Source organism: Psychrobacter cryohalolentis K5, assembly GCF_000013905.1.
In the GTDB taxonomy this organism is placed as follows: domain Bacteria; phylum Pseudomonadota; class Gammaproteobacteria; order Pseudomonadales; family Moraxellaceae; genus Psychrobacter; species Psychrobacter cryohalolentis.
Genome location: NC_007969.1, coordinates 749,731 through 980,416, shown reverse-complemented (window position 1 = coordinate 980,416; position 230,686 = coordinate 749,731). Strand labels below are relative to the sequence as shown.

Below are 230,686 nucleotides of genomic sequence, written 5' to 3'. Positions count from 1 at the left end.
TTAAGCATAACCGTTAGGCTTGCCTAGGAGCTTATTTGAGCATAGTGTAGCGTTTAATACTGTAGACCATGCTTGAAATGAAATTTAAATGATAGACCTAAAAAGCATAGTGGCTAAACTGCGACTATGCTTTTTATTACGTAAGCTTAAACACCCAGATTATTGAATTGATATCAATGAATGATAGCGACCTGACTGGTTACGCTGTCTGCATCATTATTCTTTTTTTATTTTATACCCATTGCAACAACTCTGACACCATCTCACTATTCACTAAGAGTAGGAGATGGTGCCCGTGTTATTGGTTTAAGGAAAAAACATGCAACGTTATCCCATGACTCCGCAAGGACATGCGGCTTTAGAAGCCGAATTAAAACAGTTAAAAAGTATTGACCGTCCTCGCATCACCGCCTCTATTGCTGAAGCACGCGAACATGGTGATTTGAAAGAAAATGCTGAATATCATGCAGCGCGTGAACAGCAGGGATTTTGTGAAGCTCGTATCCGTGATATCGAAGCCAAACTTGGCGGTGCGCAAGTGATTGATCCTACGACGTTACCAAAAGATGGCCGTGTGATATTCGGCGTCAGCGTCGTTATTGAAAACATGGACACTGAAGAGGAAAAGCAGTACAAAATCGTTGGTGACGACGAAGCGGATTTCAAAGCCGGTAAAATCTCTGTTAACTCACCGATTGCGCGTGGTTTGATTGGTAAATCTGAGGGCGATGAAGCGCGTATTGAAACCCCAAAAGGTGTGGTTGAATACGAAATTATGAAAGTCATCTACGATTAATATAGTCGTCTTTTGTAGTAAATCAAATAGTAACTTTCTTAAAAAATTAGATAAAGTAAACCACACAAAAAGTCATCATTTATAGGATAGCAGTTACACAACGCTGCTTTTCTACCTAACTCGTTTTAGCGCATAATTCTTGAGTTGAGATTGCTAAGTGTATGCTTAGCAACTAATTAAAATAATCACGGATAAATCAATAGTTTGATAGGACGGTTTGACAGATAGCTTTTATCGTCTGGCTATTTACTACTATCATCAGTAATGCTGCCCCCGTTATTTGACCTCCCCTGCAGCGTCAATTAACGGGGGTTTTCTTATCTGGGCTTTCTTATTTAAGTGTTCTCTATTTTTGTGTTACTTATTATCATTTTAAAGGACTTTATTATGACCACCACTATTAATCGCTCATTCGTTGTGATGCAAAAAACAGCTACATTCACGGCAGTATCCGCACTGTTGGCAGGCACTGTTATGGCTATGTCTGCTGCCAATGCCGCCACTGAAGTGACCGTTCTACCTTCTACGGGCGTTAGTACCACCGTGGTCGAGCAGTATTCTGATGGTAAAACAGCTGTCATTACCGCTACGCCTAATAGCATTGGTATGCAAGATGGCATGCCGTTTGCTGTGACACAGGTTACCAATGTACCGCGCTACGTGGTTCGCCAAGTAGCCAGTAATGGTATTAGTAGTACTGTCGTCACTCAAGGTAGTGCGACTGTCACTAGCGTACCGGTGACCAACCAAATAACCAATCAAAGCAGCCGTGTTGATGTCATCGCAGTACCGACCAGTACTGTCACTCAAGTATTACCGACGACTCAAGTACTGCCTGTTACCACGGCAACTCAGCTGCCAGTCATAAATACGTCAGTAATCAATGCACCGGTGATCACTACCCCTGTGACAACAATTACCTCTATAGAAGCCTTACAGCTCAAACCAACCTTTAGTACGCCTGATGTGGTCAACGCGCAAACCAAAGTTATGAAAATCCTTAAAAATAGCGATGGACGTGAAGTTGCAGTACCGGCTAACCATATCGCGCCTGGTGATGTGATTGAGTATCATACCGTTTATACCAATACCACAGCACAACCAGTGACTGATATCAATGCCATGGTTTCTTTGCCAAATGGCGTCAGAATGGTGTCATTAAACAGTCCATTACCAACGCTTGCGACCACTGGTGGCGATAGCTATCAAACTATCCAACAAGTTGGCAATACAGTAGTGGTAAAAGAAAACTACTCAGGTCTTAAATGGAACTTGGTAAATCTTAGTCCTAAAGCTGCACAGACTGTCGTGATACGCGCTAAAGTTCAATAAATACGGCAGTGAAGTTATAGTATTAAAACTTAAGAAATACTAAAACTAATAAAAGGTCTTGTTTGCTAGGTATCTAGCCGGCAAGGCCTTTTTTGTGGCTATTCATAAACCATAGTAAAATACCTTAAAAACGCTACGGTACTGCTAGTATAAATTTTTTGCAGTCTCTGTCTGCCTAGGCACAGCAAGCAAGAAAGAAAGAAAGCAAAATTAATACTAACAGTACTCAATGTATCGATATTACTTTTCACTGACTATATTACTTCAAATTTAATCGCTTTTATAATCGTATAGTGCAGCTCCAGAATAGACGACAACAGTTGTCGTCTATCATTGATATTTTACTCATAAATACAATGACTTACCGATAATTTTGCTAAAATAGTCTTTCATTACTGACATGGTAAATACCGCTTATGGCAACCATCAATTATGAACGACTACAAGGTAAGCTCAATATTTTAGCGGACGCTGCTAAGTATGATGTCTCTTGCTCATCCTCCGCTGGTACGCGGAAAAACCAAGGCGGTGGCCTTGGCGATGCCTCAGCAACCGGTATTTGTCACAGCTATACCGAAGATGGTCGCTGCGTTAGCCTGCTGAAAATCCTGCTGACCAATCATTGCATATATGATTGCGCTTATTGCACCTCGCGTAAAAGCAATGACACCCCGCGCGCTGCTTTTAGTGTTGAAGAAGTGGTTGATTTAACTATGCAGTTTTACCGCCGTAACTATATCGAAGGGCTGTTTCTCAGCTCAGGTATTTTTAAAAGTGGCGATTATACGATGGAGCGATTGGTCGAGGTTGCAAAGATATTGCGTACCCGTGAGCGTTTTAATGGTTATATTCATCTAAAGACCATTCCCGGAGCTTCAAAAGAATTATTATTAGAAGCTGGATTATATGCTGACCGTTTAAGCGTCAATATCGAAATTCCGACTAAATCAGGATTGGCGTTACTGGCACCAGAAAAATCTCACGAACAATTAAAAGCACCGATGGAGACGGTCAAAGAAGAAATCATCACCATTCGTGAGAGCCGTAAAACGCATAAAAAAGCGCCGAAATTTGTGCCTGCAGGTCAGACTAGCCAGATGATTGTTGGCGCAAGTAACGAGACCGACTTGCAAGTGATTCAGCTATCGAGTCATTTTTATAAACACTATGATTTAAAACGAGTTTACTATTCTGGCTATGTGCCAATGCTATCTGACAGTCGCCTGCCAGCTATCGGTACGCCTGTGCCAATGATACGCGAAAACCGTCTCTATCAAGCGGATTGGCTGATGCGTTTTTATGGTTTTGGCGCGCACGAAATCGTTGAACCGGACTCGCCATTTTTAGATTTGGACTGCGACCCAAAGTTAGCATGGGCAATCCGCCACCGTGATCATTTTCCGGTCAATATCCAAACAGCAAGTTATGAGATGATTGTCCGTATTCCCGGTATCGGTACAAAAACGGCTAAAAAAATAGTCAAAGCCCGCAAGTTTAATCAGCTCACACTTTATCACTTGAAGAAAATGGGCGCGGCGGTCAATCGCGCCAAATACTTCATTGCAACTACTGGTAAAAACGAGCATCTCGCACACTTAACCTGTGACAACTTTCGTCAATATGTGCTGGCGCAAACGCAGACGAAATTTAAAGATCAACGCAGTGGACAGTTGGCTTTGTTTTAAATATCAAAATTATTGATAATTTAGCTACTATCATGAAGTTATCTTAGGACAAATAATGTCGCAATCACTGTCAGAACTTGTCAAAAACCAAAATTACCAGCTGGGTCAATTGACGCCCAGTATTGTACTTTATGAGCCAAGTTTTGAGGGGTGGCTCAGTGCAGTATTTTACGTCTATTCCAATCACTTACAGGACGATACATCGCTACAGCTTATTGCGCAGGACTGTTATGTGCCGTCATTATTCGCTCACGCCATTAGTGTAGAGACCAATGCCAACCATGCCGAACGAGTACTTACGAAGTTGAATCAACTCCTAGGTCGCTCGGGTATGCGCAATTTACTTTGGGGTTTTTTGTCAGAAAAAGACAATATAGGCACTACTCTATTTCAAGTAGTGAAATATGCTATTAACTACCCAAGTCGCCATATCATGGATGATTTGGGTAATCTCAATGTTTTAGAACTCGTGCAAACGGTCAAGTCTGTCGGTCGTGAAAAACACCGCATGGAAGCCTTTGTACGCTTTGAGCATACAGTTGAAGACATTTACTTTGCCCGTGTTGAGCCGGATTTTAATGTTTTGCCTTTAATCGGAGAGCATTTTCGTCAGCGTTATCAAGATCAGCATTGGGCAATTTATGATTTGGCGCGTGGCTATGGTATTTATTATAACAAAAGTCAAAGCACGCCCAAGCGCCCCGCAGCCCTGCAAACCATTACTGAGTTTGATGAGGCAGTACTGCGCAATCCTGCCAGCATTCATAGCGAAGATGAGCAACGTTATCAGCGTTTTTGGCAAGGCTATTTTACCAACGTCAATATCAAAGAGCGTAAAAATCCACGTTTGCACAAGCAATACTTACCGCAGCGCTATTGGAAATACTTGAGTGAAAAGCAAGTCCTGCCAAATGCGCAGCACCTCAAAAAACAGCGCTAATGTCTTGAATGCTTTCATTTATATTACCTGTATTTATTGAAGACAAATAATAGTCATCGTCCCATGCTATCTTTTTATCTTGGAGGTTGAGTTTTCAGCACTTTTCACTGACAATAGCAGCTTGATATCTTCTAATAGTGACCCACGCCATTATGAAAGTTATGCGTTTACTGTCGTCTTTGAAGCATGATGAATCCGAGCGCGGTATTTTTCATCTTGGGCGTGCTTTGGTTAAAAACGAGCATACCTCAATTATTATCTCTAGTGCTAATGAAGACAACGACTTGGTCAGACGCCTAAAGCGTGATGGCAACCATTATCACCAGTTATATATGAATAAAAAATCTTGGCTGTCCTTGTTACAGGTCGCGCCACTGCGCCGTCTGATTGAAAAATATGACCCTGATATCATCCATGTGCATTCGCGGACACCAGCATGGGTACTGCATTTAGCGCTGCGCCGTGCACGGGTAAAACGTCGACCAAAACTGGTATCGACCATGTATGGCTTCTATCCTATCAATAAATACTCACAAGCCTTGCTTGATGTTCACACCATTATTACTGTGTCTGATAGTGTGACTGATTACTTAAAAAAAGGGCTGCGTCGTGAGGAGCTGGATCCCAGAGTCATTAAACGTATCTACCGCGGTGTTGATACGCGTCGTTATCCTTATCGTCATAATCCATCAGTATATTGGCTACGTCATACTTTTGCTGAATACCCTGAGCTTGAGAATAAAAAATGGCTGGTATTTCCAACCATCATCGGTAAGGAATATGGCCAAGAATGGCTGATTGATATCTTGGGCAATCTTCAAGAGCAGTTCCCCAATATCCATGCCATTATTATGGATGATGATTATCGCGCGGGCGATGTCGCCCATGAAGATTTTCGTCAACGCAGCAATACTTTGGGACTAGCCGATCGTATCACTTATGTCGGCAGCAAACGTAATGATATGCGTGAGTGGTTGTCAGCGGCCAATGTCGTCATGGCACTTGCCAATCAGCCTGAATCTATCGGTATCAATGCCTTACAAGCCATTCATTTGGGTACGCCTGTCATTGGCTGGGATCAAGCGGCATTTAGTGAAATTCTGCGCCCACTCTATCCGCAAGGTTTGGTTAGAAAATACAATGCCAACGCACTGTGCAAAGCGGTGCGCAATCAGTTAGAAAGTGTGACTCGCCCTGAGATGACCAACAAATTTACCATGCGTGAGATGATTGATGAGACAATAGGCGTCTATAAAAATCTGCATGAGCAGGCATTAGCAGAAGAAAAAGCCGCAGCGGATGCTTTAGCCGTAAGAAGACACAAAAAAGTCTTTGGCGTGACTTCTGAGCCCATCGTTAATAAAAAAACAGCCAATAAAGTCAGGTTGGTCAAAGACAAACCCAACACATCTTATAGTACTAAAGTAACAGAAGAGCCAAACGATGCTTAATTGGCATCATTTCTAATTTGACTGCTTGCCTATCTATTATTAACTTTCCTCTTATCAGCTTGCTTCAAAGACACATACAAAAAACGCTACTTTTTAATAGAAAATAGCGTGAGTAAAAGGCAATCCTGTATGTTCAATAACCATACGCTTTTGAAAATACATTAATATATGAACCTATCACTGTATAAAAGCTTATGCTGATTTTTGTTCAGTAAGTCGTTGGCGTATGCGCACTAATGATACGAGTCACGCCGTCAGTAGGATTGATAAAAGTATGCGGCTTAATCGTATCGATCACATAACTGTCATCTTCATTTAATAAGTAGGTTGTCTCTTCAATACGAATCAACACTTTACCTTCGATGACGGTACCGATTTCTTCACCTTCATGAGCAATTTTTTCTTCCGTTGAGCTGTTGGGCTGATAAGTCTCGATCAAAAAACCCAGATTCTTGGTGGTGCTACAGTTATATACCTGCTTTAGAGACACTCTACTGCTCGGCTCACTCAGCTCTATCAAATCTTTTGGCGTAACCACTACTCGAGCTTTAGGCTCTTTCCACTCATCGCTAAAAAAAGTCGTCAAATAAAGTGCTCTATATGTCATTATTACCGAACCGATTAATCACTGGCTCAACACCACAACAAGACGGCTTTTACATGCCAGCAGAATTTGAGCCTATAGAAAAAATATGGATGGTATGGCCTTACCGTGCTGATAACTGGCGACAGCAAGCCATTCCTGCTCAGAAATCTTATGCTGATGTCGCATTGGCAATCAGTGGCTTTTGTGAGGTTGGCGTACTGGTCAATCCTGATGATTACCAATCATGCCGCGATAGTCTACCTGCTAATATCGACGTTATCGCCATGCCTAGCAATGATGCTTGGGCGCGTGATACTGTCCCGACATTTTTAATCAATGATAAAGGTGAGCTACGCGCTTGTGATTGGACATTCAACGCATGGGGCGGCGACTATGATGGACTATACTCGCCGTGGGATGACGATGATAAGCTGGCTGAACGCTTATGTGACCATCTAGATATCAAACGCTATCGAACGGATGACTTTGTGATGGAAGGCGGTGCATTTCATGTCGATGGTGAAGGCACCGTTCTGACTACGCGCATGTGTCTGCTAAGCCCAGGGCGTAACCCGCACCTAACCGAAGCTCAAATTGAAGACAAGCTAAAAGCTTATCTTAATGTACAAAAAGTGCTGTGGATTGATGACGGTATCGATCCTGACGAAACCACTGGTCATATTGATGATATCGCTTGCTTTGCGCGCCCTGGTGAAGTGGTTTGCTTGTTTACTGACGACCCTAAGCATCCGTTTTATGAACCAACACAAAAAGCCTATGAGCAGCTCTCAAATATGACCGATGCAAAAGGCAGACGTTTAAAAGTCCATAAGCTATGCTGTACCAAGAACTCTGTCACCTTGCCTGAACATTATGATATTGAACAATCTGATGATGCCAAAACACGCCTAACGGGTGATGTCTGTATTGCCTCATATGCCAACTTTTTGATTTGTAATGACGCTATCATCGTACCGCAATATGATGATATAAATGATGCACTCGCCATCGAGCAGCTTGAAAAAGCCTTTCCTCAGCATCAGGTAGTGGGAGTACAAACGAAAGAGATTGTGTTTGGTGGCGGCAATATTCATTGCATTACGCAGCAGCAACCAAAACCATTAATTAAAAGCAGCAACTGAAAGCATTAACTAAAAGCACCCGCATAAAAATATAGACCCAAATGGATTTTGAACCCAATAATATTTTACAATAAAGGACATAACTATGAGCGATTATCAAGTTAATAACCCAGCTACTGGTGAAGTAGAAGCCACTTACCCTACAGCAACTGAACAAGATATCCAAAGAGTGATTGAGCAAGCTGACACAGCCTATCAAGACTGGCGCACAGTATCGCTAAGTGAGCGTAGTAAGCTACTGCATAAAATTGCTGATCTCTATCTTGAGCGTAAAGAAGAGCTTGCACGTATCGTAGCAACAGAGATGGGTAAGCCTGTCGCGCAAGCAAAAGGCGAGATTGGATTGGTTGCTGATATCTTTCGTTACTATGCCGATAATGCAGAGCAGCTATTAGCGCCCAATAAAATTGATGTCGATACAGGGTCTGCCTCTGTAGAGAAGCTACCTGTTGGTGTCCTGTTGGGTATCATGCCATGGAACTATCCGCATTATCAGGTTGCACGTTTTGCCGCACCAAACTTTATGGCAGGCAATACCCTTATCTTAAAACACGCGCCGCAATGCCCTAAGACGGCAGAAGTTATCGTCGATATCTTTAAAGACGCAGGCTTGCCAGAGGGTGTCTATAACAATGTGTTTGCAACCAATGAACAAGCAGCGACTATTATTGAAGACAGCAGGGTACAAGGTATCTCCTTAACTGGCTCTGAACGAGCTGGACAAGCGGTTGCTAAAGTAGCAGGCGGCGCCCTCAAAAAAGTCGTGCTAGAGCTTGGCGGTTCAGATGCCTTCATCGTTGCAGCTGACGCTGATATCGGAAAAGCGGTACAAGGCGCTATCTCTGGTCGTTTTGGTAATACTGGCCAAGCCTGTAATGCCGCCAAACGCCTAATCGTCATTGAGTCAGTTTATGATGATTTCGTCAAAGGCTTTACTGATGCCGTACGTGATATGAGCTTGGCTGATCCACTTGATGATGGCACCTTTATCGGACCGATGTCCTCTAAAGCAGCAGCAACAAACTTACAAGAGCAGCTCGACAGCGCCATTCAAGCAGGGGCAACTGTATTGGTAGAAGGCGGTATGGTGAAAGACAAGCCGGGCGCTTGGTTTAAGCCTGCGGTACTGACAGACGTTGATGAATCCATGGACGTCTATCGTCAGGAGCTATTTGGTCCAGTTGCTGTCATTTATAAAGCGCGTGATGTCGATCATGCGATTCAAATTGCCAATGATGTACCATTTGGACTTGGCGCTTCTATTCAAACGCAAGATGCAGAGTTGGCGACTCAGATAGCTGATAAGCTTGAAGTCGGTATGGTAACGATCAACGCCCCGTCTGGTAGTGAAGCCAATACCCCATTTGGCGGTGTGAAGCGCTCAGGTTTTGGTCGAGAGCTTGGTACCCTTGGCATTACTGAATTTTTAAACTATAAGTTGATTCGCGATAAGTCGTAATCGACAGAGCGATTTTTAGAATAATAAAAAGCCTAACAGTCAATGTTAGGCTTTTTTTATAGGACAATTTTATTAAAAAATAACCCATCGAAAAAACTATTGCTTAGGTGGATTATCTTTTAACCATAATTGATTGACGATTTTTAATTCACGTAGCTCTTCTGCCATAATCGATTCACTAATACCTGGATATTTAATCCTTGCATAGCTATATAACACAATACCTAAGACGGTCCAGCCAAAGAAAATCCACCACTCAACAGCAGTCAGTGCTGATGGCATACCTGGCATATATAGCATCAATAAACCAAAGCTAAGCGCAATCGTTATCATACCGACAAGCTTACCTGCTGGTATCTTAAAGGGACGTACCATATCAGGCTCGCGGTAGCGTAGTACCAAGAATGAAATAGCAACACAGGTATAGGCAATGACGATACCAAAACCACCAGCATCAACGATCCAAACCAACATCTTGCGACCAAATAAAGGTGCTAGCGTTGCTAAACCACCAATGAGGAGAATCGCATTCGAAGGTGTATTGTATTTTGGATGTAACTTACCTAAAAAAGCTGGCAACATGCGCGCTTTTGACATCGCATAAAGTAGACGACTACCACCAATTAAGAACGCATTCCAGCTTGATAAAATACCCAGTACACCGCCGATAACCAGTAAAATACCTGCCCATTTGCCTTGCCAAGCATTGGTCATGGCATCAGCTGTGGCTAAGGTTGAGCTTTCTGCTTGTACAAGCGGCAACGTCGTGCCCACGCTCCAAGCGATACCCACATACCACATCACCGCAACGACGATAGAGATAATCAAAAACTTACCGATATTAGGACGAGTTAAATCAATCTCTTCTGCCGCTTGTGGAATAACGTCAAAACCCACGAACATAAAGGGCACCATGACAATGACGGCCATCATGCCACCGACACCACCAATGAAGGCTGGCGATTGTATTGCTGTAGAGGTTTCAGGGTTATAAAGCACTGCACCAATAAATAGCAAGGTTCCGACGAATAAAATACCTAGTACTGCAGTTTTTTGGAACCATGCACTGACTTCCATACCGCGTATATTTAGCCACGTTACAATGACGGAGCCTAGCATCCCAACCCCTACCCATGTGGCATAAACATCCCATCCAGCAATGGTCCAGAGATAACCTTGATTATAATTAGGAATAAAATATTCTACAACTGTAGGCAAAGCGACCGCCTCAAACGCGACCACAGAGAAGTAACCAAATAGGATACTCCATGAACAGATAAAGGAGACATTTACTCCCAGCGCTCGATGCGTATAAGTATGCTCACCACCAGTGATGGGCATCGATGCCGCAAGCTCAGCATAAGTCACACCAATCAGTATCACTGCCAGCCCACCTATAAAGAATGCCAACATCGCACCCCAAGTACCAGCAGATAAAATCCAACCGCCCGCCAAGACGACCCAACCCCAACCGACCATTGCACCAAATGCTAAGGCGATAACATCTAGCGTCCCTAACGATTTTTTTAATTCAGACATAACTTGCTCCTTGTCCGTGCTTCATCCGTGTGAATCTTTTTTCATTACACTTAGAGTGACACTGTATTTTATATAACAGGGTTTTATTTAACAGGGCATTGCCCCTCATGTTTATCTTTCCATACTTCTCAGCCGAGAAGCTCGATAGTATTTTTAATATCTCGATAGCGGAGACAACAACGGCGTCTTGACTTGCAAGGCGCCGTTGTACCAACACTGCTTAGGATTTGACTATAAACACAGCCTAACCTTTAGCACTTGTTATCCTTTAAGCTATCAAATACTTAGGCAGTCAAAATACCTTTGATGATATCAAGACCTTCTTGTAGCACTTCATCTTCAACCGTCAATGGCACCATCACACGAATGGCATTGCCATGCATACCGCAAGATGCTAGTAACAAACCTTGCTCAAATGATTTCGCTTTTAGGTTAGTCGTCGCTTCAACGTCAGGCTTACCATCACTATCGATTAATTCAAACGCGAGCATGGCGCCTTTATGGCGAATATGTCCGATACTACTTAAGTTTAAGCCCTTTAAAAATGACTCAATTTTGTCGCCAATTTCAATACTACGCTCAAGTAGGTTTTCCTCTTCGATGACTTCGATGACTGCTAAAGCGGCTACACAAGCAAGTGGGTTGCCAGCATAAGTACCACCCAAGCCACCTACTTGCGGGGCATCCATAATATCGGCACGACCAATAACGGCAGAAATAGGATAACCACCTGCCAAGCTCTTAGCACTGGTCATAAGATCTGGCTCAACGCCCAATTGTTCACAGGCAAACAACGTACCCGTACGCGCAAAACCACACTGTACTTCATCAAAGATTAGGACAATGCCGTGCTCATCACAGATATCGCGTAAAGACTTAGCAAATGATGGCGTGACTTGATGGAAGCCACCCTCACCTTGTACTGGCTCGATAATCATCGCCGCCACTTCACTAGGATCGATATCCGCTTGGAAAATCATCTCAAGGCTATGCAATGCTTGTTCTTCAGTAACATTCAGCTCATCGCATGGGAATAGTGCATGGAATACAGGCCCTGGCATCGGACCAAAGTTCTTTTTGTATGGCAATACTTTACCAGTCAAGCTCATGCACATAAGCGTGCGGCCATGCCAACCGCCAACGAAAGAAATCACGCCTGGACGACGGGTTTTTGCACGAGCAATTTTGATACAGTTTTCAACCGCTTCTGCACCAGTGGTCAAGAAGAATGCCTTTGTGTCGCCACTGATAGGCGCTTTTTCACACAGTTTTTCGGCAAGATCGACATAGCATTCATAGTTAATCATTTGCGCAGCAGTATGGGTGAATTTGTCTAGCTGCTCATGCACACGCTGCGTGATTTTTGGATGACTGTGACCGGTATTTAGTACTGAGATGCCGCCAACGAAATCGATATAACGATTGCCTTCAATATCCCAAACTTCTGAGTTTTTTGCTTTTTCGGCAAAGATAGGAAAAGCCACACCCAGTCCGGTTGGTAATACCGCTTTACGGCGTGCAAGTAATGATTGATTGGTAGTCATAAGAATGTCCTTTTCTTTCTTTTTACGTAGATGCCAGTGAAGTGATGGCGGTTTATAGAGTGAATTACAGTTGGGATTCATAGTACTGAATCCCGTTTCGTGCTATGTGACAATTGAATGTGTGACCATTAAAATAGAAAATAAAACTTAAAAGCTTAGCTGACGTCAGAACACCAGTATTTGGTCACAACATATTCTTCGATGCCGTATTTTGAACCTTCACGACCAAAACCAGATTGTTTGACACCGCCAAATGGTGCTACTTCTGTTGAGAGCATGCCCGTATTATGTCCAACCATGCCATATTCAAGACCTTCGGTCACACGCCAAGCACGCGCATAATCGCTACTATAAAAATAAGCTGCTAGACCGTAGATAGTGTCGTTGGCTGCGCGAATAACTTCTTCTTCAGATGAGAAAGTAAAGACTGGCGCGATAGGACCAAATATCTCTTCGCTGGCAATATCCATATCAGCGCTGATATCGGTGATGACAGTTGGGTTGTAAGCAAGGGCTGACGCATTATTCGTACTGCCACCAGCAATCAGGGTTGCGCCTTTGTCTAGCGCATCTTTTAGTAGCGCTTGTACTTTTTGTAAGGCTTTTTCATTAATCAAAGGACCAACGTTGACCCCTTCTTCCATGCCATTACCGACTTTTAGCTCAGCGACTTTTTTGATAAAGATATCTAAGAATTCATCTTTAATGCTGTCTTGAACATAAACGCGGTTGGCACAGACACAGGTTTGACCGGCGTTACGGTATTTAGAGGCGATTAGACCTTCAGCAGCTTTTTCAAGATCGGCATCATCAAAAACGATAAACGGTGCATTGCCGCCAAGCTCTAATGACAGCTTTTTAATCGTTGGAGCACACTGCGCCATTAAGGTGCGACCGACTTCGGTAGAACCCGTGAATGATAGTTTGTGAATGCGAGCATCGCCGGTAAGAATATCGCCGATAACAGATGATTTACCGGTCACAACTTGGATAACGCCGGCAGGAATACCTGCTTGCTCAGCCAATGCACCGAGTGCTAAGGCAGAAAATGGCGTTTCAGTCGCAGGTTTGATAATGATAGTACAGCCTGCTGCTAGTGCAGGAGCTGCTTTACGCGTGATCATCGCCGCTGGAAAGTTCCAAGGCGTGATGGCAGCACAAACGCCAACCGGCTGTTTTAATACCACATAGCGTAATTGCGAGTTGGTTGCAGGAATGACATCACCATAAACACGCTTGCCTTCTTCTGCAAACCAGCGGATAAAGCTATTGGCATAACCAATCTCGCCGCGTGATTCAGCCAAAGGCTTGCCCTGCTCGGCGGTCATGATAATGGCCAAATCTTCTTTGTTGGCATCGATAAGATCTGCCCATTTTTGCAGCAGCTGCGCGCGTTCTTGTGGGGTTTTGGCGGCCCAAGTGATTTGAGCTTCGTGAGAGTAAGTAACAGCATCATTGACATCAGCGGTCGTCAAGCTTGGCACCGTACCGATAACATCGCCGTTGAATGGATTGCTCACTTCAATAGTGGCATCATCATTGGCAGCGTGCCATCCGTCTTTGATAAGACACTGCTGTTTAATCAAATCTGGGTTTGAGAGATTTAGGGTCGTCTTTAGCATCGTAACACTCCATGTTTGTCGCTATTACTTATTTATAAAGCTATCTAACGTTGGCATAAGCTTGTCTTTTTAAACAGCTATTGAACCAATGAAAAATTGGCATGAGCAGTCAGTAATAATGATTGATAATATATGTAGTGTTCAATATACTGAACAACTATTCCATATATGAGACATCATTATAAGAACGATGCGATAGTCTTTGCAACCGTTATTTTGATAGTTCTCGAACATATTTTTTATTTTTATTGTTTAACTGACATTTTAATAGGCAACTTATGAGTACCAGCGCCGTTCCTGCTCTAGACAAAACGTTTCAAATTCTGGATTTAATCACGGCAAGCCAGCAGCCCTTAACGGCAGCTTATATTGCAAAAGAGTTAAAGCTACCACGTAGCTCAACGCATAATATTTTGCAAAGCTTACTTACCAAGCATGTCATCTATAAGGATAGCGAAGGACGCTTTCACTTAGGTTCTTACTTGCTATATTGGGCGGGTAAATACGAGCAACAGCAAGGGGTGGTGCAGTTATTTAAAGACCTTATCATGCAATATCCTATCCTGTTACAGCATACCGTCACCTTGTCCAAAATGGATTTGGGCGAAGTGGTTTTTTTAGCATGTCATGAAGCACCAGCTCCGCTTGGTTTTACTTTCCGTGCTGGTGTGCGCGTACCAGCAGTATTTTCTGCTACGGGCAAAGCTATGCTTTCAACCTTGCCCATGCATAATATCAAATCACTTTATGAAGGTATCTTTCCAGAGCCAATGACACCTAACGGAGTTAGCAACTTCGAAACTTTAGCGGATGAAATTGCTGCCATACAGCAGAGCCGTATTTCACTGGATGATGGGCAATTGCGTGATGGTATGTATTGCTTAGGGACTTACATACGCAATGCGTCGGGCAATGCGGTTGCGGGTATGGCAGTCAGCTTTTTACAAGCAGAATATGAGTCCAAGCGTGCTGAGGTCAGTGCTGTACTGATTGAATTGGCGAAGCAAATTGAACAGCGTTTAGGTTTCATTGACTAGCAATAAAACCTAAACGCTACTATTTCCTTGTTTAAAGAAAGAAAAATTTATACCAGTAGCACTTTATGATATTTGTACTTATTTTATTTAGGACTGACTATAAGCCCTGATGAAAATGCCTGCAAATTGTCATTGAGCTTTTGCAGGTAATAACCGACTTCGACCAAGACAATCAGGGGTTTAATCAAACAATCCCATCAGCTTTCAATTTGGCGATCATATCGCTGTCATAGCCCAAATTACTAAGCGTGCTGTCAGTATGTTCACTGAGTCGCGGTGGTGGTGTACGATAGGTGACAGGCGAGCCTGAGAGTTTAATGGGGCTACCAAGCGCTCTTACCGGACTGCCTTGCGCGGCAAAACTAACAATCATCCCTCGTGCCAGCGCTTGCGGCATAGCCAAAGCTTCTGCAACATTATGAATAGGACCGCAAGGAATACCCGCCTCATGCAAGCGCGTAAGCCAATATGCACGTGGATGCTCGGCAAATGCGTTTATAAGCCACTCACAAATCAGCTCACGATGGGTAACGCGTTGGGGGTTGGTCGCAAAACGACTGTCAGTATGCCACTCTACGGATAGCATCTGGCATAGTCTGGCAAATTGACTGTCATTACCGCAGGCTAAAATGAAATGCTCCTCCCCTGCACCGGCAAACACTTGATAAGGAACGATGTTAGGGTGACCATTGCCCAATCTTGGCGGTACCTCACCAGATGCCAAATGATTCATACCAACATTGGCGAGCATTGCCAACGCACTGTCTAGTAACGCGACATCGACATGTTGACCTATTCCAGTATGCTGGCGCGCTATTAACGCCGCTTGAATACCAATCGTCAGCTGCAAGCCTGCAAATAAATCTACCACTGCCACGCCAACTTTATGTGGTTCGCCATCAGTAGGTCCAGTGATGCTCATTAGCCCTGACAAACCTTGAATAATATAGTCATAGCCCGGAAGCTCAGCATCGGGACCTGTTTGCCCAAAGCCCGTTAATGAGGCATAAATCAGACGTGGATTGCTTTGCTTTAGACTCTCATAGTCCAAACCGTATTTTTTCAGACCGCCAACTTTAAAGTTTTCTACCACGATATCGCTTGTTTCAGCGAGCTGCTTAATGATGGTTTGTCCAGCAGACGTCGTAATATCTACCGTGAGGGATTTTTTATTGCGATTAATGGTAGCGTAATAAGCGGATGTATCATCGCTGAATTTTGGCGGCGCCCAATGACGGGTTTCATCACCAATATGTGGACGCTCAACCTTGATCACATCGGCACCAAGGTCGGCGAGCACTTGGGTGCAAGAAGGACCTGCCAATACCCGCGACAAATCAAGCACTTTGATTCCATGCAATGCGCCTTTTGATACAGCATCAGTCGCAATATCAGCGGTAGCATTATTAGTAAAGTTGGCTTGTTCAGGCTGTTGTGTGGTTGTAGTGACAGTCATAATAATCCCTTATTGATAACGTATTTTTTATAATGATAAAAATGATAAGACAGTGCCTAGTCCTCATTTATCTAATTCTTTAGAACTACTGCTAAACCAGATATAAATGAGGACTAATAACTAAAAAACGCACGCTACTGCTTATCAGGTGCTTCGTAAGAAGCACAACAGTAACGTACGTTAATGGTCGGGAAATTAGCTAATACTTATTAGCTAATAACGCTTAATAAAATGCCTGAATCCCAGTCTGCGCGCGACCTAAGATGAGCGCATGAATATCATGGGTACCTTCATAAGTATTGACCGCTTCTAAATTCATCACATGACGAATAATATGAAACTCATCAGAGATACCATTGCCGCCATGCATATCACGGGCAATACGGGCAATCTCTAGCGCTTTGCCGCAGTTATTACGCTTAATCAGTGAAATCATTTCAGGCGCCGCATTGTCCTCATCCATCAAACGGCCAACACGCAATGCTGCTTGTAGACCTAGTGTGATTTCCGTTTGCATATTGGCAAGTTTTAGCTGTACCAACTGTGTCGCGGCTAGCGGACGACCAAACTGCTTACGGTCAAGGGTGTACTGACGAGCCGCTTTCCAGCAGAATTCAGCCGCACCCATTGAACCCCAAGCGATACCATAACGGGCTTTATTTAGGCAACCAAACGGACCTTTTAGACCACGAATATCTGGGAAAGCATTGGCTTCAGGGACAAACACTTTGTCCATGACAATCTCACCCGTGACAGACGCACGCAATGAGAACTTGCCTTCGATTTTCGGTGCGGACAGCCCTTTCATACCTTTATCTAAGATAAAACCACAAATGTCACCGGCATCATCTTTTGCCCAAACGACAAATACATCAGAAATCGGGCTATTGGTAATCCACATTTTATTACCAGTCAGCTCATAACCGCCTGCCACTGCGCGCGCGCGCGTTGACATTGATGAAGGATCTGAACCCGAATCCGGCTCTGTAAGACCAAAGCAGCCGACATATTCCCCAGTTGCCAGTTTTGGCAGATATTTTTCTTTCTGCTCTTCTGTACCATAGGCATGTATCGGATGCATGACCAAGCTTGACTGCACGCTCATCGCTGAACGATAGCCCGAATCCACCGCTTCCACTTCTTTCGCAATCAAACCATAAGCCACGCTTGACATGCCAGCACAACCATAACCGTCGATCGTCACACCAAGAAGACCCATCTCGCCCATCTGACGCATGATATCGCGGTCAAAATGTTCATTACGATTGGCCTGAATGATACCCGGCATCAGCTCTTTTTGAAAAAACTGACGCGCACTGTCCGTTACCATGCGCTCTTCATCTGTAAGCTGGTCACGTAATAAAAATGGATCTTCCCAATCAAAACGTGGGCTGCTAGAAGTTGCCATGTGGTGCTCCTTGTTGTCAGTCATCCTGACCGACGATTAATGGTGAATATGATGCTTTGGCTAAATTTACTATTGACTTCAAAATTCCGCTATGCGAAACTTAGTTTCATAATATAAACTATTTAAGCAAAATTTTAGCGTCCTGTAAACCCTTATTCATTCAGATGGTTATAAAATGAGAAAAAATATGCTGGTATCTGCACCATTATTGGATCGATTAAATAGCTCCCTTACCCAAGGTAAAGAAGACAACGATAGGCAATTTGTCACTGCCCTTGGACGTGGCTTAATGATATTGGCAGCTTTTGAGCATGAAGAGGCGCTTAGCCATCAGCAATTATGCCAGATGACAAAATTGCCAAAAGCGACGATTACTCGTCTGATTCATACCTTGATGACGCTTGGATTTTTGCGCGTGACGCTACATGGACAGTATCAATTGGGTAGTAGTGCGGTGCGATTAAGTGCAACAGCGTGGAGTCGTCATGATTTAGTGGCAGCAGCTGAACCGTTATTGCGGCAGTTTGCCAGTCAAAACGAGGTGTCGGTGAATTTAGCAACCGAAGTCGAAGGGGAGATGCGCTATCACGCTTGTTGTCGTAGCCCTGCCCGCCTATCGGTCAATTTGCAAGTTGGCTCAGCCGTTCCCGTCGCCCGAACCGCTATTGGACGTGCTTTTTATGCGGCTAGTTCGCAAATACGACAGGCTGTTATTCGTAGTAATTTACAAGAGCAGCTATCAGCAGAAGATTATAACCATGCGCAGGCTGCTTTATCTGACGCCGCAGAACATTATAGAATGCATGGTTATACCGTATCGGATGGTGAGTTCTCTACGGACATATTAGCAGTGGCCGTTGGTGTCTTTGATGTTGCGACTGGGCAATATGCGTATTCACTCAATGCCAGTGTCCCAAGTGCCAATTGGGAAAGCGAAGACTATGCGGCGATGATAGTACCTAAGTTGCAAGCGTTGGCTGAAAGGATTGGCAGCGGGGTTTAAACTAATTGAGTTGCTAGGTAAGTTTTAACTTAGTTTACCAATGATACTAAAGCCTTTCGATGCAATCACAAAGTGATTTGGTCTAAGTGCTATACACTTTTTAGCACTTAGTTTGTGCTAAAGCGTAAGAGACGTTAAAATTTTATTTAAATACCAATAATAAAAGTAATGTGCCATAAGCTATTGATTGAGGCGATTGAAGCAACTGATACGGAGGCGGATCGCTATAGCCACCGTGAGATTAAATGGAATCTCATGGTCTCGGTCGCAAGCTTATAAAAACAAGCGAATGACATCGCTATGAAACTGCGCAAAATCAATATTGTCATTCAAACCAATAACTGGCAAATTGCCCTTGTTGAATAATTGTTTTTTTACCCTTCATGCCGCGTCCTCGTCACACCTTACAAGGTACTTTTCATACCTTGCTACAAGATACTGACAGTCGGTTTCAATTTTATTTTTAATATTTTCTGCCATTGATTATAGGTAACTTACTCGTAGCTACGCGACAAACAGTCATTAAAACATAAGCTTAGGGTTTTTTTTGGAATTATTAAAGCCTGAGAGTAGCAATTGCAAGGTCTTTATCGGTCTGCCGTTACTTAATTGATATGGAGCCGTGATATTATAGGCGTATGATACACACCACAAATTTGAGCCCCTAAGGGCGTTTGGCCTGCTTTTAACATGTTGGCTTTTAGCGCTTTCGCTCATTTTAAACCTCTTATTTAATCTTTCTATATTGAATCATGAATAGCGGCAAAGTTACCAAATAACTTACTGCCGCATTTTTTAATTCCTATTTTTTATAGTTGAGCCTTGTTATGCCCGATTCCAGAACCAATTTGAACCCTGAGCCTGAACACAACTCCCCTTACCTAACCGGTGTTTTGCTACGCTACAGCACCTTTGGCGCCGCAATCTTGCTGTTTTTAGCAGGATTACTCCTCGTCAACTGGGTACTCATTATCATCGGTGGTCTCGCCGTTGGGCTAGGTATTTATGACTTATTGCAATCTAAGCACTCTATCCTAAGCAACTATCCTATCGCCGGTCACATCCGCTATGTGTTAGAGGATTTCCGTCCTGAGATTCGCCAGTATTTGCTCGAAGACGATAAAGAGCAAGTGCCGTTCTCACGTCAGCAGCGGGCCTTGGTCTATCAGCGCGCCAAAAACGTCAGCGATACCAATGCTTTTGGCACTTTGGACAATTTATATGCTCATGGTAAAGAATGGTTTTTGCAATCTGCTGTCAGTGAGCCTATTAAGAATAAAGACTTCCGCATCATTGTGGGCGGTGAGCGGTGTAAGCAGCCGCATGATATGTCAGTGTTTAATATCTCAGCGATGAGCTTTGGCAGCTTATCCGCTAATGCCATTATGGCGCTCAATCAAGGCGCAAAAATGGGCGGCTTCACTCATGATAGTGGTGAAGGTGCTATCAGTCCTTATCATCGTAAATTCGGCGGTGATTTGATTTGGGAGCTGGGTACAGGTTACTTCGGTTGCCGCGATGACAATGGCAACTTTGACCCACTGTCATTTGCCGAAAAAGCTGTTGACCCGCAAGTCAAAATGATTGAAATCAAACTGTCACAAGGTGCTAAGCCCGGTCAGGGTGGCGTGTTGCCAGCAGAAAAAATCACCCCAGAAATCGCTGAAACCCGTCAAGTGCCAATGGGTCAAGACTGCGTATCACCTGCGTCGCACTCTGCTTTTAGTACGCCTCGCGAATTGGTTGTGTTTTTACAGCAGCTACGGGATTTATCAGGAGGCAAGCCAGTTGGCTTTAAGCTTTGTATTGGTCAACCTTGGCAGTTTATGGCGATTGTCAAAGCCATGATAGAAGCCGATAACTATCCTGATTTTATCGTCATTGATGGTGCTGAAGGCGGCACGGGTGCTGCACCTGTTGAGTTTATGGATAGCGTCGGCATGCCATTGATCGATGGTTTTTTATTCGTTCACAACACCTTGGTTGGGGCAGGTATCCGCAACCAAATCAAACTTGGCGTGAGTGGCAAAATCGTCTCAGGTTTTGATATCGCCCGCCTATTGGCATTGGGCGCTGATTGGTGTAACTCTGCACGTGGCTTTATGTTTGCTGTCGGCTGTATCCAATCACGCTCTTGCCATACCAATACCTGCCCGACAGGTGTGGCAACCCAAGACCCTTATCGTCAAAAAGCACTTGATGTACCAAGTAAGGCTGAACGCGTTGCCAGTTATCATAAAAATACCCTAAAATCGCTTGCCAGCATCGTTGGCGCAGTCGGCTTACAGCACCCAAGTCAATTGCAGCCTTATCACATTGCACGCCGTTTGGATGATGGACAAATTAAGCTATTGTCGAAGTTCTTTTATTTCACCGATAAAGGTGCCTTACTTGATCATAATGCGCGGTCAGAGGTCTTTAATCAGATGTGGGTAATGGCAGATTCGTCGAGCTTTTTAGCCAATAATGATGCGCTGATTGCTTATAATAAAGACTCGCGCGATATCGGTAAAGAAACCGGTGCACCAACAGAAAAAACGGTTGGAGAGGTAGACGTCAATATTGATGGTGGTAAAATGATTGGCAATGTCAATAATACCGTCCGCGATTTTATACCGCCAACTGTTTAACCATTTAACAGTGTTTGGCTGTGACAATCACGCAATTTATTTCCTTATAAAAGATAGATGATTGATGCCAAACACTGTTTTCAAAAAACTTCTTCATGTACTGCCAATGATGCTTATGGCGCTTATGACTGTTAGTATAAGTGCTTGCCAACCAACTGATAGCAATCAGACGGACACTGCTTCTACTGATTGGTCATGTCAATCACACAACACACCGTTTGCTTATAGTACTTGTCATATTCAGTCTGATTTGTTGACAAATAAGCGCTATTCATTAGCATTATTTTGGCAACAATCTGACAGTCGACAACCGCTACTGACTTTCGATAACCTCTTGAGCACATTGCCCCCATCGCAATCTTTGAAGTTTGCCATGAATGCGGGCATGTACAATGAAAATTACGCACCCATTGGCTATACTGTCATCAAATCTGAAGAGATACGTGCATTAAACCTGAAAGAAGGCGGCGGCAATTTTCACCTCTTACCCAATGGCGTACTGTGGTGGGATAAGTCTGGCAAGGTACAAATTACTGAAAGTAATGCCTTAGCTGAGCAACTAAAAAACGGCATTGCACAGCCATTGTATGCTACCCAATCTGGTCCTATGCTGGTCATTAATGATGCTATCCATCCGCAGTTTGACCCTGATGGCACCTCAGCTAAAATTCGCAACGGTATAGGCGTGTGTAGCGATGGCAGTCTACAATTTGTCAATAGCGAAGCACCCGTGGCCTTTTATCAGTTTGCCTCACTATTTAAAAACGAATTGAAGTGTCCAAATGCTTTATTTTTAGATGGCGGTATTGCATCCGCTTTATACGCACCCACGATAGATAAGCATGACAAAAAAGAGATGGGCGTGATGATTGGACTGGTTGAGTCAGCACAATAGACCCTAGTATGGTTATTTACACTCCACCAATTCATCATCAGTAATACCATATCTACTAAAACTGCATCTTTTTAGACTCACTGAGCCACATTAAGTATTTATTAATAAAAATGAAGGCACTATTATTCTTAATAATAGTGCCTTTTTTGTGCTTACTTAAACCTTATCATAATATCAGTAATTGGGAAATAACGATTCTAATAAGCTCGACTTACATCCTATTTACTTTTGTGCGCTTTGATAATCATTGGTTAACAATAATGCTCAGTATAGAAGTATCGTTTACATAGATGCTATACAGGTAGCAGCTATGTGCTACAGACTAGCCCAGCACCCTTAGGCTATATTACTTAGCAAGCAAAGCTTACTAGATTTCTTAAGGGTAATGCCAATGCGAAGGATTAAAATAAGTATTAGAAATTTGAACAGCTACACAGTGATTGCTAGCAAGCTTCAATAGCTAGCTAACAATCACTGATTTAGAGGACAAGCTAAGATTGGATGTCAAAAATGACCTTTATTTTAATGTCATTTAGATTGCAGGCTACTTATATCATTCTTCATAACTTAACAATAATAGTAAAAAGGATAATAGCTCATGGATAATATCAATCGTACAGTAGTAGTCAATGACAACGCTGACCCCATTACAGGTGAGCCAGGCTCACATCCAATAGGTACAGCTCTTGGTGGTACAGGCGGTGCAGCAGCAGGCGCAGCTATTGGTGCTATTGGTGGTCCATTAGGCATGCTGATTGGTGGTGCTATTGGTGCTATCGTTGGTGGTGTCGCAGGTAGTTCAGTCGGTGAAATGCTAGACCCAACAGTAGAATATGAATACTGGCAAGAAACTCATACCACGCGCCCTTATTATCATGAAGATTATGATTATGATACCGATTATCATCCAGCCTATGCAGTAGGTTATGCCACCCGTGCGCATTATCCAAATACTACACGCTTTGAAGAAGTTGAAGCTGAGCTTGAACAGCGCTGGTATGAGGTAAAAGGCGACTCACGCATGACCTGGCTACAAGCAAAAGACATGGTACGTGATGGTTGGGATAAGACCCATGCCCGTATGAATGGTGAAAACTATGAGCCAAAAGAGTACGTCCATTATGCAGGTCATAGAGAGCCTATTGAGCCGATCCATCATGGTGAAGATAAGCCGCACCCAGTAGCGACTGGTACTGGCGCGCTTAGTGGCGCAGCAGCAGGTGCAGCCGTAGGCACAGCAGTCGGAGGTCCAGTTGGCACCTTAGTAGGTGGCGCTGTTGGAGCAATCGCAGGTAGCAAAGTTGGACATGAAGCAGGCGAGATGGTCAATCCTACCGATAGCTTAGAAGCTCATGAGAAGCCACATCCTATTGCTAGTGGTACTGGTGCACTGGGCGGTGCAGCAGCAGGCGCTGCTGTAGGTACGGCAGTTGGTGGTCCAGTCGGTACAGTAATCGGCGGCTTAGCAGGCGCAGTTGCTGGTGGTGCTGGTGGCCAAGAAGTTGGTGAAGCCGTTAATCCTACTGATCAAAATGAAGTACAACGAGAAGCAAATCCTGTTAGTAGTGGTACAGGTATGGTCGGCGGTGCAGCAGCAGGCGCAGCTATCGGTGCAGTAGGTGGTCCAGTAGGTTCAGTCGTAGGCGGTGCCGTTGGTGCAGTCGTCGGTGCAACAGCTGGTAACGCCGTTGCCAATGCGTTTGAAGGCAATATGGAAGAAGACACTTACTGGCGTACTCAGCATGCGACGACTGACTACTATAATCCGCAATATGATTACGATACCGACTATCGTAATGCCTATGGTTATGGTTATGCGCAGCGCAAGCAGTATGGTAACGACCAAACGTTTGAGCTGGTAGAGCAAGACTTGCAGAGAGATTGGTTAAATTCACGTGGCAACTCACGCTTAGAATGGTCAGATGCTAGATTTGCCGTACGTGATGCGTGGAATCGTCCTATTATTTAATTATTAATGATGAGGCAATGATTGCTTATCGTAGACAATTAAAATGTTATGAAAAAACAGCTTCTATTAAATAATAGAAGCTGTTTTTTTAGTCTGATTTATGTCATATAAAAACTGACTGCAAAGCTAACATTCAATTACTCTAAAGCTAATATAATATTAGCGCGCCATATAATTGGTCATATCTTCCACGCCATGTAACGTCATTGGATACATCTTATTATCAAACAGTTTTTTAATCTCAACGATAGTTTGGGTATATTGCCAATAGGTTGGATTCTCAGGATTGAGCCAAGCGACTTTATCAAAGTGCGCGAGCACCCTCTTTAACCAGACAATGCCTGCTTCATTATTCATATATTCAACGCTACCGCCTACCGTCATCAGCTCATACGGTGACATCGACGCATCACCCACGAAGATAACACGATACTCTCGGCCATACTTATTAAGCAATTCAAAGGTTGGCATAGGCGCGCTATGGCGACGGTTATTATCCTTCCAGACATAATCATATAGACAGTTATGAAAGTAAAAAAACTCTAAGGTTTTAAATTCATTTTTCGCCGCAGAAAACAGTTTTTCAAGCGCTTCGACATGAACATCCATACTGCCGCCCACATCAAATAACATCAGTACTTTGACACGGTTACGGCGCTCTGCTTGCATATGTATATCGAGCACACCCTTTTTTGCCGTGCGCTTAATTGTCTCATGAATATCGAGCTCATCAGCACTACCGGTCCGTGCAAACTGGCGCAGATTGCGTAGCGCCATTTGAATTTGACGAGTACCGAGCTGATTATCGTCATCGAGATTACGATATTTACGCTGCTCCCAGACTTTGGCAGCGCTACGTTTGCGTGACTCACCGCCGACACGCACGCCCTCAGGATGGTCACCATAAGCACCAAATGGCGAAGTGCCGCCCGTCCCTACCCATTTACTACCACCTTCATGACGCTCTTTTTGCTCTTTTAACCGCTCTTCCAACGCCTTCATCAACTCCTCAAGCGAGCCGTACTTTTCTAGCAGACGTCTCTGCTCATCGGTCAGGTTCTTTGGATCGAGCTTTAAATCGAGCCATTCTTTGGGCACATCTGTTAGCTTGGCCAACAGCTCATCCATGTCTAGACTATCGACGCCTTCGAAATAATCCGCCATGGCACGATCAAACTTATCAAAATGGCGCTCGTCTTTGACCATGCACAATCGAATCAGACGATACATATCTTCACGACTGGCAAAAGTAGTCAATGCTGGATCTTCAGGATGCGGCTGCATCATCAGCCCTTGCTCTAACGCAGCATTTAAATCGAGCAGCTCGCGCGTACTGACTGGCACGCCATAAGTACGCAAGGTGTAAAATAGTTTGATAAACATAAGAGTCGTATCACTTATTGGCTGACATTATTATCTGGTGATATTGCTGATATCATTAATTGATACAGTCATAGGCTAAGCGCTTGCATTGACTTTGATATCTGATGTTAAAATCAATGTAAGCTACAAATATTAACGACGCATCATATTAGCAAAACGCTGCAACAAACTCACATCGGCTTCGTTTTTCAGTAATGCACCATATAATGGCGGAATAGACTTTTCACCACGCAAGTTTTCTTCTAGCTCAGCTTGAGCCATATCATCCGCCAATAATAGCGTCAACCAATCAACCAACTCAGAAGTTGATGGTGGCTTTTTAAGCCCCTGAACGTTACGCAATTTATAAAAAATATCCAGCGCGTCATTGACCAGCTTTTCTTGAATATTGGGAAAATGCACCTCAACAATTTGGCGCATGGTTTCCTCTTCAGGGAAATCAATATAGTGGAAGAAGCAACGACGCAAAAACGCATCCGGTAGCTCTTTTTCATTGTTTGAGGTGATAATAACCACGGGACGCTGCGCCGCTGTGATGGTTTCGCCCGTCTCATAAACATAAAAAGACATCTTATCAAGCTCGTGCAACAAGTCATTTGGGAACTCAATATCTGCTTTATCAATTTCATCAATCAATAATACACTACGCTCTTTGCTGGTAAAGGCATCCCACAATTTACCCGGCTTGATATAATTGCCAATCTCATAGACTTTATCGTCACCCATTTGCGAATCACGCAGACGCGATACCGCATCATACTCGTACAAACCCTGCTCTGCCTTAGTCGTCGACTTGATATGCCATGTAATCAGTGGCATACCTAAACTTTCAGCAACCTCTTCTGCTAGTAAAGTCTTGCCTGTACCCGGCTCACCTTTGATAAGTAGCGGTTTTTGTAGCGTCATTGCCGCATTGACTGCCAATTGCAAATCATCAGTAGCGATATAGCTTTTCGTACCCGTAAATTTGGTTTTTTTATCGGTCATAATCCAATCTCATTTATTGTTATCGTTAAAAGGTTTTAAGAGCGTTAATAAATTGTCATTTAGATTAGCACAGCCTTATTGATTGCCAAAATACTCATGCGTTCGCAGATATTTATCATATAAAAAAAGACACGCATGGTGTCTTTTATAATCATTAGAAAAAATGCATGAATCAGGAATCAGGAATCAACACTGTCAACTAGAAAGGAAATACTTTAAAAGGTTATAGCGTTAAAGCAATCGCATTCAGACTAATCATTATTTTTAGATACAGGCGTATCCTTTTTTAGATTAATTGCTGGATCAATATCTTTAACTGCCCCTACTTCATCAGATTCTGTCGCCAAATAGTTGCCAGAAGCTAGCTGCATATTTGCTTGCGTGTCCTGTGCGGTACGACTGCGAGCTTTATCTAAGCTTGATTCAAAGGCGCCGCGAATCAGCTGCCAAACAAAACCAACAAATAAACCAACAAATAATACCACCATGATAGGCAGCATATTGGCAATCGCCCCAGTCGTGTCCTTCATCATAATCGCATAGACCACACTGATGCTGGCAGGTGCAATCACACTTGGGTCACCCAGTGCTGTACCTGGTGCTAATAATACAGCAAACAGTATCATCCAACTCATGCCGCCTAATGGACGTGGTAATATACGCGCGACCAGTAGCCAAAGTACTAACACGATAATGACACCACCAAGATAAGCATACATTGGTAAATCTGCTACCGGTACGTCTTTTACCAGCTGCCCCCACCAAATAGCAATCTCACCGAGAATATCGCTGATCGCTTCTAGTGGTAAGCTGTGTAAGATATTTTTTAACCAGTCCATGCGTGTTTTATTACCTGCGTTCGTAAATAGTGCGGGATAGTGATTATATTAATAAACTGCTAGTTTATCATGACTATTCACCAAAATGCATGACACTATAGATTTTGATATTTCATCTGTATCTATACACTCTGTTCAAAAAAGCCAGCTAAGAAATTAGACTTGATAAAAGGAGCTGCAAAATATCGACGTAAACCTTGTTAAAATATAATTTTATAACTATTACGTATTATAAATACTGTCTTGAGATTCACGGGCACGCAATTCTGCTTGGCGGCGCATGACATCTTGCGGTGGTAATTGTACAAAATACCCTTGCGACGCTAGCTTTGCTAGCACCTCTTCTTTGTCCACTCTAGCAAGTGTAGGCGTTGTAGCCAAATCCAGATGCATGACAAACTTGCTACGACCTAAGCCTGCACGAAAGTCTTTGGGTAACACACCCAGCCAATCTTTGATTTCATCCGTATCATTCGGATAATCAGGACGGGCAATATAGATATACATATCATCATGTTTAAGGAATTTATAAATATCGCAATGCATAAAAACAACCTATCAGAAACTATCGTCATAGATTAGCATATTTCAGGCCATTATCAGTAGTGACTTTACGTTCAGATAAGGTAAAGCATCCCAAATACTATCGCAACTTAGCTTAAGAGAAAGTAAGGAGCATCTTCATATGAGCACTCTGTATCCCTTGTACTGTAATGCATGATGCTCATAGATAAATTATATACTTTTAAATTCTTATAACAAATGCTTCAGCTTTATTTTTTATTGACGCTATGTAATTTTACAGAAACACATCTACTCTATTTTGCTGTCGTTCGGTGTATTGTCCGTATAAAAAAGCATGTTTGCTAAAATTATTCACTATAATTTATATGATGGGTTGTAAAAAAGCTGTGAACCTTTCATAATAAAAGCGTTTTTCAGGAGAGAGTCTTTAGCCTAATGTTAGTAATGCTCATATTAACGAGTTTGTACTGACAGCCGCTACATGACCACCGAAGGCGCATCCACCCTGCTAATCGCTCAGGTAAAAGGACTGAAAAACACATGTCATAACGGTTTATTTGCATCACGCTGATTGGCGTATTATTCTTCAAACCTTAGGCATAACAAATCTGGAGAGCGGTAAGGACGGACGACGTCTTACCCACCGAAGGGGAGAAAACGCGACATCATTGCTCTGTTGAAGAATTACGATGATGGATCGTGTTGAAAATCTCAGGTCACAGGACAGATAGGGCTTCCCTCTAAACTGACGTTAAGCGTTTGTTTGGCGGATAGTTTTATCTTATTTCTGTACTACCCTTGGTTGCAATGCTTGTACCCTGCAATATTGCTTCTCGCTACTATGATCATGTACATCAGCCCTAATACTTTTACTAAGTATAGCTAATGTCCACATAAGGATTTGTTATGACCGATACTCAAAATACTAACAGCCAAGCTCCTCAACGCACACCCCTTTATCAGTCTCATGTCGAGAGTGATGGCAAACTGGTGGATTTTTCTGGTTGGGAATTGCCAATCCATTATGGCTCACAAATCGAAGAGCACGAAGCGGTGCGTACTGATGCCGGTATGTTTGACGTCTCTCATATGGTTATTGTCGATATCAAAGGCACGGATGCCAAAGCATGGCTACAGAAGCTATTAGCTAACGATGTCGATAAACTAAAAACAGCTGGTAAAGCCCTTTATTCTCCTATGCTAAATGAAGAAGGCGGCATCATCGATGATTTAATCGTTTATCTATCAAATTCTGATGAAACTGAATACCGTATCGTCTCAAACGCTGCTACTCGCGATAAAGACATGGCGCAATTTGACAAAGTCGCTGAAGGTTTTGACATCAGCATCACTGAGCGGCCAGAGCTTGCCATGATTGCCGTGCAAGGACCAAACGCCGTTGAAAAACTGGCGCACACCAAACCTAGCTGGGCAGATACCTTAGCTGGTCTTAAGCCTTTCGTTGGTGCTGATTTAACAGACATCGAAGGTACAGATTGGTTCGTCGCTCGTACGGGCTACACCGGTGAAGATGGCGTCGAAGTCATTATGCATGGCGATGATGCGCCGGCGTTCTTTGAGCAATTAAAAGCCAATGGTATAAAGCCTGCCGGTCTTGGCGCTCGTGATACTTTGCGTATGGAAGCTGGCATGAACCTCTATGGTCATGATATGAATGAAGATGTTAGCCCTTATGAGTGCAACATGGGCTGGACACTGGCGCTAAAAGACGATCGTGACTTTATTGGTCGCGATGCTATGGTCAGCAAACGCAAACAGTCAAAAGATGACAATACTGCTATGAAGCAAGTGGGCTTATTAATGACTAGCCGTGGCGTATTACGTGAAGGTATGGAAGTGACCATTAATCAAGGCACTGATAAAGAGCAAAAAGGTATCATTACTAGTGGTACTTTCTCTCCTAGCCTCAAAAATTCTATCGCTATCGCCCGTGTTCCTGCTACCCTAGCAGAAGATGACAATGTGCAAATTGATCTGCGCGGTAAAGGTAAGTTCGTCGATGTACGCGTGCTTAAACTACCGTTTGTCCGTAATGGCAAGCAGCAGTTTGACTCGTAGGCAACAGAAAATTTATTATTAGCTTTCTTTTTCATTAATTAACCTCTATCACCTAGGAGAGAAACCATGAGTAATATCCCAGCAGAACTAAAATACATCGCCAGCCACGAGTGGTTACGCTTAGAAGACGACGGTACTATCACGGTTGGTATCACTGATCATGCTCAAGACCTATTGGGTGACGTAGTATTTGTTGAATTGCCAGATGTTGGTGACATCATCGCTGTTGATGACGAAATCTCTGTTGTTGAATCAGTAAAAGCAGCTTCTGACGTTTACGCGCCTATTTCAGGTGAAGTGGTTGCTATCAATGAAGCCTTAGAAGATGATCCAGAAATCATCAACTCTGATCCATATGGTGAAGGTTGGTTCTTCAGAATGAAGCCTGACAATATCGCTGACTATGAAGCACTGCTAACCGCTGATGAGTACGAAAACGAGCTGTAATATCAGTCTTACGCTCTCTTAAAGGCAGCATTTAACTTTAGTATTGCTGCTTTTAATATTTTTATTGATAAGACAGTCTTTGATAAGATTGTCATTTATAAAATGTTTACTGATTAAAAGAAGCAACTCGACAGATACTGGCAAGCGCTGGTATCTGTGCGCTTTATTTTTAAGACAATAATGGCAAGACCGTGTTTTCAATGCAGTATTTTCAAGACACTCAGCACTCAATTTATGACGCCCAACTGCTATCTGATTTATTCATATTAATCACTCGTCAGACATTATTGAAGATATGCAATCGATAATGCCTGAAGCTGATTACTCATTCCTCAGCATGGATCCTACTATGAATTCTAATACTGGCAATAAAGACATTCTTGCGACGCCTAGTCACACCCCGCAGCTGCAAGCATTTTGTGAGGTGGTAGAGTCGCGCCGTTCGGTACGCCGATTTACAGATGCGCCGATACCTGACGATGTATTAGCAGACTGCCTGCGTTTGGCGATGCTTGCCCCAAACTCAAGCAATCTTCAGCCATGGGAATTTTATGTTATTGATGATGCTGGTAAGCGTAAGCGCGCGGTCAAAAACTGTATGAATCAAAACGCAGCAAAAACCTCAGCACGTTTAATCGCTGTCGTTGCTCGTACTGACGTTTGGCATGACCATGCAAAGCAAATATTGCGTGAATACCCTGATATGCCGGTGCCAAAAAAAGTCAAAGACTACTACAACAAAGTCGTTGCGTTAGATTTTTTGCGTGGACCTGCTAACGTGGTATCAGTAGCCAAATGGAGCGCCATTCAAGTAGTCAGACGTATAAAGGGTCCTATAAAATCGCCTTATTATACCTTTGAAGATACCAAAAATTGGGCAACCAATAACACCGCATTAGCGGCTGGAAACCTGATGCTTGCCTTACGCGCGCATGGATTTGATAGCTGCCCGATGGGCGGTTTCGATGAGCCTGCTATGAAGCGCTTATTAAAACTGAGTGATAATCACCATATTGTTATGATGATTGGTGCTGGGGAGCGTGCTGATAATGGCGTTTACAATACCCAGTTCCGCTTTGAGCAAGATCAATTTGTACATTACGTATAACCTGCTACCACCCTATTTTTATTATAGCCATCTCCTTTATTCCTATATTTACCAAGGATCACCATGACTATCTCTCAAAATCCAGCACTTGATACGTTTGAAGGCTTGTTCAATGAAGCCGAATTTGTTTATCGTCATCTTGGCTCAAATGATGCCAAACAAGCTGACCTGCTCAGCGCTATTGGTTATAGCGACATGGCAACTTTTATCAATGAGACCGTGCCTGAACCAGTACGCCTGCATAAAGAATTAGATTTGCCAGTAGCGATGAGTGAGCATGCAGCACTTGCCAAATTGCGTACCATGGCTGATGACATCACGGTTAATAAGAGCTATATCGGACAAGGGTATTCGCCTGTGCGTATGCCTGCAGTCATCCAACGTAACGTCCTTGAAAATCCAGGTTGGTATACCGCTTACACGCCTTACCAAGCAGAAATCGCTCAAGGTCGCCTAGAAGCCTTGCTGAACTTCCAACAAGTTTGTATCGACCTGACTGGTCTTGAGCTTGCTGGTGCGTCATTGCTTGATGAAGCAACGGCTGCTGCTGAAGCCATGGCAATGTCAAAGCGCGTCAGCAAAAGCAAATCTATGCAGTTTTTCGTTGATGACCGCGTCTATCCACAAACATTAGATGTCATTAATACCCGTGCCAAATATTTTGGTTGGGAAGTGGTGGTTGGTGATTTTGAACTGGCTAAATCAGGCGACTATTTTGGTGCATTATTCCAATATGTCGGTGTTGAAGGCGATGTTAAAGACCTAACCGACGTTATCGCTGCCGTTAAGAAAAATAAAACTTATGTGAGCGTCGTGAGTGACATCATGAGCTTAGTATTATTAAAATCACCAGCGGATATGGGTGCAGACGTGGCTTTGGGTAGCACGCAGCGTTTTGGTATTCCAATGGGCTTTGGTGGTCCACATGCCGCCTACTTTGCGTTCTCTGATAAAGCTAAGCGCTCAGCACCTGGTCGTATCATCGGGGTATCAAAAGACTCACAAGGCAATACTGCCCTACGTATGGCGCTACAGACTCGTGAGCAGCATATCCGCCGCGAAAAAGCCAACTCAAACATCTGTACCTCACAAGTACTACTTGCAAACCTAGCTGGTATGTATGCGGTTTATCATGGTCCAGGTGGTGTAAAGCGTATCGCTACTCGTATCCATGCATTTGCGACTGCCTTCGCTGACGTCATCAAAAACGCTAACGATAGTAATTTAAATGTGCTCCATGATCAATTCTTTGATAGTGTTGTGGTTGATTGTGGCTCAGAAAAACTTGCTAGCCAAATCTTTCAAAATGCTGACAATGTTGGTTATAACTTATGGCGTCTTGGTGAGACCAAATTAAGCGTTGCGTTCAGTGAAACCAGCGATCAGAAAGACTTTAATGTCCTAACTCAGCTGTTCGTTACTAAAGCACATGATCTACCAGAAGACGCTCGTGTCTCTCTTGATAGTGCTCATTTGCGTACTGATGCTATCTTATCGCATCCAGTATTCAACTCGCATCATACCGAGCATGAAATGCTGCGCTACTTAAAATCGCTTGAAGATAAAGATTTGGCGATGAACCGCAGTATGATTTCACTTGGTAGCTGTACCATGAAATTGAATGCCACCAGTGAGATGCTACCGATCACTTGGCCTGAATTTGCCAATGTGCATCCTTTTGCACCGCGTGACCAAGTCACAGGCTACGTTGCCATGATTGATAGCTTGCAAGAGCAATTAAAAGCCATTACCGGTTTTGATGATGTCTCTATGCAGCCAAACTCTGGCGCTTCAGGTGAATATGCAGGCTTGCTAGCAATTCGTCGTTATCATGAATCACTTGGTGAGACTGATCGTGATGTTTGCTTGATCCCTATGTCAGCGCATGGTACTAACCCTGCGACTGCTATGATGATGGGCATGAAAGTGGTTGTGGTCAAAACTGACGACAATGGCAACGTTGATATCGATGACCTAACTGCCAAATCTGAAGAACATAGCACGCGTCTAGGTGCATTGATGATCACCTACCCATCGACGCATGGTGTGTTTGAAGAAGGTATCCGTAAAATCTGTGACCTCATCCATAAACATGGCGGTCAAGTTTATATGGATGGCGCCAATATGAATGCGCAGGTTGGCATGATGCAGCCAGCTGACGTTGGTGCTGATGTACTACACATGAACTTGCACAAAACCTTCTGTATCCCACATGGCGGCGGTGGTCCTGGTATGGGTCCTATCGGTATGAAAGCGCATCTGGCGCCATTTATGGCCAACCATACTCTAAGTCCTGTACACAATGCCCAAAAAGACTGCTCAGCAGTATCAGCAGCTCCTTATGGTTCAGCAAGCATCTTACCTATTTCATGGATGTACATTGCCATGATGGGTCGTGATGGTTTATTAAAAGCGACCGAGCTTGCGCTACTGAATGCCAACTATGTTGCCGCTGAATTAAAAGACCATTATCCTGTGCTATATACGGGCAAAAACGGCCGCGTTGCTCACGAATGTATCATCGATATTCGTCCTTTAAAAGAAGAGACGGGCATCAGTGAAAGCGATATCGCGAAACGCTTGATGGATTATGGTTTCCACTCACCAACCATGAGTTTCCCAGTAGCGGGCACCTTGATGATTGAGCCAACAGAATCAGAGTCAAAAGAAGAGCTTGATCGCTTTATTAGTGCTCTAAAATCTATTAAAGCGGAAGCGCTGAAAGCCAAAGCGGGCGAAGACAACTGGACGTTAGAGAACAATCCATTGGTCAATGCCCCGCATACAGCTGCGATGGTAATTGATGGCGAATGGACCTATCCATACAGCCGTGAGACAGCAGCATTCCCACTGCCTTATATCCGCACTAATAAGTTCTGGCCAAGTGTGGCACGTGTCGATGACGCCTATGGTGACAAAAACCTCATGTGTTCTTGCCCAAGTATCGAAAACTATATGTAATCCCAGTTTTATATAGTCTTAGTTTTGATACTTTATAAAAGATAAAAATAAACCTCCAAGTCAGCATCTGATTTGGAGGTTTTTATTTTACTAATAACATTTAGCGCTATAATAAAATGGCTATCAATCTATTCATATCATCCACTTGGTTAGAATCACATATGCAGAAAAACAATCTTGTCATTCTTATCCATGGTCTGCACCAAACGGCTTGGATTATGCGACCACTTGCCAAACGCTTACAAGCAGCAGGATTTAAAACTCATCAATTTGGCTATCGTAGTATGCGCGATGGTATTCAAACCAATAGTCAGCGGCTTAATAAGTGGCTTGAAGAAAATCATCATCCTGATGAGCTGATACATTTGGTCGGTCATAGCTTGGGCGGTTTGATTATTCGTGATTTTGTTACTCAGTATCCTAAGTGGCAAATTGGTCGCTGCGTGACCCTTGGGACACCGCATTTAGGTAGTGTTTGTGCAGATTATATTTGGCGCTTGACGCCAGCTGTGGTGGGACGCTCGTACGTCGATGCGCTAGATGGCACGGTCGCGCCCTTACCGGAGCATATTACCTTAGGCGTAATTGCAGGTAATCGTCCTTATGGCTTAGGGCAGATATTTCTGCAACATCATAATCGCAAATTACGCCAAGCTCATAACCCATTGCTTGATGAACATCTGGTGCATGATGGCACCGTCTATTTAAAAGAGACCAAACTTGAAGCAGCGGCTGACCATTTAATCTTGCCTGTATCGCATACCGGCATGTTGATTGATACTAACGTTGCCAAGCAGACAGGATATTTTTTACAGTATGGTCAATTTGAACGCAGATAAGTGTCAGGCGTTAAACCCTATACATTGATACCCATGCCTTGCTGTAGCTCGGTTTTATGCGCTTCGATAACGGGAATAAAGGTGTGCATTACCCAATCATGACGCCAGCCTTTCAACCCTTGCGGCAACTCGCTAATATCTTTATCAAAAGCAATCACTTCATATAATTGCCCAAGCCATTTTTTACGCATCAAGACATTAGCGGGTACGCCGGTAGCTTTTGCTTGATCATCTATCGTTTTTTGTACCGCTTTTGAGAGTACTTTATTCTTTGAGCGATACGGCGGCAATAGAGAATCTGGATATTCTGCAGGATGCAGATTTTTTGCTTCCTTTATCACTTTGAGTAATTCTTCACCATACAGTCGCAACATACTGCGATGTATCGTTGTCTTATGCGCAAGCTCACGCATCGTGTTTGGTTTTTCAGTGATAATCTCACGCACGGCTTGTTTTTTTATGACAAAAGTACGGGGCTGATTGGTTGAGCGCGCTAGCTCTTCACGCCATGTGGCTACCGCCTGCAATATTGCCATTTGCTCAGAGGTATAGCGATAATCTGCCATGGTTAGATACATCTGCTCGTCTGCAACATTTTGAGCATCATATAAGTCGTTGGCGTAAAGCTGACAGTCTTCCCAGACATACTCATAGAGACCTTGAGATTTTAGGGCGTATTCAAGACTCAAATATAACGCAGGTAAAAAGCGCACATCATCAATCGCATATTGCTCTTGCTCATCTGATAATGGTCGCTGTAACCAATCTGACTGGCTTTGTTCCTTATCAATATGCATATCGAGCTGTTCATCAAGCGCCTGCTGATAACCCATCTGTAATTGACCTGTTAAGTAGGACAAGGCAATTTGCGTATCAAAAATATTGGTCAGTGGCGGGCAGCCGGACAATAGATAAAATATACCTAAATCTTCACCACAAGCATGCCAGATAGCCACATCAACTTTCATAAGTGCTTGCCATAGCTCACTCAGTTGTAACTGCGGCGCATCTAATAAATATACATGATTGCCAGTATTTAGCTGTATCAGTGCTAAGCGTGGATAATAGGTATCGCGCTTGATAAACTCGGTATCTAATGCCACACGCCCGCAAGTGGTCAATGCCTCAATCACTTCATCCAACTGGCTTTGCTTACGCACCCAAGTGACGGCAACCTCATCAGCAATATCTAATAATGCGTCAATATCCGGCTCTACTGGCAGGTCTACTAATTTGGCTGGATTGACTGAATGGTGTACTTCGTCAGCCGAAAATGTATTTTGAAGGTTTGATTCGGTTGGAGCAGTGTTAGACACGGGCAGATACCTGCATTGATAAGAGAGAATAAAACGCTAAAGCACGTCTTAATAAAATTAAAAGAGAAAGCGATAAAATAATATAAGCAATTATAACCACATCATTGAATAAAATGCGCAAGATTTTAATCTGATAAAGATAAGAAGACTATAAAAAGGAGCGGTTTTGCATCGCTTGTCCAAGGGTCATGCTGTCAAGATATTCAAGCTCACCGCCCATCGGTACGCCTTGCGCCAGACGCGTGACTTTATTGACATGACGACTGACTGCCTCACTGATAAAGTGCGCGGTCGTTTGCCCTTCGACCGTCGTACCGGTCGCCAATATCAGCTCTTCAACAGGCTCTTGCTTGACGCGCCAGACCAGTTGCTCAATATTTAAATCATCAGCACTAATGCCATCAATCGGTGATAAGTGACCACCTAAGACAAAGTAGCGCCCACGATAGCCTGCCGTCTGCTCTATCGCCATCACGTCAGCTGCAGTCTCAACCACGCATAGCAATGTATCATCACGCCTAGGATCTTGGCATAATGGGCAAACAGCCTCATCGCTAAAGCTATGGCAACGCTGACATTCGACGATATCACGCATCGCTTCATCAAGCGCTTGAGCAAGTGCCATGCCTTGTGGGCGTTTTTTGGTGAGCAGATGCAGCGCCATACGTTGGGCGCTTTTTTGACCAACGCCCGGCAAAATACGCAGCTGTTTGACCAGCTGATCAAATTTGGCTGTCAGCAAAGTGATGTCCTTTGTTTATAAATCATAGCTATGAAAATGGGGTCGTATCATGTCGATAACAATCCCATTTTTCTTTAATATGTCGCCTTTAGCGTTTAAGAACCAGCTACTTAGAACATACCTTGCATACCTGGTGGCAATCCCATACCTGAGGTCGCGCCCGCCATGGTTTCTTCATATAACGCATCTGCTTGGCGCACCGCATCATTGATAGCAGCAGCGATAAGATCTTCGATCATATCCGGCTCATCTTCTAATAAGCTTGGATCAATGGTCAAGCGCTTGACCACATGACGACCTGTCATGGTTACTTTTACCAGACCACTGCCCGCTTCTGCATGCACTTCTTTATTGCCAAGCTCTTTTTTAGCATTTTCGACGTTTGCTTCGACTTTCTTTTGCATGGTTTGTGCTTGTTGCATCAATGCTTGGATATTCATAGTTGCCTCTTGGTTTTTTAATAATAAATAATGGGGGTTTTGATAATAAAAAATAAAATACTAATAGCAATTATACCGTTATCTTTACAAACTGTCTAAACCACGCGCCAAATCTTTGATGATATCTTCTACATCTTCTAGACCGACCGACAGACGAATAAGACCGTCTTTTACGCCTGCTTCTGCGCGCTCTTGGGCGCTCAAACGAAAATGGGTCGTTGTTGCAGGATGGGTAATCGTGGTTTTCGCATCACCCAAATTATTGGTGATAGAGACCATTTGAGTTGAATCAATGACATGCCATGCGGCAGATTTTGAATCACGCGTCTCTGATGGCTGCACTTCAAAACCCATAATGGCTCCAAAGCCGTCTTTCATATGATGCTGACGCTTGGTCAACTCATGCGATGGATGGTCGCTCAAGCCTGAAAAGTGTACGGTGCTGACATTGGGATGATTAACCAAAAACTCTGCCACTTGATTGGCATTACTACAATGCGCTTGCATACGTAATTTAAGCGTTTCAAGTCCCTTGGTAAACACCCAAGCATTAAACGGACTCATGCTGATGCCACCTGAACGTATGACGGTAAACGCTTCTTGCATCAACTTATCACTACCGACTAACGCGCCACCAAGTACTCGACCCTGACCGTCTAAATATTTGGTTGCAGAATGAATCACCACATCGGCACCCAAATCAAGCGGACGTTGCAAAGCTGGGGTGGCAAAGCAGTTGTCAACGACCAAGAGTATATCATTGGCTTTACATAGCTGGCTTAAAAAGCCAATATCACAAATCTGTGCCAATGGATTACTAGGGCTTTCGCAATAAATCACCTTGGTATTTGGTTGAACAGCATTTGCCCATGCGTCATTATCGAAACAATCAACGTAACTGACTTCCACACCAAACTTTGCCATATAGTTATTAAACAAACCAATAGAGGAGCCAAATAGCTGATTAGCAGCAAGTAAATGGTTACCGGCTTTTAAGTACGCCAAGCACATGGTCAAAATCGCACCCATGCCAGAGGCTGTTGCGACTGCACGCTCACCATTTTCAAGTGCTGCTAAACGGCGCTCAAAGGTACGTACGCTTGGATTGGTATGACGTGAGTAGACATTGCCCGTTTTAGTGCCATCAAAATGACCGGCAGCATCAGCTGCTGAGCTATATACATAAGAGCTGGTCGTAAAAATAGCTTCTGAATGTTCGCCCTCATCGGTACGATGCTGACCTGCACGTACTGCAATGGTTTGCATACCATAATCGAGTTCTAAATCCAGTGCATCATTGCACCAGTTTGCATCCAAGCCGTTTATATTGTCTTTATTTTGCGGTTGACTCATAAAGTTTCCATTGCCTTGATTGTTATTTACAATAGCGTTTATTTTTGATTATAAACATCACGTATTCGCGTTATCATATCATGATAAATTATTCCAAGCAGCAGCTTCAAAGCAGCAGTTTTCAGCGCTGACTGTCTATTATTTTGCCTAACGTATCACTTATTAGAAATAAGAAGCAAAAATTGTGCTACCTAGATCCAATAAGAACAATATCTAATACAGGCAATATTTTATAAAAGTAACGTATTTATAATAGGCACAGATGCCGACACCTGATAAGCTTAGCGGCGATTTAAACTTTGCCTTAGGCGATATTATCATATGCCTTATAATCAGTGTTATTATCTGCAAAACCACCAAGAAATCCATACATATTTTTTGGCAACTTCTCCATTATATAAAGGCTCACTAAGGTAATTTATTTATGTCGATGTTCAGTATAGAACCCAGCAACTTATCGTTGAGCCTGACACTCGGTCTCACCTTAGGTCTTAGTGGATGCCAAAGCTTACCCAAGCAGCCGCACTTGCCTGAAAGCCAAGCACTATCCGCACGGGTCAATGCTTTATACCAATCGGACATCAGCAAACAAGCTGAAATCGAAAAAGATGCCCAAAAAGAGGGCGATCCTATAAATACTACGACTGTCAGCACAGACCTTGCTACCCCAAACACGGATAGTCTTGATTTGGTTGCTGCCATCAGTCAACAGAGTGAGATTCACCCTGATTTATCAGGCTATCATCCAATTGTGACGGGCGCCAATGCTTTTGCCTCACGCAGTATATTGACAGGTATGGCAACGCGCAATATCGATGCCCAGTACTATATCTGGCACGATGATCAAGCCGGTCAGCTGATGCTCAAAGACTTATGGGATGCGGCGGAGCGCGGCGTGATCGTACGCTTACTGCTCGATGATTTTAATAATAATGCTAAATTTGATCAGCATTTACTGCGTTTTGCCAGTCACCCTAATATTGCTGTGCGTATTATCAATCCACTGATGCATCGTAAATTTCAGACTTTAAATTTTGTCACCGGTTTGCCACGTATCAATAGACGCATGCACAATAAAAGCATGATTTTTGATAAACAAATCACCATCATTGGTGGTCGTAATATCGGTGATGAATACCTAAGCAATGACAAAAGCAGTCAGTTCGCAGATTTGGATGTACTATTGATTGGTAAAGTGGTGGCAGATATTGACAATAGCTTTGCCAGCTACTGGTCAGCACCAATATCATTCGATATTCAAACCTTAGCGACCCTTGATAAAGGAGAGACGACTGACTTCGTACAAGGGCTCGATAAGTTAAAAGCCGATGAGAAAAGTAGTAGCAGTGGCAGCTTATCAGTGTATAAAGCAGCCATTGAAGACTCCTCTATCGATACGGATTTGATTAATAAACGCGTGCCGTTTCGCTGGACGGACATGCAATTCTTAAGTGATGACGTCGGCAAATTGACTAAAACCGTGCCAGCAGACACCAATCTGGTGCATCAGCTGCGCACTTTGCTTGGTAGTCCATCAAAGAAACTGACTATTATCTCCTCCTACTTTGTACCGACCAAAGACGGTGTTAATACGTTGGTCTCATTAGCAGAATCTGGTATCGAAATCAAAATTCTCACCAATTCATTTGATGCAACCGACGTAACGGCGGTACATTCTGGCTATAGCCAATGGCGTCCTAGTTTACTGCGCGCGGGAGTCAAGATTTATGAGCTAAAATCAACCGCTTCTGAAGAAAAGCGTGAAAACAAACTTTGGAAAGCGCGTAGCCAATCTTCAACCAGTTTACATGCAAAAGCTTTCGCCGTTGATGACTATCAAGTATTCATTGGCTCATATAATGTTGACCCGCGCTCGGCTAATATCAATACTGAGATGGGCGTGATTATCAATGATGATGAGCTTGCGACTCAGTTGCATGGTGCATTGAGCGATGACTTACTAAACCAAGCGTATGAAGTGAAGTTACTAGAAAACGGTGATTTACAATGGCATACCATGGAAAAAGATAAGAAAGTCATTTATGATTCAGAGCCGCGCGTCGATGTCAGTGACCATGTTTGGCTAACCATCATGTCATGGTTACCTATTGATTGGCTATTATAGTTGGCTCAATATAAAAGAAACAGAAGTTGAATGCTCTTGGCTTAATTCTGTTTCATATAATCATATTTGACATAAACGTCTTTATTTTGACGATAAATCATTAGCAATGATGATTTATCGTTTTTTATTATAGGCAGTTATTTAGATAATGACTGCCTTAACGAATACCTTAATGTCTGGATGCGTGACCTAATATGCCTTCTCGTTCTCAATATGCACTTATGTCTTCTAAAGATAAAAATACGGTACTGTTTACTTGCTATAGCAGTGCAATAGCGTTTTTCGACTTTTTAATATACCTATATCTTGCAGATATGTTGGCAGCGACTTTATTTCCTGTTAGCTCAGATCCCAATCTTATGAAGATACAGGGGCTGTCATTATTTGCAATTGGTTATGTGGCACGCCCACTTGGTGGTGTTATCTTTGGACGTTATGGCGATATAAAAGGTCGTAAACCGTTATTACTAATCAGTATCTTGATTACGGCAGCAAGCTTATTGGCGATGGGATGTTTGCCTACTTATGCACAATGGGGTTTGGCAGCGCCTGCATTGTTTATCGTCTTACGAATCATACATGGCATGGCCTATGGTCTTTATGTTCCACTCTCTTGGGTGTTCGTTGCAGAGCACGTGCCGCGCCAATATCTGTCAGTAGGCTGTAGCTATGTGACTGCCAGTTTTTTTGTGGGTGTTTTATTCTCTAATGGTTTTTTTCTTTGGTTAAGCAGTACGTTGACCACTGAGCAATTGGCAGATTATGGCTGGCGTTTGCCTTTCTTTATAGCGGCTATCCTGACGGTTTTACCGCTCCTTGCCTGGCGATGGATAGAAGAAACCCCGTTTTTCACTCAGATGAAAAAATCAAGACCTAGTGATTATGTTGCTAAGCCTTTTACGACCCTATTTAAGCATTGCAAGCATGCTATCTTTATAGGTCTGGTTCTCACTTTAATTGTCTCAAGCATCACCACAGTAGTGGTTATTTTATTGCCTGATTTGATTGAATTACGCTTTACGCTCGATACTGACTTGTTTGGATTCTCGCACAGTCTTGGCATCGTTTTTATGATTTTTGGCTGTATTTTTTATGGCATCATCTCTAACCATCAAAACTTTGGCAAAATTTTGGCGATAGGCTCTATTATTTTAATCGCTCAAATGCTTGCTTTCTTCTATCATTTAGAGGCAAGTGGCGACTATATCCTTATTATGTATGCACTTTTGGGCTTTTGTGCCGGTGTTATCGGCATGATACCTGCCATCTTGATTCAACTATTTCCTACCAATGTGCGACTCACCGGAATGGCTTTTTGCTACAATGTCACTTATGGTATCGTTGGGGTGCTAGTACCATTTGGACTTGGCTATGCTACTTTATATGTGAGCTTTTCACCCGCACTCTATATCACTTTCATCGGTTTTATTGCCATCATCATGGGCATTTATTTTTATAATCTGCCTGAATTCAAAAAAATCGATCAGGTCATATAATGTTATTTTATCCAAATAGGCTGATCTCTTATTAGCCTATTCATTGTAGTTTTACAAGCCATTGCAAGTGATACGTAAACTGACACATATACCATCAGCATTTAGCATATACATCTTCAAAAATTTCTAAAAAATTAAGGCTTAACCACTATGGTTGATATGACCAATAAACGTCTTTCCGTTGCACCCATGATCGATTGGACAACGACGGATTATCGTTATTTTGCCCGTCTTTTTAATCCGCATGTTTATTTGTACACCGAGATGATCAGTACGGGCGCGCTGATACATGGCAATCGTGCACGGCATTTACGCTTTGATACTCTTGAACATCCGCTAGTACTGCAACTTGGCGGCGCAGATATCACTGAGATGACGCAGTGTGCAGAATTTGCTCAGCAGCATGGTTATGATGAGGTTAATATTAATGTGGGCTGCCCCTCTGATCGTGTACAGCACAATAAAATCGGTGCTTGCTTGATGGCAGAACCCAATACCGTTGCAGACTTGGTCAAGCATATGCAAGCGGCAGTCGATATTCCAGTCACGGTCAAGCATCGTATTGGCATTGATGACTTTGACAGTTATGAATTTATGGCGGATTTTGTACAAAAGGTAGCAGCAGGTGGTTGTACACGTTTTATCGTTCATGCGCGTACGGCATGGCTACAAGGCTTGAGCCCAAAGCAAAATCGTGAGATACCGCCACTGCGTTATGAAGATGTGTATCGTTTAAAACAGGACTTTCCTACCCTTGATATTGAGATTAATGGTGGGATTGAGACCGTCGCTGATATTGAGGCACACCTTGAGCATATCGATGGCGTTATGATTGGGCGCGCCTTTTATCATAACCCGTATTTGTTAGCCGAAGCCAATAGCTTGTGGGACACCCCTGTCCCGAAGCGTTCAGTTATACTAGCTCAGCTGTATCCTTATTTAGAAGAGCAAATAGCTAAAGGTGAAGCACTTCCAACGATGACTCGGCACTATTTAGGGTTATTCCAAGGATTAGTGGGTGCTCGAAAATGGCGTCAAGCATTGAGCGGTAAGCCTCAATTGACCATCGATGATATCAAGCACGCGGCGACTGAAGTATTAGCCCTTAACCCTTAACCCTTAACCCTGATGCCTGATGCCTGATGCCTGATGAAACCTACTATTAAATAACAATGCATACGGCGTAAGTATTAATTATCAGATATTCACTGTTATTCTTTATGCTACTTGCGCCAAATACTGCCACATAGCCGCGCCGTTATTTATAATATGTAATAACATGGGCAATATCAGCGAGCCTGATTTGATACGCGCATAGCAAAATAGTAATGCTAACACCACGATGGTACTGATCTCGTAAATTCCATATTGCAAATGAATGACCGCAAATATCAAACTGGTCACTAGACTTGCTACGATTGCCCCGCGATATTCTGTATCAGGTGGCGAGGTGAATTGCTCTGCAATCGCCGACCACAATATGCCACGAAATATGAGTTCTTCATAAATGGGCGCGACGATAACCATCGCAAAAATAAGTAGCCATACTGAGCTGACAGACTGATATAAAGGATCTACAAACGCCAACGGTGATTTATCAAGCATATACGTCAATGCCTGACTGCCAATCATAAATATTAACAGCAGCCCTATCATGCCCATACCGACCGCCAATGAGAACGGTCTTAATACCAAATACTGCTTTAAATTGCCGCCTCTCACGCGTATAACTAACGCACTGATTGCCACTAATAACACGCAGCCTATCATGATAGAAATACTGACAACCGTTCCATCATTGCTGCCAAAAAAGAAAATATCGCCGACCGTTGCGCTTTTGGCAGTTGGTAACACCAGTTTGCCAGCGATGTAAATCCCGATTAATTGACTGATAAAGAAAAAAACCACCATGCCTATGATAAGCAGTAAAGTGCCTAAGCGTGTGAATAAAGGCTGAGGATGTATGACAACTTTGTTGTTTTCAGCGGCGCTCTTATTTGGCATTCGCATTGACATAATAGGTTTACTCGAAAAGATACTGAAGCATTGCTTAAAAACTGCTCACAAAGACAATCGGTTTAGCGTAAGGACATTGATTAAAAACAAAGCCTGTTGTTATTTGGCAGATAACTGTTTTTCAATCAATGCTAATACCTGCTCTGACACAGACTCTGGATGCTCAAGTGGAAACATATGACCGCCCGCATGAGTAATATAAGGAATACGTAAGCGCGACTTTATTTGTTGCGGGAATCGACGCTTTAAAAAGATACTGTTCTCACCAATAATCAAGGTCACTGGCACTTTAGGGGCACGATTTGGGGTCAACCAATACCAAGAAGGGTTAGTCCGAAAGACGGCGACTTCACTGGCTTTTGGAATCGCCAAGGTAACTTTACCATCGGCACGCTTATGCAGACCATGCTCAATATAACCTTGAAAACTGCGCTCAGTAAAATCTTTAAAAAATCCTTTATGGCGCAGTTTGTCATACGCATCTTCTCGGCTATCCCATACGTCACGTCGATGCTTAGACACGCCAGCTGGCGATAGCTTATCCATCAAACGATTATTCATCAATGGCAATCGATCTGCTGTCTTGGCAAGATGCCATAGCAAGCTAACTTTGCCATAAATCCATGGCGGATCCATCAGAACGGCTTGCGAAAAGTACTCAGGTGCACGGTACAACGCTTGCAAGGTACACATGGCACCAAGCGAATGCCCGACGGCTACGACTTGCTTAACGCCATGTTTTTTACAGGTATCTTTAACACTATCGACAATCTGCTGCGTGAGACTTCGCCATTGGTTATCGACCGGATAATCAGGCGTATCGCCTAACATTGAGATATATTCAATAGTAAAAAATTCAGCCAATTTCTCAAAAAATGGCTCATAGACAGGACTTGGCATTCCGTTGGCGTGAGCAAAATGTATGACTGGTTTTTGGGTTATTTTCGATATCGGTAAGGACGCAAAAGACTGCAAATTGACTTCACTCATGACACATTCTCATTAGTTGTTATAATGGTTTGTATTGTATTTATGGTTTTAAATGCTAGATAGCGACACATAAATAAGGCTGAGCGTAATCATACGCTCAGCCTTAACAATCATACACGGTAACGCTAAAAATTAAAGTCTATTAACGCATCTGCGCGTTGCCTTCTTCTTGTGGCAAGAGATCAAGATTGATGCTTGAACCCACACCTGCGCCCAATTTAACGGCGAAGCGATCCATAAATAATTGGAACGGATCACTTGGCGTATAATTAACCACGTTATTTAATTTAAGCTGCTTCTCTAAACTTGAAATACTGCCTTTTTTATCCGCCAAGCCAAACTCGATAGATTGCTCACCTGTCCAAAACAATCCCGAAAACAGCTTATTTTGTTCAGGATTTTTTAGACGATCGCCACGACCTTCTTTTACGGCATTGATAAAATGCTTATGAGTATTGTCTAGCACTTTTTCAACATGCTTTTCTTCATAATCCGTTAGGGGACGTGACAGGCTCAAGATATCTTTATATTCACCTGCTGTAATGGTGAGATCTTCTACGCCGACCTTGTCCATCAAGCCTTTTACATTATAGCTTGGCATAATGACGCCGATCGAACCGACTAGGCTTGATGGGTTGACATAAATCTCATCAGCCGCTGATGCGATATAATACGCGCCAGAAGCACCCATATCGCCAATCACTGCATAAAGCTTTTTATCTGGATATTCTTTACGCAAATCCATCATAGTCTGCCAGATTTCATCTGACTGTACAGGCGAACCACCCGGTGAGTTGATATCGAGCGCCACTGCCTTTGAGTTACTGTTTTTAAAGGCGCGTGTGAGCGCATCATTGACATCATAAGCATTAGCGACATCACCACTGCTAATAGTTCCTTGAAGCTCAACCACTGCCAAATGCGGCTTACTGGTATCTATACCATCAAGACCAGTGGGTGCTTCAGTACTACAGCTACGACCAATCGTCAAAAATATCAATAAAATATAGCCAAAGGTCAGTAGCTTAAAGAAAATACTCCAACGACGGGCACGGCGTTGCTCGACCACGCTTGCTAATAAAGTATTTTCAATCAGTCGCCATTCTTGCCCGCTCGGCTGGTTTGACTGCTGCATCGGTGCTGGCTGATTTGCCGAATTATCAGGACGTTTGTTAGGGTCTGGCGGCCAGTTGGGCATATAACTTCCTAAGTAGAAACAATGTAAAACGATAAAAGACAGATTATATAAACTTACGACAGAAAATTCGAGATTCTTACTGTTTAAGTTTTCTGTATGAATAGGTGGTTAAGTATGGTGCCATTTTACTCATGGTTCAATAGCATCTCTGTGAAATACGTGTATTTTATAAATGTGATATCAAAAATAAAACACTATCACTAGATATTAGGAGTTCCCAATAACATCTGCAACATTATTGATATTGGAACAATTCTTAATCACCCTCTTTGAATAGCGCATCAGAAGATAAAGCAACTTCTAACGGTTTATTATCATAGGTGATTATCTCATCTATTTGTTGCTGGCTGATTACCTCATTCGAGATAGGTGAGGTACTGTGACCCAGCCATGTCGTATGATTCATGGCTATATTGCTATTGGTTAAATCAGCCGAGCATAGCAACGACCACATTTGCCAAGTTCGCTCATGCGTATCTGCATTCAAAATTAGCCGCGATTGCAACATATTTGCTTGGTTAGATAGTGGTTGGCTTTTTGACATGAGTGTTTGCGAGTTAGCAGGTAATGACTTGAGAGGCTCATTTGCTTGATACTTGAGCACTCGTATGGGCGTGCTGCTATCAATAGCCACGGTACAATCCCAAACACTGGCATCCTCTATCTTGCTCCAGCCTGTGATTGCTTGCAACGTTAAGTTGCCATTTGGCAGCTGCCATATTTTACCGGATTCGCAACGTTGGGCGCTGATAGTTGCCGTCTTTTGAGAGTCCGTAGTAACTTTATAATCTTGATACAGCGCAGACCAACGCTCACTATGTCCTGCTTGCCAGTATTGGCTCACAGGCAATCTCTGACTGAGCTGAGCGACTATCATGGGTAAGAGCTCTGAATCATTAGGACTCACTGCGCTGCTCTTTTTATCATAAACGCGTGAATCAGTCACGCCACTACTACTGCTTTGTACGACGATGCCCTCTAGCTTATTGACAGATAAGCTGCCCAATTGCTGCGCTAACGTGGCAGATAATTTATCTGCCGTCAGATTGCTAGGCATGATCTTAATTTTAGTGTTACTGGGTCTATGATCTGCCAAAAACAGCCAGCTGGTATTTTTGGCATCTTTATCATTGACGACCGGATATTGTAATAAAGCGGCACTTATATAATGATCACCCGTTGGCAATATATATAGAGTGGGTGTCGTAGTCAGTGACTGCTGATTGGCATATACCGTCATTACCAAAAGACTGAGCGGTGGCAATACTAACCAACGACTGATCAGACCGCGAGGTAGCAACCAAGGTAATATGGTTAATAATGCCATAAGCAAAATAGCGGCATTGACGGGCGTATAAAGCCACGCATCTGATAGCACAGGCATTGCCGTTAGCCATCCTATCAGTTCGTGTAGGTTACTGACAATCGCAGTGACTAACATCCAAATAATATCAGCTACAGACGGCAATATGAGATAGCAAAGCCCAGCCAATAAATTCAGCGGTACGATAATCCAACCAAATAAGCCAATAGCAAAGAGATTTACGATTAACCCCCATAATGAGGCTTTGCCAAAGAGTAACAAAGTTACAGGTAAAAGAGCGAGAAATAGCCAACACTGTAACTTAAATAAGCGCTTAAAACTTAGCCATAGACATCTGAGTAATTTGTCATAGGAAGTAGAGGGTTGGTTTGATGTTAATGGCTGATTTTGTGAGGTATCTTCATATTTAAGCAATAATGCCACGGCAATAAAGGACAGCCAATAACCTGCTTGCCATAATACATAAGGGTCATGCCACGCCATCAGTACTGCCAAGGCAAATAATACGCGCATGGTACTGACAGGCAATAAAGTTAGTCTTGTCAGACCAATTGCCAGTAGCATCCATGCGGTACGTGCAGCGGGCACATCAAACCCTGTAAACAATGCATAAATAAATGCGGCGCTAATCATCACCCACCAACGTACGTGCCAGCGCGGAATATAGCGATATAGAGCGGGATACAGACGATTAATCAATAGGATAACTATACCAGCCAGCACAATCGCTAAAAACAAAACATGTGTACCCGATATTGCTAATAAATGTGAAATGCCAGCCAACTGATATAGATCTTTGGTCTCACGATTAATTAAACTGCGATCACCGGTCAGCAAGCTTAATGTGACCGCTTTTGCTTGTTGCTCTGCAGCAGTATTTGTAGCCCAATCTTTATAAAAGTGCTGACGTAATTGCCAACGCCCTTGGTCAATAGCAGTACGCAACCGTGTTAAATAAGAATCAGAAGAGAGTAAATGCGAATTTGAATGTGTCTGTGGGTGACTAGATGGCAAAATCGAGCTACTACTAGTAGCCAGTATATTGGCAACGCCGTCAATATGCCGACTACGTAGCCAGCGATAACTATCAAACCCTGATGGGTTATTTGATACTTGCTCAGAAGTAGCAAGCGGTGCAAGCGTCAAGGTCATAAACAATCTATCACCCGGCTGCAGATGATTTAAGTCAACAATCTGACTTTGTTTTTCTGTTTTCTTAGATTTTTTCTGAGAGTTAGTCTTAGATGACTGTTTGGCTGGCTTTTTTGGGTAAGCATTGAGTAGGACGCGGTATACCTTATCTTGAACAGCATTTTCAGCAAGTGTGTTTTGATGTGAAGATATGGCATTTGAAGATTCATACTTGATATCATCGCCGCTTAGGCTATTATTTAGCCCTGCTCCGTATTCTGCTGTCACTTTATCCAAGTCTTGCGCTGTCAGCTCAGAAACCAATGGCAATATTTGACTGATGATCGCCACTTGCCGATAGCCGGTATCGGTACCAGCATCATACACACTATCGCTTATTCCCTCTATATGAACCAAAGCCTGCACACGCATTGGCTCAGTAATTTTTTGATCGTCTGCTTGTTGATGACTTATTAGTGCCTTCAAACCACTACCAATAACCAAAGTGCTTGCTAGTATAGCGATTGATATAAAATAGAGAATACGAGAAGCAAACCTAGAATAATGTGGCGTACTTTTTACGGAATTGATAGGGTTAACTGACGGGATAGTAAACTGGCTGATCAAAATTAAAATAAAGGTAAGAAGTACGAATGAAATAGTCAGAACAGGAGTGCTAGCGCTATCCATAAATAGCGGCATTATTGGTATAGGCGTGCTATCAGCAACCGCCAAAACACACATCATAGCAAGGATGATAAAGCTACCTATTAACCAATACACCAGTGCTCCTTGCGTGATATTTGAAATAATATATAGCATCCACTAAAAAACTGTCATGCGCTTGCTATATTACCTTGGCGCTAAATACCACTACATCAAGCCATGGTATTTATCCGGATATTATCCTATACTAATTGCACACACTAGGATGGTGATTGTCTAACGTTCTCTTTACGTTTTTCTGATAGAATTCTTATCTATACTTTTATCAATAACATGACTGCCTATCTGCCTATTATTATTATGATTGAGCGGGCTGCAGACAATGAGTAAAGGCAAATCTGTGCCAAAAAAACGTTTAAAAGACTTATTACCTACCCCTGAAAAAGTGTTAGAAAGTCGCACATTAAAACTGTTTGCGCCACAACTTTCTGACCCACGATTGTGGCATTTTAATCGCCATAGCTTAAATAAAGCCGTCTATATCGGTGTGCTGAGTGCCTTTTTTCCATTGCCAGGACAGATGTTATTGGCATTGATTGGTGCGCTTATTTTCCGTGCCAATGTCCCTATGGCACTGGGCTTAACATGGATTACCAATCCACTCACCACCTTACCGGTATTTTACGCTGGATACTATATCGGTGCCGAAATACTCGATTTGCCAATGATTAGCTTGCGCACGATCGGCAGGATGATCTCTGACTTAAGTTTATGGATTATATCGGACGGCGCCAATCCCTTTATTACTTATAAAGGCACTGTGTCCTTGACTGCATTTTGCCTAGGTCTGACTATCTTAGCCATTATTACAAGCATCGTCTGCGGCTTAGCGTTTAAAGCCATTTGGCGCTATAAGACTGTCACGAGTTGGCAAAAAAGGCAGCTTAGCTCTTTAGATAAGCCGCCCGAACTTTAATAAATGCTATCAATCCTCATCTCTATTTTCTTCAATAGCATTAAGGATGTTGTCAGTGAGCTTATTATCCATCACAAAAACTTCAACCACTTCTTCGTTTTTGAGCAATACATAACGTTTACCTGTCGCACTGTCTTGAACCTTTAAATCAAAATCAACACCTGCCAAAGTAATACGATCGAAAACGGGCGTCAGTAAATCTATTTGACCTTGTTTATCGAGCGTATCAAATAACGCGGTATCCATATAAAGGTTTAGTGGCTCATCGCCTTCTTCAATACTGCCAAAAGCAGCAATCGGGTCGTCATCTTTATCCATTATATTTATCCTTACTCAATCAATAGACTGCTATCTTGCAGTCCTTTCCTATTATATTTTAATAATTTTCCCAATGACCATTACGTAAAAGCAGCTGACGATCAGCAAGCGCCGCTAGATTTCGATCATGAGTGACCATTAATAGTGCCGTTTGCATCGTACTTTGCAGCTCTGATAATAATCCAAAAACACTTTGTGCGTTATCATAATCTAGGTTACCTGTTGGCTCATCTGCCAAGATAAGCGACGGTTTGGTGACTAAAGCACGCGCAATCGCCACGCGCTGACGCTCACCGCCTGACAATTCACCCGGTCTATGAGCCAAACGATGCTCAAGACCAACACTGTTTAAAATATCGATGGCTTGCTGACGCGCTTCAGCCGTCGATACTTCTGGGCGCATTAGTAGTGGCATGGCAACGTTTTCAATGGCAGTAAATTCAGCCAATAGATGATGAAACTGATAAATAAATCCCAAATGCTTATTACGCATCGCACCGCGTTCGGTCTCATTCATACTGTTTAACAACTGACCATGCAACCAAACCTCACCGCTGGTTGGCGTATCAAGCCCACCAAGCAGATGGAGCAAAGTACTCTTTCCTGAGCCACTGGTACCAACGATAGCGATACGCTCACCAGCGGTGACAGTCAAATCCAAACCAGTCAAGACTTGGGTGCTCACGGCACCTTCATCGTATATCTTATTAATATTGGTCGCTTTTAAGATAGCAGACATAATGCTTCCTTTATTTTATTTATAACGGCATTAACGCCTATAAATTACTCGTAACGCAGCGTTTGTGCAGGCTGAATTTTAGCCGCTCGGCGTGCTGGATAAATGGTCGCCAAAAAGCTCAATATAAATGACGCACTGGTAATCAATACCACATCCGCCAAACGCAGCTGCGATGGTAGATAGTTCACAAAATAGGCATCAAATAAATTTAGACCAAAGCTATTATTAATAAAGCCCAAAATATCACTGACCGTTAATGCAAATATCACGCCCAATATCGTACCTGCAATGGTACCAATAAAACCAATCACCACACCTTGTACCATAAAGACTTGGGTAATCAGACGCGGTGAGGCGCCAAAAGTTTTTAAGATAGCAATGTCAGCCTTTTTATCTGTGACTAGCATCACTAAACTTGAAACAATATTAAAAGCTGCCACGAGGATGATTAAGAACAGTAGCAAGCCAACCATGGCTTTTTCCATTTGGATAGCACCAAATAGATTGCCATGCGTCTGGGTCCAATCACTAGGATATAATTGCTCTGGCGCAATCGCAGCCGCTTTTTGTGCTGCCATTGGCGCTGTAAAGATATCATGAAGCTTCATACGGATACCTTGGGCGCCCTCTGGTAAACGCAGTAATTTTGCCGCATCGCCCATTGGAATGAATGCCATGAGACTGTCTACTTCTGGACTGATAGAAAATATACCGGTCAAGGTAAAGCGTTTAAAGCGTGGTATCACGCCAGCAGGTGATGGCGATGCTTCTGGCAGCACGAGAGTGACTTTGTCACCCAATTGCAGTCCTAGTGATTGCACCATACCTTCACCAAGCACAATACCGAACTCGCCATTCTTTAGCGTATCAATATTGCCTTCCACCATATGCTCATTGATGATAGAAACGTTTTTCTCATACTCAGGATCAACACCTGTCACCATGATGCCAGCTACCTGACCATTCGAGGTCAACATACCTTGCAACTGGATAAAAGGCGCAACTGCAACCACTTCTGGATCTTCTTTAATCTTGTCCGCGACTTGTTTCCAATCACCGATAATCTCAGTTGATGTGACAGTCGCTTGCGGTACCATACCCAAAATACGCGTTTTTAGCTCACGATCGAAGCCATTCATGACCGACAGTACGGTAATCAATACCGCCACGCCAAGCGTCAGACCAATCATTGAGATCAGCGATATAAAAGAGATAAAACCATTACTACGTTCTGCTCGGGTGTACCGTAAGCCGATAAATAACGCTAAAGGACGAAACATATTCAAACTCTTTATCTTATCTACGTGCGACTTTATGTAGGTTACAAAACAAATAGCGGCAATTGCATCATACTTTTGCAGCTGCCACAAAAACATATCAATCGAACACAAAAACAGGGTGTAAGACAAGCCAAATGTGGCTGTCAAAAGGGAGCTAGTTTGACACAATTTGGCTAACAGGTGCCAGTCATTACCGAAAACTGTCCAGATTTTATAATAAAAAATGCGGTTTTATGATTATTTTTTATAACAGACTTGCTATTCTCTGTGTCTATACCTATATATTGTATGCTAAAGACAATTGTCATTAACCCCTCATTGTTGTTTGTTGCCTCTTTACTGACGGCATTGCTGACCATCATAAACCCCTCTTTTTAAGTGGCACATGGTACTCAGCGATCACAGTTTCAGACCCAAACCTCATGGCTGACTTAAGTTTGAGTATTTTCATGACCATTAATTATCAATATAAAAACATCCAATCTCCTACCAAAATCACCTTAACTGATGAGCAATCAGCTGGTCACGGTGACCATTGGCGTATTCTGACTGATGACATGAGTCATGATGTACCTGAATGGTTACAACAGATGATTGAAAAAGCAGCGATGCCTAAAGGCCTTAATACCGATGTCAGTGCCAAAGACAGCTGTTTATTGCTATCTGAGAACCAACCTTGTCATATCAATCAAGTACTGGCAATGAAGAATGGCAAGCCTGAATGCTTTATCAATGCCTATCCTTGTGTCGACAGCCCATATGGATTGAGCTGTAAAATCGAGCGTATGATTGTCAATGACAATTCACACGATGCCGTATTACGCTTACGTACCACTGATGGCAGCATCATCTATGCTTTTGATCAGCTATATACTGCGAATCGCCATCTGTATCAACGTGATACCACCTATTTTGTGAATTTTAGCGCCTGGGCACATGAGATCAAAATCAGTGAACAAAATGAAGTCATCAAAGTAGAAGACCAAGAAGCGATACGCTATCACCGCGCTTTTAATGATATCGTTGCGGCAAACGATGGAAAGATGCCGGATGACCTACAAGAACAAATCAAAGCATGGCAACCAGAAACCAAAGAACAAATGGCGCCGGTTGAGATCAATCTGGGTCATATGTGTGCTTATTTGTTTGGCGATACGTTAGGTCAAGAAGATGAAGCGTGGTGTCAAGGTCAAGTACTTGGCAAGCAAGAAACCCTATTTAATGGTAAAACGATTATTCTGTTTGATGTGGTGGTACTGCGCGAACAAGATGCTGATCCGTTTGTGATGCGTATTGGTGCGCTAAAAACACCTGATACTGCCTCTATTAACGTTCATGATTACGTACAAGCAAACGTATGGCTACAAGCGGCTATTTATAAAGAAAATCAGCAAGTAGCACAATCGAAAGCCAGCTAGTCAGATTTAGATTATTTTAGACAAATAAAAAGCCCCTAATTGATTTTAGGGGCTTTTTATTTGTCTAAATACGATTAAATTAATAATGACTCTAAGCCATTGTAGTCATTGACTTAATATTGCTATAAAGCGCTTTTTGCTCAGCACTTGGACGAGCCGTCTGTACTGCCATCAACTGTGACATATCGCCTTCGACACGAATCTTACCACCCATAAAGGCGCCCATGATTTCATTGGTATCGAAATCAGTGATGATGGATTGTAGGATACTACGATCAAGTAATAACGTGGTGGTCGCTCCATCGTTTAAGCCGCGATGTAATAGACCATTTGCAAAGTTGGCTTCGATGTCTTGATCGCTATCAGATACTTTTAGATTGACGATCATATTCGCAAGTGCGGGCGGCAAATTAAGCTCACCTGCTTCTTGACCCATTTGCTCAACTTGCTCAAACCATTCATCTGTCAAAAAAACTGCCATATTATTATCCTTAATACCTATTGTTGTTAATCGGTGCTAGGTCAGCACCTTTCGTGCTCCAACCTAACAGTCAGTTAAATGCCAAAAAACTTACTACTACAAGGTGACTATTTTATATAATAAGCACTTTATTATGGATGCTGCTCAGTGGCATTATAAGACGCGACTTTACAATAAGTAAAACTTATTTGTAGAACAAATAATAAAATTGTTACAAAACCTTGTTCATAGTTTGTCCGTACAAACTTGTGAATACTATCTTTTTTCATCTATAGAATAGTCATGAAATTGGGTATAAAATAAGTGGATAGCATAGCAGTGATAAATTGCTTGCTAAGATTTTACTAAAGAGTTTGTATTTTGGCGCATAGTTCTGATGATATTTGATTAGGTTTGCGTTACAATACCCTTAAACAGAGTCGGGAGTTTTAACTAAACATTACGTAAATATGTTTTTTTGTCAGCTATCGCTAGCATACATTGACGGTCGATACCTTCTTATCACCGGTTGAACATCAGTATCTATCTTGGTTTGTACGGCTTTTAGCAGTGACAATTAAGATAAATACTCAGCCTCAATAGATGTTTGATGCTCGAGAACGGCACATTTTCTTATTAAACCTGACAATATATTAACAATCCTACTATCAATCAGCTTCGCGGGCAGTCCGCTTTCGTACTGCTCTCTACCCATCAGCAATCACTGATATCTAGGCCATGCTTAGCTTGATAGTTAATACCGTCAGCCTGATAAGACGAGTGAAAACAGCCTTTACCAAAGCCATTGTTTGGTTATGATCTTTATCATGATCTAGATGACATGGCATGTTAGTTAATTCTGTTGATAATTCGGGCTGTAAAGGAATCATCCAATGAGTTTACAAAACACAGCACTCGCCCCCATTGACCGTGAATATGAAATTACTATCGTAAGATTCTTTACGGTTATGGCCGTGGTATGGGGCATCGTCGGCATGAGTATTGGTGTGTTCATTGCTTCTCAGTTAGCATGGCCAGCACTCAATTTTGACATTCCATGGCTGACTTTTAGTCGTTTAAGACCACTGCACACCAATGCGGTTATTTTTGCGTTCGGTGGCTCAGCCTTGTTCGCAACGTCTTATTACATCGTTCAGCGTACTTGTAAGACAAGATTATTTGCGCCTTACTTAGCTTGGTTTACCTTTTGGGGTTGGCAGACGGTTATCGTAGCGGCTGTTATTACCTTACCATTAGGTTTAACCTCGACTAAAGAATACGCTGAGCTTGAGTGGCCGATTGATATCCTTATCGCATTGGTATGGATTTCATATGCCATTGTCTTCTTCGGTACGCTAATTAAGCGTAAAACGTCACATATCTATGTGGCTAACTGGTTCTTTGCTGCCTTTATTATTACGATTGCGCTACTGCATATTGTAAATAGCATGGCGATTCCTGTTAGTGCATTTAAGTCTTACTCGCTATTTGGCGGTGCAACCGATGCCATGGTGCAGTGGTGGTATGGGCATAATGCGGTAGGCTTCTATTTGACGGCTGCTTTCTTAGGCATGATGTATTATTTCGTGCCAGTACAGATTGGTCGCCCAATTTATTCTTACCGTTTGTCTATCGTTCACTTTTGGGCATTGATTGCTTCATACATGTGGGCTGGTGGTCACCATTTGCATTATTCAGCACTTCCAGATTGGACGCAGTCATTAGCAATGGTATTCTCTATTATTCTATTTGCTCCATCTTGGGGTGGTATGATTAACGGTGTACTAACGCTTTCAGGTAGTTGGGATAAACTGCGTACCGATCCGATCATTCGCTTTATGATTGTCGCTTTGTCATTCTATGCCATGTCGACGTTTGAAGGTCCAATGATGTCTATTAAGACTGTCAATGCGCTATCGCATAATACGGATTGGACAGTTGGTCATGTACACTCAGGTGCGCTTGGCTGGGTTGGTATGATTACCATTGGTTCGCTATATGTACTGTTACCACGTATTTATAACAAGCCAAAAATGTATTCTATCAGCTTGATCACAACGCATTTCTGGCTAGCAACAGCAGGTACCATTTTCTATATCGTCTCTATGTGGATTTCAGGTATTGGCCAAGGCATGATGTGGCTTGCGACCAACCCTGATGGTACTTTGGTATACAGCTTTGTTGATACCGTTGAGTTCTCGCATTTCCCATATATTGGTCGTGCGTTTGGTGGTCTTCTGTATGTATCTGGTATGTTTGTAATGGCATATAATGTCTATAGAACAATCAAGATGCCAGAAGGTAAGCCAGTAGACATTGCTGATCCGACTGATCATGAACCTAGTGTCGATCAAATCTCGACAGCTAAAGTATAAGGAGCGATCATGGCTGGTACACCGCATGAAATTATTGAAAAAAATACAGGCTTGTTGGTCATCGGTATCGTTATTGCTATTAGCTTTGCAACGCTCGTTGAGATTGTACCGCTGATATACGATTATAGAGGTGCTGAAGAAGGTGGTGTGAACACTCCTCTCCCTTCTATGGAGCCTTGGACTGCGCTTGAATTTGAAGGTCGTGACATCTACATTCGTGAAGGTTGTCATGTCTGCCATACCCAAATGGTACGTCCATTACGTGCTGAAGTTGAGCGTTATGGACCATACTCACGTGCTGCCGAATCAACGTGGGATCACCCTTTTCTTTGGGGCTCAAAACGTACTGGTCCCGATTTAGCACGTGTGGGCGGCCGTTATTCTGAAGATTGGCAAAGACAACATCTGATTGACCCACGTTCATTAGTGCCTGAATCAGTCATGCCCGGTTTCCCATGGCTTGCGACCAATGAAGTGAATGGTTCTAATGTTCAAGCCAAAATGCGTCTCTTCCGTGATCGCTTCGGTGTGCCTTATACTGAAGAAGATATTGAAGGCGCTCCAGATGCTGTGCTTGGTGCTACTGAGCTTGATGCTTTGGTTGCCTACCTCCAGCAGTTAGGTACCGCAATGGAAGGACAGCGCTAATGGGTATTGGTGAATTACAAACAATTGCGACCGTTTCTGCCTTTATTGCCTTCGTAGGTGTTGCATGGTGGGCGTATTCGCCAAAAAACAAAAAACGCTTCGAAGAAGATGCACAACTTGCGCTTGATGACGAGGATATCAAATCTCTGTCTGACGAGCAGCGCGATAAGGATAAATGATGACATTCTTTTGGAGTTCTTGGATAACTATACTAAGTATCATGTGCTGGGCGTTTATCCTCGGTATTTTACTAATGGTCTTAAAATTCAAACCAGAAGTAGAAGACGATGGTACCACAGGGCATGAATACGACGGTATTCGAGAATATGATAAAGCGCTGCCTAAATGGTGGCTAGTGATATTTTTTGGATCAATCATTTGGGGTGTTGCTTACTGGGTGTTCTTTCCAGGTATTTTCCCCTCAAAATGGGAAGGCATCACAACCGTAGAAGTCGATGGCAAAACTTTGCCATGGACCTCTAAAAACGAGCTTTACAGTGAGCTTGAGAGTAACAACAAAGTATTTACAGATAACTTTGAGAAAAACATTTTGGCAAAAGCAGATGCCAGCGGTGCTACTAAGACCCTAGCCAGCTTGTCTGAGATGCAAGCGACTATGCGTCGTAGTGAAAAGCCGCCTGCAGATCTGCAAGCTCAAATTGATGAAAAAATTGCCGAACTGTCACCTTATGTAGAAAAGCTATCTGAAAACCCGAATGCGTTAAAAGTCGGTAGTCGCTTGTTCTTACAGAACTGTGCGGTCTGTCATGGCTCAAACGCCAAAGGTGCTACAGGTTATCCAAATCTAACCGATAATGATTGGTTATATGGCGGCGAAGCGTCAAACATCTTAACGACGTTACATAATGGTCGAGTCGGTGGCATGGCTGCATGGCGTGATCAACTTGGTGAAGATGGTATTCGTGCTGTTTCTGAATATGTGCTGTCACTATCTGGTAACCAACCCGGTTACGAGCTTGATAAAGCCCAAGTTGCTCAAGGTGAAGCTATCTTTAAAGAACCTACCAACTGTGTGCTTTGTCATGGTCCAGAGGGTAAAGGTATGATTTCAGCAGGTGCGCCAAACTTAACAGATAATATCTGGTTATATGGTGGCGATCGCGAGACTATTCGAGAAACATTACGTTATGGTCGTGCAGGTGTGATGCCTGAGTGGGAAACCAAGCTAGGTAATGAACGTATTATGTTGCTTGCTGCCTACGTATATTCATTATCAGATAGAACTGTTCAACCTGCTGCTAAGGCAACTTCTGTTGCTGCTGCAATGCCAAAACAAGTGGTAAGTACAGAGAAGACGGTTAACTAATACGGTTAATTTTAACTATAGTTACTTGGTTAGCAGCTATCTCATTGACGAGTAGATTTAGATAAAGGGAGGTCTGTCATTACAGTCCTCTCTTTTTTATTAAAAATATTTAAGCTTTGTCATCAATTATGGCTTTTAGCAGTACTACTATTTGTAGCGTAATAGCCCTCATATAGATATTGCTTTTTAACACTTTCACCCCATTTATAGTAGGGAGAATGTTAAAATATTAGACCATAAGACATTGGTGACAGAGCCATTTCAGCTTTTTTGCCAATTATTGACCATCCCTCATTTGGTAGACGAATTAAACGCATTTTAATTTTTATCTCTCTACTTACTGACATTGATAACACCGCACATCCACCTATCTTATTTTTATAATAGATGTTTGTTACCCATGCCAGCAGACTGATTCTTTTTTTAAAGAGGCACGTTTATGTCAGCACCACAATCTAATAAAATCCCTGTACAGCAAGTAGATCTTGATGCCACCAAGCATCGTGTCCATCCACGATTTGTGACTGGTTTCTATCAAAACATTCGTGTTATTACGATGTATGCACTTTTAGCGGCGTTTTTGCTGTTGCCGTGGTTGCGCTATAACGGACGACAAGCTATTTGGTTTGATGTGCCATCGCAGCATTATTATATTTTTGGCATGACATTTTTGACGCAGGATTTTTATTTTATTGCCGCCTTTGCTATCATTGCAGCCTTCGCCTTATTTATGGTAACAGTCTATGCAGGGCGAGTTTGGTGTGGCTATGCTTGTCCCCAGACCATTTGGACGCATTTATTTCAATATGTAGAAAAATGGGTGATTGGCGATCGCAATAAGCGCATTAAGTTTGATAAAGAACCAATGAGCGCAACCAAGGTGTTTAAACGCTTCTTGATATATTTTATCTGGTTTGTGTTTTCCATGATTACTGCCACGACCTTTGTAAGTTATGTATCGGGTACAGATGCTCTATACAATAGCTGGCAGATGATTGGTTTTATCCCCTTCCCTGATTGGGCGACGTGGATTTGGGTATCAGTATTTATCTTTGCGTTTTCGACCTACGTCAATGCAGGTTATATGCGCGAGCAGATGTGTATCCAAATCTGCCCTTATGGTCGTTTTCAAAGTGTGATGTTTGATAAAGATACGTTAATCGTTTCTTATGATTATGAGCGCGGCGAGCCTCGCGGTGCTCGCAAAAAAGGCACCAACCCTGAGAATTTAGGTGACTGTATCGAGTGTCAGATGTGTGTACAGGTCTGCCCTACTGGGATTGATATTCGTGATGGATTACAAGTAGCTTGTATTCAATGCGCCGCCTGTGTGGATGCTTGTAATGAGATAATGGATAAAGTGGGCTATCCACGCGGACTTATCCGTTATACCACAGAGCGTCAATTGGCTGAAAAAGAGAAGAGCCGTGTCTTTCGCCCTCGTTTCTTCGCTTACTTAACACTTCTCACGATACTTTGTGGCGGTGTTTTATACGCTTTGAATGACCGTGTGCCATTAGAGATTGATATACGGCGTGACCGCAATCAGTTGTCTTCATTGAATCAGCAAGGCATGATTGAAAACAGTTATATCGTTAAGTTGACCAATAAAACCCAAGATGCCCATACTTATAAAATAACGCTCGCACCGCAAGAGGGTTTGAGCTTGGAGATTCGCTTTAACGATGTGCCGTTAGATGCTGGTGAAAGCTTTGATATGCCAGTTAGTATCTATGGCGACCCTGATGTGATTGAATTTGGTCAAACACCCGTGACTTTGAATGTCAGTAGTGAAGACGGCAAATATCATGTTAGTAAGCAGAATGTTTTCACCACTCAAGGTCAGTAAGTATTAATATTCATTGTTAAATGATACCTACCAGTGAGTTACCGCTTGATAGCTCACTGGTGATTGAGTTACCTTACCTTGGCAGCTTTTGGCTGTCAGCTTTATCCGTTGATACGGTTACTAGATATCTGATTAATAGGTATGTTATGTCCAGTCCAGCCCCAAATTTTAAGCATCAAGACAGCCAGCCATGGTATAAAAACTATATGGTGGTTATCTTTGTCATTGGTATGCCAGCTTTTGTCGTCATTGCTTGCATCTGGTTTGTTTATTACTCTTATCAGATTCGTGATAGCGTGGTACGCGACGACTGGTATATGGATGGTAAAACCCTTTATCATGATGTGTCACGTGACAAGTTGACCTATGATTTAGACTTGCATGGACAAATGCAATTTGCAGATAATGGCGATGTTGTGTTTTATCTGAATTATCCTGAGCAAAGTTTACAGTCGGGCAAACTGATTAATGGCAGTCCACTTAGCTATCCTGAAACACTGGATTTGTCTATATCTCATGCCACTGACATCAAAAAAGACCGTGATGCGGTGTTAAAGCATCTAGAAGGCAATAAATATAGCGCCCAAGTAGATATCGATCCTCTTAAAGCAAAATATTATTTACAAGTAAGTCATAAGGGTAAAGACGATTGGCGCATGCAAGATGTTGCCAAGTTACCACGATCAGAGGTTAGCTTTGATCCTCTACCGGTATTTGGCGAAAGCTAAACTGTTTAAAATATGATTAAAATAAAAAAACCAGCCATGAATCTATCATGAGCTGGTTTTTTTATTTGAAGAACGTAGACAGCATCAAGTCATTAAATCACTGGATTAATCGTTGGAATTTTTTTCGGTGCACGGCTGCCCTTTTCTGCATTAGCAAAGTCTGGATTGAATATCTGCGTTTCTGGTGATACTGGCAAACCAATCTCAGCCAGACTCTCTATTTGCCCCGCTTGAATATTATCGCCTTCAAATAAACGCTCGTTATCGTCACGATCCAGACTTAATGTCTCAAAATCAAACAGCTCTCTATCTGCCAATTGCGAGGGCGCAACATTTTGCATCGCTTTAAAAATAGACGCTAGGCGCTGAGGATGAGCATCGTCCCATTCTCGTAGCATGTCATTAATAATGGCCCGTTGCAGATTGGTCTGGCTGCCACAGAGATTACACGGAATAATCGGGAATTCTTTTAGGTTCGAATATTCAATGATGTCTTTTTCTTCCACATAAGCCAGTGGACGGATGAGCATGTTTTGCTTGTCATCACTGAGCAATTTGGGCGGCATCGATTTCAACGCGCCACCATGAAATAAGTTTAAAAAGAAAGTCGCCAACATATCATCGCGATGGTGCCCAAGCGCAATCTTGGTCGCACCGATTTGTTTGGCGAAACCATAGAGTGAGCCTCGACGCAGACGTGAACACGCCGAGCAATAGGTTTTCCCTTCTGGCACCACGCTTTTGACAATACTATAAGTGTCTTTTTCCAGAATATAATGAGCGATGCCCTGCTCGTTTAGATAGGCGGGCAACACCTCTTCTGGATAGCCGGGCTGCTTTTGGTCAAGATTGACGGCAACGATATCAAAATGAATCGGGGCGATACGTTTTAATAGCAGCAAGATATCGAGCAACGTATAGCTGTCTTTACCGCCTGATACGCAGACCATCACCACATCGCCATCTTCAATCATATTAAAGTCGCGAATCGCCCATGATACTTGTCGACGAAGCTTCTTTTGCAATTTCCGAAAGTGAACCGACTCGGTCAGTGATTGAGTATCAGCCAATATGTTATCTGCTTGCTCATCCATAAAATCATCATTTCTGTCATCGACATCATCATATAACATCTGTTCGATATCAGTTGTTTTATCATGATGATTCACGTCAATATCGATAGAAGCCTTGTCAAACTGAGGCGTGATTGATGGTGTAAATAAGGTTGCTGCAGTCATAAGTTACTCAATATCTTGACAAGAATGGCGTTACTTCAAAAGAGATAATCAATCGATTTATTCAAAAGGCTGCAATAAAAGCTATCTGCGTATGGCTAACAATGATGCTTCATAAGGCAACGCTTCAAACATGATTTAAAACAGCAGCGATTATAACAAAATTTGCTAACAGATTGAAAAGATGACATTAAATTATCGTCTTAAATGCGACTGCTTATCTAAAGCTACTAATTATCGATTTCCTAAACTTTATCCTATTACTTGCATGATGTTTTAATGCTGCTTTCAAGGTTCTGTAATGGTAGAATTTTTGCTAAAATAGGCGTTTTTCGCTAACCAATAATAGATGCCATTATGACAAATACTGCTCTGCCAACCTCTTCTGCTGATCAAGAAAACGATACCCAATTAAATGAGCTGCATAAAAGCCAAAATGCGGTCGTACTGCTATCAGGTGGGCTTGATTCAGTGACGTGTCTATATTGGGCAAAGGCCCGTTATGCGTCAGTAACTGCAGTCAGCTTTGATTATGGTCAACGTCATAATAGTGAGCTGGTCGCTGCCAAAGCAATCGCTGAAACTGCAGGCGTTAATCACAGAATTATTGATATCGATATCGCCCAACTGGGTGGCTCATCACTAACGGATCACAGTATGATTGTGCCTGATGGTGATACGGATAAATTCCCAGACAAAAAGCGTGATGAGATTGATAACGACGCGATTCCAAACACTTATGTGCCAGCGCGCAATACCATTTTCTTATCTTATGCCTTGGCAGTCGCTGAAGTCACTGATTCAAACCATATCGTCATTGGTGTCAGTTCAGTCGATTATTCAGGATATCCTGATTGCCGTCCTGAGTATATTGCCGCTTTCCAACATATGGCAAATCTTGCTACCAAAGCGGGCGTTACCGGTCATCATTTATCGATTCAAACCCCGCTACAACAATTATCGAAAGCCAAAACCATCGAGCTGGGTCTATCGCTAGGGGTTGATTACGGACAAACCATTTCTTGTTATCAAGCAGATGCCAATGGTCTTGCCTGCGGCGTTTGTGATAGCTGCGCGCTGCGTCGTCAAGGGTTCGCTCAGGCAGGCGTTGCCGACCCTACCCATTATCAGTCGTGATTTTAGAAGTTTCGCCTTAGAACATGAATAAACGGTCTTAAAATAAAGGCAATTAAACATTGGCGAAACATTCGCTTGCATTAACACAGCACGCTGCCGTTGTATTTTAAATACAATCATTGCTATGGTATGAGCCACTTTATCTACCACAAGATATAAATGCTCATCAAAGTAGCAACGTTTTATTAGAAGTAATATTTTATCATTTGTACAAAATCTAATTCATTTATAAAAAATTCAAGTTATCGCAGTCACATGTAAAAGGATATTTATGAAATTTTTGCCAGTACTACCCCTAGCTCTTGCTGCACTATTTGCCATGCCACAAGCGAACGCTGTTGATATTAAGCAGAATAATATCAATACTTGCGTCAACGGCGCAGTCAAATATAAAGTAGCTGACAAGAGCACCGCAACCAAGCTTTGTGATTGCACGATCGGTGTCCGTAGTAATATGACCATTGGTCAGATGTGGGAGATTGAGAGCTATGCGCAAAGTAAAAAAGACCCATCAAGCCTCTCGTATGTGAAAAAAATGCAAAAAGATTTGCAACAATGTACCGTCGGTTTGGACTTAAAGCAGCCACAAAAACCTGCTTAATCTTTAAATTTTTAGATATATAAAAGACTGGCCATTGCCAGTCTTTTTTGTTGCTCATCCATAAGTGATGTGTAAAATCGAGGATTTATTTCTATGAATCTGCCTATAATGGGATGACCAATAATAATATAACCGCAATCAAAATAAATAAGGATTTTATGATGGCAAAGCCAACCACAGAAACCATTACTCTACCTGATTTTCCAGTCACTATCGTACGTGAGCTAGATGGTCATTTTATTCATGATGATATTAGCCTAAAAGAGCTGGTCGCCAACACCAGCAAGGGACTTATCCTTTATTTTTACCCAAAAGACAATACACCTGGCTGTACCACACAAGCAACTGAGTTTACCGCCCATCTTAACGAATTTGATGATTTAGGTTATGACATTATTGGCGTCTCACGTGATAGCGTTGAATCACACGAAAGCTTTATTAGCAAATATAATCTACATATTCCACTTATTAGTGATGCCGATGAAAAACTCTGCCACTATTTTGATGTGATTAAAGAAAAGAACATGTATGGCAATATTACTCTAGGTCTTGTACGTTCGGCGTTTGTCTTTGATAAAAATGGTACGCTCACTCATGCACAGCGTAACCTTAAAGCAAAGGATTATACTGAGCGTTTATTAACTACACTTGCACCTTAGTCTTCTAATCTAGCTTACGATAAACCTTAAAACTATTTTTATTTGAGAATACTATGAATAAACAGCCTGATACCGCCTCTGATTCTTCTGCTCCCTTTGATCATAACATTCATCAAAACGTGACTCGCAAAGTATCTGTTGCAGTCATTGGTGCTGGGACTGCTGGTCAAAATGCTTTTCGTCAAGCAAAAAAGTTCTTAGAAGATGTCATTATTATCAATGATGGCTTTTGGACAACGACTTGTATTGCGGTAGGTTGCATGCCAAGCAAGCTACTCATTGCAGCCGCTGACCGCGCTCATGATACCAATCATTCTGCTGAGTTTGGCGTACATGCCACTGCTCGCATAGATGGCAAACAGGTGATGGAACGGGTGCGCGCTGAGCGTGATCATTTTGCCAGCTACATCGAAAAACAAGTCGATAGCTGGCCTGAGGATAGTAAGATAGCGGGACGGGCTTATATTAATAAGCAAGGCTTGATTGAAGTCAATGATGAATTGATCAAAGCAGATAAAATCATTGTCGCCACTGGCAGCTCGACCTTTATTCCAGATGGCTGGGAAGATAAGCTTGGTGATACTATGCTGACCTCAGATGCTGTCTTTGAGTTAGCCGACTTACCAAAATCTATGGCTGTGATTGGCGCAGGTGCTATAGGTTTAGAACTTGCCCAAGCTTTCACACGATTGGGTGTCAAGGTAACGGTATTTAATCGCGCCAAACGCGTTGCTGGTCTACAAGACGAAGACATCAATAACAAAGCTATTGATTGCTTAAGTCGTGAGCTGACCATGCACTTGGGCAGCAAAATTACTGATGTCGGTCAAAGATCAGATGAAAATAGCGATAAAAGCATAAATAAAAATAGCACTGTTGCCTTTATTGATTATGAAGACAGTGCTGGCGAAGTGCAACAATGGCAAGGTGACTATGTACTGGTCGCGACTGGTCGACGTAATAATATAGAGGCATTGGGTGTTGAAAACCTAGGCGTTGAGCTTGATGAAAAAAATCGCCCACAACAGCTGGATAAAAAAACTGGTAAAATCGGTGATTTAGACGTTTATATCGTTGGCGATGCCAATGCTAATATTCCCTTGCTGCATGTAGCAAGCGATGAAGGTTTTAGCGCTGGCAGTATGGTCTGCGATAACAAAAAAGACGCTTATATTCGTCCACCTGCGACGCCGTTTTCTATCGTCTTTAGTTCACCGCAAATCGTCAATGTTGGTATGTCTTTGCCAGAAATTCAAGAAGATCCAACACTGGAGCATGTGATTGGGAAAGTCAGCTTCGACAATCAAGGTCGTAGCCGCGTCATGGGTGTTAACTGTGGTCTATTGCATATTTATGGCTGCAAAAAAACAGACAGAATCTTGGGTGCAAGTATGGTTGGTCCAGATGCAGAATACATCGGGCATATCTTAGCAATGGCGATTACTAATGACTTGAGTATTAAAGACATGCTTGATACACCTTTTTACCATCCTACTATCCTAGAAGGCTTGCGTACCGCCTTGCATGATGTTCAGGATTTGATGGAAATACCGTATCAGTCGCTTGATATTCATCAAAACAATTCTTAATCAACTGTTAAATGCTCTGTTTTAAAAGTAATGGAGTAGAACTACTGGCGATGACTTAAGAAGACCTAAACTGGATTTGCCGTCAGGACGTAAGCTACTTTATATGGTTAAAGCAGTATTTGGTAAAAGCGGTTTTATTTATAATGATACGGTTAAAATCCTATTAGTACAGAGTAATATTTTTTAGAACCACACCTTTCATGGATAAGATAATGGCAATCGCTAGTATTACTGAATTTTTTCAAGAGATTGCTCGCGATCTACATACTAGCCTTTTCCTTGCCATTGGCGGCTCTATCGAGGAAGGCACCTTAGATTGGTCATCTAAATCAGTAGAACTGGTGAGCACTGGCATCAAAATTCTAATACTGCTTGCGATATCGGGGTTTATGTATTGGCTTGCTATTTATATACTAAAAAAAAGCAAAGCACGCATTCGTCTGAATGAGCGCCGCGCTAAAATTGCCCGCTCAATCTTGCGTTATATATGGGCTGTAACCAGTGTCATTGCTATTATGAGTCAGCTGAATTTTGAGCCAGATACCATTAAAGCCACTGCCAAAGCCAGTACATGGGCAGGGATATATTACGTGCTATGGACATCATCTGGACAAATTGTCCATAAAATCCTACAACACTATGGTTTAAACGCTTCTATTGAGCAGCTGCTTAAAAATATCTTATCCGTATTATTGCTGGTATTAGGGCTTGCCAGCGTCATGGCACAGTTTGGCTTTGATATCGTCTCTTTAGTAGCAGGTCTGGGTATTGCTGGTTTGGCAGTCGGCTTTGCCGCGCAGTCAACGCTTGCCAATTTTATCGCAGGTATTACTATTTTGCTTGAGCAATCCTTTCAAGTTGGTGACTGGGTCAATATCAATGACAATGAAGGGCGCGTGGTGGTGATTGCCTTACGTACGACCCATGTCTTAACTCGTGATAATATTACGGTTATCATACCCAATTCGAATGTGGCCTCCTCCGTCGTTACCAACCTGACCTCCAAAAACTTTATCCGCTTTGATATTCAGATGCGTATTGCTTTTGAAGATGATATTGATAAAGCACGTGATGAGATTTTACAGGTACTGTCTGATAGTGAGGCGGTCCTCAACCGACCTGAGTCTTCTGCGACTGTGGCAGAGATTGGCGAGTATGGCGTATATTTTATTGTCCGCTTTTGGGTCAAACCAGCGGCAGTTGCTCGTATGCCCAAAATCAAAGAAGATTTACGAGAGAATATCAAACGCGCTTTTGATGCCGCTGATATCTCGACCCCTTATCCTCATATGCGCCTACTTATGCCAAGAGAAGACGTCTATCCGATTGTGACCAAACCCAAGCCATTGGCAACGACCGCGCAAACTGTTTCAGAGTCATTAGCGCTGAACAAAGACCAGCATTAATATCCTTGCAACTTATTTAGCATTTATATGCCATAAAAAGTTCTTTCAGATAGACATCTTTTAATCATCGCTTTCTTAAACATCAGCGCTTTAAACCATCCGCTATAGAATTATGGTAAAATTAGCGGTTAAACATCTTATTTTATGATGTGCACTATTTATCAATTTAGCCCACAGGTATCCGTATGACCGAAACAACCGCGCTCGCCTCATCCACAGCGTCTTCGCAACCATCTTCACAAGCATCTTCACAGGTATTGTCGCTTGACCTTATCATCACCTGCGCCGATGGGTTAGAAGCACCGCTACAGACTGAGCTGACCAGTTTTGGTATTGCAAGTGAGATAAAGAGTACCGGTCGCCTTGCTGTTACGGGTACCTTGCGTGATTTATATAAGATCTGTCTTTGGTCGCGCGTGGCATCGCGCGTATTAATGCTGATTAAACGCAAAAATATCAATGCCGAATATGATGTGGCTGAGCAGCTGTATGGTTTGGCGAAATCGGTCAATTGGACAGAGCAATTTAGCCTAGAGCAAACCTTTGCGATTCGTCTTTCTGTTGATAAACGTGTGGCTGTCAGTCAACAGTTTGCCATGCTACGTATTAAAGATGCGATTGCGGATACCTTTAACGAAGTTTATGAGAGCCGCCCTAACGTCGATAGTAAAAACCCAGACTTTTCTGTTTTTGCGACCGTCAATGATAAGCAAGCTGAGTTATATCTAGATTTGTCAGGTACTAGCTTGCATCGCCGTGGCTATCGCGTTGCGATGACAGAAGCACCACTAAAAGAAAACTTAGCAGCGGCGCTACTTTATAGCGCGGGCTGGCATAAGAAAAACGAAGCAGGTGATACGCCTTTTTATAATGCCTTAATCGATCCTATGTGTGGTTCTGGTACCTTTATTATTGAAGCGCTCCTCATGCACTGCGATTATGCTGTCGGTATCGATAAAGCCGCCAATCAGTTTGGTTTTTACGAGTGGCAGCATCATGACGCGGCACTATGGCAAGAAATGATTGATGATGCACAGACCCGTTTCCGTGCAGCATTAGAGATTGCTAATGAGCAGCCAGATACATTACCGCTTATCTTTGGATTTGATGCCGATAATGGCGCTATCATTGCCACAGAAAAGAATCTGATTGCTGCTGGTTTACAAGACCTGTTACCGCTACTCGATATCGAAACGCGCGCCCTTGATCAGCTAAGCACGCTCTTAAAACCTTTGGTTGCTGACGGTCGTTTGAGCAATCCTTTGATTATCACCAACCCACCTTATGGTGAGCGTCTGGGCGATGAAGAAATGATTAAGCCGTTGTATCAATCGATTGGGCTTATCTTACAAGACAGCTTTGCCGGTAGTGGTATTGATCCGATGCTTGGTATATTGGCGTCGCATGTTGAGCAAGTCGATATTTTGCCGATTAGAGAACCAAAAACGTTACGGTGTCATAATGGTGCCATTACCGTGTATTTCCGCTATGGCACCTTAATTGCTGGTCAGACAGGGAATCTCGTTAGCCGTTTTGAGAAACGTGAAATTGAAGTTGAAGACGGTCAAGATTTTATCAATCGTTTGCAAAAAAACCTGACCCGACTAAAGAAATTGGCTAAAAAAGACAACGTGAGTAATATCCGTGTCTACAATGCTGACCTGCCTGATTTCAAAGTGGCAATCGACTTATATGGCGACTATGCTCATGTACAAGAGTACGCGCCGCCGAAGACCATTCCACCAGAAACCGCCAAAAAACGCTTTAATTTGGCATTAATGGGTATTCGTGAAGTATTCGGTATTAACCGCGAACAAATCTTTATTAAAACCCGTGCTCGTCAATCCGGTAATGATCAATATAGCAAACAAGGCAATACCGAAAAGCGTGGCAAATTTTATATTGCCCGCGAAGATGGTGCTTATCTTTATGTCAATTTCACCGATTATCTCGATACGGGTCTATTTATTGACCATCGCAATATGCGTGCGCGTATCAAAGACAACAGTCGTAATAAATCGGTATTGAACTTATTCGCTTATACTTGTACGGCGAGTGTGCATGCGGCATTGGCGGGCGCTAAAAAAGTCACCAGCGTTGACTTATCACAGAACTATCTGGATTGGGGCAAACAAAACTTTGCTTTAAATGGCTTGAATGTCAGTAGTAATAAATATCAATTCGTTGCTGCCGATATTTTTGAGTGGATCAAAGACAATACGGAACAATTCGATATTATCTTTATTGATCCGCCAACCTTTTCAAACTCTAAAAAGTTTCAAGGTACCTTTGATGTCCAGCGTGACCATGCTGCACTAATCAACCGCGCGATGAACCGCTTAACGGCAGATGGCATCTTATACTTCTCTAATAACTTTACCCGTTTTGAGTTGGATGAACAGCTGACTGAGCGTTATGACATCATCGACATTACCCAAAAAACCATTGGTTTTGATTTTGATATCAAAAAACCGATTCATCAAAGCTTTGAGATTCGTCATCGTCAGAGTCTATAACAAACACTAAATCTTAGCTTTGACGCCTAACTTGCTATAAAACATAACAATGACCCAATCAGCTTTGATTGGGTCATTTTTTGTTGGTATGATAGAGAGCTACTAGCGATCGTTTTATCTTTATTGAATCCCATTATCGCTGGTATAGCGTATCTAATTCAAAAGCGACACAGCACTATTTTGAACTGACGGTCTCAAAATAGTTATTACTTTTACCGTTGTAAACGTGCAGTCCACCCTACTCCAATAAATAACAAGGACCATTCCATGGCATTATCTCTAAATAAAGGCGGTAATTTATCGCTAACCAAAACGGATCCAAACTTAACTAAGCTGCTTATTGGTCTTGGTTGGGATGAGCGTGCAACCTCTGGTGCCGAATTCGATCTTGATGCAAGCGTATTCTTATTAAATGCCGCTGGCAAAGTACGCGGCGACCATGACTTTATCTTTTATAACCAACTCAAGTCTGACAATGGTGCAGTAGAGCATACTGGTGATAACCGTACAGGCGAAGGCGACGGTGATGACGAAGTGGTCAAAGTCAACCTAACGCAAGTACCTGCCGATGTCGATAAAATCGTTGTTACAGTCACTATTCATGATGCAGCGGCTCGTAGCCAAAACTTCGGTCAAGTTGCTAATGCCTTCATTCGCGTTGTGAATGAAGAAACGGGTGCTGAAGTGGTCCGTTTTGATTTAGCAGAAGACTACTCTGTTGAGACAGCAATGGTATTTGGAGAAGTCTATCGCCACAATGCAGAATGGAAATTCCGCGCCGTTGGTCAAGGTTACTCTGGTGGCTTACAAGCGATGTGCCAGCAATATGGTGTCGTTATTTAAACTGTTAGTTAAACTACTATCTAAATCGATATTTAGCCCGTGCTAAAACCATCCATTAGATGATAAGTAGGTGCAAAACCTAAAGCCATTATGCCTCACTATTGGCTGTAAAATATGGTTGCAAAATAGTCACAATCTTTAATAGCCAAATGACTGATAATACTTTATATTTTATTAAAAATCACACATGGAAAAGTGGCTAGCGATAGCCACTTTTTTTATGCTGCGTCTATAATAGACAACCTTAGCTTTACGCAACCAGACAGGATGTGTCATGAGACATTTTTATTTAGACTTCATCTTCACAGCTATCGCATTGATGGTAGCTGCATGGTGGGGATATTCACATGGCGGTATGGGCGGCTTAATCACCACCCTTTCTATTACTGCTATTTTGGCCGTCATGGAGATTTCATTATCGTTTGATAATGCGGTGGTCAACGCCTCAGTCCTTAAAGGCTGGGACGAGTTTTGGAAAAAGATATTTTTAACCGTTGGTATTTTAATTGCTGTATTCGGTATGCGCTTGGTATTCCCAATTGTCATCGTTGCGGTTACCGCAGACCTTGGCATGATGCAAGTGATAGATTTGGCATTGAACGACCCTAAAGAATACTCAGCCAGACTGATGGCGCATCATGCTGAAATATCAGCCTTTGGTGGTATCTTCTTGTTACTCGTCTTCTTAAACTTTATCTTTGATGATAAAGAAGTGCATTGGTTTAACTGGCTTGAGAGCCGCTTAGCAAAGCTTGGCAAAGTCGATGCCATGAGCGTGTTTGTCGCTCTAATTGTCCTGATGTTTGCTGTATCTTGGGCTAGTGCGGAGCAAGCTTCTGCCGTACTGATTGCGGGTGTATGGGGTATCTTGGTCTATCTTGGCGTCCAAGTTATCTCTGGTATGCTCGAGGGTGACCTTGAGGAAGACTTAGAAAATGAAGAGAAGGGTTCAGGCGCCGCAGCGACCAGCGCGATTATGAAGGGCGGTATTATCGGTTTCTTATACTTAGAAGTTCTTGATGCTTCATTCAGTTTCGATGGTGTGATTGGCGCATTTGCAATCACCAATGACGTTATTGTAATTATGTTAGGTCTGGCGATTGGTGCGATGTTTGTGCGTTCGATGACTATCTTCTTGGTAGACAAAGGCACACTTGATGAGTTCATCTATCTAGAACATGGTGCGCATTATGCCATTGGTGCTTTGGCAATTATTATGCTGCTATCAGTGAAATTCCATGTACCAGAGATTATTACGGGTTTGATTGGTATTGCCTTTATCGGTTGGGCATTGCTTGCTTCACTTAAGCATCGCAAGCAACAAGCGAAGGCGATTACTTAGTGTTGATTTTAGCTTACGTTTAAACGCTACGTTCAAATTAAGAAAAAGCGCTTTGGTAAAAAATCGTAGTCATGACAGGTTATATCAAGCGATTGGTATGACCTGTTTTTTATACCTTTTTTACTCTATGAGTAATTCATATCATAAGGTTTTGTTTCATTGCTAGGTTCGATATTGCAACCTTAGTACCAACTTCAATATCTAAAAAATTCATTTTTGATAACAATATCTTAACGATTGTTATCGGGACGGTTAGAAAGTATCAGATTTGCACAATTGCTATATCTGTTAGTAAACATAACATCAGCGCACAAAATACGCCTTGCTTAGTGAGCAAACGCTTAGTATAGTAAATCGTAATGATATGCAGGGCATGGCGTCCAGATAGATTTTTTCTAACGGCGTCTATATATCGACCACTGCACTATTTGAGTTCATTTTTTATCAATCAATCCACTTAATTATTAATCTAAAGGATATTTATATGGCTATTAGCTTAACAAAAGGCGGCAACGTAAACTTATCAAAAGAAGCGCCAGGTTTAACCAATATTACGGTCGGTCTAGGCTGGGATCCACGCGCCACTGACGGTCAAGAATTTGACTTAGATGCGATTGGCTTTTTGGTCAATGAAGCGGGTCAAGTACGTAACGATCAAGATTTTATCTTCTTTAACAACTTAAAGTCAGACAATGGCGCGGTTGAACATACAGGTGATAACCGTACTGGTGAAGGTGATGGCGATGATGAAAAAATCAAAATCAACCTTGCAAGCATTCCAGCTGACGTGAGCAAAGTTGCTATCTGTGCCATCATTTATGAAGGTCAAGCTCGTAACCAAAACTTCGGTCAAGTGGGCGACGCTTATATCCGTGTTTTGAACGACAATGGCGATGCTGAAATCGCTCGTTATGACCTATCAGAAGACGGTAGTACTGAAACAGCGATGATTTTTGGTGAGTTATATCGTCATAGCGGTGACTGGAAATTCCGCGCGGTTGGTCAAGGCTTTAGCGGTGGTCTTGGACCATTAGCGGCCTCTTATGGCGTCAATGTTTAATCGTCTCATTGACTTAATCGTGTCGCAAGCCAACTATCGTAAGTAACTATTTATTTATGAGCTACTTACGAGATCTATAAGCCATCAAGTGTGTTGTTTAAGACATTTGATGGCTTTAAATTTAAGTGGCTATGAATTTAATGTCTAAACGATATTAACAGAAGTTATTTGCTATACCCTCTACAGATGGACTTATAAAAATATTAGAATAAGGACTTTTGACCTATGGCTGCAACGTTTAGCTTAATTGGTACTATTGAACCTTTTTTACATTGTAATCTTAAAAAAGGTGACTCAATCTATTGCGAAGCCAACGCCATGGTGATGATGGAATCAAACCTTGAGCTGAAAGGTAAATTGCAAGGTGGATTGATGCAGTCATTGATGCGCCGTTTTGCTAACGATGAGTCACTTTTTCAGCAGCAAATTGAAGCGGTAAACGGTGAAGGTGATTGTTTGCTGGCACCAACGCTCGATGGCGATATGCAAATCATTGATTGCGGCAAACATCAATACACCTTGAGCGATGGTGCTTTTGTCGCGGCGCAAATCGGTGTCGATATCAGAGCCAATATTCAACGTAATCTAGGTGGCGCAATCTTTGGTGATACTGGCGGATTTATGGTCATGCAGACACAAGGTCAAGGTCAGGTAGTGGTATCGGGTTTCGGTTCATTATTTGAGATTGATGTGACGCCAGATAAAGACGTCATCATCGATAATGGTCATGTGGTCTGCTGGGATTCAACGCTTGATTATAAGCTCTCTGTATCGACCAGTAAGAAAAAAGGCATCATGAGCAATATTATCAATTCAGTCACCAGTGGCGAAGGAATGGTACTCAACTTTTCAGGCTCAGGCAAAGTTATTATCTGCTCACGCAATCGTGACAGCTATCAAGGGTGGCTACAAAGCATCTTGGGCACCAGTTCAGGTGGTCGTGGCGGCAATAGCGGATTACTTGGCAATATTTTATAGCAATTTCTCATACAACTATTATAAGGATTATCACATGGCAGTTAGTTTACAAAAGGGTCAAAAAATCTCCCTAAGCAAAGAAGCGGGTGGCGAGCTTACTCAAGTAAAATTGGGTTTAGGCTGGGACGTTGCCCAAGGTCCACAAGATAAAAAAGGTGGATTCTTAGGTAAATTATTCGGTGGTGGTAGTGGCGGCGATTCTATCGATTTAGATGCATCATGCATTATGTTCGATAGCAACAAACAGCCAGTTGATGCCATTTGGTTTAGCCAATTAAAATCTAAAGACGGCAGTATCGTGCATACTGGTGATAACCGCACTGGTGACGGCGATGGTGATGATGAAGTAATCAATGTTGATTTATCAAAAGTTCCAGCTAACGTAGTATCCTTGGTATTTACCGTCAACAGCTTTACTGGTCAGACGTTTGAGACAGTAGAAAATGCGTTTTGCCGTATCGTCAATGCCAATAACAATACTGAAGTAGCACGCTATAATCTGTCCTCACAAGGTACGCATACGGCGATGATTATGGCAAAAGTTTATCGTCATAATAATGAGTGGAAGATGCATGCCATCGGTGAAACGGCGACTGGTCGCACTTTCCATGACTTAATGCCTGCTATCACCCCGCATGCTTAAATAACTATCGCAGAAAACTGATAGAGAAAGCCCAGCTATTTAAAATAGCTGGGCTTTTTGTCTTAAATATAATAAATGTTAATTTTGAGATCTACTATTTGCGATCACGCTTCCAAATAAAAACGTCATCCATCTTTCGACTCCTCTGTGATATTGCACATTATGGACAACTCGTTACCCATAATGTGCAATTCGTCGCGTATATGTGCATTTTGCAGGATTAGCACCAAGATGAGCACTTTCTATAATACTATTTTGTTTACAACAGACAGGTAAGTCATATTCTCTAAAACGGATTATTTGGAGTTAATAAAATGTCAGACAATGAAATTGATAATGTAGAGTTAGTAAGCAGGCAGAAAAAAAAATTCGAGATGCCGCATATTTATGTCATCTTATTTGTGTTTAGTGCCATTGCAGCTATCCTTACACACTTTGTACCTTCCGGTAAATATGATCGTGTCCTTGGGCCAGAAGGTAGAACCACCATTGATGCCACGTCCTACCATCTCATAGAACAAACTCCAGTTGGCGTCACCGATTTTTTAACTGCTGTGCCTAGAGGTCTTATCGATGCAGGTGAAGTTGTGTTCTTCACATTCATTATCGGTGGTATGTTCATGGTACTCAGAAGAACAGGAATTATCGAAGTAGCTGTTGATAAATTAGCACGAAAATTTGCAAATAACGGCTTACTATTAATAGCAGTATTGACAACAACCTTTGCTTTTATTGCCACACTAATTGGTACACCGGAATTATCATTAGTTTACATCCCAGTCATTATGCCCTTAATCATTGCCTTAGGATATGACTCGATAACGGCTGCTGCCATTGCCTTATGTGGGACCGGGGCTGGTTTTAGTGCTGGTGTACTTAATCCAATTAATACGGGGCTGGGACAAAAATTATCCGGACTACCAGTATTCTCAGGAATGGGCTTACGTTCAATCGTATTTGTTCTAGCAGTTACTACCGTTATTTTCTTTGTTATAAGATATGCAAAGAAAGTTAAGAACAATCCATCCAAAAGTTATGTCTATGAAGAGGACAGTGAAAAGAGAATAGAGTTTAATCAAATTGTCGGCGGTACTGCTCTTACTATGTCACCTCGTCAAAAGCTAGCTGCCTATGCAATGCTTATTCTATCTGCAGTACTAGTATACGGAGTACTTAAGCAAGGCTGGTTCATGGTAGAGATGTCCGGACTATTTGTCATCATGGGCATTGTAGTTGGAATGATAGCGGGTCTTAAGCTTACTGAGATATGCGATGGGTTTAACCAAGGCTTTAAAGATGTATTGATGGGAGCGTTTATCGTCGGTTTAGCTCGTGCAGTTGCTGTAGTCTTAGAAGATGGCAACGTCATGGACACACTTGTACACTCTTTAGGGCTACTAGTTGGAGACCTACCTCCTGAATTGGCAGCTGTTGGCATGTACTTTGTTCAAACAGCAATCAACTTCGTGATCTCTTCTGGTAGTGGACAGGCTCTTGTTACGATGCCTATCATGGCACCACTCGCTGATCTCGTTGGAGTAACCAGACAAACCGCCGTTCTAGCCTATCAACTTGGCGATGGCTTTACCCATGTTCTTTTCCCTACCAGTGGTTATTTTATGGCAGCACTAGTTATTGCTGGGGTACCCTATCAAAAATGGTTACGCTTTTTCTTACCTATTTTTGCAGTTTGGGCTATGATTGCCATTGGCTCGCTAATCGTTGCGCAACTGATTGGGTGGTCGTAACTGATAATCAAATAGTATTATTTACAAATAAGAGGGGTAGATGTTTATGATATCTACCCCTCTTATTTATATTTAAGGATTACAATCCAAGCACTTGTTTGACTGCTTTGACATAAGAGCGACTTACTGCAATTTTAGAACCATCTTTTAATATAATCAAATAGGTTCGATTGAACCAAGGTTCTAAGGCCGCTATCTGTTTGGTATTTACAATATAACCTCTATGTACTTGAATAAAATTATCTCCGAGCTTATCCATCATCTTATAAAGCAAAGTATCTGTTGGGTATTTTTTCTCTAATGTTTGAATATAAGCTTGCCGATTCTCAGTACCGATATATAAAATATCTTTAGTATTAATAATTATGATTCGATCTGCTTGCTTTACAGTAATACTATGCTTTTTGTCATTATGGGTTGAAGGTAAAGGCAGAGGTTTAACGAGATTTTCTGAATTCGGCACGCTACCCAATTTTATTAATTTCTCTACTGCTTTTATCAGCCTGCCTCTATCAATTGGTTTGACTATGTAATCTATCGCATCTAATTTAAAAGCGTTCAACGCATATTCATCATAAGCAGTGACGAACACAACCATAGGCGGTTTCTTCATATTACTAAACTGCTTGGCCAGCTCAAGACCATTGCCACCTTCAAGCTCTATATCTAAGAACACTGCGTCTGGCTGCTTTTCATTAATATCCCATAAAGCTTGATGTATGTCATCTGCTTCACCAACTACGTTAATTTTTCCTGTGTCTTTCAAAAGATAAATCAACTCTTGTCTAGCTAACACTTCGTCTTCAACAACATAAACATTCATCCAAACCCTTCCCTAAGTTTTAACCGGCAATATAATCGACACACAAGTCCCTTTGCCAACATCACTGTCTATATTAAAGCGTACATCTTGGCTGTACAGTGCCGTAAGTCGCTCTTTTATATTGAATAACGCGGTGCCACTTCCATCTTTAGAGGATTTTACAACACGTTCCCCTAGATCTACTATTCGATTTAGCTCAACGCCAATCCCATTATCAGAAACTTTAATCAAAATTAAGAGTTCTGATATTTTTTTAATCTCGATATGAACTGCACCTTTAGCTTCTATCTTTTTAAATCCACCGTGCTTTATTGCGTTCTCGACCAAAGGCTGAATGATAAATGGAGGAATAAGACACTCAATCAAATCAGGAGCTACTTCTATATTGACTACAAACTTATCTGGAAAACGAGCTTGTTCAATGGCCAAATAAGCTTGTACATTCTCCATTTCCTTGTATACCGGTACCAAAAAATCAGCAATGCCTGACAAGTTATTTCGCAAATAAGTAGATAAGTGTAGCAATAAATCTCGCGCTAGCATTGGATCGATTCTACATAAAGCTACAATGGTATTTAATGCATTAAATAAAAAATGGGGTTGAATTTGCGATTGTAACGCCTCAATTTTTGCGTTTTGTAATAGTTGATTATGACGTTCAATCTCACCAAGCTCTAATTGATTTGAGAAAAGCTTGCCTAAACCTTCAATCAGTTCTTTTTCAACGACAGTAATATGTAATGAGCTTGCATAATAAAAAGTAATGGTTCCAATCGTTTTATTCTGAACACAAAATGGCACTACTACAGAAGCTCTACTATTTGATTTCTTTGAAAACAGCCATTTTGACTTTGGCTCATTTAATACTGATTTTCCCGTTGATAAAGCCAGCTTACGTGATGCAAGGTCTTCTTCTTCATTTCTCTTTTGATTATTCAATGTTCCAGTATAAGCTAATTCACGAATACCTCTAGTAATCGCTACATGCTCTACAGCAGTTAATTTTTTAATAATTTTTGTACTTTTTTTAGCTGAGTTTTCATTGAGACCCGATCGGAATAACGAGAAGGTTTGATCAGCAATTGAAAATGTTTTGACCGTTTGACTTGCTCTTGTTCTATCCTCTTCTACTACTACATTATAAAAAATCATCGCACAAATCCATATACCAACACTGTTGATGATGATAATGGGTGGGCCTGTAAAAGCAATTAATTTGAGTGCCGTAGTATGATCGGTAGTTAAGACTGGAATAGCTAAAATTTGAATCGTTAAAATGATAATGCTGGTAAGAAACATATATCTTGGCTTAATTAGACCCATTCCGCGCCATTTATATCCAAACCATCCTGCAAAGCAGCCACCTAAGATAGATACCCAGAAAGTGGCTCCACTGATAAAACCACCCATCAGCAAACGATGGGCACCGGCAATAACTGAAGCACCTATGCCAACTATTGGACCACCAAAAAAGCCACCGATGATGATACCGATATTTCTTGTATCCGCTACTGCATTGTTTGATTGAAGTGTAGGATTCCATATATTGGATATGACTTTTTGGTTACCCGGCTCTACAACAAGCGCCGTATAATTACCAATGACTCCAAACATACCAAATATTATTATCAAAACAAATAAACCACCTATTCCGACTCGCTGGGAAATCATTTTTCTAAATATAGGCAGTCTAGTGATTAAATAAGCAATCGTAATGATGATACTCATTCTTGATAGCATCTGCGATAATATTTCCCACATTGAAATATCTCATTTTGATGGTGAATATCAGCTTTGTCTTGGCGCCAATAACTAAACTAGTAACGGTTTTTCAAACCATCACTAGTTTAAGACTTCAGCAATAAGACAAGGTCAGCTCATACGACTACTTACTGCCACGTTTCCAGCTAAAGCCCCAATTAAAGGCTTTGTCCATCTCTTGATGTCCTTTAAAGTATTGGTTGATACGTTCAACGTTGATACTGCCTTGCTGATTGACCAGACGCGCAATAGCGCACATCGGTAAGTTACCTGTACCTTCTGTCAAACGCGTTTCAATCGGTGGCTGGTCGGGTACATGAATAGTCACTACCCCATCAGTTTGCGCCCAATTTGGTGCGCCTTCGTAAATGAAAGCAAAGATAAATACTTCTTCAATCTGTGACCACTGTTGCCCATTGATATCTAGCCATTCACCGCCGCTTACCTGTCCTGTTCTATCATCGGCACGCAATAGAACGTATGGCGCTGACTGTAGGCTACCAAAACGACTTCCCAACGCTTGAATAAGCGTTTTTTCACCATTTTTCAGATGAATCATCGCACCAACATCGAGATCAATTCCACCAGCTTTATGCTGCTTAAATAAATCGCCAAGCAGCCCTTTTTTGGGTGCTTGCTTGCTGACATCTGGACGTTGGTTCCAGTCTAGGTTGACCGATATTTTGCCAAAATCATCACGTTTCTTGAGATTGATACTAGATTGATTTTTGGTTAAAGTAATTTTACTTAGGTTGATTGAAGGATTGGTAGAGCCAGCAGGAATCGGCGGTGGCGTAGTTGTCTGAGGCGCACTACTAGCTTTTTGCGTATTGATTGGTCGCTGCGTATTAATAGGCTGAGCTTGCCCTTGTGACTGATTTTGTATAGGGCTTTGAGCTGGTGCTTCATCGGCAATCTCTACACCGAAATGCTCAGATAAAGGTTTTAAGCCACCTTCAAAACCTTGAGCGATAAATCGGAACTTCCAATTGCCCTGCCGACGATAACATTCAGCTAAGATGATAGCTTTTTCATTACGTCCAACAGCACTTAATTGGCAAGTTATCAACACTTGACTGCCTTGTAGTACTTGAATATCCACATCACCGACTTGAGCCAACGTCTGCGCACTAGAAAATGCTAACGCAATCTTTTCAATAGTTGCTGGCTGTGCAGGTAGATTGATATCAAAAAATCCATCACTGTCATGACCGCGAAAGCTCACGCTACCATCATCGCTACGCGTCTGCCCATAAAATATCATATCGCCATCGCCGCGTACTTTACCTTCAGTCGTCAGGCGATAAGCCGCACAGTCGATGGCATTTTGGCTTAAAATACGAATGCTAATATTATCCGTTGGCAGCGGTGCGTTAGCACCTGCAATTAAAGCTTGAGGTTGACTCATCATTTATCCTTTACGTTATTTATTATTTACTTATATGAGTGAGGTTAACTATCGCCATATAGTAGCATGGATGGCATTACAACCTTAATCAGAACCAGCATCTTATAAAACATCATAAAAAAAGTAAAAATCCTTGATGCTATTTAATTGGAAACATTTATAACATCTAGCATTTGTATATAATAGAGCCCGTTATGTATAAATGCCATGTCTGAAATTATTCGATCATATATTAAATTGCTAATCACTTTATGATGACGATATCGAGTGATCCACAACCCTATTATTTAAGAGAGTGCAAAGAGAATTATGGATAACCCTGTTAACAATAGTCATCATACAAAGTTAAGCGCTGCTTGGTTGGCTGAAGGTCAGTCAAGCCAGCGTGATATGTTAGCTAGCCTGCAAACCCTAAAAGCTCACTCTAGCATGCCCTTTCATATCGTTGCCTCACATCGTCATAATAGACCTGAGATTTTTGAATTTGCCGACATCATTTACCGCGAGCCTTCTATTAGCACCGCAGATAGCGATGAACAAGCAGTGCTCGAATCTGTTGAGCCATTGATGCCACGTTGGCAATTTGTGTTAGAACAAGCTCAGAAAAACAACGTGAAAGTGTTGCTTACTGGACGCAATGGCATTGATTACGAAGCTCATCGCGAAAAATTTGCAGCAGCAGGTATCCGTTTATTGACAGGTGCGACCAGCGTTTCAGCACTGGAATCCATCGATGATAAGTTTGCCTTTATGCAGCAGTGCCATGAGCATGATATCCCTGTCGCAGATGCATGGCGCTTTGATACTGTCGCAGAGCTTGAGGCGTTACTTGCCACCCATGGTCATCAGCCTTTATGTGTCAAACCAGTGACGGGGATTTTTGCCCAAGGATTTTGGCGCTTAGGTAAAGTTAAAGAGACAGGTAAAGAAGAAGGTGAGCCATACGACAGTTTTGAGCATCTATACTTTACCGAAGAGAAGAAAATCAATACCGCGCAATTTATCAATGCTTATACCAACAGTCTTATGGTGCATGAGCGCCCTATTCCGATGCTATTAATGCCTTATTTATCAGGACAAGAATACTCTATCGATGTCGTCTGTGAATACGGCGAAGTGTTGGCTGCTATTACCCGTTATAAAACGGGGAAAATTCAACATATTGGTTATGAGCAATCGGTCATGGATGTGGTCATTCCACTGATAAAAACGTTCGGCTGTGATGGTATTGTTAGTGTCCAGACTAAAGCGGATGATAATGGTCAGCATCGTGTGCTTGAGATTAATAGTCGCCCCTCTGGTGGTATTGATTACACCACTCATAGCGGCGTAGATCTAACTCAAGTTGGTTTTGCTTATTGGCTCGGTTTAAGTAAGAAGCCGAAACTGGCAGATATCGCACAGCAAATTACACCGTGCCAAGTACGTTCTATTATGGTGAGTGTAAAGATTGAAGAAGATGCTTCAGAAGTTTAAGCTTTTCATCTATCGAAATATTTTATAAGATTTTTAAATATGATTATTAATTCTATTTATGATTTTTTAGTATATGAGTTAAAAGCTCTCCCTAATGCTTATTTTGACATCGCGAGAAATCTTTCCCATAGTATTGAAACAAGTTCATCCATTATGAATGGACTATCAATCATATTTGGTTTTTTCATGATGTTTGGTGGTTTAGCATTGTTTATAGGTATAGCAATAATAATCTTGCCTTTATTGCTAGTGTTTGCCGCGATAGTAATCATGTCAGAGAACATTCAGCAAAGTGTTTTTCCTAAATATGAGATTGCGATAGATATTATTGCAATACCTATCTTGTTGGCTCTTACTTACTATTTTGGTCATACCTATCTAAGTCTTGTACTTGCACCAGCGTTTAATTTTGGCTTAAATATTATTCTAAGCTTGTTTTCTATACCTATGCAATACAATGGTTAATATAAGATTATTTCAGTCTTTAGCATTATTATATATTAATCACTCATATCAACTACCTGACTCAAAAAATACAACAGCAGCATAACACTTACAACTGCCGTATTAAGTTTATTCTAATGAATTATAAGAGTTAGGAAATAATTTTAAATCTATAAAAATCCGGAAGGAATATGAATGCCAAATAAGCAACACAACACGACCATCACCTTACCTCGCGGTACGCTTGATCTGACCTATCAGACCAACGCTGCTAGTGGTAATAACGACCTTAAAGAAAGTAGCCATTATCAGCTAGAAGATTTGCTTGATTTTGCTCAACGTATCAACCCAAAACGGGCGTTTTTGTTTGTCTCAAAAGTGTTAGGTCGTCATATTCCGGTGGCACCAAGCATCATGCGTGACGCCTTTACTGATTTGGCAAACTTAGTACCTGATGATTTGCCTGAGCCGATTTTGGTCATAGGTATGGCAGAGACGGCGGTTGGCTTATCTGCCGGTGTGCACCAAGCGCTACAAACGCGCTATCCACAAGCGTTACTGCTGAATTCTACTCGTCATGCCCAGCATGATGACAACAGTAGCGATTCTTTATTGACCACTTTTAGCGAAGACCACAGTCATGCCAGTCAGCATCTGATTTATCAAAGTGCCGATAAAATGACGCAAGCGCAACTACTTGCCAGTAAAACGCTAATTATGGTCGATGATGAAGCATCAACGGGTAATACTTGCGTTAATGTCGTCACAGCATTACGTGAAGCTGGGTTGACCCAACTAGAGCAAGTGCATCTCACAACCTTGGTTGATTGGTCTCTAAATCAGAATCAAAGTGAGTCTGATGCTAACGCCAATGATACGATTGCCACCCGTCTCCCAAACATTGATTTTCACCGCCATCATTTACTATCTGGCGCTTGGAAATGGACTGATGCGCCCAACCCTGAGCCTATCATTATGCCATCGGTTGATACGACCGAAGCTGGTAGTCAACCTTTGGGCAATACCGGTAATTGGGGGCGCTTTCCAACGCTAGATAGCACGAATGGCTTTGCTGATTATCTAGCAAGTTTCCAAACTGCATTTGCAAGTTTTGATGGCCAAAACGCATTTAATAACGCTCAATTGCCACAAAAAATATTGGTACTGGGCAGTAATGAATTTGTCTGGTTGCCCTTCTTATTGGCGGAATGGCTTGAGCAGTATACGAATTTAGATAACAGCAATAATACGGTGAATTTTAGCGCATTGACACGCTCACCGATTGCACTTGGTAGAGGTATTGGCACGATGTTAAGCTTTCATGATAATTATGGCCTTGGTATGACCAACTTTGCTTATAACGTTGAGCCAAATGAGTGGGATTTGATTGTATTGTGTGTGGAAACGTCGGCTGATAGTGTGGATACCATGTGGAAAGGTTTGGATAATGTGTTGATGGTGAGTCCTAAATAGACGTGCATTTAACATGCATATTACGAGCTACTGATAATGGATTGTCATAGCCGTAATATGAACATCTTTAGAATATTTATTATATCTTTCTAAAACAAAGTTTACTTATATATGCCTGTGATTTTACGGAGGTTAAATACCTCATTAATAACAAAAAAGATGTCCATAGCATAAAAAAATTCATATTTGCGCTGTAGATACCTTGCACAACCTCATATTTACCTATATATTCGGTCTATTCATTTGCTTATTCAGTGTCAACATATCAACTATTAGAAGACCAAACACTTGAGACACACCATTCTGAGGTGTCTCAAATTCTGATAATTTGTCATTGCCTGAAATAATTTGAATTGATAAATACTTTAAAAGGAATTAAAGGTTTATCGATTAGAGTTCGATATCAACGGCGTCTAACGTCGTTGTCGTGCTATCAATCGATAATTATCTAACGATTTATACAGGATGTAATCACAGTGCAAACTCCATTTTTCAAGCTCACCTTATTAGCAGCCTTAACGCTAGGCGTCAGCGCCTGTAGCGGCGACAATAAAACTGCGGATAAAACGGCAGATGCCGGTAGTGATGCCAAAGCCGCTAAGACCTTAATTTACTGTTCAGAAGGTAGCCCTGCCGGCTTTGACCCTGCGCAATATACGGCAGGTACTGACTTTGATGCCAGTGCTTATCCTATTTTTAATGGTATCGTACAGTTTAAACGTGGCGAAACCGAAATCGAGCCAGGCTTAGCCGAAAGCTGGGAAATCAGCGAAGACGGTAAGACTTATACGCTCAATCTACGTAAAGGCGTCAAATTCGGCAAGACCGATTATTTCACCCCAACTCGTGACTTCAATGCTGATGACATTATCTTTACCATCGAACGTCTTACCGATACAGGCTTTGCTTTTAATAAAGACTATCCAGCTGAATTCCCATATTCAGTAGGCATGGGCTTACCTGATATTATCGACAAAGTAGAAAAAGTCGATGATTATACGGTCAAAATCACTCTGACTGAGACCAACGCGCCATTCTTACAAAACCTAGCAATGCCGTTCGCCTATGTGCATTCTGCAGAGTATGCCAAGCAGTTACAAGACGCTGGCAATGCAGCTGATCTAAATACCAAACCAGTCGGTACCGGACCTTTCGTCTTTACTTCGTATCAAAAAGATGCGCAGATTCGTTATACCAAAAATCCTGACTACTGGAACAAAGACAACATTCATATCGATAACCTCGTCTTTGTCATCACCAAAGACTCAGCGGTTCGTGCCCAAAAAGTACAAGCAGGCGAATGTAATGTCTCGGCTTACGCTAATCCATCTGAAGTGGACTCTGCCAAAAAATCTGGCAAAGCAAACGTACTAGATGATGCAGGCTTTAACGTCGGTTATTTAGGCTATAATACTGAAAAACCCGATCTAAAAGATGTCAATGTTCGCCGCGCTCTCGATATGGCAATCAATAAAGACGCCATCATCAATGCGGTATATCAAGGTTCTGGTATCAAAGCAAGCAACCCAATGCCACCAACGCAGTGGGGCTATAACGATGAGATCAAAGATGCGCCTTACGATATCGAAAAAGCCAAAGCCCTACTGGCTGAAGCGGGTGCTAAAGATTTAGAAATCGACTTATGGTATATGCCCGTTCAGCGTCCTTATAATCCCAATGCTAAGCTCATGGCAGAAATGATTCAATCTGATTGGGCTAAAATTGGGGTCAAAGCCAAGCTCGTGACTTATGAGTGGGGCGAGTATCTAAAGCGTGCTGGCAAAGGTGAACCTGAAGCGATCCTAGCCGGTTGGACAGGCGATAATGGCGATCCTGATAACTGGTTAGGTGTTTTACTATCTTGTGATGCCGTCAATGGTAACAACTACTCGCGCTGGTGTAATGCAGAGTTTGATAAGCTGGTCATGGATGCGCGTGCAAATACCAACCAAGATGAGCGTATTGCTAATTACAAGCAGGCTCAGGTTATCTTTAAAGACCAATTGCCTTGGACCACAGTTGCCAACTCAGTTGTGACGGTATTGACCACCCCTAATGTGAAAGACTACAAAATTAGCCCACTCGGCTCCATTCGCTTTGATGGCGTTGATATTGAATAAAGCTATTAAATAGCATTAGCTAATACCAGTGCTACATTCGGTACTGGTATTAGATTCAATACCAGTACCTAACAAACCCTAGTGACGCCTTTTACTTTATAGTCATTGCTTTATATACGTTTGCGGCTGGTTCAGAGATTCTGTTCCAGCCCTCTTTGTCTGAGCCTGAGCTATATCTGGTAAAAGCCACTTTTATAAAATCGAGCCGAGCTATGCTACTTTATATTCTACGCCGGATTTTAATCTTAGTTCCTGTCTATATCGGCTTAACCCTATCGACTTTTATTCTTATTCGCCTCGTACCTGGCGATGCGGTTGAGATTATGATGGGAGAGCGCATGGTTGATCCTGAGCTACATGCGCAGGCTTTAGCCCGCCTTGGTCTAGATAAACCGTTACCCGTACAATACTGGGATTATCTCACTGGGATACTGCAAGGTAACTTTGGTGAATCCTTTCGTACCCGCACACCGATATTGCAGGACTTTTTTGCGCATTTTGTGCCGACATTAGAGCTTGCACTTTGCGCGATTACGATAGCGAGTATCGTTGGTATTAGTCTGGGTATCCTAGCTGCCTTACGCCGTGGTACTTGGCTGGACTATACATTAATGTCTGGCGCACTTGCCGGCTACTCTATGCCGATCTATTTACTTGGTCCTATCCTAACGGGTATTTTCGCCCACTATCTAGGTCTACTACCGGTCTCTGGCGTTATCTCTGTCGCGCAGTTCCTAGACGTCAAACCTTTATACGGGTCTTGGCTACTAGGTTCTTTAAGCTCTGGTGAGCCCGGCGCCTTTTGGAACGTTGTAAAACATTTCATCTTGCCCTCGGTTGCCCTATCTACTATTCCTCTAGCTATGATTGCTCGTATGACACGTTCGGCGATGCTTGAAGTGTTAGATGAAGATTATGTGCGTACTGCAAGAGCCAAAGGTCTATCACCAAAACGTGTGATTTTAATTCACGTGATGCGTAATGCGCTCATTACCGTGGTTACTGTAGTGGGATTACAGATGGCAACATTGCTGGCTGGTGCCATTATCACTGAGACTATTTTTAGTTGGCCCGGTGTCGGCAACTGGTTATTAGATGGTTTCTTTACACGTGATTATCCCATTGTACAAAATGGTATTTTATTGGTCGCTACTGCTCTGATTCTGGTGAGCTTAATGATCGATATTTTATATGGATTTATTAATCCTAGAATTCGCCATTCTTCATAGTCTATTGTTAGGGTGAAGCCCATTTGATGCATTATTAATGTATCGACAATTGCTATTTATAGTTTTTAATAATTACCCATAGTGCTCATAAAGATCTTGTATCCCTAAGTTTGCATTACTCAGCTTACAGAAGATAAGCGCATGCTAAGTTAGCTGAAACCATAAGCGACTTATCCTAATAAAGTAAGCAAGCCAGTGGAGTAAAACAAGGTCTGATTCACTAAAGGAATATCCAATGAAGCCTTCTGTAGTTCCTTCTGACATTGCTCCGGTTGCGCCTAAGCCGCCGACTTCTTGGCAGCTGTTTTTATACACCTTTTGCCGAAATAAAGGCGCGGTACTGGGTTTTATAGTCTTGATGCTGATGGTCATCGTCGCAATCTTGGCCCCTACCATTGCCCCTTATGACCCTTATGAATTATTCACCGGTAAAGAGCAATTGCCGCCCTCCTTCTTTAATGGCGGTGATTCGATGTTCTTTTTGGGCACCGATGATGCCGGTCGTGATACGCTCTCGCGCGTCATGCACGGCGCACGTTATTCATTATTCATCGGTATCAGCGCCACTTCGATAGCGATGATTGTGGGCGTATCGTTAGGACTAAGCGCTGCCTTTTGGCCCAAGGTTTGGGGCAAAGCGGTCATGCTAGTGAATGATATCTTGATGTCTTATCCAAGCTTGCTGCTCGCCATTATCATTGCCGCTATCTTAGGGCCTTCGATGACCAACACCATCATTACTATTGCCTTGGTATGTACGCCGCCTTTTATTAGGTTGACCCGCGCAACAGCAATGGTTGAGCTGCAACGTGAGTATTTTATTGCTTCACAGGTCATGGGTGCAGGCGTCTTAAGATTATTATTTATCACGATATTACCCAATTGTATGGCGCCATTAATCGTCCAAGCGACCATGATTTTCTCTACTGCTATTTTGGAAGCCGGCGCGATTGGTTTCTTAGGTTTCGGTGTTCAACCCCCTGATGCTGAGTGGGGTGCGATGCTAGGTACTGCTCGCCAATATATCCAGAGCAATGTGTGGTTAGCGATTTGGCCCGGTGTGGCGATTTTCTTAGCCGCATTGTCCATCAATCTAACGGGTGACGGTCTGCGTGATGCCTTAGATCCAAAATTGAAGCAGGTATCTTAATGAACGACTCTCAAGTAAATAGCCCAATAGCAAATAACCTTGCCACAGACAACCCATTACTCCTCGATATTGAGCATCTATCGGTGACTTTTGGAGAAGGAGCACGAGCATTCCGTGCGGTCGATGATGTCTCTTTAAAAATAAAACAAGGAGAAGTCGTCGCGGTTGTCGGTGAATCAGGCTCTGGTAAATCGGTCACTATGATGGCACTGATGGGTTTATTACCCTCTTCTGCCACTGTCGTTGCTGATCGTCTTAACTTTGATGACAAGAATCTCCTCACCATGCCAGCAAAACAAAAGCGCAAGATTATCGGCAAAGATATCTCGATGATATTTCAAAACGCCATGTCATGCCTGAATCCAAGCTTTACGGTCGAGATGCAAATGGGAGAAGTATTAACTACCCATCTTGGCTTGCGCGGCGCAGCAGTACGGCAGCGTCTGTTAGAGTTATTAGAGCTGGTTGAGATGCCAGATGCTAAGAATCGCCTACGTGTCTATCCGCACCAACTTTCAGGTGGTATGAGTCAACGGGTCATGATTGCGATGGCACTGGCTTGCGAGCCAAAACTGCTTATCGCTGATGAGCCGACGACCGCTCTCGACGTTACCGTTCAGGCTCAAATCATGGATTTACTCAGTCGCCTGCAACGTGAAAAGCAAATGGCAATGGTGCTCATCACTCATGACTTGGGCTTAGTCGCACAAAACGCTCGTGATGTCGCTGTCATGTATGCCGGTCAAGTGGTCGAGACCAGTACAGTGCCAGAGATATTCCAAAAACCTGCGCACCCTTATACCGAAGCCCTACTGCAAGCGATTCCTGAACTGGCTGTTGGACAAGATAGATTAAATAGCTTACCAGGTGTGGTGCCAAGCCAATATGACAGGCCTACAGGCTGTCTGCTCTCTCCTCGCTGTCCCTATAAAGAGCCGGCTTGTGAGGTGCCACCACCTATCTTAACAACCCCAAATGGCGAAGTCCGCTGTATTCACGCCACCCTTCCCGAACATCCTACTCGGACTACTCAAACCGCTACGATGGAGTCTGAAATATGAGTAATAAAATCGTCTTAAAGGCAGATAACTTACATAAGCACTATCAAGTGTCTCTAGGCTTAGGAAAAGGCAAAGCGTTTGTTAAGGCATTAAATGGCATCTCATTTGAGCTAGAAGCAGGGAAAACTCTCGCAGTCGTTGGTGAGTCAGGATGTGGCAAATCTACTTTGGCGCGCCAGCTTACCTTGATAGAAGAACCTACCAGTGGCGAGTTATTTATTAACGATGAGGCAACTACGAGTTATAGTAGAAGTGCGCTTAAAAACTTGCGTACTGAGATTCAGATGGTATTCCAAAACCCTTATGGCAGTCTTAATCCACGTCATACTATCGGTTTTCAGCTCACAGAACCGTTAGACATTCATACCACGCTGAGCAAAGAAGAAAAACGCACCAAAGTCCATGCAATGATGAAGCACGTTGGTTTGCGTCCTGAGCATACCGGTCGCTATCCGCATATGTTTTCTGGCGGTCAGCGCCAACGTATTGCTCTTGCCCGTGCCATGATGCTCAACCCTAAAATTGTCGTCGCTGATGAGCCAACGTCAGCACTTGACGTCTCTATTCAGGCGCAAGTACTGAATCTATTTATGGATTTACAAGATGAATATCATACTGCCTATGTCTTTATCTCGCATAACCTTTCTGTCGTACGCCACGTAGCAGATGACGTGATGGTCATGTATTTAGGCAAGGCCGTTGAGCACGGTGCTAAAGATGCTATTTATAATGATCCTAAACACCCTTATACCATCGCTTTACTCTCAGCAGCGCCTTCAGTGACGGGTCATAAAAAAGAGCTGACTCTACAAGGCGAATTACCTAGTCCGCTTAATCCGCCAAGTGGCTGCGCACTTCATAAACGCTGCCCCTATGCCAAACCAATATGTAGCGAAATTGAGCCTGAGCTACGTGAATGGGAAGGACGCTTGGTTTCTTGCCTAAGGTTAGAAGAAATATATGGATAGGATATTCAAATATTTCTTTGTTATTTAAATGATAGTATAAACATATGACAGTGATTGTTGCTGAGTCTATAGTCGCTATCACAAGAAACCTAGTATTATCCTGCCGTCTGCATAATCACCCTTTAATAAACTTGGAAAGTTTGGTTACTCAATTTTCTGAGTTTATTATATTTATATGCTAACTCCAAATGAGTTACGTCCAATCCTCTTGCGATAATTCTGCACTTTTATTACCGATTTATTCTGACCTTTTTTATGATTATCGTTATACTGTCTGCATTTGGCTAAAGTCTGATAAATAGGTAATGCTCAGTTTTAAAAAACAGCGCTGCACCTCCCTTACATATTCGTATCCAAGCCATCTATAAACAGTCTTATCATCATTTTTATCTTTGGAAAACGTCATGACCTCCCCATTTTTCCAACCGAACTTAAATATTGTAAAACCTTATGCGCTAATGGATTTGGACGATACGCTCTTTCAAACTCAGCGTAAAATTGATGCATGGGAATTACCCACTACTGAACCTGAAAATTTGGTTTGCGCCACCATCAATAAACAAGGTGAGCCGTTAAGCTTTATGAGTCAGCGCCAAGCGGTCTTTTTTAATTGGCTATTTGCCAGTACTGAATTGATAGCTGTCACAGCACGTGATCGTCAAGAAATTAAACGCGTCAAACTGCCTTTTAATAGCTGGCAAGTATTGACCCATGGCGCGGTCATTTTAGCGTCTGATGGTGAGCTACTAAGCACGTGGCAGCAGCATATGTATAACGCGCTTGCTCCAGTACAAGATAAGCTCAGTCAGCTGACTGAGTGGGTGAATGGCTGCAATAACGTACATAACGACTTAAAGCTCACCCCGCATAAAGATACTTTTATCGATAGCGAGATGACCATTTATATAGCGATCAAACACACACAAAAAGACCATCAAGCATTGGCAGAGTTAGCCATACAATTACCAACGCTCATACCAGATTTTGATGAGATTTTTTATGTGCATGTGAATGCTAATAATTTAGCAATATTGCCGCATGCTATTCATAAACGTCATGCGGTACAATTTTTGTTGGAGCAGCATTTGGATCATCAGCGCCCAAGCTTCGGTTTTGGTGACAGTCTGGCAGATCTGCCATTTCTGCAATTACTTGACTGGTACGGCATGCCCAATCATGGACAGCTACATGAGAAATTTGCAGCTAAATGATGAGCGCTACCTTTTATTAAATGATATTCTGCTATTAATCTATTATTAAACCGTCATCAAACGAGTACAACTATTTCTACTATGACTTCAATCCATTCTAATATTAAAACAGCCGATTTATCACAATATGGCTCAGGCAGCTATCTTGCTAGCGATGTCACTGTGCTGCTCAATATCGTTGATAAAGATGCCGTTGCTGATGTGCCTGTCAGTCAAAAAGAAGCACTGATTCAAAGTGGGCAGCGTCATTATTCTGATATGCTGACTTTGGAAGACGCGCCAAGTGCCATGCATGAGCAGCTATATATTGAGGCGTTAGAGCAGGGAAAAGTAAGAGCAGCAACTGATATTACCAATTTGGCCCATACGCTACAGCAAGTTTTTCAGTCAAACTTCAATAATGAGCGCCCGTTAATTTTAGTCAGTCTTGTGCGTGCCGGTTTACCAATAGGCGTACTGTTACAACGCGCATTAGCAACTGCCAATAGCAGCTACTCTCTACCAAGTGTGCATTATGGCGTCAGTATTATACGAGATCGTGGTCTTGATCCGGTTGCTTTAAAGATGATATTAAATAATCATCCTCATAGCCCGATTGTATTTGTGGATGGTTGGACAGGTAAAGGGGCGATTTATCAAGAACTGGCGCATAGTCTAAAAGCATTTTCCGATCCTAACCACCCTAACTTTGCCAATATTTTCCATCAAGGTCAGGATGTTATACCGCTACTGACCCTTGCTGATCCGGCTGGTGTTGCTTGGCTGGCTGCTAGTATCGATGACTGGTTGATTCCGTCAGGTTTATTAAATAGTACTGTATCAGGGCTTATATCACGCAGTTTATATACTGAGCCGGAATTGGGGCTGCATCGCAGTGTCTTTTATGATAATTTGATCAGTGCAGATCATAGTCTGGCCTTTATTGATTGTATCGATGCGACAAGGCGTATATTAAACACACCTTTGAAATGCTTGCCAACACATAAGCAACCTCGCTATCAAACGGCCGACTTAGTCGATAAGCTGGCAGCAGAATACAATATCAGCAATCGTAATCGTATTAAACCGACCATTGCTGAGGCGACACGCGCGATACTACGCCGCGACCCTGAACGTATTTTGTTAGCGAGCGCTGAGCACCCCGACACTATATTATTAAGGCATTTATGTACACAGCGACATATCGCTATTAGCGTACTAGGTGATAAAATACTGCCTTATCAAGCGATTACCCTTATTAAGCAGCGCGCTACAGACGATTAATAACTCCTTATCTTTCTACCTAATCTTGAAACCATACTTTTAGCCCCATTCATTTACCACTATTTACGATGCCCATTATGTCAGATATGCCAAAAAACGAGTCCCACCTTTATCAAAACACCCAGTCTTACGCGCATCTGATTACTGAGCGTCATGCTATGCTCAAACCTAACATGCATCATCCGTATCAGTTGGGAGCGAGCTTATATATGCCAGCGACGCGCCAAGATATCTGGCAAGTGATCAAGCGTGATAAATTACCGACGATTAATAGTATTATCATCTGTCTAGAAGATGCGGTCAGCCACAATGATGTTGAGTTGGCACTTGAGCGCTTGCAGACGCTGCTGTATACGTGGGCAACGCACGTCGATAGTATCAATGAGCCGATACAGCAAGCTGAAACACAACAAACCAAGATACAGACTGAGCAGCCAACGCGTCCGTTGGTATTTGTACGTCCGCGCCATCCTGCCATGTTAGAGCAGTTATCGGGCTTTACCCATATTGATTTGATTGACGGTTTTGTGATGCCAAAAGTCGATATGTACAGTCTATCTAATTGGCGCATGGCATGCCAGAATCTTAGTACTGACATGCTATTAATGCCAACGCTTGAGACGGCAGCGTTGTTTAATCCTCATCATAATCAAGAGCTGGCGATTGGTTTCAAAGAAGCTTTTAGCCAGCCGGTATTTGCTTTGCGTATTGGTGGTAATGATTTATTTGCAGCACTGCGTTTGCGCCGTCCTAAGAATAGCCTTGTCTATGATACACCTGTTGGTACACTAGCCTACCAGCTGCTTGGCTGTTTTGTGCCCCATGGCTTTTATCTGTCGGCGCCGGTGTTTGAGTATTTGGATGAGCCTACGTTATTTATGCAAGAGTTGACGCGTGATGTCAGCTTGGGCTTGGTCGGAAAAACCGTTATTCATCCAAGTCAGATTGCCTTGGTACAGCAAGCATACTGCGTACCGCTTAGCACTTTAGATGAGGCACAGGCGATATTACATAGCGAGGCAAAAGCGGTCTTTAAATATAACAATACTATGCTAGAGCCTGCTACCCATCGTGCTTGGGCAACCGAAATCGTCAATAGAGCTAACGTTTTTGGCACCATTAATGATGGCAATAACGACTATACAGCGCGCTTATAGATTGTAAACACTCTTTTTAAAGCGTTAAAAAAGCCGTTATCAAATCCATGATAACGGCTTTTTTTCTACATTTTTTGCGATAATAAACGCTGTTATATCAGGTATATAGATCCGAAATGAACACTATATAAAGTTTACCAAAAACTTATTAATAGCTTTATTAACTTGCTCCGGCTCTTCAACCGTTGCCGTATGCCCCGCACCTTTAATCACCACCAGCTTAGAGCCTGCTATCGCAAAGTGCATGCGCTCAGCTTTTGCATACGGTGTTGCCACATCTTCATCGCCAACGATGATAAGCGTCGGCGTCTTGATATCACTGAGCTGATCATACGTTGCAGAGCGCTCAATCACGCCAGTAGTTGCCTTGATGACCCCGCCCTTACGATTGCTTTGCAACATAGACAACCACTCTCTACGGTCAGTTTTACGCGATTTATCTGCTAAAAAACTGCTGCCAAACATAATGGGCATTACTTTTTGGCTGACACGCTTCATGCCCAACCAACGAATGGCTTTAATCAGCTTGCGGTACTGTGGCACGTTTTTAGGATCTTCAGGATCAGCAGAGGTTTCAAGCAGCGTCAGTGATAGCAATAATTCAGGACGCTTTAACGCAATACGTTGGGCGACAAATCCACCCATTGATAGTCCTAAAAAATGACACTGCTGAATATCTAGCGCATCTAACAACGCCAGCGTATCTTCAGTTAAGGTTTCCATATCATAGCCAGATTTGGTAATTTCAGACTGACCTTGTCCCCGAAAATCAAACGCAATACAGCGATAACCCGCTTTAAAATACTCGACTTGATTGTCAAACATACGCGTATTCCATAGCAAACCATGGGCGAATACCATGATGGGCTTTTGCTTATCGTTTGGCGCGCTGTCTTCATAATAAATATCGATATCATTGACATGAATCATTGGCATAACCACTTCCTTGTTGGTGTGATAAAAAATAAAACCTTTTGAAATCTGTCTTCTAGAATAATTCAACCCTCTTACAGATAGTAGCCTTATTTTTGAATGATAGGTTTTATACCTTTGGCAATAGTGATAGCAGCAAAAATGTTATTCAAAACGTGCCTTAAGCGCGCACAAATCTCGCTTTTATAATAAGCTCAAACTGCTATAGTAATTAGTATTGCCCTATTTGTTTTACTTACTGCTGATATAGTTGATCCAATTTTAAAAGAGTACAACAATACTGAGGTTAATTATTCGCAGCCTCTGTCTGTGCAGGCACAGAAAGCAAGAAAAATTAACCTCAGTAGTGCTTTATAACCTGTATATTTCTTTTATTCAGGCATGACTATACCAGTATTTTATTGCAACCATTATCTAGAACATCATCTTAAGGATATCCAAAATGTCACAAGCTCTCGTCGAATACCAAGCCGAAAACCATATTGCTACCATCACAATGAACGATCCTAAAACCTTGAACGCCTTTAGCACGGTACTCAAAGATGCCATGATGGCAGCATTGACCAAAGCCGATGAAGATGAGCAAGTACGAGTCATTGTCTTACAGGGCGCCGGCAATAACTTCTCAAGTGGCGGGCATATCGGTGAGATGTTAGAAAACGGTATGGAAAGCGAGGCATTATCAGATAAGCTAAACTTTATGGTTAGTGAAGTCGCTGAGATTAGCTTAAAGCTGCGTAATATTCATAAGCCTATTATCGCCAAATTAGAAGGTGCCGTTGCTGGTGCTGGCATGAACTTGGCGCTGACTTGTGACTTTCGTATTGCCGCTGAAAATGCCAAATTTGTACAAGCTTTTGTCAATATTGGTCTGATTCCAGATGCTGGTGGTATTTACTTATTGAATCAATTGATTGGCGTCGCAAAAACGAATGAAATGGTCATGCTTGGCGATAAGCTCAAAGCGGAAGATATGGCACGCTTAAACTTAGTCAACGATGTGGTTAGTAACGATGAGCTTGATGCGAGCGTACTGGCATTGGCAACGCGTCTGAGCAATCTACCCGGCAAAGCATTGGCATCGATGAAGCACATGATTAATACTCATGCCTATATGGGTCTTAATGAAGCATTGGATATGGAAGTAGAACAACAAACGATGCTTGCTAAAACCGATGATTTTAAAGAAGGTATTACCGCATTTATGGAAAAGCGTAAGCCCGTTTATCAAGGCAAATAAAAACTGATAACACTGTTCTACTAAATATCATTCGAAAGGCTGCCATTAGGTAGCCTTTTATTTTGGATAAATTATATAATTAATGGTCAAAATTATTCCCATTGACCTCTTTATTTATCAAGAAGCAGAAGCACTTTTATAGTGATGTGGTAAGGTAAATATTTTGTCAAAACCCAAGGTAAAGAAAAAAGTATAAACCAAGAAAAACAGCAATAGCGCGGCTTCCATCATAAAGGCTTTGATAAAACCAACATCATACCAAATCATATATAGCGGTAGGCAAATCAGAACCAACCCGCCTTCAAAACCTATCGCATGGGCACTACGTACCAATAACGTGCGCTGCGGCACCTGCTTACGACGTTCCCAGTTTTCAAATGCCGTATTGTAAATAAAATTCCAAATCACCGCTGCCAATGAGACCATCACGGCAACTGGTAGAGATTCTGCGGCGCTGCTGTTACTCAACAGCATAAGAACCAAGGTAGATGAAATGATAGCAATGATTTCAAAGACAGTCACATAGACAATGCGACGTTTGATGGGGGATAAAGTAATCAACCAAAACTCCAAAGCACTTGATTGCAAACAAAAAGTGCCTATCAAAGTATCGGTCCGTCCCGAGATAGAAAAGGAGAAATAACATACAGAGCCACGGTTTCCGCCTGCTCCCATATTATACATAAGATAATAAGAGAAACCAGCCATTGCTCACAGCAAAAAACCCCGCAATCAATTGAACTGACCCCCTAAACTTGGACAGTTTAATTAAATCAAGGACTGAGTTCTGTATTGTACAGGGCTTAGTCCTTTTAGTTTCATCTGAATTCTCTCATGATTGTAGTAGAGCATAAAGTTATGAATCTGTTTCTCTAAAGCCTCAATACTCGATGGCTTTTCAATATAAATAGTTTCACATTTTAGCGTACCGAAGAAGCTCTCCATCAGCGCATTGTCTAAGCAGTTGCCTTTTCTACTCATACTCTGTTTAATTTTATGCGTTTCAAGCGTTGTCGCAAACGGTTTTATCTGATAGTGCCACCCTTGATCTGAATGCAGCGTCAGTGTCTCCTTGCGCTTTGTAGGTATGCCCTTAAGTGCACTATCTAGCATCTGTTTCACCAAGTCATATACGGGTCGTCTTGAGAGCGTATAACTGATGATCTCATTGTTGAAGCAGTCTAGTATAGGAGACAGATACAACTTCTCATCACCGACTTTAAACTCTGTGATGTCAGTAAACCACCTGCGATTGGGCGCTTTCGCTCTGAACCTGCGTTTGACTCTATTCTTGGCAATGACGCCACACTGACCTTTATAGGATCGATACTTCTGTCGTCTGATTCTCGCGGTAAGTTTAAGCTCGTTCATAAGCCGTGCGATGAGCTTGTGGTTGTATCTTATTCCTTCGTTCTTAAGCGTTTGAGTGATTCTACGATAGCCATATCGACCTTTATGGTAATGATAGATGTCACTGATACGCTGTTTAAGATCGGCATACTTATCATCAGCTTTTAATGCATGCACATGATAGTAAAAGCTGCTTCTTGCTATATCTGCAATGAGTAATAGTAAAGCTAGCGGATGCTGATCTCTTAGTCCTTTGACGAGCCTTGCTTTGTCTGATTGGCTTTCCTCTCTTTGAGCAAGGCATCGAGCTTTTTTAAATAGGCGTTCTCCGCGCGTAGATACTCATTCTCGCGTTTGATCTCTTCTATACTCTTTTCATGATCAGGTTTGTCAGTGAGATAAGGGTGCTTCACAGTGGGTCGTCCTTTAGCTTTGGCAGTTAAGCCTAGCATACCATGACGGGCATAGGCTGTGCGCCATACACTAATCAGCACAGGTGAGCTAATGTTAAACCTCAAGGCGGCTTGCGATTGACTTAAACCTTCACCTGCCATTGTAGTCAGGACTTGAAGCTTGAACTCGCTACTGTAGATGGCTTTGCTAGTTTTAGGTTTGATTGCAAGTATACCGTCTTTTAAATACTGGTTTACCCACTTAAAAACATCTTTATCATTAATATTAAAATGCTTTGCGGTAGCAAGGCCTGAATGTCCTTGTTGATAATAGGCTATCACCCCTAGTTTAAAGTCGATGTCATACTTCATAAAATAACCCCCAAAAGTTGTGTCCAACTTATGGGGGTCAGTTCATGACGATACGGGGCTTCTATTTAAACAATAATTGTAAAGCTTCAAAGCATTTAAGATTTGACCAAAATTAGCTCAACTGAGCAACGTTGATCTTATCAGCTTCTTCAGTATAGTCTTCCATACGGTCGAAGTTCATGTATTGATACACCTCTTCGCCCATGCTATCAAGCATGCCAGCGTACTGCTGATACTCTTCGTTGGTTGGTAATTTACCAAGTACCGCAGCAACAGACGCCAATTCAGCTGATGCTAGATATACGTTAGCACCTTGACCTAAACGGTTCGGGAAGTTACGGGTAGAAGTCGAAACGGCTGTAGAATTCGGTGCAATACGTGCTTGGTTACCCATACATAATGAACAACCTGGCATCTCTGTACGAGCGCCGGCTTGTGCATAGATATTATAGTAACCTTCTTCCATCAACTGACGCGCGTCCATTTTGGTTGGCGGCGCAATCCATAGACGTGTTTGCAAAGAACCTGCTGGGACATCTTTTAGCAACTTACCAGCAGCGCGGAAGTGACCAATGTTAGTCATACATGAACCAATGAATACTTCATCAATGGTGTCACCAGCGACATCAGCCAATGTTTTTGCATCATCTGGATCGTTCGGGCAGCAAAGAATCGGCTCTTTGATTTCAGACATATCGATAACCATATCGATGGTATATTCTGCATCTTCATCAGCACGCATCAGGCTTGGATTCGCCAACCACTCTTGCATACCTTCGATACGACGGCTAATCGTACGTGCATCGCCATAACCTTCTGAAATCATCCACTTTAATAATGTGATGTTCGACGTTAGATACTCGGCAACTGACTTTTCAGATAGAGTAATCGTACAACCAGCAGCACTACGCTCAGCTGAAGCATCAGATAATTCAAACGCTTGCTCAGCGGTTAAGTCTTCTAAACCTTCGATTTCAAGAATACGACCGTTAAACTCGTTGATTTTACCTTTCTTATCAACGGTTAACAGACCTTCTTTAATCGCTTGGTATGGGATTGCATGGACTAAGTCACGTAAGGTGATACCGGCTTGACGCTCACCGATGAAACGGACACGGACCGATTCAGGCATATCAAGTGGCATAACACCAGTCGCAGCAGCAAACGCTACTAGACCAGAACCCGCTGGAAATGAGATACCGATTGGGAAACGCGTATGCGAGTCACCACCAGTACCAACGGTATCCGGAAGTAGCATACGGTTCAACCACGAGTGAATAATACCATCACCTGGACGTAAGCTTACGCCGCCACGGTTCATGATAAAGTCAGGTAGTGTATGCTGAGTTTCGATGTCAACTGGCTTTGGATAAGCAGCCGTATGACAGAATGATTGCATCACCAAATCTGCTTGGAAACCTAGACAGGCTAAGTCTTTTAGCTCATCACGGGTCATCGGACCAGTGGTATCTTGACTACCAACCGTAGTGATTTTTGGTTCACAGTACATACCAGGACGAACGCCTGCTAGACCACAAGCTTTACCAACCATTTTTTGCGCTAGTGTAAAGCCTTTGCCGGTATCAACTGGCTCTTCTGGCTTAGCAAATACGTCTGAATGACCAAGACCCATATATTCACGAGCACGATTGGTCAGACCACGACCAACGATTAACGGAATACGACCACCAGCACGAACTTCATCAAGCAAAGTTGGCGAGTTTAGCTTGAAGGTTGACAGTACTTCATCAGAGTCATGCTTAGTGATTTTTCCATCATATGGATAGATATCAAAGACATCGCCCATGTTTAGGTTATCAACGGCTACTTTTTCGATTGGTAATGCGCCAGAATCTTCCATAGTATTAAAGAAGATAGGTGCAATATTATTACCTAGTACTAGACCGCCGCCACGTTTGTTTGGCACGTTAGGGATATCATCACCCATCAACCACAGTACTGAGTTGGTCGCAGATTTACGGCTAGAACCCGTACCTACCACGTCGCCAACATAGGCTAATGGATGACCTTTTTCTTTTAACGCTTCGATCTGTTTCATCGGACCGATAACGCCCTCTTCGTCAGCAGTAATGCCGTCGCGAGAGTTTTTATGCATGGCTAATGAATGTAATGGGATATCAGGACGGCTCCACGCATCTTGTGCAGGAGACAAATCATCGGTATTGGTTTCGCCAGTGATTTTAAATGTCGTGTAAGTCGTCTTTGCTGGTACAGCGTCACGGCTCAAGAACCACTCAGCGTCAGCCCAAGATTGAACGACTTCTTTAGCAATAGTATTGCCCGCTTCTGCTTTTTCGGTCACATCATTGAATGCGTCAAATACTAGCAAGGTTTTTTTCAACGCATCGGCAGCTTCTTGCGCGACTTCCGCATCATCAAGAGCAGCAACTAGCGGTTGAACGTTGTAACCACCTTGCATCGTACCCAAGATTTGAACCGCTTTTTTCTTACTTACTAGTGAAGAGGTCGCTTCACCCTTAAGGATCGCTGCCAAAAATGCCGCTTTAACGTAAGCAGCTTGGTCAACACCGGCAGGAATACGATTTTCGAGCAAGTCCATCAAGAACGCATCTTCGCCCGCTGGTGGATTCTTTAGTAGTTCAACCAACTCTGCTACTTGTTTTTCGTTCAGTGGTAGCGGAACCGTTCCTAGCTCAGCACGTTCTTCGACATGTTTACGATAAGCTTCTAACACAATAGTCGTCCTCGTCAGTTGGGAGTATTAGCACATTACGTGGGTAGTCAGCATGACCGCCTGCGTCTATATACTAGATGGAATAATTATCCGTGCAATCATAGCTTAAAACGCCCTAAATGTTAATGGCTCAGCCTTTAAAAGGCTCATAAAGCGGTCATAAAGGGGGCATATTGAACATTTATTATATAAATAGTGCCATAAATAATATGACTAATGGTGCCTATATCATAAATTCTAAATTTTTCATACTGAGGACCTATTGTGTTTTTTAACATTCACAATATATTGGTAGTAAATTGCGGTTGCAACTATCTATTCACTTAAAAAGATATACCGCTACTGTCTTAGTATCTCGTTATTGTTATACGTTGTTATTGTTAAATGGAATCAACTATATCTCGATTAACGGTTAAATAAAACCTACTCGACTGTTATAATGTTTGATAAGAATATACCGATTAAATGCAAAGGATTTAATCATAAAATCAAGGATGACAATGGCTAATAAAGAAAATGAAGATCGCAATACTACTCACAGTATGAGTCACAATGCCAATCAAGGCACCAGTCAAAACGCCAATTATGAAAACGGTCTAAAAGTTCGTACCGAGGTGATGGGTGCAGCACATGTCAAACGCTCACTTGAATCAGCAACGCCATTTACTCAGCCATTACAAGATTGGATTATTGAGCACGCTTGGGGCAGTACATGGCAAGATGACTCGGTACTACCGCGCAAATATCGCTCGCTTATCACGATTGGTTTTTTGATTGCACAAAAAAGTCCCGCTGAGCTAAAGGGACATATCCGAGGTGCCATCAATAATGGCGCCACTGTCGCTGAGATTCGAGAAGTCTTGATGCACAGCCTGCCTTATTGCGGCGCACCTGCCACTCAAGAAGCGTTTCGCGCTGCCATAGACGTACTAAATGACATGAACATTGATATCAATAAATGAAACTATGCTAAATCGCTTATTTATAGTAGCCTTGATAAACTGAATTTCATACGATTGCCTAAAAAACCTTGACCAAATATCTGCTATAATAGCTCTATTCATAAAGCATTCTAATAATTCCATAAACCCTTGTTCTATCAAGGGTTAAGAGAACATTCGATTATGACAAACGCCGTACAAACGCACACGCCTGCTGCCCGCGCAAAACCCAAAAAAGCCATCCAAGGCGAAAAACTCCGTGGCTACGATAAAGTTGCTCGTATCCCAATTAAAATTATCCCGACTGTCGAGGCTAAGAAAAAGCCAGATTGGATTCGGGTAAAACTGTCTTCACCTGCGGAAGTCGCACGTATCAAGTCCACCTTACGTGAACAGAAACTCTATACCGTTTGTGAAGAAGCTGCCTGCCCTAACCTTCCACAGTGCTTTGCCGATGGTACTGCTACCTTTATGATTATGGGTGATATCTGTACACGTCGATGCCCGTTCTGTGATGTCGGACATGGTCGTCCAAATGAGCTTGATAAAGATGAGCCGCGTCATACTGCCGAGACCATCCAAGGTTTAGGTCTTAAATATGCCGTCATTACCTCGGTTGACCGTGATGATTTAAAAGATGGCGGCGCGATGCATTTCGTTGAAGTATTGAATGAATCGCGTGCGCTGAGCCCAAATTGCTTGATCGAGATTTTGGTACCAGATTTCCGTGGTCGTATGGATATCGCATTGGACTTATTGACTGAAACGGCGCCTGATGTTTTTAACCACAATATCGAAACCGTGCCTCGTTTATATAAAGCTTTCCGTCCAGGTTCAGATTATCAGCATTCATTAGACTTGCTAAAGATTTATAAAGAACGTCGCCCTGATATTGCGACCAAATGCGGCTTTATGGTTGGACTTGGTGAAACTGAAGAAGAAATCTATAAGCTGCTTGATGATCTAAAGGCGCATAACGTCGATATGATTACCGTTGGTCAGTATTTACAACCTAGTAAAGACCATGCGCCAGTCGATCGCTATGTGCATCCAGATGAGTTCCAGCGTTATATGGACTATGGCAAAAAGATTGGCTTCTTTAATATTTGGGCAGGTCCTATGGTGCGCTCAAGCTATTTTGCTGATCGTCAGTACTATGGTGAAGATTGCCCTGCACCTATCCGTAGCAAAAAAGCATTAGCAGCAGAAGGGAAACTTGGCTGTTAAGTGAGAGTCGTCACTATATCAACGTAAAATGACGAGTTTTAAAATATAAAAAGGTCGAATAGCAGATATCTACTATTCGACCTTTTCTATAGTAAATTCTAAATAAAACAGATACGTTATGTTCCAACGTAGTACTGGTATAAATTTTTCTGGCGTGCTGTGCCTACGCCGACAGAGGCTGCGTAAAATTCATCCCAGTCCTACTGTATCGCTTTAATACTGAATTCGCTATATGCTTCTAACTTTTCTGTCTCACTTGAAGTAGCAGCGCTTCAATGTTAAACACTTAAAGCGGTTGGCGCCTTACTACCTTTTATATTGAACGCCGCAATACCTAGTACTATTACGCCGCCTATTGCACCTGTGATCAGCCCAGGATAAATCAGCAGCAATGCGCCTAATGCTAATATTAAGCGCGTAACGAGATTCATATCACTTTTAAAATAACCCTCTAACGCGGCGCTAAGTCCAATCACACCAATGACCGATGTCACAACAGCAATAATAATATCGATGACCGGCGGCAATGGAAATTCTTTCGCCGTGACAGCAAGATCTGTTGGGTCAATCATCAACATCGCAGGATTATAAATAAACATAAACGGGACGATAAAACCTGCTAACGCTAACTTTAATGACAAATACCCTGTTTTCATCGGATCACCGCCAGAGATACCAGCACCAGCAAAAGCTGCCAGACAGACAGGCGGGGTAATATTTGCAAACACACCAAAATAGAAAACAAACATATGCGCTGACAAAATAGGAATATCAAACCCTGCTAGAGCAGGCGCTGCCATGGTTGCGGTAATGATATAAGCAGGGATAGAAGGCAATCCCATACCCAAGACCATAGACGCTAGCATAGTCAAAATCAAAGTAAGCAATAAAGACCCTGCACCCAAAGTAACAATTGAAGAGGTCATTACTGTACCAAAGCTGGTCAAACTAACGACCCCAATGATGATACCTACAACTGCACAAGCTGCCATCACTGCTAATGATTGGCGTGCGCCATCTTCTAGAGCACCTAAAATATCCTTGAAGCCCATACGGGTTTCTTTGCGTAGCATACTGATGACAACAGTAAAGCCAATGGTATAAGCCGCAGCGTACCCTACAGGAACATTTTGTATTAATAAATAAATCAAGAATACAATCGGCAATAGCATATGACCGCGTGCTTTTAATACCTCTTTTACCTGCGGCAGACTCTCTTTTGCCATGCCTTTTAAGTCACGGCGACCGGCACGAAAATGCACCTGTGCGATAACGCCTAGATAATAGAGAATAGCAGGTAATAACGCAGCCAAAGCAATAGTGCTATACGGTAGACCTGTCGTCTCCGCCATAATAAAAGCACTGGCACCCATAATAGGTGGCAATATTTGACCACCGACCGACGCACTCGCCTCTACAGCTCCTGCAAAGTCTTTATGATAACCAACCTTTTTCATCAATGGGATGGTAAACGCGCCCGTACTGACCACATTCGATAAGGCTGAACCATTTATACTACCCATAAAGCCGCTTGATATAACAGCAACTTTAGCAGGTCCACCTTTTTTATCGCCTGCCAGCGCCAATGCCAAATCATTAAACAGCTGACCCATTCCAGAACGCGCTAAAAATGCCCCAAATAGAATGAATAGGAAGATAAAAGTAACTGAGGCACCAATTGCAACTGAATATAAGCCTTCGGTCTTTAAGAATAATTGACCAAAAATATCGCCCAAATCATAAGGGCGTGTGAGCAGCCTATCCGGCATAAAGTCCAAATGACTGATAAAGGGATATAGCAAAAATATAGAGGCTAATATAGGCAAGATCCAGCCAGTAATACGCCGACTGCCTTCAAGGACGCAGATGACCGTAATAATAGAAAAGATCACATCGACCGAATTTGCCATACCGCCGCGACTGGTGACAATATCTTGATACTCATAAATGAGATACGTCATCCCAGATAAGGAAAAGATAAACCAAATCCAGTCATACCATGCCACTTTCTTACGGCTGCTTTTTTTATTGGCAGGGAATATCAAAAAAATCAAAGCGAAGCCAACGCCTACATGCACAGAGCGCTGTAGTAACGATGGCATTGGATTAAAGGTAATGTATAAATGAAAAATGGAGTAGAAAATACAGATCGCAGCGATAATATACTTCACTGGACCTTGGGTGATATGACGCGTAATAGATTCTCGATCGTATTTTTCTAATATTGCCTGTGTGACACTAGGATCAACGTCATCGTAATTCTCAGTATCTTCAGGCGCATTTGGCTGATTTGCCAACTTAGCATCATCACTGACATGAGGCTTATCGCTACTGTGATCCATCACTTGGGAGTTCATGACAAAAATCCTTATTGAATCTATCGATTGGACTATATGCCTTGGGCATGATAGTTACTTCTGAATAATCTGGTACCAGTTGATGAATAAGAATGCGCTGACTGGCATAGTCAATCTCACCTTTTGTCAGTCTTGATACAACCCAGTTGAGATGGGGAAACCTTTGGTTGATTTGATACCCGACATAGCCCTCTTTTTGTATAGGAGCGACATTTTCAGTAGACGGCGTACCAGCACCAAACGCTTGAAAGTAAGTATTGGTTAATAGTAAGCCCTCTTCTTCACGAAGATAATGCTCCTCCCACCACTGCTTTTCTACCGAGTGAATCCAGCGCAATTGAAAATTGGGCTCAACAAAATAGCAGACTAGGCTGGCACTATTGTTATTGTTACCAGCAACGCCCGCTACTCGTATTTCAATGACTGTTTGGCGGCTAAAAATCGCCCATAGTATAAATAAAACCAGCGCAGCAATAGATGCTACGCCAGCAAACCACCATACTTGCTTATTTAGCTGCTTTCTCATCATAGTATTTTTTGGCACCAGGATGAATAGGAGCAACCATACCGACTTGAGCCGTCTCTAAACTGATATCGCTCGCCGCTTGGTGAGCATTCTTTAGCCCATCCAAGTTTTCAAACAACGCTTTTGTCAGCTTATAGCCATCATCTTCCGAGATATCAGAGCGTACTAACAAGGCATTCATGACGGCTGTGGTTGGAATAGCAGCAGCATTACCATAGGTACCGGCAGGAATCTCAAAAGTCTTAAAGTAAGGCTTGGTCTCAATAATTTTTTTCAGCTTATCTTGATTGATGGTCACCAACTGCAACTTGATACCTTGCTCTAGCTCTAATAATGAAGAGTTTGGTAAGCCACTGCTAAAAAATGCCGCTTCAATTTTGCCAGCTTTCATCGCATCTGCAGCATCTGCAAAGCCTAAATAATCTACCTTGACATCATCATAGGTAATACCAAAACCTTCTAACAAGGTTCGAGCATTCACTTCAGTACCAGAGCCTTGATCGCCAACCGCAATACGTTTGCCTTTTAAATCTTCAATGTTTTTGATACCAGATTTCTCTGAAGCAACCAGCTGAATGACGTTGGGATACAGAACAGCAATTTGCTGAATATTGGCGATAGGTGCCTTAAAGTCATTTTTACCTTCGACTGCATCAGTGACGACATCACTAAGTGCCAGCACCATATCTACTTTACCTTGGGTCAATAGATTGACGTTTTCTACTGACGCCCCTGTCGTTTGGGTCTTAGCATTAACGCCAAAAGTCTTGGCATAAATCTCTGCTAAAGACGTTCCAATAATATTGTAAGGACCGGAGGCGCCTCCTGTAGCAATGGTGACAAATTTGGTTTCAAGCTTGTCATTTGCTGTGGCAGCAGTATCTGTGGTGGTATCAGCAGTAGCACTGTCAGCAGTAGCGCCGTCAGTAGCTGCGCTATCAGCAGGCGCTTTGTCTGAACAGGCAACCATTGTCATACTGGCTGCAATCATTGCCGCAAGTAAAGGCAGTTTATAAATGGACTTCATTATTTTCTTCCTTGATAAAATAAAGCAAATGGACTTAAAAAAGTATGACTCAGATATGATGGTACTATCCATATCTGTCACACTAGCAACGTGCTACTTTGAATGGCTTTTTACTCACTCTGTTGTCATGAGAGCGCCATAAAAAAACAGTCTATCTAATTAAAACATGAGAGACTTTATATTGCTATATTGTTTTTCTCACTAACCCTTATCCTGACTACAAATCGAAATTTATTGAAAGTTAAGCGCTATTATTCACTAAATACCGCTTTCTTGTTTCGCTAAGCGATACTAAGTTTCATATTGTAAGTTATTTAAACAAACTTTAACCGCCTTGTAAACCTTTAAGTCCATAAAGATGAACTACTCCTATAATATTTATCATCATTTTTTCTACGACATAACTTGGTATAAAAAACAATTGTTAATAGATATTTTGATGGCACGTTTATATTTCCTTTGTCATCAATATTGAGTTCTAGTAAGATGACTTTTTATTTGTGCTGCTAATCGTACTGATCATGCAAATATCACAAGGTATAGACAGTAAAAAGCAGTTTATAGGTTTTGGTACATCTGCTCAGCACGATATAAAACTTTAAGAATATCCCCTCATAATACTGATCAACCTGAAAGGAAATTTGATGAAAAAATTATTCGCATCAACAGCATTACTAGCAACATTTGCACTAGCAGGCTGTGCCTCAACGGGCGGCAATACCAATGCAGGAACAGCAATGGGTACTGCAAACGAGATCGGTATGAGCGTTTTTAAAGCAGCTATCGACAATCAATGTCGCAGTCAGATCGAACAGCAAAACGCGTGGCGTATTGCCAGTGTCGCTATGACTGAAGCGCAAGAAGAAGCGGTAAAAGGCAGAGTTTGTGGTTGCGTTAGTGAGCAAGCACCGCAACAAGTCAGCATCGTTGAATTGGGTAATGCAGCCATAGACCCACAATATCGTGTGCAATTAGTGGCTAGAGTCGTTGCAAAATCATTGCAGAGCTGTTATTCCAGTATCGTTAAATAAATAGTTTATTAATAATATCAGTCATTATAAATAATTAGGCTGGGTTGGCGATTGCTTAACCCAGCCTATTCGTATAGATTATCAACAACAGATCGCGATCCATCATTAACCGCAGAACGCCCTGTTGATATCAATGAACACGCTTTTCAGTGTGAATGATATTTCACCAATACTTTAAAAACACGTGACGACAGTACTCTCTTTACCAAAGGCTTGATCACACAAACCAAGACCAATCATTTAGTTGAAGGCGCACAATCTATTCCTATTACTAAATCATCTGTGTTATCTGCCAAAGATAAAGCTGTTGCTACGAAAAAGTAAGCATCAATAGTAACTGTTTCAAGTTGACACTAAAAAATGAAGTAAGAAAAAGGGTGCGTCATTTAAATGTAACGCACCCTTTTTATTACCAATTGCTTTTACTTCTTCTAAACCTACAATAGTTCAAACCAGCCTATAGCTTACTTGTTGTAATGTGGCTGAGACATTAGAGACGCTGTAGGATGCAATGTCTTGTTCTGGCGAAAATATTTTGACCGACGCTCAAGTATCTTACTCACCTCTTTAGTCAAATCATGAATAATATCATCATAAACCCCATGATATAGCTCGGTCTCAAACGCAGTAAATGGATGCTTACGTGATGCAGAACTTACTTCTGTCACGCCGTCCTTGGTATAAAAAACATCCACTCGACCATCACTATTGAGTACACAATTTAATAATCCGCCTTCTAGCGCCATCTCTACACGCTCAGGCATAAAAATATAATCGTCTAAGTTGATGAGTTTTTTTTCTACTTCTCGTTTAAAAAATGATTTGATATCAAACATGAATATATCTTTAACCTTATAATTATAATTTACGTTAGCACACATAACTTTAGCTATCGCTCAGCGTTTATCCAGCGACTTAAATTTATCTAGCAACTTGAAAGCTAGTAATCTAAAAGAGTGTGCTTAACTGACCAATCTTATAAGATAAAGTGGTGTTTTTTAAGGTGGGATATGTAAAACTGCGTTTGAGGTTGGTTAAGACATATGATTTATCTCACTTATACCCAGTCCTTTTCACGAAATAACTTTAGTACTTTGATAAATGCTGCCATTTCATCAGGCGTACCAAGTGTTAAGCGGTTGAAGCCTGTAACAGGTGGGAACTCGCGACCAACCTTGATGCCATGGTCTCGCATTCTGTCGATATATGTTTTTAAATCACCTTTTATTTCATGAAAAATAAAGTTGGTCTGTGAGGGTAAATAACGCAGTCCCAGATCGTCTAAGACTGTTTCAATCATCTGACGCGACTGATTGGTATTGCGCAAACTTAGCGCTAAAAACTCTGCATCATTTAACGTCGCAATAGCAGCAACCGCACCTGACAAGTTGGTGTTATCCATAGACATAAATGCTTCGACAGTCTCAATAGCTTGCGGGTTAGAAATCGCATAGCCCACTCGCATACCAGCTAAGGCACATAACTTTGAAAAAGTATGAATGACAATAAGCTTGTCTGATAACCCTTGTTTTACCCATTCAATCCCACTCTCAAAGCTTGCGTCTGACACGTACTCCAAGTACGCTTGATCTAATAAAAAGTAATGGTTGTCTGGTGCATTACTTACCCAAGCTTTAAGCCTTGAAGTTGAAGTAATGATTCCAGTTGGGTTGTTTGGATTACAAATGTAAAGTAGGCTTATGCCATCAAAATCGTCAGCTGCTTTTTGTAGTTCGTCAAAATCATAATCATAGTTTTCAGTGGTTAACGGTATCTTGACGACGGGCACGCCAATTGCATTTGCATACATCTCTGCGCAATCAAAAGTGGGAACAGGGATCACCATTTGAAACTGCCTGCCCTCTTTTAGAGCTTTATATTGCAGCATTTGTAAGGTAGCTCGAATATTTTCAGTCGAGCCATTGCCTAATGAGATTTGGTTTTCTGCCACGCCATGGATGGTGGCAATTTTGCTAATGAGTGCCGCACGTGGGTTATCTGGATAACGGAAGCCTGCACCTAAAGAGTCTGTAATGGCTTGTTTGGCAGAAGCTGACATGCCTAGTGAGTTTTCATTCGCATTTAATTCTAAGCATTTATTATTTTGCATGATGGATTATGTGCCTCAACGTCCGTTGTTATAAGTTCATATTGCTCATTGATATCATATTAATTGGCATTTAGTATAAACACAAGTTTTGTCATTACCAATTATTGGTTATTAATAACCTCAGGCAAAAGCGAGGTTATTTTGGTTATAAAAAGACCATAAAAAAGGTGAGCTGCACCGTTGGCAACTCACCTTTTTATTACTATTTTGAAATTATAGTTTTACTCTTTACAGTAAATGCGCTTTTAGCTCTAGCACTTTGTCACGCGTTTTCGCGGCATCCTCAAACTTTAAGTCACGCGACATCTGCTTCATGAGCTTCTCAAGACGATTGATCTCTTTAGCCAATAAATCAGGACTGCGTAAGATACTGATATCGACATCAGGCAGATTGCTCTTAATTGGAATCATCTGATTATCGTTGGCATCATGGTCATCACCTGTGTCAATTTTATCCGTGATACTACGGCGCGCACCTGTTGGCGTAATGTTATGTTCAAGGTTGAAGGCGACTTGTTTTTCGCGGCGACGATCGGTCTCATCGATCGCTTTTTGCATACTGTTGGTAATACGATCAGCATAGAGAATGGCTTTACCATTAATATGACGCGCCGCCCGACCAATGGTCTGAATCAGAGCACGTTCAGAGCGCAAAAAACCCTCTTTATCGGCATCAAATATCGCGACCAATGACACCTCTGGCATATCTAACCCTTCACGCAATAGATTAATGCCGACCAACACATCATGTACGCCCGTACGCAGCTCATGGATAATCTGCATACGCTCAAGGGTATCGATATCCGAGTGTAGGTAAGCAACTTTGACATCATATTCTTTGAGATAGCTGGTCAAATCCTCTGACATACGCTTGGTCAAGGTAGTGATTAACACGCGTTCGTCTTTTTCTCGGCGCTTGGTAATCTCAGACAGCACATCATCGACTTGCGTCAATACAGGACGTATCTCAATTTCAGGGTCAATCAAACCGGTCGGACGTACGACTTGCTCGACCACTTGCTCGCTGTGCTCAAGCTCATACAATGCAGGCGTGGCACTCACATAAATAGTCTTAGGCTTGATACGCTCCCACTCTTCAAACTTCATCGGGCGGTTATTCATAGCACTTGGTAGACGAAAGCCATAATTGACAAGATTCTCTTTACGCGATCTATCGCCCTTATACATTGCACCAATCTGCGACACAGTCACGTGCGACTCATCAAGAAATAATAACGCATCCTCTGGAATGTAATCAAACAAAGTCGGTGGTGCTTCCCCTGATGGACGACCAGACAGATGCTGTGAGTAGTTTTCGATACCGTTACAGTAGCCGAGCTGTTGAATCATCTCAAGATCATACTGAGTACGCTCTTTAAGACGCTGTGCTTCAATTAGTTTATTGTTTTCGCGGAAATACTCCAAGCGTGGCTCAAGCTCAGCACGAATTGTATGGCTCGCAGCCTCCAATTTATTGCGCGGCGTCACGTAATGTGATTTTGGATAAATAGTAATACGTGGCACGGTACGCACGGTCTTACCCGTTAAAGGATCAAACCACGTGATTTTTTCCACTTCATTATCAAACAAGTGCACACGCACCGCTAGCTGCTCAGACTCAGCAGGATAAATATCTAACAGCTCACCACGCAGCCGATACGTACCTCGTCCAAAGTCTAGCTCATTGCGCGTATATTGCATTTCAACAAGACGTTTAATGGTAGCAGTGCGATCGATTTTGTCACCAACGACGACGTGCAGCAGCATTTTTAGATAACTTTCTGGATCACCTAGACCATAGATACAGGATACCGAGGCGACGATAATTGCATCACGACGCTCAAGTAGTGCACGCGTCGCTGACAGACGCATCTGGTCAATATGATCATTAATGGCGCTGTCTTTTTCGATAAAAGTATCGCTCGCTGCGACATAGGCTTCTGGCTGATAATAGTCATAATAACTGACGAAATACTCAACTGCATTATTGGGGAAAAACGACTTAAACTCACCATATAACTGAGCGGCAAGCGTTTTATTATGTGCCATGATAATAGTTGGACGTTGCGTCTCAGAGATGACCTTTGCCATGGTATAGGTCTTACCAGAACCCGTCACACCCAGTAATAGCTGCTCATCCATGCCAGCATTAATACCATTAACCAGTTTCTTTATCGCTTGCGGCTGATCGCCTGCTGGCTCAAACTCGGTGACCATCTCAAAAGCACGACTTGATATTTGTGTCCCAGACGCGTTGACACCACTAATTTCAGCTTCGCCTTGCAGCTGAGTGGCCAATTGATTTAACTGACGCGACGAGCGCGGTTCAGGCATTCGCATAATGGTTATCTTCCTGATATTTATAAAAAGTTATAAGAGGTTAGGTTTATAACAATATGGGGTTAAACCTTTATTTTTAAAGGTCATTTATTGCGCAAAACGCCCACAAATGGATGCACAAACACTCAATAAAAAGCATAGAAACTCAGGTATAGTTCAATGACCATTAATCAAGGAACGAGTTATGAAAGGTCACTGTCTGTGCGGTAACGTCACCATAGAATTAGAAGATATCAATACCTTTGAAGCGTGCCATTGTACGATGTGTCGTCGTTGGGGCAGCGGACCACTAATGGCGATACATAGCTACGCAAAACCTGACATTCAGGGCGAAGACTCAATGACGGTCTATCCCTCTTCAGCATGGGCGGAGCGTGCGTTTTGCCATAAATGCAGCACCAATCTCTATTATCATCAGCTTAGCTCTGAGACTTATGTCCTGTCAATAGGACTGTTTCAAGAGAATCCAAACCTTACTTTTGAGAGCCAGATTTTCATTGATAGAAAACCCGATTATTATGAATTTGCTAATGACACAGTCAACTTAACTCAGCAACAGCTGTTTGATAAATTCGCAGAAAAAGGCATTAGACCAAAGGACTAAATATTTATAAGGCTTAAAATGCGTATGACTATTCTTAACTTAACGTCTCTTAACTTAACGTCAATTAAATCAAATCTTAATACGATTGAATATGCTGGCGTGTGCACGGATTGTTATCAAAGCGTCTATTTTAGCGGTTAAATTTACAAAGGTTTTCATGATTAACAAACTCATTACACGACCCTTGTATAAAGCCTAAATGTTGGGGTTCCATCTATTATTTAAGCTGTTATTATCGATAATGAATTTATAAGCAGTCAGCAACACCTTAATAAATAGAAATTTAAAGAGCTGTTGATAATTAGAAACCTAAATTTATTAAAATAGAATAATGGAGCAGAATATGAGAGAACGTTACGCAAGTGGAATAGATGACGCAACTGCAAAAAAAATGATCGATCTGTTGAACGCGAATTTAGCAAACCTGATTGATTTGAGTATGGATAGCAAGCAATGTCATTGGAATCTTCAAGGTACTGGTTTCATTGGTGTACATCAGTTATTGGATGACACTTATGGACGCTTAACAGAAGCTTATGATACAGTCGCTGAGCGCATTGTTATCCTTGGTGGTAAAGCCAATGGTATCTCTAAACGTGTCGTTGAGGACTCTATCTTAGAGACTTACCCGACTGATATTACTGACGTTGACCAGCATGTTCGTGAGCTGACCAATCGCTATAAGACAATTGCTGCGTCTTTGCGTGAAGGGATTGATGCCGCTGGCGATGCGGGTGATGAAGATACCGCTGACTTATTGACTGAAGTGAGTCGTACTGTTGATAAAGATGCTTGGTTTATCGGTGCAAACGCCCCGGAAAAAGATACGTCTAAAAAATAAGCACGTTTCAACATAAGATTAACTTATTTGCTAAATAGAAAAAGGTCACCTCAATGGTGACCTTTTTTATGTTTGACGATTTTGACTAGAATCATTGAACATCAATACCGATGAATCACATATTACTGGTATGAATTTTTCTTGCTTGCTGTGCCTACGCAGACAGAGGCTGCAAAACATTTATACCAGCACTAGCATAGATATTGTAAGGACTTTAACTATATTTCTAACACACTTTAAAAAATACCTTTCACAATTTGCTTCATCTGCGGTAACAGCTCACTTAATTGGTTTTCAGTCTCTGAGATATCTTGCGGTAAAGATTGCCTTAAAAAAGCGGCAGTAATTTGTGGCTGTTTTGCTAAGATATTTTGACCGACAGCAGTGTCGTAAAATTTGATTTGGGCATCCACTTCCGCTTGCGCATAGTAAGTTTTTGCCGCACTGATATAAGCTTGCGTTAAGGTTTGAATATCTGCCGTATTGCCTATCCCATTGGTCATAATTTTGGCATATTGTCCTAACACGCTTTGGATCTGATTTTGTAGCTCACGTTGACGTTTATTCAACGGTTTATCAGTCGCCTGTTGATTCTGAGTTTGCGTATTGATTGCATTGATAGCCGCTTGCTTACCATCGACGATAGATTGTATTTGCTCATCAATATGCATGACTTGCATCAGTTTAATAATAGAGATATCAGTAGGTAACGGGCGCTTGACACTCTGTGTATCATCACTCTTACGGACGCTATAGGGTGCTGAAGTGACCGTTTTTGATTGTTGAATTTGATTGGTATCACTGTGTACAATTAATTCTGCATTGGCCTGCACAGCAGTAGCTGACATCAAAGTCACCACTACTAATGCCAGCAACGGTGACACTATCTGTGTATGGCGATTAGGATGTTTTGTTAACGGTTTTAGAGGACTTTTCATATTATGTTCTCATTCTTATTATAGATTATAAATGTTCATTATCAGGTAAGCGTAAGATTTCAGCGTTAGGGACAGATAAAGTTAAGATAGCTTCTTGAAACAATGACTGACTGCGAAACTGATTTTCTATACTTTCAAATTTGTGCGCAATCTCATGCTCATGTTGATTTCCAGCAATATCGACCGCCGCGACCATAAATATTTTTTTGGGACCTACCCACTCCAAGTGCAAGTAAGAAACACTATCAATATCTGGATGCTTGATAAGCTCTGATAAAATATAATCATGCATTTTTTCTGAGACTCTATAGCCAACCAAAAAATCACGATTACGACTGATTAAAAAGACTGCCACTACGGCCAGCAATATACCGACAATGATAGACCCAAGCGCATCCCAAAATGGTTCGCCTGTATAGGCGTGCATTGCCATAGCAGCTGCGGCCACAACCAACCCAATGACTGCCGCCAAATCTTCAAAGAAAACACCGCGCAAGGTGGGGTTAGAGGTGTCCATCACATAGCCGATGGCACTGACATTAATCGCTTCGCCATGTTTTTTACTTTGCAAATACGCTTGTGTTAAAGAAAATCCTTCAAGCACAAAGGCGACTGCCAAGATAATAAAACCGATGGTATAGTTGGTTTCAGTTTCAGCTGCATTCCACTCGGTAATGCCAGTATAAATAGACACTACTGAACCTGCCATAAATACACCAAACGCGGCAATCATCGACCATACATACGACTCTTTACCGTAGCCGAGTGGATGGCTTTTGTCAGCAGGTTTGACCGACTTTTTCTCTGCAACGATTAACAGTGTACCATTGCCCGCGTCTGCCCAAGAATGCGCTGATTCCGCTATCATAGAAGCGGAACCCGTCATAAACGCTGCTACTGTTTTAGCAATTGCAATAATAAGATTGGCACCAACTGCAATCAATACCGTTGTTAGTGAGCTCGATTTTTTGTCATCATGGCTTGGCGTAGATTTAGAGGGGTCAGAATTGGTGTTATCTGAAGCCTTAAAAGGGTTTTGAGCGCGAGAGCGACCAATGCCGTGCGTATCAGCGCGCGGCGTTGGCGCATCTTTTGGATTGGATTCTAGCGGCTTTAAACTCATCTAGGTCTCAATAAATGGATGGTTTAAGGTATAAAACCAAACTAGTTACATATATACACTAGCTGATCTATTAGTTACTTTAGATTCCATTTACTGTAGTCAAAAAACCTGTTCTTATCAGTAATGTTTTGGTGAGAGTATGTTTATTGTCTGCATTAATGAGCAGATTATGCGCTTGCTACTTTATTAGTCAATTTACTGATGTCACAGCTGATACGTTGCGAGCCTTCCATACGCAGCTTTCTGCGCTCTAAGCCTGCGTCAAATCGGCACTGTTGCAAGGCATCTTTAATCTCAAGCTCAGGGATTAGCGTTGGCTTACGATTTTCATCAATCGCCACCATGGTAAAGTAGCAGCTGTTGGTATGGCGAACGGTACGTGCGCGCACATCTTCTGCCTCTACTCGAATGCCGACCTCCATTGAAGTCTTACCAACGTAATTGACACTAGCCGCAAACGTTACCAACTCTCCAACATGAATAGGCTCACGGAACATCACCTGATCAACTGACAGTGTCACCACATAACTACCGCTATAGCGACTGGCACAGGCATAAGCGACTTGGTCCAGCATCTTGAGCAAATCCCCACCATGGACATTACCAATAAAATTGGCCATATCTGGCGTCATAAGCACTGACATATACAGCTCATGGTTTAATGGGACTGTTTTGGCGGTAGAGCTGGTGTTATATTGCGTCATAATGTTCCTTAACGGGGGTAGAATCTATTTAAAGTGCTATTTATACAATAGCAATTCCGACAGCGCAAATATAGTCGATTTAACTTAACTACTAGATTAGCTTAACCAATGAAAACGATAAGCAAGCCAAGCCACGATAGCACTCACTGAACCTGTTAAAATACCACCCCAAGCAAAATCAACCAAAGCGGTGTCCAGAGTAAAACCTTTATATAAGGCTAAGCTAGTAAAATCATAAGTACCGTAAGCCATCAGTCCTATCAAAGCGCCCAATAAGAAGATATGGTGAATCGGCGCATTTGATCTGATTTGTGGGTATAAAATAATAATACACAGCGCCAATAGGTAAAACAGATAAAACACCCCAGCAGCAGTCATATTTGGCTGTTCGGCAAGTAAGTGTCCGATACGCTTTTCATAAAACAGACCAGTCATGGTCTTCAGCCAAACCGCATCAATGCCCAAAAATATGACAAGAGAAGCAAGATAGATATAAATATAACCCATAGTAAGATCCTTTTATAATAGGGACTAAAATGCAGCCTATGAATGCCATGCATCAATGTTGTTTGGCTTAACGGCGGTGACTTGCACGACTCCAATCGTACGTTCCAAAAACCCCCCTTCGCAGTAGCAGAAATAAAACTCCCATAAGCGAATAAACGCTTCATCATAACCGAGTGCTTTTATCTCCTCACGTTGTGCCATAAACGCAGTACGCCAATCCCGCAGCGTAAAAGCGTAGTCAAAACCATAATCATGCAATTGTTTGATGACCATATCGGTCTGCTCAGTAAACTGCGTCGTCAATTCTTGATTAGATAGTAAGCAACCACCGGGGAAAATGTGCGTCTGAATAAAATCGACCGACTTTATATAGTCTTGATAATTTTGATCATTGAAGGTAATGGCTTGTAATACCATTAAACCTGTTGGCTTCAGCAGGCTATTACATTTAGCAAAAAACGTCGGTAAATACTCATGTCCAACCGCCTCAATCATCTCAATACTGACCAACTTGTCATACTGTCCTGTCAGTTCGCGATAGTCTTGCTTTAATAACGTGACTTTATCCGACAGTCCAGCCGCTTCTACACGGCGCTGCGCCTCTTCATATTGCGCATCCGAGATAGTGGTCGTCGTTATATGACAACCATAATGCGTTGCTGCATAAATAGCAAACCCGCCCCAACCAGTCCCAATTTCTATGACAGTATCTTCGGGTTTCAGTTGTAAACGCTCACAAATCAAAGCGAGTTTATGCTGCTGCGCCTCAGCCAATGTCGTATCTACTTTTTTATAGACTGCTGATGAGTACATCATCGTATCGTCTAAAAAACGCTGGTACATGTCATTACCTAAGTCGTAATGCGCTAAAATATTAGACTTTGAACCCAATTTATCATTACTGCGTAACTTATGATTGGCTCGCTCAAAGGTTTTACTAATAACCGCAAAACGATTTTCTAACTGATTAAGTACTGCCAAATTACGCGCTGCCAGTCGAATCAAACCCGTTAAATCATCTGTATCCCATTCGCCATTGATATAGCTGTCCGCTAGCGCAATAGAACCACCAAATAATAACTGACGATAGACGTTGCTATCATGAATGGTCAGCGTCACATCCAATGTATGACGACCGATAGCTGAGCTACTTATGTTGCTAGAAGCAGCTGTGCCAAAACAATGCAGCTTAGCATCCTGCCCAACAAAATCCTCAATGATAGTAATACCACCAAATTGAATGTGCTTCAAAGCTCGGAATATGGCTTTTCGCGCCAGATAATTCACGCTATTACTAACTGGCTGCAAAATAGCACTATCGTTAAGCGTTTGATTGATGTGAGCAGTGATTTTTCCTAATTTTGATACGGGTGCCTTGCTTGCTAGTCTTGCTGACATCATTTATCCATCCTTGTATAATTATTCGATAGTAAGAGCTCTACGTTAAATTCTTGAGTCTTTGAACCTTTGAAGTTTTGGCATAATAGTTACTGTCATTGCTCATGCTTATTATTGCCATTCTGCTGCTTGCTATCGTCTAATGTTTCATCGTAATTAATATAGGGTACTTTTTTGATAGCATAGAGTTTAAAAGCCTGCCCATAAATACGCATTAAAGACGTTATATTCATCAGTAGATTTTTGCGCAAGCTCTCATAAATCGTCGATGCCGTCATTGGTACGCCAGACATTTTAATACCTGTTTTTAGTACTTCACCGCGCTTATCGCTGATATTGATAGCGATACGAACGTCTAAGCATTGATTAGACAGCTTTTCTTTCTTACTTTTTACTTTACTGGTGACAGTATTTTTTATTGCCCTTTTAATCGTTACTTGCCACTGATACTGCTGGTCAATAGGATTAAAAGGTGAGACATGGAAATCTTTATCGTGACAAAACTCAGTGTTTGCGCCATCTAATAAAAACCCATAGTAATGGTGTTTATCCCATGGCGTATTGGATACTTCTGCCAATAGATGGCTGGGTTCTTGCTCTTTATCAAAACCCAAATAAAAATTTACTGGGCTAAAATATATCCCTGCATTACGGCAAATGACCATCCCAATCATATCACCTGTTGGTGCGCTACCCGTCCGTTCTGTAAATACCTGAATTAACCGTTGTTCTAGTGATTGAACATCTGATAAATACCTTCCTTTATCGTCAGCATCTTTGCTTTTACCTAGGCTATTTTTATCTTGTGTGCTCAATCCTTGTAAGTAATCCTCAGGATTAAACTGTTGTAAGGCTTTTTTTGTTCCAGAGAATAGTAATTGTTTATTAAATGGCCATTTTTTTAGGATTTTATTGTCGCTAAATGAACTGATATCCACTTCTGGCAATGTTTTCCCTGCTGCTAATGCAGTAATGTTGACGCCCCAATAACGATAACGATAGGCAAATTTATGCACACTCGGTAGCAACCGGCTGTGCCAAGTTATTCCGTGAAATATTTGGTGCGGCAAGCGCTTAGTATCATTTGCCAAGGTAGGCTCTACACTTATACTGTTAGGCTGTTCTGCTTCTACCATACTTAATAACCTTAATTGGTCATGCTGTATTTAACTGCTACGAGTGCTTATCTTTACGAGCAGCAAAAAATCCCAGTTTTTTCTTTTTAAACGCTTTAGCCGTGGGCGCCAACATTGCAATGTATTGAACCAACTCTTGATTGGTCGTGGCAGAGACTAGCTGACGTTTCTTAAGTTTGCGTAATTGTTTGTCTGCTTTTACTGGTAAATCTTTATAGCGGAACGGCGTATGTGCGCTTTCAGTATCAGGTAAATGGCTTGGGTCAACGCTATCCTTAATATCGATGTTGCATCCCAATGCCTGACAGACACGTAGCGCGCTTCTTACGCCATCCTCATGGAAGCCGTTGAACCAATAAGCACCGCAAAAATGGGTGTGTGAATCGCTACTACCAGAGATATTTGACCACTGTGCTTGCGCGGCAATCATTTCATTATTAAATACTGGATGGCTATAGTCGATACGCTTGATGACTTGGCTCTCATCCACCTCATGATTGAGAGTTACTAAGTAATTATGCTGTTTGGTCAAGCGCTGCAAAATATTCATATGATAGGTCAATACGGGCTTTGTGGCAGTTTGCAGCGATTCTTTATCTTTTTTAATAGCATTTTTATCATCGATTAAATAATTCCAGCTTGCCCACGCCAGCGGTTTTTTGGGTAAGACTGAGGTATCGGTATGTAGAATGGCTGTGTTATCGGTAAAGGCAAAATGATTCAGTACTTCTTGCTCGGTAGGATTGGCATCTTGTAATATTTTGAGCGCTGTATCTGCATGACAGGCAAAGATGACTTCATCAAACAAAAGTCCTTGCGTCTTATTATCTGTTGTATCTGTAACGTTCAATATCACCTTATTATCTTTGCGAGTAACTGATTGCACCGGACTGTTCACGCGAACGCTGCCACCTGCCTTCACAAAACGTTTGATCAGCTTATTTACATAATGCTTAGAACCGCCTTTTATCGTAAACCACTGCGGACGATTGACCACATCAAGCAAACCATGATTATCGAAGAATTGAGCGAAAAATACCAAGGGGAAATCTTGTACGTCGCGCAGACTGGTCGACCAAATCGCAGATACCATGGGCAATAGATAATTATCGGTGAATAAATCACCATACTTTTTAGTATCTAGATATTCGCCTAGCGTTTGCTTGGTAAAAACAGCAATATCCTGCCCCTGCTCACGCGCCTTATCATAATCTTGACGTAGCTGACGCACCCGTTTATTAAACTGCAAAATATCATTAATAAATCCCCAAAACTTCGGATTCAGAAGATTCTTGCGCTGTGATAACAAGGTATTGAGCGTATGACCGTTATATTCGAAGTTGCGTGCAGTATTTTTGACTGAGAAACTCATATCTGTTGCTTGAAATGGTACTTGCAGCTCATGAAGTAAGCGAAAGAAGTTAGGATAAGTACGCTCATTAAAGACAATAAAGCCGGTATCTATGGCACTTTTTTCAACTTTATTAGACTTGGACTTTTTACCATCTTGTAACGTCACATCAATGGTATTTACGTGTCCACCGATATAATCACTGGCTTCAAATACGGTGACGTCAAATTGCGTTGCCAAGTAATGAGCACAAGTTAAACCTGATACCCCTGAGCCAATAATAGCGACATTTTTTCTGACTTGTGCATCCTTCTTATCCTCTGAATGACAGCTTGTAGCCTTAACAACGGCTTCTACTTGATTAGATAGCTGCTTAGATTTACGGCGTAAAAACGGCATAAAATATTCCTAGTTATTTTCTTTATAGGTGTTCAAAAATACTAAAACTGGCTATTTTTTATTGATTTTTGTACTGACCTGTTGCCAAACTATATCAGGTAATGTCCCTAATACTTTTAATGGTAACGTCAGTTTTTTGGGAAATTCAATAACGTCATTGCCACTTTTTATACCGTCACGAATCGCTTGACTTGCCTGCTGTGTAGTCTGTAAAAACGGCATCGGAAAATCGTTTTGTTTGGTCATTGGCGTCTCTACAAAGCCGGGAACTACTAAGCTGACTGCTACACCTTGCGGTGCAAGGCTAATCTGTAAAGTTTTCATTAAATAGTGAATAGCTGCTTTTGAGCTACCATAAGCCTCTGCACGAGCAAAAGGCACGTAAGCCGACGCCGAGCCAATACCAACTAAGCGTCCTTTTGAAGCAATCAGCTTTGGCAGTACTGCTTCAATGGCATGCGATAACGTACCCATATTCACCGACAGCACTTTCATAAATGCCGTGCTATCAAAGTTTGGCATATCTAGATACTCACACATGCCAGCGCCGCAAATCGCCAAATCAATCTCATTAATTTTATCAAAAGCAGCAATCACCTTATCTCGATCCATTAGATCTAAATCGACAGTTTCTGCTCCTAATGATTTTAGCTCAGACAAGGCTTCCTCATCGCGACCGACGGCATAGACATGCTGTCCCTCTCGCAGATAGTCTTTTGCCAGCTGATAACCAATCCCAGAGGTCGCACCCGTGATCACAATATGTTGTTTCTTAGCAGTGTCTGTCATCGCAAATGTCCTTTTCGTCGTTTGCTATCTTATTCTTGGTTTGGCTTTGATAAATCTTTATCTGATAAGCCTTTAGCAGCTTTATAGCTATTAACAATGTAATTTCATTAGCATCATTTTATTAACCAATACAGTCTTTTATTTATCAAATCTAAATAATTATAGTATAAGCAAGTTGCTTTATTTGTTGTTACTTCGCAAACAGAGTGATATCGAAGATATGACGCAAATTGGCTCGACAACACCCTTTGCGCTACCGTTAATATCTTTAATGTATAAAAACATGCAAAAAAAGCTTGACGTATTTTTTATCTTTGCTAGAATACGCCCCACTTAGTAAGAACTCGTTAGAGACTTTCTAAGCTCGCAGTAAGTCATTAAACACTTACCGCTTATTCTCCAATAGCTCAGTTGGTAGAGCAACGGACTGTTAATCCGTGTGTCCCTGGTTCGAGCCCAGGTTGGAGAGCCATATTTTAGTAGTAAATTTTTTGAATCATATTTGATTCGATTATGGCATTTGCCAAGACCCTCATCACTTTGATGGGGGTTTTTTTATGGTCGATATTTTTGTAGCTGTCGTTTAAATGAATAGACCATAACGCTGACTAAAAACCAAATAACATACTAATGTTGCCAAATTTCGCAATTAGATTGGTTGTAGCAATAACTTATCCCTATAATAAAGCCCTAAAAAATATATAATCTATCTCATCATACCCTTAACCATTCAAGGACTGGATTTTTATGAGTAATAATGAACAAATAACTTCCTCTGACAATACCCATTATCTGCATCATACTTTTTTTGAGCCGAGCCATAGTGATACTGTCATTAGTGCAACCTTGCTGATTGTACACGGCATGGCAGAGCACAGCGGGCGTTATGCAGACGTGGCGCAATTTTTAGCCGATCACGGTATTGCGGTCGCCACTTATGACCAGCTTGGTCATGGAAAAACTGTTAAATCAGCCAAAGACTTGGGGTTTTTTGGTGAAGAGCATCCTGTGCAGTCATTATTAAAAGATGTCATCGTCATGGCGGACAGCTTAAAAGCGCGTCATCCGAATGTACCACATTTCGTCATGGGTCACTCTATGGGCTCGTTTATCGTCCGTAACGTCCTTAAACACCATGCGCGTAATTTTACCGGTGCTATTTTAATGGGTACAGCAGATGCCAATCCATTGATCAAAGTATTATTGCCTATCAATAAGTTATTGACAAAAGCGGCGCCTAAAAAGCCAAATACCTTATTTGCTAACGTGATGAACAAAGTACTCAATAGCAAGCTTAATAATCGTATTTCTTCATCAAAGTTTGCTTGGTTAAGCGAAAATCCTGCCGCTGTTGAAGCTTATGAAGCCGATCCATTGACGGGTTTTGATTTTACCAATAACGGCTTTATGACCCTCTTTACACTGATGAATGCAGGCTTGCATAAAAACTGGGCAATGACGATTGCCAAAGATTTTCCAATGTTATTAATCAGCGGAGAAAATGACCCAATCGGTGATATGGGTCGCGGTATTCGTAATATTGCCAATCGCCTAGACAGACAACATTTTGATCATGTCTCTGTGCAGCTCTACCCTCACATGCGCCATGAGCCGCTCCATGAACAGAATAAAGAGCAGGTTTACCAAGACATCTTAGGCTGGATAAATAGCAATACTTAAGCCCATAAAATCCCGAAATTATAGTATCGTCTATCACGTTTGCTAAAAGTCGCCAAATTAGCGACAATACGGCAAGTTTTTATTTACCTTCATCAATTCTAGGAATGTTTATGTCATTACAACAAACCATCGAACAAGCTTTTGAGAACCGCAACGAGTATAGCCCAGCAACCATGCCACAAGATGTCCGTGATGCCATCAATCAAGTACTTGAGCAGCTAGATAACGGCACTTTGCGCGTTGCAGAAAAAAAGGATGGCGAATGGGTCGTCAATCAGTGGGCAAAAAAAGCTGTCTTGCTATCGTTCCGCTTAAATGACAACTACGTTCAAGCAGCGGGCGAGCATGTCCAGTTTTATGACAAGGTACCAACCAAATTTGCAAATTGGACAGAAGCGCAGTTTAAAGAAGCTGGCGTGCGTGTTGTACCGCCAGCCGTTGCGCGTAAAGGCTCTTATATCGCGCCAGGCGCCGTATTGATGCCATCGTATGTTAATATCGGTGCTTATGTCGATCAAGGCGCTATGGTAGATACCTGGGCGACCGTTGGTTCATGTGCTCAAATCGGTAAAAATGTCCATCTATCAGGCGGTGTCGGTATCGGTGGTGTTCTAGAGCCATTACAAGCCAATCCGACTATCATTGAAGACAACTGCTTTATCGGTGCGCGCTCTGAAATCGTTGAAGGCGTTATCGTAGAAGAAGGCGCAGTGATCTCTATGGGCGTCTATATCGGTCAATCTACTCGTATTTATGATCGCGAAACTGGCGAGATTCATCGTGGTCGCGTACCAGCAGGCTCAGTTGTTGTGCCAGGTAGCTTGCCTTCTGAAGATGGTACGCATAGTTTGTATGCAGCTATCATCGTGAAAAAAGTCGATGCGCAAACCCGTGCTAAAACATCCGTAAATGAGTTATTACGTTTAGCTTAAATTTGTATTACTACTCATATAATTATTGATTAAAAAGTCTGAATAAAAAAAGATGCTGAAGCTTTGTGCTCCAGCATCTTTTTTATTGTTAGGTAGCAGCTTAATAGAGGACTTTACGTTATAATCTTTGTCTTGTCTGGGCGCTGAACTTCCGAGCATTAAACAGATTCTTAAACCTTTTTTATTTGATATGTGCTCGATGGCACAATCAATCCTTAACTGTATTTGAAATATTATGAGTGAGTTATCTTTACGCACCGCTGCTATCCCTGTCACTGACCCTGAAGCAGGGTTACGTTTAACGGAGATTTTTTATTCTTTGCAAGGTGAGGCACTGAATTCAGGTTTACCAACGATATTTGTACGCTTGACCGGCTGCCCGCTACGTTGCGTTTACTGCGATACCGAATATGCCTTTAGTGGCGGCGAACGTCAGTCGCTTGAGACTATTATGGCGACTATTGCCAGCTTCCCTTGTAAGCGTATTTGCTTAACCGGTGGTGAGCCTTTAGCCCAGCCTAACGCTATTGAATTGATGAAGCGTCTGCTCAATGAGGGTTATGAGATTTCTCTTGAAACGGCAGGGGCACTGACGGTCGAAAATGTCCCGCCAGCGGTCAGCAAAGTGATGGATTTAAAAACCCCAAGCTCAGGTGAAGTTGATAAGAATCTTTGGTCAAACCTCGATTACCTCACTCAACATGACCAAATAAAATTTGTCATCATGAATCGCACCGATTATGACTGGGCAAAAGCAAAGCTTATCGACTATAAGCTAAATGACTTGGTCGGTACGGTATGGTTTTCACCGATGTTTAATGTGGCACATGAAGATACGGCAAACGATAATAGCCCAGAAGTGCCAGTACTCGCACGTGAGCTTGCCGAATGGATGTTAACCGACGCCCTACCCGTACGTTTTCAATTGCAACTACATAAGATTATTTGGGCGGATGCCAAGGGCAAATAGTCTCTAAAATCTGAATGGATTCTCAAATAAATAGCAAGCCAAGGAAGAAAGGGACAGCTATGGTCAAACTCATTTTATTGGGCTTATTAGCGGGCGCGTTTTTTAGCTCCACTTTTATATTAAATGAGATGATGAGCAGTGCTGGTGGGCACTGGTTTTGGTCAGCAAGCCTACGCTATTTATTTATGTGGCTCATCATTACTGTCCTGATTGCGATGCAGCATGGTTTTGGACGTATTAGAGAATTAAGTGCTATCTTCTTTCAGCATTGGCGATTTTGGTGTATTACCGGCAGTATCGGCTTTGGTGTGTTCTATACTGGCATTTGTTATGCTGGCGACCACGTTGCAGGCTGGGTGGTTGCAGCAACCTTTATGTTTACGGTGGTGACAAGTTTATTGGTATTGGTGGCATTTGGGCAAAGATTTGATAAGAAATTTATCATTTATGCTTTATTGGTCTTTATCGGCGTAGTGATGGTCAATATCAGTGAAGGCTTACATGCATCCACTCTCGCTGATACCGTACCTATGGCTGATATGCTGCTATATGGCGCGCTGCCTGCACTGATTGCAGCATTCAGTTATCCGATTGGCAATCAGCTGGTGTGGCAAGTGTCTCATAATTCGCGCAAACACAGTGCTGAGCAGCAACAGGCTCGTGATAATCTTCAGCCAAATGACACTGATGATAACATTGACACTCATACCCAACGCATCATTACCGAAGCCCCTATCCTACCTATCGATAGACAAGCTGCATCACGCTTGCAAAATCTCATTGCGCGCATTCCTGCGATTGAAACAACCTTATTACAAAATGCCTTTAATAAAGTCTGGTTAATGACCCTCGGTAGTTTGCCGTTTTGGTTACTATTAGGCTTAATAATACGTCCTGAGCAACCGGCGTTCACACAGGTTTTTAATACGTTACTGGTAGCAGTACTCGCAGGTGTGGCGGCGACGAGTATATTTTTATATGCCCGTGAGCAAGCGGTGACATCGAGTGAGGTGGCAGGCGTAGATTCTACCCAAGCTAGTGAAGTGATATTTGCTTTAATTGGTGGCATGTTATTACTGAATAATGCCCTTCCTTCTACACTGGGCTTGGTGGGTATTGCGCTCATCATTCTGGGACTGATATTATTTGCCAAAGATGGTTAAGGCTCAAATATAGCGATGATAAATAACTTTATTTTCCCCGATATCCTGCTGTATATGTTGGATATGGTTGGGATCATCGCCTGTGCTATCGCTGGCACATTGCTCGCGCAGCACAAAGGTTTTGATATTGCAGGCTGCATATTAGTTGCACTGGTCAATGCTATCGGCGGTGGTACACTACGGGATATGGCACTTGATCGCCACCCCTTATTTTGGATGACAGATCTCAATTACGTCATTGTGATTACTGCCACCTCTCTTATCTTGCAAATGTTTTTTCATCTGTATCATAAAATTGATAACGCGCTTAAGTTCTTTGATGCTATTGGTCTAGCAGCCTTCAGTGTGATTGGCTTTAAAGTGGGATTGACGCAAGACATAGCGCCAATGATTGCTATTATGATGGGGGTTTGGACAGCCATTATTGGTGGTTTATTGCGTGATATCATTTGTAATGAGATTCCGCTCGTACTACAGCGTGAGATTTATATCACTGCCAGTATTGCAGGCTCATTGACGTATTTGGTGCTCGACTACTGGGGGCTAGACGCGACAATAAACGAATTTATAATGCTATTTATCATCTTTGCCATACGTATGCTGGCATTGAAATTCGATTGGCACTTGCCTTCCATTCGTTTGATCGATTAACGGATTAGCCAGTTTTTACGATGAGCGAAGAAACTAGCAGCACTGTAATCTCAGTGCCTTAATGAGAATAACTCATGCCCATTATTGCCTTAGATTCGGATTTGATTACTACTTTTAACCCGCGCTCACTGATTTATTTGTTCGATATGATTGGTATTGTCGCTTGTAGTATTTCAGGGACGATATTAGCTAAGCATAAAAATTTCGACGTGTTCGGCTGCTTGCTGGTATCGATTGTGACGGCTATCGGAGGGGGTACGGTGCGTGATGTGATTTTAGATCGTCACCCACTGTTTTGGATGGTAGATATGAGCTATTTGACAGTTATTACCATCTCTTCACTGGTGATGCAGATATTCTTTCACCCCAATTCTAGACGTGTTGACACATTTCTTAAACTCTCTGACACTATTGGTCTGTCAGCCTTCACCTTAATCGGTATCAAGGTGGCTGATAGTATGGGCGCAAATATGCCGGTGGCACTATTACTCGGGGTTATTACGATTATTGTCGGCGGTATCATCCGCGATATGATCTGCAATGAAATTCCGCTGGTGCTACAGCAAGAGATTTATATTACCGCCGCTTTAACAGGTGGTATCCTTTACTTTGCGCTACACCATATTGGCGTGACTGCTTGGATTGCTGATATCTCAGCAATGGCAACGATTTTTACCTTACGCATGCTTGCTATTCGCTATGATTGGCAGTTTCCGACCATTGAATGGAAATATTAAAGCATTGGAAATATGGACGCTTAGCAACTATTAGCGCAGTTAATATCTGTACCGTTAAGCCTCTAGTTCGCTTCGACCGTCTCTTTTACCAGCGCCAAATCTTTTATCATTAACTGCAAGCTTTGTTTACCATTCCATTCATTGATGTCCAGCTCAAACAATATATGTACTTTTTCAGCACGGTAATCCCAAGCACTGCTATCAAAATTAAATTGAATCGCCTCAATCGGATACTTTACATCAGGATAACGTAGCGACAGTTTAAGGTGTTGATCCTTTAACACTTTAAAGTTCAACACTTCAAACACCCCATCAAATATCGGTGGCGCAAACCCATGTCCCCAAATACTAGACTCTGCAAGATGCTCAGCAAACCATAAGCTAAAATCATTTGCTTGCAAAGCACCATCGGTGAATTTTTGCTCAGCGAATACCTCATCCTCCATCTGTGCCAGTACCGTGTTAAATGCTGTCACAAAGGCATCAAAGTTACCTCTTTTCAACGTCAGTCCTGCTGCCATGGCATGACCGCCAAAATGACTGATTAAATCAGGATGGCTCTCGGCAACTTGTTCAATGGCATCACGAATATGCACGCCAGCAATAGAACGTGCTGAGCCTTTGATGGCATCTTCAGCACCTGTACGTTCAGTATTCGCTGGCGCAAAGACAATGCTCGGCAGATAATGGCTTTCTTTCAAACGTCCTGCGACGATACCGATAACACCTTGATGCCAGTCATCTTGATATAACACAATACTGCGGGTATTAGTGCTCTTCTTCTCAAGCCTATTCTGAACGATAATATCATCGCTTTCTTCAACATCCGCTTCAATACTTATATTAGTAGCAGCTAATGCTTGGACAATATTATCCGCTTGCGTACGCATCTCACCTTCTACTTGGCGACGCGTACGATTCAGCTGCTCAAGCTCTTGTGCCAATCGCTGCGCCGTTCCCCAATCATCTGCTAGCAAGCACTCAATACCGATGCGCATATTATCCATACGCCCAGCCGCATTAATACGTGGACCCAAGACAAAACCAAAATCTTGCGCCTGTAGTTTTTTGGGATCTCGACCCGCTTGCTCGAGTAACGCTAGTATGCCAAGAGAACCACGTCCTTGACGAATAGCCGCTAAGCCATGATGGACCAAGATCCGATTGTTTTTATCAAGTACGCCCACATCAGCAATCGTACCAAGCGCCACTAAATCCAAATATTGACTGACTTGTACGGTAGATTTGCCAGCATCGCGGCGCAGCTTTGCCAGTCGTCCGAGCACGTAAAACGCTACCCCAACACCTACCAAAGCTTTACTAGCAAAAGTGCAATCAAGCTGATTGGGATTGACTACCGCTTCAGCAGGCGGTGTCTCTTTGGTGGTCAGATGATGGTCAGTGATAATGACAGTAATGCCATCAGCCTGCGCGCGCGCCACTCCTTCATGGCTTGAGATACCATTATCTACCGTGACAATCATTTGCGGTTGATAAGTTTTAATACCCAATTCGACAATCTCTGGCGTCAACCCATAACCGTATTTAAAACGGTCAGGGACTAGAAAATCAACCTTGGCACCCATGGCAGTCAGGGCGCGCATCATTAACGCCGTACTGGTTGCTCCATCACAGTCAAAGTCACCAACGATCAGAATACGCTGACCGTCATCAATAGCGATATCTAATAGATCTACCGCTTCAATGATACCTTTTAGCTTCTCAGCAGGCAGCAACCCAGCCAGCTGAATCTCAAGCTCATCTGGCTGCATAATACCGCGAGCGGCATATAGGCGAGCAAGCGTCAGTGATTGGGCGGCAAGTGGTTGCAACGCGGCGGGCAACTCGTCAATGCGAGTGCTGGTATAACGGGGAGTTAAATTTAGCATGAAGCTATTCTACTGGCTTTAGTAAGTGCTCACAATATTAATTTAGAGGTAATTTTTGGCATGTCGGTGCAAGGTTAGAGATTGCTTATACATCCATCATCACGTAACTTATAGAATAATTTTAGCGCACCTAGACAATGTATTTATTTCTAAACTTATATTTTTAGCGTATGGCTTCATTTACAAAAACGGTGCAGATTACCCCTATTTTTCAGCATTTTGCTACAAAGCAGCGATTGTATGGCGTTTATAAATACATAAAATGGTAGGCATCTTATAAACACTGCAGTTGCTTTTTATTTATTCTATGTTTGATGTTTTATTTTTTCTTTTAATTGCTATTTTTACCTATTTTAAGGATATTTCATGAAAACGACCCCTTTAGCTGAAAAACTACCGAATACGATTGATCCAAACTTAAATCTTGAACGAGTCAAAAAAGAATGTATCGCCATGGTCAAAAAGCGCGCCAGAATCTCTGCTGGTGTTGCTATCGTTCCGGTACCATTTTTTGATGTGGCAATTGACGCTAGCATGCTCACGATGCTTTTACCTGAAATCAGTGAGCGCTTTGGTTTACTCGAAGATCGCCAAGCAGCGGTAGACTTAGAGTCACGCGCTATTCACTGGAGCGCGCTAAAAGATCGTACTGTTGACTTTGCAGGCTTAATGGCAACCCGTGGTATCGTTAAGAAGACCGTTCAAGGCTTTGGTGGTCGTATCGCTGCTAAGCAAGTGACCAAATTTATCCCACTTGGTGGTCAACTGGTCGCAGGTACTATGGGCTATATGATCTTTAAGAAGATTGCTACTGACCATATCAATGAATGCTATAACTTAGCCAAAGACATTCAGCAAAAGCAACACGGCAAAAATGTCTAAAGTGCTATTTTAAATAAAGAAGTTACCTATCGCTTAATAAAAAAAGCCCTGTACCTGAACCGACCCCCATAAGTTGGACACAACTTATGGGGGTATTTTTATGCGTTACGATCTAGACTTTAAGATGCAAGTCATCGCATACTATCTGCAAGGACATACCGGACTTGCCACAAGTGAGAAGTTTAAAGTAGATTCGAAACTTGTACAAAAATGGGTTAAGCAATATCAAAGCGGTGGTATAGACGCGATCAAGCCAAAGACAAGTAAGGCTAAATACAGCAGTGGGTTTAAATACAAAGTGATTACGACCATGCTGACGCAAGGATTAAGTCAATCCGAGGTCGCTTTAACATTTAATATCAGCTCACCTGCTTTAATTAGCCACTGGCACAAAGCATATCGACAACAAGGCATGTCTGGACTAATAACCAAGCCTAAAGGTAGAGCCGCCATGACCAAGCCATTTATCACAAGCAAACCAGATGATGAGAAAACCTTAGCAGAGCTTAAGCGTGAGAATGAATACCTACGTGCAGAGGTTGCGTACCTAAAAAAGCTCGATGCCTTGCTCAAAGCGGAGGAACAAGCAGGCAAAAAGCAAGGCTCATCGAAGCACTAAGACAAGAGCACCCTTTATCTGCTTTGCTAAACATCGCTAAGATGGCTAAAAGTGTCTTTTACTACCATAGGTGTCAGTTTGACGTTAAAGACAAATATGGAGACTTAAAACAGCGTATTACTGAGCTTTACCATCAGCATAAAGGCAGGTATGGTTATCGTAGAGTCACGGCTGCATTAAAGCAGCTAGATTGTCATCATAACCATAAGCTCATCGCTAAGCTTATGCATGACATGAAGCTTAGCGCAAAGATAAGACGTCAGAAGTATCGCTCCTATAAAGGACAACAAGGTAAGATTGCGAAGAACTATTTAAAACGCCAGTTTCATGCAGATAAACCAAATAAGCGCTGGCTGACCGATATTACTGAGTTTAAGGTGGGTGATGATAAGCTGTATTTGTCACCCATACTTGATTGTTATAACAATGAGATTGTCAGTTATACACTCTCAAAGAGACCCACTTATGACTTAGTTGGCAAGATGCTAGAGGATGCTTTGGCAAAGACGAAAGCGTGCCGTGATAACAAGTTAATGCTGCACTCTGATCAAGGATGGCATTATCAAATGAGACTGTTTGGACAGGTGCTGAAACAGCATGGTATTAAGCAAAGTATGAGCAGAAAAGGCAACTGTTTGGATAATGCGCTCATGGAGGGGTTCTTTGGTACCCTAAAGTGTGAGACGATTTATATTGAAAAGCCTAATTCGATTGAAGGTTTAGAGAAACAGATTCATGAGTATATTCACTACTATAATCATGAAAGAATTCAACTCAAACTAAAAGGACTGAGTCCTGTTAAGTACAGAACTCAGTCCTTGATATAAACTAAACCGTCCAACATTTGGGGGTCAGTTCAACCTAACAGGGCTTTTTTGTGCCATCTTGTCCCGTCCTGAAATAAGTTTACGAAAAAGGAGCTTATTCATGGACAAGTTAGACACTGTAAAGGTTAAACGCACTCAAAAAGATTATACTTTAGGCTTTAAATTAGCCGTCGTTGACAGTGTAGAAAAAGGCGACATGACCTATAAACAAGCGCAAGCAATTTATGGCATACAAGGACGCAGTACCGTTTTGGTGTGGCTGCGAAAGCATGGTAAATTAGACTGGATCCATCCCCTTAAGAGCCAGACTATGCCGCATAAAGAAACCCCTGCCCAAACCATCAAACGCCTAGAACGTGAACTGGCTGATGCCAAAGCACATAACCTTATTTTAAGTAAAGTAGTCGAAGTATTTGAAAATGACTATGGAGAAAATGCTAGAAAAAAGTCTTCTACGGCATCCTTTGGAAACTCAAAACAGACAAACAAATAAGTTTAGCTCAAGGATGCCGGTTGCTTAGTGTTAGTCCGCAAGCGGTTTATCAACACCGTATTCGGCAGCATGACAAAGCAAGCAGGTTTGCTGTCATCAAAGACTGGGTGCAAGCGTATCGAATACTCATGCCTCGTATAGGGGGTCGGAAGTTATATTGGCTCATTAAGCCTAAGCTGATGGCTCATGGCATAAAGATTGGCCGTGATGGCTTCTTTGATTATCTAAGAGCACACCGCTTGTTAGTGATGCCTAAACGTAGCTATACAAAGACAACCTTTAGTAAGCACTGGATGAAAAAACATCCCAATCTAACGAAAGATGCCCCTGCGCCTATCAAGCCTGAACAAACCTTGGTGGCTGATATTACTTATGTCACATCCAAACAAGGGACGCACTACCTATCGTTAGTAACGGATGGGTATTCAAGACAGATCATGGGGTATCATTTAAGTGAGAGTATGCCAGCGACTGAGGTTGTAAAAGCGCTTAAGATGGCAGCTCAAAGGCGGCGTTATACTCATAAAGCGATTCATCACTCTGATAGAGGCCTTCAGTACTGTGCATCAGAGTATCAAGAGGTGCTTAGAGCAAATAACATCTCACCGTCTATGACCGATGGCTATGATTGTTATCAAAATGCATTGGCTGAGCGCGTTAATGGGATTTTAAAGAATGAGTTCTTGTTGTATGAGTGCAATACGATGAGTGAGCTTAAACAGCTGATCGATGAGTCTATTTATGTCTATAACCATATCAGACCGCATTTAAGTTTGAATATGAGAACACCTGCTGAGGTACATGACGGTTATTTATGTCCTGCTTAATACAAAAAAGCCAGATACTCAGGGTATCTGGCTTAGCAAAAACTATCAATCTATTTTAGGACGGGACATCTATTTAATGAATCGTAGCGTTTTAAAGCTAATGATTTATGTATGTGGACTTTGCATAAGTGAACCTCTTTGCCTGCAAAGTAAAATTAGATTGTGATACAGAAATGTTGCCAAAAGGAATCAGTACAATAGTATTGCATCATTGATATTAGAACAGAGATAATATACTATAAGATTCATTTAAAATGAATCTTATAATTTCGGTTAACGATTTGATTTTTAAATGTTGAGTCACTGCGTTTTATTGGCTCATTCGGCGGTTCAGAATTTTGATTATCGTTATTAATTTCGTTCATTAATCTTAAATCACTAAATACTATCAATGTGAATATTCACTAAAGGATCCACAATGGCGTCACTACAAACATTAGCAATCGTCAAAGCAACGGTACCGGTACTCGAAGAGCATGGAACCGCGATTACTACTGTATTTTATAAGAATATGTTTCATGAGCATCCTGAACTACTTGATATTTTTAATGAAACCAATCAAAAGCTTGGTCGTCAACAGACTGCACTGGCAATGACGGTTTTGGCAGCGGCTAAACATCTAGAAAACTTAGCGACATTATTGCCGCAAGTGACGCAAATCAGCCATAAGCATCGCGCCTTACAAATCCTACCAGAGCACTACCCTATCGTTGGCAAGCATCTGCTTGCTGCCATCAAGGAAGTATTGGGTGATGCAGCAACTGACGATATCCTTACGGCTTGGGCAGAAGCTTATGATGAGATTGCCTCGATATTTATCCAAATCGAGCATGGTATGTATGAGCAAGCAATGTGGCAAGGCTTTGCACCGTTTATAGTAACGGCAAAAGCAGAAGCAGCGACTGATATCGCCGCCTTTACCGTCGTCCCGGTAAATGACCATTCAGTAAACAATCAGACTATCGATTTAAGCAAGATTAAACTGTCTGCCGGTCAATACATTACCGTAAAAACAGACCCAGCAGAAAGCGAACATATTGCTCTGCGTCACTACTCTTTGTACTCAGCCAATAGCGATCAAGGTATCCAGTTTGCAGTTAGACGTGACAATCGCAATGAGCATCATGGTCTAGTGTCTAATTATTTACATGATCATCTAGCCATCGGTGACACCGTTTTATTGTCGGCACCGGCTGGTGATTTTGAGCTAGACCAAGATTTGGTACAGCAAAACGATATTCCCTTGGTACTGATCAGTGCTGGCGTTGGCGTGACACCTATTTTATCCATGTTAGAAGCTCAAGTTACCGCCAATCCAAAACGTCCTATCGTTTGGGTTTATGCTTGCCAAAACCGAGAGCATCATGCTTTTGATAGTGAAGTTAATAAACTATTGGCTACTGCGACAAACGTAGAAAAGCACATTTTTTACTTTGAGTCTGGGCAGATTCTGAATGAAGCTTGGCTTAGCAATTTGCCTAAACTTGCTGATATTTATGTTTGTGGTTCCATGCCTTTTATGGAAAGCATTATTGATAGCCTGATCATCCTTGACCATGTCCTTAATAACATTCATTACGAACCCTTTGGTCCCAAAATGAGTATAGAGCTGGCTTAAGGTTATAAGCAATTGTTAATGACAAAATAGTATTACTGGGATGGTTTTTTGAAGCTTCTGCATCGTTTTCTTCGAGCAAGCGATAAAAAACCATCTCGGTAAAGTGATATGAAAATCTGCTCTATTTTTATTTATTTTCTAACGTACAACCTCAATCATATCTTACGACTCCGCTTATAAAATCCCTGTCAGCCATGTCATTCTTATGGTATAAAGTATGTCTGATGCTATATATAGCTCAACATTAATAAGATGAGTACAAGGTTATGATTACGGTTGAAGGGCTTGTAGCTGAGATACAGCAGCGCGTAGAGAATTATAATAATAACGACTATCCGCTTGATAAAAGAGCCGTCAGTAACTACGATTTATTAGACAGCTGTCATCACATACTGGCTGAAGATATCGTCTCGCCTTTTTCGGTACCAAGACAGAACCTATCTGCGATGGATGGTTATGCGATTGCTAAAAGGACTAAGCTTGCAACAAATACTACCATCACCATCATCGGAGAATCGCAAGCTGGTAGCCCTTATAATGGTGATATCCAGTCAAGTCAAGGAGTACGCATCTTTACTGGTGCAGTCGTACCTGATGAATGTGATACCGTTATCATGCAAGAAAACACCAATTTTGCCGCGATAAAAGGCAGCATTGATAAATCAAAGCCATACTCAATCATCCTTAGCCAAACGGCTCAGTCTGATGACCATATTCGCAAACAAGGCGAAGAAATTGCAGCGGGAGAAGCCGTTTTACTCAAAGGTAAGCGCCTAAATCCTGCTGATATCAGTTTATTGGCGAATTTGGGTTTTGATAAAGTCAACGTTTATCAACCCTTGACGGTTGGTGTGCTCGCGACAGGCGACGAGCTGGTTGCGATTGGTAATGCGCTTAAAAGCTTGGCGCAGATTTATAACTCTAATACCCCCACTCTTAAAAGTCTGCTCTCTGATTTACCTATAAATATTCGTGATTATGGGATTATCCCTGATGATTTAGACAAAACGACGGCTGCTGTCACTCAAGCCATGCAAGAGTGTGACGTACTGATCTCTACCGCTGGTGTATCCGTTGGTGATTATGATTTTTTGACCACCGTCATTGAGCAATTGGGCAAGATTAACCACTACAAAGTCGCAATGAAACCTGGTAAGCCGTTTGTCTTTGGTGAGCTGACGCAAAACCTTGCCAAGCCTGTCTTATATTTTGGTTTGCCTGGTAATCCACTATCGACGGTCGTTGGTACGCTACAGTTTGTAATTCCTGCTTTGTGGCAAATGGCAGGCGCGTCTCATTCAGAGCGACCCATGCAATTAACAGTCATGGCAACACTTAAAAACGATGTTAAAAAATCAGCGGGTCGTAAGGACTTCCAAAGAGGCGTTTTAACCCAAGATGAAGCAGGCATTTTTTACGTTGAAAGCTTTACCAAACAACAATCACACCGTATCAAACAGCTGAGCCATGCCAACTGCTTTATTGTAATGGCACAAGATTCTGGCAATGTAGCCGCTGGCGAAAGCGTACAAGTGCAACCTTTCCCTTGGATATAGTGAATGTCGCTTAAAAATGATACAGTGAATAAACCTCTATGCTATAGACCGTGTGAAACTTAACATTTATTATCTAACTGCTACTCTGGTGTTAGTCACTAATTGAATGACGGTTGATCGTTATTTGTAGTTACTCGGTCATATTTATACCTGAATAGCCTATTTCACTCACAACCTGAGGCAACGCTTAAAAGTACACACTATATTTTATATTAATGGTAATCATCTATGAACCATCTTGCCCCCACCGTAGGAAATGCTCAACTGTATTCGCCTACTGCTGCATCTAGTTTTTTTGATGATCATTTACCATCGAAATTGGCAGTTTTGTCTACTGATTCTGCAGTTAACTTAGCTCAACCATTAACAGATGGCTTTGCACGACGTCTGACCTATTTGCGTTTATCGATTACTGATTTCTGTAATTTTCGCTGTGAGTATTGCTTGCCCAATGGCTATCAAGGCAAACCTCCCCAAGATGAGCTTAGTGTCGCTGAAATTGCTACGTTAATCCGCGGATTTGCCCAAGTTGGCACCAAAAAAGTCAGGATTACGGGCGGTGAGCCTTCTATACGCCGTGATGTGGTAGACATTATTAAAACAATCAAAAACACTGAAGGCATTGAAACCGTTGCCATGACCAGTAATGGTTATAAGCTTGGTAAGCACCTGGCTAGTTGGCAGGCAGCTGGACTAAATCAGCTTAATATCAGTATGGACAGCTTTGATGCCGCTACTTTCCATAAGATGACTGGCTTTGATATGTTGCCGCAACTCTTGGCTGATATGGATACCTTGCTGGCAACCACCGATATTAAGCTTAAAATAAACAGCATTCTGATGGCAGAAACTGCCTTTGAAAACTTAATGAATGCCATTGATTATGTCAAAGATAGAGCAGTCACTTATCGCTTTATTGAATTTATGCAGACCAGTGACAACAGCGATTTGTTTTTTGCTCAGCATGCGCAAACCGACATCATTACCAATTATCTGATAGAAGACGGCTGGCAAACTCATGAACGCGGCAGTAACGACGGTCCAGCAATTGAGTACAGTCATCCTGATTATAAAGGGCGTATCGGACTGATTGCCCCATATGCAGCCCATTTTTGTGACAGCTGTAATCGCCTGCGGGTTAGCAGTCAAGGCAAAGTGCATCTGTGCTTATTTGATCAAGGCAATTACGACATTCGTGAGCATTTGCAGCAAGATGATGTTGCAGGACTGGTCAGTACTTTACATAGTTTTATGCCCATTAAACCTGAGCACCATCATCTTCATGACTCGAACAGTGGCATTATGAATAACTTGTCGATGATTGGTGGTTAATTTATTTATCAGCAATATTTTTCATAATAAGCATATTTATCAAGGAACATTCATGAGCAAGCTGCAAGCACCTTTTACCCCACTTAATATCGCCATCTTAACGGTTTCTGACAGTCGTACGATGGCAGAAGATAGCTCAGGGCAGTATCTGGTCGATCAGTTAACCGCAGCAGGGCATCAGCTTGCTGATCGTCAACTGATTACCGACGATATCTATAAGATTAGAGCCGTTGTCAGCGGCTGGATTGCGGACCCAAATGTTCATGCAGTGATTACCACTGGCGGTACGGGGTTTTATATTAGAGACAGCATTCCAGAGGCAGTCAGCGTCTTGTTTGACAAGTCAGTAGATGGTTTTGGCGAGATGTTCCGCTTAATCTCAAAAGATGATATCGGCATGTCTACCATCCAATCTCGCGCTGTAGCTGGTATGGCAAATGGTACAGGCATTTTTTGCCTACCCGGCTCATCAGGCGCTTGCCGTACTGCTTGGGAAGGCATCTTACAAGAGCAGCTGGATAGCCGTACGCGCCCATGCAATTTTGTTCCGCACTTTATGCGTACCAACCCCGGTCACGATTAATCATGACAGATGCTGTAAATACCTTAAAAAGTGTAAATAGCTCAAGCGATATAGATCACTTGAATCGCTTAGCAGGTATCGTCATCTTAGCAGGCGGTGCATCCAAACGTATGGGTTCGCCTAAAGCTGAGTTGATGCTACCAATCAATGAGCGATTGCTTGATTATCATGTCAGGCAAGCGCTTAAACTAAGCGCAGCCACTGCTTATAATGTGCCTATTATGATTGCAGATAACGGTCGTGGTTTTGGTATCAATCCAGATTTGATTTTGAATAACCCGCAAGTGCCCATCATTCATATCACTGATTACCTTTCGGTTGACGATTTTGCTAGTAATGACAATGAACAGATCGAAACTGGCGGCGCATTGGTCGCCATAGAGGCGGCATTACAATATTTGACCAGCTCAATGACATTAGTCAATGCGGCAAATTCGTACGCATCTTGGCTAATGGTTATTAGCTGTGATAGCTTGATTGCTGCAACCGATTTATGGAAAAAACTACAACCTTATATAACGCAAGCTGTAGATAAGTCGGTCATTTGTCTCACCGATGAGCATCATTTATCTCCATTGTTAGGTATTTATCGTTTAAGTATTGAACCTAATTTGAAGGATTATATTGACGATGGACAGCGGCAAGTGATGAAGTTTATTAAGCCGCTTGTGCAGCCTGTAACGTTTTCAGAGGATTGGCAATCTCTTACCAATTTTAATACGCCTAAAGATTTTGAGCGTGCCTGTATTGCCTTACGTAATATATAATAAGATTTACTGAGAGAAACTAGCCATTTAAGAGAAATGATAAATGAATATCAGCAGTCAAAAAACCATTCAAACTGCCTTGTCGCATTTAGATAGCGACGGTGATATCACCATGGTCGATGTGAGTGGCAAAATAGCGACGACAAGAGAAGCGCGTGCGCAGGGGCAAGTGATCTTCCCTGCGATAATTTATGAGCAAATCAAAGCTGCTGATGGTATGACCAAAAAAGGCAGTATCACGCAGACCGCTCATATCGCAGGTATCATGGCTGCAAAACGTACCCATGACCTGATTCCACTTTGTCACCCCTTGCCATTAGATAAGATTGGTTTAAATTTTGAATACGACGATAGTCAAAACAGCATTACTGTCACTGCTACTGTCAAAGTTACGCATAAAACCGGCGTAGAAATGGAAGCACTGACAGCCGTCAGCATCGCTTGCCTAACTATCTATGATATGACCAAAGCCATCTCTCACGACATCATCATCAATAACATCCATCTGATGAATAAGACGGGCGGCAAATCTGACTATCAACATGCGTAAATACGCTATAGCGATATGATAGATATAAAGCTTGGCAATTAATAAATAATGGAGACTTCTATGAGCGATTTAATAGAAAGCAGTGACGATATCAATACGACGATGAATATCACCGTTTTATACTTTGCCAGCTTAGCCGATGAAGCCAATTGTCATGAAGAAAAAGTAAACGTACCACAGTCTACGTCATTGACCGAGTTATACGAGCAACTGCGCCAGAAGCATCGTTTTAGCCGTCCACAGTCAGAGCTGCGTGTGGCAATAAACGATTACTTTGCCAAGTGGACAGATGAGATTAATCATGGCGATAGCGTGGTTTTCATTACTCCAGTAGCAGGCGGTTAATAGTATTTAGACGCTTATTTGTATTGCTAAAAATTTTAAGAATAATAAATAGAGACAATATATGGCAGACCAAGTACATGGGCAGTCGATGAGCATTAAGCGTAGCATCGATGAGGCTTATCTCATCGCTGAACGTGATGGCTTTGCGCTACTAGATTCAGACATTGATGAAAATCGACTAAAGAAAACCCTTGATGATGACAGCTGCGGCGCTTTCGTATGCTTTGAAGGTCGTGTACGTAATCACAATAATGCCAGTAGCGTCAACCGCTTGACCTACTATGGCTATGAAGAACTTGCACTCAATCAAGGACGTGCCATTATCGAAGAAGCCAAAAAGCGCTTTGAAATTACTCACGCTATTGCCATTCATCGTATCGGGGCTTTAGAGATTGGTGATGTGGCGGTTTGGGTTGGGGTGGTTTCTGCCCATCGTTATCCTGCTTTTGATGCCTGCCGCTGGATATTAGATACGATAAAAGCGGACATTCCCGTTTGGAAGCAAGAATACTACCAAGATGACTCTTCAAAATGGCTAAGCAATAATGGGTAAGAATATAACAGTGTCATCACTGAGCTTAGCCTTGATTCTAACGGCTTGTACTAAAGAAAAAGGTACTGACTTGCCAGCTGAGATCAACAATACCACTGAGCAAAGTCAAATACTCCGTATCGCTGCAGCTGCCAATTTATCGGACGTATTGCCTGAAATTATCGAAGGCTACAAAACTGATAAGGGTTTACCTAACCAAGAAATAGAAGTCACTTTTGCCTCATCAGGTAAGCTTTATTCTCAAATTATCTCAGGTGCACCATATGATATCTTTTTAGCAGCCAACCAAGACTTCCCCGCGCAGCTGCTAAATGAGGTTTTTAAAGGTGATGCAAATCATACGCCTTTTACTTATACCCAAGGGCAACTGTCCATTTATAGTGCCACCAAAACTGTCGGTGTATTCGATCAAAACACATTGACTGAGCTCCTTAATAGCAATGATAAGAGCAAAATCACCATTGCCAATCCTGAGCTTGCGCCTTATGGTGCATCTGCAAAATCCTATCTACAAACGCAAAATCTATATGAGGCGCTAATAGCACAAAAACGTCTTATCCAAGCGGAAAATATCGGTCAAGCGTTCCAATATGCCCATACTGGTAGTGTCGACTATGGCTTTGTTGCGCACTCACAAGTCATAGCAATGAAAGCAACACCTGAGCATTTTTACCTCTTAGCACCAACATCTTATCCTGCTATCTTACAAGACGGCATACTCATTACTAATGAAGCAAATGCAGCAGATTTCACGGATTATCTACGTTCTCCTACAGGACAAGCTTACTTCTCTAGAGCTGGTTATTTAGCAGTTCGGTAATTTATCTATAGCCACTATGAATAAAAAGCCATCCTAGCCGTTTTATACTGTCTTTTATCAGTGAGCACGCTTATCATAAGGCTTTAAATATCATTATAAATGTGTTTTCTTATCATGATGTTTGAAAAAAAAGGATGTGATAAATGGTACTTTATAGTTGATGCTCTATATAAGCTACAAGCGATCTATTAGATAAAAGGTAAATAAACAGTAACGTTATGATGTCTCCTGCTCTTATCTCAGATATGCTGCTTCCTGTGTGGGTAAGCATCAAGCTTGCTGGTGTCACTACCTTGTGCTTGCTGGTGTTCGCAACTCCATTAGCCTATTGGCTGGCAAAGCCGAGTCGTGGTCAGATTATTGGGCGCATCAAAATTATGCTCATGGGCGTGATTGCCATGCCGCTGGTCTTGCCGCCTACAGTGATTGGTTTCTATTTATTATTATTGTTAAGCCCCAATTTTGGTATCGGTAAGTGGCTGTTGCAATACAATATCAGCGCCTTTGTCTTTACCTTTGAAGGACTGGTCATTGGCTCTATTATTTACTCGTTGCCTTTTTTTGTTCAGCCTGTCTATGCGCAATTTTTACGCATTCCAACCAGTGTCATGGAGGTTGCAAGCTTGCTGGAACCTAGCCGTTTCAGACGCTTTATACGGGTAGCATTACCGCAAGCTCGAATCGGTATCATCCTTGGCAGCTTAATCAGCTTTGCGCATACCATTGGCGAGTTTGGCGTGGTATTGATGATTGGTGGCAGTATTTCGGGGGAAACCAAAGTGGTCTCCATTGCTATCTATGAGCAAGTAGAAGCATTGAATTACGAGGCAGCACACATGATGTCTGCTATTCTTATCATAATGGGTATGGTCATGGTGGCGCTGATTGCAAGTGTCAGTCGACTCTATCAGCGCCCATAAGCGCATGAGTCAAATTTAAAATTTATGCGGTTTTTTAGCACCTTTATTTTCTTCTTAAGCCTATCTGACTTTCGATTTTCTTGCATACAAAACAAAAAACCCTCATCCAACCGATAAAGTTAGCATGAGGGCTTTATTAATCATATTTAAAAATTCATAACTGTTTAAAAATGGAACTTCACTAAAGCGCTCGCGGCATTCTGCGTTTTGTCACTACCAAATTTATTCTTCCAGTAGCTATATTCCATACCAACTTCTAAGCGGTTATCAATACCTAACACTTCTTGTAAGTTGTATTTTAATTGCGGATTGATATGGATATTATCTTTCACAGAATCATCTTCGCTGTTAAATGCATAGTCAACATAACCATCTATGACAAAGTTATTTTTCTCCCAGCCATAGGTTAAGGTAATCTGTTGATCATCAGCATTGTCCTTATCATTAAACGCATGATATAACGATGCCGATGCATATTTCATACCCGGAATAGGGACATTTAAATCCGCGCCAACACCTACCAAATAGTTATCTTGACTAAAACCATTACTGTTTGAGCCAAACTCGTACTGCCCCGCTAAATTGACTTGTTTGATAAAGCTGTTATCAAACTTTGCTAGCTTAAGTTTGGGCGCAAGCTCACCATAGGTTTCCTTAAACTCTTTACCTGCTGCATTTTCTTTACCTTGATGGCGATCGACAAAGAAAAATACACCACCCCATGTATGGGTCGAGGCATGCTCTAAAGTAACGGTGGTTAAGGTTTCTTGAGGCACTAGCTCATAATCAGTACCGTAAAGCGCTGAGATACTGGTATCAGTGAAAAGCACTTTTGCTTGAACGCTGCTCATAGCGCCTAAAGCAGCAATGGCAACAAGCGCATAGGTTAGCTTATTAGTGATTAATGATAGGCTTATAGATGAATGATCACGCACAGTAGTATTCCTTTATTTACAGTCGTTGGTGCCTAGCAACATTGCCATCATGGTTATCATGGCTATAAACGGGGTTTAACTTCCTGTTAAAACGCACCCGTACTGCTAGAGGGAAAAAGGCTATTAGCTTTCAGTAAAAATAAAACGTCATCAAAACAAGCATCAATGCTGCTGAAACTGCAAAGATTTTCTTAATAACTTATTTCAGTAATCCTTATTTCGGCAGTAATTATTAACACTTTGAAACAGTTAAGCATGTTTTATGAGGGCTGACAACTGCATTTTAGCGCCAAATATCAGTAAAAAACGTACTCTAAGTTATTGATATCATCTAAGTTTATGATTTTATTAAAATAACTGACTAAATGGTCAGGAATATTAATTTTGTAAAGGAGGAAGAAATATTGTTACTGTGATCAATAATCTGCTGCTGAAATACTTGGAGAATTTTTAAACAGAAAAAAGCCTCAATTATGTAAATAATCGAGGCGACATTTGCTTAAACAATAACATCTAAATACAGTCTTAATTATTTGGCTAAGTGGGACGAGAAGCTCGAATTTTCTTATTTGATACTTATTTATCTAGCCATCATCAACTCAACATTGACTTGAAAGTAAGACTCATCTTTTATAGTAATACTGACCTTGCCATTATGGGCATTGGCGATAGCTTGCACGATAGATAAGCCTAAGCCTGTTCCCGAATGCATCGTATTCGTTTTATCATGACGGTAAAAGCGCTCAAACAGTTTATCAGCCTCTACTTGAGTCAATGGTTGATCCAATCGATTGGTGATCACTACCTTGAAAGATGCAGGATTTAATATAGACGACCTCATATCTTGCTTATCACTCGTGACAGTATGAGGCACAGTGGGGATCTCAATACTAGAGGCTTCAATAATAATCACACTGTCACTAGCAGCATAATAAATGGCATTTGACATGAGATTGGCGAACAGTCTTTGTAATAAGCTTTCATCTCCTAGCACAGCTTGGAAGTTGCCCGTCTTTTCAAAAGAGATATTCCGATCTTCTGCGATTAGCTCATAGTAATCAATAAGCTTAGTGAACATTGACTCGGTATCAATCTGATTGAGCTGTGAGTCAGACAGCCCTTTTTGTGTCTTTGCTAGCAGCAGCATATTATTAATCAGCGTAGATAACTGCTCAAGGGTGTCATGCTGATGGTGCAGCTGCTCAACATATTCATGGCTCGCTCTAGGCTTACTTAACATCACTTGGGTTTGAGTGCCAAGCGTCGCCAGCGGAGTACGTAGCTCATGGGCAATATTATCTGAGAAGCGTGATAACGATTCAAAATTACTTTCCAGCTTTTCCATCATTAAGTTATAAGACTCAGCCAATGGTCGTAGCTCTAAGGGCATATTACTGACCACCACTCTTTCATGTAACTGTTCAGGATTAATGCTCTTCATCTTTTGGACGATAGTAGCGAGTGGTGCAAATCCCCAATAGACACTTAATGCGGCAATTGACACCAGTAATAGTGTGATCGCGATCAGTATCAAGCTCAGCTGGCGATTAAAATGTATTAGATACTGATGATGAACATCGATAGGCAGCGCAATAAGTGCCAAAGCCTCGTGGTTTGCAATGACCATCGCTCGATAATGTCTACTATTAATCCTGATCATAAACTGCTGATCGCGATAGTCCTGCCGTAGTTGTAACAAGCTAAAGTCGGTCGGTAAATCATGGATGAAATTACTGGGATCGCTGGATAATAATTTGCCGTTTTTATCTGATATTAGCGTTTTTAAATCATAATCTAGCCAAGAAGAATGCAGGTGATTGTCATCAATGAGTGATTGGGACTTTGAAGCTGTTAATGGCTTTACGTCTTCGCCCAAGGCAACCATACGTTTGCGCAAATTAAACGCGGCATGAGTAATGATCTCTGAGTCCATTTGCTCAAAGTGCTCGTTAACAGAGCGCTGGACCCATATATAAATAGTGACTTGAGAGATGACAACAAATATGGTCAGTAAAAAAACAGTGCGCCATAACAGCGGCCAACGTCGATTCTTAAATTTATATCTCATTTTATTTTGGATCATCTTTGTCATCGTCGCCCACGCCTACAGCCAGCGGCTCTAACCTGTAGCCCATACCGCGTACTGTGTGAATCAGCTTGGTGTCAAAACCATCGTCGATTTTGATTCGCAGACGTCTGATAGCTACGTCAATGACATTGGTATCGCTGTCAAAATTTATATCCCATACTTGCGAGGCAATCACAGTACGTGGCAGTACTTCACCTTGACGTTCTAGGAAAAACTGTAATAAAGCAAACTCTTTGGCAGTCAGTTTGATAAGGGTGTCGCCTCTATATACAGTGCGTTTGGCAATATCCATTTTCAGATCAGCGGTATGTATGACCGTGCTTTTATAGTCCGATTGGTTGGCACGGCGTAACAGGCTTTTTATTCTAACAATCAGCTCAGCAAAAGCAAAAGGCTTGGTCAGATAATCATCGCCACCAATTTCAATACCTTTGATTCGATCGCTTAAATCATCTTTAGCGGTTAAAAATAAAACAGGCGTATGCTTTTCAGCAGCACGGTAGCGCTGTATCAGCTCAAAGCCACTGACGTCAGGTAGCATCACATCCATCAGCACCACACTAAATTCTTCAGTCATTAGCGCATGATAGCCATCTAGACCAGTCATATAATGATCCACGATGAAGCCGGCCTCAGTTAAGCCTTTTTTAATATATTCTCCAAGTTTTTGCTCATCTTCTACTAACAGTACTTTCATCGTCGCCCACCTTCATATCATTATATTTGTCAACAGCGTATCACTAACGTTGTTAGATTATCATCTATATATTTATCAAAAGTTCTTGTTATAACGGCGCTCTATGGATAAAAGCGGATAATGACATTTGGTTCTAATGACAAGCAGATGACAGTATTGTTTTGTTTCTAACAAAAACGTCATGTCCGTGTCATCTCGCTGTCAGCCTCTATTTAGTATTCTAAATCAACGCCACATAGAAGCTTGTCTCTGATATAGACCGCTTCTATGAGTTAGGCAATTATCTTACTTAAATGATTTATTATTTGAATTCAAAGGGTTTTAAATGAAAAAATATAGTACATTAAAAAAAGCAGCTTTACTTTCAGTATCAATGTTAGTTGGTATGTCAGCGGCCAATGCTCACACCACGAACTTAGATGCTTCTATTCTTAATAGTTGTGATGCGGTTACTAGTTTTGCAAAGAACGCAGATCATAACGATGCACAAATTTCTAGCGTGCAAATGAAAGGTTATGTCGATGCGAGAGTCGCGTGTCAGGTTCAGCATCAGGATCAACACTTGCAATCTGAAAAATATTTTGTGAAAAATTATAATAGCGAGAAGTAATACTAAAAGATTACTTGGGATATTGAAATCCCAATATGTGAAGATGACAATATTGTAATCTTAATGTCATGTGCCAGTCAGAATGAATAATGTATCATTGAGGCTGGTCTAACTGCTTTACCCTCAATAGCTCTTAATCCAATCAATAGGAATTAATTATGTCGAAATTTAAAGCACTGACTAAATCAATCGTAGCAACTGCCATCGCTCTTGTTGTATCAACCTCAGCTCTAGCGCATGACCCTAAAATGCATGCTGAAAAAGATCAAATGAACTGTGAAAAGATGCAAAAGCACATGCAAATGATGGGAAAAATGGATCATAGCAAGATGGACATGAATGACCCTGCTATGAAAGCCATGATGGCCAATATGAGCAAAATGAAGCAAATGTACCAAAAACATTGTGTGACTACTGACAGTAAATCTTAAAAATTTCAGCTCTGTTAACTCACAGCTCCTCTCTAATAGCAGAGAGAAATTAACGGAAATAAGTTTTTAGGAAAATATATGAAGTTTTTATTGGGTGTGCTCTTTACTTTATTTGTGGCAATCGTTGGGATGTTTGCGGTTGTCAGCAGCGGTATTGTCAACGTGGGTGCAGACCAAGAGCATAGCCCAATGATGTATAGCTTCTTAGAAACTGCGCGCAATCGTTCTATACAAACTGCCAGTAAAGATATTGTGGTACCAGACTTAGAGAAGGTTGACATGATCAGCTCTGGTGGCGCGGACTATAAGGATATGTGTGCAGGCTGTCACTTGTCTCCGGGAGTGGCACAAACTGACTTTAGCGAAAGCTTATATCCAAAGCCGCCCAACTTTACCAAGGCTGATATCGTCAAACGTTATCAAACTGAGGATGGTGCAAAGCAAAGCTTTTGGGCCATCAAACATGGCATTATGGCTTCGGGAATGCCTGCATGGGGCGCCTCCCATGATGACGATAGAATGTGGGCAATGGTCGCTTTTATCAGATCGCTACCTGAATTAGATGAAGCTCAGTACACGATGCTAACCACTCGGATAGATGGCGATATGATGGACATGTCATTTGATGGTGATATGAATATGTCGGATGATGGTATGGGTATGGAGATGTCGGAAGATGGTTCTGGAATGCAGCATTAACCCTATCTGTATATAGAAGCATCATCATTAAACGTTATCGTTATTAACAATGCAGTACTGTACGGTGCTGCATTTAACGTTTTTAGTTAAGACCACAAATATAGGGTCCAGTTTTTAGAGTATCGAGCATAATAATAGACACTTAAAGGTGATTTGATGAGACATTACATACACGGGTTTTCTAATGGACATCACTGGTTATCCGGTCGTGTCCTTTTATTGATGGCGGTATCAGCACTACCCCTTACACTAGCCGCTTGTAGCCAATCTACTACCAGTGTCCCTGATTCTCAACCAGTAAAGGTTGAACAGTCTGCTACTCAGAATGCACAAGTACAAAACGAAAGTTCGGCTCCGGCAGATGCTCCTGCAATCGACCCGTCATCATTACTCAAAAACGTCTCAGCGACCGTCTATAAAGATGCCAACTGTGGCTGCTGTAAAGAATGGGTAGGCTATGCAAAAGACAATGGATTAAGTGCAACCGCGCAAGATGTGGCAGATGTCTCTTTATTCAAAGATCGCTATGGCGTACCTCAGCAAATGCGCTCTTGTCATACCACCGTTACTACCGACGGTTTCGTCTTTGAAGGACATGTCCCTGCTAAACACATGGCTCAGTTCTTAGAAAATCCTCCTATATCAGCCATTGGTCTTGCCGTACCTAGTATGCCAGTTGGCAGCCCCGGTATGGAATATCAAGATAAATTCATGCCTTATAAAGTAATGCAGCTTAATAAAGACGGCACCACAGAAGTTTATGCCGCTATTGATTCTCCTCAGCAGCAACTATAATTTTGATGATTGTTTTGGCTGAGATCTGGATAAATTGAATGTGAGTAGCATCAAAAGCGGCTTAATAAGATTCCCAATCGTAATTGACGTATCGTTAAATATTATAACCATAAGCTTAACCACCATCTCTCAAATTAAATTAGGTCATCATTATGAATAAACAGAACATATTGAACCGCCGACGTTTTTTAACTGGATCCTCCGCTGTCCTTGGCGCTTCCTTGATACCGACCATTGCCAGTAGTGCATTGGGACACTCAAGTCGTTCAGGCAGTCAGGGTGCTACTATCAATAGTGATCAAAACACTCATAAAGTGCCTATATTGACCGGTAAAGAGTTTGACTTATACGTCAGTAAACAGTCCGCTATTGTCAACGGTAAAAAGAGCATGGCAACGCTCATCAATAATTCACTGCCAGCACCGACGCTAAAGATGGTTGAGGGCGATACGGTGGTGATACGTGTTCATAATCAGATGGATGAATCCACCTCTATTCATTGGCATGGACTACTAGTACCGTTTGAGATGGATGGGGTACCGGGTATTAGCTTTGATGGCATTCCTGCAAACAGCACCTTTACTTATAAATTCAAATTAAAACAATCAGGCACCTATTGGTATCACTCACACAGTGGGTTCCAAGAACAAACCGGTATGCTGGGTGCCATTGTGATTGAACCTAAAGGTCGTGAGCGTCATCCTATCGAAGAAGACCACGTGATCGTGCTCAGTGATTGGACCAGCCGCAACCCGCATAATCTCTTAAAACTGCTCAAACAGCGCGCAGATTTTGATAACTATCATCTGCCAGACTTCAAGAAGCTACTGTCTGATATTGCCGAAACAGATATGAAAACCGCGTTTGATAAACGCAAAATGTGGAATCAGATGCGCATGATGCCCACTGATTTTACTGACTTGTCGGGCGAAAACACCTTCACCTATCTTATGAATGGCAAAACCACCGCGGCTAATTGGGCGCAAATCGTCAAAGCAGGACAGCGCGTTAAATTACGCTTTATCAATGCTTCAGCGCAAACCATCTTTGATGTGCGCATACCCGGTCTCAAAATGACTGTGGTGGCAACCGATGGTATTGATGTCGCACCCGTTGCGATTGATGATTTTCGTATTGGCGTGGCTGAGACCTACGATGTCATCGTTACCCCTACCAAAGAGGCGCATACCATATTCGCCCAAAACATAGACCGTTCAGGCTATGTTGCCGCAACGCTTGCCACCAAAGAAGGCGCTCGTGCGGCAACGCCTGCTATGGACAAAATAGAATGGCTCACCATGGCAGATATGATGGGCGCTATGGGTGCTAATGGTTATAAAGCCAAGCATGCCAAAACTGAGTATGACTTTAAGTCTGATATGCGTGTGGACAGTCCGCGTATGAACCTTGATGATCCAGGTATTAACCTGCGTAACATTGATAGAAAGGTGCTGAACTATAGCCAGCTGCGCTCTGTCGATGAGGCAATATTTGCAGAGCAGCGCAAGCCTACCCGAGAGATCGAGCTACATTTAACCGGTAACATGGAGCGCTATATCTGGGCGTTTGATGGGGTTAAGTTCAGTGAAGCGACACCGGTTAATATTAAGCCGGGTGAGCGCGTGCGTATTACCTTAGTCAATGACACGATGATGAATCATCCGATGCATTTACACGGCATGTGGAGCGATTTGCGCATGCCTAACGGCGAGTTTCAGGTGCGCAAGCATACTATTATGGTGCAGCCGGCACAAAAAATCAGCTTTGATGTCACAGGAGAAGCTGGTCGATGGGCATGGCATTGTCATCTGCTCTATCACATGGAAGCCGGTATGTTTAGAGAAGTGGCAGTCATTTAAGCAAATCTTTGATTGATAGGTGAGAGATGAGATGAAAATACATAAAGTAGGTTTACGGTTCGCTGGGGCATCATCATTGGTACTGCTGGCATCATCATTTGCTAATGCTGCTGACCCGTCCACTGCTAAAAAAGACATGATGATGTCAGGCATGGATCATAGTAGTATGGATATGTCAGGTATGGACATGTCAGATATGGATCACAGCGGCATGGATATGTCAGGTATGGACATGTCAGATATGGATCACAGCGGCATGGATATGTCAGATATGGACATGTCGGATATGGATCATAGCGGTATGGACATGTCTGGTATGGACCATAGCGGTATGGATATGTCAGGTATGGACCATAGCGGTATGGATATGTCAGGTATGGACCATAGCGGTATGGATATGTCAGGTATGGATCACAGTGGTATGGATATGTCAGGCATGGATCATGGCAGTATGGACATGTCAGGTATGCAAGGTGGTAAAGCGCCAGCTGATGCGCGCAGTCCTGACTATTCAAACGGCGTTCCTTATGGACAGTATGGTAAGCCTATGATGATGGGTGATATGCCATTATGGGGCGTTTCTGTAGATGATTTAGGTTATCAGTTTGATGACGATCAGATTAATTATGAAGTTGGTGCTTGGTATGGCGTAGATGAGCGTCGCCTCTCTTTACGCAGCGAAGGTAGTATTCAGACCGAAGGTGATAAAGAAATTGATAGTCTGACCTCACTATCTTACTGGAAGCCGCTAAGTATCTTCTGGAATGGCGAGGCCGGTGTTGCTTATGATACCGAAAATGATAAACCTGCCATTATGGCGGGTATTGTCGGTACTATGCCTTACTTTATTGAAACCGATGCCAGAGCTTATCTGTATTCTGATGGACAAGTTCGATTGGACCTTGGCGCAGAATACGAGTGGCGTTTGAGCCAGCACTGGGTTGTGATACCGGAAGTAGGACTAACAGCCTTTAGTAAAGAAGACAGCGACAATCATATTACCAAAGGTTTCAACGAGATGGATGCTGAAGTGAGGCTCACTTATGAGACATTCAGTCGCCAACTTGCGCCTTATGTGGGTATGAGTTATGAGACAGCGCTTGGTAGTGCTCGAGATCAGCGTCGTCAACATAATGAATCAGTTGATAGCAGTAGTTTGACTGCGGGGGTTAAATTCTGGTTCTAATATTATTAATATAATAGGAGATATACTATGAATGCTTCAGATCAAAACAACATGAATCATCAACAGGGCATGAACCCTTATATCAAGTTCAACCTGATGATTGTGACGTCTACGATTGTGATGTACATCATGATGTATTTCAATACTTATGAATGGAGTCATGTTTACTTTAGTGAAACCCGAGCTTATATGGCGCTCTACATGGGTGCGGGTATGGCCGTCATTATGCTCGCCTTTATGGGTAATATGTACAAAAAAACCAAAGTTAATTTGATGGTTTATGGACTGAGTGTGTTGATGTTTGCCGTTGGGATATGGGGCGTGCGCTCTCAATCAACTGTCGATCAGGTCGATTGGATGCAAGCGATGATACCACATCACTCGATTGCTATTTTGACCAGCTCAAGAGCAGATATCGAAGATCCTAGAGTGCAACAGCTCGCTGACGATATTATTAAAGCGCAAAAGCGTGAAATCGCTGAGATGCAAGCGCTGATCGAAGAGCTTGAATAGACACTGATGTATGTAAATATTATAAAGCTATTAAATAAAGAAATACCTGCATTCATGCAGGTATTTCTTTATTAGAGAGTAAGCTGTTTCAAGAAAAGTGACAAAAAATAAAATGGCAAGTTCATAAAAATAAAGGGTTTAAAGAGAAATTCAGACACAAAAAAACCTCAAATATAAATACTTGAGGTTGAAACTTTTGTATTAAAACTAAGTTTTAAATATGGCGCAGCGGACGGGACTCGAACCCGCGACCCCCGGCGTGACAGGCCGGTATTCTAACCAACTGAACTACCGCTGCTTAGGTCGTACTTAGCTTATTTAACCACTTAGCCTACTACTTTAGAGTAACGCTATACTAAATAGTGGTGGGTGATGACGGATTCGAACCGCCGACATTCTGCGTGTAAGGCAGACGCTCTACCAACTGAGCTAATCACCCTTCGAACAATTGCTAGGCAATTTATTCAACATCAACTGAGCTCTAAGTTTGTCACTAAGCTCTGCTGCTGTGGGTGTGTATTATATAGATTTACACAGGGCTGTCAAACACTATTTTGATATTTATCACAGATTTTTGCTTATTTTGGTGATTAAATTTATAAGCATCTGTTTTAATTGATTTTATAATTTCGCAGAATAGTTAATCTTTTTCACTCTAGTACTTACTTTGCAGCCAGCGCTTGTTCTATATCAGCCTTGAGCGCTTCAGGTTTGGTCGTTGGTGCATAACGAGCAATTACCTGCCCTTTACTATCAATTAAAAACTTGGTGAAATTCCATTTGATACCATCTGTGAGAAGCCCGCCTTTTTGATTTTTTAGCCATTCAAACACAGGATGAGCATCACCACCATTGACGTCGACTTTTGCCATCATTGGAAAGCTCACACCATAGTTCTTTTGGCAAAATTCACCAATTTCATCATTATTAGCAGGATCTTGGTTGCCGAATTGATTACAGGGAAAACCGATAACCATTAAACCTTGGTCTTTATATTGCTGAAACAGTGCTTCTAAGCCCTCAAACTGCGGCGTAAAGCCACACTTGCTTGCGGTATTAACAATTAGCAACACTTGATCTTTATAGTCAGAGAAACTTTTTGTCGTTCCATCGATACGCTCAGCATTAAAATCATAAATAGTAGTCATTATTCATCCTTAAATGAGTTATTTTTTTCGCTATCAAGCATCATGCACTATAGTACTTAAGACACTGTTATTAATAAACTTACTGATATTAATAATAAGTAGAGAGATATCAATACTCCCTACTCTTTTTACTACTACCTCGTTAACTTACACGCCGCTGTCACTATTCTTCAGACTTATCTAAATCGATAGACAACGAGTTGATGCAATAGCGCATGCCAGTGGTCTCACTTGGACCGTCAGGGAATACATGGCCCAAATGCGCGCCGCAATTGCTGCAAGTCACTTCAGTACGGCGCATGCCTAGCGAATCATCGACATGCTCATCGATGGCGCTATTATCGATACCTTGATCAAAGCTTGGCCAACCGCACCCTGCATCAAACTTATTATCTGATTCAAACAAGTTAGCACCGCATCCTTTACAACGATAAATGCCCTTATCATTAATATCATTGTAAACGCCTGTAAATGGTCGCTCTGTGCCCTTCTCGCGCAGCACATGATACTCCTCAGCACTTAAGCGCTCTTTCCAGTCAGCCTCGGTCAATTGGCTGATTTCTTCTTTGCTCAGTTGATTGTCTTGCATAACGTATCCTTATGGAATGACTGATTGTCTACTCTATCGTGAGTAATGGTTTATCGAGGCTTTATCGCTATTTTTTATAAAAACGATAGGCTTTATCTGTTGGCGAGCGTCTTATTATTCAAGATGTTTATAACAAGAATACTCACTGCATGGAATGGCAGTGCCAGATATTGTAGGCAATTTGATATCGAAAAATCACAAGTTAGATCGTTTCTTATTGAGCTGAAGTCTCTCAATGCATTATAAATCTCTGTAATGCAAGATTTTCTTACATCGTGAAAATCTATAATATACAAAAAACTTGCATTTAATTTCTATATGCAATAATATCTTGCATTAACAGTTAATTAAAAGTAGTTCTCTTTTAAAGCATTAGCTTAATACTTATCCAAGAGAGTTGGTTTCGTTATCTGATTAATGACAGATTCATAAAATAAAAAAGGCTTACATAATGACGGCTGATGACAAAACTAAAAGCACACAAGCTGAACGACTGGTACAGCTGCGCCGCGACAAAGGCATGACGGCAGAGCAGCTGGCACAAGCGATGACTGCTGCTGGCGCTAAAGTCAGCCGCGGTGCTATCTCTAATTGGGAGCGTGGGACCAATGGGATTGTCTCATCTAAGCTACCTACCCTTGCGCGACTCTTAGGTTGTAGCGAAGGGTACTTGTTGCGCGGTGAGCTTGAAAGTGACAGCAAATCAGATGACGATTCTGACAGTATATCGTCTGATAACGATAAAGCTGTCGATGCAGGTGAGCAAGCTCATAGCACTAGTCAGAATACACCAACAACAACTACCTCTTCTACTCCCCGCAAAAATTCACCAAATAACCTGATGAGTGGTCACTCTATGAACTCAATAAAAAAATCTGATAAATTACAAAACGTCTGCTACGACATTCGCGGTCCTCTGCTGCAAACTGCCAATAAAATGGAAGCCGAAGGCAAGCGTATCTTAAAGCTAAATATCGGCAACCCTGCTCCTTTTGGTTTAGAAGCACCGCATGAGATTTTGCGTGATGTGGCGATGAATCTGCCGGAAGCGACGGGCTACTCAGACTCGCAAGGGATTTTTTCAGCGCGTAAAGCCGTATTGCAATATTACCAATCAAAGGGTCTGCTATCGGCAGTTGATGTTCGTGATGTCTATCTAGGTAATGGCGTCTCTGAGCTGATTGTCATGACCATGCAAGCGCTGATGAATGATGGCGATGAAGTGCTGGTTCCGATGCCAGACTACCCACTGTGGACGGCAGCTGCCAATCTCGCAGGCGGTACAGCGGTACATTATCGCTGTAATGAAGAAGACAATTGGCATCCTGATATTGAAGACATCAAATCCAAAATCACCAGCAAAACCAAAGGCATCGTAGTTATTAATCCCAATAATCCGACAGGCGCGCTGTATAGTGATGAAGTACTGCTGCAAATCGTCGAGGTCGCAAAAGAGCATGATTTAATCATCATGGCGGATGAGATTTATGACCGTATTCTCTATGATGATATGGAACATACGCCGATGAGCACTTTGACCGATGAAGTACTGGTGTTGTCCTATAATGGTTTATCAAAATCACATCGTATTGCAGGCTTTCGTGCCGGTTGGATGATGGTTTCAGGTCGTAAAGAACATGCGGCTGACTTTATCGAAGGTTTGGATATGCTTGCATCTATGCGCCTGTGTTCTAACGTTCAAGGACAATATGCGATTCAGACAGCGATGGGTGGCTATCAAAGCATGAAGGACCTAACGTCTAAAAAAGGGCGCTTGTATAAGCAGCGCGAGTTGGCAGTGACCCGTCTTAATGCGATAAAAGGTATCTCTTGTACCATGCCACAAGGCGCGTTTTACTGCTTTCCAAAGATGGATCCTGAGATTTACCCTATCAAAGATGACATGCAGTTTATGATGGATTTATTGTTAGAAGAAAACGTATTGATGGTACAAGGCACAGGATTTAACTGGGATAAAAATGACCATTTCCGCTTGGTGTTTTTACCCAACTTACACGACTTAGAAGACGCTATGGATCGCTTAGACCGCTTCTTTGCTAAGAAGCGTAAGCAGTTTGGTACTGACTAATATATAGATGACACCTATATTTTTCTATAAAAAAACGCTTACCGATATGATATCGATAAGCGTTTTCTATTTGTATTAATCAAAAATTAAATGACTTTGATTTCAACTTTTAAAAGATATTTATCAGCACTATATAACTGATTGCAGACATACTTGCTGCTGCAGGAAGGGTAATAATCCATGCCAAACCAATTGGTTTCATCAGTGCCCAGTTGGTATCTCTATTGACGATACCAATGCCAAGTACAGCACCGACCAAGGTATGCGTACTCGATACTGGTAGACCCATCGTCGACGCACCCATCACAACCGCAGCCGCAGCCAACTCAGCTGAGAAACCAGAAGCAGGATGCATTTTTGCCAAATTGGTACCGACAGTCTGAATCACTTCTTTACCGATGAACCAAAGACCGACAATCAATGCCACACCAAAAGTTAACATCACAGCAGGTGGTACTGCTGCTTCTGTTGAGATACTATTGGTACGGATAACATCCATAATCGCTGCAAATGGACCAACAGCGTTGGCAATATCGTTAGAACCATGACTAAAGGCAAACGCTGATGCAGTAAAGACTTGCATCCAGCTAAACATAATAAACGTGGCTTTGGTCAAATCTTCTTTGTGCTTACCGCGGATACTCTTAGTATAAATATAGGTCGCAAGCCATACTAATGCTGCGATCATCCCCATAATTAAAAAGCCTTGCAACGTCGTCATACCATTATTGACGTTTTTAAGACCTTTGAAGATGACCAAAGAGGCCATGACTGCGCCGCCTGCAGCCGCAATAATAGGCACCCATTGCTTGAGTGCTTTTAAGGTATCAAGGTTGCTGCGCTCGTTTTCAATCTCATAAAGTTCTTTGTAATAGTTCGTCTCTAAATCTTCAACGACGCAATCATCATCTTTATAGATTTCTTGGTCACGCAACATCGCTGACGTATAAGACAACTGCTCAGACTCGGTTAAACCATCCAAGTACTCTTTGTGCGTCAGCTTTAACGTCTTTTTACTGTCTTTCAGAGTAGCAATATGCGCCTCTGTTTTATCATTATATTCAATGATGTTTTTCTTAATCTGTCCATATAGCAGATAAGACAAAACGCCGCCTAGTAGCGGTGACAAAACCCAAGAGATGGCGATCGTGCCAATCTTGCCCCAATTCACTGTCGACAATGCCATTTCAGTACCACCTAAGGTGATACCCAAAACAATAGAGCTACCAACTACGCCGCCAATAATCGCGTGTGTGGTCGAAACCGGCAGACCTTTTTTGGTGGCAAACAACAGCCAAAATGCAGCAGCGATGAGCGCTGAAAGCATGACATAAATGAACTGGTTGGGCGTTACTGAAAGACCATCTAAATCGACAATGCCGCTTCGAATCGTATCGGTTACTTCACCGCCTGCCAGCACGGCGCCTGATACTTCAAATATCGCCGCGATACCTAGCGCTTGCGGGATGGTTAAGGTCCCTGCACCGACTGAGGTACCAAAAGAGTTGGCGACATCATTACCGCCGATATTGAATGCCATAAAAACACCAAAAGCAGTGGCAACAATAAATAGCGTCGTCTGCTGGTGCATGGTGTAATCTAGACCCCACCACAAAAAGTAGGCGGTCATTCCAATCATTAAAATGGCAAAAAATAGATTGATTCTCATAGAGCCGACTGATTTTGTTGGTTCTGTAGAGCTGCTGCTAATACCCATACGTTGATACGTCCTGCGTAAGCTGATTGAAATTATTGACAAATGATGACATTACGCGGCTATTAATGATGTGATTATTACCACCCAAAAATACAATAACATGCGCGCAACGTGGTTATTTGAAATACAATTTTAGAATACTGTGTTGAGACAGCTGCCTCAACGCTTTGACACCTTCCTTATTATCTTATCTTAGCGGTTATAGCCATTTGCAAATAAGCAATTGAGCTTAACGACAATCAGAAACTAAGATAAAACGCCTAAGTAAAATGTCATAAAGCCGCAAGTGGTATTGCCAAATCGTCTGATTAAAGCATCTTGCGGCTTACGTTTTTATGATAATAGCGTTCTTCTATATAAGCTATTTATCGTGAATAATACATTGATATTAAAGACAAATAAACAGAAGACCAAGCTATTTTAATAGATAGCAACGCTCATTACGCGCCTATTATATTAAATATAGACACATAATGCATGATGATATTACAAGATTTGTAACTGTGAATATAAGATTTAAGAAATATACACTTTAGATCAGACGTTATCGGGTTATTTTTAGCCAACATACACTTGAATTGCCATAGTCAATTCAAGTGATAATAGTGGAAAATTAATAGCTATAAATGAATAGGTAGCTGCTTAAGAATAGGATTAAAAGTACCTCTATAAGATAAATAATTTCCGCTTAGTATTTGCTACTCGTTCCAAGGCTTTAAGAAAACTTATCTATGTAGCACTTTATGACTTAGCTGGCAGCAAGCAACGCGGATAGCTGCTCGATAGCGTGGTCTAACACCTCTAAACGTGCTTGGCGCTTGTCATTATTAGCAATCACACACCAAGGGGCGTTCTTAGTATCCGTACGTGCCAGCATATCAGCCGCCGATTGTACATAATCTGACCATTTATCACGGTTACGCCAATCGTCGTCGGTCAATTTAAATTGTTTGTATGCAGTTTCTTCACGTTCCTCAAAACGCTTAAGCTGCTCTTTTTTATCGATTGCCAGCCAGTACTTGATGACCAAAGTGCCTGACGCTGCCAAGGCAGCTTCAAAGCGATTGATTTCATCATAGGCGCGCTGCCATTCATCATCCGTCGCAAAGCCTTCGATACGCTCTACCAAGACACGCCCATACCAAGTACGATCAAAAATACCAACACGGCTGATGCGGTCTGTCTGCTCGTTCGGAAGCTTTTGCCAAAAACGCCACAAATAAGGATGCTGTAGCTCATATAACATGGGCGCGCCAATATTATAAATTTGATATTCGCGTGGATCTAGTGGCGCCACCAGTCTTTTAATAGCGCCGCCCTTTCCTGCTGCATCCATACCTTCAAAGGCAAACACCACATGCTGACCTTGACGCGCACGTAACAGTTCTGCCAAGCGTGCCTGCTTCTTAGCCAATGCATCATTGTAGTCAGATTTATCAATATCTGAATCTTCGATATCAGTAAGTACCTTAGGTATTTTTACTCGCTCAAACTTTATTGACTGATACTCTATTTGATTATTATGAGTATTGTTTGAATCTTGTGCTTGATCTGATTCCGCACTGTTTTCTCCTCGGCTGTTAACCAACGCTTTTTGCATCGCATGTAAGACTTCATGACAAAAATGTATGGCTGCTTGCGATTTATCTGCGCCATCGATGATAATCCAATCGCCTTGCTGGCGTAATAATTCGGCAGCAACTTCATTGAACTTAGCCACTATCGTCGTATCATGCCAATCAATTTGGTATAGAAATTTCGGATCTGGCTCGTCATCATTAAGCCTCGCCTGTAAAGTCTCGATATCGACATGAAACCAGCACTTTAGTAGCTGCGTTTGATTTGCCATAAGGTCTTGCTCAAAAGCTTGCAATTCTGTTAGCTGCTGGCGTAAATAGTCTTGCCATTGACCAATTGGTAACGTTTCAACATTCCTATTCTTCTTATTTTTTTCTGACTTTTCGTGCTCTGCGCTTGCCATGCGCATCACGTTATAAAGTAAATCTGCATACCAGTTGCCAAAATATACCATCACATCACCGTGGCGCGGCATGGCTTTGGTATGCGTCTGCCAAATCGGTTGGTGTGCTAAAGGACAATAACCAATGGTTGCTTCGACCTTAAGCAGGCGCGGATCGACCCACTGGCGCAATTGCGTTACCGCCGTCCCCTTACCTGCCTGCTCCATACCATTGACTAATACTAATAGCCCAATGGCTTTATCAGTGCTTGGTGATTCTGGCTGGCGCGTCGCACGCAGAGCGAACTGGGCTGTAACCAATGCCAATCGCAGCGCATCTTCATCCATTGAAAACTTGCTCAAAGGATTGGGCATAAGACGCTGCTCAACGACTTGCTCGTTAAATGGCGCGCTCACATCTTCTGCTGACTTGTCTGTTTTATTCTTTTTTTTGCTCATGTTTATGCTCGCTATAGTCTTATCAAATAATTGGTTTAAAATAATCGTCTAAAATAGCTAAGTTGTTTTATCATAGCACTACGCTCTTTTAGTAAATAACGTGGCTATGTAATTTGTGTTATAAAGTCTTATAAATTGACTACCTGAAAGCGCTGAGCAATCTTTATATGTAACAGTTTGGCATTTGTATTCTGTCTTATTTTCTTTTAAGGTGAACAAAATCTTAAGAGCATGGTTTAATAGCTGCCTATAAGTAGAAAACTTAGCGCTAACCAGCCCCCTTATTATCCAGCTTTTATTATCAACTTGATGACTATTATTATTTTTATAGGATGACCTGCCATGTCTGCTTTAGCCAACTTACAACAGCACCTTGACCGCTTTTGGGCGCTGCCACATCATGAAGACGCTGCATTGAATAAGAAGCTTAATGAAGTGCAATCATGGCAACAAGCCCGTATCAAGCGTACGCATAGCACGCTGTTTGAGCAACCAAAAAACCAGCTAATGGCAGATTATTTTTTAACGCAGCTGTATGGTGGTGATGAATTTAAAGTATTGGCAGAACAATTAGGGCGCATTCTCCCGAAAGCCAAGAAACTTGAGCGTCTTGCCAAAGAGTCATCTTTAGAAGCTGGCAGTATGGGTATTCAAGCGTCTATATTGGCGATTGAGCTCGACTTGCATTTGGCGCAGTGGTTACTCGAACAAGAGTTAGCTGTCAATGAAGAAAACATGCTACTCGCTTACCGTACGGTTGATGAAGCTATTGAGCGTCGCGTACAGATTAATAATTTAAAAGACGTTTGCTATCGTACTGACAAAGACTTGAATTCATTTATGCTCAAAAAAGCTTTTGCGATGGCTAAAGGCACCGCGTATCGCTACAACTTTCAGCCGCTTTATGATTTTATCGATTCAGGCTTTAAAGCCATGAAACCATTAAAAAGTGTGAGCAGCTTTATTGAACCGTTTTGCGCGCGCGAGCTTGAAGTTATTGATGAAGTCCATGCCATGGATAATGACGGTAAGCCCGCTGCGTTTGCTGTATGATAAGCGCTATTGTCTCAATAACTATTAGTATTTTATCTGACTAAAAACAAGCATAAAAATAAATCATAGGACACCGCGATGACTGATCATGTAAATAATAAAACGACTACTAATGGCCGTATACAAGATAAATTGGTTCAAGACAGTATCACTCATAACCAAAATATTACCGCTCAAGTAAAAGCACGTCAACATACCGCTACAAGTGTTAATAACGTTATTAACACTGACTTTACTCATGTTGAAGATCTACCCATAGGAACGCCACAAGGGCAACAAACCACTATGCCAAATGCTAATACTGAAAACCACGCTCAAAATAGCACTGTAAATGACGCTGCACAGACAAATACTCAAGCCCCTAAGCAAACGCTTTTTAACCAGCGTGACGATATCAATAATCCACATACGTCTGATACCGATGGTCATGAAGAAACCCATTTTGGCTATAAGACCGTTAATAAAGCAGAAAAACAAGCACGTGTGGCTGACGTATTTACCTCTGTCGCCAAAAAATACGACATCATGAATGACCTAATGTCATTTGGTATTCATCGCTTGTGGAAGCGTTATGCCATTAGCTTATCTGGCGTGCGTGCTGGTCAACATGTATTAGATATCGCTGGCGGTACGGGTGATTTAGCCAAAGTCTTTAGCCGTGAAGTCGGTCGCAACGGTAAAGTCGTGTTGTCTGATATCAATGCGGCAATGCTAGAAGTTGGTCGTGAGCGCTTGATTAATGCTGGCTGTAATAATGTCGATTTTGTTTTGGCGAACGCTGAAACCCTAGCACCATTTGATGATAATAGCTTTGATCTGCTGACCATCAGCTTTGGTCTACGTAACGTCACAGATAAAGATGCTGCGTTAAAATCGATGTACCGTGTGCTCAAGCCAGGTGGTCGCTTATTAATACTAGAATTCTCAAAACCTATCTTTGAGCCATTATCAAAAGCCTATGATTTATATTCGTTCACAGCGCTACCGATGATGGGTAAGCTGGTTGCTAACGATTCAGAAAGCTATAAATATTTAGCTGAATCGATTCGCATGCATCCTGATCAGCAGACGCTAAAGCAGATGATGGAGCAAGCAGGCTTTGAAAATTGTGATTATCATAATCTGACAGCTGGTATCGTCGCGGTACATCGCGGCTTTAAAGCATAAGATTAAGTTTTAAATGACAATACCTAGCGATAAGAATGCCATTATGTAAAATGATGGCAACTTATATTTATAAATAATGCGCTCTTTTAAGGCGCTCAATTGACTATGCGAGAGCCTTATGCTGACTGTTCTACTTTTGGCCGGTGCTGAAAAGCTGATTAATATGGCTATTTCCAGTGATGAGATTACCAAAGCGGGTTTAGCGCCACTTGCTGGCAAAGTGCTACGTCTCAATATGGGGACGCCTGAGGTGAATTTAGATGTGCTATTCACTGAAGAGCGCTTGCGTTTTGAGCCAGTGACGACTGAAAGTGTGTTTGAGCAAAGTGGCGCTATGAATGAGCGTCAAAAAGCCAGTATGGATCGTGCGCGTCTTGGTCATAGCCGCCCAGATTGTATTATTACCGTTGATAATCCTGCCCAGCTACTGAATCTCATGCGCGGTACAGAAGGCAACTTGCCTATTGAGGGCGATTACAAAGTACTTATGCAACTCAATCAATTGGTTGCAGGCTTTGATCCTGATGTTGCGGGACAACTTGAACCATTTATTGGTAAATCGATGGCGAGCCAGTTGCACCTCCTGATATCGCAGCTTAAAGGCAGCTGGCGTCATAGTGCCAAGCGTGCTTTTAACGATGTTAGCGATTGGGCAAACGATGTGGCAGGTAATAGTGCACCTGACCCAATAGATGTAACTGAAGTAAATGCGCTTAAGCAGCAACTACTGAAACTGCGCGCCGATGTTGAACGTGAAGAAGCCAAACTAGCCGCTATCAAAGATGAGCAAGCACGTCTAACTCATAGTAGATAATTGCCTTTTCTACAACGCCTACCTTATTTTTGACTTTATCTAGAGTATTTATATCTCATGCTATTATCCCATCGCGCCCGTTTACTTGAGCTATGGCGCATTGCCGCCACCTATCGTATTGACACCCATTTTTCTGTCGAAGAGGCGCCGCAGCTACAATCCTTGGTGCGATTAATTCGTATGCATCCTGCCGCGTGGGGGAAAAAGCATCAGCCTAATGCGATTAAATACGCGCTTGAAGATATGGGGACTCTATTTTTAAAGCTTGGACAATTACTCTCGACCCGCCGTGACCTCGTGCCACCTGAGATTATTGCGCAACTTATTCAACTACAAGATAAAGTTAAATCTTTCGATTCTGATATTGCGATTGCGCAAATCCAAGACCCTAGACACGGTCTCGGTCAATCTATTGGCTCTTTATTTGCACGTTTTGACGTCAAGCCTCTAGCTGCTGCTTCTATTGCCCAAGTACATACCGCTGCGCTGCATGATGGGCGTGAAGTGGTGGTCAAAGTGGTTCGTCCTGATATTCGCACGACCATTATTACAGATTTTGAATTGCTACGAGAACTCGCCAATTGGGCATCGGCGCGTATCGAAGCAGCTCGTGCAATACACATCATCGATATTGTTGAAGACTACCGTCAAGTCATGCTCAACGAGTTAGATTTGACATTAGAGGCAGACAATACAACGCAAATGCGTAACAACTTTTTGGGCTCGGCATTGATGTATGTGCCAGAAGTCTATGATGCCAATAAAAACGTCATGGTCATGGAGCGTATACAAGGCGTTCCAATCTCACAAATTGAGGTATTTGATCAATTAGGCTATGACCGTGCGGCACTGGCAGAAAAAGGCTTAACGATATTTTTTACCCAAGTATTCCGTGATAACTTCTTCCATGCCGACATGCACCCCGGCAATGTTTTTGTCGAGACGCCACCAGTCAATACCTTGACTGCAAATATGGCCGCCGTGGACTTAGGGCATGAGCCGCGTTATATCGGGCTTGATTGTGCCATCATGGGCACCTTATCAAAGGACGATCAGCTTATCGTCGCGCGAATGTTATTGTCCGTGATGAATAACAACTTTACAGCGATGGTTGATATCGTCAGTCGAGCTGGCTGGATACCGCCAAGTGCTGATAAGCATGCATTGATGCGTGATATGAAACGCACTGTCGGTCCGATGTTACAAAAATCCATTAACGATATCGACTTTGCCGGTGTATTAATGCAAATATTAGATATCGCCCGCCGCCATCATATGAGTATTCCACCGCAGTTGATGCTACTGCTCAAAACTTTAGTGCATGTCGAAGGACTTGGTCGCGACTTGTATCCTAATCTTGATATCTGGTCGCTTGCCAAGCCAATCTTAAGCAGCTGGATTAAGGAGCAGCTTGATCCGATGCGTAATTTACAACAGCTACGTCAGCAGTTGCCTGAGATTTTATTATCGACCACTGATATCCCAAGACTGCTAGATCAAGGGTTACAGAGCCTTGCTTCACAAGGATCACGTCAAGACAGTCAACTGCGTGAGATTCAACAAATCCGTGCCGATATGCTAAACGACCGTCGCCGAGATTGGTTGGCGCTGGCGGGCTTTGCTATTTTCATAGCCATTGCAACACAAGTTATCGGTTGGCTATCACCTATTTTTTACCTCTTAGCGATTTTGGCAGTCGTGTGGCGTATCTTAGCCTAAACCGTTAGTAGCTTTGACTAAAAGACTTCTGACAATAACAAGTACTTATTAAAAATAGATGGGCATAAGCATTTGGCTTGAGCCTTCATCCACTATTTAATAGATACTATAAAAAATAAAACAAAAAAAATGTGCCTACATTTAATATTCTAATTAAGTGTAGGCACATTTTTTTAGACTAACTTTATAGCATCTGATCGATCGCCATCTGCGTTAATACTCGACCACGTGCAGTCCGAAGTACATAGCCTTGTTGGATAAGGTATGGCTCAATCACATCCTCTAACGTACCGCGGTCTTCAGCCATTGCTGCTGCCACCGCTTCAACGCCCGCAGGTCCACCGTCAAAACGCTCGTGCAATATCTCAATATAGCGTCTATCCAAATGATCGAGACCACGTCTATCGACTGCGAGCATATCGAGCGCACTACCAGCAATCGCCCCATTGATACTGCCATCGCCTCTGACCTGAGCATAATCACGTACACGGCGTAATAGACGGTTGGCAATCCTTGGCGTACCACGTGCACGGCGCGCAATTTCAACGGCACCATCCTCACTCATTGGCACGCGCATCAACCGCGCTGCGCGACTGACAATGGTGGTTAAATCAGCAATATTATAAAACTCTAGTCGCTGCACGATACCAAAGCGATCTCTCAATGGTGACGTTAATAATCCGGCTCGGGTGGTTGCTGCGACCAGAGTGAATGGCGGCAAATCAAGCTTAATAGAGCGTGCTGCTGGTCCTTCACCAATCATGATATCCAGTTGAAAATCCTCCATCGCTGGATAGAGAATTTCTTCAATTACCGGACTTAAGCGGTGAATCTCATCAATAAATAGGACATCACCAGCTTCCAAATTGGTCAGCATCGCTGCCAAATCACCAGCGCGCTCAAGCACAGGTCCTGATGTTGAACGTAAATTACCACCCATCTCACGAGCAATAATATTGGCAAGGGTCGTTTTCCCTAAGCCTGGTGGTCCAAAGATGAGCGTATGATCCAATGCCTCATCACGCGCCCGTGCTGCTTGAATAAAGACTTCCATCTGCTCGCGTACCACCGGTTGACCGATATATTCCGCCAATAATGCTGGTCGAATATTGGCATCAGGAGCATCAGCTGCCCCTTCTAGCGGATTAATCAAACGATCTTGCATCATAGTTTTTGCCATTATATTTAAAGCATTGTTTTTAAAAGATTGGGTAACAAATAGCATAACCAAACGCTGCGCATAAGTCATGCAAAACATCATAAAGCACTGGCTAAAACGAAAATAAGCGACATTTAATGTCGCTTATTTTTAATCGCTTTTTTATTATAAAAATGTCGCTACTTAAAACTTTGAAACTGTTGCAGAGTGGCTTTTAACAAGCTCTGTGTATCTGCAAATGTCTCGCCATTACTTTTTGCCGCCTTAATGGCTTGCTGCGCTTCTCTTTCTTTATAGCCCAAGCTAATCAACGCGCCTTCAACTTCCGCAATGATACTGCCTTCAGCGGATATTGGTGCCGGCTGCATAGCAAATTCTAAATGACTGCTGTCGACTTCAATATTTTTCAGCTTATCTTTTAGCTCAATTAATAAACGCTGAGCGGTCTTTTTACCGATACCTGGGATACGTGTCAAGGCATCTTCTGAATCTTGCTCGACATGCATTTTTAGCTCAGCGGCTGACATCGCAGATAGCATTGCTAAAGCCATTTTTGCGCCGACGCCATTGATTTTAATCAGCTGGCGAAAGACATCACGCTCTTTACGGTCAATAAAACCATAAAGCAGCTGCGCATCTTCGCGCACATGGAAATGCGTCCAAATACTCGCCTGCTCATTGAGGCGCAACTGGCAGAATGACGGCAATGGCAACTCAATATCATAGCCGACGCCAGAGGTGGTCATGACACAGGCAGTCGGTGCCATCAAATATTGCACCTGTCCATTAATCAATCCAATCATAATCCACGACCTCTTATACAGACTATAGTGAGTTTATTACAAAAGTGTTATAGCGCTATTGGTATGAATTTTACGCAGCCTCTGAGAACGCAGCACGCCAGTAAAATTTATACCAATAGCGCGTTTAAATTTTCATAACATTTTTATTTTCATCTGACTATATTATAAAAAATGGGTTAAGCCATGACCTAGACATCAAGCACTATCTTTTACCCTCTAAGCTTACGGGTAAAAATTAACCATACCTTCAAGACTGATTGGACGAATTTTATGCGCTTGACCCGCTGAACCAAAGGCTTCAAAACGATTGGCACAGATATCTGACATCGCAACCATAGAGGCTTTGAAATATTTACGTGGATCAAATTCACTCGGATTTTCTGCAAGGAATTTACGGATAGCGCCAGTTGATGCCAAACGTAAATCGGTATCGATATTTACTTTACGCACACCATGCTTAATCGCTTCAACGATTTGCTCAACCGGTACACCATAAGTCTCACCGATGTTGCCACCATTTTCATTGATGACTTTTAGCCATTCTTGCGGTACTGATGATGAACCATGCATGACTAGGTGAGTGTTAGGAATACGGGCATGAATCTCCTTTACGCGCTCAATCGATAAGATATCGCCTGTCGGTGGACGCGTAAACTTATAAGCACCATGACTGGTACCGATAGCAATCGCTAACGCATCGACGTTGGTGTCTTTAACGAACTGCTCTGCTTCATCAGCACTGGTCAATAGCTGCTCGTGATCCAATACGCCTTCTGCGCCAGAGCCATCTTCTTCGCCTGCCATACCAGTTTCAAGACTACCTAAGCAACCAATCTCGCCTTCGACTGAAACACCGCAAGCATGAGCCATCTTGACTACTTCGCGAGTCACGCTAGCGTTATAGTCATAATCCATCGGCGTTTTACCGTCTGTACCAAGCGAGCCGTCCATCATCACTGATGAGAAGCCAAGCTGAATTGAGCGTTGGCAAATAGCAGGTGACATACCGTGATCTTGATGCATAACGACTGGAATATGTGGCCACTCTTCGATAGCAGCAATAATCAGATGACGCAAAAACGCAGAGCCTGCATAACTACGGGCACCGGCACTGGCTTGTACAATCACAGGAGAGTCACAGGCGTCAGCCGCCATCATAATGGCACGCATCTGCTCTAAATTATTAACATTGTAAGCAGGAACACCATAGCCGTGTTCAGCAGCATGATCCAAAAGTTGACGTAACGATATTAAGGCCATAAAACGCTCTCTGGTTATATTCTAAAAATAGTATTTTGAAGATGATATTAAAACATCATTTTTAACAATAAGACGTTGCCACATTTGCACTGCGACCTAGCTTTGCAATGGGTATTCCATTATAAGCCAACAAAAACCACTGCTTTCTGCTCGTCATTATTACGCCGTGATTATAGCAAAAATTACCAGCGCTTCGTAGCGCTTAACTGACTATTTGTTTGTCTGTTTGGTTTTTATACCTTGTTTGCACAGTTAGATAGTCGATTTCGTCTATAAAAAATTCATGACCTGCTTTTTATGGATCAAATTGATTATTTTTATCCATAAAAAAAGCCTTGGCAATTACCAAAGCTTTTTTTGTATTTTAGGGACTTATAAAGTAACTGATGTGTATCACTAATACTTAAAATTAAAACTGCTGATTAGTACTGCTGCTCTGCTTCTACTGCATTTTCACTAGCTTTATCTTCAACAGCAGCTGCGCCATCAGCAACCACACCAGCAGTAGCGGACACGGCTTCATTTGCGCCTACCACAACCGCTTCGCCAGTATTTGCTAGTGCATCAGTCGCAGCAGCGCCAGCAACTTCAGCATTTTCTGCAGCTTCAGCGCCCGCTTCTTGGGCAGCTACTTCAGCTTCAGCAGCAGCGGCTTCTGTATTCGCAGCAGCTTCTTCTGTATTCGCAGCAGCATCTTCGCCAGCTGATTCAGCAGCAGCATCGGTTTTATCTTGTGTTTCTTGGCTACATGCAGTGATTGCAAAAGTACCGGCAAGAACACTAGCAAGTAATAAATGACGTTTTAACATAATAAATCCCTCATAAATAAAGCATGTCAAATACATGGTTTGCGCTATTTTATAGAGTGCAAATTGGACATGCAATAACAATTTTCAGTATAGAAACAAATAATTACCACTTAATAATAATCGATGACGATTCGAACTTATTGCCTTGAAAACAATAAGATATGAATAGTAGCCAAAATATTATCCGTACAGCGTACCTTAGATACTGCGGCTAAATTGTACGGCTAATGTTACTCATCTGCTGAAGTATCGTTAAGAGGTTATGCATTAATCTCTAAAGCAGCAACCGCTGGCAAGACTTTGCCTTCTACAAACTCTAAGAACGCACCGCCACCCGTTGACATATAGCTGACGCCATCCGCTACTTGATATTTATCAATCGCAGCAAGTGTATCACCGCCACCTGCAATCGAGAAACCTTGGCTATTTTTGACCGCTTCTGCCACTATCTGAGTACCCTGACCAAACGCATCCACTTCAAAAACGCCGACTGGACCATTCCATAAGATAGTTTTCGCCTTGGTAATTGCCTCTGCCAATTTTATAGCACTATCTGGCGCGATATCTAATATCATGTCATTTTCGCCAATCGTGTCGACAGATTTGATGGTCGCAGAGGCTTGTTGTAATGAGCCAGTGAAGTCAGCAAAATCAATGTCGCTTTTATCAGCAACGACGACATATTCAGGCAATAAAATCTCAGTTTTACCCATGATTTCACGAGCTGTATCGAGCAGATCTGCTTCATAAAGTGACGCACCAACACTATGACCTTGCGCGGCTAAGAAGGTATTTGCAATCCCGCCACCAACGATAATCTGTGAGCAAAGCTCAGCCAAACTATGTAAAACCTCTAATTTGGTAGAAACTTTTGAGCCACCAACGATAGCGAGCATAGGTTGTGCTGGCGTTTCAAGTGCTAGGCTTAAAGCATCAAGCTCTGCTGCCAATAAAGGTCCAGCACAGGCGGTCTTACCTGCTTTATGCATCGCTTGGGTTACGCCTTCTGTTGATGCTTGGGCGCGATGTGCTGTGCCAAAAGCGTCCATCACAAATACATCGCACAAATCAGCATATTTTTGTGCAAGCGCTGCATCATTCTTCTTTTCGCCTTCATTAAAACGTACGTTCTCTAGCAGTACGACTTCACCTGCTTCGATAGCGACGCCTTGAGTGAAGTAGTCACTATTCAGCGTAACAGGCGCGGATAGTTTATCGCTTAAATAGTCAGCAACGGGTGCTAACGAATAAATGGCTTCAGGATTGCCTTCTGTCGGGCGTCCTAAATGCGAGCAGACTATCACTGCTGCACCCTTTTCTAGCGCCATCTTAATCGTCGGCAAACTTGCTTGCAGGCGTGCATCACTAGCCACTTTACCCGCTTTAATAGGGACATTAAGGTCTTCACGAATCAACACTACTTTATCGGTCAAACTCAGCTCGCTCATACGCAAAAAATTCATTACCTGCTCCTATATATCATCTGTTATCAATCTGTATGACGGTTCGCCAACGGTTTATTGGATACTCTTTAGCAAATTTATTTCATCAAATCCTATTGCTGGCAGTTTTAGAAAACTGTCCTAACAAGCATTTAAGGCGGTGTATTCTAACAGTTTTATAGTCTGTACTTATATGTCACCTAAGATAAATTTAGCGATAAGCAAATTTATCTTCTCAAACTAATAACACTCTCATTAACATTTTGTGGTGGTACTGAGTCGTTTAGCTATCTATGATCAATAGCGTACTTGTGCCATAACAATAAATCATTAGGAGAAATAAATGAGTATCGACTTTGAAGCTGCCAAACAAAATCTATTACAACTAAAAGAAGAGTACCAAACTCGGATTGCTGACATTGAGGACCATATCCAAAATCCGCAAGATGATCTCAATGAACATTGGGAAGATCAAGCGATTGCTTATCGTCAGAATGACATGCGCAAGAACTTAATGGTTGAGGCACAGCAAAGCTTAGGTTTTGTAGACCACGCTTTAAACCGTATCGAGAGTGGCAGTTATGGAGAATGTGAGGTATGCGCTGAGCCTATCGAAGCACAGCGCTTGCAAGCATTGCCTTATGCAACTTTATGTATGCAGCACGCTGAATAAATTCGTACTTATATTTTAAAATAGTATTCATTCAGCAGGCACATTCCACTTATTAAGTACTTGCTGCCACTGCTGACAACGCGTTGCGATTTGATGGACAGGTAAATCCATGATATCGCCAACGATTGCTATATAAGCAATAGGTAACCCTGCCAGCTCTGAGATGTTTTCTGCCGTTAAACCGCCTATCACGCATATTTTTATATCTTGCTGGCAGCCTTCTATCAGTTGCTGGCGTAAGATAGTGGCAGCATTGGGCTTGGTCGTTGAAGCAAAGATTGCACCCATGGCGGCATAGCTTGCGCCTTCAGTTTTCGCAGCTTTGACTAGCGTTATATCGCCATGACAAGTGCGACCAATGATTTGATTCGGGGCTAAAGATTGTGTTGCCTCACTAAGATCACCATCTTGCTGTCCCAAATGCACGCCGATACCAAGTTTTTCGGCCAAAGCAATATTGTCATTTATCAATACTGGCACATTGTAGGTTTTAGCCAAATTAACGATTTGTAGCGCCTCTTTATAAAGAACAGATTCGCCGTCAGGCAATGCTAATATCTGCTTACGACGTATTTGTAAAAGAGCAATCAATCCTGTTGCTAAAGCGGCTTCTAACTTTTGATATAAAAGGCTAAACTCATCATCATTAGTCAGCAAATATAGCTTAGGTATAGTATGAGAAACCGTAGAGACTGATGACTGAATCATGTAATGCTCCTTAACATCAATACGTTTTTGACATAATAAAAAGGCTGTTATATCACATAACAGCCTTTTTATTATAAATGTCTTTTGATACTGCGCGTTTAACGCTGTAATCTTATACCGTGCGACGTGTTGCTAAGCTATTTAAGATATTTTTGGCATCACCCCAGCGCGTTGCTGAACTATTGGCACCCAAAATCACGATAATAGCGGGACGATTATTGACGCGCGTCTCCATGACAACACAACGCCCTGCTTCATTGATAAAGCCTGTCTTTGAGATGCCGATAGGATAGCTGCCATCACGAACTAAGCTGCTGGTGTTATTGGCTTTGTAAGTACGGTTACCACTTGAGAAGTTAGAGACAAAAAAATCATAGCTCTTAGTGGTTGAGAAACGACGAATCACGTCATAGTTACCAGCAGCACGAACCATTTTAACCAAGTCATTTGAGGAAGCAACGTTGCGCTTATCCAGACCCGTTGGATCACCAAAGAAAGCGGTACTCATGCCAAGCTCTTGTGCTTTACGGTTCATCGCGCGTATAAAGGCGCTATAGCCACCCGGATAATTACGGGCAAGACTTTTTGCTGCAGGATTTTCTGATTTCATTAATGCCATTAACAGCATCTCAGCGCGATTGAGCCGATCGCCTGACTTTAGGTTAGAGCTGGCACGCTTTGGACCAACGAAATCTTCTGGATCAAGTGTTAGCTCTTCACGCATATCTAAGCCGGCATCAAGTACCACGATAGCCGTCATTACCTTGGTAATACTGGCCATTGGACGCGCGATATCCGCATCTTTTTGATAAATTGACTCACCGGTTTCTGCATCAATAACCGCGACACTGCGCGAATCAGTGCTGATCGGAATCATATTACTGTTGCCAAAACTACCGCGATACGTGGTGTTGTAGCTATTGGCATTATTATAACTGTTGTTATTACTACTACCAAAACTGGTCGTATTGGTAATACTGGTTGTACCAGAACCGTTATCTATTTTTTTAATCGTAGAGCTGTTGCCAGACCTAGACATGATACTGCGCGCTTCAGACAAGCTATCGGCACCGCCCCAGCTCAAGCGAGCACTAGACTCAGCGCTGGCGCTACCATTAATTGTAAGTGCGGCTTGTGCGACACTGCCCAAACTCAATGAAATCATAGCAGCGATTAATTGCTGTTTGGTTAATGGTAGTTGCTTCATTCTGCCTCCTGCTTACGTGCTGTCATCAGTGACATACTGACTGACGCCAACTACGTACGTAGCGTTTATAGGTGTGTTTGTAGATACTCACATAGAGTTTTTGTATTTTTAGTGTATCATGGTTTACATTTAAGTTTAATGTACTAAATCAATTAGATGGCATTTCAGTGCCACATTCAAATTTTACTACACTTACTTGATGTTACAGCAATATTAGTTAACATTATCGCAATATAGCATTACATTAACGCTGGTAGACACCTTATTACGTCTCTACTGTCCAAATAAAGCAATTAATATTGGCTTTTTTATGCGTAAATGAGTGTTATTGGTCAAATAGATTGATTAAGATGACTTAAATTTAGCAGTGCACCCTTTATTCTGATAGATAGAAAAGAGTATAACAATGATTCGAGTATTAGTAGTAGATGATCATGATTTGGTGCGGATGGGTATTAGCCGTATGCTGGCAGATAGTGCAGATATCGAAGTCGTCGGTGAGGCAGACAGCGGTGATATGGCGATAAAGATGGCAAAACAGCTGCGTCCTGATGTGATATTACTGGATGTCAATATGCCCAATATCGGCGGTCTGGAAGCAACCAAACGCTTGATTCAGCTGGATATGGGTATCAAAATTTTGGCAGTTAGTAGTATGTCAGCTCAACCTTATCCCTCAATGTTGATTAAAGCAGGCGTCAATGGCTATATTACTAAAGGCACACCGCTTGATGAGATGATACGAGCGGTCAAAAAAATCTATCAAGGTGGACGCTACTTTAGCCAAGACGTCGCTGAACAATTAGCTGACGTACTATTATCTGATAATGCCAATTCCCCTTTTGATTTGCTCAGTGATCGTGAGAAGCAAGTAGCAATGATGGTGGTCAACTGTCAAAGCCCTCAACAAATTGCAGACCAGTTATTTGTCAGTGTGAAGACCATCAATACCTATCGTTATCGTATTTATGAAAAAGTAAATGTCGATAGTGATGTGAAATTGACGCATTTGGCGATTCGCCATGGTCTTATTCAACCCTAATTATCAAGTCCCTCTCATTAAGCACATTAGTTATTAATCCATGAATCCTGCCAAATCTGCCTCCAAGCTTATCGCTGTTATTACTGACTATCTAGAGCAAGATGATATTTTGCCTGTGCCGCAGTTACGCAAACTGGGGATGATTTATAGCAGTTATCGCTTTATCGTCAGCTTGTTTTTTATGCTGATGGTATATATTACGGTTCGCACGGATGGCAGCCCATCATTGCCAAGTTTCTTGCAGCAAACCGTGCTCAGTTTTTACGTTTTGCTGAGTTTAATCTTGCTAGGATTATTTTATACCGTTGGTAAGCATATGCGCCGACAGCTGGCTTTTGGGTTGGCGCTAGATGTCATTATCCTAAGCTTACTGCTCTATACCGCTGGCGCACCTGATTTGCAGCTGACCATGCTATACATGGTGGTGGTAGCAGCAAGCTTTATGTTATTACATGGCTCACAAGCATTAATTATTACTTTGCTTGCCATTATTTTTGTGATTTATCAGCAGTTTTTTTATGCCATTGCCAATAGTATGAGTTTGGCAAATTTAGGCAGTGCCCTACTCATGTCAGCCAGCTTTTTGGCAGTAGGCGGTCTAAGCTGGTCGATATCGCAGCGCTTGGTACAGCTTGAAAAAGTGGCGGTTCGCCATGCCAAAGAAGTCGAGCGTTTAAATAGTATCAATCAAGAAGTCATCTCTCAAATGGTCAATGGTGTCATCGTCATTGATGACAAACAAGTGGTCTTAGCCAACCTTGCGGCTTATCAGCTACTTAGCATCCCAAGCCGTCATGACAATCAGTCAAAACCAGTAGCCGCTTTTGAGCAGCAACTTGGCCAACAACATCTGCAATTGTTTAATGCTTGCTTATCGGTAGCCGCAGGACTAACGCGTACTTTTATTTATGAGCTGCCTGCTGTTGCCAACTCTTCTATCATTGGCAAGCTACGTGTCGATATTATTCCGTTAAAAGACGACAGTAAACTCATTATATTAGAGGATTTACGCCGTGAACAAGCCAGTGCGCAACAATTAAAGCTCGCCTCACTTGGACAGTTGACCGCCAGTATCGCTCATGAAATCAGAAACCCTTTGGCAGCTATTTCGCAAGCTAGCCAGTTGCTAATAGAAGATGTTATAGAAAGCGAGATGGACAATGACAATGCCCTAAGTCCTTTCGCTAATAATGATATAAATAGCCAGATGACTGGCAACCATGAGCTTTATAAAATGATATTTTCGCAAACAAAACGCGTTAATCGCATTATCGAAGACGTATTAAAACTGTCGCGCCAGCAAACGGCCAATCAACAAACCATTATCCTTGCTGATTGGATGCCTGTATTTTTAGACAATTACTTTAAAGGACATGATGTCTTTCTACATGTTCTTACCCAGCCTACCATCTCTTTTGATATTCATCAGTTAGAGCAGGTACTCATCAATTTAATCAATAATGGTTTACGCTATAGTAGTTACGCCCACCCTCATGCCTTTGTGGAAATCGAAATTTATTGTGCCGATAACGATGTTATAATCGATGTTTTGGATGGCGGTACTGGTGTTAATGCAGATGATTTAAGCGCTTTATTTAATCCGTTTTTTACCACCGAACAATCAGGCACAGGGCTTGGGCTATATTTATCACAAGCCTTTTGTGAAGCCAATCAGGCACGCTTACTGTATGTGCCTGAGCATCAAAAAACCTGCTTTAGGCTAATTTTTCCTGCTGTTCATAATGACATCGTTAGTCCAACTTTTATCTAAAGAAGAAAGAATTACTTCTCAAAAAAAATTGAAAGAAAATGTAAAACAAAAGGCTTTATATTGTTCATTAAAAAATACCTGTAACCAATGCAGTTATTAAGACTGATAAACCCTTAGAGCGTTATTTTATATACTTTTGTAGCACTTGAAAACAATGAGATGATGTATGACAACCACCGCGCTAGTCGTTGATGACGAAGTAGATTTATGCCGTTTGATGCAAATCACCCTGACCAAAATGGGTATCAAAAGTGATGTTGCCTATACATTGTCGCAAGCGAAATCGTACTGGCAAGACAATGACTATGATTTTTGTCTAACCGATTTAAAACTCCCTGATGGTTCGGGATTAGAGTTGGTCAAACATATCAGTGCCAGCTCCAGTAAGCCCATTGCGGTGATTACAGCGCATGGTAGTATGGATTTAGCGATTGAAGCACTAAAGCTTGGGGCTTTTGATTTCGTCAATAAACCGCTTGAGCTACCCCGCTTACGGCAATTGGTTGAAAACGCGCTAAAGGTAATACAACAAGATTTGACTGCCAAGTCCACGCCGCAACGCTCACCTGAACAGCAGATGCTTGATGAGCGCCTGATTGGTGATTCGGCGGTAATGCATCCTTTAAAAAACACGATTTTAAAATTGGCTCGCTCACAAGCGCCAGTATTTTTGTCAGGGGCTTCAGGTACAGGTAAAGAAGTCGTTGCGCGGCTCATTCATGACTTAAGCCCGCGGCGTGACGGCAGTTTTGTGCCAGTCAATTGCGGGGCGATACCATCAGAGCTGATGGAATCAGAGTTTTTTGGTCATAAAAAAGGCAGCTTTACAGGTGCCGTTGCGGACAAGCAAGGTCTATTTCAGCAAGCCAATGGCGGTACTTTATTTTTAGATGAGGTAGCAGACTTGCCTTTAGCGATGCAAGTGAAGTTGCTACGGGCTATTCAGGAGAAAACTGTACGCGCGATTGGCGATACCAAAGAAGTGCCTGTCGATATTCGTATCTTGTCAGCCACGCATAAAGATTTAAACCAGCTGGTACAGACAGGGTTGTTCCGTCAGGATTTATATTACCGCATTAACGTGATTGAGCTTAAATTACCAACATTGAATGCACGGCGCGATGATATACCGGTATTAGCCACGCATTTTTTAGCGCTGATTGCTGAAGAGTGGCAGTTGGAGTCGAAGCCTTTATTAACTGCAGAGGCTTGCCTGCGTTTACAGCAGCATGATTTTGCGGGTAACGTTCGTGAGCTGCGTAATGTACTTGAACGTGCCGTTACTTTGGCTGAAACCTCAACTATTGATATAAGCCATCTCGGCTTATCTGACTTAAATGTCCATCAACAGGCGCATATGCCTCAAAAAATCAATGAAGATAACGCATCTGATTCAATAGAAAATATAGATAAAGACGATAGAGAACCATCATCTATCAAAAGTGTCTCGACGCAGCAAGCAAAGGCTAATCTGCACCCTTATCGTACGATGACTCATCACTATGCTGCAGTGAAGCAATCTTCGATATCCGGTACGATATCCGACTCATCGTCTTCCGCAATAGGAATAGAGCAGCAATCAGTGACAGCAATGGCGGAGCGCGCTGAATCAGTAAACAAGAACGCAAATAGTGATAAGACCGATTCTGTAGCCAATCTCGACAGTAGCATTGATGGCAATATTGATATATTAAACAGTATCGCGATAAAAAGCAGCGTCAGTGGTCAGCTACCAGCACAAGGGTTAGAGCACTATCTCCAAGAGCAAGAAAGACAACTTATTATCACTGCACTTAAGCAAACTGGCTGGAATAAAACCCAAGCCGCTGAACTATTAGGAACCACTTTTCGATCCTTACGCTATCGTATGACCAAACTTGAGATTGCAGAAGATCAAGCTGAATAAGGGGCTTTGATATAGAATTGTGACTAGATTAGAGCTTTTCCTTAGATGTTGGTTTTTCAATAACATTCTTTATAGCTGTATTATTTTTAATAATACTATTTTTAGGATCGGGCTTTTTCTCAGAGCGTACAAATCGAATACCTGAAGTAAGTGCTTTCTTTCGTAATAAATCAAGCGCTTGCTGCTCCCACGTGCTTTCACTGCCCGATAGAGCGATATCAGGCTCTACCCCAATACCATCTATCTTTTTACCTGAAGCAGTCATATAGTTGGCAACCGTAAGCTTGACCGCTTGCTCATCGTTAAGCGGTATCACCGATTGTACAGAGCCTTTGCCGTAACTGACCTCACCTAAGACAGTGCCACGCTTTTGCGCTTGCAAGCTACTGGTCAACACTTCTGCCGCTGACGCCGAATAGCGATTTTGCAACACCACTACCGGTAGTGCCTCAAGCAATGCTGCACCTCTAGTCGACAATGTACGGGAATCTGCTTGGCGACTCTTTATCTGTACCACATCCGTATCTGTCATAAATAGGCTAGCAACGCTCACAGCGGATGCCAATACGCCACCTGGATTATCACGTAAATCTAGTAGTATTCCTGTGACAGGCTTATCCAAATCGATCAAACTTTGTAGCAGTTTTTCACGGCTATTATTTTGAAATGCTGGCAACCTAACAATGGCCATACCATCTACAAAACGAGTTTCAATAATTTGAGGATGGCTATTATTACGTTGTAAAGTGGTGACATGTTTACGGCGTCCTGCCTTGGACGTCACCACATCTACTTGCGTACCGGCAATGCCTGTCAAAAGCTGCTCGATATCGTTACTTTCTTCATCTTCGCCAAGCTTAAACTCATCGACTTGGTGTAGATAATCGCCAACTGCGATACCCTTTTTATCGGCAGGTGAATCATCCAGTACCTCAGTGATGACCCAATAACCCAAGGCTGATTGATACTCAACTTTGATGCCAATATCGCCGACATCGCCTTCCGTAAAAGCACGCAGATTCTCATAAGCTTCAGCGTCCAAAAATTCCGCATGGCTATCGAGCTTGGTCAACATGCCGCTCATAGCATTATTAAACAGTTCTTCATCATTAACCGTATCGACATATTCACGACGCACCAAATCAATCAAAGCAACAAAGGTCTTCAACGTTTCAGGAGAAATAGCATTTAATGACACTTGAGCCACTTCGGCAGGAATGTCGGTATTAATAATAGGCGATTCATTGTTCAGCACACTTTCATCCGCCACACTATCAATTAAATCGTCAGCTTGATCAGCAGATTCAAGCATATCAGCAATATCTGATAGATCATCTGCACCGTTATCTAATGGTACATTATCAGCATTTAAACTGATGAGTTGTAAGCTTGCCGTACGACTTGCGTTGCGCCCTGCCGCAGTATCTTTGACAGCCGCTTGCGCTGGTATAGCAATCATACTTAAGCCCAGAAAACCCACGATAAGCGTCGGCTTTAAGACATTAGTGTAGCTAGATATCGTACTCATTGATTGCTCGAGTCTTTTAGAGGTCAATGGAAATGTACGACTGATAGGAGTGTTAAAATGCATAAAAATCACCTGAAAATTTGTCCAAAGTTAAGCCATCATTATTATAGGATTGTTATATGGTTATTATTGAATAATAGCCCATAAGATAGCATCAAGCACCCTTATAAGAATAGGAGAGTATTGCAAGTAACTTAGGTGAAATGTTAGACAAAATGTAGCAACAAAAAAGGGAGAGCTGATCAATAGCTCTCCCTTTTAATATTAATTTACTTTGAAAGTAATGTAACGCTACTAGTATAAATTTCTAGCGCCTTATTATAATTGGATTATTGATGGGCAACTAACAGACTTTCGCCTGTCATCTCTTTCGGCGCTTCGATATCCATTAAGGCCAAAATAGTAGGTGCAACATCACTAAGCTTACCGCCGCTACGGACTTGTACTTTTTTCTCACCGACATAAATAAGTGGCACGTGCTCAGTAGTATGCTGAGTATGGACTTGACCACTCTCATAGTCTTGCATCTGCTCACAGTTGCCATGATCTGCTGTAATCAGCATATCGCCGCCTGCCGCACGTACTGCTTCTGCCACGCGCCCAACGCAGATATCTAACGCTTCTACTGCTTGCACCGCAGCATCAAAGATACCAGTGTGACCGACCATATCACCATTGGCATAATTGACAACTAGCACGTCATATTTACCAGATTCTATCGCTTCCACCAATCTATCTGTCACTTCAGGCGCGCTCATCTCAGGCTGCAAGTCATAAGTAGCAACATCTGGCGATGGCACTAAGATGCGTGTCTCACCTTTATATTCATCTTCACGCCCACCACTAAAGAAGAACGTCACATGAGCATATTTTTCAGTTTCAGCAATACGTAACTGGGTCTTGCCCTTATCTTGCAAATACTCGCCAAGAGTATTGGTCAATGAATTTGGATAATAAGCGATGCTGGTTTTAGGATTATCTGCTAACACATCAGAATACTTGGTCAACATCACAAATGCCGCAAGTTTTGGCTGCTTATTGCGGGCAAATCCTGAAAACTCATGATCCGGTAATACGAAAGCTTGCGCAAGCTCACGAGCACGGTCAGCACGGAAATTCATAAAAATAAGAGCATCATTGTCATCAACGGTATAAGGTACCTCATCACGTCCAATTACGACCGTTGGATTAATGAATTCGTCGGTTTCGCGTGCTTTGTACGCAGCTTGCACTGCCCCATCAGCACGAGTTGCTAAACGATCCGCTTTACCTTCAGTGATCAGCTCATAAGCTTTTTGCACGCGATCCCAGCGATTGTCACGATCCATTGCATAGTAACGCCCAATAATAGTCGCAATCTGTACACGACCACTCTCATAATGGGCATTCAACTTTGCGATATGATCACGAAGACGATTGATATATTTATCAGCAGACTTAGGCGGCGTGTCACGTCCATCTAAAAAGCAATGCACAAAGACGTTTTTGGCACCATGTACCAATGCGGAATGGCACATTGCTTCAATATGGTCTTGATGAGAATGGACGCCACCATCTGACAGCAAGCCCATAATATGCACATTGCCGCCCAATGTATTGGCGGCTTTTACTGCATCGACCAAGGCTTCATTTTTATAAAAATCACGACTGGCAACTTCACTTGAGATACGAGTTGAATCTTGATAAAGCACGCGCCCAGCGCCCAAATTCATATGCCCAACTTCTGAATTACCAAACTGACCATCTGGCAAACCAACATCTTCTCCTGACGCTGATATCAATCCATGCGGATACTGTTCATAAATATTATCTAAATTTGGCATATTAGCGGCAGCAATGGCATTATCTTTATCATCTTCACGATGCCCAAACCCATCTAATATCATTAATACACGCGGCACTTTCTTATTATTATCACTATCTTGCTGCTTGCTTAATTGTGGCTGATTATCGTCGATAGATTCTGATTGTTGCTGGGTATTGGTCATGGATTACCGCTCCTCAAGTGAATGAACGCCTATAATGCTGTATTAGGATGTCTAAAGTTGTCTATATTAGCACACATCTTGAAATAGCTGAAAAGTGAGCTTCTAAGTCAACAATTGATTACTATATGAATAGTTTAGGATTTAATAATAATCTTATGGTAATCATGCTAATTATCAAACTCACGTAGCAATCTGTAAATCGTACTTGCAATCACTCAAACCATTGGTTAAGATAATTATATTCTGAAGTGTTGGCTAGCAGATGTTTATTCCCTGAGCCGATAATGCTTTACCAGGATGTGGTACCTATTGCTTCATTGTGTATGCCTGCACCGCTTGCGGTGTATCAGGAAACCTGCCGAGGCAGTGACGCATCCGCCCTGAACTTCACGGTTCATGGGTCACCATCTTGCGGCGGCACTTCGGTTGTTATATTCGGTTAGTAGTTTTTTTATTTATAAGCACTATATTTATAAAGAATGAATTACAGCTACTAAAAAGCCCCTTTTGTCATTGACGAAAGGGGCTTTTTCTATGCTCGTCTATTAATTCAACTATTCGTCATTAGCAGATTTAGTGATTTTTTTCACGTCTTTAGGAATGGTTTTTGCTGTCCCATCAATCGTTGTATGCTGTTTGAACACATCACCAAACGGATTTTGTTGTTGCTGACCAAACGGATTTTGGCCATTCGTGCCGCCTGCTCCGCCGAATGGGTTTTGACCTCCCATGCCGCCAGCACCACCGAATGGGTTTTGTCCGCCGCCCATTTGTCCACCCATCTGCTTGGCCATCATCTCCATCATTTTTTGTTGATTGTTCATGACGTAATTATTGGCAAAGTCTTTGAGCTTTTTCTGTACGGGTGGCAAGATAACCAGTAACGCCAATAAGTCACTAAGCACACCGGGAATGAGTAGCAAAATACCAGCCGCTGCCATAGCCACACTTTTGATCATGGTTGACTCTTGCGGACGCATCGACGGATTCATCATACCGCCTGCCTTCATCTGCTGGGCCATTGGGTTGAGAGCGGCCATGCCTTTGCGCAGGAGCGAAATACCGATGACGGCGGCGATAATAAACCAAATAAACACCAACCAGCCACTCGTAAATTGAGCAAGCAAATACCAAAGCAGCATCTCGATAATAAACCATACAATGGCAATACCAACTATCTGACCCATAAAGTGTCGTCCTATAAAATAAAAACCAATAAATTGAGCGCCATGCAAATTAAAATGGCTAACATATGATGTATATGGGGATTGATTGCTATACTATCAAACTTACGGCTAATTTTTAAGCCATAAAACAAAATGTAAGTAAGACGGAACACTATGGCAATTATTATTGGGATTGATCCAGGTTCACGCATGACCGGCTATGGCATCCTTCAACAAACGGGCGATAAGCTCACCTATATTGATTCAGGCACCATTCGTACAGATACCAAAGAGATGCCTGAACGCCTAAAACGTATTTTTAATGGCTTGACGCGTATTACTCAGCATCATCTAAAATATGCAGATGAGCCTATTTATACGGCAATTGAACAAGTATTTATGGCAGAAAACCCTGATTCAGCGCTTAAGCTTGGGCAAGCACGTGGCGCAGCCATTGCAGCGATGGTAGCCCTGGATTTGGAAGTTTCAGAATATACTGCACGCCAAATCAAACAAGCCGTTTGCGGCTATGGCGCAGCAGCAAAAGAGCAAGTACAAGAAATGGTGTGCCGGATACTGACTCTGGATTTTGTACCACAACAAGATGCGGCAGACGGTCTTGCCTGCGCCATCTGTCATGCACACTCAAGCCATTCAATGAACAAATTGATATTAAATAGTGCCATGCGCGGGCGCGGTGCGTCTAAGAAAAAAGGTCGCTGGCGCTTAACTGAAGAAGATTTAGGCAATTTGCGTTAAAACAAGCAATTAAGCAATTAAGCAATTAAGCAATTAAGCAATTAAGCAATTAAGCAATTAAGCAATTAAGCAATTAAGCAATTAAGCAATTAAGCATAAAAAAACACGCGGTCAAATGGCGCGTGTTTTTTTATGCTCGTTTAAGGTTACTATTTAATGTATTCATTCGTTAATAACCAATCAGCCCTATTCTACGACTGAGCTTTCAATAACGGCGTCCAAGACATAGGCATATTCTTCACCTTCTGATACCTTATCGCTGTCTAATTGATAACGTTGTAGGCGTAGCACTTCATCATGCTTACCATCATGCTCATAGCCATCAATCTCACCATTAAATGCAGCCCACTTGCCTTCACTGACTTTAATACCTTGATCATTATAGGTGACTGGTTTTACTTGCAAACACATCTCTAAGCTATTATCAGAGCACACTGTTTCATTGGCATTTACGGCCCAAAATACCGTCTCACCTTTACTATTGTACTTGGCTTGTGACGTCAACCTACCTTTCCAAGTCAAAGTAACCGCATTGCTGGTCACTTGCGTTAGGACTGGGTTATCACCTTCAGTGACACTGAGCTCACTAGTACCCTGCATCAAAGTATCTAAACGATTTTCTGCCTTATTTAGATTTTCGCATAGCATTTTGGTACTCATGCTGTCTTCTGTCGTTAACGTATGACCTTGCAACTCATAACCTGCACTCATAGTGTTACAGCCTACACCATAATTTAGTGTGTTATGACCTTGGTTTTGTTTAAACGACAGCATTACTTGGTTTTTAATATCTACAAGCGTCGTTATGACAGGTCCACCACTTTTATCATCAATATCGATTAGTGTCCAACGATAACGTGCAAGATTTTCAATCATTTGTTCTTCAGCACTCATCTCGCTTGCCTTAGCTAACGTGGCATTATTATTCGCTATATCAGCATCTGCAGTGCTAACATTGGTATCAGCTGACTCGAGATTTGCATCCGTTGGAACAGACGCATCTTGGCAAGCACTTAATGCCAGACTTATCGCTAGCATACTTGGCAATAGGGCGGATTTAAAAGATAGTGTCATGAAGATCATACCTTGCAGTTATACTTTTTAATTCAACTTTTTGACCCATTTAATCTACAAAATCTGACTGTCACAATTATAAGACGGATATCAGTCAAATTCTTCAAAGGGCATTTAAAAAGATGCTTATAAAAGGGTAATAATCTGACCACTATAGCGCTCATAAGTGATATAGGTGTAACGAAGTGTTTAATTTTATAGATTCATAGTAAATTTCGGTGTAATGGACAAAATTCATGCTAAAAAGTAGAAGGTAGTCGCTAATGGACATAATTCATGCTATTTGAGTGACTTTGATGCTAAAAAGTCTTTAATAAACCGTAACTTACGGCGCTCATTTAGCCCATGATGACTGTGTAATTGTCGCTTTAACTCACTAAACAAACCTTCAAGAGAATTTGTGGTGCTTGGTATGTCTAACTGCTCACATTCTTGATAAGTAAATAACCAATCACTATTGGTTCTGAGACTACGATAAGCACTTCTAAGACGCTTGTGGGTGTACCACGTTTTACCAGTATCGTCATTGGTACTACGCTCATTAAGATAATCTTCATGAGTCAAATACCAATAATCTAAGTGCTCTATGAAGTCAGCTTTATTAAGCTGTGTTAAGTCTAAAGCAAGCCCTCTAAGTTCAATGCTCGCGATGTTCTTAGGACGACGAGTCAGGTAACGAGTCACTATTTGCATTTGATGAAACTGACACATCTGACAAGGGGTGCTAATAAAAAGCGTTCTAAGTCCTCGTCTGCCATCGCAGGTAATGCTTTGTACATCAACGCCTAACGATGCTAAGTGATCCACTCCTTGCTTATAAGCACTGTTGGTTTCATGACTCACTACAGCGTAATAAAGAACGGTTCTAGTGGTGTTGTCCATAAAGACCATTAAACCAAACTTGCGACCAAAGTAGGTGGTGTCCATGATGATATTAGCAGTCGTAGGACGTTTAACTGGATACTGGGTACTGACTTTATCTAAGCGCCTTTGAATGGTTTTAAGACTACAGTGATACTTATCAGCCAGTTGTTTGTAGGTCTGTTTCCCTTGGGTATATTCAGTCCAAAGGGTTTGATTATTGAGTCTTTTACCACCTAAAAACTGCCGTCTGCAAGCCAGACATTGATACTGTTGTTTGCCTAGCTTGCGTCCATTCTTTTTGATGTGTTTATCACGACAAAAAGGGCAGTTTTTTGATTCATGGCGTTGATTCCTTGCAAATATAGACAGTATATAGCGTTAGACCCTACGCCAGCATGAAAAATGTCCATTACACCTAAATTTCACATATATGCTGATCCTATTTTTAATGTTAACCATAGCAAAACAGCCCTGCGTCGTTAGGAATTATCCTCGTTACGCAAAGCTGTTGCTGCTTATCATTACATTTTTAAAAAATTTACTACTTTAATCTTCTTCATGAACAGGTTTGGCTTTTGCCATGTTTTTGATGCTAAAACGCTCGTTCATCATTTGGTAAAAACGGGCAAGATTGTCGCCTTGTTCATTGGGATTGACTTGAAGGACTTTGCCAAAATCTAAACCCAAATACAGCACAATATCAGCAAAGCTCAGCTGGTCACCGACCAGATACTCATGACCCTCCAACAGGGTTTCAAAATATGCTAATGCTTTGACAGCACGTGCGATAGATGGTGCGACAAACTCTGGTACTTGCTCAACACGCTGGGCTTTTGATGGGTGGCTATGCTGAAAGGCGAGCATAAAGTTATATAGCACCTCAAATTCGGCGATACGGCGCATAGAGCATACTTGCGCACGCTGTACCACATCATTGCCCATCACCGAGCGCTCACCATAAACACGGTCGAGATATTCGCACACTGCCTGCGAGTCATTGAGTACAGTACCATCATCTAATGTCAAAACAGGTACGGTTTGCATGGGATTTATTTTGGTAAATGCCTCTGACATTTGCTCGTTGGCAGCAAAATCGATATCAATCACATCGAGGTCATCCATATCATCAATATCGATACCTTTTGATGCTAGCAAAATAAGTGCTTTCCGTGGATTAGGTGCTGTACGGGTGACATATAATTTTTTCATAAAAACTCCTTGTAAGGTGGGCTTAAAAGCGACTTAGCGCTGCTATATTTTATTATGATTGTTGTGTCATCAAGTATCAAATGCACTATTAACTCAAGTATTAACGATAACGATTCATCTCTAAATCATGCATACTTGATTTACTAGTTATAGCGTACTCTGTTCATCATAGCAAAGCCTTATTTAGCTGATGCTTCTGATGTTAAGCTGAATAACAGAAAGCCCCACAATTTTGCATTATGGGGCTTTTTAAATCATCTCTTCATCAAGCTCACATGCTCCAGCTTATTATTTATTAGGTGCAGGAGTGGTACGTAGATACGGCTTAATTTCTGTGTGACCTTTTGGATATTTGGCAGCGATATCTTCGTTTTTAACACTTGGCGGAATGATAACGTCATCACCATCTTTCCAGTCTACTGGCGTTGCGATGTTGTATTCATCAGACAATTGCAGTGCGTCAATCACACGAAGAATCTCGTCAAAGTTACGTCCACAGCTAGCAGGATAGGTCAGTGTTAGTCGAATCTTTTTGCTTGGGTCAATAATAAAGACGCTACGTACGGTATGCGTGCTGTCTGCATTTGGATGCATCATGTCATACAGCTCAGCCACTTCTTTATTAGGATCAGCGATGATGGGGAAGTTCAGTTCAGTACCTTGAGTTTCACCGATATCTTTTGCCCAGGCATGATGGTCATCGATACCGTCAACAGAGATACAAATTGGCTTCACGCCGCGCTTTTGAAATTCGCCATTTAGCGCAGCAGCACGACCGAGCTCAGTGGTACATACTGGGGTAAAATCGGCTGGATGTGAGAAGAAAACCACCCAATTATCACCCGCCCATTCATGGAAATTGATATCACCTTCAGTAGTGGTTGCATCAAAATTTGGTGCGGTATCGCCTAAACGTAAATGTGCCATGCTTGATTCCTTATTTATGATTGTGACGAGCGCTATTATCGAATGCTATCTACGCGCTCTCTTATTATCAACGACATACTCAGCGGTTAAAATATCTACCAAGCATCTCAACAAAAAAACTGACTTTATCTTAACAAACTGGTTATGAATGTCTTGTGACGGATTGTAATGCGGTTATTCCTTTTATTACTAACACGAAGGTAGCAAAATTATTCTTTGAAAACAAAGTAATGAGGTAAAAAGTGAGAAGTTAAATAGACGTTTATATCACCATCCCTGAATCCCACAGACAAAACTCACCAAACTTTCCACGCTTACTCGTACCACCTGCGGCACGCCCAGCATCTGTTAATAACAACTCACCTTCTTGCTCTTGCAAATACCCCGCTGTCAGTAATTTATCGTTTAATTCTTGGGTTTTAAAGCCCAGCTCTTTGGCAAGCTTTGCCGTCGTTAACTTAGAATAATTAGGTGTTGCTACTTCTGTAGGTTTAGCAGAATGAGTTTCAGTAGGGACTCGAGAAGCACTCTCAGAACTAAGGTTGTTATCAACACTATTACTAGGCTCAATTATTTTCTCAAGTGACATTCTGACTTCATCACTGATACGAATAATGCGCTGGGCTTCTTCATAAGTATCGGCATAGAGTTTCGCATCTTCATTACGGTAAATCAGTACGCCCATTTCATTATTATTGACTTGGCTGAATTCATAAAGGTTTAAGCTCGTAATAATGCACTCATTTTCGTTCAGGTAACACTTTGCATGCAAGTTTTTACAAAAGCTGGTGCGAATAAAAGTCAGATTTTTGAGCCAGTTTATTTCTTCTGGGTGCAAATCATTCTTGCCATAAACGATTCTAATATCAATTTTGAGACGATTACGATCTTCTAGCAACTCTTTAATACGCTCATTCAGCTTTAGATAGGGGCTAATAATAATCAATCTATCAGACGCATTTTTAATCAACTCTTCTAAATGATAAGTCGTGCCACTGCTGTTTAAAAATTTTGCCATTTTAATACCCTCACCATCTACGATTAAAATTTATACTTATTCACAAAAAAGCCCATCCCTAGCGTACTAGAAATGGGCAACATTGCAAACCACTATTGTTCAGTATTTTCTTACAATAAATATGAACTGCACTAATGATAAATTAAGCGGGTTTATAACTATCACGTAAGCTCACGATTTGGTTAAAGACAGGCTTATCACTGCTATGATCTTCGCTATCAGAGATAAAGTAACCTTCACGCTCAAACTGGAAGCGCGTGCCAGCGTCTGCATTGACCAATGATGGCTCAACTACAGCATTTAGCTCAGTCAATGAGTTAGGATTCAAGGCTTGATGGACGTCAGCGACGCCACTTGGGTCTTCGACACTAAATAGCTGCTCATACATGCGCACCGTTGCTGAAACGCCTTGGCTAGCCGATACCCAATGAATCACGCCTTTAACTTTACGACCTTCAGGATTATTGCCCAAAGTCGCCGGATCAATCGTTGCTTTAAGCTCAATCACGTTACCGCTATCATCTAAAATATGCTCCGTCACGGCCAATACATAGGTATTACGCAGACGAATTTCATTTTTCTCTGGTGATAAACGCTTATAACCTGCTGGCGGCTCAATTTCATAATCGCCTTGGTCAATATAAATGGTCTCAGTAAATGGAATTTCACGTTCACCCATATCGACATTGGGATGATTGGGCTGAGTTAGCCATAAAGTCTGCGAGGCATCGTCAAAACGTGCTTGAACGGTGTCAGCCTTTTGCAAATCCCAACTGCTAACAGCATCGCTAAAGTTGGTAATGGTCACTTTTAATGGCTTAAGTACCGCCATACCACGACCAGTTGTCGTCTCTAGTGACTGACGAATACTAAATTCTAATAAGCGAAAGTCTACAACACTGTCTACTTTGGTCACGCCAACACGCTCACAGAAATCACGTAAGCCTTCTGGTGTATACCCACGGCGACGCATGCCAGCAATCGTCGGCATACGTGGATCGTCCCAACCGCTAACGATATTTTCATCAACCAGCTGCTTTAATTTGCGCTTACTGGTCAATGTATGGTCGACATTTAGACGAGAGAACTCATACTGATGCGGCGGTTGCTCAAAGCCAACTTTTTCTATTGCCCAGTCATAAAATGGACGATGGTCTTCAAACTCTAACGTACATAATGAATGGGTAATGCCTTCAAGCGCATCAGATAACGGGTGAGCAAAGTCATACATCGGATAAATGCACCATTTATCCCCCGTTTGGTGATGTGCTTGATGCATAATTCGATAGATAACAGGATCACGTAGGTTCATATTAGGGCTTGCCATATCAATCTTGGCACGTAGCACTGCTTTACCTTCAGCATATTTGCCCTCTTTCATATCATCAAAGAGTTGCAAATTTTCTTCAACACTGGCATTACGATGTGGTGACGCTGTGCCTGCTTCATTAAATGAGCCACGATTTTCTTTAATTTGCTCAGGCGATTGCAAATCTACATAAGCATCGCCTTGCTTGATCAGCTGAATCGCCCAAGCATGAAGTTGGTCGAAATATCCTGAGGCATGGTACGCCTCTCCTGCCCACTCAAAGCCCAACCATTTTACATCATTCTCGATGTTATCAATGAAGTCTTGCTTTTCTGCGGTTGGGTTGGTGTCATCAAAGCGCAGGTTGCAGATGCCGCCAAACTCCTCAGCCACACCAAAGTTTAGGCAGATGGACTTTACGTGTCCCAAGTGCAAGTAACCATTTGGCTCAGGTGGAAAACGAGTGACAATCTGTTGGTATTTCTGCGCATTAACATCATCACGAATAATATTACGAATAAAGTCGTTTTTGTGTTCGTCTTTTTGTGCATTATTGCTTGAGTGCTCACTCATCGGGCATTGCTCCTAACGCAAATGGTCAATTCATACGACGTGCCATCACGCCTCATGTAAAATTCAAAATATTTGATAAAGTAAAACGATATCGTAAAACAAGCCTCAGCCATTAAATTTAAGCCAATTTACAAAAATTTGGGTTATAAAAACAGTGTGTTATAAACACCAAGCTATGATGACTTTTTGTCAAAATCGTTTAGAAATGGGTAAAGTTGCGTTATTCTATCAGCTTTTGCAAACGCATTAACAGCCTGATACATGACACGGGATAAAAAAGCCGTTAGACTAGCCATAACTTTTTATCCACCAACTTTTTATCCACCACTTAACAGCGTCATTTTAGGCGCTGCAATAAAGAGGAATATCCTATGGTAGACATGCCACCAGTAGTAGAACTTGACACCAGTATGGGTGCGATCGTTATCGAACTCAATGAAGAAAAAGCACCAAAAACCGTTGAAAACTTTTTAAACTACGTAAAATCTGGTCATTATGATGGCACGATTTTCCATCGCATCATTGACGGCTTTATGATTCAAGGCGGTGGAATGGACGCTGAGATGAATGAAAAAGCCACCAACAAGCCAGTAGAAAACGAAGCAGATAACGGTTTAAAGAACGACGCTGGCACGATTGCTATGGCGCGTACGCAAGATCCACATTCAGCGACTAGCCAATTTTTTGTCAACGTAAAAGACAATGACTTCTTAAACCATTCTGGCAAAAACATGCAAGGTTGGGGTTATACCGTATTTGGTAAAGTAACAAGCGGTATGGACGTCATCGAAAAAATGCGTGGCGTCCCAACCGGTCGTTTCGGCATGCATGCTGATGTACCAAAAGAGCCAGTGGTTATCAATTCAGCCACCATCATCACTCAGTAATCATTCTTCAATAGTTATTACTCAGTAGCGATGAATCAGTGAAAGCTTATGAGTCGTTACTGTTTAAAGTTATGAGGATAAGGATAAATGCAAAGTTTCAGCCATCTAATTACCACCCGCCCTCATGAGGTGCGACAAGTATTGATTAGCGATTTGCATTTATCGCCTGAAGAGCCTGCCTTAGTGCAGGCTTTTTTGGCGCTGCTTGATGATTGCCTTGCTCTGCCTGCGCTAAAACGCCTATTTATATTAGGTGACTGGTTTGAAGTCTGGCTTGGGGATGATTTTTATTTGTCTTTATCCGAAGAGGAACGACAAAAACATTGGCTCACACCACTTATCATTAAATTAAAAAAACTGCGCATAGCTGGCTGCGAGATTTTGGTCATGCACGGCAACCGCGATTTTTTGTTAGGGCAGCCATTTTGTAATATATTCGGTGGCGAGCTTATTTATGAGCCGTATACATTAACCGTTGGACAGCAAAACTATCGCTTAGAACACGGTGATGCACTATGCGTTGATGACAAAAAGTATCAGTTTTTTCGTAAAGTAATGCGTAATCGTTTGACGCAGTGGTATTTGCTTAATAAATCGTTAGAGAAACGCTTGGCGATTGCTGATAATATGCGGCAAAAGAGTCAGCAAAATAATGCCAATAAAGCGGCTCATATCATGGATGTTAATGAAGCAGCAGTGAATAAAGCTATTTATCGCTTTGACGCTCTACTACATGGTCATACCCATCGTCCTGAAATCCACCAAAGTAATGAGGGTAAAACTCGCTATGTCCTTGGTGATTGGCGACTGTTAAATAAGGACAAGCGACAGCAAAAAGTGAGTGCCGTGATTGGTGCGATTACAGCAAGCGTAGATGAAGGTATTATTGCTGAGAGTGCAGAGTTTAACTTATTTGAATTTAACATTACTATTTAAATACCTAAACATCAAAACTGCTGCTGTTATCCTTATACAATGAAAAACTCCGTTATAAAACGGAGTTTTTTTTATTTAGTAACATCGTTATTTTTAAACAACCTTTGAAAACAACGATTATCCAAAAATAGTGATTTCAACCTATCTCACCACCCAGCCAATGAAGACGCGCTACGCTGAGTAATAAAACCATCTGGCGTTTGACCGTTGGCTGCTTGCCAGCGCTGGAATGCATTGCGAGTATTGGTACCTACGATACCATCAGAGCCTTTTGTATCGTAGCCTGAGCTTGTCAAACGCTGTTGTAAATTGCGTACTTGCGACGTTGATAACGGACGCTCATAACGCGGCCATGACTTTTGCAAACCGCCTTGTCCAATCAGCGCTTTACCCAGTAAGCTAACACCAAGGGCATAGCTTGATGAATTGTTATAGACTTTTATGACATCAAAATTTGGACTGAGTAGCAGTACTGGACCGTCTTTACCCGCTGGCAGCCACAACTCCATTTGAGTGTTACCATCCAAGGACACATCGGCTATGGTATCGACGCCCATTGACGCCCATCTAGCAGCAGGCTGCTTAGTACCAACCAGTGTGTAATCAAATGATGACGGAATGGTTGCTTCATAAAATGGTGCCAAACCACGTACCCAACCTGAATTGCTCAGATAATTAGCAGTAGATGCCAAGGCGTCGCCCGTCGACCATGGATTGCGATGTCCATTACCATCACCGTCAACGCCATGTTTAAGCCAGGTATCAGGGATAAACTGCGTCTGCCCCATACCGCCTGCCCAAGAGCCGTCGAGCTGTGACCAAGACACATCGCCGCGCTGTAATAGTGTCGCTAGTGATAATAGCTGAGTTTCGGCAAATTCTTGACGGCGCCCATCATAAGCAAGGCTAGCTAGCGAGCTTGGAATACTACTATTACCTGTTACTACGCCGTATGACGACTCCATGCCCCAAATCGCTGCAATGATTTCTGCATTGACGCCATATTGCGACTGTAACTGCGATAAATACGTGCGTTGCTCAGCGAACTTACGCTTGCCAGTACTGACGCGACCATCTGATACCGCAGAATCGACATATTCCCATGGCATTTTTGAAAACTCTGGCTGTCCTGAATCAAGCGAGATGACTTGTTGATTTAAATACGCAGAATCGAGCAGACGACGAACCGTAGCAGCATCATGACCTGATGAAATGGCACGCATAGAAAAATCAGACTTCCAATCAGAAAAACTATTGTAGCTTGGCTTTGCGGGTGTTGGTTTAATGACCGGTGCTGGAGTCGGCTTCACTTGAATGGTTTGAGTCTGGGTAATTTGCACATTACCTTGACGAACTGGCTTATTAGGTTGCTGCATCGCCTGCTGACTGGTACAACCAACCATTACTAAGGCAGGGAAAAAGGCAAGGTAGTGTTTATTTAATCGCATAAGAGGTCTCAAGTATCCGTAAGTAAGGTGCAATGTGGCTTAGATAATTCCATTTAATTGCCAAACAATAATAAATTTAACGCCCTAGTACCGCTCGTGGATCGATAGGGTTGCCATTTAAGCGTACTTGAAATTCCAAACCCACTTGATTGGTCTGACCACTATTACCCATATTTGCGATACGTTGACCACGCTGAACGCTATCGCCCTCTTTCACTAACAGCTGGCTGTTATGGGCATAAGCAGTGATATAGTTGTCACTATGACGAATCATAATCAAGTTGCCATACTCTGGCAGACCGTTACCCGAATAAAGAACCGTACCTGATTGACTTGCTTGCACTGGATCACCTACGTTACCAGCAAACCACATGCCCATCGTGCTAGATGCTGCATCGAAATTGCGGGTTATTTGATTGCGAGTCGGATACTCATAGCCTGACGTTGCATTGGCAGTCACTTCATAGACGGGCGGTTGTGAATAGTTAGGCGTGCTGCTCACAGGCGGTGTATAGGTTGGCTGTGTAGGTGCAGAGTCATTGTTCGAAGCGTTGTAGCGATTACTATTATTAGCGCTTGCCGGCTCACCTTGCCATAGTTTGAGCCACTGACCACTATAAATGGTGTATTTACTGTCTAGGCCATTCAGTGAACCAATTTGACGGTAATTGAGATTATAGCGCGCCGCCACTTGACTGACCGTATCGCCGCGCTGCACACGATGATAGTTAGGAACCCCTTGATTATTGGTAATAATCTTCGGTCCCGCTTGGTTGGCTGATTGGTAAGTGGGTTTGGTGGCGCAACCTACCATCGTTACTGTGGCAGCCGCCATCGTGCCCAGCAATGCCACCGTGATAAATCGCGATCCAGCAATAAGCTTCTTCATACAAGATTTCCTATTCTTTATGTTACGTACAAACTCCTTGTGTGACTCACAAGCATTTTGCTAACTGTTATACCGTTTAAGTGTTTAGCTATCTTAGCTGCCATCATCAATATTCGATTCATCTTACAGCATTAACGCTGATAGCATATCGAGTGTGGCGGCTGGCGTATGGTGCAAACGTACAGGCGATAGACTGATGTAACCTGCGGCAACCGCTTGATCATCAGTCATAGTAGTACCAGACGAAACATGATCAGTATTATCTGCCCATATATCCTGACGCTTGCGTAGTGATAACCAATATGCATCTCGCCCGCGTGGATCTACCACATGGTGGACAGGACGCGCTATCTTCCTATGCCCCAAAACTGTCATTTTGCGACCGTTAATCTCATCAGCATTACTCACATCAGGAATATTAACGTTTAATACGTGATAGGGCAAATTTTTGCAAATATCCAATATTGGCGTATCTGTCAATAATTTCACAATCTCACTTGCTGCCATTTGATAATGACGCTCACATTCCTGCTCACTGCTTTTTGCCCCACCGCCTACCAATGAGGTCGCAATAGCGGGTATACCAAATAACTGAGCGGTTAATGCCGCCCCAAAAGTGCCTGAAAACAAAACGTCTTGACCAAGATTGGCACCTGAATTGATCCCCGTAATCACACAATCAAAATCCGTGTCAGAATATATTTCGTTTAATGCCAGATAGATACAGTCAGCTGGTGTGCCATTGACAGCAATAAAACCAGAAGGCAATTGATGCGTATATAAGGGTGTGGTGATACTTAATGCACTGGCGCAGCCACTTTGCTCGCTATTTGGCGCGACAACCATGACCTCGGCCATAGTAGATAATGCCTCATATAGTGCCAGCAAACCTGGTGCATAAACCCCATCGTCATTGCTCATTAAAATCTTCATATTTACTCAATCTATTTATGAATGACCGTTCATCCACTTATCTACGTTATTTGCGTAAAGTTGCTATAATCACCGCTATTGGCACTAAGGTCATTCTACTTAAAAGCATAATAATCAAAGCTATATCAGTTGTTTATACTGCTCATCTATGTCTGTTTGCATAGTAAATAGCTATGATTATTTCGGGCGATTATACCCTAATAGACTATTGAGACGAACCCACTCTTCATACATAATTTGCATAATAACGTAGTTTATTGAATGATTTGCCCAGAGCAAGACTCCTATTTTTCATCATTAAAAACCTGCGCTGAGGTTACAGTAGGCTACAACCCACAACATTTACAACTTATACTTTTATGTTGAGGTAACTTACCGGTTTATAATACGGCTATGTTGCTGGAGACCTGATTTAGCTCACAATATCTCTACACATAAATCAATATTTTATGTGACATTTGTTTTTTTACCCATTAACATAGCACCATTAAATAAAGATAAGCGAGTGTGATACTGAATGAAAAATCAATCGATATTATCTATGACTTCTGTATTGGCAAGAAGTGCCTCAAAAGTCGGGCTAGCAGCATTGATAACATCTATTGCGATGCTGTCTCAAGCCACAAATGCTGCACCCAATTCTGCGACGACCATACCTTTAGATTTATCTGGTATCAATATCACAAAACATGAAATTGCGGTTATGCAAGTGCTGTCAGAGATATGCCCGCCGATGCTAAATGGTAAGCAAAAGCAACGTTTTTATAAGTCTTATAACGTGCAGCTTCATGAGTTGATGCCATCATTAGAAGACCCAAAAGCAGCTATCCAGTACTTATCTACTCAGCAAGATTATCGTCAAATTCTGCAAGGTATTCGTAGCTGGACGATGGGATTTTCTAAGCAAGACAATAAAGCATTGTGTGAAGATTTAGCGAATGCTGAATATCAGTAGTAGCCCTTTATTGATACGCTATGTTATCGAAATACGTTTTTAAGCCATAGTAAGAGGTTAAAGAGGTAAAGATCGCCATAATTAATGATAACAATCTACTTTCTTATCTCTTTAATATCTGTATAAAGTGGTCAAATAAGTATTATATAAGCCAGTGCTGAATGTTTATTTAGATGACTCGCTACAAAAAGCTTGCTGCCATCCCTATTATTTAATAAGGATAGCAGCAAGCTTTTTTATGAGTGAAGTTTATAAAATTATTCGCTTTATTTTTAATAACGTCTTATTTTATTGTATTTATCGTTTCCCCATCGGGCGGCATTTTGCTAAGATAAGGCGTTAATTTTATGTCCGTTGCTTTAGTTTCCTCTACTCTCAAAAAATCTATGGTTTAACCTGAGATTTAACATAGTCTGCCAAAGATTGTGTAAAGGTATGGTGTTGGGGACAAGTGACAGATACATTTGGTTTTATGATGCGGTGTAACAATCTATGACAGTAAAGCGTGTGAAAAAACAGCTGGTGCAGCTGGTAGTGGGTGTCAGTATTTCTATGGGTGCAGTGATGGCAAGTGCAGCCATACAGCCGCCTGAGATGGCAAATACTGCGTATGTATTAATGGACTATAACACGGGTGAAATTTTGGCACAGAAAAATGCCAATCAAGCCTTGCCGCCAGCATCTTTGACCAAAATGATGACCAGTTACATCATTGAACAGCGCTTAGCTTCAGGCGATCTCAAAGAAACCGATCAGGTATTGATGAGTCCAAGTGCTTGGTGCCGCGGCAGTAGTAGCCAGTCGTGCATGTATGTACCGGTGAATAAGAGCGCGAGTGTTATAGATATGCTACGCGGTATTATTATTCAATCAGGTAATGACGCCTCAAAAGCAATGGCTGAGCATATCGCTGGTAGCGAAGCATCGTTTGCTATCTTGATGAATGAGCAAGCGCAAAAGATTGGTATGAAGAATACCCATTTCGTCAACTCTACTGGTATGCCTGATGAGGGTCACCAAGCATCTGCTCTAGATTTGGCCAAGCTATCACGCGCCATTATCAAAAACAGCGGCGATTACTACAGCATTTATTCAGAAAAAGAGTTTACCTATAACGGTATTACTCAAGGTAATCGTAATGCCCTACTGGCCACCGACCCTACTGTTGATGGTCTAAAAACAGGACATACGGATGCAGCTGGGTATTGCTTAGCAGCCTCAAGCAACCGTGAAGGTATGCGCCTAATCTCTGTCATTATGGGCACTGAAAGTCAGCAAGCACGTGCTGATCAGTCGCGTGAGTTGCTCAATTGGGGTTTTGGTCACTTCACAACGGTTACTCAAGCACCTGCTGGTCAGTTTGTCAGCAAAGTTCCTGTCTGGTTTGGTGAAGCAAAAGAGATAGAAGTAGCGACTGGTGATAATTTGCAGATTTTGACCACTAAAACACAAAAGAATAAAATCACTACTGTGGTCGATATTCCTGAAAGCTTAGAAGCGCCTATCAAAAAGGGTCAAGAAATCGGTAAAATGATGGCTGTGATAGATGGCAAAGCAGTGGCTTCTGTGCCTGTGATTGCGACAAGCGACATTGAGCAATCAGGTTTTATGAGCCGTATCTGGCAACGTTTTTCTCGTTGGACCCAGAACTTATTTTAAGCACAATGATAGCATTTTGAAATAATGCTTTTATCATGAAGTTCAACATAAAAAAGACGTCTCATATCAAGGCGTCTTTTTTATGTTTAAAATTTTATATTTCTCGCTATTTTTATGACCATGTCAGCCAGCTTTTTAGTAAATCACTTAACGCTTTGTCTTCGTATTTGGCAACTTCGCAGTAGTCTATACCTGCAGCCTTTAGACCAAACTCAAAATCGGCTAAATGTTTTGCTTGCTGCTGTGGATACCAAAACACCAGTAACGTTCGATACTCTGTCTCAGCCGCACGAATATGACTCGCTAATGAGGCTGCTTTTCTGGGGAACACATCTTCTGCAAACATCAGCATGTCAAATTGCTTCGCATGTACCTCATCGATAACCAGCTGTTCATGTTGATAGCAGGCCACATCAGCACCCAAATGCTGTAATTGATCTACCAACAACCCTTTTTCATGATAGTAGTAATAAATAATTCTTAAGCCGCGCAGATGTTGCTGTTGTTGAGAATGGTGTTGATTAGACATAGGAATAGTAACTGTAAAATTCGTACCAATACCTAAAGTGCTATCTACTTCAATGCTAGCCCCCATCAGCTGAGCCATTTGCTTAACCACTGGCAGACCAATTCCCGACCCTTCGTATTGACGGGTTTGCGATGAATCTACCTGAAAAAATGGATTAAAAATATCTTCAATAAAACTGCTATCAATCCCGATACCAGTGTCCTTTACGCTAATCTGCCAGCGATTGCTGTTATCAAAATGGGTCAGTTGTGACGTAATGGTGATTTGACCTGCTGGTGTGAACTTCATGGCGTTACTGACCAGTATCGCTAAAATTTGCTGTATTCTTTCAGCATCGCCTTCGAGGATATAATCGATATGATGGATATGACTGATTAACGTTAAGCCCTTTTTCTTAATAGCTGGCTCAAACTCTGCCAATAAGTCAGCGATTAGTTGCAATGGATTAAATTCGTGCACATGTAGGCTGATTTGACCTTTCTGGATTTGATTTAACTGAATAATTTGATCTAAGGTTAAGACCAGTTTGTCACTACCCTCTCGAATAATATCAACCGCGTCTCTTTGCTCGTGATTTAACTTTTCATCATCTAGTAGCTGTAAGCCGCCAACGATCGCATTTAGCGAAGTTTTTAGCTCATGAGTAATCATACTTTGAAAATTATGTAGCTGCACATCAAGCGACACATCTTTATGATGCAGTTGTTGCTCGAAAGCCGCAAGTGCCTGATAATCTTGCTTTGCGATTTGCAGGCGATCAAATAGGGTAATAAAAGCCTGTTTAATCTGTACCAACTCCTGAAACTCAAAACGCTGTTGAATCAGAGGTAACTGCTCAATATCTGGATTTTTTATAACTATATCGCAAGCTGCCGTCAGATTGGCGATATCTTTTGACGGCCAATTCAGCTTACGCAGGATAAACAACGCCCAAATAATCGCCAATAGCGTTGTCATAAGCCATAGCAGTAGGTTCTTTTTAATCCAATTCTCACGCAGCGTCGCCACATCTAAAGTGATATTCAAATAACCAACCAAAGCATCTTCTTTCGATGAGAGAATCTTATTGGTAGGATCGCCAACGACAGGATAATTAAAGCTAATCCTATTGGCAAACAAAGCATTCTTCCAGTCGTCTCTTAATTGATTGGCATCAACGACAGGCTGAGAGGTGGTATAAAATAAAATACTCTCAATGCCTTGCTCTTTTTCTAATAAAAAACGTATTTGTTCATCGACGATATCGGTGGAATCTGCTATCGATGCGCTGATAGTCAGTAATGTCGCTAAATCCTGAATATGCTGGCGTGTGTCTTTGTAATAGTGAACAAAGCCATAAATAAAAGACACTAATAAACCTGCCAAAACAGCCAAGACCATGGTCTGCATGATAGAGTGCCAGATAAGCGTAGGAAGTGTTTGATGCGGGCGGTTGTTCATATCACTCAACTGAGTTAGACAACTTTTGATTATAGTACAGGTATTTTATAGCGGTTATAAGTGAAAATTGATATTTTAAGGCAACTAATGAATAGTGCCCTAAATTGCAAAATGCCATGACAACTGATACAGCCGTCATGACGAAGCACATTTAAAAAGCCTGATAAATAGTATCAAAGGGCTTTTATCGGCTAGCTACTACCACCCAAAAGCGCAAATATGATTGCATTAACGCTTTTTATCTTTGTTGGTAAATCTCGGCTTATCTTTGGTGGTAAATTTCTGCGCACGATTACGTTCACGTTGACGTAACTGTTGGGTTTTGGCTTTGGTCGGCGTATCGCTTTTATTAGCATACGGGTTTTCATTCAGTTTAAAGACCACGTTTAGTGGCGTGCCTTCTAACTTGAATACCTGACGGAATTGATTTTCAAGATAGCGCTGATAGCTCTTAGGTAACGAACCAGTTTGATTACCATGAATGACGATAACGGGCGGATTGTGTCCACCGATATGCGCATAACGCAACTTAATACGGCGACCAGCGACCGTTGGCGGTGGATTGGCAGTAACAGCATCTTGCAAAATCTGCGTCAAACGGTTGGTTGATACCTCAAACATTGACGATTGATAAGCACGCAAAATAGACGGATATAAATTACCCACGCCCGTACCATGTAATGCTGAGATTTGATGGACTTTTACATAAGGGATAAAATTAAAACGGCGATCCATCTCAATTTTGATATAGTTCTTTTGATCGGCAGTCAAACCGTCCCACTTATTAATCGCAACCACTAGCGCACGACCTGCGTCCAGCGCATAGCCAATCATATGCAAATCTTGATCAACAATACCTTCATGAGCATCAATAACAATAACGGTTACATTAGAGTCTTCAATCGCTTGTAAGGTTTTGATAACTGAGAATTTCTCAACTTTTTCATCGATTTTACCACGGCGACGAACACCAGCCGTATCAATCAATACGTAATCTTTACCTTCACGCGTATATGGGATATAGATACTATCACGAGTGGTACCAGGCATATCAAAGACGACAACGCGGTCTTCACCAAGCAAACGGTTGACTAGCGTCGATTTACCAACGTTTGGACGACCGATAATAGCAAGTTTCAACCCTCTGGGCTCAACCACATTTTCCTGACTAGGCATATCAGCGGTTAATACTTCGAGCAGATTGCCGACCCCGCGACCGTGACTTGCCGCCATTGGATATGGTTCGCCTAGACCTAATGCATAAAATTCAGCAGGCGCCGAATCATGCACACCATCGACTTTGTTGGCAACAACATATACAGGCTTGCCAAGGGTGTGTAAAAACTTACCAATCTCAGCATCAGCACCAATCATCCCTGCGCGTGCATCAACCACAAATACAATGATATCGGCTTCATGAATAGCAGTATACGACTGTTCAGACATATAATCATCAATATCGCCTCTGCCATCGTCCGCTTCACCAATACCACCGGTATCAACGACAATAAAAGCTTTGTCTTCGTAGGTCGCATCACCGTATTGACGGTCACGAGTCAATCCTGACAAATCAGCAACCAATGCCTGCCGACTTTTAGTGAACTGATTAAATAAGGTGGATTTACCGACGTTTGGACGACCAATTAAGGCGACCACAGGCTTGATACTCATGGGTTACTCTCAGTGAAAGGCACAATGACGGACAGTGCAACTACTTAGATACAATCTCTTTTACAACGTAAATTTACCGTTATAAAAAAGCAAAAAGTAGCAGCCGTTGACCGCAAATTTAAATGAATGATAAGATAAAACGATAGTCAGAAAATAGTTCTTGGCTATCTTACAATGAATAAATGATATTCAGAGGAATGCATCATATATGGATATTATCTGTCGCTATTATATATAGATAACGCCAATAATGCACCGGTCGCATAGCGTACGCGAAAGCCGATATGTAAACAAGCAGTTTTACAAGGCATTAAACGCTGACTATGCAGCGTTTTCTGTTCATTTTACTATTAGGTGACTTACTATTAGATCACCTATTTAATGAGCAATATAGAAAAATGCTCATTAAATAGGACTGCAAGTCATTAAGATTAGCGTGCCAACTGCCAAATCGCTACTTGACCTGAGGTGCTTTGGGTCATTAAGCGGCTGCCTTGCACTTGCAAATTGGTCAATGCGCCTTTGGTCTGTACACGGCTGACAATCTTACCAGTGGCTGGGTCAAATAAATGTACCACTCCATCAAAGTCGCCCACTGCGATATAGTTACCAATCATCACAGGATTGGTCAAATGGCGATAGGCCAATTCTTCACTTTCCCAGAGAACAGCACCATTACTGCGGTTGTAAGCAACCACTTTACCGTCTAAGCTTGTCGCAACCACTTGCTGATTGTTGACTGCAAGCGCTTTTAAACTGGCAAGCTCATTAACAAACATCACTTGGCGCGATGCCAAATCAATACCGAGTAACTGCCCACTATAACTAATGGCAAATAACTGATTGTTATCTACAATTGGCATACCATCAACATCGCTCATGCGTTCAACTTCGCTGCTGCCTGTACCCACACCAACGCGTCTTGACCATAGCGGCAAACCATTATCTACCGTGATAGCATGCAAGCGTCCATCGGCAGTCGCTAACAACGCCGTCTTAGCATCTAATAACGTTGGTGCAGCGCTACCGCGTACACTAATCGCTGGAACTTGGGTAGCAAACTGCCAAACTGACTGACCGGTCTGCAGCGATAAGCCATGTAGAAAACCATCATTGACTGACAAGATAACGCGGTTATTGCTAATGAGCGCCGGCGTTAGCACTGAACCAGTAAGCTGTTGCTGCCAGCGTTTTGCACCTGTTACGCTATCAAATGCCATAACCAGACCGCCACGAGTACTAATAATAGCAGTTTGGCTTAGCTCATCTATCGCAACACCACCTGTAATCTGGTCGCCAACATTTACCGACCATAAACGCTGACCAGCTTTGTCAAAACCAACCAGATCACCACCGCGCGAGGCAGTAACGATTTGCGAATTGGCATAACCGACTTGCAAAGTAAGCGGATCTTTTTTACTGACGTTTTTATTACCAAGGTCGGTACTAAAAACCGGCTGCAATACGCTAACAGGTTGCACGATTTGTACCAATTTTACAGGGTCGTTGACGACTGGCTTGATACCTCGATTACACCCAATGACCGCAGTTGCCATCACTGCAATTACGGCTACATGCATGGCCGTTGAGCGCATGGTCTTGGCTTTGATGGTTTTGTTAAAGCGAATAGCTTGAATCATTATAGGTCTCACTACAAATAAATTAATCATTAATAAATTAGCATTTAATCAGTGATAAAAAACGATAATAACTTAGTAAAAATAAGTATTAGTTACCACCATATTACTTCCGACTGATTAGGCTACTTCCTTTGTAGAACGGTTTGAGGTATTACCATGTCTATCGAAATTAGTACTCAATTTTTTAATACTAAGTCTTTATTGCTGAATATTTAGCACTACTATTTTATGCACCAGCACCGGTATTGGCTGCTACTGAATCTTCGCTTACTGGTGCTTGCGATGTTGCCGTAGACTCTTGAATAAGACCAGTTTGCTCAGCAATAGGCTCAGGGACGATACCCAAACTTTCCATTTTCAATGCCAATACTGCGCGAGTTTCTTGACGCTCACGTAATAAGCTCCAAGCATTATTATAGGATTTAATCGCTGAATCTGAATTGTCTTGTGCCAAATAAATATCACCCAGCAATTCTTGCTGACTGGCTTCAAATGAGCTTGGCATATCACGACTGGCTTCTGTTAATGCTGCTTTTGCATCGCCTGCTGCCAAAAGTGTGGTCGCATAGCGCAAACGGGTAATTGCCTCTAGACCTGCATCACCCAAATCAATCGCCAATGCTTTTTTAAAGGTATCGCCTGCTGCCTTAAAATCATCATTGTCAACTTGCTGACGCGCTTTAATCATTAAAGCCTGCCAAGCATATACCGATTCTCCATGAGTGCCAACTAAAGTATCAATGTTCTTATCTAGCTGAGTACGACTCTTCTCTAACGATGCTTTTGCCTCCGCTCCTAGATCTGGATTTTGCGATGCCAAGCTAACTTCTTCATTAAGACGTTGAATATCCGCATATTGATCGGCTGCAACGGTATCGACACGTGCATGATTATCCTGCCAATAAGTCCAGCCAAAATAAGCGGCTAACGCCAATAAAATCGCGGTGACAATATAGCTGCCATACTGCTTTAACGCTTGCATTGAGTTGTCTGCATTCGGCGAATTAGGGGTCAGAGCCATATACTTTTACCTGATCAATTTATATTAAAGTGCTAATGCTACGCTCACTACTATTTATGGCGAGAAAAGTTATCTTTATCCAACAGCCAATCTTGCGCTGCTGTTTTTTGTTCGCCAGTTTGCATATCTTTGATGCTAATGGTTTTATCATCCAGCTCTTGCTGGGCGATAATAACGGTCAATGCAGCACCTGACTTATCTGCTTTTTTCATTTGTGCTTTTAAGCTGGTGGCACTTGCCATTTTGACGCGCAAATCTGGGCGGCTATAACGCAGGTTTTGCGCATAACTAATACCGGCACTATAAACCTCAGGATGAGCGACCACAAAGACATCACAAGCAGGCATATCAGCAATAGGCGCGACAACTTCCATAAGAAGTAATAAACGCTCAAGCCCCATGGCAAAACCAACTGCAGGTTCAGATTTAACCGGTTTATTATCGCCTTTGCCATCACGGTTATCAGCAGATTTTAGCTGTCCAACCAAGCCATCATAACGACCACCGGCACAGACAGTTGCTTGACTGCCAAGCTTGTCAGTAACCCACTCAAAAACAGTTTTATTATAGTAATCAAGACCACGCACCAGATGCGGGTTGATTTCAAAGTTGATACCAAGCTCTGTTAAATAAGCTTGTACTTGCTCAAAATGCGCCACGCTTTCTTCACCTAAAAAGTCAGCAAGCTTAGGCGCGTCTACCAATAGGGCTTGTGTGCTGGCTTCTTTGCTGTCTAAAATACGTAGCGGATTAGTCGTCAGGCGACGCTTACTATCCTCATCTAACTGCTCTTGCTTATCGGTCAGATAGGTGACCAACGCTTCACGATAAGCATGACGCTCATCAATTTCGCCCAGACTGTTTAGCTCTAAACGCATCTCATCTTTTAGACCCAGCTCTTGCCACATCAAATGAGTCATCGCAATCAGCTCGGCATCAGCGTCCGGTAAGGCACTACCAAAGCTTTCAACACCTATTTGATGAAATTGACGATAGCGACCCTTTTGTGGGCGTTCATAGCGGAACATTGGACCAATATACCAAAGCTTAGGCGTATCACCGCGTAGTAGATTGTGCTCATTTACTGCTCGTACTGCCCCTGCCGTGCCTTCAGGACGCAAGGTAAGCGGCGTTGGTGGATCAGATTTATCGGTAAAGCTATACATCTCTTTTTCAACGATATCCGTAGCACCGCCGATCGCGCGAGCAAACAAATCGGTTTGCTCAACGATAGGCAAGCGAATATGCTCATAACCGTATCTGCCTAGCACATTAGCCAATATAGACTCTAGATACAGCCATTTTGCAGACTGTGCAGGCAAAATATCATTAAACCCTTTAATCGCTTTAATCATGGTACGGTTATGTCCTTTAAGTTTTAACAAACAGCTCTATAATTTTTATTAATAAAACGCTTTATTATCTAACACGTATAATCTCGTTTTCGCGTTTTTTTGCCAATTCTTCTGCATGGGCGCGTACCATACCTTCTATCTCATCGACCAAATTATCTGTATCAATCAGATGACTTTTTTCGCCCATACGGTAGACCAGAGACTTTGGTGCGGCGCCAACAATACCGATATCGGCTTCTTTCGCTTCACCTGGACCATTTACCTTACAGCCAATCACTGACAAATTCATCGGCTCACGAATGTCTTCTAAGCGCGACTCTAACGCGGTCATCACTCTAATCACGTCGAACTCTTGACGTGAGCAGCTTGGACAAGCAATGAAATTGACACCATTAGAGCGAATATTGAGCGATTTTAAGATATCAAAGCCAATCTTAATTTCTTCTTCTGGCTCTGCAGCTAAGGAGATACGTATCGTATCACCGATACCGTCTAATAATAAACCACCCAGCGCGATAGCAGATTTGACCGAACCAGTACGGTAAACACCAGCTTCAGTCACCCCTAAATGCAGCGGATTATCAATTTGTGCTGAAATCAGACGATAGGCATCCATGGTCAAAAATACGTTGCTGGCTTTAACCGATACTTTATATTGATCAAAATTAAGACGTTCTAATATATCAATATGACGCATTGCCGATTCGAGCATCGCTGCGCCATTTGGCTCTTTATACTTACGCTGAATGTCTTTCTCTAATGAGCCAGCATTGACGCCGATACGAATAGGAATATTGTAATGCTTGGCACAGGCGACTACTTCGCGTACTTTGGCGTCACTACCGATATTGCCCGGGTTAATACGTAAACAATCTGCGCCCGCTGCCGCAACGGCTAAAGCAATTTTGTGGTCAAAATGCACATCTGCTATCAAGGGTACGCTGACCAACTTGCGAATTTCACCAAACGCTTTAACGGTATCCATCGTCGGAGTAGAAACTCGCATCAAATCAGCGCCTGCTTCAACACAGCGCTCAATTTGGGCAACAGTCGCTGCCACATCACAGGTATCGGTATTGGTCATACTTTGCACACTAATCGGCGCATCACCACCAATCGCGACATCACCGACATATATTTTCTTCGTAAGACGACGGTTAATAGGCGCTGACGTTGACATAGACAAACCCTTTCATGAAAGCAGTAAAAACGAGAATAACAATAAAAACAAGGTAATACTATTTACTTTAAAAACCGAACCAATTAATAAATTAAGGTGCCAATTCAAAACTGGCTTGGCTACCATTTGCATAGCTGTTTAAAGCGACAGATTGCTGATTAAGCATCAGGCGCACGTTATTGATATCATCGATCTGTACATTAAAAGGTGGCATACCTGATAACTGATAATCACCCGCATTCTGCGAGCCCGCGATCAAGCTGCTACCAGTAGCATCCGTAATAGTGACGACAGCAGCATCCGTCAGCTTAACATCCAAAGTGGCAGGAGCAACGTCGCCACCGCCTAAGTTTAGTGCTGAACCTGAAGCGCTAACACCTGTAACATCGGTATTAATAGCTGCGCCTTGTGCTTGTTCTACTGCTGAGATATCTTCAGAGCTAGATATAGGCTGCTCGGTATTTTCCTTGCTGGCATTACTAACCATACGGAATAGGAAAATCGCTAAAATAATGACACCGATCACTGCGATAATTAGTAGCGGATTAAAGCGAATACGATTGTGTGTATCGCGCTGTAGCGTACCCATAGGCTGCAATGGCGACTGAGTATTATTAGCCGAACGCGATTTCAGCTCATTTGGGTAAGCGGCATCAAAGCTACTGGCTATTCTGACTGGGTCGAGACCCAAATATTTGGCATAGTTGATCGCAAAACCGCGCGCAAACGCCACTTGCGGCAAGTCAGAAAAATCTTCATTTTCTAACGCTTGCAGGTGACGTTTTAAAATAAACAATTCATTTGCCGCGTCATCCAAGCTTACTTGCTTAGCTTTGCGAGCTTGCTGCAACATGGCACCAAATGATCCCTGAGCGTTAAAGTTTGTGTTTGATGATGGGGTGGTCATTTCCATGGTGCCTCTGGATTGTTAAGCCAAGTCTTTAGTTGTTTTGCTTCATCACTTAATGGATAAGCAGATAAAAGTTGCTGTGCCAATTGTTGGCGTGTCTTGATGTTTTTTTGCGCTGCTGCCAATTTGATGCCTTGTAGGAGCAAGCGCGGACTAGCGCCCTGCCCTTGTACCAATATCAAGGTCTCATCATAGAGCCTTTGTGCCTGCTCAATACGCTGCTGCTCAAGTAATAAATCAACCAGTTCAATATGGGCAATAACACTATTTCGATTGCCATCTAGAGCACGTAAAAAAGCCTTTGCTGCGGCAGGATGGTCATTGAGCTGAAGGTAGGTGCGACCTAAGTTCTCTAACGCCCCAATACGACCTTCGTAACCAAGGGCAGCACCTGCGATTTCAAACTGCTCAGCTGCCTCTTTATAACGCTTCATCTGCGATAAATACACGCCATAATTATTGTGAGCTTGGTCAAAATCTTTATCGAGCGCAATGGCTTTTTTGAAATATTGATCCGCTTTTTCAAGATTAAGACGGCTGCCTTCTTGCTGCAACAAAACGCCCATCATATCATAGGCGGGCGCATGACGGCTATCGGCAGCAAAGGCTTTTTCGAGCTGTCTTTGGGCAGCATCAAGCTCGTTTTTGCGGATATATTGTGCAGCAAGTGTCGTTCGAACGCGAGCAATTTCTTGCTGATCCAATTTACGGTTGTCATTGGGTTGCGTTGAGGTTTGATAAGGGGTACCACTGATTAAATCATTGGTTGGCGTACTTTGACAGCCAACCAAGAATCCAGACAACAACATACTAAAGATGCCTACAACGTAAGCACGCTTTTTATTAGCATGAAAGACTGTAGAGCCTAATCGTTTTATCACAGGATAAAAGGGTCTTTTATAGTTGAACTGATAAGAGTTTTTAGAAGTCATCATGGCTACCATCATAAAACTATAATTCAATGCGTTCGATCATCGAGGCATCAGTTTATTGACATACTCACCCCACTTTCGCATTGCTCAAGTGGAGGATTCTAAGAGCAAAAGCTCTTAGGCGACTTCCTCACGGCTGTCACAAGTTTTCTGTATCATCGGGCGACCTTTACCGCATCCTCCCTCCGCAGACAAAACGGCATGTCCTGCCGATAATATGTTACATGCCGCATTGAAGTCGGCATTTGCAACATACATGCATTTAACACACTCAAATTTTACCTGAGTCCGTCTATTTTCTTTGGCAACATGTTTGCAGTTAAAACAGGTTTGACTGGTGTAGTTTGGATTAACCTTAATCACTAATCCACCGCGCCAATGTTGCTTATATCCAAGCATATCAATCATCATGCCCCAACCTTGATCTAGGATTGATTTATTTAATCCTGATTTAGCTCTGACATTACGACCTTTATTCTCCATCGTACCGCTTGCCGACCTTGACATATTGGCTATTTTTAAGTCCTCAACGACAATCATGGCGTGGTTTTTGCTGATCGTGGTGGTTACTTTATGTAAGTAGTCATGGCGAATATTGGCAATATGGCTGTGGAGCTTTTGGATTTTGTGGTTGTGCTTTTTCCAGTTTTGACTAAATAGAACTTTTCTACTTAATTGACGCTGTAATTTTGCCAGTTTGACTTGATTGGCCTTAAAGCTGTTTTTGGGCTTGATGGTTTTATTTTCTGAGGTGGTAATAAGTTTAGTAATGCCTAAATCAACGCCTAGTGAGCTTTTAGAGGGGTGAATTGGGTTTTGTAGTAATTCTCGCTCAGTACCAAATGACACATACCATTGCCCTGATTTCTTGCTGATGGTAACGTTTTTAATGATACCGACAATCTCTTGGGATTTTCTAAATTTCACAAACCCAACCCCGTTAGGCAGCTTTACTCGATTGCCCTCAACACGGCAGTATTTATCAAATTGCACCAAGCGCATTGAGTCGCAGCGATCTGCATTACGCTTAAACTGCGGCATTAAAGGTCGGTGCTGAATTTCTGTTCCATCAAGCAATTTAACAAACTTAGGCTTTCTAGGCTTCTTTTTACTTTCTTTAAATCTGGCATGTACTTTGGGGTCAAAGAATCGTGACCAAGCTGACGCGAGATCACGAACTTTTTGTTGTAGAGATACGGCGTTAGATCGGGATTTCAAAAAGGCAAACTCAGGATTGTTCTTCAGTCCAACAATCTTGTTAACCAAATTGATGGCATTAATAAATTCGTTTTTAGCAAACATCTCAAGCGAAAGTGCCAACATTTCATTCCAAACAAAACGCGCAGAGTCAACAAGACTGGTTAATATGACCACTTGTTCTGCATTAGGGCTAAGCCTAAATTTGTACGCCTTGTTGATTTTCATCAAATACTCTTTACCAATAAACGAATATTCTAATGTTTAACACTATACAGATACGTCATTTATTTTGGTATACTTTTAATGAGTGAGCTGTGTGAAAAAGACTAAAAACTATGTGAAATTTACCTACGACCTAGCTCGGGTGGAGCCCTCTTTAGTGCTTAGATAGACTGATAGTAACACGACACGCTACCACAATAAATTATTGATTAGTACTGCCTGCATAGTAGAGGCTACAAAAAATACTATAGTAGGATTCTCTTTAATACATCAATTCGTCTATAGCTACGTTAGATAGCTATAGCAGTCATTTTTATTAACCTAATTAACTATTCTCGCGATCCTTGATGCTTTGCTGCCATGCGGCTGAACGACGCGTTCTGTCAGCAACTTGCCCAACCAATTGACCACAAGCGGCGTCAATATCATCGCCGCGCGTTTGGCGAATGGTACAAACAAAACCTGCTTCACTTAATATGTTGCTAAAGGCATGAATACGATTATTACTCGACTTATCATAATTTGCATGTGGGAACGGGTTAAACGGTATCAGGTTAATCTTACTTGGTAAATTACCCAACAATGCGACCAATTGCTCAGCATGTTCATTACTATCATTGACGCCATCTAACATCACATATTCAATGGTCACGTGTTTTTTGTGGCGCGGATTCACGTCAAAAACGTAATTTCTCGCCGCCGCCATGAGCTGCTCTAATGGATATTTTTTATTAATCGGTACCAACTCATTACGCAGCTCGTCATTCGGTGCGTGCAATGAAATCGCTAAAGCCACGTCAAGCTCCTGTGCCAACTCATACATTTTTGGCACCACACCTGAAGTCGATAAAGTAACACGGCGCTTTGATAAACCATAAGCATGGTCACTGAGCATCAATTCCATTGAGCTGACAACAGGACGATAGTTTAATAACGGCTCACCCATACCCATCATGACGACGTTGGTGACGTTGTTTTCCCATAAACTATGGTCAACATTTTCTAAACTGTCGTTTTCATCGGTCATATAAGAGGCATTTGCCACCCATAATTGTCCAAGAATCTCAGCCGCCGTCAAATCGCGCTCAAAGCCCTGCTTACCCGTACTACAAAAACTACAGTCGAGCGCACAGCCCACTTGCGAAGAGACACACAAAGTTTTGCGACCGTTTAATTTACTATCATCTGCGGGAATCAGTACGGTCTCGACCAACGAGCCACCCGTGACTTCAAATACCCATTTACGCGTGCCGTCATCACTATATTGACGATGAATCACTTTTGGCGGAATGACACAGGCATTGGCTGATAATTTATCACGCAAAGATTTACTCAGATTGGTCATTTGCTCAAAATCAGTGACACCCTGCTGATATATCCACTTGATGACTTGCGTCGAGCGAAACGGCTTTTCGCCAATACTCTTAAAGTAATCCGCCAGTTGCGCTTGTGTCATACCTAGTAGATTGGTTTTCGCCTGCGCTTCATCTACCAGTTTTATACTCTTAGTAGTTTTAGCAGGTACATGTTGGACGTCAGTTTGAATAGGGCTTTGAGCAGTTGACATAATAAATAACCTTTTTGCATCTACTGGTATGAGCGATGCAATTGTTGAGATGGGTGTTGCTAGACGTACTCAATATATGAGTGCATGAGCAATCCGTTATGAGCGCATTTTTTACCAAAAACTGAAAGCAATATGCTGATAAAGGATTGATAACGCTATATAAAACTAATAATGAGGGAGAAAAGTTAAAATTTCAATATATAGTCAGACTATTATAATAGCTAAAACGGCTTATACCAAAAGATATAAGCCGTTTCGCTACACTAATTATTAATTAGCACTGTTATTATGCATAACAGCTATTATGCATAAAAGCGGCTATCAATAAAAACTGCTATTAACGCGTACGTGCACACACTTCTTCTTCATTGAAAAAGTAGCTGATTTCACGTGCTGCTGATTCAGCTGAATCTGAACCATGAACCGCATTTTCATCGATACTGCTAGCGAAATCAGCACGGATAGTGCCTTCAGCTGCGTCTTTTGGGTTAGTCGCGCCCATGATATCACGATGCGTAGCGATCGCATTTTCGCCTTCTAATACTGATACCAGTACTGGACCTGACGTCATAAATGATACTAGGTCGTTGTAGAATGGACGCTCAGCGTGCTCAGCGTAAAAACCGCCCGCTTTTTTATCATCAAGTTGCATCATTTTAGCAGCAACAATTTTTAGACCTGATTTTTCAAAACGATCGTAGATAGCGCCAATGTTGTTGCCAGCGACTGCGTCAGGTTTGATGATAGATAGAGTACGTTCGTTAGCCATGAAAAGCTCCTAATAAATAAGTGAGAAGTTAAATAATTTACGTTGTCTGTGATCACTGCGCTGAGCGAATTCATTTATGCATGTCCAATGCGGATACGCAATACGAAAATAAAGTGCTCAGCGAATGATTGCTGCCTATTATAATGATTAGGACTGTAAATGATAGGGTTAATTACTCTAACTGCTCAGAAAAGCAAGGTTTAAAAAAGCTTTAAAATTACCATGTGTAAAAATGGATAATTTTGAAGCTTTTTTATATAGAGGCAATATTAGTCACATTGCAAAGGATTTTACAAACGTACAATTGGCTAATTACTCTCCTAAGCGACTGTCGCGGCAACTGCCAGCGCTACATTCACGTGCCCGCTCATTTAAGAAGTTTACACGTTTGATAGTGGTACGGGTAGCACAGTCCATGTTGACATAAAAACCACCTTCATCATGATAGCTACATTGATCATTACGGTCACGCATCCAAGCTAACTGCCTACGTTTGAGTTTAGATTTTTGCGTACTACTTAAGAATTTATTCAATTTGCTATAAGAATTATTGAGCTCTTTATCTGCTTCCAAATATACTTTGGTTAAGCAGTACAATCCGTCAAAGTCATTAACCGGTTTATCACAATTCTGTGCGCCCCAAGAGAGCATAGGAAACATGAAAGCCGCTGACGTCAGTATCGCTAAAGACGTTTTACCAATAGTATGATTAACGATATTCATTTTCATAACAGATCCCTCTTATTAATTGATGGCTAAAAAAATCCTTTTTACCCTATTGCTTTTACAAGGCTATTTGCTCACTTATTAAATACTATTTGATAGAGATACTAATCTCACTACACTTTATCACTATAAGCTTATCCCTTTTTGAAAGCGTTTATCTCGACTTTATGTAATTAAGAAGTGCCAATATTTTAAAAAAATGCCGTAAAAAAACCCCCATTGCATTTAGCCAATGGAGGTTATTGTTACTAAGTAACTTTTTTACCAATTAAGCATCGTACGGATCACGCAATACAATGGTCTCTTCACGATCAGGACCGGTTGAGATGATATCAACTGGACAACCAATCAATGCTTCGATACGTTTGATGTATATTTTGGCGTTTTCAGGCAGCTCATCGTAGTTAGTGATACCGACCGTTGATTCGCTCCAGCCTTGTAGCGTTTCATACTTTGGCGTTACCGCTTCGTAGAACTCTGCATCATGCGCGCCTGCACACTCAGTCTCAGGTAAGTTATAACCCACACCGATTAGCAATTCTTCTAGACCATCTAACACGTCAAGCTTGGTTAGGCAGATACCTGACATAGAGTTAAGTACCACTGCACGGCGTAATGCTTCAGCATCAAACCAACCACAGCGACGCGCGCGACCAGTAGTCGCACCAAACTCATGACCGACTTTAGCCAAATGCGCACCAACATCATCAAACAATTCAGTTGGGAATGGACCACTACCAACACGGGTGGTATAGGCTTTCGTGATACCAAGGACATAATCCAAATATAATGGACCGATACCCGTACCAGTAGATACACCACCAGCGGTTACACTTGAGCTGGTTACAAACGGATACGTACCGTGGTCGATATCAAGTAATGTGCCTTGTGCACCTTCAAACATTAGGTTCTTGCCAGCAAGGCGCAATTGGTTCAAATCTTCAGTGACATCAGTCACCATGCCTCTGATTTCTTCTTTCCACTCTTTACAAAGCTTAAGCGTCTCATCAAAATCAATCGCTTCAACTTTATAGTACTGAGTCAATTGGAAGTTATGATATTCGATTAAGTTACGTAGTTTTTCTTCTAAGTCATCACGGAACAAGTCGGCAAGCTTGATGGCACGGCGCGCAACTTTATCTTCATAAGCTGGTCCAATACCACGACCAGTAGTACCGATTTTACCACTACCACGCTTGGCTTCACGCGCTTGATCAAGGGCAACATGATATGGCATGATTAATGGGCAGTTAGGAGAAATACGTAGACGCTCACGAACTGGAACGCCATTCTCTTCTAAACCTTTCATCTCTTTAAGTAGTGCATCAGGTGCTAATACCACGCCATTACCGATGAAGCAGGTAACGCCTTCACGCAAAATACCGGATGGGATTAGGTGTAAGACGGTGGTTTTACCATCTACAACTAACGTATGTCCAGCGTTATGTCCGCCTTGGAAGCGTGCAACTGCTGAGGCTTTTTCGGTTAGTAAATCGACGATTTTACCCTTACCTTCATCGCCCCATTGGCTACCTAAAACTACGACATTCTTACCCATGATAAATCCTTACCTTAATATATTGAGGTGTGTGCAATAAGTGTTTAAAACTACCTATCAAAACGAAAGTAATGCTAAAAACGATACTTTAAACAAAGTATGTTTTTAACGACTTAATCACTAAATATCTTTTTATAGCAAACGCTTTTTTTATAGCATTTATAAATGTTAAATATTTTCAAAGTTAAACTGCGTGTAGCTGCCATTGGTTATCGACAAGGCTTAAACGATGAGTCATACCCACTGGAATATCTTTTGCCGTTAATGGCATGGTCACGCGATAGCCCTGCTGACGTAAGCTTGCCACTTGCTGTAATAATAGCTGCAGCTGCTCACTACCCAAATCCTTGAAAGCGTCATAATCGACCAGCACAATAACAGGTGCATCAAGCTGAGTATGCGCGAGCAAACGGCTGACATCCATACTAAAGCCGGTCGCTTGACGTGGCTGATTCGTGGCTAATTGATTACTTTTCATACCATCAAAGCGCCCGCCACGTACCAGTGGCTGAGTTTCACTATTGATATAACCATTGAACACAATGCCCGTATGATAATGATAGCCTGATAGCTCGGTCACATCGATACTGACCGCACACTGCCACTGTACTTGCAAGTGCGCTTTTAGACGTTGCAGCTCATCAATAGCTGTGACAATTTGAGCGTCTTGTTGCGCATTCTCTGACAATCTTCCAAGCAGATTTGCAATGTCATGACCAAAGCGCGCCAAGGTATAAAAATCGCTACCCAGCGGTAGCGCTTGGCAAACCTGCTTAAGCTCTGGCAAGTTCTTATTGGCATAAAGCTGCATCAATTGCTCAGTATCACTTTCTGATAATACTGCCAATTCTGCCAAGCGCTTAAATATCGCTACATGACCCAAATCAACGTGTAATGCTGCGCTCATCTCTAGGCTATTGAGCATGCTAAATAAGACATCAATCAGCTCAATATCTGCTGCAATGTACTCACAACCAAATATCTCAGCGCCTAATTGCAACGGTGTACGTGAACCAAAAAGCCCCGATGGCAAGGTATGAATGACATCGCCTGCATAGCAATAACGCGCGATTCCATCACCGCCATGATGTGCATCAATACGTAGAATCTGCGGCGTGATATCCGCGCGTATACCCATTAAGCGACCAGTTAGCTGATCGATAATCTTAAAGGTTTGACGCTTTAGATCTTCTGAGGCACCGCTCAGTAGTGATTCGGTAAACTCAATCATTGGCGGATTGACCAACTGATAGCCATGGCTGATAAGTTGCTGGATCAATTGATGTCTAAGCACTTCTTGTTTATGGGCGTCTTCAAACAACACATCAACCACCCCATCAGGCAGCAACCAGCTATTAGCAACATCGCTGGCAAGATTGCTTAAATAAGGTAAACGGTTGGGTGCGGCAGTATTATCAGCGGGCTGAGTAGCCGCTTGCTTGAGGGTATTTTGCAGGGCAGGTTTTGCAGAATCAGGACTGGCAGACACAATAAATCCTTGTTTGGCGTATCGCTTACCAAAAGCGCGGTAAAGATGCGGTACTTAAAGGTTATATTTCCAATTGCATAGATATCAGGCGTTTTTTATTTTTCACGCGCAACATCACTGACCCAATTATTGATAAGCAAACTAGGTAACCGCAAAAGGGTGAGTAATAGTATTAGTTGGGATGATAAGACGAGTATCTTTATGCGCTAAAATTTATGTGATAGAAAACTATGATAAATAATCAAGGCACTTTATGCTTTAGTTTAGCATAGCAGCTAAGCTTCGCCTAGTGACAATTAACGGCAATCGCCATCTAATTTATTCTATTAACCTTAAAAACTGTCTTTTTTATGACAGATTTATCATCATAAATACCGTATTTCTATAGAGACAATATAGTGTTAACGGCGCAATATTTCCTTTAACTATCTGTTGCATCTATCGTTGAATAACGTCTTAGATGTGCACTCATGTTACACTAGCCTATATTTTTATTTTGGAAGCCTTATGTCATCTGATTATCATCCAAATCCTGCTACCAACCAAGCCAATGTGCTTGGCACTGCCCTAGCCAGCTGTTGTTTTGATCCGCTTACCGGTTATTATCGTAATGGCTTTTGTCATACGGGCAACCATGATGTTGGTCAACATACCGTTTGCGCCAAAATGACCAGCGAGTTTTTAAATTTTTCAGCCAGTCGCGGTAACGATTTGATAACGCCACTGCCCGAGTATGGTTTCGCCGGTCTACAACCTGGTGACTACTGGTGTATTTGCGCGCTACGTTGGGTTGAAGCACTCGATTTAGGCATGGCACCACAAATCAAGCTTGAAGCATGTCATGAGAGCTTATTAAATTTGGTCGATATTGATACGTTAAAACACTTTGCCTTGTAATCCGTATCAGTTGCAGAAGTTATTTTATATTTATTTTTATACTTAGACAGAAGGAGTAGGTATGAACCAAGATGATGACCTGATTGTCAAAACGGCAACGCGTATCACACCTGAGTCTAATGTCAGTCTTATTGACGCCACTGTCATAGACGAGCACTCCTATCTAGACAATTATGACAGCTATATCTATGGCGATTCTGATGCGACGGTCGAGGACACTATTGAGACCATGACCGTCTATGATCCAGATTCTGAGCGCTATGAGGATATTGAGCCACTCAGTGCTAATGAAGTGGTCAATTGTTATGCTTATTCCCGTAAAACGGGTGAACAGCTGAACAAAATAGCGCTCAGGGATGTCAGTCGCGCCTTGAGCAATAGTGGTCAGTTTATCTGGTTAGGTCTTTATGAGCCTAGCCTGCAGACAATATCCGAGGTAAAAGAAGCCTTTGATCTGCACGAGCTTTCAATCGAAGATGCCTTTGCTGACCATCAACGCGCCAAAGTTGAAAGTTATGATAACGATACGATATTTGTGGTATTACGTACCGCTAAGCTTGAAGGCAATGTCATCCGCTACGGTACTACGGCGATATTTATGGGCAAGAACTATCTGATTACGATTCGTAATGGTCCTTCTAACTCCTATGCGCCGGTACGTGAGCACTGCAATCGACGCCCTGAAAAACTGCGTATGGGACCTATATTTGTCTTGCACGCTGTAATTGATTTTATCGTCGATAACTATATGCCAGTGACCGACCGCTTAGGCAGCTATTTACGTGAGCAAGAGCGCAATATTTTTACTTATGAATTTAATAAAGAAACGCTTAGAAATCTATATGAATTAAAATCACAATTGGTGCATATGCGTGCAGTTATTTTACCAGTGCAGGATATCTGTAGCTTTTTTATAAACCATCAAAAAAGCGATTTGGTCTCACCATTTTCGCACGCTGCAAAGCCCTACTTTCGAGATGTGAATGACCATTTACTGCATTCTTTAGATGCCATCAATGGTTTAAATGAGATGCTCAGTGTGGTGATGAATACATATCTCGCTATGGTAAATATGGGACAGAATGAGGTGGTTCGCAAGCTTGCGGCTTGGGCAGGTATTTTGGCAGTACCGACGGCGATTGCTGGTATTTATGGCATGAACTTCGACTTTATGCCTGAGCTACACTGGCAATATTCTTACTTTATCATTATGGCGGTTATCATTTCACTATGTAGCTTTTTATACCTTAACTTTAAGCGCTTGGGCTGGTTATAAACCCGCTTTTTAGATAAAAAAAGAGCTTCCATATATATAGAAGCTCTTTTTTTATTAACAGATATTAACTATCGTTAGTAACTCATCGACACCTATCATCCCTTTATTCATGATATTTATCGAAAATAATTATTTAAGAGACTGTTCATTATCAACACAAGGCAAGTGATGCTCAGTACTGGTCACTTGATGGTCTTTCAAATAATCTTCTGGTCGCCCAAACATCTTAGCTGTCCAAGTTAATATAACAATTGACGCACTCAGCACCATAATGGCAAAGGAAATCGTTGCTAGCAGCCATAAGTGAAAGTTATCTGATACTGCCTGTACATCGACGACTAGATGTCGCGATAAAGCCGTAATCGCAATAAATATCAAGAACTGCACTGGCAAACGATGAGTCTTAAAATAGATCCCAATCATCGCTAACAGCTCTAGATAAATAAAGAGCAATAAGATGTCTTTCAAATCCGCTGAACCTTTTTGAAAGATCACAAAGAATTCTTTGCCCGCTGTCCAAACTACCACTACACTGATTAAAAATAAGATTATGTAATGAGAGACATCGACGAACTCTCTACCAATACCTTGTAATCGCTCATGAATACCCACGTTATTTTTAGCCATGTTAGATCCTATCAACGGTAAGGGGGTTGATTTAGCCTGAGTCTTTGTGCTGTCTACTGTGAAGTCTCAGGCTCCTTATCTATCGGCAATCCATGCTCTTATGATTAACTATTGTCTAAACCGGCAGCTTTTTCAGCAGCATCAACGGTCTGGCGAATAAGCGTATTAATCGTCATAGGCCCAACGCCGCCTGGGACTGGTGTATAAGCACTGGCAATATTTTCTACACCTTGCAGCTCGATATCACCGACGCCGCCATTATCAGTCGGATGGAATCCTGCATCGATGACTACCGCGCCTGCTTTAATCCAATCAGCTTTGATCAGCTCAGGTACACCTACTGCTCCAACTATGATATCAGCACGTTTAATATGAGACTCTAAATCTTGCGTTCTTGAATGGCAGATTGTTACTGTACAGTTGGCATTTAATAGCATCATTGCCATTGGTTTACCTAAAATTGCACTACGACCCACTACCACGGCCTCCAAACCAGCCAGCTCAATATTATGCTGCTCTAGTAAATGCATGATACCTTGCGGGGTACATGAGCCATAAGCGGACTGCTGCATTGCCATACGACCAAAGCCAAGACAGGTCACACCATCGACGTCTTTTGCCAAGTCAATCTTCTCAAAGCAAGCACGCTCATCAATATGAGCCGGTACTGGGTGCTGCAGCAAAATCCCATGAACATCTGGACTGCTATTCAGCTCGTATATTTTTGCCATCAACTCTGCAGTCGTCGTTACACTTGGCATCTCAACCCGAATAGAATCCATGCCGACACGCTTACAAGCATTACCTTTCATACGTACATAAGTCGCAGAAGCTGGATCGTCACCGACCAATATCGTCGCTAAGCTTGGTGTACGTCCTGTCTTAGCTTTAATAGCGTCTACACGCGTGCGCAGTTGCTGTTCTATTTGTTTAGCAAGTGCTTTACCGTCCAAAACGGTAGCAGATCCTTGGGCAGTTGACGTAATAGACGCAATTGACATAGTAACTCCAATAGAGGGTGCGATAAAAAAGTAAAGACAGCGCCGCAATTGCTTGCATGCCTGTCTTATCCTTGATCAAGGTATGTTTGATACTCATATTGTACCTGCCTGAGCCAAAAAATCCTAGCACCCTATATTCGATTCAATTTAAAAAGAACACCGTACTGCTGGGATAAATTTTACGAAGCCTCTGGAGTGCGAAGCGCACAGCAAGCGAGAGAAATTTATCCCAGCATAATGCTATTCTAAGCATAACTCCTTTATATTGAACTCACTATATTAAAAAGCCATAATTAAAAAATAATAACGTGACCATAAAAAAGTCGATCTATTAAATACTAATAGATCGACTTTTTGTTTTCAAGCACTGTCGTGCATTGATTAAGCCACCATTTAGTAAGTCTGCAGCTCAATACCTACACCTACGCCGATATCAGTCGACTGGATATCTGAATCTACGGCCCAAATTCGGCTAGAAATAAGCGTTTGAGGGTTGTATTGATGCTCCCAAGCCACATCGATACCAGTTAACTTATCAGTCGTTGGGAATGCTTGGTTAATGGCTTCATCTGCTTGATTTACCTTAGCATGCTGTAGTTTTGCATTAATAAAATTACGGTTATCGAGCCATAAGCGACCACCAAGTGCGATACTTTCTGCATCGCCACCTAATGCATAGCCTAATGGGAAGCCTTGCTGATAATAGCCGTCTGTATAAGTACCATGATCATAAGAAATCCCTCTTACCTCACCGCTAGTGCGGGTATCTGTATACTCTGCATAAAGCTGATAAGGTTTGCCATAAGCAGCAGACGCATAATCAACACCGGCTAAATACATGTTTTTCGCTGGCAAGCCGCCTGCTTCATCTTCACCGACATATTGAGCATAAACGCCCGCAGGTACATTCACCAATGACGCTAAACTTAAGCGCGCGTCAAAACCGCCTAACTGATTGGCAGGATCTTCACCAATTGTAGCACCATTATCACCATTATCTTTGGTGCCTAAGAGAGCATCAGTAAAGGAGCCAAAACTCTGTGGACGACCTTCACCGCCCCACATAAAGGTACGAGAAGCACCCACCTCTAACCATTCCCATGGGCTAGCCGTCAGCCTTGCACCAAACAGCTTAGCGTCAGGAATCGCTTCATAATCCTCTAACTGACCGGCAAATAGCTGATACTGCCAAGGTCCAACCCACGATAAATACTGCGATGTCGGCGCTGTTTGCTGATCACGCTGCATGGTAAAACCTGCGACCGGCAAGCTTGCATCGCCTCGAATAAGGCTACCATCATGCCCAGGTCCCCACCACGTTGGAATTTTACCCGCTATCAACCACTGATTGGCAGCAGTACCAGCAAGGTATGAGCCCTCAAAGCTAACATCTGAGCTGTCATCGATGAGTTTGTCATTTTTTAAATTGGCTTGTAAATTAAATTCCCACTCCGCTTCGCTAAGTGACACGCCAACGCTTGCCTGTTGACCCGCCAGCTTATCATCAGCAAATTTTTGTGGTAGCTGATCTCTGTCGGTTTGTATATGCAGGGCTGCCGAGCCTTTTACCACTGAGTTGCGGTTCTGATTCAATCGCGTTTGTACCGACTGTAGGATCTGCTGCTGCGCTGGCGTCTGGGCATTAGCGCTATTTAGAGCACGTTTAATCTCATTAGCAGTCAGTGGCCAAGTACTGGTGCTAATCTGCGCGACCCCTTGAGTATTCAGCCAGTCAAGATCTGCCTTAAGCTTTAGATCGTTCATATACAGGTTTTGTGCAGATGCCAACATCGACACTGATGATAAGACACCAAAACCCAATAAAATGCTTAGCTTCTTGTACATGATCAAATACTCTTTGGTTATAAGGGGTTTATTATAAATGCCAATGGTTTATAAATGCTATCGGTCAAACATCAATTTGCATTAACGTAACTAAATTTAACTTAACTCAATAACTGATATCTTATTGGTTATGTATATTCGCAAATACGCCATCAATCGCCTGTACGGTTTGCTTAATTTCGTCTTCTGTCAACGTTGGATGTACCAAAAACATCAAGCTGGTTTCGCCCAGCTGCTTAGCGACTGGCAGTCTATTTTCAGGACGTAAGCCGGTATTATCAAATGCTTTTTCCAGATATACCTCAGAAGCCGATCCTGAAAAACAAGGAACCCCTAAGTCATTTATCTCTCGAATAATACGATCTCGTGACCACTCTTTCGGTAGGTTATCTGACTGCACATAGACGTAAAGCTTATAATAGGCGTGGGTCGAATCTGCAAACTGCACTGATTCTTCTAATCTTGGTACAGAAAGATAGCCTTTTGCTTCCCATTTAGCACAGGCATCTAGGATAGTTTGAGCATTGGCGGTACGCTTGGCTGTCCAATCAGGCATCCTTTTTAATTGAATACGACCGAGCACTGCTTGCATTTCAGTCATACGCCAATTTGTACCGAAGCTTTCATGTAACCAGCGATAGCCGGGTGCATGATCTGTCTCATAGACAGCAGCGTAGCTTTTACCATGGTCTTTATACGCCCACATCTTACGCCATAACTGCTCGTCATTGGTGGTGACCATGCCGCCCTCACCGCCTGTGGTCATGATCTTGTCTTGGCAAAAGCTCCACGCGCCGATATGACCAATACTACCGACACTCCGACCTTTATAGGTCGCACCATGTGCCTGCGCGCAGTCTTCTATCACATATAGATTATGCTTATCTGCCAGCGCCATGATGCCATCCATATCACATGGCCAGCCTGCCAGATGTACGCATACAATACCTTTGGTCTTGTCAGTCAACACCGCAGCGATCGACTCAGGAGTAATGTTACCAGTGGCTTCGTCAACATCGGAAAATACTGGCGTAGCGCCAATATTGACCACCGATGAGATACTCGCAATAAAGGTACGCGGCGTCACGATGACCTCATCGCCTGCGCCAATATCTAACGCTTGTAAGGCAACGTCTAATGCTAAAGTACCATTACCCATCGCAATGGCATACTTGCTATCAGCCCACTCAGCGAATTCCGTCTCGAACTGACGACACTCTTGCCCTGTCCAATAATTTACCTGATTGGATAATAATACTCGACTGACCGCATCAGCCTCGATTTGAGTAAAGCTTGGCCAAGGTGAAAATGGGGTGTTTAACATAGTTGCCTCGATGGTGCTTATTTATAACTGATGATTCATTATTGAAAATTAATAACTTATAACGCAATATTTGATTCTGGGGTTTTATTTATACTTTTTATTTATTCAGGAGCCTTGCAGGATTGCCAATCACGACTGCCCCAGCTGGGACCTCTTTGGTCACTACCGCACCCATCCCTACAATGGCACCTTTACCAATAATTAATGGCTTATCAGGCGTGCCTTGCTTGATGACTGCTCCTGTGCCGATATAGGCATGATCATGGATATGAATATTGCCATTGCAACTGACGCGTGGGGCAAAGGTGACATAATCGCCAATAATGCAATCATGTTCGACATAGCTATATAGATTAGCGTGGAAGCATTTGCCAATAGTGACATTGGCTGCGATAGTGACGAACGGGCTAAGTGCAGCACCGGCATCTATACTGACTTCATCCATAATTAAAGTAGTCATTCCCTGCACTGTCCACAGTGAAATACCATCTTTAACCAATTTATCTGCAATTTTTTGACGAATACTACTATTAGCAATGGCTATAAGGACAAATTTATCATCATTTTTTATACTTTTAAATTTTGTATAATTCATCGCAGTATAGCCGTTGACAGTAATATTGTCATCTAATGCATCGTCAATAAACACGATTTGGCTATCTGTATCACCTTCTAATATACGCAATTGCTCATTGGCTACTGGCATTAAACTACGACCACAGCCTGAGGCACCATAGACGGCAAATACTTTACTCATAGCTACTTTCTAAAGCTGACTGATTTTGAGAACCAGTGAACTTACTCATAGTCGCTTCACCGTCAGCACTAATACCATCTTTAATGACTACTTTTTTTACTGTCTTAAGCAATATTTTAATATCTAACCATAATGATTGGTTATCTATATACCACGTATCGAGCTCAAACTTCTTATCCCAACCGATGGCATTACGACCATTCACTTGCGCGTAGCCGGTAATACCAGGGCGTACATTATGACGACGTGCTTGTTCTTTACTGTATAGCGGCAGGTATTCCATCAATAATGGCCGTGGTCCGACTAAGCTCATATCACCTTTAACGACATTCCAAAGCTCAGGCAATTCATCGAGACTACTATTGCGTAGTGCTTTACCAAAATCAGTCAAGCGCTCACTATCAGGCAGTGGATTGCCTTCGCTATCTGTGGCGTCTTTCATGGTGCGGAACTTAATCATCTCAAACGGCTTACCGTCTAAACCCGGACGCGTCTGCCGAAACAATACTGGCGAGCCTAAATTTTGTTTAACTTTATAAGCGGTGATAGCATATACCGGAGATAAAACAACTAAAGCAGTAGTAGCGGCGGTGATATCGAAAAGGCGTTTTATCATTTATAAACCCAACATAGCTATCAATCGTTTATTTACTTTATCTGCATCGAATTTCTCTTGCGCTATTTTATAACTCTCATAGCCCATCTTTTTAATCTGTTCAGGGTGCTCTATAAAATAAATCACCTTTTCTGCTAATGCTTGCGGATTCCATTTCTCTATTAAGAAGCCACTGACGCCATCAATAACTGTCTCACGACAGCCAGGAACATCTGTGGTGATAACTGCTCGTCCGATCGCCATAGCTTCTTGCGTGCTGCGTGGCACCCCTTCGCGATAATAAGAAGGTAGTACAAAGACGCTAGACTTAGCAATCCACTTTGACACATCATTAACATGACCTGGATGCTCAATAATGCCATCTTCTACAAACTGCTTTAATTCAAAATCTTTTAATGCTCCTAGAGCTTCTTTATCTATAGCACCTAATACAATAAACTTAGCTTCTGGGTATTTACTTTTTACGATTTTAGCTGCTGATATATAGTGATGAATACCTTTTTCCGCCAGCAACCTTGCTACAAATATAAAGGTTGGCTGTGTAGGATAAGCACCCGAATAAGGATAGTTTTCTAAATTTAAACCTATTCCTCCTAAAACCTCTACTTGTTTAACCTCTATAGAATACTCCTTCAACAAATCTTTAGGATCATCAGGATTTAAGAATATAATTTTATCTAGTCTCGGCAAGGCTATTTTATAAAGAAAGACTTGAGCTGCTTTAATGGCCTGAGATTTCTTACTTACCTGATTAGGCTGTTCAGTAAAGGTATAGCCTAGTCCTTCAAGCATACCTATAATACGCGGTACCTTAGCTATTTTTGCCGCGAGCGTTCCAAAGATTACAGGTTTAGAGAAATAAGAAAACACAATATCTGGTGCTATGCTTTTAATTTTTTTGGATAAGGCGTAGGTCGCTATTATATCTGCTAAAGGGTTCAGACCTCCACGATTTAGCTGATAGGTAACAGGTATAGCGCCTAGCTCTTCAATTCGCTTAAGGTCGCTTTGGCTATATTCTGAGGTAAAAGCATAAACCGTATGTTGTTTTGCTCGCAAGGTTTTGATCAATTCAGATCTGAATCCATAAAAACTTGATGCCACTGTACCAATGATGACTATTTTCATGACTTAACCACCTGAATCTTTCTTGAATGTAAGCTTTTTAATCTTAAAATATAGAAAAAAGCAATGTAAACTGCAATATAGTTATATAGCCTCAATCGTACTGCTGTACCTAAGTTGTCATTACCAATTAACCAGACACTAGCATACAGTACAAAGAATACGATTAAGAAGCGTACAAATTTATCAGCCCATCGGATATTCTTGATCACGTATACAAGCATAAATAGAAATGGGACTGTCTCTACAATTAATAGAACTATTGCTAATGGATTGGTAATATATAACCCTAACATCTGACCTAAAAAGCTAAGTATGAAATTAGGGATAAACATGATGGGGTTAGAAAAATCTATACCTAAATTTGAGCCGCCCTCAGCCTCTTCGAATCCTGCGCGGTATTCAGTGAGGGAATTGAAAATACCTACATAATTAGCAGCGAATAACGCAAGGAAATATAACGCTCCAAGAAATATGATTCTTCTCTTAGTAAATTTTATTTTCCAGAGTAGAAGTGATAATAGAAATGCATATCCTAGATAAGGGCGTAGACCTAGTAAAAATAAACCTACTATAGCAGATACAGCTAACATTAATAAAAATCTTGAGAATCTTGAGCTCTCTAAAGATTTTTTCACAAAAAAACAACCCATTAAGAAGATAAATACCATAAATACATCTCGATAAATATCGAAAGTAAAAATAAAAAGTGTTGGATAAATAGCACATAAAAGAAAGATATAAAGGTAATACTTTTGATGATATTTAAAGCTTAATCCTGAGATTTTAGAAACCATACTTGGAATAAAAAATAGATTTAAAAGAAAAAATAAGTAAGAGATGTATTCCCGTGAATAAATTCCAATATCATTAAGAGACCTCAATATAACTGGCCATACATTAACTGCTAAATCAAAACGACCTAAAGCGTAGTTATCGTAATAATTTGCATCACTTCCTCCTCCTAAAGGTATTAAGAATAAATCATTTTTAATAGCTATAAAAATAAACATCTTAATGAAATAAAATAAGATAATAATAAATAGCAAATAATAGTTATTGATTTTAAGCATATTCAACCATAATGATTATTTTAGAAAAATAGTTTTACAAATATTAGACTTCTTGCAAAAGTCATGGACTAAGCTCGAAATTAACAACACTGTCGAATATAGTCAAGTCCACTTAAAAGTGTTATAAACTAATTATCAAATTCAATTGTTATTATAAAGACCATGACTTACTCACTAGATTTTCGTATGCAAGTTCTTAAAAGTATAGATGATGGTATAGTCAATCCACAATAAAATTAGTACAACCCATATTATGGAACAGTTTAGGTAGATTATTCTCTATCCACCCTTGTCGTAGAAACTTAGCCTGTGCCCATTTTTTCTCAATAGGGTTTAAATCAGGGCTGTAAGGCGGTAGAAATAACAAGCGATGACCATGCCTGTTGAGTAATCTCTGAACGCGTTTATGAAAGCTGGCGTTATCCATGACGATTACGCATTTCGTTTTGATGCATGGTATTAGCGTGTTTTTGCACCAGTGGTAGAATATGTCGCCATTGATATTTCTCTCAAAGTAATCCAGGGCAAACAGCATCTTTTCATACAAAGCACCAATGACGTTGGTTCGTTTTTTACCTTGCCAATTATAGCTATCGATGCAAGGGGCTCCAATAGGTGCATAACCATGAGAGCGAATGGTCTCGGCCTCAAAGCCACTCTCATCCATGTATACAATAGTAAAGCCTTGAGCGATGTAGTCGTTAAGTTTGCTTAGATACTTAGCTCTTTTTAATGGGCAAGCTTTTGGATGCGCTAAGGTCTTTTTTTTGGCTGATGCCAAGACGTTTTAAAGCGGCCTCGATGCCCGACTTACTACAGCCAAAACGCTGTGCTCTCTCATACATGTAATCGTCTGGATACTGTTCAACATCTTTTAATAACGCTTCGTCAGGTATTTTACTGGGTGGTTTATTGCGAGTGAGTTTGATACTAGGATCTTTGAGCCAATTCTGTAGCGTGGCCTTACTAATGTCATAGAATGCACAAGCTTGTCTGATACTCATACCTTGTTGTTTGACACTTTTAAGCACTTGTGCTCGAAAGTCTGCTGAATAAGTCATAATCTTTTTACTTTTCGCTTACTTTAAAATCACTGTACCACTTTTATAAAGGCTCTACTATATGACCTTTGCCGAGGCAGCTGAGTTTTACAATCTCAGTTCAACCACCATACAAAACTGGAAGAGACGTGACCCCTGCCGTCAAATCCGTACAGTTAGACTTGGGAGATTTAATTATGCAGCTTGACGATAATAGTCAAACCACACCTGTCTTGGCGATTTATAGCCTAAACCCTTTTGAATTCTCGTTTGGTTGTAGTACAACTCGATATATCTAATGATATCGGTAATAGCGGCAAATCTAGTCTTATAGTCCTGATGATATACCAGCTCATTCTTTAATACACCCCAGAAGCTCTCTATGGGTGCGTTGTCATAACAATTACCTTTACCACTCATGGAGCCTTTAAACTGATGCTGTTTAATAATTTTATGATACGCATGGCTACAGTACTGACCGCCTCTGTCAGAGTGAACAATTAGTCCCTTGCTTGGTCTCT

The 230,686-nt window shown here is 42.1% G+C and carries 195 protein-coding genes, 3 tRNA genes, 1 other RNA gene, 4 pseudogenes and 2 riboswitches (1 of these 205 cut by a window edge); of the genes and pseudogenes, 104 read left to right on the top strand and 99 right to left on the bottom strand.

Annotation, left to right across the window (positions count from 1 at the left end; translation table 11 throughout):
- Positions 1–319: 319 nt before the first annotated feature.
- The 5 genes from greA (at position 320) to PCRYO_RS04275 (ending at position 6,204) form a co-directional block, all read left to right on the top strand.
- A complete protein-coding gene (gene greA, locus PCRYO_RS04295; protein WP_011513174.1) occupies positions 320–796 on the top strand; it encodes a transcription elongation factor GreA in 477 nt (158 codons plus the stop codon).
- A 387-nt stretch (positions 797–1,183) separates the two neighbouring features.
- Positions 1,184–2,128 (top strand): hypothetical protein, encoded by a 945-nt coding sequence (locus tag PCRYO_RS04290; protein ID WP_011513173.1) that lies wholly within the window; start codon positions 1,184–1,186, stop codon positions 2,126–2,128.
- A 416-nt stretch (positions 2,129–2,544) separates the two neighbouring features.
- Positions 2,545–3,813: a putative DNA modification/repair radical SAM protein gene (locus PCRYO_RS04285; RefSeq protein WP_011513172.1), complete on the top strand. Its 1,269-nt coding sequence runs from the start codon at positions 2,545–2,547 to the stop codon at positions 3,811–3,813.
- Positions 3,814–3,868: 55 nt separating this feature from the next.
- Positions 3,869–4,753: a TIGR03915 family putative DNA repair protein gene (locus tag PCRYO_RS04280; protein ID WP_011513171.1), complete on the top strand. Its 885-nt coding sequence runs from the start codon at positions 3,869–3,871 to the stop codon at positions 4,751–4,753.
- Between the two features lie 152 nt (positions 4,754–4,905).
- Positions 4,906–6,204 (top strand): glycosyltransferase, encoded by a 1,299-nt coding sequence (locus PCRYO_RS04275; protein ID WP_011513170.1) that lies wholly within the window; start codon positions 4,906–4,908, stop codon positions 6,202–6,204.
- Between the two features lie 208 nt (positions 6,205–6,412).
- On the opposite strand, the gene PCRYO_RS04270 is transcribed toward PCRYO_RS04275, so the two are convergent.
- A complete protein-coding gene (locus tag PCRYO_RS04270) occupies positions 6,413–6,790 on the bottom strand; it encodes a cupin domain-containing protein (RefSeq protein WP_226939334.1) in 378 nt (125 codons plus the stop codon).
- 14 nt (positions 6,791–6,804) lie between these two features.
- On the opposite strand from PCRYO_RS04270, the gene aguA reads away from it, so the two are divergent.
- Positions 6,805–7,932 carry an agmatine deiminase gene (gene aguA / locus PCRYO_RS04265; RefSeq protein WP_041753026.1) on the top strand — a complete coding sequence of 376 codons (1,128 nt, stop codon included), beginning with the start codon at positions 6,805–6,807 and terminating at the stop codon, positions 7,930–7,932.
- Between the two features lie 85 nt (positions 7,933–8,017).
- On the top strand, positions 8,018–9,391 hold the full coding sequence (locus PCRYO_RS04260; protein ID WP_011513167.1) for an NAD-dependent succinate-semialdehyde dehydrogenase: 1,374 nt from the start codon (positions 8,018–8,020) through the stop codon (positions 9,389–9,391).
- Between the two features lie 96 nt (positions 9,392–9,487).
- Here the strand turns inward: PCRYO_RS04260 and PCRYO_RS04255 are convergent, their stop codons facing one another.
- The 3 genes from PCRYO_RS04255 to PCRYO_RS04245 all read right to left on the bottom strand — a co-directional run bounded on the left by PCRYO_RS04255 (position 9,488) and on the right by PCRYO_RS04245 (position 14,096).
- Positions 9,488–10,930, bottom strand: coding sequence for an APC family permease (locus PCRYO_RS04255; RefSeq protein WP_011513166.1), 1,443 nt, complete (start codon positions 10,928–10,930; stop codon positions 9,488–9,490).
- Between the two features lie 284 nt (positions 10,931–11,214).
- A complete protein-coding gene (gene gabT, locus PCRYO_RS04250; RefSeq protein WP_041753023.1) occupies positions 11,215–12,474 on the bottom strand; it encodes a 4-aminobutyrate--2-oxoglutarate transaminase in 1,260 nt (419 codons plus the stop codon).
- A 155-nt stretch (positions 12,475–12,629) separates the two neighbouring features.
- A complete protein-coding gene (locus tag PCRYO_RS04245) occupies positions 12,630–14,096 on the bottom strand; it encodes an NAD-dependent succinate-semialdehyde dehydrogenase (RefSeq protein WP_011513164.1) in 1,467 nt (488 codons plus the stop codon).
- A 278-nt stretch (positions 14,097–14,374) separates the two neighbouring features.
- On the opposite strand from PCRYO_RS04245, the gene PCRYO_RS04240 reads away from it, so the two are divergent.
- On the top strand, positions 14,375–15,133 hold the full coding sequence (locus PCRYO_RS04240; RefSeq protein WP_011513163.1) for an IclR family transcriptional regulator: 759 nt from the start codon (positions 14,375–14,377) through the stop codon (positions 15,131–15,133).
- 184 nt (positions 15,134–15,317) lie between these two features.
- Here the strand turns inward: PCRYO_RS04240 and PCRYO_RS04235 are convergent, their stop codons facing one another.
- On the bottom strand, positions 15,318–16,589 hold the full coding sequence (locus tag PCRYO_RS04235) for a CaiB/BaiF CoA transferase family protein (RefSeq protein ID WP_011513162.1): 1,272 nt from the start codon (positions 16,587–16,589) through the stop codon (positions 15,318–15,320).
- A gap of 223 nt (positions 16,590–16,812) precedes the next feature.
- Complete coding sequence (locus tag PCRYO_RS04230; protein WP_011513161.1) at positions 16,813–17,997, bottom strand: acyl-CoA dehydrogenase; 1,185 nt, start codon at positions 17,995–17,997, stop codon at positions 16,813–16,815.
- 187 nt (positions 17,998–18,184) lie between these two features.
- Here PCRYO_RS04230 and PCRYO_RS04225 point away from each other — a divergent pair, with 187 nt between their 5' ends.
- The 6 genes and pseudogenes from PCRYO_RS04225 to PCRYO_RS13290 form a co-directional block, all read left to right on the top strand.
- On the top strand, positions 18,185–19,000 hold the full coding sequence (locus tag PCRYO_RS04225; RefSeq protein ID WP_226939333.1) for an IclR family transcriptional regulator: 816 nt from the start codon (positions 18,185–18,187) through the stop codon (positions 18,998–19,000).
- A gap of 174 nt (positions 19,001–19,174) precedes the next feature.
- Positions 19,175–19,366: pseudogene (locus PCRYO_RS13295) on the top strand (septicolysin); the annotation flags it as partial.
- A 461-nt stretch (positions 19,367–19,827) separates the two neighbouring features.
- Positions 19,828–21,630 carry an FMN-binding glutamate synthase family protein gene (locus PCRYO_RS04220; protein ID WP_011513159.1) on the top strand — a complete coding sequence of 601 codons (1,803 nt, stop codon included), beginning with the start codon at positions 19,828–19,830 and terminating at the stop codon, positions 21,628–21,630.
- 64 nt (positions 21,631–21,694) lie between these two features.
- Positions 21,695–22,525 carry a phosphodiester glycosidase family protein gene (locus tag PCRYO_RS04215; protein ID WP_011513158.1) on the top strand — a complete coding sequence of 277 codons (831 nt, stop codon included), beginning with the start codon at positions 21,695–21,697 and terminating at the stop codon, positions 22,523–22,525.
- Between the two features lie 598 nt (positions 22,526–23,123).
- Positions 23,124–23,594, top strand: a pseudogene (locus PCRYO_RS13475) (hypothetical protein); the annotation flags it as partial.
- A gap of 90 nt (positions 23,595–23,684) precedes the next feature.
- Positions 23,685–23,864 (top strand): annotated as a pseudogene (locus PCRYO_RS13290) (glycine zipper domain-containing protein); the annotation flags it as partial.
- Between the two features lie 789 nt (positions 23,865–24,653).
- Here PCRYO_RS13290 and PCRYO_RS04205 read toward each other — a convergent pair.
- The 4 genes from PCRYO_RS04205 to PCRYO_RS04190 form a co-directional block, all read right to left on the bottom strand.
- Positions 24,654–25,877 (bottom strand): vWA domain-containing protein, encoded by a 1,224-nt coding sequence (locus tag PCRYO_RS04205; RefSeq protein ID WP_011513156.1) that lies wholly within the window; start codon positions 25,875–25,877, stop codon positions 24,654–24,656.
- Positions 25,878–26,009: 132 nt separating this feature from the next.
- On the bottom strand, positions 26,010–26,864 hold the full coding sequence (locus tag PCRYO_RS04200) for an AAA family ATPase (RefSeq protein WP_011513155.1): 855 nt from the start codon (positions 26,862–26,864) through the stop codon (positions 26,010–26,012).
- A 251-nt stretch (positions 26,865–27,115) separates the two neighbouring features.
- Positions 27,116–27,703 (bottom strand): hypothetical protein, encoded by a 588-nt coding sequence (locus PCRYO_RS04195; RefSeq protein ID WP_011513154.1) that lies wholly within the window; start codon positions 27,701–27,703, stop codon positions 27,116–27,118.
- Between the two features lie 222 nt (positions 27,704–27,925).
- Positions 27,926–28,249 (bottom strand): YcgL domain-containing protein, encoded by a 324-nt coding sequence (locus PCRYO_RS04190; RefSeq protein ID WP_011513153.1) that lies wholly within the window; start codon positions 28,247–28,249, stop codon positions 27,926–27,928.
- A 383-nt stretch (positions 28,250–28,632) separates the two neighbouring features.
- Positions 28,633–28,770, top strand: a riboswitch (glycine riboswitch).
- Between the two features lie 56 nt (positions 28,771–28,826).
- Positions 28,827–28,965, top strand: a riboswitch (glycine riboswitch).
- A gap of 169 nt (positions 28,966–29,134) precedes the next feature.
- Between PCRYO_RS04190 and gcvT the strand changes: the two genes are divergently transcribed.
- From gcvT to PCRYO_RS04165, 5 genes are all read left to right on the top strand, one after another.
- Positions 29,135–30,307, top strand: coding sequence for a glycine cleavage system aminomethyltransferase GcvT (gcvT, locus tag PCRYO_RS04185; RefSeq protein ID WP_011513152.1), 1,173 nt, complete (start codon positions 29,135–29,137; stop codon positions 30,305–30,307).
- Positions 30,308–30,373: 66 nt separating this feature from the next.
- Positions 30,374–30,754: a glycine cleavage system protein GcvH gene (gcvH, locus tag PCRYO_RS04180; protein ID WP_011280078.1), complete on the top strand. Its 381-nt coding sequence runs from the start codon at positions 30,374–30,376 to the stop codon at positions 30,752–30,754.
- Positions 30,755–31,103: 349 nt separating this feature from the next.
- Positions 31,104–31,862 (top strand): nitroreductase family protein, encoded by a 759-nt coding sequence (locus tag PCRYO_RS04175; RefSeq protein ID WP_226939332.1) that lies wholly within the window; start codon positions 31,104–31,106, stop codon positions 31,860–31,862.
- 63 nt (positions 31,863–31,925) lie between these two features.
- The gene (gene gcvP, locus PCRYO_RS04170) at positions 31,926–34,823 is read left to right on the top strand and encodes an aminomethyl-transferring glycine dehydrogenase (RefSeq protein WP_011513150.1); all 2,898 of its coding nucleotides are present in this window, start codon (positions 31,926–31,928) and stop codon (positions 34,821–34,823) included.
- Positions 34,824–34,984: 161 nt separating this feature from the next.
- Entirely contained in the window at positions 34,985–35,662 is a 678-nt protein-coding gene (locus tag PCRYO_RS04165; protein WP_041753020.1) for an esterase/lipase family protein, read from the top strand.
- Between the two features lie 17 nt (positions 35,663–35,679).
- Here the strand turns inward: PCRYO_RS04165 and PCRYO_RS04160 are convergent, their stop codons facing one another.
- From PCRYO_RS04160 to PCRYO_RS04145, 4 genes are all read right to left on the bottom strand, one after another.
- A complete protein-coding gene (locus tag PCRYO_RS04160) occupies positions 35,680–36,978 on the bottom strand; it encodes a ribonuclease D (RefSeq protein ID WP_041753018.1) in 1,299 nt (432 codons plus the stop codon).
- A gap of 148 nt (positions 36,979–37,126) precedes the next feature.
- The gene (gene recR, locus PCRYO_RS04155; protein WP_011513147.1) at positions 37,127–37,720 is read right to left on the bottom strand and encodes a recombination mediator RecR; all 594 of its coding nucleotides are present in this window, start codon (positions 37,718–37,720) and stop codon (positions 37,127–37,129) included.
- 110 nt (positions 37,721–37,830) lie between these two features.
- Entirely contained in the window at positions 37,831–38,160 is a 330-nt protein-coding gene (locus PCRYO_RS04150) for a YbaB/EbfC family nucleoid-associated protein (protein ID WP_011513146.1), read from the bottom strand.
- Positions 38,161–38,244: 84 nt separating this feature from the next.
- A complete protein-coding gene (locus PCRYO_RS04145) occupies positions 38,245–39,513 on the bottom strand; it encodes an O-succinylhomoserine sulfhydrylase (RefSeq protein ID WP_011513145.1) in 1,269 nt (422 codons plus the stop codon).
- Between the two features lie 424 nt (positions 39,514–39,937).
- On the opposite strand from PCRYO_RS04145, the gene PCRYO_RS04140 reads away from it, so the two are divergent.
- From PCRYO_RS04140 to dusA, 3 genes are all read left to right on the top strand, one after another.
- Complete coding sequence (locus tag PCRYO_RS04140) at positions 39,938–41,638, top strand: phospholipase D family protein (protein WP_011513144.1); 1,701 nt, start codon at positions 39,938–39,940, stop codon at positions 41,636–41,638.
- A gap of 194 nt (positions 41,639–41,832) precedes the next feature.
- The gene (locus PCRYO_RS04135) at positions 41,833–43,134 is read left to right on the top strand and encodes an MFS transporter (RefSeq protein WP_011513143.1); all 1,302 of its coding nucleotides are present in this window, start codon (positions 41,833–41,835) and stop codon (positions 43,132–43,134) included.
- A gap of 150 nt (positions 43,135–43,284) precedes the next feature.
- Positions 43,285–44,250, top strand: coding sequence for a tRNA dihydrouridine(20/20a) synthase DusA (gene dusA / locus PCRYO_RS04130; RefSeq protein WP_011513142.1), 966 nt, complete (start codon positions 43,285–43,287; stop codon positions 44,248–44,250).
- A 102-nt stretch (positions 44,251–44,352) separates the two neighbouring features.
- On the opposite strand, the gene PCRYO_RS04125 is transcribed toward dusA, so the two are convergent.
- The 4 genes from PCRYO_RS04125 to PCRYO_RS04110 form a co-directional block, all read right to left on the bottom strand.
- Entirely contained in the window at positions 44,353–45,138 is a 786-nt protein-coding gene (locus PCRYO_RS04125; RefSeq protein WP_105575691.1) for a CPBP family intramembrane glutamic endopeptidase, read from the bottom strand.
- Between the two features lie 111 nt (positions 45,139–45,249).
- On the bottom strand, positions 45,250–46,140 hold the full coding sequence (locus PCRYO_RS04120) for an alpha/beta fold hydrolase (protein WP_011513140.1): 891 nt from the start codon (positions 46,138–46,140) through the stop codon (positions 45,250–45,252).
- Positions 46,141–46,282: 142 nt separating this feature from the next.
- The gene (gene sppA, locus PCRYO_RS04115; protein ID WP_011513139.1) at positions 46,283–47,338 is read right to left on the bottom strand and encodes a signal peptide peptidase SppA; all 1,056 of its coding nucleotides are present in this window, start codon (positions 47,336–47,338) and stop codon (positions 46,283–46,285) included.
- Between the two features lie 256 nt (positions 47,339–47,594).
- On the bottom strand, positions 47,595–50,576 hold the full coding sequence (locus PCRYO_RS04110) for a ComEC/Rec2 family competence protein (protein ID WP_226939331.1): 2,982 nt from the start codon (positions 50,574–50,576) through the stop codon (positions 47,595–47,597).
- 265 nt (positions 50,577–50,841) lie between these two features.
- Between PCRYO_RS04110 and PCRYO_RS04105 the strand changes: the two genes are divergently transcribed.
- Positions 50,842–51,435, top strand: coding sequence for a DUF2062 domain-containing protein (locus PCRYO_RS04105; RefSeq protein ID WP_011513137.1), 594 nt, complete (start codon positions 50,842–50,844; stop codon positions 51,433–51,435).
- 9 nt (positions 51,436–51,444) lie between these two features.
- Here the strand turns inward: PCRYO_RS04105 and PCRYO_RS04100 are convergent, their stop codons facing one another.
- From PCRYO_RS04100 to PCRYO_RS04090, 3 genes are read right to left on the bottom strand one after another with little or no spacing between them, the layout of a single operon-like run.
- Positions 51,445–51,753: a hypothetical protein gene (locus PCRYO_RS04100; protein WP_011513136.1), complete on the bottom strand. Its 309-nt coding sequence runs from the start codon at positions 51,751–51,753 to the stop codon at positions 51,445–51,447.
- 58 nt (positions 51,754–51,811) lie between these two features.
- Entirely contained in the window at positions 51,812–52,492 is a 681-nt protein-coding gene (gene lolD, locus PCRYO_RS04095) for a lipoprotein-releasing ABC transporter ATP-binding protein LolD (RefSeq protein ID WP_011513135.1), read from the bottom strand.
- Positions 52,493–52,536: 44 nt separating this feature from the next.
- Positions 52,537–53,772, bottom strand: a complete 1,236-nt coding sequence (locus PCRYO_RS04090; RefSeq protein WP_011513134.1) for a lipoprotein-releasing ABC transporter permease subunit — start codon at positions 53,770–53,772, stop codon at positions 52,537–52,539.
- Positions 53,773–54,221: 449 nt separating this feature from the next.
- Between PCRYO_RS04090 and PCRYO_RS04080 the strand changes: the two genes are divergently transcribed.
- A complete protein-coding gene (locus PCRYO_RS04080) occupies positions 54,222–55,190 on the top strand; it encodes a hypothetical protein (RefSeq protein ID WP_020443070.1) in 969 nt (322 codons plus the stop codon).
- A gap of 91 nt (positions 55,191–55,281) precedes the next feature.
- On the opposite strand, the gene PCRYO_RS04075 is transcribed toward PCRYO_RS04080, so the two are convergent.
- Entirely contained in the window at positions 55,282–55,671 is a 390-nt protein-coding gene (locus tag PCRYO_RS04075) for a hypothetical protein (protein ID WP_011513132.1), read from the bottom strand.
- Positions 55,672–56,543: 872 nt separating this feature from the next.
- Between PCRYO_RS04075 and ccoN the strand changes: the two genes are divergently transcribed.
- From ccoN to PCRYO_RS04045, 6 genes are all read left to right on the top strand, one after another.
- Positions 56,544–58,025 carry a cytochrome-c oxidase, cbb3-type subunit I gene (ccoN, locus tag PCRYO_RS04070; protein WP_011513131.1) on the top strand — a complete coding sequence of 494 codons (1,482 nt, stop codon included), beginning with the start codon at positions 56,544–56,546 and terminating at the stop codon, positions 58,023–58,025.
- 9 nt (positions 58,026–58,034) lie between these two features.
- Positions 58,035–58,673 (top strand): cytochrome-c oxidase, cbb3-type subunit II, encoded by a 639-nt coding sequence (gene ccoO, locus PCRYO_RS04065; RefSeq protein WP_011513130.1) that lies wholly within the window; start codon positions 58,035–58,037, stop codon positions 58,671–58,673.
- Positions 58,673–58,852 (top strand): CcoQ/FixQ family Cbb3-type cytochrome c oxidase assembly chaperone, encoded by a 180-nt coding sequence (locus tag PCRYO_RS04060; protein WP_011513129.1) that lies wholly within the window; start codon positions 58,673–58,675, stop codon positions 58,850–58,852. Before ccoO ends, PCRYO_RS04060 begins: the two co-directional genes overlap by 1 nt.
- On the top strand, positions 58,852–60,000 hold the full coding sequence (ccoP, locus tag PCRYO_RS04055; RefSeq protein ID WP_011513128.1) for a cytochrome-c oxidase, cbb3-type subunit III: 1,149 nt from the start codon (positions 58,852–58,854) through the stop codon (positions 59,998–60,000). Before PCRYO_RS04060 ends, ccoP begins: the two co-directional genes overlap by 1 nt.
- 439 nt (positions 60,001–60,439) lie before the next feature.
- Complete coding sequence (gene ccoG, locus PCRYO_RS04050; RefSeq protein WP_011513127.1) at positions 60,440–61,849, top strand: cytochrome c oxidase accessory protein CcoG; 1,410 nt, start codon at positions 60,440–60,442, stop codon at positions 61,847–61,849.
- A 146-nt stretch (positions 61,850–61,995) separates the two neighbouring features.
- Positions 61,996–62,577, top strand: a complete 582-nt coding sequence (locus PCRYO_RS04045) for a FixH family protein (RefSeq protein WP_011513126.1) — start codon at positions 61,996–61,998, stop codon at positions 62,575–62,577.
- Positions 62,578–62,669: 92 nt separating this feature from the next.
- On the opposite strand, the gene ttcA is transcribed toward PCRYO_RS04045, so the two are convergent.
- Positions 62,670–63,815: a tRNA 2-thiocytidine(32) synthetase TtcA gene (ttcA, locus tag PCRYO_RS04040; protein ID WP_011513125.1), complete on the bottom strand. Its 1,146-nt coding sequence runs from the start codon at positions 63,813–63,815 to the stop codon at positions 62,670–62,672.
- Positions 63,816–64,169: 354 nt separating this feature from the next.
- Between ttcA and queC the strand changes: the two genes are divergently transcribed.
- The 12 genes from queC to PCRYO_RS03980 all read left to right on the top strand — a co-directional run bounded on the left by queC (position 64,170) and on the right by PCRYO_RS03980 (position 78,334).
- Positions 64,170–64,949: a 7-cyano-7-deazaguanine synthase QueC gene (gene queC, locus PCRYO_RS04035; protein ID WP_011513124.1), complete on the top strand. Its 780-nt coding sequence runs from the start codon at positions 64,170–64,172 to the stop codon at positions 64,947–64,949.
- 271 nt (positions 64,950–65,220) lie between these two features.
- Complete coding sequence (locus PCRYO_RS04030; protein WP_011513123.1) at positions 65,221–65,550, top strand: hypothetical protein; 330 nt, start codon at positions 65,221–65,223, stop codon at positions 65,548–65,550.
- Between the two features lie 161 nt (positions 65,551–65,711).
- The gene (locus PCRYO_RS04025; protein ID WP_192941345.1) at positions 65,712–66,209 is read left to right on the top strand and encodes a peroxiredoxin; all 498 of its coding nucleotides are present in this window, start codon (positions 65,712–65,714) and stop codon (positions 66,207–66,209) included.
- Positions 66,210–66,262: 53 nt separating this feature from the next.
- The gene (locus tag PCRYO_RS04020) at positions 66,263–67,798 is read left to right on the top strand and encodes a dihydrolipoyl dehydrogenase (RefSeq protein ID WP_011513121.1); all 1,536 of its coding nucleotides are present in this window, start codon (positions 66,263–66,265) and stop codon (positions 67,796–67,798) included.
- A gap of 212 nt (positions 67,799–68,010) precedes the next feature.
- Positions 68,011–69,204, top strand: a complete 1,194-nt coding sequence (locus PCRYO_RS04015) for a mechanosensitive ion channel family protein (protein WP_226939330.1) — start codon at positions 68,011–68,013, stop codon at positions 69,202–69,204.
- A gap of 185 nt (positions 69,205–69,389) precedes the next feature.
- Positions 69,390–71,720 (top strand): bifunctional 23S rRNA (guanine(2069)-N(7))-methyltransferase RlmK/23S rRNA (guanine(2445)-N(2))-methyltransferase RlmL, encoded by a 2,331-nt coding sequence (rlmKL, locus tag PCRYO_RS04010; RefSeq protein WP_011513119.1) that lies wholly within the window; start codon positions 69,390–69,392, stop codon positions 71,718–71,720.
- Between the two features lie 267 nt (positions 71,721–71,987).
- Positions 71,988–72,563 (top strand): TerD family protein, encoded by a 576-nt coding sequence (locus PCRYO_RS04005; protein WP_011513118.1) that lies wholly within the window; start codon positions 71,988–71,990, stop codon positions 72,561–72,563.
- Between the two features lie 274 nt (positions 72,564–72,837).
- Entirely contained in the window at positions 72,838–73,905 is a 1,068-nt protein-coding gene (locus tag PCRYO_RS04000; protein WP_011513117.1) for a DUF475 domain-containing protein, read from the top strand.
- Positions 73,906–74,389: 484 nt separating this feature from the next.
- Positions 74,390–74,965 carry a TerD family protein gene (locus PCRYO_RS03995; protein WP_011280043.1) on the top strand — a complete coding sequence of 192 codons (576 nt, stop codon included), beginning with the start codon at positions 74,390–74,392 and terminating at the stop codon, positions 74,963–74,965.
- Between the two features lie 225 nt (positions 74,966–75,190).
- The gene (locus tag PCRYO_RS03990; RefSeq protein WP_011513116.1) at positions 75,191–75,943 is read left to right on the top strand and encodes a TIGR00266 family protein; all 753 of its coding nucleotides are present in this window, start codon (positions 75,191–75,193) and stop codon (positions 75,941–75,943) included.
- Positions 75,944–75,977: 34 nt separating this feature from the next.
- Complete coding sequence (locus PCRYO_RS03985; RefSeq protein ID WP_011513115.1) at positions 75,978–76,586, top strand: TerD family protein; 609 nt, start codon at positions 75,978–75,980, stop codon at positions 76,584–76,586.
- A gap of 314 nt (positions 76,587–76,900) precedes the next feature.
- Complete coding sequence (locus PCRYO_RS03980) at positions 76,901–78,334, top strand: YfcC family protein (protein ID WP_011513114.1); 1,434 nt, start codon at positions 76,901–76,903, stop codon at positions 78,332–78,334.
- Positions 78,335–78,413: 79 nt separating this feature from the next.
- Here the strand turns inward: PCRYO_RS03980 and PCRYO_RS03975 are convergent, their stop codons facing one another.
- The 3 genes from PCRYO_RS03975 to PCRYO_RS03965 all read right to left on the bottom strand — a co-directional run bounded on the left by PCRYO_RS03975 (position 78,414) and on the right by PCRYO_RS03965 (position 82,326).
- A complete protein-coding gene (locus tag PCRYO_RS03975) occupies positions 78,414–79,157 on the bottom strand; it encodes a LytR/AlgR family response regulator transcription factor (protein ID WP_011513113.1) in 744 nt (247 codons plus the stop codon).
- Positions 79,158–79,169: 12 nt separating this feature from the next.
- Positions 79,170–80,918, bottom strand: a complete 1,749-nt coding sequence (locus PCRYO_RS03970) for a LytS/YhcK type 5TM receptor domain-containing protein (RefSeq protein WP_011513112.1) — start codon at positions 80,916–80,918, stop codon at positions 79,170–79,172.
- A 124-nt stretch (positions 80,919–81,042) separates the two neighbouring features.
- Positions 81,043–82,326 (bottom strand): TerD family protein, encoded by a 1,284-nt coding sequence (locus tag PCRYO_RS03965; RefSeq protein WP_011513111.1) that lies wholly within the window; start codon positions 82,324–82,326, stop codon positions 81,043–81,045.
- 309 nt (positions 82,327–82,635) lie between these two features.
- On the opposite strand from PCRYO_RS03965, the gene PCRYO_RS03960 reads away from it, so the two are divergent.
- From PCRYO_RS03960 to PCRYO_RS03910, 11 genes are all read left to right on the top strand, one after another.
- The gene (locus tag PCRYO_RS03960) at positions 82,636–83,802 is read left to right on the top strand and encodes an ATP-grasp domain-containing protein (protein WP_011513110.1); all 1,167 of its coding nucleotides are present in this window, start codon (positions 82,636–82,638) and stop codon (positions 83,800–83,802) included.
- A gap of 39 nt (positions 83,803–83,841) precedes the next feature.
- Positions 83,842–84,267, top strand: a complete 426-nt coding sequence (locus tag PCRYO_RS03955; RefSeq protein ID WP_011513109.1) for a hypothetical protein — start codon at positions 83,842–83,844, stop codon at positions 84,265–84,267.
- Between the two features lie 174 nt (positions 84,268–84,441).
- Entirely contained in the window at positions 84,442–85,719 is a 1,278-nt protein-coding gene (locus tag PCRYO_RS03950) for a phosphoribosyltransferase domain-containing protein (protein WP_011513108.1), read from the top strand.
- Positions 85,720–86,195: 476 nt separating this feature from the next.
- Positions 86,196–87,839 (top strand): ABC transporter substrate-binding protein, encoded by a 1,644-nt coding sequence (locus PCRYO_RS03945; RefSeq protein WP_011513107.1) that lies wholly within the window; start codon positions 86,196–86,198, stop codon positions 87,837–87,839.
- A gap of 212 nt (positions 87,840–88,051) precedes the next feature.
- Complete coding sequence (locus PCRYO_RS03940) at positions 88,052–89,068, top strand: ABC transporter permease (protein ID WP_011513106.1); 1,017 nt, start codon at positions 88,052–88,054, stop codon at positions 89,066–89,068.
- A 235-nt stretch (positions 89,069–89,303) separates the two neighbouring features.
- Entirely contained in the window at positions 89,304–90,218 is a 915-nt protein-coding gene (locus PCRYO_RS03935; RefSeq protein ID WP_011513105.1) for an ABC transporter permease, read from the top strand.
- On the top strand, positions 90,218–91,279 hold the full coding sequence (locus tag PCRYO_RS03930; protein ID WP_011513104.1) for an ABC transporter ATP-binding protein: 1,062 nt from the start codon (positions 90,218–90,220) through the stop codon (positions 91,277–91,279). Before PCRYO_RS03935 ends, PCRYO_RS03930 begins: the two co-directional genes overlap by 1 nt.
- Positions 91,276–92,247, top strand: coding sequence for a peptide ABC transporter ATP-binding protein (locus tag PCRYO_RS03925; protein ID WP_011513103.1), 972 nt, complete (start codon positions 91,276–91,278; stop codon positions 92,245–92,247). Before PCRYO_RS03930 ends, PCRYO_RS03925 begins: the two co-directional genes overlap by 4 nt.
- A gap of 404 nt (positions 92,248–92,651) precedes the next feature.
- Positions 92,652–93,458 carry an HAD hydrolase family protein gene (locus PCRYO_RS03920; protein ID WP_011513102.1) on the top strand — a complete coding sequence of 269 codons (807 nt, stop codon included), beginning with the start codon at positions 92,652–92,654 and terminating at the stop codon, positions 93,456–93,458.
- A gap of 81 nt (positions 93,459–93,539) precedes the next feature.
- Positions 93,540–94,721, top strand: a complete 1,182-nt coding sequence (locus tag PCRYO_RS03915; protein WP_011513101.1) for a cysteine protease StiP domain-containing protein — start codon at positions 93,540–93,542, stop codon at positions 94,719–94,721.
- Positions 94,722–94,798: 77 nt separating this feature from the next.
- Positions 94,799–95,878, top strand: a complete 1,080-nt coding sequence (locus tag PCRYO_RS03910; protein ID WP_083759464.1) for an HpcH/HpaI aldolase/citrate lyase family protein — start codon at positions 94,799–94,801, stop codon at positions 95,876–95,878.
- Positions 95,879–96,001: 123 nt separating this feature from the next.
- On the opposite strand, the gene PCRYO_RS03905 is transcribed toward PCRYO_RS03910, so the two are convergent.
- Positions 96,002–96,814 carry an alpha/beta fold hydrolase gene (locus PCRYO_RS03905; protein ID WP_011513099.1) on the bottom strand — a complete coding sequence of 271 codons (813 nt, stop codon included), beginning with the start codon at positions 96,812–96,814 and terminating at the stop codon, positions 96,002–96,004.
- Between the two features lie 439 nt (positions 96,815–97,253).
- Between PCRYO_RS03905 and PCRYO_RS03900 the strand changes: the two genes are divergently transcribed.
- Positions 97,254–98,051 (top strand): enoyl-CoA hydratase/isomerase family protein, encoded by a 798-nt coding sequence (locus tag PCRYO_RS03900; protein ID WP_011513098.1) that lies wholly within the window; start codon positions 97,254–97,256, stop codon positions 98,049–98,051.
- 117 nt (positions 98,052–98,168) lie between these two features.
- Here the strand turns inward: PCRYO_RS03900 and PCRYO_RS03895 are convergent, their stop codons facing one another.
- The 4 genes and pseudogenes from PCRYO_RS03895 to acnB all read right to left on the bottom strand — a co-directional run bounded on the left by PCRYO_RS03895 (position 98,169) and on the right by acnB (position 102,881).
- Positions 98,169–98,612 (bottom strand): PACE efflux transporter, encoded by a 444-nt coding sequence (locus PCRYO_RS03895; RefSeq protein ID WP_226939329.1) that lies wholly within the window; start codon positions 98,610–98,612, stop codon positions 98,169–98,171.
- A gap of 207 nt (positions 98,613–98,819) precedes the next feature.
- Positions 98,820–99,665, bottom strand: a pseudogene (locus PCRYO_RS03890) (IS3 family transposase); the annotation flags it as partial.
- On the bottom strand, positions 99,647–100,165 hold the full coding sequence (locus PCRYO_RS03885) for a helix-turn-helix domain-containing protein (protein ID WP_011512759.1): 519 nt from the start codon (positions 100,163–100,165) through the stop codon (positions 99,647–99,649). The pseudogene PCRYO_RS03890 and the gene PCRYO_RS03885, both read right to left, overlap by 19 nt.
- A gap of 112 nt (positions 100,166–100,277) precedes the next feature.
- A complete protein-coding gene (acnB, locus tag PCRYO_RS03880) occupies positions 100,278–102,881 on the bottom strand; it encodes a bifunctional aconitate hydratase 2/2-methylisocitrate dehydratase (protein ID WP_011513096.1) in 2,604 nt (867 codons plus the stop codon).
- A 542-nt stretch (positions 102,882–103,423) separates the two neighbouring features.
- Here acnB and PCRYO_RS03875 point away from each other — a divergent pair.
- The gene (locus PCRYO_RS03875; protein WP_049751826.1) at positions 103,424–103,843 is read left to right on the top strand and encodes a carboxymuconolactone decarboxylase family protein; all 420 of its coding nucleotides are present in this window, start codon (positions 103,424–103,426) and stop codon (positions 103,841–103,843) included.
- Positions 103,844–104,005: 162 nt separating this feature from the next.
- Positions 104,006–105,049, top strand: coding sequence for a lipoyl synthase (lipA, locus tag PCRYO_RS03870; protein ID WP_011513094.1), 1,044 nt, complete (start codon positions 104,006–104,008; stop codon positions 105,047–105,049).
- A 278-nt stretch (positions 105,050–105,327) separates the two neighbouring features.
- Here lipA and PCRYO_RS03865 read toward each other — a convergent pair whose 3' ends face one another.
- The 3 genes from PCRYO_RS03865 to PCRYO_RS03855 are packed head-to-tail and all read right to left on the bottom strand — an operon-like array spanning position 105,328 to position 108,959.
- Entirely contained in the window at positions 105,328–107,406 is a 2,079-nt protein-coding gene (locus PCRYO_RS03865; RefSeq protein WP_041753009.1) for a TRAP transporter permease, read from the bottom strand.
- Entirely contained in the window at positions 107,378–107,935 is a 558-nt protein-coding gene (locus PCRYO_RS03860; RefSeq protein WP_041753007.1) for a DUF1850 domain-containing protein, read from the bottom strand. Before PCRYO_RS03860 ends, PCRYO_RS03865 begins: the two co-directional genes overlap by 29 nt.
- Positions 107,913–108,959, bottom strand: coding sequence for a TAXI family TRAP transporter solute-binding subunit (locus PCRYO_RS03855; RefSeq protein WP_011513091.1), 1,047 nt, complete (start codon positions 108,957–108,959; stop codon positions 107,913–107,915). Before PCRYO_RS03855 ends, PCRYO_RS03860 begins: the two co-directional genes overlap by 23 nt.
- A gap of 644 nt (positions 108,960–109,603) precedes the next feature.
- Between PCRYO_RS03855 and PCRYO_RS03850 the strand changes: the two genes are divergently transcribed.
- Complete coding sequence (locus tag PCRYO_RS03850) at positions 109,604–109,990, top strand: hypothetical protein (RefSeq protein WP_011513090.1); 387 nt, start codon at positions 109,604–109,606, stop codon at positions 109,988–109,990.
- A gap of 464 nt (positions 109,991–110,454) precedes the next feature.
- On the opposite strand, the gene PCRYO_RS03845 is transcribed toward PCRYO_RS03850, so the two are convergent.
- The 3 genes from PCRYO_RS03845 to uvrB all read right to left on the bottom strand — a co-directional run bounded on the left by PCRYO_RS03845 (position 110,455) and on the right by uvrB (position 114,440).
- Positions 110,455–110,826: a hypothetical protein gene (locus tag PCRYO_RS03845; RefSeq protein ID WP_041753004.1), complete on the bottom strand. Its 372-nt coding sequence runs from the start codon at positions 110,824–110,826 to the stop codon at positions 110,455–110,457.
- Between the two features lie 221 nt (positions 110,827–111,047).
- Positions 111,048–112,100 carry a pyridoxal phosphate-dependent aminotransferase gene (locus PCRYO_RS03840; protein WP_011513088.1) on the bottom strand — a complete coding sequence of 351 codons (1,053 nt, stop codon included), beginning with the start codon at positions 112,098–112,100 and terminating at the stop codon, positions 111,048–111,050.
- 228 nt (positions 112,101–112,328) lie between these two features.
- Positions 112,329–114,440, bottom strand: a complete 2,112-nt coding sequence (uvrB, locus tag PCRYO_RS03835; protein WP_020443038.1) for an excinuclease ABC subunit UvrB — start codon at positions 114,438–114,440, stop codon at positions 112,329–112,331.
- Positions 114,441–114,624: 184 nt separating this feature from the next.
- Between uvrB and PCRYO_RS03830 the strand changes: the two genes are divergently transcribed.
- Positions 114,625–115,044, top strand: a complete 420-nt coding sequence (locus tag PCRYO_RS03830; RefSeq protein WP_011513086.1) for a GFA family protein — start codon at positions 114,625–114,627, stop codon at positions 115,042–115,044.
- A gap of 343 nt (positions 115,045–115,387) precedes the next feature.
- Positions 115,388–115,885, top strand: a complete 498-nt coding sequence (dps, locus tag PCRYO_RS03825) for a DNA starvation/stationary phase protection protein Dps (RefSeq protein ID WP_011513085.1) — start codon at positions 115,388–115,390, stop codon at positions 115,883–115,885.
- A gap of 236 nt (positions 115,886–116,121) precedes the next feature.
- Here the strand turns inward: dps and PCRYO_RS03820 are convergent, their stop codons facing one another.
- The 8 genes from PCRYO_RS03820 to PCRYO_RS03785 all read right to left on the bottom strand — a co-directional run bounded on the left by PCRYO_RS03820 (position 116,122) and on the right by PCRYO_RS03785 (position 124,230).
- The gene (locus PCRYO_RS03820) at positions 116,122–116,823 is read right to left on the bottom strand and encodes a DUF2059 domain-containing protein (RefSeq protein ID WP_041753001.1); all 702 of its coding nucleotides are present in this window, start codon (positions 116,821–116,823) and stop codon (positions 116,122–116,124) included.
- 25 nt (positions 116,824–116,848) lie between these two features.
- Positions 116,849–117,946, bottom strand: a complete 1,098-nt coding sequence (locus PCRYO_RS03815) for a cation diffusion facilitator family transporter (RefSeq protein ID WP_011513083.1) — start codon at positions 117,944–117,946, stop codon at positions 116,849–116,851.
- Positions 117,947–118,113: 167 nt separating this feature from the next.
- Positions 118,114–118,650, bottom strand: coding sequence for an acyl-CoA thioesterase (locus PCRYO_RS03810; RefSeq protein ID WP_011513082.1), 537 nt, complete (start codon positions 118,648–118,650; stop codon positions 118,114–118,116).
- A gap of 96 nt (positions 118,651–118,746) precedes the next feature.
- Positions 118,747–119,157 carry a DUF2177 family protein gene (locus tag PCRYO_RS03805; protein WP_011513081.1) on the bottom strand — a complete coding sequence of 137 codons (411 nt, stop codon included), beginning with the start codon at positions 119,155–119,157 and terminating at the stop codon, positions 118,747–118,749.
- A 36-nt stretch (positions 119,158–119,193) separates the two neighbouring features.
- Entirely contained in the window at positions 119,194–120,558 is a 1,365-nt protein-coding gene (locus PCRYO_RS03800) for an SAM-dependent methyltransferase (protein ID WP_011513080.1), read from the bottom strand.
- A gap of 92 nt (positions 120,559–120,650) precedes the next feature.
- On the bottom strand, positions 120,651–121,691 hold the full coding sequence (locus PCRYO_RS03795; protein ID WP_011513079.1) for a DUF1365 domain-containing protein: 1,041 nt from the start codon (positions 121,689–121,691) through the stop codon (positions 120,651–120,653).
- Positions 121,692–121,728: 37 nt separating this feature from the next.
- Positions 121,729–123,441 (bottom strand): NAD(P)/FAD-dependent oxidoreductase, encoded by a 1,713-nt coding sequence (locus PCRYO_RS03790; RefSeq protein WP_011513078.1) that lies wholly within the window; start codon positions 123,439–123,441, stop codon positions 121,729–121,731.
- A 51-nt stretch (positions 123,442–123,492) separates the two neighbouring features.
- Entirely contained in the window at positions 123,493–124,230 is a 738-nt protein-coding gene (locus PCRYO_RS03785) for an SDR family NAD(P)-dependent oxidoreductase (RefSeq protein WP_011513077.1), read from the bottom strand.
- Between the two features lie 396 nt (positions 124,231–124,626).
- On the opposite strand from PCRYO_RS03785, the gene PCRYO_RS03780 reads away from it, so the two are divergent.
- The 7 genes from PCRYO_RS03780 (at position 124,627) to PCRYO_RS03750 (ending at position 130,363) form a co-directional block, all read left to right on the top strand.
- Positions 124,627–124,702: transfer RNA gene (locus tag PCRYO_RS03780), tRNA-Asn, on the top strand.
- 275 nt (positions 124,703–124,977) lie between these two features.
- On the top strand, positions 124,978–125,910 hold the full coding sequence (locus PCRYO_RS03775) for an alpha/beta hydrolase (RefSeq protein WP_011513076.1): 933 nt from the start codon (positions 124,978–124,980) through the stop codon (positions 125,908–125,910).
- A 110-nt stretch (positions 125,911–126,020) separates the two neighbouring features.
- The gene (gene dapD / locus PCRYO_RS03770; protein WP_011513075.1) at positions 126,021–126,842 is read left to right on the top strand and encodes a 2,3,4,5-tetrahydropyridine-2,6-dicarboxylate N-succinyltransferase; all 822 of its coding nucleotides are present in this window, start codon (positions 126,021–126,023) and stop codon (positions 126,840–126,842) included.
- A gap of 235 nt (positions 126,843–127,077) precedes the next feature.
- Positions 127,078–127,812 carry a 7-carboxy-7-deazaguanine synthase QueE gene (gene queE, locus PCRYO_RS03765; RefSeq protein ID WP_011513074.1) on the top strand — a complete coding sequence of 245 codons (735 nt, stop codon included), beginning with the start codon at positions 127,078–127,080 and terminating at the stop codon, positions 127,810–127,812.
- A 59-nt stretch (positions 127,813–127,871) separates the two neighbouring features.
- Positions 127,872–128,975, top strand: coding sequence for a multidrug resistance efflux transporter family protein (locus PCRYO_RS03760; RefSeq protein WP_011513073.1), 1,104 nt, complete (start codon positions 127,872–127,874; stop codon positions 128,973–128,975).
- Between the two features lie 15 nt (positions 128,976–128,990).
- Complete coding sequence (locus PCRYO_RS03755; RefSeq protein ID WP_011513072.1) at positions 128,991–129,626, top strand: trimeric intracellular cation channel family protein; 636 nt, start codon at positions 128,991–128,993, stop codon at positions 129,624–129,626.
- Between the two features lie 74 nt (positions 129,627–129,700).
- Positions 129,701–130,363 (top strand): trimeric intracellular cation channel family protein, encoded by a 663-nt coding sequence (locus tag PCRYO_RS03750; protein WP_011513071.1) that lies wholly within the window; start codon positions 129,701–129,703, stop codon positions 130,361–130,363.
- Positions 130,364–130,425: 62 nt separating this feature from the next.
- Here the strand turns inward: PCRYO_RS03750 and recJ are convergent, their stop codons facing one another.
- Entirely contained in the window at positions 130,426–132,252 is a 1,827-nt protein-coding gene (recJ, locus tag PCRYO_RS03745) for a single-stranded-DNA-specific exonuclease RecJ (RefSeq protein ID WP_011513070.1), read from the bottom strand.
- Between the two features lie 366 nt (positions 132,253–132,618).
- Between recJ and PCRYO_RS03740 the strand changes: the two genes are divergently transcribed.
- From PCRYO_RS03740 to modB, 14 genes are all read left to right on the top strand, one after another.
- Positions 132,619–133,134 (top strand): hypothetical protein, encoded by a 516-nt coding sequence (locus tag PCRYO_RS03740; RefSeq protein WP_011513069.1) that lies wholly within the window; start codon positions 132,619–132,621, stop codon positions 133,132–133,134.
- Positions 133,135–133,234: 100 nt separating this feature from the next.
- On the top strand, positions 133,235–133,753 hold the full coding sequence (locus PCRYO_RS03735) for a helix-turn-helix domain-containing protein (protein WP_011513068.1): 519 nt from the start codon (positions 133,235–133,237) through the stop codon (positions 133,751–133,753).
- The gene (locus PCRYO_RS03730) at positions 133,657–134,580 is read left to right on the top strand and encodes an IS3 family transposase (protein ID WP_105575668.1); all 924 of its coding nucleotides are present in this window, start codon (positions 133,657–133,659) and stop codon (positions 134,578–134,580) included. The genes PCRYO_RS03735 and PCRYO_RS03730 overlap by 97 nt, the downstream gene beginning before the upstream one ends.
- A gap of 100 nt (positions 134,581–134,680) precedes the next feature.
- Positions 134,681–135,900 (top strand): IS3 family transposase gene (locus PCRYO_RS03720; RefSeq protein ID WP_088591978.1). Its coding sequence is split into 2 segments (ribosomal slippage): positions 134,681–135,020 and positions 135,020–135,900, totalling 1,221 coding nucleotides; the frame shifts between segments, so codons are not numbered across the junction.
- Between the two features lie 418 nt (positions 135,901–136,318).
- Positions 136,319–137,518, top strand: a complete 1,200-nt coding sequence (locus tag PCRYO_RS03715) for a globin domain-containing protein (protein ID WP_011513064.1) — start codon at positions 136,319–136,321, stop codon at positions 137,516–137,518.
- Positions 137,519–137,784: 266 nt separating this feature from the next.
- On the top strand, positions 137,785–139,074 hold the full coding sequence (gene glp / locus PCRYO_RS03710; RefSeq protein ID WP_011513063.1) for a molybdopterin molybdotransferase MoeA: 1,290 nt from the start codon (positions 137,785–137,787) through the stop codon (positions 139,072–139,074).
- 228 nt (positions 139,075–139,302) lie between these two features.
- Positions 139,303–140,406, top strand: coding sequence for a GTP 3',8-cyclase MoaA (gene moaA, locus PCRYO_RS03705; RefSeq protein ID WP_011513062.1), 1,104 nt, complete (start codon positions 139,303–139,305; stop codon positions 140,404–140,406).
- Between the two features lie 52 nt (positions 140,407–140,458).
- Entirely contained in the window at positions 140,459–140,989 is a 531-nt protein-coding gene (moaB, locus tag PCRYO_RS03700; protein ID WP_011513061.1) for a molybdenum cofactor biosynthesis protein B, read from the top strand.
- A gap of 2 nt (positions 140,990–140,991) precedes the next feature.
- Positions 140,992–141,756, top strand: a complete 765-nt coding sequence (locus PCRYO_RS03695) for a molybdenum cofactor guanylyltransferase (RefSeq protein ID WP_011513060.1) — start codon at positions 140,992–140,994, stop codon at positions 141,754–141,756.
- 43 nt (positions 141,757–141,799) lie between these two features.
- Positions 141,800–142,306 (top strand): cyclic pyranopterin monophosphate synthase MoaC, encoded by a 507-nt coding sequence (gene moaC / locus PCRYO_RS03690; RefSeq protein ID WP_011513059.1) that lies wholly within the window; start codon positions 141,800–141,802, stop codon positions 142,304–142,306.
- A 60-nt stretch (positions 142,307–142,366) separates the two neighbouring features.
- The gene (locus PCRYO_RS03685) at positions 142,367–142,651 is read left to right on the top strand and encodes a MoaD/ThiS family protein (RefSeq protein ID WP_011513058.1); all 285 of its coding nucleotides are present in this window, start codon (positions 142,367–142,369) and stop codon (positions 142,649–142,651) included.
- A 61-nt stretch (positions 142,652–142,712) separates the two neighbouring features.
- Complete coding sequence (locus PCRYO_RS03680) at positions 142,713–143,204, top strand: molybdenum cofactor biosynthesis protein MoaE (RefSeq protein ID WP_011513057.1); 492 nt, start codon at positions 142,713–142,715, stop codon at positions 143,202–143,204.
- On the top strand, positions 143,197–144,024 hold the full coding sequence (modA, locus tag PCRYO_RS03675) for a molybdate ABC transporter substrate-binding protein (protein ID WP_011513056.1): 828 nt from the start codon (positions 143,197–143,199) through the stop codon (positions 144,022–144,024). Before PCRYO_RS03680 ends, modA begins: the two co-directional genes overlap by 8 nt.
- Before the next feature lie 218 nt (positions 144,025–144,242).
- A complete protein-coding gene (gene modB, locus PCRYO_RS03670; protein WP_011513055.1) occupies positions 144,243–144,944 on the top strand; it encodes a molybdate ABC transporter permease subunit in 702 nt (233 codons plus the stop codon).
- 164 nt (positions 144,945–145,108) lie between these two features.
- Here modB and PCRYO_RS03665 read toward each other — a convergent pair whose 3' ends face one another.
- The 3 genes from PCRYO_RS03665 to PCRYO_RS03655 all read right to left on the bottom strand — a co-directional run bounded on the left by PCRYO_RS03665 (position 145,109) and on the right by PCRYO_RS03655 (position 148,665).
- Positions 145,109–145,879, bottom strand: coding sequence for a DUF5020 family protein (locus PCRYO_RS03665; RefSeq protein WP_011513054.1), 771 nt, complete (start codon positions 145,877–145,879; stop codon positions 145,109–145,111).
- A 580-nt stretch (positions 145,880–146,459) separates the two neighbouring features.
- Positions 146,460–147,947: an ATP-binding protein gene (locus tag PCRYO_RS03660; protein ID WP_011513053.1), complete on the bottom strand. Its 1,488-nt coding sequence runs from the start codon at positions 147,945–147,947 to the stop codon at positions 146,460–146,462.
- A 1-nt stretch (position 147,948) separates the two neighbouring features.
- Complete coding sequence (locus tag PCRYO_RS03655; protein WP_011513052.1) at positions 147,949–148,665, bottom strand: heavy metal response regulator transcription factor; 717 nt, start codon at positions 148,663–148,665, stop codon at positions 147,949–147,951.
- Between the two features lie 325 nt (positions 148,666–148,990).
- Between PCRYO_RS03655 and PCRYO_RS03650 the strand changes: the two genes are divergently transcribed.
- From PCRYO_RS03650 to PCRYO_RS03620, 7 genes are all read left to right on the top strand, one after another.
- Positions 148,991–149,275: a hypothetical protein gene (locus tag PCRYO_RS03650; RefSeq protein ID WP_011513051.1), complete on the top strand. Its 285-nt coding sequence runs from the start codon at positions 148,991–148,993 to the stop codon at positions 149,273–149,275.
- A gap of 158 nt (positions 149,276–149,433) precedes the next feature.
- Entirely contained in the window at positions 149,434–149,706 is a 273-nt protein-coding gene (locus PCRYO_RS03645; RefSeq protein ID WP_011513050.1) for a hypothetical protein, read from the top strand.
- 78 nt (positions 149,707–149,784) lie between these two features.
- Positions 149,785–150,405 (top strand): c-type cytochrome, encoded by a 621-nt coding sequence (locus tag PCRYO_RS03640; protein WP_011513049.1) that lies wholly within the window; start codon positions 149,785–149,787, stop codon positions 150,403–150,405.
- Positions 150,406–150,561: 156 nt separating this feature from the next.
- The gene (locus tag PCRYO_RS03635) at positions 150,562–151,200 is read left to right on the top strand and encodes a DUF411 domain-containing protein (protein ID WP_011513048.1); all 639 of its coding nucleotides are present in this window, start codon (positions 150,562–150,564) and stop codon (positions 151,198–151,200) included.
- Positions 151,201–151,352: 152 nt separating this feature from the next.
- Positions 151,353–153,059, top strand: a complete 1,707-nt coding sequence (locus PCRYO_RS03630; protein WP_011513047.1) for a copper resistance system multicopper oxidase — start codon at positions 151,353–151,355, stop codon at positions 153,057–153,059.
- Positions 153,060–153,090: 31 nt separating this feature from the next.
- Positions 153,091–154,245, top strand: a complete 1,155-nt coding sequence (locus PCRYO_RS03625) for a copper resistance protein B (protein WP_011513046.1) — start codon at positions 153,091–153,093, stop codon at positions 154,243–154,245.
- A gap of 27 nt (positions 154,246–154,272) precedes the next feature.
- A complete protein-coding gene (locus PCRYO_RS03620) occupies positions 154,273–154,758 on the top strand; it encodes a DUF305 domain-containing protein (RefSeq protein WP_011513045.1) in 486 nt (161 codons plus the stop codon).
- A gap of 221 nt (positions 154,759–154,979) precedes the next feature.
- Here PCRYO_RS03620 and PCRYO_RS03615 read toward each other — a convergent pair.
- From PCRYO_RS03615 to msrB, 4 genes are all read right to left on the bottom strand, one after another.
- Positions 154,980–155,056, bottom strand: a tRNA-Asp gene (locus PCRYO_RS03615).
- 65 nt (positions 155,057–155,121) lie between these two features.
- Positions 155,122–155,197 (bottom strand) — tRNA-Val (locus PCRYO_RS03610).
- Positions 155,198–155,420: 223 nt separating this feature from the next.
- Positions 155,421–155,906, bottom strand: a complete 486-nt coding sequence (locus PCRYO_RS03605) for a glutathione peroxidase (protein ID WP_011513044.1) — start codon at positions 155,904–155,906, stop codon at positions 155,421–155,423.
- A gap of 163 nt (positions 155,907–156,069) precedes the next feature.
- On the bottom strand, positions 156,070–156,495 hold the full coding sequence (msrB, locus tag PCRYO_RS03600; protein ID WP_011513043.1) for a peptide-methionine (R)-S-oxide reductase MsrB: 426 nt from the start codon (positions 156,493–156,495) through the stop codon (positions 156,070–156,072).
- A 451-nt stretch (positions 156,496–156,946) separates the two neighbouring features.
- Here msrB and PCRYO_RS03595 point away from each other — a divergent pair, with 451 nt between their 5' ends.
- Positions 156,947–158,584, top strand: a complete 1,638-nt coding sequence (locus PCRYO_RS03595) for an aminotransferase class I/II-fold pyridoxal phosphate-dependent enzyme (protein ID WP_011513042.1) — start codon at positions 156,947–156,949, stop codon at positions 158,582–158,584.
- A 109-nt stretch (positions 158,585–158,693) separates the two neighbouring features.
- Here PCRYO_RS03595 and PCRYO_RS03590 read toward each other — a convergent pair whose 3' ends face one another.
- Positions 158,694–160,301, bottom strand: coding sequence for an inorganic phosphate transporter (locus PCRYO_RS03590; protein ID WP_011513041.1), 1,608 nt, complete (start codon positions 160,299–160,301; stop codon positions 158,694–158,696).
- Positions 160,302–161,049: 748 nt separating this feature from the next.
- The gene (locus PCRYO_RS03585) at positions 161,050–162,720 is read right to left on the bottom strand and encodes an ATPase (RefSeq protein WP_011513040.1); all 1,671 of its coding nucleotides are present in this window, start codon (positions 162,718–162,720) and stop codon (positions 161,050–161,052) included.
- A gap of 342 nt (positions 162,721–163,062) precedes the next feature.
- On the opposite strand from PCRYO_RS03585, the gene PCRYO_RS03580 reads away from it, so the two are divergent.
- From PCRYO_RS03580 to PCRYO_RS03565, 4 genes are all read left to right on the top strand, one after another.
- The gene (locus PCRYO_RS03580) at positions 163,063–163,773 is read left to right on the top strand and encodes an FFLEELY motif protein (protein WP_011513039.1); all 711 of its coding nucleotides are present in this window, start codon (positions 163,063–163,065) and stop codon (positions 163,771–163,773) included.
- A 78-nt stretch (positions 163,774–163,851) separates the two neighbouring features.
- On the top strand, positions 163,852–164,940 hold the full coding sequence (gene ubiE / locus PCRYO_RS03575) for a bifunctional demethylmenaquinone methyltransferase/2-methoxy-6-polyprenyl-1,4-benzoquinol methylase UbiE (protein ID WP_011513038.1): 1,089 nt from the start codon (positions 163,852–163,854) through the stop codon (positions 164,938–164,940).
- Between the two features lie 118 nt (positions 164,941–165,058).
- Positions 165,059–165,754 (top strand): ubiquinone biosynthesis accessory factor UbiJ, encoded by a 696-nt coding sequence (locus PCRYO_RS03570; protein ID WP_011513037.1) that lies wholly within the window; start codon positions 165,059–165,061, stop codon positions 165,752–165,754.
- Between the two features lie 57 nt (positions 165,755–165,811).
- Positions 165,812–167,473 (top strand): ABC1 kinase family protein, encoded by a 1,662-nt coding sequence (locus PCRYO_RS03565; protein WP_011513036.1) that lies wholly within the window; start codon positions 165,812–165,814, stop codon positions 167,471–167,473.
- 184 nt (positions 167,474–167,657) lie between these two features.
- Here PCRYO_RS03565 and ruvB read toward each other — a convergent pair whose 3' ends face one another.
- The 5 genes from ruvB to PCRYO_RS03540 form a co-directional block, all read right to left on the bottom strand.
- Positions 167,658–168,638, bottom strand: a complete 981-nt coding sequence (gene ruvB / locus PCRYO_RS03560) for a Holliday junction branch migration DNA helicase RuvB (RefSeq protein ID WP_041753397.1) — start codon at positions 168,636–168,638, stop codon at positions 167,658–167,660.
- A gap of 173 nt (positions 168,639–168,811) precedes the next feature.
- A complete protein-coding gene (ruvA, locus tag PCRYO_RS03555; protein ID WP_011513034.1) occupies positions 168,812–169,435 on the bottom strand; it encodes a Holliday junction branch migration protein RuvA in 624 nt (207 codons plus the stop codon).
- Positions 169,436–169,657: 222 nt separating this feature from the next.
- Complete coding sequence (gene fba / locus PCRYO_RS03550; RefSeq protein ID WP_011513033.1) at positions 169,658–170,695, bottom strand: class II fructose-bisphosphate aldolase; 1,038 nt, start codon at positions 170,693–170,695, stop codon at positions 169,658–169,660.
- Between the two features lie 422 nt (positions 170,696–171,117).
- On the bottom strand, positions 171,118–171,504 hold the full coding sequence (locus PCRYO_RS03545) for a hypothetical protein (protein ID WP_011513032.1): 387 nt from the start codon (positions 171,502–171,504) through the stop codon (positions 171,118–171,120).
- A 260-nt stretch (positions 171,505–171,764) separates the two neighbouring features.
- On the bottom strand, positions 171,765–172,967 hold the full coding sequence (locus tag PCRYO_RS03540; protein ID WP_011513031.1) for a phosphoglycerate kinase: 1,203 nt from the start codon (positions 172,965–172,967) through the stop codon (positions 171,765–171,767).
- 322 nt (positions 172,968–173,289) lie between these two features.
- Here PCRYO_RS03540 and PCRYO_RS03535 point away from each other — a divergent pair, with 322 nt between their 5' ends.
- A complete protein-coding gene (locus PCRYO_RS03535; RefSeq protein WP_011513030.1) occupies positions 173,290–173,619 on the top strand; it encodes a TraR/DksA family transcriptional regulator in 330 nt (109 codons plus the stop codon).
- A gap of 27 nt (positions 173,620–173,646) precedes the next feature.
- Here PCRYO_RS03535 and PCRYO_RS03530 read toward each other — a convergent pair whose 3' ends face one another.
- Together PCRYO_RS03530 and PCRYO_RS03525 are read right to left on the bottom strand one after the other, a co-directional pair.
- Entirely contained in the window at positions 173,647–174,327 is a 681-nt protein-coding gene (locus PCRYO_RS03530; RefSeq protein WP_011513029.1) for a thiamine phosphate synthase, read from the bottom strand.
- Between the two features lie 112 nt (positions 174,328–174,439).
- Positions 174,440–175,534: a serine hydrolase gene (locus PCRYO_RS03525; protein ID WP_011513028.1), complete on the bottom strand. Its 1,095-nt coding sequence runs from the start codon at positions 175,532–175,534 to the stop codon at positions 174,440–174,442.
- A 406-nt stretch (positions 175,535–175,940) separates the two neighbouring features.
- On the opposite strand from PCRYO_RS03525, the gene PCRYO_RS03520 reads away from it, so the two are divergent.
- The 3 genes from PCRYO_RS03520 to PCRYO_RS13445 all read left to right on the top strand — a co-directional run bounded on the left by PCRYO_RS03520 (position 175,941) and on the right by PCRYO_RS13445 (position 180,253).
- Positions 175,941–176,576 carry a response regulator gene (locus PCRYO_RS03520; protein WP_011513027.1) on the top strand — a complete coding sequence of 212 codons (636 nt, stop codon included), beginning with the start codon at positions 175,941–175,943 and terminating at the stop codon, positions 176,574–176,576.
- Positions 176,577–176,616: 40 nt separating this feature from the next.
- Complete coding sequence (locus PCRYO_RS03515; protein WP_011513026.1) at positions 176,617–178,347, top strand: sensor histidine kinase; 1,731 nt, start codon at positions 176,617–176,619, stop codon at positions 178,345–178,347.
- Positions 178,348–178,513: 166 nt separating this feature from the next.
- Positions 178,514–180,253, top strand: coding sequence for a sigma-54-dependent transcriptional regulator (locus PCRYO_RS13445; protein ID WP_011513025.1), 1,740 nt, complete (start codon positions 178,514–178,516; stop codon positions 180,251–180,253).
- A gap of 28 nt (positions 180,254–180,281) precedes the next feature.
- On the opposite strand, the gene PCRYO_RS03505 is transcribed toward PCRYO_RS13445, so the two are convergent.
- Together PCRYO_RS03505 and gpmI are read right to left on the bottom strand one after the other, a co-directional pair.
- Positions 180,282–181,844 (bottom strand): S41 family peptidase, encoded by a 1,563-nt coding sequence (locus tag PCRYO_RS03505; protein WP_011513024.1) that lies wholly within the window; start codon positions 181,842–181,844, stop codon positions 180,282–180,284.
- A 266-nt stretch (positions 181,845–182,110) separates the two neighbouring features.
- Positions 182,111–183,769: a 2,3-bisphosphoglycerate-independent phosphoglycerate mutase gene (gpmI, locus tag PCRYO_RS03500; protein WP_011513023.1), complete on the bottom strand. Its 1,659-nt coding sequence runs from the start codon at positions 183,767–183,769 to the stop codon at positions 182,111–182,113.
- A gap of 237 nt (positions 183,770–184,006) precedes the next feature.
- Here gpmI and ssrS point away from each other — a divergent pair.
- Positions 184,007–184,202, top strand: a non-coding RNA gene (gene ssrS, locus PCRYO_RS13040) — 6S RNA.
- 121 nt (positions 184,203–184,323) lie between these two features.
- Here the strand turns inward: ssrS and PCRYO_RS03495 are convergent.
- A complete protein-coding gene (locus tag PCRYO_RS03495) occupies positions 184,324–184,956 on the bottom strand; it encodes an FxsA family protein (protein ID WP_011513022.1) in 633 nt (210 codons plus the stop codon).
- 153 nt (positions 184,957–185,109) lie between these two features.
- Here PCRYO_RS03495 and ruvC point away from each other — a divergent pair, with 153 nt between their 5' ends.
- Positions 185,110–185,694, top strand: coding sequence for a crossover junction endodeoxyribonuclease RuvC (gene ruvC, locus PCRYO_RS03490; protein ID WP_011513021.1), 585 nt, complete (start codon positions 185,110–185,112; stop codon positions 185,692–185,694).
- A 186-nt stretch (positions 185,695–185,880) separates the two neighbouring features.
- Here the strand turns inward: ruvC and PCRYO_RS03485 are convergent, their stop codons facing one another.
- From PCRYO_RS03485 to PCRYO_RS03460, 6 genes are all read right to left on the bottom strand, one after another.
- Entirely contained in the window at positions 185,881–186,768 is an 888-nt protein-coding gene (locus PCRYO_RS03485; RefSeq protein WP_011513020.1) for an META domain-containing protein, read from the bottom strand.
- A 279-nt stretch (positions 186,769–187,047) separates the two neighbouring features.
- Positions 187,048–187,695: an IS256 family transposase, variant Zn-binding type gene (locus PCRYO_RS13285; protein WP_011513019.1), complete on the bottom strand. Its 648-nt coding sequence runs from the start codon at positions 187,693–187,695 to the stop codon at positions 187,048–187,050.
- A gap of 483 nt (positions 187,696–188,178) precedes the next feature.
- Entirely contained in the window at positions 188,179–188,841 is a 663-nt protein-coding gene (locus tag PCRYO_RS03475; RefSeq protein ID WP_011513018.1) for a glutathione S-transferase family protein, read from the bottom strand.
- Positions 188,842–189,129: 288 nt separating this feature from the next.
- Entirely contained in the window at positions 189,130–189,768 is a 639-nt protein-coding gene (locus PCRYO_RS03470) for a peroxiredoxin (RefSeq protein ID WP_011513017.1), read from the bottom strand.
- A gap of 262 nt (positions 189,769–190,030) precedes the next feature.
- Positions 190,031–190,786, bottom strand: a complete 756-nt coding sequence (locus tag PCRYO_RS03465) for a phospholipase D family protein (RefSeq protein WP_011513016.1) — start codon at positions 190,784–190,786, stop codon at positions 190,031–190,033.
- A 142-nt stretch (positions 190,787–190,928) separates the two neighbouring features.
- The gene (locus PCRYO_RS03460; RefSeq protein ID WP_011513015.1) at positions 190,929–192,668 is read right to left on the bottom strand and encodes a glutamine--tRNA ligase/YqeY domain fusion protein; all 1,740 of its coding nucleotides are present in this window, start codon (positions 192,666–192,668) and stop codon (positions 190,929–190,931) included.
- A 371-nt stretch (positions 192,669–193,039) separates the two neighbouring features.
- Here PCRYO_RS03460 and PCRYO_RS03455 point away from each other — a divergent pair, with 371 nt between their 5' ends.
- Complete coding sequence (locus tag PCRYO_RS03455) at positions 193,040–193,555, top strand: peptidylprolyl isomerase (protein ID WP_011513014.1); 516 nt, start codon at positions 193,040–193,042, stop codon at positions 193,553–193,555.
- 87 nt (positions 193,556–193,642) lie between these two features.
- Positions 193,643–194,491, top strand: coding sequence for a UDP-2,3-diacylglucosamine diphosphatase (locus tag PCRYO_RS03450; RefSeq protein ID WP_011513013.1), 849 nt, complete (start codon positions 193,643–193,645; stop codon positions 194,489–194,491).
- A 146-nt stretch (positions 194,492–194,637) separates the two neighbouring features.
- Here PCRYO_RS03450 and PCRYO_RS03445 read toward each other — a convergent pair whose 3' ends face one another.
- From PCRYO_RS03445 to surE, 3 genes are all read right to left on the bottom strand, one after another.
- Positions 194,638–195,939 carry a lytic murein transglycosylase gene (locus PCRYO_RS03445; protein ID WP_011513012.1) on the bottom strand — a complete coding sequence of 434 codons (1,302 nt, stop codon included), beginning with the start codon at positions 195,937–195,939 and terminating at the stop codon, positions 194,638–194,640.
- Positions 195,940–196,015: 76 nt separating this feature from the next.
- Positions 196,016–196,828, bottom strand: a complete 813-nt coding sequence (locus PCRYO_RS03440) for a M23 family metallopeptidase (RefSeq protein WP_011513011.1) — start codon at positions 196,826–196,828, stop codon at positions 196,016–196,018.
- Between the two features lie 123 nt (positions 196,829–196,951).
- Positions 196,952–197,761: a 5'/3'-nucleotidase SurE gene (surE, locus tag PCRYO_RS03435; protein ID WP_011513010.1), complete on the bottom strand. Its 810-nt coding sequence runs from the start codon at positions 197,759–197,761 to the stop codon at positions 196,952–196,954.
- A gap of 517 nt (positions 197,762–198,278) precedes the next feature.
- Here surE and PCRYO_RS03430 point away from each other — a divergent pair.
- Both PCRYO_RS03430 and PCRYO_RS03425 read left to right on the top strand, forming a co-directional pair.
- A complete protein-coding gene (locus tag PCRYO_RS03430; RefSeq protein WP_011513009.1) occupies positions 198,279–198,716 on the top strand; it encodes an MCR_0457 family protein in 438 nt (145 codons plus the stop codon).
- Positions 198,717–199,208: 492 nt separating this feature from the next.
- The gene (locus tag PCRYO_RS03425; RefSeq protein WP_011513008.1) at positions 199,209–200,375 is read left to right on the top strand and encodes a D-alanyl-D-alanine carboxypeptidase family protein; all 1,167 of its coding nucleotides are present in this window, start codon (positions 199,209–199,211) and stop codon (positions 200,373–200,375) included.
- A gap of 112 nt (positions 200,376–200,487) precedes the next feature.
- Here PCRYO_RS03425 and PCRYO_RS03420 read toward each other — a convergent pair whose 3' ends face one another.
- From PCRYO_RS03420 to PCRYO_RS03355, 14 genes are all read right to left on the bottom strand, one after another.
- On the bottom strand, positions 200,488–202,344 hold the full coding sequence (locus tag PCRYO_RS03420) for a sensor histidine kinase (protein WP_011513007.1): 1,857 nt from the start codon (positions 202,342–202,344) through the stop codon (positions 200,488–200,490).
- A 228-nt stretch (positions 202,345–202,572) separates the two neighbouring features.
- The gene (gene der, locus PCRYO_RS03415) at positions 202,573–204,015 is read right to left on the bottom strand and encodes a ribosome biogenesis GTPase Der (RefSeq protein ID WP_011513006.1); all 1,443 of its coding nucleotides are present in this window, start codon (positions 204,013–204,015) and stop codon (positions 202,573–202,575) included.
- Positions 204,016–204,446: 431 nt separating this feature from the next.
- Positions 204,447–205,655 (bottom strand): outer membrane protein assembly factor BamB, encoded by a 1,209-nt coding sequence (gene bamB / locus PCRYO_RS03410; RefSeq protein WP_011513005.1) that lies wholly within the window; start codon positions 205,653–205,655, stop codon positions 204,447–204,449.
- A 226-nt stretch (positions 205,656–205,881) separates the two neighbouring features.
- On the bottom strand, positions 205,882–206,676 hold the full coding sequence (locus PCRYO_RS03405; protein WP_011513004.1) for a YfgM family protein: 795 nt from the start codon (positions 206,674–206,676) through the stop codon (positions 205,882–205,884).
- A gap of 50 nt (positions 206,677–206,726) precedes the next feature.
- Complete coding sequence (gene hisS, locus PCRYO_RS03400; RefSeq protein WP_011513003.1) at positions 206,727–208,031, bottom strand: histidine--tRNA ligase; 1,305 nt, start codon at positions 208,029–208,031, stop codon at positions 206,727–206,729.
- Between the two features lie 64 nt (positions 208,032–208,095).
- On the bottom strand, positions 208,096–209,211 hold the full coding sequence (gene ispG / locus PCRYO_RS03395) for a flavodoxin-dependent (E)-4-hydroxy-3-methylbut-2-enyl-diphosphate synthase (RefSeq protein ID WP_011279968.1): 1,116 nt from the start codon (positions 209,209–209,211) through the stop codon (positions 208,096–208,098).
- A 91-nt stretch (positions 209,212–209,302) separates the two neighbouring features.
- Positions 209,303–210,118 carry a helix-turn-helix domain-containing protein gene (locus PCRYO_RS03390; RefSeq protein ID WP_011513002.1) on the bottom strand — a complete coding sequence of 272 codons (816 nt, stop codon included), beginning with the start codon at positions 210,116–210,118 and terminating at the stop codon, positions 209,303–209,305.
- Positions 210,115–211,068, bottom strand: coding sequence for a type IV pilus biogenesis/stability protein PilW (gene pilW / locus PCRYO_RS03385; RefSeq protein WP_011513001.1), 954 nt, complete (start codon positions 211,066–211,068; stop codon positions 210,115–210,117). Before pilW ends, PCRYO_RS03390 begins: the two co-directional genes overlap by 4 nt.
- A gap of 102 nt (positions 211,069–211,170) precedes the next feature.
- Entirely contained in the window at positions 211,171–212,478 is a 1,308-nt protein-coding gene (locus PCRYO_RS03380; protein WP_011513000.1) for an RNA-guided endonuclease InsQ/TnpB family protein, read from the bottom strand.
- A gap of 322 nt (positions 212,479–212,800) precedes the next feature.
- Positions 212,801–214,042, bottom strand: coding sequence for a 23S rRNA (adenine(2503)-C(2))-methyltransferase RlmN (rlmN, locus tag PCRYO_RS03375; RefSeq protein WP_011512999.1), 1,242 nt, complete (start codon positions 214,040–214,042; stop codon positions 212,801–212,803).
- Positions 214,043–214,379: 337 nt separating this feature from the next.
- Positions 214,380–214,811: a nucleoside-diphosphate kinase gene (gene ndk / locus PCRYO_RS03370; protein ID WP_011512998.1), complete on the bottom strand. Its 432-nt coding sequence runs from the start codon at positions 214,809–214,811 to the stop codon at positions 214,380–214,382.
- A gap of 312 nt (positions 214,812–215,123) precedes the next feature.
- Positions 215,124–215,540 carry a lysozyme inhibitor LprI family protein gene (locus PCRYO_RS03365; RefSeq protein WP_011512997.1) on the bottom strand — a complete coding sequence of 139 codons (417 nt, stop codon included), beginning with the start codon at positions 215,538–215,540 and terminating at the stop codon, positions 215,124–215,126.
- A 265-nt stretch (positions 215,541–215,805) separates the two neighbouring features.
- A complete protein-coding gene (locus tag PCRYO_RS03360; protein WP_011512996.1) occupies positions 215,806–217,095 on the bottom strand; it encodes an adenylosuccinate synthase in 1,290 nt (429 codons plus the stop codon).
- 184 nt (positions 217,096–217,279) lie between these two features.
- Positions 217,280–218,584 carry an ATP phosphoribosyltransferase regulatory subunit gene (locus PCRYO_RS03355; RefSeq protein ID WP_041752991.1) on the bottom strand — a complete coding sequence of 435 codons (1,305 nt, stop codon included), beginning with the start codon at positions 218,582–218,584 and terminating at the stop codon, positions 217,280–217,282.
- Between the two features lie 507 nt (positions 218,585–219,091).
- Between PCRYO_RS03355 and PCRYO_RS03350 the strand changes: the two genes are divergently transcribed.
- Together PCRYO_RS03350 and corA are read left to right on the top strand one after the other, a co-directional pair.
- Positions 219,092–219,481 carry a DUF2237 family protein gene (locus PCRYO_RS03350; protein ID WP_011512994.1) on the top strand — a complete coding sequence of 130 codons (390 nt, stop codon included), beginning with the start codon at positions 219,092–219,094 and terminating at the stop codon, positions 219,479–219,481.
- Between the two features lie 61 nt (positions 219,482–219,542).
- The gene (corA, locus tag PCRYO_RS03345) at positions 219,543–220,757 is read left to right on the top strand and encodes a magnesium/cobalt transporter CorA (protein WP_020442919.1); all 1,215 of its coding nucleotides are present in this window, start codon (positions 219,543–219,545) and stop codon (positions 220,755–220,757) included.
- A gap of 129 nt (positions 220,758–220,886) precedes the next feature.
- Here corA and PCRYO_RS03340 read toward each other — a convergent pair whose 3' ends face one another.
- The 11 genes from PCRYO_RS03340 to PCRYO_RS03290 form a co-directional block, all read right to left on the bottom strand.
- On the bottom strand, positions 220,887–221,384 hold the full coding sequence (locus PCRYO_RS03340) for a phosphate-starvation-inducible PsiE family protein (RefSeq protein ID WP_011512992.1): 498 nt from the start codon (positions 221,382–221,384) through the stop codon (positions 220,887–220,889).
- 104 nt (positions 221,385–221,488) lie between these two features.
- Positions 221,489–222,385: a bifunctional methylenetetrahydrofolate dehydrogenase/methenyltetrahydrofolate cyclohydrolase FolD gene (folD, locus tag PCRYO_RS03335; RefSeq protein WP_011512991.1), complete on the bottom strand. Its 897-nt coding sequence runs from the start codon at positions 222,383–222,385 to the stop codon at positions 221,489–221,491.
- A 393-nt stretch (positions 222,386–222,778) separates the two neighbouring features.
- On the bottom strand, positions 222,779–224,230 hold the full coding sequence (locus PCRYO_RS03330) for a capsule assembly Wzi family protein (protein WP_011512990.1): 1,452 nt from the start codon (positions 224,228–224,230) through the stop codon (positions 222,779–222,781).
- A 121-nt stretch (positions 224,231–224,351) separates the two neighbouring features.
- On the bottom strand, positions 224,352–225,554 hold the full coding sequence (locus tag PCRYO_RS03325; protein WP_011512989.1) for a DegT/DnrJ/EryC1/StrS family aminotransferase: 1,203 nt from the start codon (positions 225,552–225,554) through the stop codon (positions 224,352–224,354).
- Between the two features lie 97 nt (positions 225,555–225,651).
- On the bottom strand, positions 225,652–226,311 hold the full coding sequence (locus PCRYO_RS03320; RefSeq protein WP_011512988.1) for an acetyltransferase: 660 nt from the start codon (positions 226,309–226,311) through the stop codon (positions 225,652–225,654).
- The gene (locus PCRYO_RS03315) at positions 226,304–226,927 is read right to left on the bottom strand and encodes a sugar transferase (RefSeq protein ID WP_011512987.1); all 624 of its coding nucleotides are present in this window, start codon (positions 226,925–226,927) and stop codon (positions 226,304–226,306) included. The genes PCRYO_RS03320 and PCRYO_RS03315 overlap by 8 nt, the downstream gene beginning before the upstream one ends.
- On the bottom strand, positions 226,928–228,055 hold the full coding sequence (locus PCRYO_RS03310; protein ID WP_011512986.1) for a glycosyltransferase family 4 protein: 1,128 nt from the start codon (positions 228,053–228,055) through the stop codon (positions 226,928–226,930). It lies immediately after the preceding gene.
- Complete coding sequence (locus PCRYO_RS03305) at positions 228,052–229,125, bottom strand: hypothetical protein (protein ID WP_105575690.1); 1,074 nt, start codon at positions 229,123–229,125, stop codon at positions 228,052–228,054. Before PCRYO_RS03305 ends, PCRYO_RS03310 begins: the two co-directional genes overlap by 4 nt.
- Before the next feature lie 220 nt (positions 229,126–229,345).
- Entirely contained in the window at positions 229,346–229,906 is a 561-nt protein-coding gene (locus PCRYO_RS13140) for an IS630 family transposase (RefSeq protein ID WP_105575689.1), read from the bottom strand.
- Entirely contained in the window at positions 229,845–230,186 is a 342-nt protein-coding gene (locus PCRYO_RS13280; protein WP_011512983.1) for an IS630 transposase-related protein, read from the bottom strand. Before PCRYO_RS13280 ends, PCRYO_RS13140 begins: the two co-directional genes overlap by 62 nt.
- 174 nt (positions 230,187–230,360) lie before the next feature.
- Positions 230,361–230,686 (bottom strand): IS3 family transposase gene (locus tag PCRYO_RS03290; RefSeq protein WP_088591977.1) (it continues 840 nt past the right edge of the window). Within the gene, positions 230,361–230,686 belong to an annotated coding region that runs on past the window's edge; the region does not span the whole gene.

Bases quoted from the DNA above. Each gene is read 5' to 3' on its own strand.
- PCRYO_RS04285 (WP_011513172.1), top strand. From the start codon at position 2,545: ATGGCAACCATCAATTATGAACGACTACAAGGTAAGCTCAATATTTTA.
- bamB (WP_011513005.1), bottom strand. From the start codon at position 205,655: ATGATTCAAGCTATTCGCTTTAACAAAACCATCAAAGCCAAGACCATG.
- PCRYO_RS03805 (WP_011513081.1), bottom strand. From the start codon at position 119,157: ATGGGTTATATTTATATCTATCTTGCTTCTCTTGTCATATTTTTGGGC.
- PCRYO_RS03505 (WP_011513024.1), bottom strand. From the start codon at position 181,844: ATGCATTTTAACACTCCTATCAGTCGTACATTTCCATTGACCTCTAAA.
- PCRYO_RS04135 (WP_011513143.1), top strand. From the start codon at position 41,833: ATGCCTTCTCGTTCTCAATATGCACTTATGTCTTCTAAAGATAAAAAT.
- ccoP (WP_011513128.1), top strand. From the start codon at position 58,852: ATGACATTCTTTTGGAGTTCTTGGATAACTATACTAAGTATCATGTGC.
- PCRYO_RS04045 (WP_011513126.1), top strand. From the start codon at position 61,996: ATGTCCAGTCCAGCCCCAAATTTTAAGCATCAAGACAGCCAGCCATGG.
- PCRYO_RS03815 (WP_011513083.1), bottom strand. From the start codon at position 117,946: ATGAGTTTAAAGCCGCTAGAATCCAATCCAAAAGATGCGCCAACGCCG.
- PCRYO_RS04240 (WP_011513163.1), top strand. From the start codon at position 14,375: ATGAGTACCAGCGCCGTTCCTGCTCTAGACAAAACGTTTCAAATTCTG.
- PCRYO_RS03640 (WP_011513049.1), top strand. From the start codon at position 149,785: ATGAAGTTTTTATTGGGTGTGCTCTTTACTTTATTTGTGGCAATCGTT.
- PCRYO_RS03650 (WP_011513051.1), top strand. From the start codon at position 148,991: ATGAAAAAATATAGTACATTAAAAAAAGCAGCTTTACTTTCAGTATCA.
- moaC (WP_011513059.1), top strand. From the start codon at position 141,800: ATGAATATCAGCAGTCAAAAAACCATTCAAACTGCCTTGTCGCATTTA.
- msrB (WP_011513043.1), bottom strand. From the start codon at position 156,495: ATGCAAGACAATCAACTGAGCAAAGAAGAAATCAGCCAATTGACCGAG.
- PCRYO_RS04150 (WP_011513146.1), bottom strand. From the start codon at position 38,160: ATGAATATCCAAGCATTGATGCAACAAGCACAAACCATGCAAAAGAAA.
- PCRYO_RS03525 (WP_011513028.1), bottom strand. From the start codon at position 175,534: ATGAAGCAACTACCATTAACCAAACAGCAATTAATCGCTGCTATGATT.
- PCRYO_RS03325 (WP_011512989.1), bottom strand. From the start codon at position 225,554: ATGTTAAACACCCCATTTTCACCTTGGCCAAGCTTTACTCAAATCGAG.
- PCRYO_RS03755 (WP_011513072.1), top strand. From the start codon at position 128,991: ATGATAAATAACTTTATTTTCCCCGATATCCTGCTGTATATGTTGGAT.
- PCRYO_RS04190 (WP_011513153.1), bottom strand. From the start codon at position 28,249: ATGCATTGCGATATTTATAAATTCCTTAAACATGATGATATGTATATC.
- PCRYO_RS03485 (WP_011513020.1), bottom strand. From the start codon at position 186,768: ATGACACTATCTTTTAAATCCGCCCTATTGCCAAGTATGCTAGCGATA.
- PCRYO_RS03830 (WP_011513086.1), top strand. From the start codon at position 114,625: ATGAAAGGTCACTGTCTGTGCGGTAACGTCACCATAGAATTAGAAGAT.
- ccoO (WP_011513130.1), top strand. From the start codon at position 58,035: ATGGCTGGTACACCGCATGAAATTATTGAAAAAAATACAGGCTTGTTG.
- PCRYO_RS03840 (WP_011513088.1), bottom strand. From the start codon at position 112,100: ATGCAAAATAATAAATGCTTAGAATTAAATGCGAATGAAAACTCACTA.
- PCRYO_RS04290 (WP_011513173.1), top strand. From the start codon at position 1,184: ATGACCACCACTATTAATCGCTCATTCGTTGTGATGCAAAAAACAGCT.
- PCRYO_RS03960 (WP_011513110.1), top strand. From the start codon at position 82,636: ATGGATAACCCTGTTAACAATAGTCATCATACAAAGTTAAGCGCTGCT.
- surE (WP_011513010.1), bottom strand. From the start codon at position 197,761: ATGAAGATTTTAATGAGCAATGACGATGGGGTTTATGCACCAGGTTTG.
- PCRYO_RS03570 (WP_011513037.1), top strand. From the start codon at position 165,059: ATGCTGACTGTTCTACTTTTGGCCGGTGCTGAAAAGCTGATTAATATG.
- PCRYO_RS03995 (WP_011280043.1), top strand. From the start codon at position 74,390: ATGGCTATTAGCTTAACAAAAGGCGGCAACGTAAACTTATCAAAAGAA.
- PCRYO_RS03320 (WP_011512988.1), bottom strand. From the start codon at position 226,311: ATGAGTAAAGTATTTGCCGTCTATGGTGCCTCAGGCTGTGGTCGTAGT.
- PCRYO_RS04175 (WP_226939332.1), top strand. From the start codon at position 31,104: ATGAATTCTAATACTGGCAATAAAGACATTCTTGCGACGCCTAGTCAC.
- gpmI (WP_011513023.1), bottom strand. From the start codon at position 183,769: ATGACCAATACCCAGCAACAATCAGAATCTATCGACGATAATCAGCCA.
- PCRYO_RS04140 (WP_011513144.1), top strand. From the start codon at position 39,938: ATGTCGATGTTCAGTATAGAACCCAGCAACTTATCGTTGAGCCTGACA.
- PCRYO_RS03920 (WP_011513102.1), top strand. From the start codon at position 92,652: ATGACCTCCCCATTTTTCCAACCGAACTTAAATATTGTAAAACCTTAT.
- recJ (WP_011513070.1), bottom strand. From the start codon at position 132,252: ATGCTAAATTTAACTCCCCGTTATACCAGCACTCGCATTGACGAGTTG.
- PCRYO_RS04220 (WP_011513159.1), top strand. From the start codon at position 19,828: ATGCCCGATTCCAGAACCAATTTGAACCCTGAGCCTGAACACAACTCC.
- PCRYO_RS04020 (WP_011513121.1), top strand. From the start codon at position 66,263: ATGAATAAACAGCCTGATACCGCCTCTGATTCTTCTGCTCCCTTTGAT.
- moaA (WP_011513062.1), top strand. From the start codon at position 139,303: ATGAACCATCTTGCCCCCACCGTAGGAAATGCTCAACTGTATTCGCCT.
- PCRYO_RS04230 (WP_011513161.1), bottom strand. From the start codon at position 17,997: ATGGCAACTTCTAGCAGCCCACGTTTTGATTGGGAAGATCCATTTTTA.
- PCRYO_RS03740 (WP_011513069.1), top strand. From the start codon at position 132,619: ATGAAAACGACCCCTTTAGCTGAAAAACTACCGAATACGATTGATCCA.
- PCRYO_RS03975 (WP_011513113.1), bottom strand. From the start codon at position 79,157: ATGAATGTTTATGTTGTTGAAGACGAAGTGTTAGCTAGACAAGAGTTG.
- PCRYO_RS04120 (WP_011513140.1), bottom strand. From the start codon at position 46,140: ATGAGTGAAGTCAATTTGCAGTCTTTTGCGTCCTTACCGATATCGAAA.
- PCRYO_RS03595 (WP_011513042.1), top strand. From the start codon at position 156,947: ATGACGGCTGATGACAAAACTAAAAGCACACAAGCTGAACGACTGGTA.
- PCRYO_RS03305 (WP_105575690.1), bottom strand. From the start codon at position 229,125: ATGCTTAAAATCAATAACTATTATTTGCTATTTATTATTATCTTATTT.
- PCRYO_RS03885 (WP_011512759.1), bottom strand. From the start codon at position 100,165: ATGAAGTATGACATCGACTTTAAACTAGGGGTGATAGCCTATTATCAA.
- PCRYO_RS04005 (WP_011513118.1), top strand. From the start codon at position 71,988: ATGGCATTATCTCTAAATAAAGGCGGTAATTTATCGCTAACCAAAACG.
- PCRYO_RS04200 (WP_011513155.1), bottom strand. From the start codon at position 26,864: ATGACCGATAAAAAAACCAAATTTACGGGTACGAAAAGCTATATCGCT.
- PCRYO_RS04075 (WP_011513132.1), bottom strand. From the start codon at position 55,671: ATGGCAGTTTTTTTGACAGATGAATGGTTTGAGCAAGTTGAGCAAATG.
- PCRYO_RS04275 (WP_011513170.1), top strand. From the start codon at position 4,906: ATGAAAGTTATGCGTTTACTGTCGTCTTTGAAGCATGATGAATCCGAG.
- PCRYO_RS03470 (WP_011513017.1), bottom strand. From the start codon at position 189,768: ATGGCACATTTACGTTTAGGCGATACCGCACCAAATTTTGATGCAACC.
- PCRYO_RS03930 (WP_011513104.1), top strand. From the start codon at position 90,218: ATGAACGACTCTCAAGTAAATAGCCCAATAGCAAATAACCTTGCCACA.
- PCRYO_RS03350 (WP_011512994.1), top strand. From the start codon at position 219,092: ATGTCATCTGATTATCATCCAAATCCTGCTACCAACCAAGCCAATGTG.
- folD (WP_011512991.1), bottom strand. From the start codon at position 222,385: ATGTCAATTGCGTCTATTACGTCAACTGCCCAAGGATCTGCTACCGTT.
- PCRYO_RS03620 (WP_011513045.1), top strand. From the start codon at position 154,273: ATGAATGCTTCAGATCAAAACAACATGAATCATCAACAGGGCATGAAC.
- moaB (WP_011513061.1), top strand. From the start codon at position 140,459: ATGAGCAAGCTGCAAGCACCTTTTACCCCACTTAATATCGCCATCTTA.
- PCRYO_RS03775 (WP_011513076.1), top strand. From the start codon at position 124,978: ATGAGTAATAATGAACAAATAACTTCCTCTGACAATACCCATTATCTG.
- PCRYO_RS03790 (WP_011513078.1), bottom strand. From the start codon at position 123,441: ATGCCGTTTTTACGCCGTAAATCTAAGCAGCTATCTAATCAAGTAGAA.
- PCRYO_RS03810 (WP_011513082.1), bottom strand. From the start codon at position 118,650: ATGACGCAATATAACACCAGCTCTACCGCCAAAACAGTCCCATTAAAC.
- dps (WP_011513085.1), top strand. From the start codon at position 115,388: ATGAGAGAACGTTACGCAAGTGGAATAGATGACGCAACTGCAAAAAAA.
- PCRYO_RS03460 (WP_011513015.1), bottom strand. From the start codon at position 192,668: ATGAGTGAGCACTCAAGCAATAATGCACAAAAAGACGAACACAAAAAC.
- PCRYO_RS03760 (WP_011513073.1), top strand. From the start codon at position 127,872: ATGGTCAAACTCATTTTATTGGGCTTATTAGCGGGCGCGTTTTTTAGC.
- PCRYO_RS03390 (WP_011513002.1), bottom strand. From the start codon at position 210,118: ATGACCACCCCATCATCAAACACAAACTTTAACGCTCAGGGATCATTT.
- PCRYO_RS03845 (WP_041753004.1), bottom strand. From the start codon at position 110,826: ATGTTTGATATCAAATCATTTTTTAAACGAGAAGTAGAAAAAAAACTC.
- rlmKL (WP_011513119.1), top strand. From the start codon at position 69,390: ATGACCGAAACAACCGCGCTCGCCTCATCCACAGCGTCTTCGCAACCA.
- PCRYO_RS03695 (WP_011513060.1), top strand. From the start codon at position 140,992: ATGACAGATGCTGTAAATACCTTAAAAAGTGTAAATAGCTCAAGCGAT.
- PCRYO_RS03520 (WP_011513027.1), top strand. From the start codon at position 175,941: ATGATTCGAGTATTAGTAGTAGATGATCATGATTTGGTGCGGATGGGT.
- PCRYO_RS03875 (WP_049751826.1), top strand. From the start codon at position 103,424: ATGAGTCACAATGCCAATCAAGGCACCAGTCAAAACGCCAATTATGAA.
- PCRYO_RS03515 (WP_011513026.1), top strand. From the start codon at position 176,617: ATGAATCCTGCCAAATCTGCCTCCAAGCTTATCGCTGTTATTACTGAC.
- PCRYO_RS03735 (WP_011513068.1), top strand. From the start codon at position 133,235: ATGCGTTACGATCTAGACTTTAAGATGCAAGTCATCGCATACTATCTG.
- PCRYO_RS04205 (WP_011513156.1), bottom strand. From the start codon at position 25,877: ATGTTTATCAAACTATTTTACACCTTGCGTACTTATGGCGTGCCAGTC.
- PCRYO_RS04080 (WP_020443070.1), top strand. From the start codon at position 54,222: ATGACCATTAATTATCAATATAAAAACATCCAATCTCCTACCAAAATC.
- PCRYO_RS03535 (WP_011513030.1), top strand. From the start codon at position 173,290: ATGAGTATCGACTTTGAAGCTGCCAAACAAAATCTATTACAACTAAAA.
- PCRYO_RS03865 (WP_041753009.1), bottom strand. From the start codon at position 107,406: ATGAACTCCCAAGTGATGGATCACAGTAGCGATAAGCCTCATGTCAGT.
- dusA (WP_011513142.1), top strand. From the start codon at position 43,285: ATGGTTGATATGACCAATAAACGTCTTTCCGTTGCACCCATGATCGAT.
- PCRYO_RS03430 (WP_011513009.1), top strand. From the start codon at position 198,279: ATGAAAAATCAATCGATATTATCTATGACTTCTGTATTGGCAAGAAGT.
- PCRYO_RS03935 (WP_011513105.1), top strand. From the start codon at position 89,304: ATGAAGCCTTCTGTAGTTCCTTCTGACATTGCTCCGGTTGCGCCTAAG.
- PCRYO_RS04215 (WP_011513158.1), top strand. From the start codon at position 21,695: ATGCCAAACACTGTTTTCAAAAAACTTCTTCATGTACTGCCAATGATG.
- ispG (WP_011279968.1), bottom strand. From the start codon at position 209,211: ATGTCAACGTCAGCGCCTATTAACCGTCGTCTTACGAAGAAAATATAT.
- ruvC (WP_011513021.1), top strand. From the start codon at position 185,110: ATGGCAATTATTATTGGGATTGATCCAGGTTCACGCATGACCGGCTAT.
- PCRYO_RS04165 (WP_041753020.1), top strand. From the start codon at position 34,985: ATGCAGAAAAACAATCTTGTCATTCTTATCCATGGTCTGCACCAAACG.
- PCRYO_RS04090 (WP_011513134.1), bottom strand. From the start codon at position 53,772: ATGTTTCGTCCTTTAGCGTTATTTATCGGCTTACGGTACACCCGAGCA.
- PCRYO_RS03420 (WP_011513007.1), bottom strand. From the start codon at position 202,344: ATGAACAACCGCCCGCATCAAACACTTCCTACGCTTATCTGGCACTCT.
- ruvA (WP_011513034.1), bottom strand. From the start codon at position 169,435: ATGATTGGATTGATTAATGGACAGGTGCAATATTTGATGGCACCGACT.
- PCRYO_RS03625 (WP_011513046.1), top strand. From the start codon at position 153,091: ATGAAAATACATAAAGTAGGTTTACGGTTCGCTGGGGCATCATCATTG.
- PCRYO_RS03685 (WP_011513058.1), top strand. From the start codon at position 142,367: ATGAGCGATTTAATAGAAAGCAGTGACGATATCAATACGACGATGAAT.
- rlmN (WP_011512999.1), bottom strand. From the start codon at position 214,042: ATGTCAACTGCTCAAAGCCCTATTCAAACTGACGTCCAACATGTACCT.
- PCRYO_RS04030 (WP_011513123.1), top strand. From the start codon at position 65,221: ATGAAATTTTTGCCAGTACTACCCCTAGCTCTTGCTGCACTATTTGCC.
- queE (WP_011513074.1), top strand. From the start codon at position 127,078: ATGAGTGAGTTATCTTTACGCACCGCTGCTATCCCTGTCACTGACCCT.
- PCRYO_RS03820 (WP_041753001.1), bottom strand. From the start codon at position 116,823: ATGAAAAGTCCTCTAAAACCGTTAACAAAACATCCTAATCGCCATACA.
- der (WP_011513006.1), bottom strand. From the start codon at position 204,015: ATGAGTATCAAGCCTGTGGTCGCCTTAATTGGTCGTCCAAACGTCGGT.
- PCRYO_RS04100 (WP_011513136.1), bottom strand. From the start codon at position 51,753: ATGGATAAAGATGACGACCCGATTGCTGCTTTTGGCAGTATTGAAGAA.
- PCRYO_RS03785 (WP_011513077.1), bottom strand. From the start codon at position 124,230: ATGACAGACACTGCTAAGAAACAACATATTGTGATCACGGGTGCGACC.
- PCRYO_RS03315 (WP_011512987.1), bottom strand. From the start codon at position 226,927: ATGATAAAACGCCTTTTCGATATCACCGCCGCTACTACTGCTTTAGTT.
- PCRYO_RS03680 (WP_011513057.1), top strand. From the start codon at position 142,713: ATGGCAGACCAAGTACATGGGCAGTCGATGAGCATTAAGCGTAGCATC.
- PCRYO_RS03440 (WP_011513011.1), bottom strand. From the start codon at position 196,828: ATGAAGAAGCTTATTGCTGGATCGCGATTTATCACGGTGGCATTGCTG.
- modA (WP_011513056.1), top strand. From the start codon at position 143,197: ATGGGTAAGAATATAACAGTGTCATCACTGAGCTTAGCCTTGATTCTA.
- PCRYO_RS13280 (WP_011512983.1), bottom strand. From the start codon at position 230,186: ATGACTTATTCAGCAGACTTTCGAGCACAAGTGCTTAAAAGTGTCAAA.
- PCRYO_RS04245 (WP_011513164.1), bottom strand. From the start codon at position 14,096: ATGCTAAAGACGACCCTAAATCTCTCAAACCCAGATTTGATTAAACAG.
- PCRYO_RS03450 (WP_011513013.1), top strand. From the start codon at position 193,643: ATGCAAAGTTTCAGCCATCTAATTACCACCCGCCCTCATGAGGTGCGA.
- PCRYO_RS03380 (WP_011513000.1), bottom strand. From the start codon at position 212,478: ATGAAAATCAACAAGGCGTACAAATTTAGGCTTAGCCCTAATGCAGAA.
- PCRYO_RS03955 (WP_011513109.1), top strand. From the start codon at position 83,842: ATGATTATTAATTCTATTTATGATTTTTTAGTATATGAGTTAAAAGCT.
- PCRYO_RS04145 (WP_011513145.1), bottom strand. From the start codon at position 39,513: ATGAGTCAACCGCAAAATAAAGACAATATAAACGGCTTGGATGCAAAC.
- PCRYO_RS03565 (WP_011513036.1), top strand. From the start codon at position 165,812: ATGCTATTATCCCATCGCGCCCGTTTACTTGAGCTATGGCGCATTGCC.
- PCRYO_RS03405 (WP_011513004.1), bottom strand. From the start codon at position 206,676: ATGGCTCTGACCCCTAATTCGCCGAATGCAGACAACTCAATGCAAGCG.
- ccoG (WP_011513127.1), top strand. From the start codon at position 60,440: ATGTCAGCACCACAATCTAATAAAATCCCTGTACAGCAAGTAGATCTT.
- PCRYO_RS03605 (WP_011513044.1), bottom strand. From the start codon at position 155,906: ATGACTACTATTTATGATTTTAATGCTGAGCGTATCGATGGAACGACA.
- aguA (WP_041753026.1), top strand. From the start codon at position 6,805: ATGTCATTATTACCGAACCGATTAATCACTGGCTCAACACCACAACAA.
- gabT (WP_041753023.1), bottom strand. From the start codon at position 12,474: ATGACTACCAATCAATCATTACTTGCACGCCGTAAAGCGGTATTACCA.
- gcvT (WP_011513152.1), top strand. From the start codon at position 29,135: ATGACCGATACTCAAAATACTAACAGCCAAGCTCCTCAACGCACACCC.
- PCRYO_RS03455 (WP_011513014.1), top strand. From the start codon at position 193,040: ATGGTAGACATGCCACCAGTAGTAGAACTTGACACCAGTATGGGTGCG.
- PCRYO_RS03545 (WP_011513032.1), bottom strand. From the start codon at position 171,504: ATGTTAAAACGTCATTTATTACTTGCTAGTGTTCTTGCCGGTACTTTT.
- dapD (WP_011513075.1), top strand. From the start codon at position 126,021: ATGTCATTACAACAAACCATCGAACAAGCTTTTGAGAACCGCAACGAG.
- hisS (WP_011513003.1), bottom strand. From the start codon at position 208,031: ATGATTAAAGCGATTAAAGGGTTTAATGATATTTTGCCTGCACAGTCT.
- PCRYO_RS13285 (WP_011513019.1), bottom strand. From the start codon at position 187,695: ATGGACACCACCTACTTTGGTCGCAAGTTTGGTTTAATGGTCTTTATG.
- PCRYO_RS03855 (WP_011513091.1), bottom strand. From the start codon at position 108,959: ATGAAGTCCATTTATAAACTGCCTTTACTTGCGGCAATGATTGCAGCC.
- PCRYO_RS04280 (WP_011513171.1), top strand. From the start codon at position 3,869: ATGTCGCAATCACTGTCAGAACTTGTCAAAAACCAAAATTACCAGCTG.
- ruvB (WP_041753397.1), bottom strand. From the start codon at position 168,638: ATGCAAGATCGTTTGATTAATCCGCTAGAAGGGGCAGCTGATGCTCCT.
- PCRYO_RS03940 (WP_011513106.1), top strand. From the start codon at position 88,052: ATGCTACTTTATATTCTACGCCGGATTTTAATCTTAGTTCCTGTCTAT.
- PCRYO_RS03465 (WP_011513016.1), bottom strand. From the start codon at position 190,786: ATGGCAAAATTTTTAAACAGCAGTGGCACGACTTATCATTTAGAAGAG.
- PCRYO_RS03800 (WP_011513080.1), bottom strand. From the start codon at position 120,558: ATGATGTCAGCAAGACTAGCAAGCAAGGCACCCGTATCAAAATTAGGA.
- PCRYO_RS03425 (WP_011513008.1), top strand. From the start codon at position 199,209: ATGACAGTAAAGCGTGTGAAAAAACAGCTGGTGCAGCTGGTAGTGGGT.
- corA (WP_020442919.1), top strand. From the start codon at position 219,543: ATGAACCAAGATGATGACCTGATTGTCAAAACGGCAACGCGTATCACA.
- PCRYO_RS03990 (WP_011513116.1), top strand. From the start codon at position 75,191: ATGGCTGCAACGTTTAGCTTAATTGGTACTATTGAACCTTTTTTACAT.
- ccoN (WP_011513131.1), top strand. From the start codon at position 56,544: ATGAGTTTACAAAACACAGCACTCGCCCCCATTGACCGTGAATATGAA.
- PCRYO_RS03585 (WP_011513040.1), bottom strand. From the start codon at position 162,720: ATGAGCAAAAAAAAGAATAAAACAGACAAGTCAGCAGAAGATGTGAGC.
- PCRYO_RS03980 (WP_011513114.1), top strand. From the start codon at position 76,901: ATGTCAGACAATGAAATTGATAATGTAGAGTTAGTAAGCAGGCAGAAA.
- PCRYO_RS04060 (WP_011513129.1), top strand. From the start codon at position 58,673: ATGGGTATTGGTGAATTACAAACAATTGCGACCGTTTCTGCCTTTATT.
- PCRYO_RS03495 (WP_011513022.1), bottom strand. From the start codon at position 184,956: ATGGGTCAGATAGTTGGTATTGCCATTGTATGGTTTATTATCGAGATG.
- PCRYO_RS04260 (WP_011513167.1), top strand. From the start codon at position 8,018: ATGAGCGATTATCAAGTTAATAACCCAGCTACTGGTGAAGTAGAAGCC.
- PCRYO_RS03630 (WP_011513047.1), top strand. From the start codon at position 151,353: ATGAATAAACAGAACATATTGAACCGCCGACGTTTTTTAACTGGATCC.
- PCRYO_RS03925 (WP_011513103.1), top strand. From the start codon at position 91,276: ATGAGTAATAAAATCGTCTTAAAGGCAGATAACTTACATAAGCACTAT.
- PCRYO_RS04015 (WP_226939330.1), top strand. From the start codon at position 68,011: ATGGCAATCGCTAGTATTACTGAATTTTTTCAAGAGATTGCTCGCGAT.
- queC (WP_011513124.1), top strand. From the start codon at position 64,170: ATGACAAATACTGCTCTGCCAACCTCTTCTGCTGATCAAGAAAACGAT.
- lolD (WP_011513135.1), bottom strand. From the start codon at position 52,492: ATGTCTGCTATCTTAAAAGCGACCAATATTAATAAGATATACGATGAA.
- PCRYO_RS04235 (WP_011513162.1), bottom strand. From the start codon at position 16,589: ATGACTGTCACTACAACCACACAACAGCCTGAACAAGCCAACTTTACT.
- PCRYO_RS03540 (WP_011513031.1), bottom strand. From the start codon at position 172,967: ATGAATTTTTTGCGTATGAGCGAGCTGAGTTTGACCGATAAAGTAGTG.
- PCRYO_RS03905 (WP_011513099.1), bottom strand. From the start codon at position 96,814: ATGCCAATGATTCATGTCAATGATATCGATATTTATTATGAAGACAGC.
- PCRYO_RS03475 (WP_011513018.1), bottom strand. From the start codon at position 188,841: ATGAAAAAATTATATGTCACCCGTACAGCACCTAATCCACGGAAAGCA.
- PCRYO_RS03950 (WP_011513108.1), top strand. From the start codon at position 84,442: ATGCCAAATAAGCAACACAACACGACCATCACCTTACCTCGCGGTACG.
- ndk (WP_011512998.1), bottom strand. From the start codon at position 214,811: ATGGCTAACGAACGTACTCTATCTATCATCAAACCTGACGCAGTCGCT.
- PCRYO_RS04255 (WP_011513166.1), bottom strand. From the start codon at position 10,930: ATGTCTGAATTAAAAAAATCGTTAGGGACGCTAGATGTTATCGCCTTA.
- gcvH (WP_011280078.1), top strand. From the start codon at position 30,374: ATGAGTAATATCCCAGCAGAACTAAAATACATCGCCAGCCACGAGTGG.
- PCRYO_RS04025 (WP_192941345.1), top strand. From the start codon at position 65,712: ATGGCAAAGCCAACCACAGAAACCATTACTCTACCTGATTTTCCAGTC.
- PCRYO_RS03530 (WP_011513029.1), bottom strand. From the start codon at position 174,327: ATGATTCAGTCATCAGTCTCTACGGTTTCTCATACTATACCTAAGCTA.
- PCRYO_RS04125 (WP_105575691.1), bottom strand. From the start codon at position 45,138: ATGCCAAATAAGAGCGCCGCTGAAAACAACAAAGTTGTCATACATCCT.
- lipA (WP_011513094.1), top strand. From the start codon at position 104,006: ATGACAAACGCCGTACAAACGCACACGCCTGCTGCCCGCGCAAAACCC.
- PCRYO_RS03910 (WP_083759464.1), top strand. From the start codon at position 94,799: ATGTCAGATATGCCAAAAAACGAGTCCCACCTTTATCAAAACACCCAG.
- PCRYO_RS04225 (WP_226939333.1), top strand. From the start codon at position 18,185: ATGCTGGTATCTGCACCATTATTGGATCGATTAAATAGCTCCCTTACC.
- PCRYO_RS03970 (WP_011513112.1), bottom strand. From the start codon at position 80,918: ATGTGGGAAATATTATCGCAGATGCTATCAAGAATGAGTATCATCATT.
- PCRYO_RS03965 (WP_011513111.1), bottom strand. From the start codon at position 82,326: ATGAGTCAACCTCAAGCTTTAATTGCAGGTGCTAACGCACCGCTGCCA.
- PCRYO_RS03795 (WP_011513079.1), bottom strand. From the start codon at position 121,691: ATGGTAGAAGCAGAACAGCCTAACAGTATAAGTGTAGAGCCTACCTTG.
- PCRYO_RS03310 (WP_011512986.1), bottom strand. From the start codon at position 228,055: ATGAAAATAGTCATCATTGGTACAGTGGCATCAAGTTTTTATGGATTC.
- ttcA (WP_011513125.1), bottom strand. From the start codon at position 63,815: ATGACTGCAGCAACCTTATTTACACCATCAATCACGCCTCAGTTTGAC.
- PCRYO_RS03850 (WP_011513090.1), top strand. From the start codon at position 109,604: ATGAAAAAATTATTCGCATCAACAGCATTACTAGCAACATTTGCACTA.
- PCRYO_RS03340 (WP_011512992.1), bottom strand. From the start codon at position 221,384: ATGGCTAAAAATAACGTGGGTATTCATGAGCGATTACAAGGTATTGGT.
- PCRYO_RS03445 (WP_011513012.1), bottom strand. From the start codon at position 195,939: ATGCGATTAAATAAACACTACCTTGCCTTTTTCCCTGCCTTAGTAATG.
- PCRYO_RS03645 (WP_011513050.1), top strand. From the start codon at position 149,434: ATGTCGAAATTTAAAGCACTGACTAAATCAATCGTAGCAACTGCCATC.
- PCRYO_RS03715 (WP_011513064.1), top strand. From the start codon at position 136,319: ATGGCGTCACTACAAACATTAGCAATCGTCAAAGCAACGGTACCGGTA.
- greA (WP_011513174.1), top strand. From the start codon at position 320: ATGCAACGTTATCCCATGACTCCGCAAGGACATGCGGCTTTAGAAGCC.
- PCRYO_RS03860 (WP_041753007.1), bottom strand. From the start codon at position 107,935: ATGATGAGAAAGCAGCTAAATAAGCAAGTATGGTGGTTTGCTGGCGTA.
- PCRYO_RS03580 (WP_011513039.1), top strand. From the start codon at position 163,063: ATGTCTGCTTTAGCCAACTTACAACAGCACCTTGACCGCTTTTGGGCG.
- gcvP (WP_011513150.1), top strand. From the start codon at position 31,926: ATGACTATCTCTCAAAATCCAGCACTTGATACGTTTGAAGGCTTGTTC.
- PCRYO_RS03900 (WP_011513098.1), top strand. From the start codon at position 97,254: ATGTCACAAGCTCTCGTCGAATACCAAGCCGAAAACCATATTGCTACC.
- PCRYO_RS03360 (WP_011512996.1), bottom strand. From the start codon at position 217,095: ATGGGTAAGAATGTCGTAGTTTTAGGTAGCCAATGGGGCGATGAAGGT.
- PCRYO_RS03330 (WP_011512990.1), bottom strand. From the start codon at position 224,230: ATGTACAAGAAGCTAAGCATTTTATTGGGTTTTGGTGTCTTATCATCA.
- PCRYO_RS04195 (WP_011513154.1), bottom strand. From the start codon at position 27,703: ATGGACTGGTTAAAAAATATCTTACACAGCTTACCACTAGAAGCGATC.
- PCRYO_RS03985 (WP_011513115.1), top strand. From the start codon at position 75,978: ATGGCAGTTAGTTTACAAAAGGGTCAAAAAATCTCCCTAAGCAAAGAA.
- sppA (WP_011513139.1), bottom strand. From the start codon at position 47,338: ATGCCCAACTGGCCGCCAGACCCTAACAAACGTCCTGATAATTCGGCA.
- PCRYO_RS03365 (WP_011512997.1), bottom strand. From the start codon at position 215,540: ATGAAAATGAATATCGTTAATCATACTATTGGTAAAACGTCTTTAGCG.
- PCRYO_RS13445 (WP_011513025.1), top strand. From the start codon at position 178,514: ATGACAACCACCGCGCTAGTCGTTGATGACGAAGTAGATTTATGCCGT.
- glp (WP_011513063.1), top strand. From the start codon at position 137,785: ATGATTACGGTTGAAGGGCTTGTAGCTGAGATACAGCAGCGCGTAGAG.
- PCRYO_RS03915 (WP_011513101.1), top strand. From the start codon at position 93,540: ATGACTTCAATCCATTCTAATATTAAAACAGCCGATTTATCACAATAT.
- PCRYO_RS03655 (WP_011513052.1), bottom strand. From the start codon at position 148,665: ATGAAAGTACTGTTAGTAGAAGATGAGCAAAAACTTGGAGAATATATT.
- PCRYO_RS03750 (WP_011513071.1), top strand. From the start codon at position 129,701: ATGCCCATTATTGCCTTAGATTCGGATTTGATTACTACTTTTAACCCG.
- PCRYO_RS03635 (WP_011513048.1), top strand. From the start codon at position 150,562: ATGAGACATTACATACACGGGTTTTCTAATGGACATCACTGGTTATCC.
- ubiE (WP_011513038.1), top strand. From the start codon at position 163,852: ATGACTGATCATGTAAATAATAAAACGACTACTAATGGCCGTATACAA.
- pilW (WP_011513001.1), bottom strand. From the start codon at position 211,068: ATGATGGTAGCCATGATGACTTCTAAAAACTCTTATCAGTTCAACTAT.
- PCRYO_RS03590 (WP_011513041.1), bottom strand. From the start codon at position 160,301: ATGGGTATTAGCAGCAGCTCTACAGAACCAACAAAATCAGTCGGCTCT.
- fba (WP_011513033.1), bottom strand. From the start codon at position 170,695: ATGGCCTTAATATCGTTACGTCAACTTTTGGATCATGCTGCTGAACAC.
- PCRYO_RS04000 (WP_011513117.1), top strand. From the start codon at position 72,838: ATGAGACATTTTTATTTAGACTTCATCTTCACAGCTATCGCATTGATG.
- PCRYO_RS03660 (WP_011513053.1), bottom strand. From the start codon at position 147,947: ATGAGATATAAATTTAAGAATCGACGTTGGCCGCTGTTATGGCGCACT.
- PCRYO_RS04105 (WP_011513137.1), top strand. From the start codon at position 50,842: ATGAGTAAAGGCAAATCTGTGCCAAAAAAACGTTTAAAAGACTTATTA.
- modB (WP_011513055.1), top strand. From the start codon at position 144,243: ATGATGTCTCCTGCTCTTATCTCAGATATGCTGCTTCCTGTGTGGGTA.
- uvrB (WP_020443038.1), bottom strand. From the start codon at position 114,440: ATGCGAATGCCTGAACCGCGCTCGTCGCGTCAGTTAAATCAATTGGCC.